Source organism: Paractinoplanes atraurantiacus (assembly GCF_900215205.1).
Taxonomy (GTDB): Bacteria; Actinomycetota; Actinomycetes; order Mycobacteriales; family Micromonosporaceae; genus Actinoplanes; species Actinoplanes atraurantiacus.
On the sequence record NZ_OBDY01000009.1, the window covers coordinates 1 to 228,167 of the forward strand.

Annotated in this window: 208 protein-coding genes and 2 pseudogenes; 101 read left to right on the top strand and 109 right to left on the bottom strand. The window is 70.7% G+C overall.

Annotated elements, in window-relative coordinates; genetic code table 11:
• Positions 1–283: 283 nt before the first annotated feature.
• The gene (locus CRP55_RS21115) at positions 284–2,107 is read left to right on the top strand and encodes an amidohydrolase (RefSeq protein WP_245923238.1); all 1,824 of its coding nucleotides are present in this window, start codon (positions 284–286) and stop codon (positions 2,105–2,107) included.
• On the opposite strand, the gene CRP55_RS21120 is transcribed toward CRP55_RS21115, so the two are convergent.
• From CRP55_RS21120 to pcaH, 7 genes are all read right to left on the bottom strand, one after another.
• On the bottom strand, positions 2,062–2,826 hold the full coding sequence (locus CRP55_RS21120; protein ID WP_245923240.1) for a phosphatase PAP2 family protein: 765 nt from the start codon (positions 2,824–2,826) through the stop codon (positions 2,062–2,064). The genes CRP55_RS21115 and CRP55_RS21120 overlap by 46 nt on opposite strands.
• Positions 2,827–2,966: 140 nt before the next feature.
• Positions 2,967–3,593, bottom strand: coding sequence for a 3-oxoacid CoA-transferase subunit B (locus CRP55_RS21125; protein WP_097321851.1), 627 nt, complete (start codon positions 3,591–3,593; stop codon positions 2,967–2,969).
• A complete protein-coding gene (locus tag CRP55_RS21130; RefSeq protein ID WP_245923242.1) occupies positions 3,590–4,240 on the bottom strand; it encodes a 3-oxoacid CoA-transferase subunit A in 651 nt (216 codons plus the stop codon). The genes CRP55_RS21125 and CRP55_RS21130 overlap by 4 nt, the downstream gene beginning before the upstream one ends.
• Complete coding sequence (pcaDC, locus tag CRP55_RS56500) at positions 4,237–5,370, bottom strand: bifunctional 3-oxoadipate enol-lactonase/4-carboxymuconolactone decarboxylase PcaDC (protein WP_097321852.1); 1,134 nt, start codon at positions 5,368–5,370, stop codon at positions 4,237–4,239. Before pcaDC ends, CRP55_RS21130 begins: the two co-directional genes overlap by 4 nt.
• Entirely contained in the window at positions 5,364–6,539 is a 1,176-nt protein-coding gene (locus CRP55_RS21140; RefSeq protein ID WP_097321853.1) for a lyase family protein, read from the bottom strand. Before CRP55_RS21140 ends, pcaDC begins: the two co-directional genes overlap by 7 nt.
• On the bottom strand, positions 6,536–7,057 hold the full coding sequence (gene pcaG / locus CRP55_RS21145) for a protocatechuate 3,4-dioxygenase subunit alpha (RefSeq protein WP_097321854.1): 522 nt from the start codon (positions 7,055–7,057) through the stop codon (positions 6,536–6,538). Before pcaG ends, CRP55_RS21140 begins: the two co-directional genes overlap by 4 nt.
• Positions 7,054–7,782 (bottom strand): protocatechuate 3,4-dioxygenase subunit beta, encoded by a 729-nt coding sequence (gene pcaH, locus CRP55_RS21150; protein WP_218854657.1) that lies wholly within the window; start codon positions 7,780–7,782, stop codon positions 7,054–7,056. The genes pcaG and pcaH overlap by 4 nt, the downstream gene beginning before the upstream one ends.
• A gap of 71 nt (positions 7,783–7,853) precedes the next feature.
• Between pcaH and CRP55_RS21155 the strand changes: the two genes are divergently transcribed.
• From CRP55_RS21155 to CRP55_RS21175, 5 genes are all read left to right on the top strand, one after another.
• Positions 7,854–8,597 carry an IclR family transcriptional regulator gene (locus tag CRP55_RS21155; protein ID WP_097321856.1) on the top strand — a complete coding sequence of 248 codons (744 nt, stop codon included), beginning with the start codon at positions 7,854–7,856 and terminating at the stop codon, positions 8,595–8,597.
• A gap of 39 nt (positions 8,598–8,636) precedes the next feature.
• Positions 8,637–9,794 (top strand): 4-hydroxybenzoate 3-monooxygenase, encoded by a 1,158-nt coding sequence (locus tag CRP55_RS21160; RefSeq protein ID WP_097321857.1) that lies wholly within the window; start codon positions 8,637–8,639, stop codon positions 9,792–9,794.
• Positions 9,795–9,889: 95 nt separating this feature from the next.
• The gene (locus tag CRP55_RS21165) at positions 9,890–10,891 is read left to right on the top strand and encodes a permease (protein WP_179855291.1); all 1,002 of its coding nucleotides are present in this window, start codon (positions 9,890–9,892) and stop codon (positions 10,889–10,891) included.
• 73 nt (positions 10,892–10,964) lie between these two features.
• A complete protein-coding gene (locus CRP55_RS21170) occupies positions 10,965–11,666 on the top strand; it encodes a TIGR03943 family putative permease subunit (RefSeq protein WP_097321859.1) in 702 nt (233 codons plus the stop codon).
• Positions 11,663–12,790 carry a hypothetical protein gene (locus CRP55_RS21175; protein WP_143234788.1) on the top strand — a complete coding sequence of 376 codons (1,128 nt, stop codon included), beginning with the start codon at positions 11,663–11,665 and terminating at the stop codon, positions 12,788–12,790. The genes CRP55_RS21170 and CRP55_RS21175 overlap by 4 nt, the downstream gene beginning before the upstream one ends.
• A 7-nt stretch (positions 12,791–12,797) precedes the next feature.
• On the opposite strand, the gene CRP55_RS21180 is transcribed toward CRP55_RS21175, so the two are convergent.
• Positions 12,798–13,385: a TetR/AcrR family transcriptional regulator gene (locus CRP55_RS21180; protein ID WP_097321861.1), complete on the bottom strand. Its 588-nt coding sequence runs from the start codon at positions 13,383–13,385 to the stop codon at positions 12,798–12,800.
• A gap of 81 nt (positions 13,386–13,466) precedes the next feature.
• Here CRP55_RS21180 and CRP55_RS21185 point away from each other — a divergent pair, with 81 nt between their 5' ends.
• Positions 13,467–14,447 (top strand): quinone oxidoreductase family protein, encoded by a 981-nt coding sequence (locus CRP55_RS21185; RefSeq protein WP_097321862.1) that lies wholly within the window; start codon positions 13,467–13,469, stop codon positions 14,445–14,447.
• Here CRP55_RS21185 and CRP55_RS21190 read toward each other — a convergent pair.
• From CRP55_RS21190 to CRP55_RS21230, 9 genes are all read right to left on the bottom strand, one after another.
• Entirely contained in the window at positions 14,395–15,345 is a 951-nt protein-coding gene (locus CRP55_RS21190) for a hypothetical protein (protein ID WP_097321863.1), read from the bottom strand. The two genes, CRP55_RS21185 and CRP55_RS21190, sit on opposite strands and share 53 nt — an antisense overlap.
• A 2-nt stretch (positions 15,346–15,347) precedes the next feature.
• Positions 15,348–16,973, bottom strand: coding sequence for a hypothetical protein (locus CRP55_RS21195; RefSeq protein WP_143234790.1), 1,626 nt, complete (start codon positions 16,971–16,973; stop codon positions 15,348–15,350).
• Between the two features lie 70 nt (positions 16,974–17,043).
• Positions 17,044–18,234 carry an RNA polymerase sigma factor gene (locus CRP55_RS21200; protein WP_097321865.1) on the bottom strand — a complete coding sequence of 397 codons (1,191 nt, stop codon included), beginning with the start codon at positions 18,232–18,234 and terminating at the stop codon, positions 17,044–17,046.
• Positions 18,231–18,602, bottom strand: coding sequence for a YciI family protein (locus tag CRP55_RS21205; protein WP_097321866.1), 372 nt, complete (start codon positions 18,600–18,602; stop codon positions 18,231–18,233). The genes CRP55_RS21200 and CRP55_RS21205 overlap by 4 nt, the downstream gene beginning before the upstream one ends.
• Before the next feature lie 67 nt (positions 18,603–18,669).
• Positions 18,670–18,933: a GlsB/YeaQ/YmgE family stress response membrane protein gene (locus CRP55_RS21210; RefSeq protein WP_097321867.1), complete on the bottom strand. Its 264-nt coding sequence runs from the start codon at positions 18,931–18,933 to the stop codon at positions 18,670–18,672.
• A gap of 73 nt (positions 18,934–19,006) precedes the next feature.
• Complete coding sequence (locus CRP55_RS21215; protein ID WP_097321868.1) at positions 19,007–19,792, bottom strand: ABC transporter ATP-binding protein; 786 nt, start codon at positions 19,790–19,792, stop codon at positions 19,007–19,009.
• Between the two features lie 9 nt (positions 19,793–19,801).
• Positions 19,802–20,566: an ABC transporter permease gene (locus CRP55_RS21220; RefSeq protein WP_097321869.1), complete on the bottom strand. Its 765-nt coding sequence runs from the start codon at positions 20,564–20,566 to the stop codon at positions 19,802–19,804.
• Positions 20,563–21,333, bottom strand: coding sequence for an ABC transporter permease (locus tag CRP55_RS21225; protein ID WP_097321870.1), 771 nt, complete (start codon positions 21,331–21,333; stop codon positions 20,563–20,565). The genes CRP55_RS21220 and CRP55_RS21225 overlap by 4 nt, the downstream gene beginning before the upstream one ends.
• Positions 21,330–22,283, bottom strand: a complete 954-nt coding sequence (locus tag CRP55_RS21230) for an ABC transporter substrate-binding protein (RefSeq protein WP_097321871.1) — start codon at positions 22,281–22,283, stop codon at positions 21,330–21,332. Before CRP55_RS21230 ends, CRP55_RS21225 begins: the two co-directional genes overlap by 4 nt.
• 109 nt (positions 22,284–22,392) lie before the next feature.
• Between CRP55_RS21230 and CRP55_RS21235 the strand changes: the two genes are divergently transcribed.
• The 5 genes from CRP55_RS21235 to CRP55_RS53155 all read left to right on the top strand — a co-directional run bounded on the left by CRP55_RS21235 (position 22,393) and on the right by CRP55_RS53155 (position 28,747).
• Positions 22,393–23,166: an IclR family transcriptional regulator domain-containing protein gene (locus CRP55_RS21235; protein ID WP_097321872.1), complete on the top strand. Its 774-nt coding sequence runs from the start codon at positions 22,393–22,395 to the stop codon at positions 23,164–23,166.
• A gap of 34 nt (positions 23,167–23,200) precedes the next feature.
• The gene (locus tag CRP55_RS21240; protein WP_097321873.1) at positions 23,201–24,268 is read left to right on the top strand and encodes a hypothetical protein; all 1,068 of its coding nucleotides are present in this window, start codon (positions 23,201–23,203) and stop codon (positions 24,266–24,268) included.
• 93 nt (positions 24,269–24,361) lie between these two features.
• Complete coding sequence (locus CRP55_RS21245) at positions 24,362–25,678, top strand: glycoside hydrolase family 10 protein (protein ID WP_097321874.1); 1,317 nt, start codon at positions 24,362–24,364, stop codon at positions 25,676–25,678.
• Positions 25,675–26,976, top strand: a complete 1,302-nt coding sequence (locus CRP55_RS21250) for an extracellular catalytic domain type 1 short-chain-length polyhydroxyalkanoate depolymerase (RefSeq protein WP_097321875.1) — start codon at positions 25,675–25,677, stop codon at positions 26,974–26,976. Before CRP55_RS21245 ends, CRP55_RS21250 begins: the two co-directional genes overlap by 4 nt.
• A gap of 196 nt (positions 26,977–27,172) precedes the next feature.
• Positions 27,173–28,747, top strand: a complete 1,575-nt coding sequence (locus CRP55_RS53155) for a helix-hairpin-helix domain-containing protein (protein ID WP_097321876.1) — start codon at positions 27,173–27,175, stop codon at positions 28,745–28,747.
• Between the two features lie 42 nt (positions 28,748–28,789).
• Here CRP55_RS53155 and CRP55_RS21260 read toward each other — a convergent pair whose 3' ends face one another.
• Positions 28,790–29,407, bottom strand: a complete 618-nt coding sequence (locus CRP55_RS21260) for an SMI1/KNR4 family protein (RefSeq protein WP_097321877.1) — start codon at positions 29,405–29,407, stop codon at positions 28,790–28,792.
• A 219-nt stretch (positions 29,408–29,626) separates the two neighbouring features.
• Here CRP55_RS21260 and CRP55_RS21265 point away from each other — a divergent pair, with 219 nt between their 5' ends.
• A complete protein-coding gene (locus tag CRP55_RS21265; RefSeq protein WP_097321878.1) occupies positions 29,627–30,124 on the top strand; it encodes a hypothetical protein in 498 nt (165 codons plus the stop codon).
• A 211-nt stretch (positions 30,125–30,335) separates the two neighbouring features.
• Here the strand turns inward: CRP55_RS21265 and pstS are convergent, their stop codons facing one another.
• Positions 30,336–31,385 (bottom strand): phosphate ABC transporter substrate-binding protein PstS, encoded by a 1,050-nt coding sequence (gene pstS, locus CRP55_RS21270; RefSeq protein WP_097321879.1) that lies wholly within the window; start codon positions 31,383–31,385, stop codon positions 30,336–30,338.
• Positions 31,386–31,396: 11 nt separating this feature from the next.
• Entirely contained in the window at positions 31,397–32,659 is a 1,263-nt protein-coding gene (locus CRP55_RS21275) for a GlnX family signal transduction membrane protein (protein WP_097321880.1), read from the bottom strand.
• Between the two features lie 150 nt (positions 32,660–32,809).
• Here CRP55_RS21275 and CRP55_RS21280 point away from each other — a divergent pair, with 150 nt between their 5' ends.
• The 4 genes from CRP55_RS21280 to CRP55_RS21295 all read left to right on the top strand — a co-directional run bounded on the left by CRP55_RS21280 (position 32,810) and on the right by CRP55_RS21295 (position 36,571).
• Complete coding sequence (locus CRP55_RS21280) at positions 32,810–34,177, top strand: MFS transporter (protein ID WP_097321881.1); 1,368 nt, start codon at positions 32,810–32,812, stop codon at positions 34,175–34,177.
• A 91-nt stretch (positions 34,178–34,268) separates the two neighbouring features.
• Positions 34,269–35,279: an alpha/beta hydrolase gene (locus tag CRP55_RS21285; protein WP_097321882.1), complete on the top strand. Its 1,011-nt coding sequence runs from the start codon at positions 34,269–34,271 to the stop codon at positions 35,277–35,279.
• Complete coding sequence (locus CRP55_RS21290; protein WP_097321883.1) at positions 35,276–36,049, top strand: class I SAM-dependent methyltransferase; 774 nt, start codon at positions 35,276–35,278, stop codon at positions 36,047–36,049. The genes CRP55_RS21285 and CRP55_RS21290 overlap by 4 nt, the downstream gene beginning before the upstream one ends.
• Before the next feature lie 135 nt (positions 36,050–36,184).
• Positions 36,185–36,571: a nitroreductase/quinone reductase family protein gene (locus tag CRP55_RS21295; protein ID WP_097321884.1), complete on the top strand. Its 387-nt coding sequence runs from the start codon at positions 36,185–36,187 to the stop codon at positions 36,569–36,571.
• On the opposite strand, the gene CRP55_RS21300 is transcribed toward CRP55_RS21295, so the two are convergent.
• The 3 genes from CRP55_RS21300 to CRP55_RS21310 form a co-directional block, all read right to left on the bottom strand.
• Positions 36,558–37,022, bottom strand: coding sequence for an SRPBCC family protein (locus CRP55_RS21300; RefSeq protein WP_245923244.1), 465 nt, complete (start codon positions 37,020–37,022; stop codon positions 36,558–36,560). The two genes, CRP55_RS21295 and CRP55_RS21300, sit on opposite strands and share 14 nt — an antisense overlap.
• Positions 37,019–37,348 (bottom strand): ArsR/SmtB family transcription factor, encoded by a 330-nt coding sequence (locus CRP55_RS21305; RefSeq protein ID WP_097321885.1) that lies wholly within the window; start codon positions 37,346–37,348, stop codon positions 37,019–37,021. Before CRP55_RS21305 ends, CRP55_RS21300 begins: the two co-directional genes overlap by 4 nt.
• A gap of 83 nt (positions 37,349–37,431) precedes the next feature.
• Positions 37,432–38,685, bottom strand: coding sequence for an erythromycin esterase family protein (locus CRP55_RS21310; RefSeq protein WP_097321886.1), 1,254 nt, complete (start codon positions 38,683–38,685; stop codon positions 37,432–37,434).
• A gap of 84 nt (positions 38,686–38,769) precedes the next feature.
• On the opposite strand from CRP55_RS21310, the gene CRP55_RS21315 reads away from it, so the two are divergent.
• From CRP55_RS21315 to CRP55_RS21330, 4 genes are all read left to right on the top strand, one after another.
• Positions 38,770–39,198 (top strand): globin domain-containing protein, encoded by a 429-nt coding sequence (locus tag CRP55_RS21315; RefSeq protein WP_097321887.1) that lies wholly within the window; start codon positions 38,770–38,772, stop codon positions 39,196–39,198.
• Positions 39,195–39,695 carry a nitroreductase family deazaflavin-dependent oxidoreductase gene (locus CRP55_RS21320; RefSeq protein WP_218854658.1) on the top strand — a complete coding sequence of 167 codons (501 nt, stop codon included), beginning with the start codon at positions 39,195–39,197 and terminating at the stop codon, positions 39,693–39,695. The genes CRP55_RS21315 and CRP55_RS21320 overlap by 4 nt, the downstream gene beginning before the upstream one ends.
• 107 nt (positions 39,696–39,802) lie before the next feature.
• On the top strand, positions 39,803–39,997 hold the full coding sequence (locus tag CRP55_RS21325) for a hypothetical protein (RefSeq protein WP_097321888.1): 195 nt from the start codon (positions 39,803–39,805) through the stop codon (positions 39,995–39,997).
• Entirely contained in the window at positions 39,964–42,705 is a 2,742-nt protein-coding gene (locus CRP55_RS21330; protein WP_245923245.1) for an ATP-binding protein, read from the top strand. The genes CRP55_RS21325 and CRP55_RS21330 overlap by 34 nt, the downstream gene beginning before the upstream one ends.
• Here the strand turns inward: CRP55_RS21330 and CRP55_RS21335 are convergent.
• On the bottom strand, positions 42,692–43,096 hold the full coding sequence (locus CRP55_RS21335; RefSeq protein ID WP_097321890.1) for an NUDIX domain-containing protein: 405 nt from the start codon (positions 43,094–43,096) through the stop codon (positions 42,692–42,694). The genes CRP55_RS21330 and CRP55_RS21335 overlap by 14 nt on opposite strands.
• Positions 43,097–43,131: 35 nt before the next feature.
• On the opposite strand from CRP55_RS21335, the gene CRP55_RS21340 reads away from it, so the two are divergent.
• Positions 43,132–43,845 (top strand): 3-keto-5-aminohexanoate cleavage protein, encoded by a 714-nt coding sequence (locus CRP55_RS21340; protein WP_245923246.1) that lies wholly within the window; start codon positions 43,132–43,134, stop codon positions 43,843–43,845.
• A gap of 65 nt (positions 43,846–43,910) precedes the next feature.
• Positions 43,911–44,819, top strand: a complete 909-nt coding sequence (locus tag CRP55_RS21345; RefSeq protein WP_143234794.1) for a ricin-type beta-trefoil lectin domain protein — start codon at positions 43,911–43,913, stop codon at positions 44,817–44,819.
• A 3-nt stretch (positions 44,820–44,822) separates the two neighbouring features.
• On the opposite strand, the gene CRP55_RS21350 is transcribed toward CRP55_RS21345, so the two are convergent.
• The 3 genes from CRP55_RS21350 to CRP55_RS21360 all read right to left on the bottom strand — a co-directional run bounded on the left by CRP55_RS21350 (position 44,823) and on the right by CRP55_RS21360 (position 48,992).
• Complete coding sequence (locus CRP55_RS21350; protein WP_179855280.1) at positions 44,823–46,652, bottom strand: substrate-binding and GGDEF domain-containing protein; 1,830 nt, start codon at positions 46,650–46,652, stop codon at positions 44,823–44,825.
• Positions 46,653–46,687: 35 nt separating this feature from the next.
• Complete coding sequence (locus tag CRP55_RS21355; RefSeq protein WP_245923249.1) at positions 46,688–48,490, bottom strand: SpoIIE family protein phosphatase; 1,803 nt, start codon at positions 48,488–48,490, stop codon at positions 46,688–46,690.
• Positions 48,491–48,677: 187 nt separating this feature from the next.
• The gene (locus tag CRP55_RS21360) at positions 48,678–48,992 is read right to left on the bottom strand and encodes a type II toxin-antitoxin system PemK/MazF family toxin (RefSeq protein WP_097321895.1); all 315 of its coding nucleotides are present in this window, start codon (positions 48,990–48,992) and stop codon (positions 48,678–48,680) included.
• Between the two features lie 209 nt (positions 48,993–49,201).
• Here CRP55_RS21360 and gnd point away from each other — a divergent pair, with 209 nt between their 5' ends.
• Complete coding sequence (gene gnd, locus CRP55_RS21365; RefSeq protein ID WP_097322092.1) at positions 49,202–50,641, top strand: NADP-dependent phosphogluconate dehydrogenase; 1,440 nt, start codon at positions 49,202–49,204, stop codon at positions 50,639–50,641.
• A gap of 106 nt (positions 50,642–50,747) precedes the next feature.
• On the opposite strand, the gene CRP55_RS21370 is transcribed toward gnd, so the two are convergent.
• Positions 50,748–53,063, bottom strand: coding sequence for a putative bifunctional diguanylate cyclase/phosphodiesterase (locus CRP55_RS21370; protein WP_097321896.1), 2,316 nt, complete (start codon positions 53,061–53,063; stop codon positions 50,748–50,750).
• A gap of 74 nt (positions 53,064–53,137) precedes the next feature.
• Complete coding sequence (gene pgm, locus CRP55_RS21375) at positions 53,138–54,775, bottom strand: phosphoglucomutase (alpha-D-glucose-1,6-bisphosphate-dependent) (RefSeq protein WP_097321897.1); 1,638 nt, start codon at positions 54,773–54,775, stop codon at positions 53,138–53,140.
• A 119-nt stretch (positions 54,776–54,894) separates the two neighbouring features.
• Between pgm and CRP55_RS21380 the strand changes: the two genes are divergently transcribed.
• The 3 genes from CRP55_RS21380 (at position 54,895) to CRP55_RS21390 (ending at position 57,746) form a co-directional block, all read left to right on the top strand.
• Positions 54,895–56,535 carry a copper resistance CopC/CopD family protein gene (locus CRP55_RS21380; RefSeq protein ID WP_097321898.1) on the top strand — a complete coding sequence of 547 codons (1,641 nt, stop codon included), beginning with the start codon at positions 54,895–54,897 and terminating at the stop codon, positions 56,533–56,535.
• A gap of 73 nt (positions 56,536–56,608) precedes the next feature.
• Positions 56,609–56,947 carry an STAS domain-containing protein gene (locus CRP55_RS21385; RefSeq protein WP_245923250.1) on the top strand — a complete coding sequence of 113 codons (339 nt, stop codon included), beginning with the start codon at positions 56,609–56,611 and terminating at the stop codon, positions 56,945–56,947.
• Between the two features lie 10 nt (positions 56,948–56,957).
• Positions 56,958–57,746, top strand: a complete 789-nt coding sequence (locus CRP55_RS21390; protein WP_097321900.1) for a YaaA family protein — start codon at positions 56,958–56,960, stop codon at positions 57,744–57,746.
• A gap of 120 nt (positions 57,747–57,866) precedes the next feature.
• On the opposite strand, the gene CRP55_RS21395 is transcribed toward CRP55_RS21390, so the two are convergent.
• Positions 57,867–58,451, bottom strand: coding sequence for an FKBP-type peptidyl-prolyl cis-trans isomerase (locus CRP55_RS21395; protein ID WP_245923252.1), 585 nt, complete (start codon positions 58,449–58,451; stop codon positions 57,867–57,869).
• A 402-nt stretch (positions 58,452–58,853) separates the two neighbouring features.
• Here CRP55_RS21395 and CRP55_RS21400 point away from each other — a divergent pair, with 402 nt between their 5' ends.
• Together CRP55_RS21400 and CRP55_RS55715 are read left to right on the top strand one after the other, a co-directional pair.
• Complete coding sequence (locus tag CRP55_RS21400; RefSeq protein ID WP_245923254.1) at positions 58,854–59,747, top strand: hypothetical protein; 894 nt, start codon at positions 58,854–58,856, stop codon at positions 59,745–59,747.
• Positions 59,748–59,808: 61 nt separating this feature from the next.
• Entirely contained in the window at positions 59,809–65,286 is a 5,478-nt protein-coding gene (locus CRP55_RS55715; protein WP_281260802.1) for an MMPL family transporter, read from the top strand.
• Between the two features lie 93 nt (positions 65,287–65,379).
• Here the strand turns inward: CRP55_RS55715 and CRP55_RS21410 are convergent, their stop codons facing one another.
• From CRP55_RS21410 to CRP55_RS21425, 4 genes are read right to left on the bottom strand one after another with little or no spacing between them, the layout of a single operon-like run.
• Positions 65,380–66,375, bottom strand: a complete 996-nt coding sequence (locus CRP55_RS21410; protein ID WP_097321902.1) for an NAD(P)H-dependent flavin oxidoreductase — start codon at positions 66,373–66,375, stop codon at positions 65,380–65,382.
• A gap of 36 nt (positions 66,376–66,411) precedes the next feature.
• On the bottom strand, positions 66,412–67,614 hold the full coding sequence (locus CRP55_RS21415; RefSeq protein WP_097321903.1) for an NAD(P)/FAD-dependent oxidoreductase: 1,203 nt from the start codon (positions 67,612–67,614) through the stop codon (positions 66,412–66,414).
• Positions 67,615–67,640: 26 nt separating this feature from the next.
• Positions 67,641–68,372 (bottom strand): SDR family NAD(P)-dependent oxidoreductase, encoded by a 732-nt coding sequence (locus tag CRP55_RS21420; RefSeq protein ID WP_097321904.1) that lies wholly within the window; start codon positions 68,370–68,372, stop codon positions 67,641–67,643.
• 4 nt (positions 68,373–68,376) lie between these two features.
• Positions 68,377–69,264: a DMT family transporter gene (locus tag CRP55_RS21425; RefSeq protein ID WP_097321905.1), complete on the bottom strand. Its 888-nt coding sequence runs from the start codon at positions 69,262–69,264 to the stop codon at positions 68,377–68,379.
• Positions 69,265–69,376: 112 nt separating this feature from the next.
• Between CRP55_RS21425 and CRP55_RS21430 the strand changes: the two genes are divergently transcribed.
• Both CRP55_RS21430 and CRP55_RS21435 read left to right on the top strand, forming a co-directional pair.
• Positions 69,377–70,264, top strand: a complete 888-nt coding sequence (locus CRP55_RS21430; RefSeq protein ID WP_097321906.1) for a LysR family transcriptional regulator — start codon at positions 69,377–69,379, stop codon at positions 70,262–70,264.
• Positions 70,265–70,287: 23 nt separating this feature from the next.
• The gene (locus tag CRP55_RS21435; RefSeq protein WP_245923256.1) at positions 70,288–71,697 is read left to right on the top strand and encodes an SDR family NAD(P)-dependent oxidoreductase; all 1,410 of its coding nucleotides are present in this window, start codon (positions 70,288–70,290) and stop codon (positions 71,695–71,697) included.
• Positions 71,698–71,702: 5 nt separating this feature from the next.
• Here CRP55_RS21435 and CRP55_RS21440 read toward each other — a convergent pair whose 3' ends face one another.
• On the bottom strand, positions 71,703–74,450 hold the full coding sequence (locus CRP55_RS21440; protein WP_218854659.1) for an AfsR/SARP family transcriptional regulator: 2,748 nt from the start codon (positions 74,448–74,450) through the stop codon (positions 71,703–71,705).
• Between the two features lie 184 nt (positions 74,451–74,634).
• Here CRP55_RS21440 and CRP55_RS21445 point away from each other — a divergent pair, with 184 nt between their 5' ends.
• The 3 genes from CRP55_RS21445 to CRP55_RS21455 are packed head-to-tail and all read left to right on the top strand — an operon-like array spanning position 74,635 to position 79,274.
• A complete protein-coding gene (locus CRP55_RS21445; RefSeq protein ID WP_097321908.1) occupies positions 74,635–75,054 on the top strand; it encodes an SRPBCC family protein in 420 nt (139 codons plus the stop codon).
• Between the two features lie 49 nt (positions 75,055–75,103).
• Positions 75,104–78,193 (top strand): hypothetical protein, encoded by a 3,090-nt coding sequence (locus CRP55_RS53960; protein WP_097321909.1) that lies wholly within the window; start codon positions 75,104–75,106, stop codon positions 78,191–78,193.
• A 13-nt stretch (positions 78,194–78,206) separates the two neighbouring features.
• On the top strand, positions 78,207–79,274 hold the full coding sequence (locus tag CRP55_RS21455; protein WP_097321910.1) for a nucleoside phosphorylase-I family protein: 1,068 nt from the start codon (positions 78,207–78,209) through the stop codon (positions 79,272–79,274).
• Positions 79,275–79,347: 73 nt separating this feature from the next.
• On the opposite strand, the gene CRP55_RS21460 is transcribed toward CRP55_RS21455, so the two are convergent.
• The 14 genes from CRP55_RS21460 to CRP55_RS21525 form a co-directional block, all read right to left on the bottom strand.
• Positions 79,348–80,487, bottom strand: coding sequence for an amidohydrolase family protein (locus CRP55_RS21460; protein WP_097321911.1), 1,140 nt, complete (start codon positions 80,485–80,487; stop codon positions 79,348–79,350).
• Entirely contained in the window at positions 80,484–80,771 is a 288-nt protein-coding gene (locus CRP55_RS53165) for a hypothetical protein (protein WP_097321912.1), read from the bottom strand. Before CRP55_RS53165 ends, CRP55_RS21460 begins: the two co-directional genes overlap by 4 nt.
• Before the next feature lie 845 nt (positions 80,772–81,616).
• Entirely contained in the window at positions 81,617–82,543 is a 927-nt protein-coding gene (locus CRP55_RS21470) for a hypothetical protein (protein ID WP_097321913.1), read from the bottom strand.
• Between the two features lie 220 nt (positions 82,544–82,763).
• Positions 82,764–83,156 (bottom strand): type II toxin-antitoxin system VapC family toxin, encoded by a 393-nt coding sequence (locus tag CRP55_RS21475; RefSeq protein WP_097321914.1) that lies wholly within the window; start codon positions 83,154–83,156, stop codon positions 82,764–82,766.
• On the bottom strand, positions 83,153–83,419 hold the full coding sequence (locus CRP55_RS21480) for a ribbon-helix-helix domain-containing protein (RefSeq protein ID WP_097321915.1): 267 nt from the start codon (positions 83,417–83,419) through the stop codon (positions 83,153–83,155). Before CRP55_RS21480 ends, CRP55_RS21475 begins: the two co-directional genes overlap by 4 nt.
• Before the next feature lie 45 nt (positions 83,420–83,464).
• A complete protein-coding gene (locus CRP55_RS21485; RefSeq protein ID WP_097321916.1) occupies positions 83,465–84,601 on the bottom strand; it encodes a hypothetical protein in 1,137 nt (378 codons plus the stop codon).
• A 57-nt stretch (positions 84,602–84,658) separates the two neighbouring features.
• Positions 84,659–85,888, bottom strand: a complete 1,230-nt coding sequence (locus CRP55_RS21490) for a hypothetical protein (protein WP_179855281.1) — start codon at positions 85,886–85,888, stop codon at positions 84,659–84,661.
• Between the two features lie 239 nt (positions 85,889–86,127).
• On the bottom strand, positions 86,128–86,547 hold the full coding sequence (locus CRP55_RS21495) for a hypothetical protein (RefSeq protein WP_143234796.1): 420 nt from the start codon (positions 86,545–86,547) through the stop codon (positions 86,128–86,130).
• 111 nt (positions 86,548–86,658) lie between these two features.
• A complete protein-coding gene (locus CRP55_RS21500) occupies positions 86,659–87,474 on the bottom strand; it encodes an SWIM zinc finger family protein (protein ID WP_097321918.1) in 816 nt (271 codons plus the stop codon).
• A 204-nt stretch (positions 87,475–87,678) separates the two neighbouring features.
• A complete protein-coding gene (locus CRP55_RS21505; protein ID WP_097321919.1) occupies positions 87,679–90,651 on the bottom strand; it encodes a DEAD/DEAH box helicase in 2,973 nt (990 codons plus the stop codon).
• Entirely contained in the window at positions 90,648–91,073 is a 426-nt protein-coding gene (locus CRP55_RS21510) for a DUF5990 family protein (protein WP_245923258.1), read from the bottom strand. The genes CRP55_RS21505 and CRP55_RS21510 overlap by 4 nt, the downstream gene beginning before the upstream one ends.
• A 10-nt stretch (positions 91,074–91,083) precedes the next feature.
• Entirely contained in the window at positions 91,084–92,331 is a 1,248-nt protein-coding gene (locus tag CRP55_RS21515; RefSeq protein WP_097321921.1) for an ATP-grasp domain-containing protein, read from the bottom strand.
• Positions 92,324–93,079 (bottom strand): alpha/beta hydrolase, encoded by a 756-nt coding sequence (locus tag CRP55_RS21520; RefSeq protein WP_097321922.1) that lies wholly within the window; start codon positions 93,077–93,079, stop codon positions 92,324–92,326. The genes CRP55_RS21515 and CRP55_RS21520 overlap by 8 nt, the downstream gene beginning before the upstream one ends.
• Positions 93,080–93,096: 17 nt before the next feature.
• Positions 93,097–93,447 carry an STAS domain-containing protein gene (locus CRP55_RS21525; protein WP_097321923.1) on the bottom strand — a complete coding sequence of 117 codons (351 nt, stop codon included), beginning with the start codon at positions 93,445–93,447 and terminating at the stop codon, positions 93,097–93,099.
• A gap of 177 nt (positions 93,448–93,624) precedes the next feature.
• On the opposite strand from CRP55_RS21525, the gene CRP55_RS21530 reads away from it, so the two are divergent.
• From CRP55_RS21530 to CRP55_RS21550, 5 genes are all read left to right on the top strand, one after another.
• Entirely contained in the window at positions 93,625–95,106 is a 1,482-nt protein-coding gene (locus CRP55_RS21530) for an amino acid permease (protein WP_097321924.1), read from the top strand.
• The gene (locus tag CRP55_RS21535) at positions 95,103–95,942 is read left to right on the top strand and encodes a universal stress protein (protein ID WP_097321925.1); all 840 of its coding nucleotides are present in this window, start codon (positions 95,103–95,105) and stop codon (positions 95,940–95,942) included. The genes CRP55_RS21530 and CRP55_RS21535 overlap by 4 nt, the downstream gene beginning before the upstream one ends.
• A gap of 437 nt (positions 95,943–96,379) precedes the next feature.
• Positions 96,380–96,637, top strand: a complete 258-nt coding sequence (locus CRP55_RS21540; protein ID WP_097321926.1) for a hypothetical protein — start codon at positions 96,380–96,382, stop codon at positions 96,635–96,637.
• A gap of 424 nt (positions 96,638–97,061) precedes the next feature.
• On the top strand, positions 97,062–97,178 hold the full coding sequence (locus CRP55_RS54785) for a hypothetical protein (RefSeq protein WP_342751563.1): 117 nt from the start codon (positions 97,062–97,064) through the stop codon (positions 97,176–97,178).
• Positions 97,175–97,489, top strand: a complete 315-nt coding sequence (locus tag CRP55_RS21550; RefSeq protein WP_097321927.1) for a transcriptional regulator — start codon at positions 97,175–97,177, stop codon at positions 97,487–97,489. Before CRP55_RS54785 ends, CRP55_RS21550 begins: the two co-directional genes overlap by 4 nt.
• 78 nt (positions 97,490–97,567) lie before the next feature.
• Here the strand turns inward: CRP55_RS21550 and CRP55_RS21555 are convergent, their stop codons facing one another.
• Together CRP55_RS21555 and CRP55_RS21560 are read right to left on the bottom strand one after the other, a co-directional pair.
• The gene (locus CRP55_RS21555) at positions 97,568–98,278 is read right to left on the bottom strand and encodes an SDR family oxidoreductase (protein ID WP_097321928.1); all 711 of its coding nucleotides are present in this window, start codon (positions 98,276–98,278) and stop codon (positions 97,568–97,570) included.
• Positions 98,279–98,353: 75 nt separating this feature from the next.
• Positions 98,354–99,343 carry a serine/threonine-protein kinase gene (locus CRP55_RS21560; protein ID WP_097321929.1) on the bottom strand — a complete coding sequence of 330 codons (990 nt, stop codon included), beginning with the start codon at positions 99,341–99,343 and terminating at the stop codon, positions 98,354–98,356.
• Positions 99,344–99,573: 230 nt separating this feature from the next.
• On the opposite strand from CRP55_RS21560, the gene CRP55_RS21565 reads away from it, so the two are divergent.
• Both CRP55_RS21565 and CRP55_RS21570 read left to right on the top strand, forming a co-directional pair.
• Positions 99,574–100,119 (top strand): GntR family transcriptional regulator, encoded by a 546-nt coding sequence (locus CRP55_RS21565; RefSeq protein ID WP_097321930.1) that lies wholly within the window; start codon positions 99,574–99,576, stop codon positions 100,117–100,119.
• Positions 100,120–100,135: 16 nt separating this feature from the next.
• A complete protein-coding gene (locus CRP55_RS21570; protein WP_097321931.1) occupies positions 100,136–101,230 on the top strand; it encodes a M20 family metallopeptidase in 1,095 nt (364 codons plus the stop codon).
• Here CRP55_RS21570 and CRP55_RS21575 read toward each other — a convergent pair.
• The 3 genes from CRP55_RS21575 to CRP55_RS21585 form a co-directional block, all read right to left on the bottom strand.
• Positions 101,211–101,648: a response regulator transcription factor gene (locus CRP55_RS21575; RefSeq protein ID WP_245923261.1), complete on the bottom strand. Its 438-nt coding sequence runs from the start codon at positions 101,646–101,648 to the stop codon at positions 101,211–101,213. The two genes, CRP55_RS21570 and CRP55_RS21575, sit on opposite strands and share 20 nt — an antisense overlap.
• A 246-nt stretch (positions 101,649–101,894) precedes the next feature.
• Positions 101,895–102,806 carry a glycoside hydrolase family protein gene (locus CRP55_RS21580; RefSeq protein WP_218854661.1) on the bottom strand — a complete coding sequence of 304 codons (912 nt, stop codon included), beginning with the start codon at positions 102,804–102,806 and terminating at the stop codon, positions 101,895–101,897.
• A 46-nt stretch (positions 102,807–102,852) separates the two neighbouring features.
• The gene (locus CRP55_RS21585; RefSeq protein ID WP_097321933.1) at positions 102,853–103,803 is read right to left on the bottom strand and encodes a sulfotransferase family protein; all 951 of its coding nucleotides are present in this window, start codon (positions 103,801–103,803) and stop codon (positions 102,853–102,855) included.
• Between the two features lie 739 nt (positions 103,804–104,542).
• Here CRP55_RS21585 and CRP55_RS21590 point away from each other — a divergent pair.
• Genes CRP55_RS21590 through chrA form a run of 7 tightly spaced genes read left to right on the top strand, consistent with a single transcriptional unit; the run spans position 104,543 to position 112,244 of the window.
• Positions 104,543–105,355 carry a glycosyltransferase family 2 protein gene (locus CRP55_RS21590; protein WP_245923264.1) on the top strand — a complete coding sequence of 271 codons (813 nt, stop codon included), beginning with the start codon at positions 104,543–104,545 and terminating at the stop codon, positions 105,353–105,355.
• 37 nt (positions 105,356–105,392) lie between these two features.
• Positions 105,393–106,328 carry a glycosyltransferase family 2 protein gene (locus tag CRP55_RS21595; RefSeq protein WP_097321935.1) on the top strand — a complete coding sequence of 312 codons (936 nt, stop codon included), beginning with the start codon at positions 105,393–105,395 and terminating at the stop codon, positions 106,326–106,328.
• Positions 106,325–107,578 carry a glycosyltransferase family 2 protein gene (locus tag CRP55_RS21600; protein WP_097321936.1) on the top strand — a complete coding sequence of 418 codons (1,254 nt, stop codon included), beginning with the start codon at positions 106,325–106,327 and terminating at the stop codon, positions 107,576–107,578. The genes CRP55_RS21595 and CRP55_RS21600 overlap by 4 nt, the downstream gene beginning before the upstream one ends.
• Positions 107,578–109,968 (top strand): hypothetical protein, encoded by a 2,391-nt coding sequence (locus tag CRP55_RS21605; RefSeq protein ID WP_097321937.1) that lies wholly within the window; start codon positions 107,578–107,580, stop codon positions 109,966–109,968. Before CRP55_RS21600 ends, CRP55_RS21605 begins: the two co-directional genes overlap by 1 nt.
• A gap of 19 nt (positions 109,969–109,987) precedes the next feature.
• Positions 109,988–110,692, top strand: a complete 705-nt coding sequence (locus CRP55_RS21610) for an arsenate reductase/protein-tyrosine-phosphatase family protein (protein ID WP_097321938.1) — start codon at positions 109,988–109,990, stop codon at positions 110,690–110,692.
• A complete protein-coding gene (locus CRP55_RS21615; RefSeq protein WP_218854662.1) occupies positions 110,682–111,068 on the top strand; it encodes a VOC family protein in 387 nt (128 codons plus the stop codon). Before CRP55_RS21610 ends, CRP55_RS21615 begins: the two co-directional genes overlap by 11 nt.
• Positions 111,069–111,071: 3 nt before the next feature.
• The gene (gene chrA / locus CRP55_RS21620) at positions 111,072–112,244 is read left to right on the top strand and encodes a chromate efflux transporter (protein ID WP_097321939.1); all 1,173 of its coding nucleotides are present in this window, start codon (positions 111,072–111,074) and stop codon (positions 112,242–112,244) included.
• 36 nt (positions 112,245–112,280) lie between these two features.
• On the opposite strand, the gene CRP55_RS53170 is transcribed toward chrA, so the two are convergent.
• The 5 genes from CRP55_RS53170 to CRP55_RS21645 form a co-directional block, all read right to left on the bottom strand.
• Positions 112,281–112,955, bottom strand: coding sequence for a hypothetical protein (locus CRP55_RS53170; RefSeq protein WP_179855282.1), 675 nt, complete (start codon positions 112,953–112,955; stop codon positions 112,281–112,283).
• 900 nt (positions 112,956–113,855) lie between these two features.
• Complete coding sequence (lpdA, locus tag CRP55_RS21630; protein WP_097321940.1) at positions 113,856–115,238, bottom strand: dihydrolipoyl dehydrogenase; 1,383 nt, start codon at positions 115,236–115,238, stop codon at positions 113,856–113,858.
• A gap of 24 nt (positions 115,239–115,262) precedes the next feature.
• On the bottom strand, positions 115,263–116,309 hold the full coding sequence (locus CRP55_RS21635; protein WP_143234798.1) for a bifunctional diaminohydroxyphosphoribosylaminopyrimidine deaminase/5-amino-6-(5-phosphoribosylamino)uracil reductase RibD: 1,047 nt from the start codon (positions 116,307–116,309) through the stop codon (positions 115,263–115,265).
• Between the two features lie 1,120 nt (positions 116,310–117,429).
• Complete coding sequence (locus tag CRP55_RS21640; protein WP_245923266.1) at positions 117,430–118,611, bottom strand: metallophosphoesterase; 1,182 nt, start codon at positions 118,609–118,611, stop codon at positions 117,430–117,432.
• Positions 118,612–118,629: 18 nt separating this feature from the next.
• Entirely contained in the window at positions 118,630–119,280 is a 651-nt protein-coding gene (locus CRP55_RS21645) for a nucleoside/nucleotide kinase family protein (RefSeq protein ID WP_179855283.1), read from the bottom strand.
• Positions 119,281–119,365: 85 nt separating this feature from the next.
• On the opposite strand from CRP55_RS21645, the gene CRP55_RS21650 reads away from it, so the two are divergent.
• A complete protein-coding gene (locus CRP55_RS21650; protein WP_097321943.1) occupies positions 119,366–119,821 on the top strand; it encodes a hypothetical protein in 456 nt (151 codons plus the stop codon).
• Here CRP55_RS21650 and CRP55_RS21655 read toward each other — a convergent pair.
• A complete protein-coding gene (locus CRP55_RS21655; RefSeq protein ID WP_097321944.1) occupies positions 119,777–120,433 on the bottom strand; it encodes a hypothetical protein in 657 nt (218 codons plus the stop codon). The genes CRP55_RS21650 and CRP55_RS21655 overlap by 45 nt on opposite strands.
• Positions 120,434–120,531: 98 nt before the next feature.
• Here CRP55_RS21655 and CRP55_RS52215 point away from each other — a divergent pair, with 98 nt between their 5' ends.
• From CRP55_RS52215 to CRP55_RS21670, 4 genes are all read left to right on the top strand, one after another.
• Entirely contained in the window at positions 120,532–120,765 is a 234-nt protein-coding gene (locus CRP55_RS52215) for a hypothetical protein (protein WP_143234800.1), read from the top strand.
• Positions 120,766–120,854: 89 nt separating this feature from the next.
• Positions 120,855–121,589, top strand: a complete 735-nt coding sequence (locus CRP55_RS21660; RefSeq protein ID WP_179855284.1) for a polysaccharide deacetylase family protein — start codon at positions 120,855–120,857, stop codon at positions 121,587–121,589.
• Positions 121,586–122,548, top strand: coding sequence for a glycoside hydrolase family 26 protein (locus tag CRP55_RS21665; protein WP_097321946.1), 963 nt, complete (start codon positions 121,586–121,588; stop codon positions 122,546–122,548). Before CRP55_RS21660 ends, CRP55_RS21665 begins: the two co-directional genes overlap by 4 nt.
• Positions 122,545–123,900 (top strand): right-handed parallel beta-helix repeat-containing protein, encoded by a 1,356-nt coding sequence (locus CRP55_RS21670; RefSeq protein ID WP_097321947.1) that lies wholly within the window; start codon positions 122,545–122,547, stop codon positions 123,898–123,900. Before CRP55_RS21665 ends, CRP55_RS21670 begins: the two co-directional genes overlap by 4 nt.
• Here CRP55_RS21670 and CRP55_RS21675 read toward each other — a convergent pair.
• Complete coding sequence (locus CRP55_RS21675) at positions 123,863–124,546, bottom strand: response regulator (RefSeq protein WP_097321948.1); 684 nt, start codon at positions 124,544–124,546, stop codon at positions 123,863–123,865. The two genes, CRP55_RS21670 and CRP55_RS21675, sit on opposite strands and share 38 nt — an antisense overlap.
• Positions 124,543–125,646: a sensor histidine kinase gene (locus CRP55_RS21680; protein WP_097321949.1), complete on the bottom strand. Its 1,104-nt coding sequence runs from the start codon at positions 125,644–125,646 to the stop codon at positions 124,543–124,545. The genes CRP55_RS21675 and CRP55_RS21680 overlap by 4 nt, the downstream gene beginning before the upstream one ends.
• 141 nt (positions 125,647–125,787) lie before the next feature.
• Between CRP55_RS21680 and CRP55_RS21685 the strand changes: the two genes are divergently transcribed.
• The 5 genes and pseudogenes from CRP55_RS21685 to CRP55_RS21705 all read left to right on the top strand — a co-directional run bounded on the left by CRP55_RS21685 (position 125,788) and on the right by CRP55_RS21705 (position 131,374).
• Complete coding sequence (locus tag CRP55_RS21685; RefSeq protein ID WP_097321950.1) at positions 125,788–126,078, top strand: DUF6223 family protein; 291 nt, start codon at positions 125,788–125,790, stop codon at positions 126,076–126,078.
• The gene (locus tag CRP55_RS21690) at positions 126,075–126,662 is read left to right on the top strand and encodes a 3'-5' exonuclease family protein (protein WP_097321951.1); all 588 of its coding nucleotides are present in this window, start codon (positions 126,075–126,077) and stop codon (positions 126,660–126,662) included. Before CRP55_RS21685 ends, CRP55_RS21690 begins: the two co-directional genes overlap by 4 nt.
• A gap of 103 nt (positions 126,663–126,765) precedes the next feature.
• Positions 126,766–130,060: pseudogene (locus CRP55_RS21695) on the top strand (ATP-binding cassette domain-containing protein).
• A 54-nt stretch (positions 130,061–130,114) separates the two neighbouring features.
• Positions 130,115–130,735, top strand: a complete 621-nt coding sequence (locus CRP55_RS21700) for a TetR/AcrR family transcriptional regulator (RefSeq protein ID WP_097321952.1) — start codon at positions 130,115–130,117, stop codon at positions 130,733–130,735.
• Positions 130,736–130,837: 102 nt separating this feature from the next.
• Entirely contained in the window at positions 130,838–131,374 is a 537-nt protein-coding gene (locus tag CRP55_RS21705; protein ID WP_097321953.1) for a hypothetical protein, read from the top strand.
• A gap of 20 nt (positions 131,375–131,394) precedes the next feature.
• Here the strand turns inward: CRP55_RS21705 and CRP55_RS21710 are convergent, their stop codons facing one another.
• Complete coding sequence (locus CRP55_RS21710; protein ID WP_097321954.1) at positions 131,395–132,291, bottom strand: S1C family serine protease; 897 nt, start codon at positions 132,289–132,291, stop codon at positions 131,395–131,397.
• 980 nt (positions 132,292–133,271) lie between these two features.
• On the opposite strand from CRP55_RS21710, the gene CRP55_RS53175 reads away from it, so the two are divergent.
• The 3 genes from CRP55_RS53175 to CRP55_RS21725 all read left to right on the top strand — a co-directional run bounded on the left by CRP55_RS53175 (position 133,272) and on the right by CRP55_RS21725 (position 134,591).
• Positions 133,272–133,466, top strand: coding sequence for a DUF732 domain-containing protein (locus CRP55_RS53175; protein WP_245923268.1), 195 nt, complete (start codon positions 133,272–133,274; stop codon positions 133,464–133,466).
• Between the two features lie 122 nt (positions 133,467–133,588).
• A complete protein-coding gene (locus CRP55_RS21720; RefSeq protein ID WP_097321956.1) occupies positions 133,589–133,870 on the top strand; it encodes a peptidoglycan-binding protein in 282 nt (93 codons plus the stop codon).
• 10 nt (positions 133,871–133,880) lie between these two features.
• Positions 133,881–134,591: a TIGR03089 family protein gene (locus CRP55_RS21725; RefSeq protein WP_097321957.1), complete on the top strand. Its 711-nt coding sequence runs from the start codon at positions 133,881–133,883 to the stop codon at positions 134,589–134,591.
• Between the two features lie 51 nt (positions 134,592–134,642).
• Here the strand turns inward: CRP55_RS21725 and paaE are convergent, their stop codons facing one another.
• The 9 genes from paaE to paaN are packed head-to-tail and all read right to left on the bottom strand — an operon-like array spanning position 134,643 to position 142,736.
• Positions 134,643–135,704: a 1,2-phenylacetyl-CoA epoxidase subunit PaaE gene (paaE, locus tag CRP55_RS21730; RefSeq protein ID WP_097321958.1), complete on the bottom strand. Its 1,062-nt coding sequence runs from the start codon at positions 135,702–135,704 to the stop codon at positions 134,643–134,645.
• Between the two features lie 12 nt (positions 135,705–135,716).
• Positions 135,717–136,208, bottom strand: coding sequence for a 1,2-phenylacetyl-CoA epoxidase subunit PaaD (gene paaD, locus CRP55_RS21735; RefSeq protein ID WP_097321959.1), 492 nt, complete (start codon positions 136,206–136,208; stop codon positions 135,717–135,719).
• Positions 136,202–137,077, bottom strand: a complete 876-nt coding sequence (gene paaC, locus CRP55_RS21740; protein ID WP_097321960.1) for a 1,2-phenylacetyl-CoA epoxidase subunit PaaC — start codon at positions 137,075–137,077, stop codon at positions 136,202–136,204. Before paaC ends, paaD begins: the two co-directional genes overlap by 7 nt.
• 7 nt (positions 137,078–137,084) lie before the next feature.
• A complete protein-coding gene (gene paaB / locus CRP55_RS21745; RefSeq protein WP_097321961.1) occupies positions 137,085–137,378 on the bottom strand; it encodes a 1,2-phenylacetyl-CoA epoxidase subunit PaaB in 294 nt (97 codons plus the stop codon).
• Positions 137,375–138,301 (bottom strand): 1,2-phenylacetyl-CoA epoxidase subunit PaaA, encoded by a 927-nt coding sequence (gene paaA, locus CRP55_RS21750; RefSeq protein ID WP_097321962.1) that lies wholly within the window; start codon positions 138,299–138,301, stop codon positions 137,375–137,377. The genes paaB and paaA overlap by 4 nt, the downstream gene beginning before the upstream one ends.
• Positions 138,298–139,155 (bottom strand): 3-hydroxyacyl-CoA dehydrogenase family protein, encoded by an 858-nt coding sequence (locus tag CRP55_RS21755; RefSeq protein ID WP_097321963.1) that lies wholly within the window; start codon positions 139,153–139,155, stop codon positions 138,298–138,300. The genes paaA and CRP55_RS21755 overlap by 4 nt, the downstream gene beginning before the upstream one ends.
• Positions 139,152–139,880 carry an enoyl-CoA hydratase/isomerase family protein gene (locus CRP55_RS21760; RefSeq protein ID WP_097321964.1) on the bottom strand — a complete coding sequence of 243 codons (729 nt, stop codon included), beginning with the start codon at positions 139,878–139,880 and terminating at the stop codon, positions 139,152–139,154. The genes CRP55_RS21755 and CRP55_RS21760 overlap by 4 nt, the downstream gene beginning before the upstream one ends.
• Entirely contained in the window at positions 139,877–141,049 is a 1,173-nt protein-coding gene (locus CRP55_RS21765; RefSeq protein ID WP_097321965.1) for a thiolase family protein, read from the bottom strand. The genes CRP55_RS21760 and CRP55_RS21765 overlap by 4 nt, the downstream gene beginning before the upstream one ends.
• Positions 141,042–142,736: a phenylacetic acid degradation protein PaaN gene (paaN, locus tag CRP55_RS21770; protein WP_097321966.1), complete on the bottom strand. Its 1,695-nt coding sequence runs from the start codon at positions 142,734–142,736 to the stop codon at positions 141,042–141,044. Before paaN ends, CRP55_RS21765 begins: the two co-directional genes overlap by 8 nt.
• An 84-nt stretch (positions 142,737–142,820) precedes the next feature.
• On the opposite strand from paaN, the gene CRP55_RS21775 reads away from it, so the two are divergent.
• Both CRP55_RS21775 and CRP55_RS21780 read left to right on the top strand, forming a co-directional pair.
• Positions 142,821–143,420 carry a TetR/AcrR family transcriptional regulator gene (locus CRP55_RS21775; RefSeq protein ID WP_097321967.1) on the top strand — a complete coding sequence of 200 codons (600 nt, stop codon included), beginning with the start codon at positions 142,821–142,823 and terminating at the stop codon, positions 143,418–143,420.
• Between the two features lie 19 nt (positions 143,421–143,439).
• Positions 143,440–144,645, top strand: coding sequence for a glycoside hydrolase family 3 N-terminal domain-containing protein (locus CRP55_RS21780; protein ID WP_097321968.1), 1,206 nt, complete (start codon positions 143,440–143,442; stop codon positions 144,643–144,645).
• Here CRP55_RS21780 and CRP55_RS21785 read toward each other — a convergent pair.
• Positions 144,632–145,624, bottom strand: a complete 993-nt coding sequence (locus tag CRP55_RS21785; protein ID WP_097321969.1) for a LacI family DNA-binding transcriptional regulator — start codon at positions 145,622–145,624, stop codon at positions 144,632–144,634. The genes CRP55_RS21780 and CRP55_RS21785 overlap by 14 nt on opposite strands.
• Positions 145,625–145,714: 90 nt before the next feature.
• Here CRP55_RS21785 and CRP55_RS21790 point away from each other — a divergent pair, with 90 nt between their 5' ends.
• From CRP55_RS21790 to CRP55_RS21800, 3 genes are all read left to right on the top strand, one after another.
• Positions 145,715–146,884, top strand: coding sequence for a Gfo/Idh/MocA family protein (locus tag CRP55_RS21790; RefSeq protein ID WP_097321970.1), 1,170 nt, complete (start codon positions 145,715–145,717; stop codon positions 146,882–146,884).
• Positions 146,885–146,894: 10 nt separating this feature from the next.
• Positions 146,895–147,896: a sugar phosphate isomerase/epimerase family protein gene (locus CRP55_RS21795; protein ID WP_097321971.1), complete on the top strand. Its 1,002-nt coding sequence runs from the start codon at positions 146,895–146,897 to the stop codon at positions 147,894–147,896.
• 740 nt (positions 147,897–148,636) lie between these two features.
• A complete protein-coding gene (locus tag CRP55_RS21800; RefSeq protein WP_342751559.1) occupies positions 148,637–149,119 on the top strand; it encodes an NUDIX hydrolase in 483 nt (160 codons plus the stop codon).
• Positions 149,120–149,341: 222 nt separating this feature from the next.
• Here CRP55_RS21800 and CRP55_RS21805 read toward each other — a convergent pair whose 3' ends face one another.
• Entirely contained in the window at positions 149,342–150,097 is a 756-nt protein-coding gene (locus CRP55_RS21805) for a GntR family transcriptional regulator (RefSeq protein WP_245923270.1), read from the bottom strand.
• A gap of 211 nt (positions 150,098–150,308) precedes the next feature.
• Between CRP55_RS21805 and CRP55_RS21810 the strand changes: the two genes are divergently transcribed.
• The 11 genes from CRP55_RS21810 to CRP55_RS21865 all read left to right on the top strand — a co-directional run bounded on the left by CRP55_RS21810 (position 150,309) and on the right by CRP55_RS21865 (position 162,268).
• Positions 150,309–151,403 (top strand): 5-dehydro-2-deoxygluconokinase, encoded by a 1,095-nt coding sequence (locus CRP55_RS21810; protein ID WP_218854664.1) that lies wholly within the window; start codon positions 150,309–150,311, stop codon positions 151,401–151,403.
• Positions 151,396–152,253, top strand: a complete 858-nt coding sequence (locus CRP55_RS21820) for a Cgl0159 family (beta/alpha)8-fold protein (RefSeq protein ID WP_097321974.1) — start codon at positions 151,396–151,398, stop codon at positions 152,251–152,253. The genes CRP55_RS21810 and CRP55_RS21820 overlap by 8 nt, the downstream gene beginning before the upstream one ends.
• Positions 152,254–152,326: 73 nt before the next feature.
• A complete protein-coding gene (iolB, locus tag CRP55_RS21825) occupies positions 152,327–153,214 on the top strand; it encodes a 5-deoxy-glucuronate isomerase (RefSeq protein WP_097321975.1) in 888 nt (295 codons plus the stop codon).
• Complete coding sequence (gene iolD / locus CRP55_RS21830) at positions 153,211–155,064, top strand: 3D-(3,5/4)-trihydroxycyclohexane-1,2-dione acylhydrolase (decyclizing) (RefSeq protein WP_097321976.1); 1,854 nt, start codon at positions 153,211–153,213, stop codon at positions 155,062–155,064. Before iolB ends, iolD begins: the two co-directional genes overlap by 4 nt.
• 11 nt (positions 155,065–155,075) lie before the next feature.
• Positions 155,076–156,572, top strand: coding sequence for a CoA-acylating methylmalonate-semialdehyde dehydrogenase (locus tag CRP55_RS21835; RefSeq protein WP_097321977.1), 1,497 nt, complete (start codon positions 155,076–155,078; stop codon positions 156,570–156,572).
• A 12-nt stretch (positions 156,573–156,584) separates the two neighbouring features.
• Positions 156,585–157,508: a TIM barrel protein gene (locus CRP55_RS21840; protein WP_097321978.1), complete on the top strand. Its 924-nt coding sequence runs from the start codon at positions 156,585–156,587 to the stop codon at positions 157,506–157,508.
• Complete coding sequence (locus CRP55_RS21845; RefSeq protein ID WP_097321979.1) at positions 157,505–158,497, top strand: sugar ABC transporter substrate-binding protein; 993 nt, start codon at positions 157,505–157,507, stop codon at positions 158,495–158,497. Before CRP55_RS21840 ends, CRP55_RS21845 begins: the two co-directional genes overlap by 4 nt.
• A 13-nt stretch (positions 158,498–158,510) precedes the next feature.
• A complete protein-coding gene (locus CRP55_RS21850; RefSeq protein ID WP_097321980.1) occupies positions 158,511–159,566 on the top strand; it encodes an ABC transporter permease in 1,056 nt (351 codons plus the stop codon).
• Between the two features lie 3 nt (positions 159,567–159,569).
• Positions 159,570–160,385: an ATP-binding cassette domain-containing protein gene (locus CRP55_RS21855; RefSeq protein ID WP_097321981.1), complete on the top strand. Its 816-nt coding sequence runs from the start codon at positions 159,570–159,572 to the stop codon at positions 160,383–160,385.
• Between the two features lie 9 nt (positions 160,386–160,394).
• The gene (locus CRP55_RS21860; RefSeq protein ID WP_097321982.1) at positions 160,395–161,408 is read left to right on the top strand and encodes a Gfo/Idh/MocA family oxidoreductase; all 1,014 of its coding nucleotides are present in this window, start codon (positions 160,395–160,397) and stop codon (positions 161,406–161,408) included.
• Positions 161,405–162,268 (top strand): sugar phosphate isomerase/epimerase family protein, encoded by an 864-nt coding sequence (locus tag CRP55_RS21865; RefSeq protein WP_097321983.1) that lies wholly within the window; start codon positions 161,405–161,407, stop codon positions 162,266–162,268. The genes CRP55_RS21860 and CRP55_RS21865 overlap by 4 nt, the downstream gene beginning before the upstream one ends.
• Here the strand turns inward: CRP55_RS21865 and CRP55_RS21870 are convergent.
• The 4 genes from CRP55_RS21870 to CRP55_RS21885 all read right to left on the bottom strand — a co-directional run bounded on the left by CRP55_RS21870 (position 162,243) and on the right by CRP55_RS21885 (position 164,896).
• Entirely contained in the window at positions 162,243–162,737 is a 495-nt protein-coding gene (locus CRP55_RS21870) for an AAA family ATPase (RefSeq protein ID WP_097321984.1), read from the bottom strand. The two genes, CRP55_RS21865 and CRP55_RS21870, sit on opposite strands and share 26 nt — an antisense overlap.
• Positions 162,737–163,210, bottom strand: coding sequence for an SRPBCC family protein (locus CRP55_RS21875; RefSeq protein ID WP_097321985.1), 474 nt, complete (start codon positions 163,208–163,210; stop codon positions 162,737–162,739). Before CRP55_RS21875 ends, CRP55_RS21870 begins: the two co-directional genes overlap by 1 nt.
• Positions 163,207–163,536 carry an ArsR/SmtB family transcription factor gene (locus CRP55_RS21880; protein WP_179855286.1) on the bottom strand — a complete coding sequence of 110 codons (330 nt, stop codon included), beginning with the start codon at positions 163,534–163,536 and terminating at the stop codon, positions 163,207–163,209. Before CRP55_RS21880 ends, CRP55_RS21875 begins: the two co-directional genes overlap by 4 nt.
• A 382-nt stretch (positions 163,537–163,918) precedes the next feature.
• Positions 163,919–164,896, bottom strand: coding sequence for an ArsR/SmtB family transcription factor (locus CRP55_RS21885; protein ID WP_097321986.1), 978 nt, complete (start codon positions 164,894–164,896; stop codon positions 163,919–163,921).
• 61 nt (positions 164,897–164,957) lie between these two features.
• On the opposite strand from CRP55_RS21885, the pseudogene CRP55_RS54790 reads away from it, so the two are divergent.
• A pseudogene (locus tag CRP55_RS54790) lies at positions 164,958–165,884 on the top strand (MFS transporter); the annotation flags it as partial.
• A 223-nt stretch (positions 165,885–166,107) separates the two neighbouring features.
• Here the strand turns inward: CRP55_RS54790 and CRP55_RS53965 are convergent.
• Positions 166,108–166,461, bottom strand: coding sequence for a MazG-like family protein (locus CRP55_RS53965; RefSeq protein ID WP_218854665.1), 354 nt, complete (start codon positions 166,459–166,461; stop codon positions 166,108–166,110).
• Between the two features lie 184 nt (positions 166,462–166,645).
• On the opposite strand from CRP55_RS53965, the gene CRP55_RS21900 reads away from it, so the two are divergent.
• Complete coding sequence (locus tag CRP55_RS21900; RefSeq protein WP_245923271.1) at positions 166,646–168,421, top strand: serine/threonine-protein kinase; 1,776 nt, start codon at positions 166,646–166,648, stop codon at positions 168,419–168,421.
• A 24-nt stretch (positions 168,422–168,445) separates the two neighbouring features.
• Here CRP55_RS21900 and CRP55_RS21905 read toward each other — a convergent pair whose 3' ends face one another.
• Genes CRP55_RS21905 through CRP55_RS21915 form a run of 3 tightly spaced genes read right to left on the bottom strand, consistent with a single transcriptional unit; the run spans position 168,446 to position 171,256 of the window.
• Positions 168,446–169,039 carry a GNAT family N-acetyltransferase gene (locus tag CRP55_RS21905; protein ID WP_097321987.1) on the bottom strand — a complete coding sequence of 198 codons (594 nt, stop codon included), beginning with the start codon at positions 169,037–169,039 and terminating at the stop codon, positions 168,446–168,448.
• Complete coding sequence (locus tag CRP55_RS21910) at positions 169,036–170,553, bottom strand: APC family permease (RefSeq protein ID WP_245923273.1); 1,518 nt, start codon at positions 170,551–170,553, stop codon at positions 169,036–169,038. Before CRP55_RS21910 ends, CRP55_RS21905 begins: the two co-directional genes overlap by 4 nt.
• A 52-nt stretch (positions 170,554–170,605) precedes the next feature.
• Entirely contained in the window at positions 170,606–171,256 is a 651-nt protein-coding gene (locus tag CRP55_RS21915; protein ID WP_097321989.1) for a GOLPH3/VPS74 family protein, read from the bottom strand.
• A 461-nt stretch (positions 171,257–171,717) separates the two neighbouring features.
• Between CRP55_RS21915 and CRP55_RS21920 the strand changes: the two genes are divergently transcribed.
• Together CRP55_RS21920 and CRP55_RS21925 are read left to right on the top strand one after the other, a co-directional pair.
• Complete coding sequence (locus CRP55_RS21920) at positions 171,718–172,488, top strand: dioxygenase family protein (RefSeq protein WP_245923275.1); 771 nt, start codon at positions 171,718–171,720, stop codon at positions 172,486–172,488.
• Positions 172,489–172,584: 96 nt separating this feature from the next.
• Positions 172,585–173,595, top strand: coding sequence for a TerC/Alx family metal homeostasis membrane protein (locus CRP55_RS21925; protein WP_097321990.1), 1,011 nt, complete (start codon positions 172,585–172,587; stop codon positions 173,593–173,595).
• Between the two features lie 3 nt (positions 173,596–173,598).
• On the opposite strand, the gene CRP55_RS21930 is transcribed toward CRP55_RS21925, so the two are convergent.
• The 9 genes from CRP55_RS21930 to CRP55_RS21975 form a co-directional block, all read right to left on the bottom strand.
• Entirely contained in the window at positions 173,599–173,856 is a 258-nt protein-coding gene (locus CRP55_RS21930) for a hypothetical protein (RefSeq protein ID WP_097321991.1), read from the bottom strand.
• Between the two features lie 170 nt (positions 173,857–174,026).
• A complete protein-coding gene (locus CRP55_RS54795; RefSeq protein WP_438865805.1) occupies positions 174,027–177,968 on the bottom strand; it encodes an AAA family ATPase in 3,942 nt (1,313 codons plus the stop codon).
• 120 nt (positions 177,969–178,088) lie between these two features.
• Positions 178,089–178,646: a hypothetical protein gene (locus CRP55_RS21945; protein WP_245923277.1), complete on the bottom strand. Its 558-nt coding sequence runs from the start codon at positions 178,644–178,646 to the stop codon at positions 178,089–178,091.
• 12 nt (positions 178,647–178,658) lie between these two features.
• A complete protein-coding gene (locus CRP55_RS21950; RefSeq protein ID WP_097321993.1) occupies positions 178,659–179,852 on the bottom strand; it encodes an ABC transporter permease in 1,194 nt (397 codons plus the stop codon).
• Entirely contained in the window at positions 179,849–180,586 is a 738-nt protein-coding gene (locus CRP55_RS21955; protein WP_097321994.1) for an ABC transporter ATP-binding protein, read from the bottom strand. Before CRP55_RS21955 ends, CRP55_RS21950 begins: the two co-directional genes overlap by 4 nt.
• Positions 180,583–181,800, bottom strand: a complete 1,218-nt coding sequence (locus CRP55_RS21960) for an efflux RND transporter periplasmic adaptor subunit (protein ID WP_097322103.1) — start codon at positions 181,798–181,800, stop codon at positions 180,583–180,585. The genes CRP55_RS21955 and CRP55_RS21960 overlap by 4 nt, the downstream gene beginning before the upstream one ends.
• 66 nt (positions 181,801–181,866) lie before the next feature.
• Entirely contained in the window at positions 181,867–183,363 is a 1,497-nt protein-coding gene (locus CRP55_RS21965) for a sensor histidine kinase (protein ID WP_218854666.1), read from the bottom strand.
• Positions 183,360–184,082, bottom strand: a complete 723-nt coding sequence (locus tag CRP55_RS21970) for a response regulator transcription factor (RefSeq protein ID WP_438865807.1) — start codon at positions 184,080–184,082, stop codon at positions 183,360–183,362. The genes CRP55_RS21965 and CRP55_RS21970 overlap by 4 nt, the downstream gene beginning before the upstream one ends.
• 64 nt (positions 184,083–184,146) lie before the next feature.
• The gene (locus tag CRP55_RS21975) at positions 184,147–185,556 is read right to left on the bottom strand and encodes an efflux RND transporter periplasmic adaptor subunit (protein WP_097321996.1); all 1,410 of its coding nucleotides are present in this window, start codon (positions 185,554–185,556) and stop codon (positions 184,147–184,149) included.
• 178 nt (positions 185,557–185,734) lie between these two features.
• Here CRP55_RS21975 and CRP55_RS21980 point away from each other — a divergent pair, with 178 nt between their 5' ends.
• Positions 185,735–186,379, top strand: a complete 645-nt coding sequence (locus CRP55_RS21980) for a hypothetical protein (RefSeq protein WP_097321997.1) — start codon at positions 185,735–185,737, stop codon at positions 186,377–186,379.
• A 112-nt stretch (positions 186,380–186,491) separates the two neighbouring features.
• Here the strand turns inward: CRP55_RS21980 and CRP55_RS52220 are convergent, their stop codons facing one another.
• From CRP55_RS52220 to CRP55_RS21990, 3 genes are all read right to left on the bottom strand, one after another.
• The gene (locus tag CRP55_RS52220) at positions 186,492–186,722 is read right to left on the bottom strand and encodes a hypothetical protein (protein WP_143234806.1); all 231 of its coding nucleotides are present in this window, start codon (positions 186,720–186,722) and stop codon (positions 186,492–186,494) included.
• Positions 186,719–187,189, bottom strand: a complete 471-nt coding sequence (locus CRP55_RS21985) for a hypothetical protein (protein WP_097322105.1) — start codon at positions 187,187–187,189, stop codon at positions 186,719–186,721. The genes CRP55_RS52220 and CRP55_RS21985 overlap by 4 nt, the downstream gene beginning before the upstream one ends.
• Before the next feature lie 91 nt (positions 187,190–187,280).
• A complete protein-coding gene (locus tag CRP55_RS21990; RefSeq protein ID WP_097321998.1) occupies positions 187,281–188,279 on the bottom strand; it encodes a LacI family DNA-binding transcriptional regulator in 999 nt (332 codons plus the stop codon).
• A 36-nt stretch (positions 188,280–188,315) separates the two neighbouring features.
• Between CRP55_RS21990 and CRP55_RS21995 the strand changes: the two genes are divergently transcribed.
• Entirely contained in the window at positions 188,316–190,691 is a 2,376-nt protein-coding gene (locus CRP55_RS21995; protein ID WP_097322106.1) for a beta-glucosidase, read from the top strand.
• Between the two features lie 331 nt (positions 190,692–191,022).
• Here the strand turns inward: CRP55_RS21995 and CRP55_RS22000 are convergent, their stop codons facing one another.
• Positions 191,023–192,393: an MFS transporter gene (locus CRP55_RS22000; protein WP_097321999.1), complete on the bottom strand. Its 1,371-nt coding sequence runs from the start codon at positions 192,391–192,393 to the stop codon at positions 191,023–191,025.
• Entirely contained in the window at positions 192,390–192,965 is a 576-nt protein-coding gene (locus CRP55_RS22005) for a TetR/AcrR family transcriptional regulator (protein WP_097322000.1), read from the bottom strand. Before CRP55_RS22005 ends, CRP55_RS22000 begins: the two co-directional genes overlap by 4 nt.
• Positions 192,966–193,032: 67 nt before the next feature.
• Here CRP55_RS22005 and CRP55_RS22010 point away from each other — a divergent pair, with 67 nt between their 5' ends.
• Positions 193,033–194,472, top strand: a complete 1,440-nt coding sequence (locus CRP55_RS22010; protein ID WP_097322001.1) for an MDR family MFS transporter — start codon at positions 193,033–193,035, stop codon at positions 194,470–194,472.
• On the opposite strand, the gene CRP55_RS22015 is transcribed toward CRP55_RS22010, so the two are convergent.
• Together CRP55_RS22015 and CRP55_RS22020 are read right to left on the bottom strand one after the other, a co-directional pair.
• A complete protein-coding gene (locus CRP55_RS22015; RefSeq protein ID WP_097322002.1) occupies positions 194,368–194,772 on the bottom strand; it encodes a hypothetical protein in 405 nt (134 codons plus the stop codon). The two genes, CRP55_RS22010 and CRP55_RS22015, sit on opposite strands and share 105 nt — an antisense overlap.
• Positions 194,773–194,832: 60 nt before the next feature.
• A complete protein-coding gene (locus CRP55_RS22020; RefSeq protein ID WP_097322107.1) occupies positions 194,833–195,513 on the bottom strand; it encodes a TetR/AcrR family transcriptional regulator in 681 nt (226 codons plus the stop codon).
• Between CRP55_RS22020 and CRP55_RS22025 the strand changes: the two genes are divergently transcribed.
• The 6 genes from CRP55_RS22025 to CRP55_RS22050 all read left to right on the top strand — a co-directional run bounded on the left by CRP55_RS22025 (position 195,512) and on the right by CRP55_RS22050 (position 200,584).
• Entirely contained in the window at positions 195,512–196,429 is a 918-nt protein-coding gene (locus CRP55_RS22025; protein ID WP_097322003.1) for an NADP-dependent oxidoreductase, read from the top strand. The genes CRP55_RS22020 and CRP55_RS22025 overlap by 2 nt on opposite strands.
• Positions 196,430–196,471: 42 nt before the next feature.
• Positions 196,472–197,020 carry a hypothetical protein gene (locus tag CRP55_RS22030; protein WP_097322004.1) on the top strand — a complete coding sequence of 183 codons (549 nt, stop codon included), beginning with the start codon at positions 196,472–196,474 and terminating at the stop codon, positions 197,018–197,020.
• Between the two features lie 50 nt (positions 197,021–197,070).
• Positions 197,071–197,607 (top strand): VOC family protein, encoded by a 537-nt coding sequence (locus CRP55_RS22035; protein WP_097322005.1) that lies wholly within the window; start codon positions 197,071–197,073, stop codon positions 197,605–197,607.
• Between the two features lie 99 nt (positions 197,608–197,706).
• Complete coding sequence (locus CRP55_RS22040; protein WP_097322006.1) at positions 197,707–198,270, top strand: histidine phosphatase family protein; 564 nt, start codon at positions 197,707–197,709, stop codon at positions 198,268–198,270.
• 54 nt (positions 198,271–198,324) lie between these two features.
• On the top strand, positions 198,325–200,133 hold the full coding sequence (locus tag CRP55_RS22045) for a laminin G domain-containing metallophosphoesterase family protein (protein WP_097322007.1): 1,809 nt from the start codon (positions 198,325–198,327) through the stop codon (positions 200,131–200,133).
• A gap of 52 nt (positions 200,134–200,185) precedes the next feature.
• Complete coding sequence (locus CRP55_RS22050; RefSeq protein ID WP_097322008.1) at positions 200,186–200,584, top strand: hypothetical protein; 399 nt, start codon at positions 200,186–200,188, stop codon at positions 200,582–200,584.
• A 22-nt stretch (positions 200,585–200,606) separates the two neighbouring features.
• Here CRP55_RS22050 and CRP55_RS22055 read toward each other — a convergent pair whose 3' ends face one another.
• The gene (locus tag CRP55_RS22055; protein ID WP_143234808.1) at positions 200,607–201,134 is read right to left on the bottom strand and encodes a hypothetical protein; all 528 of its coding nucleotides are present in this window, start codon (positions 201,132–201,134) and stop codon (positions 200,607–200,609) included.
• A 91-nt stretch (positions 201,135–201,225) separates the two neighbouring features.
• On the opposite strand from CRP55_RS22055, the gene CRP55_RS56265 reads away from it, so the two are divergent.
• Positions 201,226–201,657 (top strand): MaoC family dehydratase, encoded by a 432-nt coding sequence (locus CRP55_RS56265; protein WP_218854667.1) that lies wholly within the window; start codon positions 201,226–201,228, stop codon positions 201,655–201,657.
• Here CRP55_RS56265 and CRP55_RS22065 read toward each other — a convergent pair.
• Together CRP55_RS22065 and CRP55_RS22070 are read right to left on the bottom strand one after the other, a co-directional pair.
• A complete protein-coding gene (locus CRP55_RS22065) occupies positions 201,641–202,246 on the bottom strand; it encodes a CE1759 family FMN reductase (protein WP_097322010.1) in 606 nt (201 codons plus the stop codon). The two genes, CRP55_RS56265 and CRP55_RS22065, sit on opposite strands and share 17 nt — an antisense overlap.
• Positions 202,243–203,346: an LLM class flavin-dependent oxidoreductase gene (locus CRP55_RS22070; RefSeq protein ID WP_097322108.1), complete on the bottom strand. Its 1,104-nt coding sequence runs from the start codon at positions 203,344–203,346 to the stop codon at positions 202,243–202,245. Before CRP55_RS22070 ends, CRP55_RS22065 begins: the two co-directional genes overlap by 4 nt.
• A 189-nt stretch (positions 203,347–203,535) precedes the next feature.
• Here CRP55_RS22070 and CRP55_RS22075 point away from each other — a divergent pair, with 189 nt between their 5' ends.
• From CRP55_RS22075 to CRP55_RS22100, 6 genes are all read left to right on the top strand, one after another.
• Complete coding sequence (locus tag CRP55_RS22075) at positions 203,536–204,474, top strand: DUF6879 family protein (RefSeq protein ID WP_097322011.1); 939 nt, start codon at positions 203,536–203,538, stop codon at positions 204,472–204,474.
• 70 nt (positions 204,475–204,544) lie between these two features.
• Positions 204,545–206,365: an SCO2524 family protein gene (locus CRP55_RS22080; protein ID WP_097322012.1), complete on the top strand. Its 1,821-nt coding sequence runs from the start codon at positions 204,545–204,547 to the stop codon at positions 206,363–206,365.
• A 258-nt stretch (positions 206,366–206,623) separates the two neighbouring features.
• Complete coding sequence (locus CRP55_RS22085) at positions 206,624–207,391, top strand: SCO2525 family SAM-dependent methyltransferase (protein ID WP_143234810.1); 768 nt, start codon at positions 206,624–206,626, stop codon at positions 207,389–207,391.
• Positions 207,392–207,437: 46 nt separating this feature from the next.
• On the top strand, positions 207,438–209,285 hold the full coding sequence (locus CRP55_RS22090) for an SCO2524 family protein (RefSeq protein ID WP_097322014.1): 1,848 nt from the start codon (positions 207,438–207,440) through the stop codon (positions 209,283–209,285).
• Positions 209,286–210,203 (top strand): SCO2523 family variant P-loop protein, encoded by a 918-nt coding sequence (locus CRP55_RS22095; RefSeq protein WP_097322015.1) that lies wholly within the window; start codon positions 209,286–209,288, stop codon positions 210,201–210,203.
• Positions 210,200–211,099 (top strand): SCO2522 family protein, encoded by a 900-nt coding sequence (locus tag CRP55_RS22100; protein WP_245923280.1) that lies wholly within the window; start codon positions 210,200–210,202, stop codon positions 211,097–211,099. Before CRP55_RS22095 ends, CRP55_RS22100 begins: the two co-directional genes overlap by 4 nt.
• Here the strand turns inward: CRP55_RS22100 and CRP55_RS22105 are convergent.
• Together CRP55_RS22105 and CRP55_RS22110 are read right to left on the bottom strand one after the other, a co-directional pair.
• Complete coding sequence (locus CRP55_RS22105) at positions 211,084–212,034, bottom strand: DUF6879 family protein (protein ID WP_097322017.1); 951 nt, start codon at positions 212,032–212,034, stop codon at positions 211,084–211,086. The two genes, CRP55_RS22100 and CRP55_RS22105, sit on opposite strands and share 16 nt — an antisense overlap.
• A complete protein-coding gene (locus CRP55_RS22110) occupies positions 212,031–212,927 on the bottom strand; it encodes an SCO2521 family protein (RefSeq protein ID WP_245923282.1) in 897 nt (298 codons plus the stop codon). Before CRP55_RS22110 ends, CRP55_RS22105 begins: the two co-directional genes overlap by 4 nt.
• A gap of 224 nt (positions 212,928–213,151) precedes the next feature.
• On the opposite strand from CRP55_RS22110, the gene CRP55_RS22115 reads away from it, so the two are divergent.
• Both CRP55_RS22115 and CRP55_RS22120 read left to right on the top strand, forming a co-directional pair.
• Complete coding sequence (locus tag CRP55_RS22115; protein ID WP_097322019.1) at positions 213,152–214,111, top strand: FAD-dependent oxidoreductase; 960 nt, start codon at positions 213,152–213,154, stop codon at positions 214,109–214,111.
• A 10-nt stretch (positions 214,112–214,121) separates the two neighbouring features.
• A complete protein-coding gene (locus CRP55_RS22120; protein WP_245923284.1) occupies positions 214,122–215,066 on the top strand; it encodes an FAD-dependent oxidoreductase in 945 nt (314 codons plus the stop codon).
• On the opposite strand, the gene CRP55_RS22125 is transcribed toward CRP55_RS22120, so the two are convergent.
• The 3 genes from CRP55_RS22125 to pgi all read right to left on the bottom strand — a co-directional run bounded on the left by CRP55_RS22125 (position 215,044) and on the right by pgi (position 219,185).
• Entirely contained in the window at positions 215,044–216,378 is a 1,335-nt protein-coding gene (locus CRP55_RS22125) for a glycosyl hydrolase family 18 protein (protein WP_097322020.1), read from the bottom strand. The genes CRP55_RS22120 and CRP55_RS22125 overlap by 23 nt on opposite strands.
• A 64-nt stretch (positions 216,379–216,442) precedes the next feature.
• Entirely contained in the window at positions 216,443–217,504 is a 1,062-nt protein-coding gene (locus CRP55_RS22130) for a winged helix DNA-binding domain-containing protein (RefSeq protein WP_097322021.1), read from the bottom strand.
• A gap of 49 nt (positions 217,505–217,553) precedes the next feature.
• A complete protein-coding gene (gene pgi, locus CRP55_RS22135; protein ID WP_097322022.1) occupies positions 217,554–219,185 on the bottom strand; it encodes a glucose-6-phosphate isomerase in 1,632 nt (543 codons plus the stop codon).
• Between the two features lie 154 nt (positions 219,186–219,339).
• Here pgi and CRP55_RS22140 point away from each other — a divergent pair, with 154 nt between their 5' ends.
• Positions 219,340–221,316: a glycosyltransferase family 39 protein gene (locus CRP55_RS22140; RefSeq protein ID WP_097322023.1), complete on the top strand. Its 1,977-nt coding sequence runs from the start codon at positions 219,340–219,342 to the stop codon at positions 221,314–221,316.
• A gap of 179 nt (positions 221,317–221,495) precedes the next feature.
• Here the strand turns inward: CRP55_RS22140 and CRP55_RS22145 are convergent, their stop codons facing one another.
• Together CRP55_RS22145 and CRP55_RS22150 are read right to left on the bottom strand one after the other, a co-directional pair.
• Positions 221,496–223,892 (bottom strand): putative bifunctional diguanylate cyclase/phosphodiesterase, encoded by a 2,397-nt coding sequence (locus CRP55_RS22145; RefSeq protein ID WP_097322024.1) that lies wholly within the window; start codon positions 223,890–223,892, stop codon positions 221,496–221,498.
• Positions 223,893–224,180: 288 nt separating this feature from the next.
• Positions 224,181–225,713 carry a CBM96 family carbohydrate-binding protein gene (locus CRP55_RS22150; RefSeq protein WP_097322025.1) on the bottom strand — a complete coding sequence of 511 codons (1,533 nt, stop codon included), beginning with the start codon at positions 225,711–225,713 and terminating at the stop codon, positions 224,181–224,183.
• 160 nt (positions 225,714–225,873) lie between these two features.
• On the opposite strand from CRP55_RS22150, the gene CRP55_RS22155 reads away from it, so the two are divergent.
• A complete protein-coding gene (locus tag CRP55_RS22155; protein WP_097322026.1) occupies positions 225,874–227,046 on the top strand; it encodes a dipeptidase in 1,173 nt (390 codons plus the stop codon).
• Positions 227,047–227,419: 373 nt separating this feature from the next.
• Here CRP55_RS22155 and CRP55_RS22160 read toward each other — a convergent pair whose 3' ends face one another.
• Positions 227,420–228,082 carry a pyridoxamine 5'-phosphate oxidase family protein gene (locus tag CRP55_RS22160; protein WP_097322027.1) on the bottom strand — a complete coding sequence of 221 codons (663 nt, stop codon included), beginning with the start codon at positions 228,080–228,082 and terminating at the stop codon, positions 227,420–227,422.
• Between the last annotated feature and the right edge of the window lie 85 nt (positions 228,083–228,167).

Below are 228,167 nucleotides of genomic sequence, written 5' to 3' on the forward strand. Positions count from 1 at the left end.
TGAGCCAGGATCAAACTCTCCAACAAAACTTGTGGAAAAGCGTCCCGGCAACATAAGTGTTGCCAAAGGAATCTCCCACCGACATCCAAAGACGCCGGCCGGGGTATTACTTAATTGGCACTGGCTTATCAAGCACCCTGTTGAGTTCTCAAAGAACAACCGCATCCCGGCTTAACTGCTCCGGCGCGCTTGCCTGCATTACTTTACCCGCCGTTTCCGTTCCCGCCAAATTCAGCGTTTCCGAAAACTTCCGGGCACCACGAACCGACTAGAGCCGGATTTCATGATTTCCGTCAGGACGGCCGCGCCGGGCCCCGAGAGGGTCCCGCTCGCTCGCCCGTCTCCCTGGCGGCTCGGAAAAGATTACTCCCTCGGACGCGCAACGCCAAATCGGGACCCGAACGAGTTCATGTCAACGCCGTTGACTCCACCCACGCCGAGTGATGGGATGCCCGGTACACCCCGAGGAGGAGCGCTCATGGCGTACGCGGACCTGGTCTTCGTCAATGGTCCTGTCTTCACCGACGACGGCTTCGACACCGCCCTGGCGGTACGCGACGGCCGCATCCTCGCTTTGGGCGCGCAACAAACAGCCAACCTGAGCGGCCCCAAGACCGAGACCATCGATCTCCAGGGCCGACTCCTCATCCCCGGCTTCCAGGACGCCCACATCCACGCCGTCATGGGCGGCGTCGAGCTCGGCCAGTGCGACCTGACCGGAACCACCGACCGCGAGGAGTATCTGAGAAGGGTCCGCAAGTACGCCGACGACAACCCCGATGCCGAATGGATCGCCGGCGGCGGCTGGTCGATGGAGAGTTTCGACAACGGCATCCCCGACCGCCACCTGCTCGACAGCGCCGTCCCCGACCGCCCCGTCTATCTCCTCAATCGCGACCACCACGCCGCCTGGGTCAATACGCGGGCCCTCGAACACGCCGGCATCACCCGCGACACCCCCGATCCCGACACCGGCCGGATCGATCGCGACGGGAATGGCGATCCCATCGGCGCTCTCCAGGAGGGCGCCATGTCCCTCGTCGACGTCCCGGCCGCCACCGCCGGCCAGCGAATGGCCGGTCTCCTCCGGGCGCAGTCCCTGCTGCATTCGCTCGGCATCACGGCCTGGCAGGACGCCATGGTGGCCGCCAGCAACGGCTATGACGACATCTCCGATGCGTACGAGCAAGCCGCCCGCACGAACGCACTCACCGCAACCGTCGTCGGCGCCTTGTGGTGGGACCGCGACCGGGGCGCCGAGCAGATCCCCGAATTGGTCGAGAAGCGCGAGCGCCTCACCATCGGCCGCCTGCGCTGCTCGTCGGTCAAGCTGATGCTGGACGGCATCGCCGAGAACTTCACCGCCGCCATGACCGCGCCCTATCGCGATTCCTGCGGGTGCACCACTCAGAACCGGGGCCTCGACTTCATCGATCCCGAGGCGCTCAAGGGCTACGTGACCGAGCTTGACGCGCTCGGCTTCCAGACGCATTTCCATGCTCTCGGCGACCAGGCCGTGCGTAATGCCCTCAACGCGGTCGAGGCCGCTCGCAAAGCCAACGGTCATCGGGACACGCGCCCGCATCTGGCCCATCTTCAGGTGGTGCACCCGGACGATGTCCGCCGGTTCGCCGCGCTCGGTGCCGTCGCCAACATGCAGCCCTATTGGGCCGCTCACGAGCCGCAGATGGACCAGCTCACCATTCCGTTCCTCGACCCTGACCTGGCCGGCTGGCAATACCCGTTCGGCGACCTCTTCCGGTCCGGCGCGCGGCTGGCCGGCGGTAGTGACTGGCCGGTGAGCACGCCCGATCCGATCCAGGGCATTCATGTCGCCGTCAATCGCGTGCTGCCCGCGGAGGACCGCGAAAGGTTCCTGGAAGATCAAGCCCTTGATTTGCGTACGGCGTTGCACGCGTACACGAGTGGCACGGCCTACGTGAACCACCTCGACGACACCGGGAGCCTCCGCCCCGGAATGCGCGCCGATCTGGTCGTCCTGGACCGCGATCCTTTCGCCGGCGAACTCCGTGAGATCGCCGAGACGGCGGTGGCGCAGACCTACGTCGACGGCAGGCTGGTGTTCGACTCTTCGGGGGCGCGCTGAACGGGCACGGCCACCACGGCGATCGAGGGCGCTTCCAAGGTCGCCGGCCGCGGCACCAGCGCCAGGACCACCGCGAGCAAGCCCATGGCCGCGACCGCGTCCACCCAGTAGTGGTTGCCCGTCACCACCACGACGAGCAGCGTGATGACCGGGTGGGCCAGCCACACCCAGCGCCACCGGTGACCGGCCGATGCCGCGACCAGGGCCAGGGCCACCACGACGGCCCAGCCGACGTGCAGGGACGGCATCGCCGCGTACTGGTTGCTGAGGGTGTCGGTGCTCGGGGAGCCGTACACCGAAGGCCCGAAGAGACGCCCCGTGTCGACCATGCCGGCCGAGGTGAGCATGCGCGGCGGTGCCAGCGGGTAGAGCGCGTGCACCACCAGGGCGAACGCCGTCAGGGTGGCCAGGGTGCGCCGCATCCACAGGTAGATCTCGGGGCGCTTGACGTACATCCAGATCAACGTGATCGCGGTGGCCGGGAAGTGCACGTAGGCGTAGAAGCAGTTCGCCGCCCGTACCCAGAAGTCGTGCGTGAGCAGCGACCCTTGCAGGGCCGACTCGCTGGGCAGATGCAGCAGCCGTTCGAAGTCCCAGACCGAAGCGGCGTTCCGCATCGCCTCGTCGACGTGGCCCTCGACCAGGATGCGGCCGAACTTGTAGGCGAGGAACAGCACGGCGACGAGAAGTAACTCGCGCGCCGCGCGTCGGGCAGCCACCCTGTTCACCTGGCACCTCCGGACGATCCCGCGGGACGCGATCACGTCCCAGCATCGACCAGATCTTGCAGGCCACGCAAATTTTCACCCAGAGAAGTGAGTCACCCTCACAGCGTCATCTCAGCGAAGTAAAAGGGATGTCAGATCAGCGAGACGTCCAGGCGGGCAGCAAGCTCCTCGGCGGTTGTGCCGAAGGTCTCCACGACCCGGACGCCGTCCGGAGTCACCGCGAAGGTCGCCACATCGGTGTAGACCCGGCTCACGCACGCCTTGCCGGTCAGCGGGTACGTGCACGCCGGCACCAGCTTCGGCTTACCGTCCTTGGCGAACAGGCTCATCATCACGAAGACCTGCTTGGCCCCGATCGCGAGGTCCATCGCCCCGCCCACGGCCGGGATGGCGTCGGGCGCGCCGGTCGACCAGTTGGCCAGGTCGCCCTTCGCCGATACCTGGAAGGCGCCCATGATGCAGACGTCGAGGTGGCCGCCGCGCATCATCGCGAACGAGTCGGCGTGATGGAAATACGAGGCGCCGGGCAACTCGGTCACCGGCTGTTTGCCGGCATTCGTCAGGTCGGGGTCGATGTCGTCGCCGGTCGCGACCGGGCCCATGTTGAGCATGCCGTTCTCGGTGTGCAGAACGACGCCACTGCCCGGCCGCAGGTAGGAGGCGACCATCGTCGGCTGCCCGATTCCGAGGTTCACATATGACCCGTCGGGGATGTCCCGGGCGACGATCTCGGCCATTTCCTCGCGCGTCAGGCTCATGCCACGACCAGCCGATTCACGTAGATGGCGGGCGTTACCACGGCTTCCGGATCAAGGCTGTCCACTATTGACGAGACCTGAGCGATCGTGACGGCGGCCGCGGTCGCCATGACAGGCCCGAAGTTGCGGGCGGTTTTGCGATAGACAAGATTGCCCATCCTGTCCGATTTGTGGGCTTTAATCAACGCCACGTCACCGCGGATCGGGTATTCCAACAGATACTCCCTACCATCGATGACGCGCACTTCCTTGCCCGACGCGAGCGGCGTTCCGACGGCGGTCGGGCTGTAGAAGGCGCCGATTCCCGCGCCCGCGGCTCGCATCCGCTCGGCCAGATTGCCCTGCGGCACGAGCTCGAGGTCGATTTTGCCCGCGCGATACAGCCCGTCGAAAACCCAGGAATCGGACTGCCGGGGAAAAGAGCAAATCACTTTGCGTACGCGGCCGGCGGCCAGCAACGCAGCAAGCCCGGTGTCCCCATTCCCCGCGTTGTTGCTGACGATCGTCAGGTTCGAGGCACCGTGCTCGATGAGCGCGTCGATCAGCTCGACCGGCATGCCGGCCATCCCGAAGCCGCCCACCAGCACGGTGTCGCCGTCCTGAACGGCCTCGACCGCCTCCAGCGCCGCCATGATCGCCGCGGTCACTCGGCCAGGACTTTCTGGGCGATACGGAACGCGGTGTTGGCGGCTGGGACGCCGCAGTAGATCGCGGTCTGCAACAGCACTTCCTTGATCTCGTCGTCGGTGAGCCCGTTGCGCCGCGCCGCGCGCAGATGCATGGCCAGCTCCTCCTGATGACCGAGGGCAACCAGCGCGGTCAAGGTGATCATCGAGCGGCTGCGGCGGTCAAGGCCGGGGCGGGTCCAGATCTCTCCCCAGGCGTACGCCGTGATGAGCTCCTGAAAATCGCGGGTGAACGGCGTCGTCGCGGCCACGGCGCGGTCCACGTGCTCGTCGCCGAGCACCTGACGGCGTACGGACATGCCCGCCTCTCGAACGCGCTCCAGGGTGGCCGGCCCGCCGAAGTGCTCGTCCAGCAGCCCGGCGACAAGGTCGGGCTGCTCGGCCGGGGCGAGGTGGGCGACGTCCTCGAGCACGACCAGGCGCCCGTCGCGGACCTCGGCCGCGATCTGCGCGAGACCCTCCGGCGGGGTCGGCTGATCGACAGCGCCGGCGATCGCGATGACCGGCGAAGTGATCTCGGCCAGCCGCTGGCGCACGTCGAAAGCGGCCAGAGCCTCGCAGGTCAGCGCGTAACTCTCCCGGTCGACCGCGCGCAACGCGTCCAGCAGGGCGTCGGCCACGGCGGGCTGTCGCTGCGGGAAGTTCGGGGCGAACCAGCGCTGAAGAGACCCGGCGACAACGGCATGAGTTCCTTCCGCTCGTACGGTCTCAGCCCGCTGCCGCCAGCCCGCAGCCTCCCCGATCTTCGCGCCGGTGCAGATCAGCGCGGCCGACTCGACCCGCTTCGGCGCGTCGAGCAGCAACTGGAGCCCGACCGCCCCACCGACGGAGTCACCGGCGTAGCGGAACGGTGATCCGGGCCGGAGCGTGTCGGCCAGGGCGAGAACCTCGCGGGCCAGGTCGGCGATGCTGAAGGCACCGGGAGCCGGAGCACTGCGCCCGTGCCCCGGAAGATCCCAGCCGACGACATGGTGGCCCTTGATTCTTTTGGCGCACCGGCCCCAGAGCGCCTGGACCGAGGTGCCGAGCGACGGCCCGACCAGCAGAAGGGGCCGATCGGGCGCGTCGACCAGCACGGTGGATGTCAGCAAGGCTTCTCCGCGGCTCGGGCCAGTACGGCATCGATGATCTCGTCGGTCGCCCCCAGATAGGGCCCGGCCTCCGGGGCGTATTTGCGCTGTTCGGCGTCGATGCCGGGGCGGGCCTCGGCCAGGATCGTGGCCATCCGGACGGCGTCGACGCGCAGGCCGGTGAGCAGGTCGGCGGTCTGGGAGCCGGCCACGATCGTGCGGCGGGCGAGGGTGCGCAGCGTCGACCACTCGACGTGCCAGGAGCCGTCGGGCCGTTCGTCGACGGCGTTCGCGGCGGCGGCGTGCAGGGTCGCGGCCAGCGGCGGCGCGGCCAGGGCGGCCCGGCGGATCAGCACCGACAGGACGGGGTTCTGCTTGTTCGGCATGGCCGAGGAGCCGCCACCCTGGGCCTCGGTCAGCTCACCGATCTCGGGCCGCGCACCCACCAGAACGTCGTTGGCGATCTTCCCCCAGGCGTCGGTGCAGGTCACGAGCGCGTCGCCGAAGCGAGTGAACGGCGCCCGGCTGGTGTGCCACGGCTCGCGCCATGGCAGTCCCAGCGCCGCCGCCGTGGTGGCGACGAGTTCGCGGGCCTTCGCCGGGCTGCCGGCCAGTGCGGTCGGCGCGGCCAGGCTGCCGGCCGCGCCGCCGATCTGAATCGGCAGGTCGGCGCTTTCCAGAGCATCGCGCGCGTCGAGCACACCCTGAAGCCAGCCCGCGACCTTGAGACCGAAGGTGATCGGCACGGCGTGCTGGGTCAGCGTGCGGCCGGCCATGTCGGTCCCCCGATGCCGATCCGCCAGCTCCGCCAGCACAGCGATCTGCACCGCCAGATCAGCCCGAATCCGCGCGGCGGCGTCATTGAGAACGAGCACCATCCCCGTGTCCAGAACATCCTGGCTGGTCAGACCGGCATGGATATATCGGATATCGGAGCGGGACCGAAGCAGCTTGACGAGCGGAATGACCGGATTGCCACCATGTTCCGCGTCCCGCACCAGGTTCGACAGATCCCCCACGCCCACTAAGTCGGATAAATCGGGCCGGACGGTGGTGGGTGGAGCCGCGAGGCCGTGGTGGTGCAGGGCGGCCAGCCAGGCTGACTCGACGCGGAGCAGGGCTGTCAGGACGGCCTCGTCGGTGCAGAGGGGGTCGGCTCTCGTGTCGCCCGGCCAGAGCAGGTCGCTCATGTGGCCTGGCCGGGAAAGGTCAGGAACACCGTCTCACCCTCGCCCTGCAGTCGGATGTCGAAGCGCAGGCCCCGCTGTTCGCGGGTAGTGATCAGCGTATCCCTCCTTTCCGGCGGAAGCCCCCCGAGAAACGCGTCCAGCTGCTCGGCCGGCAGGTAGGCGCGGGTGAACAGGCGGTCGAGCAGGCCCCGGGCGAACACAGTGACCGCGAAGAACGACGGCGGCTCCAGCGTCGAGAACCAGTAGTGGCCGTCCGGGTCGGTCTGTGCGCGGCCCCAGCCGGTGAAGGTCCAGCCGTCGCGCTTGATCGAGCCGCCCACCCGCGGCACGGCGCCGGACGGGTCGGCCTGCCAGATCTCGATCACGGCGTCCGGCACCCCGTTGCCCTGGCCGTCGAGGACGCGGCCGTGCAGGCGTACGGCGTCCGGCCGCCCGGGCGGCACGAGCTCGTTGTCACCCGCGTACGGAAGCCCCAAATGGAAGAACGGCCCTACGGTCTGCCCGGGAGCGTAAGTCACTGTTGGTCCTCCAGCGGGGTGCGGTGGGTTCCGGTCAGGACGATGTCCCACCGGTATCCGAGGCTGTACTCGGGTGTGGTCAGCTCGTGGTCGTAGGACGCCAGGAGGGCCTCGCGCGCCTTCGGGTCGGTGATCGACTGATAGATCGGGTCGAGGTCGAACAGCGGGTCGTTCGGGAAGTACATCTGGGTGACCAGGCGCTGCGTGAAATCCGTGCCGAACAGCGAGAAGTGGATGTGGGCCGGCCGCCAGGCGTTGAGATGGTTGCGCCACGGATAGGGCCCGGGCTTGATCGTCTGGAAGCGGTAGGTGCCGTTCTCGTCGGTCAGGCAGCGGCCCGCGCCGACGAAGTTCGGGTCGAGCGGCGCCGGATGCTGATCACGCTGGTGCCAATAGCGACCGGACGCGTTCGCCTGCCAGATCTCGACGAGCTGATGACGTACGGGATTGCCCTGCCCGTCGAGGACACGGCCGGTCACCACCATGCGCTCACCGAGCGGCTCCCCCGCGCGCTGGATCGTCAGGTCGGCCTCGTCGGCGGCGACGTCGCGGCTGCTGAAGCAGGGCGCCCACAGCTCGACCCCCTCGGGATCGGCCAGGACCAGGTCCTTCGTCGGGTGACGCAGCACGCTGCTGCGGTACGGCGGGTAGTCGAGTTGCGGCTGCGGCCCGCCGCGGCCGCGGAGCTCGGCTATCTCTCGGCTGATGTCGGCCTGGGTTTCCACATCGGGGACGCTAGACCGGCGCGGCGGCCGAGACGATACTTGTCTTCCGTTCAGCGGAAGAGGAACCATCGATGGGCGCGACTGTCACCTCTCGGGTGCTCGATCTCCTGGGCGCCTTCGACTCCGACCATCGCAGCCTCACGCTCAGCGACCTCGCCCGCCGGGCCGGCCTGCCGCTGGCCACGGCGCATCGGCTGGTCGGCGAGCTGACCCGGTGGGGCGCGCTGACCAGGCTTCCCACCGGCGAATACGTGATCGGCCGCCGGCTGTGGGACCTCGGCCTGCTCTCCCCCGTGCAGTCCGGCCTGCGCCAGGCCGCCTCGCCGTTCCTGCACGATCTCTACGGCGCGACCCTGGCCACGGTGCATCTCGCGGTCCGCGACGGCTGCGAGGTGCTCTATGTCGACCGGCTGGCTGGGCACGTCTCGGTCCCGGTGGTCAGCAAGATCGGCTCGCGACTTCCGCTGCACGCGACGGGGGTGGGCAAGGTCCTTCTGGCGTACGCCCCGGAGGACATACGCACGGAAGCATTCGCCCGTCTCACGAGGGTCACGCCGTACACGATCACCCAGCCCGCCCTGCTCGCCGACCAACTGAAGCGCGTGCGTACGGCGGGGTTCGCCACGACCGGCGAGGAGATGAGCCTGGGCGCGTGCTCGGCGGCGGTGCCCGTGCGCGGCGAGGCCGACCAGGTGGTGGCCGCTCTGGGCATCGTCGTGCCGGATCTGCGCCGGGAACAGGCGCGGCTGATCTCGGCGCTCCAGGTGGCGGCACGGGGCATCGGACGTACGCTGGCTTCCGCTCAGTGGAAATAGCCCCTTGCCGCTTCCGCCGGTCTGCCGTTGGCTGAGCGCATGCGCACCCAGGTCGCCATCATCGGCGCCGGCCCGGCCGGACTGCTCCTCGCCCACCTCCTGCACCGCGGCGGCGTCGAGGCGGTGGTGCTCGAAACGCGTTCGCAGGAGTACGTGGCCTCGCGCATCCGCGCCGGCATCCTCGAGAGCTCCAGCGTCGAGCTGCTGGAATCGGCCGGGCTCGGCGACCGGCTGCGCGCCGAGGGCCACGAGCACCGGGGCATTTACCTGCAATGGCCGGGCGAGCGGCACCACCTCGACTTCGTCGACCTGACCGGGCGCAGTGTCTGGGTCTACGGGCAGACCGAGGTGCAGAAGGACCTGGTCGCGGCGGGCACGGCCGCGGTGTTCTACGAGGTCACGGATGTGGAGCTGCACGACGTCGAGTCGGATCGGCCGTACGTGACCTTCGTGGACGCCGAAGGCGCCTCGCAGCGGCTGGACGCGGACGCGATCGCGGGGTGCGACGGGTCGTTCGGTCCCTCGCGGCACGCGGTGCCCGCGCAGACCTTCGAGCGCGTCTATCCGTACAGCTGGCTCGGGATTCTGGCCGATGTGGCCCCGTCGACCGATGAGCTGATCTACGCGTGGCACCCGAACGGGTTCGCCCTGCACTCGATGCGGTCGGAGACGGTGAGCCGGCTCTATCTCCAGGTGCCGAACGGGACCGACCCGGCCTCGTGGCCGGACGACCGGATCTGGGAGGAGCTGGCGACCCGGCTCGGGCACGGGCAGGACGGCTGGAAGCTGACGCCGGGGCCGATCACCGACAAGAGCGTGCTGCCGATGCGCAGCTACGTGCAGACCCCGATGCGACACGGACGGGTGTTTCTGGCCGGGGACGCGGCCCACATCGTGCCGCCGACCGGCGCCAAGGGGCTCAACCTGGCGATCGCGGACGTCACGCTCCTGTCGCGGGCGCTGATCGCGCTGCTGGTCTCGAACGACGCGACCTTGGCCGGCGCGTACTCCGACGACGCCCTGCGCCGGGTCTGGCGCTGCACGCATTTCTCCTGGTGGATGACGACCATGTTGCACACCAGCGGTGACCCGTTCGACGCGCAGTTGCAGCTGTCGCAGCTGCGATGGGTGGCCTCGAGCGAGGCCGGCGCGCGGGGGCTGGCCGAGAACTACGCGGGCCTGCCGATCGGCTTCTGACACATGCACTGATTGACATATGCGCAGGTTATTGCGGCGGCGAGGTGCGGTATGTTGGGCCGCGGCCGACCGCATGGGAGTGATCCTTGACCCGCCTGCAGGACATCGACTGGACTGCGTCTCCATCTCCGCCTGTCGACAAAAAAGAGCGCAAGATCGGCTCGCTGGAGGTGCTGGCGGCGCTGCTCGTGCTGCTGGTCCTCTTCCGCGAGCAGCTGGCCGGGCTCGTCGACGGCGCCCGGCTGCAGACCTGGACCACAGTCTTCGTCTCGGTGCTCGTGCAGGCGGCGCCGTTCCTGGTCTTCGGGGTGGCGCTCTCGGCGATCATCGCGGTCTTCGTGCCGCGCTCGTTCTGGGCCAAGGCGCTGCCGAAACACCCGGCGCTGGCCGTGCCGGCGGCCGGGCTGGCCGGGGTGGCACTGCCCGGCTGCGAGTGCGGCAGCGTGCCGATCGCCGGGTCGCTGATCCGGCGCGGGGTCACGCCCGCCGCCGCGCTGGCCTTCCTGCTGGCCGCGCCCGCGATCAACCCGATCGTGCTGACCGCCACGGTGATCGCGTTCCCCGGGCGGCCGGAGATGGCGGTCGCCCGTGGCGTGGCGAGCCTGTTCGTCGCCGTACTCATGGGATGGCTCTGGCTCCGCCTCGGCAAGCAAGAGTGGATCAAGCTGCCGCACCGGCCCGAGCTCGACGACCTCTCCAAGGGGCGGGCGTTCTGGGCGGCCTGCCGGCACGACGTCATGCACGCGGGCGGCTTCCTGGTGATCGGCGCGGCCGCGGCGGCGACCATCAACGTCATCGTGCCCGAGTCGTGGCTGCAGAGCCTGGCCGACAACGCGGTGCTGTCGGTGATCGCGCTGGCCGTGCTGGCCGTCCTGCTGTCGATCTGCAGCGAGGCCGACGCGTTCGTGGCGGCGTCGCTGTCACAGTTCTCGATGACGTCGCGGCTGGTCTTCCTCGTGGTCGGCCCGATGGTCGACCTCAAGCTGATCTCGATGCAGGCCGGCGTCTTCGGCCGCCGTTTCGCGTTCCGCTTCGCACCGGCGACGTTCGTCGCGGCGCTCGGCATCGGCACCGGCGTGGGGGCGATCCTGCTATGACCGAGCGAAGCGAGGGCATCATCAGACTCAGCGCCGAAGCTCGTGGCGGCAAAGAGCGGAGCGGAGTGCCGTCATGAGCAAACTGACTCAGGCCGTCGTCATGCTCCTTTTCGGCGGAGCGATCCTGCGGGCTTCATTCACCGACCTTTATTTGAGGTACGTCAAGGAGGGGCTCCGCCCGTTCCTGATCGGGGCGGGGCTGTTGTTGGTGGCGGCGGCCGTGATGACCCTCTGGTACTCGTTCCGCTCCCCTTCCACCGAGACCGACCATGATCATCATGAGCCTCGGGTGGGATGGCTGCTCATCCTGCCGGTGCTCGGGCTGCTGCTGGTCGCCCCGCCGGCCCTCGGCTCGTACGCGGCCTCGCAAGCCGGCAGCGTCACCGCCCAGTCCCCCGAGTCGGACTATCCGCCGCTGCCCGAGGGCTCCCCGGTCGACGTCGGGCTGGTCGACTACGCGTCGCGGGCCCTGTATGACGCCGGCAAGAGCATGGAGAACCGGGACGTGCGGCTCACCGGCTTCATCACGACCGCGCCCGACGGCAAGCCGATGCTGGCCCGGATGGTGTTGTCCTGCTGCGCCGCCGACGGCCGCCCCATCAAGATCGGGCTGACCGGCCGCGCCCCGATCGACGTGCCCGCCGACACGTGGGTCGCGGTGGTCGGCGCCTACTCGCCCGAGAAGGGCAAGGACCCGGTGAACAACGTCGACGTGGCCTACCTCGAGGTGAAGACCTGGGAAGAGGTCCCCGAGCCGAAGCAGCCGTACGCATGACCATGACCACCGAACGGCCGGCGCCGCCCGCCGCGCCCCCGCGCGGCCGTGCTCTCACTGCGATCGCCCTCGCGGTGGCCCTCGCCGCCGGCGCCTTCCTGCTCATCGGCACGCCGGGCACCCCCACCCCCGCGCCACCGCCCACCCGGGCCTCAGCGACCGTCGCCTGGCCCGGCGCGGCCCGGGCCGACCTCCCGGCCGGGCTGCCCGACGGCCCGCTGTTCAACCCGTCGATCTTCCTGGACGCGACCACCGCGGTCGGCACCGCGCCCACCCCCAGCGGCGACCAGGCCCGGTTGTTGCTGCGCTCCGGGTCGGAGATCAGAGAGCTGCGCCGGGTGCCGCTCGACGGCAATCCGCAGTTCGAGGCGTTCACGGTCAGCGGCGACCAGCTCTTCTGGACCGAGTCCACGGCCGGCTCGACCACGGTGAAGATCTGGACCGCGAACCTGTCCGGGAACACCGCCCGCCTGCTCACCGCCGACACCGGCAACGCGGTCTTCTACGGCAACCAGTACGACCTGGTGGTCGCCCAGGGCCGCGTCCACTGGACCGCCGCCCCGGCCAAGGGCGACTCCACCAAGGAGACCGAGATCCGCTCGGTCGCGGTGACCGGCGGCCCGGTCCGGGTGAAGCTCGAGCCCGGTCAGTGGTCCCTGTCCGCCTGGCCCTGGCTGGTCGACGACGGCAGCGCCTCCGGCACCCCGCGCCTGCGCAACATGACCACCACCCGCGACAGCCCGATCGTCAGCAACGGCACCGAACAACTGACCTGCGGCCCGGTCTGGTGCCGGGCCATGGTCCTGGGCGGCGACGTGGTCGCCCGCATCGACCTGGTCCGCCCCGACGGCACCGACCGCCGCCGCATCGCCGGCGGCGCCGCCCAGTCCGCCATCACCGACGTGGCCGTCCTCGACCGCTTCGAGATCCTGGCCGAGCCCACCTCCGAGACCGACATGACCGGCACCGCCGCCCTGGTCGTCTACGACGTGGCCACCGGCCGCACCATCGACGTGGCCCCCGCCGCCGACGGCGCTTTCTCCCGCGCCGGCATGCTCTGGTGGTCGACCACCACCGGAAGCGAGGAGATCACCTGGCATTCCCTGGACCTGCGCACGGTCTAGACCGGGGTCACTCGGGCATCAGCCCGGTCACCAGGTCGCGTAACGTCCGGTCGAGGCGGTCGCCGTCGCCGCGCTCCAGCGCGTTCAGGATCGGCTCGCTGTGCACCGTGGCCAGGAACACGTGGGCCAGCATGTCGGCGTCGAGGTCGGGCCGTCGCTCGTGGACCAGCCGGCTGATGTGGCCGTGCCACGACCGGTAGACCGGATGCTCCTCCCGCGGCTCCTGTTTCGGCGCGCCGGCGCCGGGCGCCCCGGTGCCGAGGGCGGCCAACAGTCCCTTGTTGCGGGCGACCACCTCGACCACGGCGGTGAGGAAGGCCAGCAGCCGGGCCCGCGGCGGAGCGCCTTCGCCCAAGGGCGGCGGACCGGTGGTGATCGCGATCTCCAGGTCGCGCGCGCGTTCCCGCATCAGCTCGTGCAGCAGACCGTCCCGGCTGCCGAAGCGGTGGAACACCGTGCCCTTGCCGACGTTGGCCGCCGCCGCCACCTGTTCCATCGAGATCTGCCGCGGGTGACTGCTGGTCAGCAGCTCTTCGGTGGCCCGCAGGATGGCCGCGCGATTGCGGGCCGCGTCGGCACGGAGTGGCTCGGACATGACACCTCGACAAGTTGACCGCCGGTCCAGTAACGTCCGGCCGTAAGTTGACTATCGGTCCACTTTACGGGAGGGGCGGACATGCGGCGTGTCCGGTATTACGAATACGGCGGACCGGAGGTGCTGACCGTCGAAGACGTCGAGCCACCCGTTCCCCGCGCTGGGCGGGTCCTGGTGCGAGCCGAGGCGATCGGCGTCAACTTCGTCGACACCCGGTTCCGCCGCGGACCCGGCCGTGGCGGCATCTTCCAGCGGCCCCTACCGGGACGGCCGACCGGGGACGTCGTCGGCACGGTCACGGCGGTCGGCCCCGGGGCCGATCCGAAGCTGATCGGCCGCCGGGTCGCCACGCTGGCCGAGGACGCGTACGCGGAATACGTCGTCGCCGAAGCGTCATGGCTCGCCGACGTCCCCGCCGGCCTCGACCCGGGCGACGCGAGCATGCTCGCCATGACCGGACCCGTGGCCCTGCGGATCCTGCGCGCCGCCCAGATGAGCACGGGTGACACAGTCCTGGTCCACGCCGCCGCCGGCGGCGTCGGGCACCTCGCCGTCCAACTCGCCAAGCTCCTCGGGGCCGGCACCGTCATCGGCACCGCCCGATCATCGCGCAAGCTCGACTTCGTCCGGGCCGTCGGGGCCGACGTCGCCGTCGACTACGCACGGCCGGACTGGCCCGAAGAGGTCCGCGCCGCCGCGCCGCGCGGTGTCGACGTCGTCCTCGACGCGGTCGGCGGATCGGTTCTGCGATCCAGCCTCGGCCTGCTCGCGCCGTTCGGCCGCGCCGTGGTCTACGGCGCGGCGACCGGTGATCTGGAGCAGATCCCGGTGGCCGAGTTGTTCGCGCTGCGGTCCGTCACCGGTTTCAACCTGACCGCCTGGCGCCGAGAGGCCCCGGATCAGGCACGCCGGGAGACGGATGAGCTCGCCGGCCTGTTCGCCTCGGGCCGACTGCGAACCACCGTGCACGTGAGGCTGCCACTCGCCGAGGCGGCGACCGCCCACGAAATCATGGACGCCCGCTCTCACCTCGGCCGTGTCCTGCTGCTCCCACATAGATGAAGCCGCCCGAGTAAGGGCGTGTGGTCAGTCGGATCCGGTAGATGCCGGGGGTGGTGAAGCAGAGCGGGCTGCGGGCTCCGGCCGGGACCGGGCCGGCCGGGGTGGTGTAGGTGACGGCGGAGCGGTTGTCCACGTAGGCGCAGGCGCCGGCGCGGATGCGCAGCCACTCGGGATGGAAGCGGTCGGTGCGCACGATCGTCACGGGGGTGTCCGGGCGCTCGCCGGGTGCAACGTTCCAAGGCTGCTGCCAAGCCAGGATCAGGGCCGCGGCGAAGGCGATGGTCGCGGTGACGCGGAGGCGGGGCAGGGCGGCGGCCGTACGGTCGAAATCGTGGACCAAGTGGCCCAGGGGCCAGCCGTAGAAGAGGTGGGCGCCGAAGGCGATCGCTATCGGGACCGGGCGGCCACTCAGGCCGTAGCGATCGGCGAACGGGCTCAGCAGGGCGACCGTCTCCAGGAGCAGGCCCCAGGCGATGCCGAAGACGACCGGGCGGCGGGCGAACAGGGCGGCGTAGGCGATGCCGAAGGTCACGCCGTTGGACAGGTGGTACAGCCAGCCCAGCGTGGAGGTCAGAGGCGAGGAGGACGCGGCGTCGGCGATGAGCAGGCCGTACGTCTCGATGGGGGCGAAGACGCGCTGACCGGCGAGCGCCACGGGGATGCGGACGACGTCGTAGCCCACAAGCCCGGCCAACCCGGCGACGGCGCCGACGCGGATCCGGGCGCGCAGGCCGGGATCGACGCGCGGGAGGGTCGCCAGCGCGGCCAGCACGATCATCGACGGGACCGAGACGAGCCAGAAGACGGCGTGCATGGGCGCGATCTCGTAGAGGTCGGCCAACAGTGCCGCGATGGAGCCGCCGGCCAGCAGGAACACCGCCAGCCGAGGCAGCCACACCCTCACGATCGTCTCGGCGGGGTCGGCGGGCGGGGCTGGTGCGGGGGCCGCTGGGGGCCGTCGTCCTCGGGGGCTTCGGTCGCGCGGCGGCGTGGCCGGCGGGGCGGCTGGTTCTGCCGTTCCGGAGAGTCGGGAAGGAAGTCGTCGAGGTCGTCCCAGGGATTGCCGCGGCCGGCCGGGGCCTGATGGCCACCCTGCCCGGGTGGCGGAAAGTCGGGAGGACCAATGGGGTGTACGCCTCGGGCCGGCCCCGGCGCGGGCGCCGAGGCGGACCGGTAGACGTGACCCTGATCGGCGGCCCCGGAGTCATATGTCGAAGCCCGATAGACCGTGCCGTGGTCCGGCCCGCCCAGGCCGGACGGCTCCGGCTGAGGAGTGAGATGCCCCGGCCGGCGAGGTTCAGGCGGCGGGTCATGGTCCGGCTGGCGGTGGTGGTCCGGCAGAGGATGAGGCTCGGGCTGGCGATGGTGATCCGGCTGGGGAAACGGCTCGGGCTGGGGATGGTGCTGAGGACGAGGTGGGGAGGAGGGCTGGGAACGGGCGCGGTGCCGGGGCTCCGGGGGCGGGGTGATCGGAGGCTCCGGAGAGGGGAATGGGCGGGGCGGCCACAGACCGTCGCCGGGGCCAGACGGGCGGGGTGTCGCGCGGGAAAGGGCGGCGGACGCGCCCGCGGCGCCCAGGCCCAGGCCGAGCAGGGCGCCCAGTGCGGCCGCGATCGCGCCGATGGAACTGCGGACCAGGACGTGGGTGGCGCCGTCGGACTGGAACCAGGCCAGCACGCCCTCCAGGCCCAGGCCGGCGCACGGGCGGCCGTCGGAGGTCACGCACTCGGTCCAGCCGCCGTCGTCGGCCAGCGCGCCGCGCACCCGCAGCGTCTGGGCCGCGACCACGAAAGCCAGGATCACCGCGAAGCCGGGCATCCGGGAGCCGCGGGCCAGGGTCACCGAGACGAGGGCGGCGAAGATGCCGCCCAGGAACTTGAACACCCAGTTGCCGATGAGGCCGTCGAGCAGCAGGCCGATGCTCTCGCCGAACATGACCATGAAAGGGTTGACCATCGCGTCGAGCCGGGGCCGGGCCTTGGCCGCGAGGATGCCGCACAGGCCGCGCCAGACCCGTACCAGCGCGAAATTGAGAATGACGCCGACCGGTGACGTGGCCAGGGCCAGCAGCGCCAGGCTCAGCACGATCGCGGCCGCCGACGAGATCAGGGTGGCGATCACCAGGGCGACCGCCATGCCCCACAGCAGCATCGCGAAGGCGCCGGGGCGGCTCTGCGTCATCGCCTCGGCGAAGCGCCTGGGCAGCACCGCCACGTCGGCGCGGAAGGCGGTCCACCCGCGCGTCCAGGCGTACGTGATCACGCCGCTGACGAAGGTGAACAGGATGACCCAGAACAGGGCGTTCAGCGAGTGGCCGTCGGCCGTCGTGATCGTCTTGGTGCCCTCGCCCTCGCTGCCCTCCAGGCCGACCGCCATGGCGTACGTGTTCCAGGCCCAGCCGGTGAGGAAGGCCAGCGCGCTGAGCAGCAGGGTCAGGCGCCAATGGGCGCGCGTCCAGTGCCGCCACTGCGTGAAGACGTCGCGGGTCCACCTGACGCTGTCCTGGAACGACATGGTCTCGGCCATGCTGATCACCCGGCTCGAAGGGGCTGACCAGCCGACCGTAAGCCTCCCGGCGGCGCCCGGGCAGTCGGCTTCACGTCGGTGCCGAAGGGCGACAGCGGGCGGCGCGGCCCTCCAGGTAGCGCTGCTCGGCCAGGCTGGTCGTGGCCTTGGCGGCGCGGCGGTAGAGGTCGTGGGCGGCGGCCGGGTCGCCGGCTTTCTCCAGCAGATGGGCGCGTACCGAGAGCAGCCGGTGGTGGCGGGCCATCCGGTCGTCGGCGTCCAGGGTGGCCAGCAGGGTCAGCCCGGCCCCGGGGCCTTCGACCTCGGCCAGCGCGATGGCGCGGTTGAGCGTGACCATCGGGTTGGGCGCCACCCGGTCCAGGATCAGATAGAGCGCGTGCACCTGCCGCCAGTCGGTCTCGTCCGCGGTGTCGGCGTCGGCGTGGGTGGCGGCGATGGCCGCTTGCAGGAGGTACGGGCCGAGCGCCGGGCCGCCCAGCGCCGTCTTCACCAGGTCCATGCCTTCGGCGATCAAAGAGCGGTCCCAGGCCGTACGGTCCTGCTCGTCCAGCGGAACCAGGTCGCCGGCCGGAGTCGTGCGGGTCGCGTGGCGGCAGTGGGTGAGCAGCATCAGCGCGAGCAGGCCGGTCACCTCGCTGTCGGCGGGCAGCTGGGCGTGCACGGCGCGGGTCAGGCGGATGGCCTCGGTGGCCAGATCGGCCCGGTGTACGGCGGTGTAGCCCTCGTTGAAGATCAGGTAGAGCACGTGCAGGACGGCGGACAGCGGCGCGGGCGTGCCGAACGTGCTTCCGGCCTCCCTGATGAGGCGTTTGGCGCGGCTGATCCGTACGGCCATCGTGGCCTCCGGCACCAGGAAGGCGCGGGCGATCTCGGCCGTGGTCAGGCCACCGACCGCGCGCAGGGTGAGGGCGATCTGCGAGCCGGGGGTGAGCGCCGGATGGCAGCACAGGACCAGCAGTGTCAGCGTGTCGTCGGTGTCCGGGACGTCCGCCGGCACGGTGGCCAGCGAGTCGGCCGTCTCGCGGTAGCGGCGAGCGCGGTCGCTGCGCAGCTGGTCGATCAGCCGCCGGGCGGCGACCGTGGTGAGCCAGCCGCGCGGGTTCGACGGCACCCCGTCCGACGGCCACTGCACGGCGGCGGCGAGGACCGCTTCCTGTACGGCGTCCTCGCAGTCCTCGAAGCAGCCGTAGCGCCGGACGACGGTGCCGAGGACCTGCGGCGTGTGCTCGCGCAGCAGGTCCTCGATCGGCGAGCGGGTCACGCCTCGAGCGCCCCGTCGTAGAACATCACCGGCCGCACCTCGACCGCGAGGCCGGCGAGGGCGGCGTCGGGAATCTTGGCGGCGATCTCGAGGGCGCGCTCCCGGCTCTCGCAGTCGACCACGTAGAAGCCGCCCAGATATTCCTTGGCCTCGGCGAACGGGCCGTCGGTGACGACGGTCCGGCCGTCGCGGACCGAGACCACGGCCGACTGGGACGGGTCGGCCAGGGCCTGCGTGAGCATCAGCTCGCCGGACTCCTTGAGCTCGGCCAGCAGGGCGCCGTGCCCGTCGCCGATCGCCGCCTTCTCCTCGTCGGTCAGCGCGTCCAACACGGCCGGGTTGATGTGCATGCCGATCACGAACTTCATGGTGTGCTCCTCCTCAAGGGCTCCTTGTCACCCATGAGTCGGAGCCACCGATGAAGTCTTTACACGCTCAGGGCCGCCGTCGCGCTCCGGCCACGAGCGCCACGCCGCCGGCGGCCAGCGCGATCTGCAGGATCAGCTCGATCCAGTCGACGCCCCGCGTGTCGTCGACGCCGATCAGCGCCGCGATGAACGTGCCGACCAGGGCGGCCACGACGCCGATGAGCAGGGTGAGCCAGATAGGAATGTTCTGCTTGCCCGGGACGACCAGGCGTCCCAGCGCTCCGATGATGAGACCGATGATGATGGCGGTAAAGATCCCGGTGATCTCCATGCTGCCTCCCGAAGGGTCACCACCCAGAATGGACCTCCGGCGCCAGCAGGCCTAGGCCGTGCCGGGCGTGGTCTCAGCCGATGGAGGCCGGCCTGCCCCGCTTCGCGGCCTGGATCTGCTCGTAGACGTGGGTTCGCAGCTCGGTGAAGCGGGGGTCGGCCCGGGTGTGCAGCTGGTCGCGTTCGGCCGGGAGGTCGACGGTGATCTCGTCCTGGACGACGGTGGGTGAGGACGAGAGCATGATGACGCGGCGGCCCAGGTAGACGGCCTCGTCGATGTCGTGGGTGATGAACAGGACGGTCACCTTCAGGCGCTGCCACAGCGCGCGGACCAGGTCTTCCAGGTCGGCCCGGGTCTGCGCGTCGACGGCGGCGAACGGCTCGTCCATGAGCAGGGTCGACGGCTCGTAGGCGACCGCGCGGGCGATGGCCACCCGCTGCTGCATGCCGCCGGAGAGCTGCCAGGGATGGGCCGACTCGGTGCCGGCCAGGCCCACCGCCTCCAGCGCCTGGTCGACCAGCTCGTCGCGGCGCTGCCGTGGGACCCGTTTCTGCTTCAGGGGCAGCGACACGTTGTCGCGCACGGTCATCCACGGGAACAGGCTCCGCCCGTACTCCTGGAAAACCATGGCCAGACCCGGCGGCGGACCGCTGACCTCGTGCCCGTCGAGTTTGACCGTGCCCGACGTCTGGGTGAGCAGGCCGGCGATGCAGCGCAGCAGCGTGGTCTTGCCGCAGCCGGACGGGCCGACCAGGCAGACCAGGTCGCCGTTGTCGATGGTGAACGTCAGGTCGCGCAGCGCCTCGACCTCGCGGCCGCCGGTGCTGTAGACCTTGCGCAATCCCTGCACTTCAAGCATGACGATCCCTCATGACTTGCGCTGCGCGTCGCGCAGACCGTGGTACCAGCGCAGTGCCCAGCTTTCGGCGAGCCGGAACAGCAGCGACAGCGCGAAGCCGAGCAGGCCGAGCAGGATGATCCCGCTCCACATCTCGGGGATGGCGAAGCTGCGCTGGAACTGGACGATGGTGAAGCCGAGGCCGTTGCTGGCCGCGAACATCTCGCTGATCACCATCAGGATGATCGCGATGGACAGCGCCTGCCGGAGCCCGGCCGCGATCTGGGGCGAGGCCGACCGGAGGATGACCGTACGGATCCGGGCGAAACCCCGTACGCCATAAGCCTTTGCGGTGTCGAGCTGGACCGAGTCGACTGCCCGGACCCCCTCGACGGTGTTGAGCAGGATCGGCCAGACGCAGCCGAAGACGATCACGATGACCTTCATGCCGTTGCCGATGCCGGCGAACAGCATGATCACCGGGACGAGGACGGGCGGTGGGATGGCGCGGAAGAATTCGAGGACGGGCTCGACGGTCGCTCGCAGTCGCCGGTTGAGTCCGATGGCGACACCAACGGCGATGCCGAGCGCCGCCGCCAGGACATATCCGGACAAAAGCCGCAAAAGGCTTGGGAGTACGTCGTCATTCAACCGCTGCGGCGTCCATGTATCCACAAACGCGCGCAAAATGTCCCTTAAAGGCGGCGCGTAGAAGTTCTCGCTGCCGTTGCTCAGCACGAACCAGCCGAAAAACAACAAAATGGGCAAGCCAGCGACGTACAGGAAACGTTTCACGCCGGGACCTCCCCGCGGACGGACTGATGCCACGACAGCGACCGGCGCTCGAACACCCGCGCCGCCAGGTTGATGGCCACGCCGAGCAGCCCGGTGACGGCGATCAGCGCGTACATGTCGGGGACCGCGCCCGAGGTCTGCGCCACCGCTATCAGCTTGCCGAGGCCGGGGGCGCCGATGACCAGCTCGGCGGTGACCGCGAGGACCAGCGCGACCGAGGCGGCCAGGCGGATGCCGGTGAAGACGTACGGCAGCGCGGTCGGCCAGAGCACGTTGCGGATGCGGGCCCACGTGCTGAAGCGGAAGCTGCGCGCGGTCTCGTCGGCGATCGGGTCGACGTCGGCCACGCCGTACAGCACCTGGACCAGCACCTGCCAGAACGAGGCGTAGACGACCAGCAGCAGCACCGAGCCGAGGCCGGTGCCGTAGAGCAGGACCGCGAGCGGGATCAGCGCCACCGACGGGATCGGGCGCAGGAACTCGATCGTGGACGCGGTGGCGGCGCGCAGCACGGGCACGGCGCCGACCACGATGCCGATCAGCACGCCGGCCACCACGGCGATCAGCAGGCCGATGGCCCACCCGGTCAGGGTGTCGCCGACGGCCTGCCAGAACGCGGTGGTGCCGAGCTCGTCGGCCAGCGCCGCCGCGATCTCGCTGGTGGGCGGCAGGTAACTGTCGTCCACCAGGCCGAGTCGCGGCAGCAGCTCGATCACGAGGAGCAGCCCGGCCAGCCCGGACAGGCCGAGCAGAGCCTTCGATCTCACGGCAAGAGCTTCGACAGGTCAGGGGTCGCGCCGTCGAAGATGCCGTCCTTGGCGCCGAGGTCGGCCAGGGTCTGCACCGACGCCTCGTTGATCTCGGTCGGCCACTTGGGGAGGATCATCGCGGCCCGGGTCTTCTCATCGATCTTGGTGTACGTGCCGAGGATCGCCCGCACCTCGTCGGGGTGCGCGTCGGCGTACGTGAGGGATTCGTTCATCGCCTCGGTGAAGCGCTTGACCAGGTCGGCGTCCTCACCCTCGAGCTTGGCCGAGGTGAAGTAGGCGGCCACCGACAGATTGGGCGCGGCGTCGACGAAGTTGGACGCGACGAGCCGGGCGCCGGCCGCCTTGGCCTGCGAGAGCTGCGGCTCGACGAGCCAGGACGCCTCCACCTGCCCGCCGGCGAGAGCCGCCGGCGCGTTGGGGAACGGCATCTCGACGAAATTGATCTTCGACGGGTCGCCGCCGGCCTTGCGCACCGACTCGCGGACCGTGGTGTCGCCGATGTTCTTCAGCGTGTTCACCGAGATCTTCTTGCCGGCCAGGTCGGCCGCGGTCTTGATCGGGCTGTTCGCGTTGACCACCACGCCGCCGAAGTCCTTGCCCTGCTCGCCGACGGACGAGACGCCGGCCGAGACGGCCTTGATCGGCACGTTCTTCGTCTGCGCGAGCAGCAGCGAGGTGAAGTTGCTGAAACCGAACTGGAACTGGCCGCTGACCACACCGGGGACGATGGCGGCGCCGCCCTGGCCGCTCTCCATGGTCAGATTGATCTTGCGGTTGGTGAAGAAGCCCTTCTGCTGGCCCAGGTAGATCGGGGCCACGTCGACGATCGGGATGACGCCGACCTTGACCTGGTCGACGCTGTCGCCGCCGCCGTCTTCAGATGATCCACATGCCCCTGTGCCGGCGATGAGGGCCGCTATAGCTACACCTATCAGGCCACGCCGCATAACGTTCCTCCGCTTTATGGTGTGCGCATTGCGAACAAGAGTTCTCATAGGGAACGCTAGGATGTGCCCCGTGTCACGTCAATGATCTTTATCAATTGGATAGCAATCTATGAGGGAACCCCATCACGTCCAGTCCCTGGAGCGCGGTCTCGCGGTCATCCGCGCCTTCGACGCCGACCATCCCGAGCTCACCCTGAGCGAGGTCGCGAGGATCTGCGGCCTCACCCGGGCCGCCGCGCGCCGCTTCCTGCTGACCCTGGCCGACCTGGGATACGTACGGACCGACGGGCGGCTCTTCTCGCTGACGCCCAGGGTCCTCGATCTCGGGTACGCCTATCTGTCGAGCCTGACGCTGCCGGACGTGGCCGCCCCGCACTTGGAGCGGCTGGCCGCCGAGCTGCACGAGTCGTCGTCGCTCTCCGTTCTCGACGGTGACGACATCGTCTACGTGGCGCGGGTGCCCACCTCGCGCATCATGGCGGTCGCCATCACGGTGGGGACCCGCTTCCCCGCGTACGCGACGTCGATGGGGCGGGTGCTGCTGGCCGGATCATCCAATGTAGACGCCTACCTCGCCCGCGTCCGCCCCGAGAAGCTGACAAACCGGACGATCTCCTCGGCTTCCCTGTTGCGAGCGGAGATCGACAAGGTACGGGCACAGGGCTACTCGATCGTCGACCAGGAGCTCGAGGAGGGGCTGCGGGCGATCGCCGTCCCCATCCACGACCGCTCGGGCGCGGTGGCCGGCGCGGTGAACGTGTCGGTGCAGGCGGCCCGGGCGACGGTCGACGCGATGCGGCGCCGTTTCCTGCCGCCGCTGCTCGCCGCGGCCTCCGCCATCGACGCCGACCTCCGGCGCACCGCAATCATCCGGATCGGGTGAGGCGCGGCGCGCCCGGCACAACGACGGTCTATGCATGAGCGCCGGGGCGACAACAGTGTTCCTGGTAGTGGTGACTGCCCGTTTCATCGTCCCGCTGTTCATCCCGCGGTTCCCGCTGCCGGCCATCGTGGCCGCGCTGGTCCTCGACGGCATCGACCAGACGATCTTCCAGACCTTCGGCTACGACCCGCCCGGCTACCAGAACTACGACAAGGCCATGGACGTCTACTACCTGGCCATCGCCTATCTGGCCACGCTGCGCAACTGGGCCAGCATGCCGGCCGTCGAGATCGCCCGGTTCCTCTACTTCTACCGGCTGGCCGGGGTCGTGCTGTTCGAGTTCACCGGGTGGCGGGCCATCCTGCTGATCTTCCCCAACACCTTCGAATACTTCTTCATCGCGTACGAGATAGTCCGCCTGCGCTGGAACCCGACGCGGTACGGATTCCGCTGGTGGTGCCTTCTGGCCGCGGCCATCTGGATCTTCGTGAAGCTGCCGCAGGAGTGGTGGATCCACATCGCCCAGCTCGACGTCACCGACACCGTGGCCGCCTATCCGGTCGCCGCGGCGGTGGTCGCCCTGGTGGCCGTGGGCCTCGCGATCGGCGTGTGGATCTGGGCCCGCCCGCGCCTGCCGCGCCCGGACTGGTCGTGGCACGTGCACGCCGACCCGCTGCCGCCGCCTTCCGTCACGACCCCGCGGGTGCTCTCCGCCGCCACCCTGGAGAAGGTCGTCCTGATCGGCCTGCTCAGCGTGATCTTCGGCGAGCTCCTGCCGGATCTGCGCTCGACCGGCCTCGAGCTCTTCCTCGGCATCGCCGCCTTCGTGGTGGTGAACGCGGCGGTCACGCTGTGGGTCGCGGGCACCTCGTTCAAGGCGGCCACCATGGCCGGCGCCTTCGCCGCCCGGCTGGTGCTCAACACCGGGCTCGTCATCGTCGCCGCGTGGCTGTTGGGCCGCGGCGACCTCAACGTGGGCGCCACCCTCTTCTTCGTCGTGCTGCTGAGCCTTCTGACGCTCCTCGACGACCGCTACCGCCCGGCCTACGAATACCGGAAGTTACGGGAATCGGCCGTTGTATCTTCCGGAACAACTCGTTAAAGTTTCGATCGATCCGGGTCACTGTCTTTCAGGTGCGGCACACGAGGTCGGGCAAGCCTCCGCCGCTTTCATGCGTTTTGGAAAGGCTTCGGCATGAGATCCCGCTTCCTTGCCCTCGCTCTGGTCATCCCCGCCGCCGGTGTGTTCCTCGCCGGCTCCGCCGACGCGGCCACCACGCTCGGCGCCTCCGCGGCGGCCACCGGCCGCTACTTCGGCACGGCCGTCGCCGCGTACAAACTCAGCGATTCGACCTACGCGAACATCCTCAGCACCGAGTTCAATTCGGTGACCCCGGAGAACGAGATGAAATGGGACGCCACCGAGCCGTCCCAGGGCACCTTCTCCTTCGGCTCCGCCGATCAGATCGTCAACCTCGCCAAGAACCAGGGCAAGAAGGTACGCGGCCACGCGCTCGCCTGGCACCAGCAGCAGCCGTCCTGGGCGCAGAACCTGAGCGGCACCGCCCTGCGCAACGCCATGGTCAACCATGTCACCCAGGTCGCCACCCACTACAAGGGCCAGATCGACTCGTGGGACGTGGTCAACGAGGCCTTCGCCGACGGCGGCGGTGGCGGGCGGCGCGACTCCAACCTCCAGCGCACCGGCAACGACTGGATCGAGGTCGCCTTCCGCACGGCGCGCGCGGCCGACCCGGCGGCCAAGCTCTGCTACAACGACTACAACACCGACGGGCAGAACGCGAAGAGCAACGCGGTCTACGCGATGGTGCAGGACTTCAAGGCGCGCGGCGTTCCTATCGACTGCGTCGGCTTCCAGTCGCACTTCAACGCGCAGTCGCCGCTGCCCGCGGACTACCAGGCCAACCTCCAGCGCTTCGCCGACCTCGGCGTCGACGTGCAGATCACCGAGCTGGACATCGAGGGATCGGGCACGGCCCAGGCGTCGTCGTTCGCCGCGGTGGTGCGAGCCTGCCTGGCCGTGACGCGCTGCAACGGCATCACCGTGTGGGGCATCCGCGACTCCGACTCGTGGCGGGCCAGCGGGACGCCGCTGCTGTTCGACGGCAGCGGCAACAAGAAGGCGGCCTACACGGCGACTCTTGACGCTCTCAACGGAGGGACGACCACTCCCACCACTCCTCCGCCCACCACCACGCCGCCTCCGACGGGTGCCGGCTGCACGACTTCCATCACGCTGAACCAGTGGAACGGGGGCTTCGTCGCCACCGTCCGCGTCACCGCCGGAAGTTCCGCGATCCGAGGATGGACCGCGACGGTGACACTGCCCTCGGGCGCCGCCGTCACCAACACGTGGAACGCGACGCGCAGCGGCTCGGCCTTCACGAACGTGTCCTACAACGGATCGGTCGGCGCCGGTGGCTCGACCGAGTTCGGCTTCCAGGGCACCGGTACCGGCCCGTCCACCTCCACCTGCGCGGCCCAGTCATGATCAAGCGCCTGCTCGCCGCTTTCGTCGGCGCTCTCGTTGCCGCTTTTGTTTTTGTCGCGCCCGCCTCGGCGGCCTCGCTCCAGGAGATCACCGGCTTCGGGACCAACCCCACAAACCTTCGCATGCATCTGTACGTCCCGGACCGGCTCCCGACCGCACCGGCGCTGCTGGTCGCGGTGCACTACTGCACCGGCACCGGGCCCGCCTTCTACTCGGGCACGGAGTTCGCCTCCCTGGCCGACCAGTACGGCTTCATCGTGATCTATCCGTCGGCCACCCGCAGCGGCCAGTGCTTCGACGTGTCCACCCAGGGCGCGCTGAAGCACGACGGCAACAGCGACCCGGTCGGCATCGTGTCGATGGTCCGCTACGTGCAGCAGCGCTACGGCACGGACGCGGCCCGCACCTTTGTCACCGGCGCCTCGTCGGGCGGCATGATGACCAACGTGCTGCTCGGCGACTACCCGGACGTGTTCGCGGCCGGTGCCGCGTACATGGGTGTGCCGTTCGGCTGCTTCGCGACGACCGACGGGTCGCTCTGGAACACGGCCTGCGCCAACGGGCAGGTCTCGAAGACCCCACAGGCCTGGGGCGATCTCGTACGGGCGGCCTACCCCGGATACAGCGGCCGGCGCCCGCGCATGCAGCTCGTGCACGGGACCACCGACACGACGCTGCAGTATCCGAACTTCGGTGAGGCCATCAAGCAGTGGACCAATGTGCTCGGCGTCAGCCAGACGCCGGCGATGACCGACTCGCCGCAGTCGGGCTGGACCCGCACCCGGTACGGCTCGACGTCGGCGCAGGCGCCCGTCGAAGGCATCAGCGTCGCCGGGGTGGGTCACTCGCTGCCGCTGAGCGGGATGGCCCGCCTGGCCATCACGTTCTTCGGCCTGGACTCCACTACCCCGCCGACCACGCCGCCGCCCACGACTCCTCCGCCTACTACTCCTCCGCCCACCACGCCGCCGCCGACCGCGGGGGCCTGCCGGGTCACCGTGGCCGTGAACGCCTGGAACACCGGCCTGACCGACCAGCTCACGATCGTCAACACCGGCGCCGCGGCGATCAACGGGTGGAGCCTCGGTTTCGCCCTGCCGGCCGGTCAGACCATCACGTCCGGCTGGAACGCCACCTACAGTCCGGCCTCGGGCCAGGTGACCGCCCGCAACGCGAGTTACAACGGAACTCTGGCCCCAGGGGCGTCAACCACCATAGGCTTCCAGGCCACACATACCGGGAACAGCGCCGCGCCGTCCGGCTTCACGCTGAACGGCACGGCCTGCTCCTCAACCTGATCCCTCGAGATCGGGTAGGCGCCGCCGCGGGACCGTCCCCCGCGGCGGCGCCCTTTAATTTCTCATCCATCAGTGACGAATCACTGACGGCCGGTAGGCGCTGTCGCCCCGTCGGTACCACCCTCATGGTGCCCGAACAGCGAGATGTGCAAAGCTGCGCGCTAAATCTGAATTCCTCGTTGTCCGGAGGCCCTTGATGGCATTCGTTTATCTCATTGCCGGGGTCGTGATCGGCTTCGCCGCCGGCTGGCTCTTGCGCTCCAACCGCAAGTCCGAAAAGCCCGCGCCCACGCCCGTCGCCGCCCAGCCCACCACCGCGCCTTCCGCGGCCGTGGCCGCCACCCCCACTCCGGCCACCGAGGACCACACCGCCACCGCGCCGGAGTCCACCGCGGCCACCACCACAACAGCCGACCCCGACCCCATCGCCACCGAGCCCGTCCCCACCGAGCCCACCACCGCCAAGCCCGTCGCCGCCGACGAGCCCGCCACCACGCTTTCCGACAACGAGCCGACCGAACCGGTAGCGGCCGCGCCTTCCGCAACCACCGCCTCTGTTTCCGCCGCGCCCGGTTCCACAGCGCCCGTTTCCGCCGCGACTTCCGCCGACGACGAGCCGGCCCCGTCCGAGTCCGCCGACGCCGACGCCGACGAGCCCACGGCCGCCAAGCCGGAGTCCGCCACTCAGCTCGAGCCGGTCGTCCCGGCGATCGAGCCGAACCAGGCCGACGACCCCAAGTCGGCCGCCACTACGGAGCCGGAGCAGACCGAGAAGCTCGAGCCCGTCGCCGCCGCCGCCAAGCCGGCCACCGTCTCCGACACCACCGCGGACCTCGAGCCCATCGCTTCCACCCCGGCCCACCCCACGGCAACCGAGCCGGCCGCCGACCTCGAGCCGACCGCCTCCACCCCGGCCCGCCCCACGGCGACCGAACCGGCCGCCGACCTCGAGCCGATCGCCTCCACCCCGGCCGAGCCCACGAAGGCCGAGCCGACCGCCGGCGTCGAACCGATCGGTGCCGAACCGGCCCCCGTCGCCGAGCCCGAGCCGGTCGCCGCCGCGGCCGAGTCGGAGACTGCCGCCGACGCCGAGACGCCCGCGCCTCTCGCCGCCGAGCCTGCGCTTGTCGCCGCCGGCTCCGAGGCGTCCGCCGGCTCCGAGACGTCGACCGACGCGAAGCCGGAGCCGGCCGCCGTGGCCGTCGAGGAGCCGAAGTCGGCCGTCGCGGACGTTTCGGAACCGGCCGTCGCGACGCCGGTTTCTGAGACTGTTGCTGAGACGGTGCCGGCGGCCAAGCCGAAGCGGACCCGGGCGCCGCGGCCGCGGCCCGTTGCGGAGCCGGTTGGCGCGGCGGCCGAGGTACCCCCGGCGGTGTCCACTGTCGACACCGTTGCGGCTGTTCCCGGTGCTGCCGAGAGCGACCAGGTCGCGGCGGTTCCCGCGCCGGTTGCCGTGGCCGAGCCCGCGCGTGAGCCGGTGACCGAGACCGTCGCTGCTGTGCCGGGGATCGCGGAGGCCGAGGAAGTCGCCGCCGCGCCCGCGCCGGTGGCGGTGGCCGTCGCTGAGCCGGATGACCTGACCAAGATTCCCGGTGTGGGTCCGAAGATGGCGATCGCCTTGGCGGCGGGTGGCTTCACCACGTACCGCCAAATTGCCGACGCCGACGCGACCACCCTGCGCGCCGCGGTTGTGGCCGGCGGCATGCGGTCGGCGCCGTCGGTGGCGACCTGGCCCGAAAAGGCCAAGCAACTGCTCGACACCAGCAACTGACCGGCACTGCCCCGATGCCCGGCGAGCCCCGCTCGCCGGGCATCACTGCGTCAGGGCCGCGGCCCAGATGTCGCCGCCCTCGGCCCAGGTGCTGAGCCACTCCTCAAGCGACGGGGTCACGTGGTGGACGCCGTCCTCGGGGCGCTGGCCGTCGCGCGGGTCCCAGCCGTCCGCGTCGTACAGCAGGACCGGGCTGCCGGGCTGGGAAAGGTCGGCGTACCAGTACATGGTGCAGCCGCCCGGCGTGAGCTCGAACCAGGACTCGGGCAGGCCGTGCTCCCGGCCCCGGCGGTGCAGGGCGGCCACGTCCTCGATCCGGGCGAAGCCGCGCGCACCAGGGCCGAACCCGCCGTCGGCGACTTCCGTGTAAAGGCGCCGGAGCAGTTCGGGCAACGGCCGCTCGATCTGCCGCTCCGCGTTGTCGACCTGAGCGACCGTCGCGGGCGGGTGGAGCGGGCCGCGCGGGGCGTCCCGGTAATACTCGAGCGCCTCAGCGGCACCGGCCGGGTACAGGACCATACCGTCGCTGCGGAAGGTCAGGCCCTGCCGGAAAACCTCGCCGAAGCGCCGCGTCGCCCAGTCGACCGGAACGGGAGCTTCGTCGAAACGCCAAGCAGGGTCGAAGGCACGGGATCGAAGCATCTCGAGAAGCGGGCGCATGCGAAACAGGTTCTCATCGAGAGTCCGGTTTCGTCCGGCCGGTGGGCCGACACGTCGTCATAGGGCAAGGTGGCCGTGTGCGACCTTCGAGAACCCGGACCCCGTTCCGGTGGGGAGCAGTCGTGGCCGGAGCTGCCCTCGGCGCTTGGGTCGGTGCCGTCGCGGTCGCCGAGCCCGGAGGCCATCCCAGCTCCGGAGCCCCGCACAAGCTTGGCGCCCGTGGTGGGCGACGACTCGGCCGACGTTTCGCCGACCGGCACCGCCCAGGCGACTTGGACGGAGATCTACGCGAACATCCTCGCGGCCGCCATCCCGGCCACGGTCGTTCTTTTTCCCGTACTGATGATCGGGCTTCTCGCTGAGCGAGACGTGTTCGCGGCGATCGTGTGGCGGGGCAACGTCACCGCGCTGTCGCTGGGATTAGTTCCGCTCCTGCTTCCACTTCTCGCTTTCAGCGTGACGTTCCTTGTTCTCCACCGACTTCGCGGCTGGGGATCCCAGCGCGCGTGGCGTGCGTCCTGCTGGTCCCTGCTATTGCTGCCGGCGGTGCCGACCACCCTGGGTTTCGCGCAAGCCGGCCTCATCCTCGCCGGAGTCTCCGCCGCGAATCGCGTGAGACGCGCAGCGTCCGTCGCTCTCAGTCTGGCCTTGTTCTTCGGAGGGCTCACGTTGGGCGTGCTGTCATGGTCGGACAGGGGCGCGTCGAAACCGTGGTGACCAGTCATCCGTCGGCGGTCAAGAACATCCGGAATGACGACATTCTTCTGCGAGTGCCGTGCATCAACCAGGCGTCGCCTGTGCAGCGAAGTCTTCTGTCGACTCTCATCGGCCACGAATCCACCGCGGTGGCATGCTCCTCCGCGAGTCACGACGACGAGGCCCTCGATAGCGGCCTCTTCCTGGCCAGGACCGCGAGAGGGCAGGAGCGTCAAAGGGAATCGATGGCGGCGGTCACCCGGTCTCGCAGGGTGTTCGGGAGGGGCGCGTAGCCCAGGCGCGTTGCTGCGTCCTGGCCGGCGGGGCTGGCTGCGTACCCCAGGAAGCTCTTGACCAGATCGGGCGTGCCCGCGCGGCACACGACCTCATATGTCACCAGGACCAAGGGATAAGCCGCGGCGTCCTTCGTGGTGTAGTCGAGCTGGAGCTGGAGGTCGTTGCCGGAGCCGGTGATTGTGGCGGCGGCTACGGTGCGGGCGGCGGCCTCGTCGGTCAGAGGGGCGAACTGGCCGGCGGCGTTGCCTACGCGGGCGGTCGGGAGGTTGTGGAAGCGGGCGTACGAGGCCTCGACGTAACCGATCGCGCCGTCCGTGCTCTCGATGGCCGCGACGACGCGGTTGCTGCCGCGCTGGGCGATGCCGCCGGGCGCGGGCCAGGCCGAGCCGGACGGGAGAGCCCAGTCGGCCTTGGCCGTGGCGGCCAGGAACTTGGTGAAGTTGTCGGTGGTGCCCGAGCTGTCGGCGCGGTGGATCGTGCGGACGGGGGTCGACGGCAGGATCAGGCCGGGGTTGTCCTTCTTGATCCGGGGATCGTCCCAATTCTTGATCTTGCCGGTGAAGAGGGCGGCGATCGTGCCGGGGGCCAGGCGCAGGTCGTCGACGCCGGCCACGGTGAAGGCGAGCGCGATCGGGCCGATGACCATGGGCAGGTGGAGGGCCGGGCCGGAAGCGCAGCGGGCGGTCGCCTTGGCCACGTCGGCGGCGGCGATCGGGGAGTCGGAGCCGGCGAAGTCGCCGGTGCCGCCGTAGAAGGCGCGCAGGCCGGCCCCGGAGCCTGTACTGGCGTACACAAGCGAAGCCTTCGGGCAGTTGACCTGATAGTTCTTGATCCAGGCGCTGATGGCGGTGGCCTGCGCGGACGACCCCTGCGCGGTGATGGAGCCCTCGGCGCAGGCAATCGGCGCCGCGTCGTCATAGGTGCGCGGCGCCTCGCAGGCCCCGGCGGCCAGCAGCAGCACCAGGGCCAGCGCACGGATCTTCACAGCCGGTCCCCTCATCGGTATTCGGCGAATCGTTTGCGGACGGAGAACGGCACCAGCAGGATCACCAGGCCGAGCGCGACGGCCGGAATCCACGTCCAGCCGGTGAGCAGCTGCGACGTCTCTCGCATGGCATCGTCGAAGGCGTCCTGACGGTTGTCGGCGATCTCGGCCACCGCGGCGTCGTAATAGGAGAAATCGAAGACGGCGTCGCCGCGGCGAATGCCGGTCAGATAGCCGATCGCCGACGCGTCACGACCCTGATCGGCGAGCGCCAGAATGCGCCCGTGCGCCTCCCGATAGGCCTGCCATCGGGTCAAAACCTGATTGCTGTCGTACGGGCTGACGTCGCTCCCGGCCGCAACGGATCGCAGCCCCGCATCGCCGTCCAGAAATGCGGCCTTGCGGTCGAAGTCCTGCTTGTAAAAGGCGAGCTTGTCGCTGATCAGATAGCGGCTGGTGTCGGCGGCGGCGTCGTAGCTGACGGCCCGCGCCGAGGAGAGCGCCAGGAAAGGGCGCAGGCTGTCGTCGCGGGCGGCGCCGAGCCGCTGCTCCTGCACGACGAGCACGGCGATGGCCGGGCCGACCAGGGCCACGGTCAGCAGGGTGGCGGCGATCAGGGCCGGGTTGAGCATGCGGCGGAAGCGGCGGCCCAGCCACACTTGAAGGGCGACGAGCAGCACCACGAGGGCGAGACCGAGAAGCGCGGCCAGGGCGACGGCCCATTCCTGCGTGGTCTGCTTCGAGGCGTACGCCCGGTCGAGCCTCTCCTCGCTCAGCGTGCGGAGCCGCTCGGCCTCGGGGAGCAGGTCGAGGTGGAGCACGTTGGTGGCCTGGGTGTAATAGCCGGCGGCGCCGGAGCCCGCGGTCAGGGCCTGCCAGACGCGCTCGCGATAGGTGGCCAGGCCGTCCATCAGGTCGAGCACGCCGACCGAGGAGGCCATCAGCTTTTGCAGGTCGGCGTCGGCCTGGCGGCTGCGCTCCCGGTAGGTGCCGAGCGCGTCGGTCTGGCTGTTGGCCAGCGAGTCCTTGCCGTTGCTGAGCACCATGCGGGCGACCTGGGCGTCCATGTCGCTGAGGGCGAAATAGAGGTCGGCCGCGGTGGCGGCCTGCGGCGCGGCGTCGTCACCGATGACGCGGACCTGATCCTGGACCCGGGACATCAGGAAACTGGTCGAGGCGAGAAGGGCGACCGCGGCCAGAACAATGACCGTCACCCACAGCCGCAGACGGGCCGGAGTCTCCGCCTTTCGGAGCGATGCGAGAACTGCTGGCACAGCCGTCACGGTAATGCACAGCGGCAATTCTCCAGACGGCGGAAGATCGAATTCCTTCTGTTTACCGTACGTCTATTCGGCGTATATAAAAGACGCGGAAGAACGTAACCGTTGCCGCGTCTCCGCGGGCGTACGCGTATAAATGATCTTGTGCCGCGTCGCTACCTGATCCTCGCCATCTGCTGCAGCAGCCTGTTCATCGTCGGCATGGACAACACGATCGTGAACATCGCGTTGCCGTCGTTGCGGGAGGATCTGGACGCGTCGCTGTCGGGGCTGCAGTGGACCATCGACGCGTACACGCTGGTCCTGGCCAGCCTGCTCGTGCTGGCCGGGTCGACGGCCGACCGGATCGGGCGGCGCAAGGTCTTCCAGACCGGGCTGGCCCTGTTCACGGCGGGTTCGCTGCTGTGCAGCCTGGCGCCGAGCCTCGGCTGGCTGATCGCCTTCCGGATGGTGCAGGCGATCGGCGGTTCGATGCTCAACCCGGTCGCCATGTCGATCATCACGAACACGTTCACCGACGCCAGGGAGCGGGCGCGGGCCATCGGCGTGTGGGGCGCGGTCGTCGGGGTGAGCCTGGCGATCGGCCCGGTGCTCGGCGGCTTCCTGGTCCACGCGGTCGACTGGCGGGCGATCTTCTGGGTCAACGTGCCTGTCGGTGTGGCCGCCTTCCTGCTGGCGTGGCGTTTCGTGCCGGAGTCGCGGGCGCCGCATCCGCGCCGGCTCGACCCGGTCGGTCAGATCATCGTGCTGGTTCTGCTCGCCTCGGTCACGTACGGGATCATCGAGGGCCCCGGCTCCGGCTTCACCTCGCCCGAGATCCTCGGCTGCTTCCTGCTGGGCGCGGCCGCCCTCGCCGCGCTGCTGATCTACGAGCCGCGCCGCGAGGAACCGCTGATCGAGTTGCGGTTCTTCAGGAGCGTCCCGTTCAGCGGGGCGACACTGATCGCGGTGTCGGCGTTCGGCTCGCTGGCCGGCTTCCTGTTCCTGAACACGCTGTACTTGCAGGACACCCGGGGTCTCTCGGCCCTGCACGCCGGCCTCTACACGCTGCCGTTCGCCGCGATGACTGTCGTCTTCTCCCCTCTCTCGGGCCGGATCGTCGGCTCACGCGGCACCCGCCTGCCCCTGACCCTGGCCGGCGTCGCCTTCATCATCGGCATCCTGCCGCTCACCCAGCTGACCGCCGGCACACCGGTCTGGCTGCTCTTCGCCTGCTACATCGTCTTCGGTTTCGGCTTCGCCATGGTCAACTCCCCGATCACCCAGACCGCCGTCTCCGGCATGCCCAGAGAACAGGCGGGAGTAGCAGCCGCCATCGCCTCGACCAGCCGCCAGGTAGGCACGTCCCTGGGGGTGGCCGTGATCGGCGCGGTAGTAGCCGGAAGCACAGCAAACTTCGCCCAAGCCAGCCACGCCGGCTGGTGGATCATCGTCGCCCTGGGCTGCGCCGTCCTCCTCCTGGCCCTGATCACCACAGGCCGCTGGGCCCGCTCCACGACCCCCACCGGCTGACCCCGGCGGGCAGGCGCGCCGACGGCACCGCTAACGTCGGCCCACCCCACCCCGAAAACCACGCGCGCCGGACTACCCGGACAATTCAGCGATGCGGATGGCGCGGGTGCTGGTGGTGGTCACGCTCGTCGTGGCCGGGCTCGTCGCATACGCGGTGAAGCAGTCACGGGCCCCGGTCAGCCTCCGCCCTGACGGGATCTATGAAGTGGGCCGGACGACCGACCTGTGGGTGGACCGGTCGCGCACGGACCAGCTCGCGCCGCTCGGCGGCACGCCGCGGCTGCTCTCGGTCTGGACCTGGTATCCGGCGACGAGCGCTCAGGGCGCGGAGTCCGCCTACGCGCCGCCGGGGTGGGAAGGGCTGCACCGCTATGGGTGGGCGGCGACGAGCTTCGGCAGCGTTCGGACGGGGACGCGGGATGACGTGGCATTTGCGGCTGGCCCCTTTCCGGTCGTGGTGCTGCTGCCCGACCAGGGCGCGGCGGCGCCTCAATACACCGCTCTCGCGTCTCGGATAGCAGCTCAGGGCTATCTGGTGGTCGGAGTGACGCCAACCTACAGCGCGGGTCTGACAGTTCTCGACGGCCGGCCGGTGCGGGCGAGTGCCGCCGGACAGGACCCGACGCGGCGCGCGCAGTTTGTCGCGGTGTGGGCGGCGGACGCGCGGTTCGCCGCGGGTCGCGCGGTCACGCAGTACGGCCGCCACGCGGACCCGGCGAAGGTCGTCTACCTGGGTCACGGCCTCGGCGGCACCGCTGCCGCCGCCGCTTGCCGGGCGGATGACCGCTGCGACGGAACCGCCGCCCTGAGCGAAGAAGTCGGCGCCGGCGGGAAGAGGCCGAGCGGGAAGGCCGACCTGGTGCTCGGTGGCCGGGCCTTCACCGTCGAGGGTGCCGAGCGGCTCACCTTCACCGATGTCGCGCTTTATCGCCTCGCTCCCCCGGTGCGCTGGGCCCTGCCGCTGGGCCGCCTCGACGGGCGCCGGGCGCTCGAGATCGCCTCGGCCTATCTGGGCGCCTACCTTCGCGCCGTCACCGCCGGGCAGGCCTGGGCGGCGCCGTCCTGTCCGGAGGTGCGCCCGGCTGACATGCTGGGGCAATGAACATCATCGACGTGTTCGACCGCGTCTCCGGCGAGTACGACAGTGTCGGCGTCGACTTCTTCAAGCCGATGGCCGACGCCGTCGTGCGGGCCGCCGCCCCGCGGCCCGGCGATCGCGTGCTCGATGTCGGGTGCGGGCGTGGCGCCGCCCTTCTGCCGTCCGCCCGTCTCGTCGGGCCTTCCGGGCATGTCACCGGCATCGATCTGGCGGCCGGCATGGTGTCGCGCACCGGCGCCGCCACGTCTTCCCTGCGCAATGTCACCGTGCGGATCGGCGACGCTCAGCAGCCGGACTTCCCGAACAGGTCCTTCGATGTCATCACCGCCGCGATGGTGCTTTTCTTCCTGCCCGATCCGCCGGCCGCGCTCAGCACCTACCGCCTTCTTCTCAAACCCGGCGGCCGCCTCGCTTTCAGCTCTTTCGCCGCCCCCGATCCGCGCCACCGCAACGTCATGCGGATCCTTTTCCGCCTCGGCGACAACCCGCCGCCGGACCACTCTCACCACCCCATGTTCGGCTCGGTGGATTCGTTGCGCTCGGCGGTGGCCAAGGCCGGTTTTTCCCGTACGAAGGTGAGCGAGCTCGACATCAGGAGCCACTTCCGCGACGCCGAGCAACTGATCGGCTGGATCGGCTCGCATGCCGGGCGGCGCCTGCTCGACACCGTGCCACCGGAGCGTCGCCCGGAAGCCACCGCCGCCGTGGCCGACTATCTCGATTGGCCGACCACCTTCACCACGAGAATCCGGGTGGTGACCGGCGGCGTGTGACCGCTAGGGTGTCTCGCGTGACTGCCGGGTCGGCCTTGGGCCATGACTTAGTGGGGCACCCGGCCGAGGTTTGATCCGGGGCCCGCCTTCTGTTTCGGCGCAGACATGTCATCGAAGCCGAACAGAAAGCGACCCATGCCCAACCCGTACAACCAACAGATCATCGACGAGTTCCGCGCCGGCCGGGGCCACCGCGAACTCATCCTGCTGACCACCCGTGGCGCCCGCTCCGGGAGGCCGCACACGACGCCGCTGGGCTTCCGGCCGTACGCCAGCGGAATTGTGGTCATCGCCTCGGCCGCCGGAGCGCCGAAGAACCCCGACTGGTTCCACAATGTCCTGGCCGATCCGCGGGTCACGGTCGATGACGGCACCCGCACCTACGAGGCCGTGGCGACGCCGCTGGCCGGGGCGGAACGCGACCGCGCCTTCGCCGAGGCGGCCGCGGACGATCCGGGCTGGGCCGACTATCAGGCCAGGACCACCCGGATCATCCCGGTGGTCGCGCTCAACCCTGCTTGATCTTCTCGAGGTAGGCGTCGAGGGCCCGGTAGGACTCCTCGGCGCCGCCCTCCATGCCGCTCTGCAGCATGCCGTCACGGTCCTGCTGGTCGCTGAACGTGCTGGTGCAGGTGACCGTGGTGACGCCGGCGGACTCGGTGAACTCGAACTTCTCGACGGCGACGTGGCCGGGCATCGGCTCGTACTCGAAGGTCCAGGTGAAGCCGTTCGGCGGGTCGATCTCGCGGACCTCGCCGCGGAACGCGTGCTCCGTGCCGTCGGCGTGCTCGACGAAGCGCCACTTGCCGCCGACCGTGAAGTCGAGGTCGACGTCGAGCGGGTTGCCCCGGCCCCACCAGTGGCGCAGGTGCTCGGCCTGGGTGTGCACGGCGAAGACGAGGTCGCGGGGCGCGCTGAAGGAGCGCGACATGACGATGGTGGTGTCGGTGGGGGTCTGAACGGTGATGCTCACGATTCCTCCTGTAGGCGTTCCAGGTAGGTGTCGAGGGTGTCGTAGCGCTGCTCCCAGAGCCGCCTGTACTGCTCGGCCCACTCGGCGACGGCCCGCAGCGGCGCCGGCACGATGCTGCACCGCCGCCACTGGGCCTCGCGGGTGCGCGTGATCAGCCCGGCCGCCTCCAGCACGTTCAGATGCTTGGAGATCGCCTGCGGACTGATCGTGAATCCGGCAGCCACCTCGCCGGCCGTGGCGTCGCCACCGGCCAGCCGGGCCAGGATGGCCCGTCGCGTGGGGTCGGCCAGCGCGGCGAACACGCCGTCGATCGGATCCGCGGTCATGATCAGCTCTACCCATCCTCTAAACCTGTCGGTTTATCAACCGATGGGTTTAGAGTACGCCTCGGGAGCCGGCCGTCAAGACCTCAGACACCACTCGGGTACGTCTCCGGCTCGCGGGCGTCGATGTGGAACGGGTGCAGGGGGCGTACGGCCGAAGTCTCGTCGAACCAGAGGAATGCGTCGTAGCGGTCACCCAGCACCGAAGGGACGTAATTGGCCCAGTTGTCGCGCTCCGGGCGGTAGACGACCCCGATCGCCCGGTGGTGCAGAGGATCGACGAGGAAGTCGGGGCGATCCGCGATCGGCGGGAAGACGAACAGGGCCTGCGGCGGCGCCTCCGCGTGCAGGAGCTCCTCGAGGGAGTCGGCGCGGCCCGGCGGGACCGGCATCACCTCCATCGGCGAGCCCCAGTCGCGGCCGGCGATGACCGTGCCGCGGTGGCTGCCGAAACCGACCAGCGCCACCCGATCCGCGCCGAAACGCTCGCGGGCCAGCGAACCGATCGTCACCTCGCCGTGCGCCGCCTGGTCGGTGGCGTTGGCGTCGCCGACGTGCGTGTTGTGCGCCCAGACGATCGCCTTGGCGTCCTCGCCGTAGTGGTCGAGCAGTCGGGCCAGGGTGGCGTCCATGTGCCGGTCGCGGATGTTCCACGAGGCCGGGCCGCCGGTGATCATCGAGCGGTAGTAGTGCTCGGCGCCGGCCACCACCTCGGCGTTCTGCCACACGGCCAGGTCCTTGCCGCGCAGGTCGATCAGCATCCGTACGACGTCGTCCTCGCAACAGGCTTTGACGAACCGGGTGGCCCAGGCGTACGCGTGCGGGTCCTCGGCGTACGGCTCGAAGCACCGGTAGGCGGCCAGCGCCGCCGGCACCTGGGACGGATCGTGCTCGCGCAGCCAGGTCAGGATCTCGCGCATCGACTCCCACAGCGAGTAGACGTCGAGCCCGTGAAAGCCCACCCCACGGCCGTTGTTCGTGTTGAAGGCGCGCAGCCAGAGGGCGAAGTCGGCCACCTCCTCGTTCGCCCACATCCAGGTCGGCCACCGCTCGTAGCCCAGCAGCGCCTCCTCGGGACGGGCGCTGCCGCCGAGCACGGTCGCGCCGACCCGCTCGCAGTCGGGCCAGTCGCCCTCGACCGCCACGAACGAGAAGCCGCGCTCCACGATCAGGCGCCGGGTGAGCGCCGAGCGCCATTCGTAGTACTCGTGCGTGCCGTGGCTGGCCTCGCCGATCATCACGACCCTGGCCGAGCCGGCCCGATCGACCAGGATGTCCAGATCACCCTCGTCGGCCAGGGGCCGGGCGATCGCCGCCACCTCATCTCCGTACCGGTGCATACCAATCCGATACCCTCGGGGTTTCGCCCCATACGTCCGACATACCCAGCTGACGTACGGGGCCGCGGCGCGCACAATGCGGTGATGTCCCTCTTCGAGGCCGCCGGGGGCGCCCCGGCCATGCTGGCCCTGGCCGGCGACTTCCACGAGCGCTGCCTGGCCGACCCGGTCCTGGAGCACCCCTTCTCGAACCGGCTGAACCCGGACCACGTGCGGCATCTGGCCGAGTACTGGGGTGAGGTCTTCGGCGGCCCGCCAGTCTTCTCCACCGAGCACGGCGGCCACATCGCCATGCTGCGCCTGCACGCCAACCAGGGCGCCTACGGCGACATCGGCGACCGCTTCATCGCCTGCTTCGACGCGGCGGCCGAGGCCACCATCGCCGACCCGGCCGCACGCCGCGCGATGTCCGCCTACATCCGGCACGCCACGGCCGAGGTGATGTCCTACTCTCCCCGGGACGCGGTGGTCCCCCCGACCGCCCCCATGCCCCGTTGGGATCTCGCCCCATGACCTACGACTACGCGCGAGCCGGCGCGACCCGCCGGGCGATGCGCCGCGTGTGCGCGACCGCGCCGGCCTCGTGGGCGTTCGCCCGCTTCCTGCACCACGTCGACCGGCCCCTGTTCCGGCTCACGAAGGGCCGCCACACTTTCGCGAGCCTGGTCACCGGCCTCCCGGTCGTCATGCTCACCACTACCGGCGCCCGCAGCGGCGCCCCGCGCACCCTTCCCCTGCTCGGTCTGCCCACCTCCGAGGGCCTGGCCGTGATCGCCTCGAACTGGGGCCAGGACCGCCACCCCGCCTGGCACTACAACCTGCGAGCCCACCCACAGGCCACCGTCGTCGTCGACGGCCAGACGCGAAAGGTCACGGCGGTCCTGGCCACCGGCGACCGCCGCGACCGCATCTGGCAGCAGGGTCTGAAGATCTACCCCGGCTGGACCCAGTACGCCCGCCGCGCACCCGGCCGCGACATGCCGATCTACGTGCTCGAGCCGTCGGCGTAGGTATACCTAGTGGGGTCTTGAGCTGGGAAGATAGGTAACTGCTTCCGATGTGGTGGGTGGTGAATCGGCCGAGGATTGGTGCATCGGCAGATGACCAGGAGGCAGTCATGTTGGTGCACACGGACCTGATGCTCGATCTCGCCCACCACCACCAGCGGGAGCTCGTGGCCGAGGCGGATAAATGGCGGCTGCTGCGCAGCGCGCGGGAGGCCCGGCGGGCCAGGAAAGCCCAAGCGGTGCGGGGGCGCCCCACCGGTAACCTGGCGTCGTGCGAACCTTCCGCGGCGGTGCCAGCCCGGTGATGATCGGCCGGGAGAGCGAGTTGCGCCGGCTGGTGCGGCTCGCTCCTTCGCCGTCCGGGGGTGCGGCGGTCGCGGTGATCGCCGGTGAGCCCGGCATCGGCAAGACGCGGCTGGTGCACGAGCTCCTGGAGAGGATGCCGGCCGAGACCGTGGTGCTGGTCGGTCAGGCCGAGCCCGGGTCGCTGTCACGGCCCTACGAGGTGCTGCTGGACGCCATCGACGGCCGGCCCGAGGTCGACGAGGAGCAGCTGGCCGCCCTGGCCGACGCCACCCGCAGCCCGGTCGAGCGGCTGCACACGGGGCTGGCCATCCTGGCCGACCTGATCGGGGACGCGCCGGCCGTCATCGTCTTCGAGGATCTGCACTGGGCCGACTCGGAGAGCGCGGCCCTGTTCGAGCGGATCGCCGACCAGCGGGGGCCGCGGCTGCTGATCGGCACGTACCGGCCGGACGAGGTGGACCGGCGCCAGCCGGTGGCCGGTCTGCTGGCGCGGCTGGAACGGCGGCACGCGGTCACCCACGTACGGCTGGACCGGTTGACCCCGGCGCAGACGGCGGCCCTGCTCGCGGCGGCCACGGGCGCGCCGGCGCCGTTGCGCGCGGCCACGGCGCTGCATCACCGCACCGGCGGCAATCCCTTCTTCCTCGAGGAGCTGCTGCGGGCGCTTCCCGGGTACGACGTGGAGGCGCTGGTCGAGCAGCCGCTGCCGTGGAGCCTGGCCGAGGTGCTGCGCCGGCAGGTCGACGACCTCGAGCCGCTCAGCCACCGGATCGTCGAGGCGGCCACCGTGCTCGGCCACCGCATCCCGTTCGACCTGCTGGCCGACGTGACCGGCGCCGGCGAGGACGAGCTCATCGCCGTGCTGCGCGACCTGGTCACCCGGGGCGTGCTGGTCGAGTCGGGTGAGGACGAGTTCGCCTTCCGGCACGCGCTGGTGCGCGAGGCCATCGCCGACCAGATGCTCGGCCGTCAGCGGCGGCGGCTGCACGAGGCCGCGCTCGACGTGCTGCTGCGCGGCGGGGCGTCCGACCCGGCCATGGTGGCCCACCACGCGCGCGGCGCCGGCCGGTACGACGACATGATCGCGGCCGCCCGCAGCGGCACCGCGCTCTACCTGTCGATCGGCTCCGCCTATCAGGCGTTGCAGCTGGCCGAAATGGGTCTCGACGAGGTGAGCGACGACACCGACCTGCTGGCCGGCGCGGCCCGCGCGTCGTGGCTGGCCGGGCTGCTCGACGACGCCCTGCGCTACGGACGGCGCTGGCACGACCTGGCCACCGCGGCCACCGACCGGGCCGAGTCGCTCTATCTGCTGGTGCGCATCGCGTGGGAATCCCGCGAGTACGACCAGATGCGTGCCCTGACACACGACATCGAGACTCTCATCGCGCAGCTGCCGCCCGGCGCCGGCCAGGCCCGCGCGATGACGGCCATCGCCCAGTCGTCGTACCTGCGTGACGAGTTCGAGGCCGCCCTTCTCTGGTGTGACCGGGCGCTGGCCCTCGCCGCCGAGTTCGACCTGCCCGCCGTACGGCTGACCGCGCTGCTGGAGAAGGGATCGACGCTGACCGAGCGCGCGCAGAGCTCGGCCGACGGCCGCGAGATCCTGTCGGCTCTGGTCGACGAGGCGGAGAAGGCCGGCGAGTGGGTGCTGGCCGCGCGGGCCCTCAACAAGCTGGTGCAGGACGCGCCGCCCACCTCGCCGTCCGAGCACGCCGAGATCCTGGAGCGGATGCGGGTCGACGCCGAGCGGGCCGGCCTGGAGTCGCTGTCGGTGGCCACCTATTTCCAGGGCCGGGCCCGGCTGGCCATCCGGGCCGGTGACCTGCGGGCCGCCATCGCCGCACTCGAGGAGGGCCGCGAGCAGGACCGCGGATATCAGCGCCGGGGCCGTTGGGCCGACTTTCACGGCGTCTTCCTGGCCGGGCTCTACCTGGAGGCGGGCGAGCTCGACCGGGTCGATCGGATCATCGAGGATCTGACGGCGCTGCCGAACAACCCGCCCGCCACCATCCCCGGCCTGACGTTCCACCTGGCCTGCCGCCGCCACGACCTGCCCCGCGCGGAGGCGGCCCTGGGCGAGCTGATCGCCGACCTGGAGACGCAGAACTGGCGCAGCGGCGAGCAGGCCCACGACCTGATCTCGGCCGCGCTGGAGCTGGGCCTGCCGGTGGAGCGGCTCGACCGGGCGGCCGCCGTGCTGCTCGACGCCGAGGTGTGGGACGCCTATCGCACGCTGGTCGACGCCCAGATGGCCGAGGTGCACGGGCGGACCGCCGAGGCGCTGGCCGGCTACGAGTCGATCACCGAGGATCCGGCGCTGGGCCCGGCGCTGCGCGGCACGATCCGGGTCGGCGCCGCGCGCTGCCTGCTGGCCGACGACCGGCGGGCCGAGGCGACCGTTCACGTCGAGGCGGCGGCGTCGCTGTTGCAGGAGTGGGGCGGCTGGCGGGTGGCGCAGCTCGACCAGGTGCGGGCCCGGCTCGGGCTGGCCCCGGCCGGCGCGCCGGACGCGGTGAGCGGCCCGGCCGCGCTGACCCCGCGCGAGCGTGAGGTGGCGGTGCTGATCAGCGACGGGCTGACCAACACCGAGCTGGCCCGGCGCCTCTACATCTCACCGAAGACGGCCGCCGTCCACGTCTCCAACATCCTGCGCAAGCTGGGCATCACGTCCCGCACCGAGGTGGCCGACCTCATCGGGCGGTGAACAGCTCCAGGGTGGGCGGGAGCTGCGAGTGCAGCGGCGACGGCAGAGCATCGGGGGCGAACCAGCCCAGCTCGTCGAACTTGTGCGGCTCGCCGATGCGGGCGCCGGCGGGGTCGAGGCGGACGGCGAAAATCACCGCGACCCAGTGCGAGCCGGGGCGCAGGACGTTGCGGACGCCGAGCAGGGCGATCTTCTGGGGCGCGGTGGCGTACTCCTCGGTGACCTCGCGGGTCACCGCCTCCTCGAAGGTCTCGCCGAACTCGAGGGCGCCGGCGCCGCAGTCCCAGGCGCCGGGCTCGTCGCGGGCCTGGGCCGAGCGGCGGGCCAGCAGGATGCGGCCGTCGCCGTCGTGGCAGACGAAGACGCAGGAGACGTCGGGCTTGCGGGTCATGTCTTGATCATGCCGGGGAGGGCAACATGTTTTCCGTGTGGATCAAAGCGTGTCTCAACGGCGGCCGCCCCTCGCCGGCGCCGATCACTCCGGCCGAGCTGGCCGGCGCCGCTCTGGAAGCGGTCGAGGCCGGAGCGGCGGCCGTCCATGTGCATCCGCGCGATGCCGCCGGGCGCGAGTCGCTGGACGGCGATGACATCGGGGCGGCCGTCACCGCCATCCGCGAGGCCTGCCCGGGGCTTCCGGTCGGGGTGTCGACCGGCATCTGGATGACCGGCGGCGATCCACGGCGGCGGGCCGATCTGGTCGCCGGATGGCAGGTGCGCCCCGACTTCGCCTCGGTCAACGTCGAAGAGCCGGGCTTCGCCGATCTCGTACGTCTCCTCGACCGCGCCGGGGTCGGCGTGGAGGCCGGCGTCTGGTCGCCGGCCGATGTGGACGCGCTCGACGGGCTGCCGTTCCTGCGGATCCTGGTCGAGATCATCGACGTGCCGGCGGCCGAGGCGGTGGCGGCGGCCGAAGCGATACTGCGACGCCTCCCGGGGGCACCGCTTCTGCACGGTGAGAACGAGGCCTGCTGGCCGCTCATCGCCCACGCCGGCGCCCTGGGCCTGCCCACCCGGGCGGGACTCGAGGACACCCTGACGCTGCCCGACGGCACGCCCGCGGCGGACAACGCCGAGCTTCTCCGGCAGGCGCGGACACTGTGGACGGATGCGCGCCGGAAACACGAGAATACGTACGGTTAAAGCGGGGTATCGGGTGATCGATTCGGGCGAATATCGCGTATCTTGATCCGGCCGGAGGGAGCAAGATGACCGATACGCCGGATCGCGAGGATCCTGTACTCGTTCGCCCGTACGTCTCGACGAGTGTGGACACCACCGAGTTCACCCCAGTCGAGGAGGCGGAGACGTGGCCCGAGCCCGGTGAGGGCGACACCGCGGTGCAGCCCGCGGTCGAGGAGCCCGAGCCGGAGGAGACCACGCCGCCGAAGCGGACCGACATCCCGATCCTGCGGCTGGCCATCTTCGCCGGCGGCGTGGTCCTCGCCCTCGGCGTGGCCGCTTTCCTCGTCTTCGGCCTCGGCTCCGACCCCGCGATCCCGCAGCCGGGCGCCGCCCTGCCCGCGATGCCCGGCCGGGCCCCGATCCCGGAGTCCTCGGTGGTCGCGGCGTCCAAGAGCGCGGCCGCCGCGTCGGCCTCGGCGAGCGCCAGTGCCAGCGCCAGCGCCTCCGCGAGTGCCAGCGCGAGCGTCTCCCCCAGCGTCGCGGTCAGCGGCTCCGTGCAGCCCCTGGTGCCGCCGGTGACGAGCCCGGCCGCCACCGCCGCCACACCCACGCCCACGCAGACCACCACGGCCCCGGCCGTCGACCGCACCGGCGCGATCACCGCCGCCAGCGGCCGCTGCCTGGCCCTGGGCGGCCTGTTCGGCATCGACGGCAGCCCGGTCAACGTGGCCGGCTGCTCGGGCGGCGACGCGCAGACCTTCACCCTCGCCACCGACGGCACCCTGCACGTCGACGGCAAGTGCGCCGCACCGAGCGGCGACGGCTCGGTGCGGATCGGCTCCTGCGACGGTGCGTCCTCGTGGCGTACCGGGGAAAACGGGTCTTTGGTCTCCTCCGACGGCCAATGCCTGACCGACCCGGGCCGCTCCGGCGCCACCACCAAGGTCGCCGCCTGCGCGGGCTCGGCCGAGCAGACCTGGACGCTGCCTTAACGCTCAGCGGGGGCGGCTCACCGGTTTCGCCCGGTACATCGCCGCGTCCGCCTCGCGCAGCAGACGGTCGGGGTCGGTGGAGCCGTCGCCCGAGAGGGCCACGCCGATGCTCACGCCGACCTCGATCTGCTCGCCGTCGATCAGGTAGGGCTCGCAGAGCCGGGTCGCGATGGCGTCCCGCACGACGCGCTCCGCGCCCGGCTCGCGCAGCCCGTCGAGCAGCACCACGAACTCGTCGCCGCCGAGCCGGGCCACCGTGTCCGACTCGCGCAGCAGAGCGGTCAGCCGGCGGGCCACCTCGATGAGCAGCACGTCGCCGGCCGCGTGGCCGAGCGAGTCGTTCACCGCCTTGAACCCGTTCAGGTCGAGCAGCAGCACCGCGAAGCGGTGATCGGGCCGGCGCTGCGAGCGCAGCCCGGCCTGTTCGAGCCGGTCGGCCAGCAGCACCCGGTTGGGCAGGCCGGTCAGCGCGTCGTGCAGGGCGGCGTCGCGCAGCTTCTGCTCCTGCTCGCGCAGCGCCGCCACCATCGCGCCCCGGTCGAGCGCCGTGGCCAGCAGCGCCCCCGAGTGGTTCATGATCTCCCGGCCGGCCGGTGTGCTCTGCTGGACCTTGCCGATCGCCGCCAGCACACCCCAGTCGCGCAGGCCGCTGCGCACCGGCACCACGAAGACGATCTCCCCGGCCGGGCCGTCGGCGTGCTCGAAGAGCCCGGCCGGGGGGAACTCGCTGACCCGCATCCGCTCACCGGCCCAGCCCGGCCGCCCGGGGTACTCCCCCACGACGCTCAGCTCGGTGTCGCGGGCCGGCACCGCCGCGTGGTTCCACAGCCCGAGGCAGCCGGCGGTCAGCGTGGTCCGCTGGAGCCAGGCCAGCGCGCGCGGGTCGCGCTCGTGCGCGCCGAGCAGGTCGATGCCGAGCTCGTGCTGCACGTTCAACGTCTCCTGGAGGTAGCGGACCTCGCCGAACAGCGAGCGGGTCAGCTCCTCGCTGACCGGCAGCCCGATGCCGGGGCAGCCGCACGAGCTGCGCCGCACGAAGGTCGTGGCGACATACGAGATGTCCGAGTCATCGGGCTGGGCGACCAGCCGGTGCGCCGTCGTGCCGACATCCTCGACCGGCTGGCGGACCGTGGAGAGGCTGGGCCGCATGTAGGTGGCGTCGACGATGTCGTCGAAACCGACCACGGCCACGTCGCCCGGCACGCGGTAGCCGGCACTCGCCAGGCGGCCGATCACCCCGACCGCGTTGCGGTCGGTGCCGCAGACGACCGCGCTGACCGGCACGCCCCGGCGCAGCAGCACGTCGGCGACCATCTCGCCGCCGCTCTCGTGGTTGTCGCCCGAGTCGAAGACCAGCTCCGGATCGGGCTCGATGCCGTGCGCGAGCAGCGCCTCGCGATAGCCCTCGAGGCGTTCCCGCAGGTCGAAGTGGGCGAGGTGGCCGGCGTAGGCGATCCGCTCGTGCCCGTGGCCGAGCAGGTGGCCGACCGCGTCGCGGATGCCGGAGCGGTTGTCGGCCAGCACGGCCGGGCACTCGTCGAGCTTCTGCCCCACCGACACCACCGGCAGACCGGCCCGGCGGGCCCCCTTGGCGTACGAGGCGTGCAGCGCCCCCGGAAGCACGATCAGCCCGTTCAGATGCCTCCAGGACACCGGGCGCCGGAAATCGGGCAGTCCACTGCGATCGGCGCTGTAAGACCCCGGATCGAGCGTCTGGATGGCCACGATGCGGTCACCGGCGGCCACGGCGGCGGCGTTGACACCCGCGATGATCGCGCCGTAGTAGTCGCCACCGACGAAGGGCGAGAGGACCCCGAACGTACGACCCGTCACGGGCGACATGATCTCCCGGATCCGGGTCCGGTGGGTCAGCTTCCCGAAAGGAAGCGCCGAAGATCTTTCGTCTCGCCGCTCACCGGGCGCGCGGCCAGGATGCAGGTGTCGTCGCCCGGATTGGCCTGGCGCAGGCGCGACAGCAGCTCACCCAGGGGCTGGCGGGGGTTGGCCCGCACGGCCTGGTCGACCGTGCTGATCACCGTGGCCAGCCCGTCGTCGAGGTCGCGGTGGCGATGCTCGACCAGGCCGTCGGTGTAGAGCAGCAGCACGTCGCCCAGGCGCAGATCGAGCCGGGCCGTCTCGTACCGGGCGCCGTCGATCACACCCAGCATCGGGCCGGCCGGCCGCTCCAGCGGTGCCGTGCGGCCGTCGCGGCTCAGCAGGGGCGGCGGGTGACCGGCCTGGGCCCAGACGATCTCCCGGCGGGCCGGATCGAAGCGGGCGACGACAGCGGTGGCGGCGAGCTCGGGCGTCTCCCGCTCGAGGTCGCAGGTGAGCGTGTTGAGGTGGCGCAGCAGCTCACCGGGGTCACCGGTGGTCACGGCCAGTGCCCGCAGCGCGTGCCGGAGCTGGGCCATCGTCTTGGCCGCCCGGGTGCCGTGCCCGGCCACGTCGCCGACCGCGAGCAGCACCGAGCCGTCGCGCAGCTCGGCCGCGTGGTACCAGTCGCCGCCGACCATGGTCTCCTCGCCGGCCGGCAGGTAACGCAGGGCCACCTTGAGACCGGGCAGCTCGATCGGCCCGTCCGGCAGGGGCAGGATGATGCGCTGGAGCCGGGCCGCCAGCTCGTGCTCGGCCGCCAGGTCGCGGCGCTGCTCGTCGAGCTGGCGCTCCACCTCGGCCAGGCGCTGGGCGCTGGTCTCGCGCTCGGTGATGTCCTGCACGATGCCGAAGATGCGCAGCGGCCGGCCGTCGGCGTCACGGCTGGCGTCGGCCACCGTACGCAGGAACTTGGTCCGCCCGCCGATGCGCACCCGGGTGGTCACGTCGACCCGTTCGCCGCGCTCGAAGGCCAGCCGGGCGGCCTCGCGCAGCGGCTCGTCCTCAGGCACCGCCAGCGCGTCCGACTCGGCCCGGCTCAGCGGGCCCAGCCGCGGGTCCCGCTCGTAGATCCGGTAGACCTGCTCCGACCAGTAGATGTCGCCGCTGACCAGGTCCCACTCGCCCCAGCCGAGGTTGCCGAGCAGCTCGGTGCCGGCCAGCCGGTCGCTCACCCCGCCCGGCCGCTCGTCGTGGCGGGTCCAGTTGAGCAGCAGGCCCACGCCGAGCCGGTGGGCGCGCACGGTGTAGAGCCCGTCACCGTGCCGGAACGGGCCCAGCACGACCGGGGCGCCGGTGTCGATGACCTGCTGGTAGGCGTGCCAGCGGTCGCTGGCCACGACCTCGGGGAAGTGCTCGGAGATGCGCAGGCCGAGCAGCTGGCTGCCGCGCAGCCCGTTCGGCGCCACCGCCTCGGGGCTGACCGCGGCCCAGACCAGGTCGACGAGCCGGCCCGAGGGCTCGCGCTCGGGGGTCAGGAAGCAGGCCATGCCGGGCACGACGTCGAGGACCCGCTGCACCATGCCGAGCCAGGGGGCGAACCGCCGGACCGGGCCGGCCGGGCCGAAACCGGGGCGGCCGGTCTCCAGCCCGGAGACCGGCGCGGTGTCGGGCTCGGCGACGTCGAGCGAGCGGATCACGCCGCTGGCCACCTCGATCAGGTCGCGGCCCTGCTCGGCGCCCATCCGCAGCAGGTGGCGGTGGGCCTCGGCCAGGCGGCAACGGGCCCGCCCGGCCAGCAGGCCCACGGCGCGCTCGACGGTCAGCCGTCCGGCCTCACCGGGGTCGGTGGTCACAGCGGGCCGCAAACTCTCGACCGCTGCGGCATACGCCTGTCCCACCCGATCCCTCCCGTCCCGTACGGCTCCGGCTTCCTGAATACGTCAGCCGGACCGGGGTCGTCATCGGCCGTTCATACGGGAAGGGTCCTACCTGCGGCGAACATCGGCCCCCGTCACACGAACGGGGTGGGCCGAACGGATCTCAGAGCTCGAAGAGGGACCGCATGGCCTCGGTCAGCCGGGCCATGCTCTGGCCGGTGACCATGCCGATGCGCTCCGCGCCGATGGCGGCGGGCAGGCGGCGCATCCGGTTGACGACCACGACGCCGGTGATCGGGTCCTGCTCGGTGAGGGCGACCGCGAACGGCGGGAGCTCGGTGACGCCGCGCTGGCGGACGATCGGCGCGCAGAACGGCGAGGCGTTCTTGCGGTCGTTGAGGGTGTCGGCCGAGAGCACCAGCACGCGGTATCGGAGATCGGTCCGGTTGCCGATGGTCCAGATCTCGCCGCGCTTCATCTCTGGCCGCGTTTCATCTTTGGCCGCGCTTCATCGATCAGTAGGTCCCGCTCGGCATGCGGTGAAGCCTACCGCGCAGGGATCTTAGGCCACGTCCAGCCCACGCGCCGGGCCGCCAATAAATGAGAACCGGGGAACACGGTCGAACCACTCCCGCAATCCACCCGTAAGAATGAGCGCGTGGCTAGAGCGACGGAAGGGTGTCAGTGATGACGGAGAAGGCTCAGATCGGGGTCACCGGCCTCGCGGTTATGGGGCGCAACCTGGCCCGCAACTTCGCCCGTCACGGGCACACCGTGGCGGTGCACAACCGCTCGTACAACCGCACCAAGGAGCTGGTCGAGGAGTTCGGGCACGAGGGCACGTTCATCGCGTCCGAGAGCGCCGAGGACTTCGTGGCCAGCCTGGAGCGCCCCCGCCGCGTGGTGATCATGGTCAAGGCCGGCAAGCCGACCGACGCCGTGATCGACGAGTTCGCCCCTCTGCTGGAGGAGGGCGACATGCTCATCGACGCCGGCAACGCCCACTACCTGGACACCCGCCGGCGTGAGGCGGCGCTGCGCGAGCGCGGCCTGCACTTCGTCGGCACCGGCGTGTCCGGTGGCGAGGAGGGTGCGCTGCACGGCCCGAGCATCATGCCCGGCGGCTCCAAGGAGTCGTACGAGGCGCTCGGCCCGCTGCTCGAGGACATCTCGGCCAAGGTCGACGGCGAGCCGTGCTGCGTGCATGTCGGCCCGGACGGCGCCGGCCACTTCGTCAAGATGGTGCACAACGGCATCGAGTACGCCGACATGCAGCTCATCGCCGAGGCGTACGACCTGCTGCGCCGCGTCGGCGGTCACTCGCCGGCCGAGATCGCCGACGTGTTCCGGGGCTGGAACGAGGGGCGCCTGGGCTCGTACCTGATCGAGATCACGGCCGAGGTGCTCAAGCAGGTCGACGCGTCCTCGGGCAAGCCGTTCGTCGACATCGTGCTCGACCAGGCCGAGCAGAAGGGCACCGGCCGCTGGACGGTCCAGGCCGCCCTCGACCTGGGCGTGCCGGTCAGCGGCATCGCCGAGTCGGTCTTCGCCCGGGCATTGTCGGGTGGCGCCGACGTGCGCCAGGCGGCGGCCGACGCCGGCCTGCCCGGCCCGTCCGCGACCACCGGCGCCCACGCCGGTGACCTGCAGGCCGACGTCGAGCAGGCGCTGTTCGCCTCCAAGATCGTCGCCTACGCGCAGGGCTTCCAGCAGATCCAGGCGGCCAGCAAGGAGTACGGCTGGGAGATCGACCCGGGCGCGATGGCCAAGATCTGGCGCGCGGGCTGCATCATCCGGGCCAAGTTCCTCGACTTCATCAAGCAGGCCTACGACAAGTCCCCTTCGCTGGCCACGCTGCTGGTCGACCAGTACTTCCTCGACGCCGTGAGCGGCGCCCAGGACGCGTGGCGCCGGGTCGTGGCCACCGCCGCCGCGCAGGGCATCCCGTCGCCGGGCTTCTCGTCGGCGCTGGCGTACTACGACGGCCTGCGGGCCGAGCGCCTGCCGGCCGCCCTGATCCAGGGCCAGCGCGACTTCTTCGGCGCCCACACGTACCACCGCGTCGACAAGGAGGGCTCGTTCCACACGCTGTGGGCGACCGACGACCGCAAGGAAGTCTCCGCCTAGGTTTTCCACAGCTCCGCGGTCGTCCACAGCCCGCCCGCACGATCTTGCGCTTTTCGGTCAGACTGGTGCCGGACGGGGGCCCCCTCGGGAGGGTGGGCCGTGGGCGTCACGCGGCGTACATCACCGGGGCCGGCGCGTTCGAGCTCATCAGCGCGCCGGCATCCTCGGCGGGCAGCGGCTTCGCCATGTAGAAGCCCTGGCCCAGCCGGTAGCCCATCTCGCGCAGACGTTCCAGCTGCGCCAGCGATTCGATGCCCTCGGCCACGGCCGACAGCTGCAGATACTCCGCCAGCTGGGCCACCGCGGCGGCCACCGCCAGGCGGCCCCGGTCCTCGCCGTCGGTGATGCCGTCGACGAACGACTTGTCCAGCTTCAGCACGTCGACCGGGAACGCCCGCAGCAGCGACAGCGACGACTGGCCGGTGCCGAAGTCGTCGAGCGCCAGCCGCACCCCCATCTCGTGCAGCGCGTGCAGCGTCTCGCGCACCTGCCGGCCGTCGGCCACCGACGACTCGGTCACCTCCAGCACCAGGTTCTGCGGCAGCAGGCCGGTCTCGCTGAGCACCGCCGCCACCTCGTCCACGAAGCCGGACTCGCGCAGCTGGCGCACCGCCACGTTCACGTTGATCGCCTTGATCGCCCCGTCGCCGTGCTCGCGGCGCCAGCGGGCGAGCTGCTCGCACGCCTCCCGCAGCACCCACGACCCGAGCGGCACGATCAGGCCGGACCGCTCGGCGACCGGGATGAAGTCGCCCGGCGAGACGAAGCCGCGCACCGGGTGCTTCCAGCGCACCAGCGCCTCGGCACCGTGCAGCCGGCCGGTGACGATGTCGAAGACGGGCTGGTAGAGCAGGTACAGCTCGCGCCGGATGATGGCGTTGTGCAGCTCGCTGCCGAGCCGGGCGTGGCTGACCACGTCGGCCCGCATCCGCGGCTCGAAACGGGTCCAGGCCGCCTTGCCGCCCTCCTTGGCCGCGTACATGGCGATGTCGGCGTTGCGCAGCACCTCGTCCGCGGTGTCGCCGGGACCGGCGATCGCGATGCCGAGGCTGGCGTGGGCCAACAGGTGGTGCTCGCCGACCCGGAACGGCTCGGCCAGCGCGGCCAGGATCCGACCGGCCGTGGCCTCGGCCGACGACGGCTCCTCCACGTCGAGCAGCACGGCGAACTCGTCGCCGCCGAGCCGGGCCGGCAGCTCGCCCTCGGCGCTGGTGGCCCGCAGCCGCTGGGCGATCTGGTAGAGCAGCTGGTCGCCGATCGCCGGCCCCATCGAGTCGTTGATGGTCTTGAAGTCGTCGATGTCGATGAGCAGCGCCGTCGCCGGCCGGTGGGCGGCCAGGCGTTCGGCCAGCACGGCGCTGAACCGGGTGCGGTTGGCCAGCCCGCTCAGCGGGTCGGTCATGGCCAGCTGCTCCAGCTGGGCCTGCTGCTCCTGGAGCCCGGCCAGCAGCTGGCGGTTCTCGCGCAGGCCGAGCAGCTGCCGGAGCACGACCAGCGCGGCGATCAGGACGGCGCCGACGATGACGGTCAGGTCGCGGCCCTTCATCTCCTGGGCCGACACCGCGGTGACCAGGGCGGCGGTGGCCAGCACGGCCACGAAGGGAAGGAATTCGTACACCGAGCGGCGGCCGCGCACCTTGAGCACCGCGGTCCGCAGGTGCACGCGGCGCTGGCGGTGGGCCGCGGCCGCGAAGGACAGCGCCACCAGCGGGCTGCCGAGCACCGAGAGCACCAGCCGGGACGTGTCGTCGCCGGCGATCAGCAGCACGGCCAGGGCGACCGCGACCATCGGGGCGATGGTCAGGATGCGCAGCGAGAGCGGGTCGACCGGCGCGTCCTTGCGGGCCGCCGCCTTGCCGATCACCACCAGGCAGAGCAGGCCGGCCACGCCGACCACACCGGCCGCGGCCCGGGTGACCAGGTCGGCGCCGGACGAGGCGTAGCTGAGCACGACGTACCAGAAGACCAGGGTGCCGGCCACGGCCACGGTGGCGCCGTCGAGCAGCACCCGCGACCAGCCCAGCAGCGTGCGGTCGCCCATCGGCAGCCGCAGGAAGGCGGTCATCGCCCACAGCACGCCGGTCAGCAGCGGCACGGCGACGTAGAGCGACATGCCGGCGTTGTTGTTGGCCAGCGCCAGGGCCGTCGACGAACCGATCAGCAGGATGAAGGCGGCGTGCCCGAGCTGGCGCCAGAACGCGCGCACCACCCGGGGCAGCACCACCGTCGAGCCGAGCCGCTGCAGCGAGAAGGTGGCCGCGACCAGGGCGATCGGCCCGCCGATGTAGCCGTAGACGACATCGGCGGGGTCGCGCACGACCAGCCACGCGACGACCGCCAGCGTGGCGACCGCCGCGACCACCAGCGGCGCCAGGGCGCCGCCACCCGCGCGGATCGCGGCGGGCTTCACGGCCTCAGTCATGCGTGTCTACGGCTCCCGGATAGGTGGTTCCCTACCGCCTACCTGTCGGCCGCAACGTCTCTTTCCTGAGGAGATCAGCCTTTCAGCGCGGTGCCGACCACGGCGCGGGCCTCCTCCTGGATCCGGGCCAGGTGGTCCGGGCCCTTGAACGACTCGGCGTAGATCTTGTAGACGTCCTCGGTGCCGGACGGGCGGGCGGCGAACCAGCCGGACGCGGTGGCCACCTTGAGACCGCCGATGGCCGCGCCGTTGCCGGGAGCGCTGGTCAGCACGGCCGTGATCGGCTCGCCGTCGAGCTCCTTGGCGGTGACCTGCTCGGGCGAGAGCTTGGCCAGGATCGCCTTCTCCTCGCGGCTGGCCGGCGCGTCGATGCGCGCGTAGGCCGGCTCGCCGAACTTGGCGGTCAGGTCGCGGTAGTGCTCGCTGGGCGTGCGGCCGGTGACCGCGACGATCTCCGAGGCCAGCAGGTCGAGCAGGATGCCGTCCTTGTCGGTGCTCCACGGGCCGCCGTCGCGGCGCAGGAACGAGCCGCCGGCGCTCTCCTCGCCGCCGAAGCCGATCGAGCCGTCGAGCAGGCCCGGCACGAACCACTTGAAGCCCACCGGCACCTCGTCGAGGCGGCGGCCCAGGCTCTCGGCGACCCGGTCGATCATCGAGGAGGAGACCAGGGTCTTGCCGATGGCGGCGGCCGACGGCCAGTCCTTGCGGGCGCCGAACAGGTAGTTGATGGCCACCGCGAGGTAGTGGTTGGGGTTCATCAGTCCGGCGTCGGGGGTGACGATGCCGTGCCGGTCGGCGTCGGCGTCGTTGCCGGTGGCGAGCTGGAAGCGGTCCTTCTGGGCGATCAGCGACGCCATGGCGTACGGCGACGAGCAGTCCATCCGGATCTTGCCGTCCCAGTCGAGGGTCATGAAGCCGAAGGTCGGGTCGACGTTCGGGTTGACCACGGTCAGCTCCAGGCCGTACCGCTCGCCGATCGCGCCCCAGTAGGCGACGCTGGCCCCACCCAGCGGGTCGGCGCCGATGCGCAGGCCGGCGGCCCGGATGGCCTCCATGTCGATGACGGCGCCGAGGTCACCGACGTACGAGTCGAGGAAGTCGAAGGCGTCGACCTTGTCCCGGGCCCGCGACGCGGGAATCCGCCGGACCTCCTTGAGACCGCCGGCGATGATCGCGTTGGCCCGGTCCTGGATCCACTTGGTGGCGTCGGTGTCGGCCGGCCCGCCGTTCGGCGGGTTGTACTTGAAGCCGCCGTCGTCCGGCGGGTTGTGCGACGGGGTCACCACGACACCGTCGGCCAGCCCTGAGGTGCGGCCGCGGTTGTAGGTGAGGATCGCGTGTGACACGGCCGGCGTCGGCGTGTAGCCGTCGCGGCTGTCGATCAGCGTGGTCACGTCGTTGGCCGCGAACACCTCGATCGCGGTGATCATCGCGGGCTCGCTGAGCGCGTGCGTGTCGCGGCCCACGAACAGCGGCCCGTCGGTGCCCTGCGCCTTGCGGTACTCGACGATCGCCTGGCTGGTGGCGGCGATGTGGTCCTCGTTGAAGGCGGTGCGCAGCGACGAGCCGCGGTGCCCGGACGTGCCGAAGGTGACGCGCTCGCCCACCACCTCGGGGTCGGGGTGCTCGGTGTAATACCGGGAGACGACCTTGGGCACGTCGATCAGATCGCGCGGCTCGGCGGGCTTCCCGGCGCGGGGGTTGACGGACATGACGGTCTCCTCTTCCTGGCGGTGCGCGGACCTGCCGTGAGCGTATCCATACCGACTACCCCGGGCATCCGCACGGTAAGCCGTTGAACCATTTCGGCTCGTTATCCGAACCACTACCTGTGAAGCGCGTGCTCCTCCTGCTCCTGGTGGCCCTCGGTGTGCTCGCGGTGCCGGCCTCCCCCGCGCAGGCGCACGCGTCGCTGCTGGGCGCGGTTCCGGCCCCCGGCAGCATCGTGGGCACGTCGCCGACCGAGATCGTGGTCACCTTCAGCGAGGCGGTCACGCCGGTCTCCGGGCGCATCCAGGTGATCTCGCCGGACGGCAAGCGGATCTCCGGTGAGGCCCGGGCGACCGGGTCCACGCTGCGCATTCCGGTGCGCAAGGCCGACCAGCCGCTCGGCACGTACCTGGTCAGCTACCGGGTGATCTCGGCCGACAGCCATCCGATCGGCGGGGCGCTGACGTTCTCGGTGGGCGCGCCCTCGACGCGGCCGGCCGATCCCGGCCAGGCCGGGACCCATCGTTCGGTCACTCTGGTCACACCGGTCACGCGCTTTCTGGGGTACGCCGGGTTGACGCTGGCCGCCGGTCCCGCGCTCTTCCTGGCGGTGCTGTGGCCGCGCCGCCGCTCCCGGGCGGGTGCGATCAAGGTCGTCTACGCGGGGCTCGGGCTGATCGGGGTGTCCGCGCTGGCCTCCCTGTGGGCGCAGGCGCCGGCTAGCAGCGGCGCCGCCCTGTGGGACGTCTCGGCGCGCGAGCTGGGCGAGGTGCTTTCCAGCTCGTACGGCGTGACGCTGCTGGCCCGCATCGGCGTGCTGGCCGTGATCGCGGGCCTGCTGCCGCCCCTGTTGCGCGGCGGCGCGGGCCGGGTCCGTGCGCCGGCTGTCGTCGTGCTGGCGCTGGCCGGCATGACGACGTGGCCGCTGACCGGGCACGCGGCCGCCTCGCCGCTGGCCGGGGTGATCGTCGCGTCGGACGTGGTGCACATCGCGGCCATGGCCGTCTGGCTCGGCGGCCTGGTCACGCTGACCGTCTTCCTGCTGCGCCGCACCGACCCGCGGGTGCTCGGCGTGATGCTGCCGGTCTGGTCGCGCTGGGCCGCGCTGGCCGTGGTGTGGCTGGTGGCCGGCGGCGTCGTGCAGGCGGTGGTCCAGGTCGGCTCGATCGGCGCGCTGTGGCAGACCGGGTACGGGCGGTTGCTGCTGGCCAAGGTGGCGGTGCTCGCGGTGACGCTGGCCTTCGCGTGGTTCGCCCGCAAGCTGGTGCACCGCGCGCCGGGTGCGACCGGGCTGCGCCGCACGGTCGGCGTGGAAGTGCTGGCCACGGTCGTCATTCTCGGGCTGAGCTCGGTGCTGGTGCAGGTCAACCCGGGGCGCAGCGCGGCCGTCGACCAGGGCGCGGTGCGCGAGCAGGGCGTGTCGCAGACGCTGACGTCGCCGCTCTACACCCTCCAGTTCAACATCTATCCGGTCGAGATCGGCGACAACAACACGATCCACGCCTTCGTCTACACGCCGGCCGGGGCGCCGCTGCCGGCCGACGAGTGGAGCGTCACGTCGCGGCTGCTCGACCACGACGTCGAACCGGTGACGCAGCCGCTGCTCGGCCTGATCCCCCGCCATCACGCGGTCGGCGCGATCGCCTTCCCGTTCCCGGGAACGTACGAGATCAAGTTCACGGTCCGCATCGGCGAGCTCGACCAGGCGACGGTGAAGACGACCGTGGCCGTTCCGGCCGGTTCCGTTCCCGCATCCAGGTGACTTTCGTTCACCGATTGGGCAGTACCTCGGCGACGCCTCTCAGGAGGCCGGAAACGGGGAGGAACTCGTGCACGTGTCCGTGGTGGATAACGCCGACGAATCGGTCGTCATCACCGTGCGAGGCGATCTCGACATCGACAGCAACACCGTACTGACCACCACGCTCGACCAGGTGCTCGACCGGCCGGCTCCGATGGTCATCGTCGACCTGTCCGGGGTCGGGTTCTGCGATTCGACCGGGCTGAGCGCGCTGGTCATCGGGCACAACCGGGCCCGGGCCGACGGCGGCTGGCTCCGGCTGGCCGCGCCCAGCGACTTCCTCGGGCGGCTGCTCGACACGGTCGGGCTGACGCCGCGCATCTCGGTCTATCCGACGGTGGCCGACGCCCTGGCCGACCGGAACCCGGACTAATCTCACCGGCGTGCTGATCCTCCTGCCGCCGTCCGAGGGCAAGACCCCCGCCACCTCCGGTTCCCCCGTCGACCCGTCCGGGCACTGGCTGCCCGCGCTGGCGCCGGCCCGCAAGCGGGTGCTGTCGCGGCTGGTGGCCATGTGCAAGCGGACCAGCGCCAGGTCGGTGGCCGAGTCGCTGGCGACGCTGGGGCTGAGCGCGGGGCAGGCCTCGGAGATCGCGCTGAACGCGGCGCTGCTGGAGGCGCCGGCGGCGCCGGCGGCCTCGATCTACAGCGGGGTGCTGTACGAGGCGCTGGACGCGCCGTCGCTGGCGCCGGCGGCCCGATCCTGGCTCGACGAGCGGGCGGTCGTCTTCTCGGGGCTGTGGGGTGTGGTCCGGCTGGACGACCGGATCCCGGCCTACCGCTGCTCGGTCGGTGTGACGCTGCCGTCGGTGGGCGGGCTGACCGCGTACTGGAAGAAGGTCCTGCCCAAGGCGCTCGACCCGCTCGAGGGGCCGATCCTGGATCTGCGCTCGGGCGCGTACGGGGCGATGTGGACGCCGGGGGCGGACGCGGCGACGGTCCGGGTGCTGCACGAGCGTGTGGTCGACGGGGTGGCCAAGCGCTCGGTGGTGAGTCACTTCAACAAGGCGACCAAGGGGCGCGTCGTGCGCTCGCTGGCCGAGGCCGGGGTGACGCCGACGTCGACCGACGAGGTGGTGGGAGCGTTGCGCGATCTGAAATACCGGGTCGAGGAGCATCCGGTGGCCGTTGGCAAGCCACGGCAGCTCGACATCGTGGTTGATGCGCTTTGACCGTGACCCCACGAACCGGCCGGAAGCCGGTGAGGAGGGTGAGTTGCACCCAGCTGGTCGCTATGGCGGGTTCCGCCAGGATTTGGCGGAACCCGCTGATCCCGTATCTCTGAATGCTTCTTATTGGGCGGCGAGGATGTCGACGACGAAGCGGAGATCACCCTGCTGCTCGCCGTAGGCGAGGGCGGCGGGGACGTCGAGCTGGACGCGGCTGCCGACCTTTTGCCCGGGAATGCCCTCGTCCCAGCCCTTGATGACGGCGCCGACGCCGATCGGCGTGCTGAACGGCTCGCCGCGTGACCAGGACGAGTCGATCACCTGGCCGGTGGTGTAGCTGACCAGCTTGTAGTTGGCGGTGATCGTCTGGCCCTTCTGCACGGCCGGGCCGGTGCCGGGGACCAGAACGGTGACGTCGAGCTTCGTCAGCTTGCCCTCGCCGGCCTTGACCTCGGGCTCCTTGGCCAGCGCGGCCGGCGTCTCGACCTTGGCGGCGGTCGGAGCGGGCGCGGCGGTCTCGGTCGGCTGAGCCGCTTCCGCGGGCGCGGCGGCCGACGTCGGAGCGGCCGCGGCGGGCGCGGTGCCGTTCGCGTCGTCGTCGCCGGAACGGACGGTCACGAAGACCGCGACCAGCACGGCGATCACGGCGACGCCGGCCACGGCACCACCGATGGCCTGGCCTCGCCGTTTCTTGGAGTCGGTGTTCACGGGGCTAGCGGTCGGGTAGCTCATATGTCGTCGACTCTCCTGTATCACGCCGGTCCGGAAACTTCGGACACGATACGCGCTTTACGCGAATACGCCGCGTGAAACCTCCACCGAACCGCCGAGGCGGGTGATCCCCCGTCCGGACGGTCACGCATCCCGCTCTTCACCGTCACACGGCGAAGTGAGATCGTGTGCGTCTGTCAGGGCCTGTCCTGCCGATCAAGCGAGTGCGAGGCGAGGTCCAGGTGGTGGCTGGCGTCGGGCGCGGCGCGCCGGCATCCCGGTGTTGGATGTCGGTGTGTCGCGGCTGCCGTCAGGCGCCGCCTGGGCCACGCCGCAGCCCCGCTTGATCGGCAGGACAGGCCCTGGGCCCCCTCACCAAATCCCCCGCAGGAGTTTCGCTTGTCCCCGCGCCGACGCCCGACGGGTCATCGGGCCGTTCCCCGACGGCGGGACGACGCGCCGCCGCTGGACGGCCTCGACACCGGCGGCCGGCGCAAAGAGGTGCTCTCCTCGGCCGCGGTGATCCTGGCCGGGGTGCTGCTGGTGATCGGGTTCGGCTTCGTGGCCACGCGCGCGATGGTGCACAAGGACGAGGCGCTGCCCCCGGTCGACCCGCCGGCGCCGGCGCTGGGCGACCTGCGGCTGCCGTCGGCCGGCACCGGCCTGATCCCGCTGGGCAGCGCGTCGCCGTCACCGTCGCCGACACCGCCGAAATCGCCGGTCTTCCGCAGCCCCACCGCCGACCCGGGCAGCGTCCGGATCACGCAGGCGGAGGTCCCGGCGACGGTCGACCTGACCGCCGAGGGCAAGGCGGACTGGGTCCACTGGGGACTGAACGGGACATTCTCCCTGGAACGGGCGGCCGGTGGCGGCTTCAAGATCCTCGAGGGGGCGCCGACGGCGCCCCGGTTCCGTCACGAGCTGAGCCCGCAGCGCTTCAGCTGGAACGGCGGCAGCCCGGTGGCGGTTAGCCCAGGCACGACAACGGGCATTCGGACGTGCGGTAAGGGCAACGGCTTCACCCTCTCGGTGCCGGCCGGGCCGGCGCCGAGGACCTTGAGGTTGTACGTGGGTTCGCTCGCGGCCCGCGGAAAATTGACCGCCCGGCTCTCCACGGGCACGGCCGGCGGCTCTATCGTGCTCGATCAGCGTACCGGGGCGCTGCGGACGGCGGTGCTGACCGTGGCGTACCACGCACCGAAGAGCGGGCAGATGCAGTTGAACTGGACCACCGACGCGACCTACGGCAAGGGGTGCGGCGGGGTGGCCCTGGAAGCGGCGACGCTTCGATGACGTGCTTGCATATCGGGCCGGCCGGGAAGCGCCGGCCGTAGGCGACAAAAGGGGTTACTAGGTGTTCGCGGGCTTTGGATCGTGGGTGGCCCGCTTCCGGTGGCCGGTGCTGGCCGTCGCGCTCGTCGCGGTGATCAGCGCAGGCGTCTGGGGGCTCGGTGTCTTCGGGCAGGTGTCCGAGGGCGGCTACAACGACCCGAACAGTGAGTCCTCCCGGGCCGCCGAGGCGGCCACGGCGGCGTTCGGGGCGCAGGGCGGCGACCTCGTCGTGATCTACACCCCCACCAAGGGCAAGATCGACGACGCCGCGCTCGGCAAGCGGGTCCGTGAGCGGCTGGCCGCGCTGCCCAAGACGGCGGTGACCGGCTCCACGTCGTACTGGCAGACGCGCAGCGCCCAGTACGCGGCCAAGGACAAGTCCAGCGCCGTCGCCGTGGTCACCCTGGCCGGTGCGGACGACGGGGCCAAGCTCGACGCGTACCGCGAGGTCGACGACAAGTTCGGCGTCGAGGGCGCCAAGGTCCAGCTGGCCGGCGCGACGGTCCTGGCCGACGCGTCGACCACGCGCTCCACGTCCGACCTGGGCAAGGCCGAGGCCATCTCGCTGCCGATCACCCTGATCCTGCTGCTGTTCATCTTCGGCTCGCTGGTCGCGGCGGCCCTGCCGGTGCTGGTCGGCGGCGCCGCGGTGCTGGGCTCGCTCGGCATCCTGCACGCCATCGCCTCGCACCACGAGGTCAACTCGTTCGCGGTGAACGTGGCCTCGCTGCTCGGGCTGGGCATGGCCATCGACTACGGCCTGTTCATGGTCGGCCGCTTCCGCGAGGAGCAGGCGGCCGGGCGCTCCCCGGCCGAGGCGGTCCGCCGTACGGTGGCGACGGCCGGTCGCACGGTGCTGTTCTCGGCCACGCTGCTGATGATCGCGCTGGCCGGGCTGCTGCTGTTCCCGCAGGGCTTTCTCAATTCCTTGGCGTACGGGGGTCTGGCCGCCGTCGGCCTGGCCGCCCTCCTGTCGCTGACCCTGCTGCCGGCGGTGCTGGCGGTGCTCGGCCCGCGCGTCGACAAGCTGCCGGTCCGCCTGCCCTTCTCGGCCGGCGACCCCGACAAGTCGTTCTGGGCCCGGCTGGCCACCGGTGTGCTGCACCGCCCGGTCTTGGTGGCGGTGCCGATCCTGGCCGGCCTGATCCTGCTCGCCCTGCCGATCGGCGGCGTCCGCTTCGGCGAGGCCGACGAGCGCACCCTGCCCGCCGGCGACCCCGGCCGCCAGGCCATCGAGACCCTCCAGGCGAGCTACCCGCAGTTCGCCGGCGACGGCGTGCAGATCGTGCTGCGCGGCCAGGGCGACACGTCGAAGTTCGCGGTCCAGCTCCGCCAGATCCCCGGCATCGCGCAGATCACCCCCGCCCAGCGGGCCAAGGACACGACGGTCTTCACGGCCACCCTCACCTCGACCGACCCGTTCAGCACCGAGTCGCGCGACGTGGTCGACGGCATCCGGGCGCTGCCGGTGCCGGCCGGCGTGGAGCTCCTGGTCGGCGGCACGACCGCCCGCAACATCGACAGCCTCCAGGCCACGGCCGACAAGCTGCCGCTGATGATCGGTCTGCTGGTCGGGGCCACGCTGATCCTGATGTTCCTGGCCTTCGGCTCGATCCTGCTGCCGATCAAGGCGGTGCTGATGAGCGCGCTCAGCCTGAGCGCCACCTTCGGCATCCTGGTGTGGATCTTCCAGGACGGCCACCTGGCCGGCCTGCTGAACGTGACACCGGCGCCCCTGGAAGCGGGCATCGTGGTGCTGATGGCGGCCGTCGTGTTCGGCCTGTCCACCGACTACGAGGTGTTCCTGCTCTCCCGCATGGTCGAGGCCCGCACGCAGGGCGCCACCTCCAAGGAGGCGGTGACGACGGGCCTGGCCCGCACCGGCCGCGTGATCAGCGCCGCGGCCCTGCTGCTCATCGTGGTGACGGGCGCCTTCGCCCTCTCCTCGGTCACCACGATGCGCTTCGTCGGCGTCGGCATGATCGTCGCCCTGGTCCTGGACGCCACGGTCGTCCGCATGCTGCTGGTCCCCGCCGTCCTGGGCCTGATGGGCAACGCGGCCTGGTGGGCCCCCGGCCCCCTGAAGCGCCTCCAGCAGAAGGCCGGCCTGTCCGAACACGCGGGCGAACTCCCGGCCGGCCGCCACGCCGCCACCGACGACACCCAGGTCCTGGCCCTCCCGGCGGGCCCGGCCCCGACCTGGCTGACGCCGTTCTTCGACGAGCCCAGGGCCCTGCCCGGCGCCTCATCGCCGTTCGCCCTCCCCTCCGGCACGGACACCGCCGCCACCCAGGTCTTCCCCCGCATAACCGACGACGAGCCCATCGACGCCGAAATCATCCCCGACCCACTCCCCACCGACTCCCCCACCGCCGGCTCTCCCGCCGACGACACCTCTACCGCTGACTCCTCCGCCGGCGACTTGCCCACCGTCGGCGCCTCCGCCGCCGGCTCTTCCGCTGAGCCGACCACCGACTCCTCGGCCGAACCGGCTGCCGATTCCTCCGCCCAGACCGCCGACCACTCGGCCGAGCCTGCCGGAGCGACCGCTGCCTCGTCCGGCACCACCTCGGCCACCGCGACGTCCGACGCCACCGCGACATCCGACGCCACCTCGACGTCCGACGCCGCCGCGGCCGTCGCCGACCTCGGCGCGGACGACCGCACGGCTGCCTACCCGGTGATCGGAGCCCGCGCCGAGCCCGCCGCCGACGACCGCACCGCCGCCTACCCCGTGATCGGATCAGGCAGCGGCGCCTCAACCAGCTCTCCCTCGCCGTCTCCGGCCGCATCCTCCTCAGAACCGTCGTCGTCCTCCGAAGCCTCGCCGACCGTCGACAAGTCGGATTCGTCCGCCATATCGGATTCGTCCGTGAAGTCGCCGTCGCCCGCAGAGCCGACCTCGCCTGCGGAGTCCCGCTCGGCCGCGGAGCCCTCTTCGCCCGCAGAGCCCTCCTCGCTCGCAGAGCCCTTCTCGCTCGCGGAGTCGGCTTCCTCGGCGAAATCGCACTCGTCCGCGGAGGCGCCCCCCTTCACGGAGTCGTCTTCGCCCACGGCGTCGTCTTCGCCCACGGCGTCGTCTTCCTCCGCGCAGTCCCCCTCGCCCGCAGAGCCGACCTCGTCCGAGGCGGATGAGGCGCCCGCTGCGGCCGACACTGCCCTCGAGAAGCCTTCAGCCGACTCGGTCGAATCCCGGCTGGTCGAGGCCGCGGCCGCCGAGGCCGTTCGCGCCGGCATCGAGCGCGCCCAGGCCGAGATGGCCGCCGACGAGGCCGACGCCGCCTACGCCCACGCCCCCGACCCGGTCTCCGTGCGGTCGACCACCGACACCACCACCTCCGACCCCGACGACGACATCATCGACGCCGAGATCATCGAGGACGACGACCTCCCCCGCGGCTCGGTCTACCCCAGCTCGACCGGCTTCCTCCTGCCTTCGGAGCCTTCGAACGGCTCCACCTACAGCAGCAGCAACTACACCGACTACTCAGCACCCGACGAGTTCTTCTTCACCTCGTCCACAAGCACTTTCACCAGCGCTTTCGCCCTACCGGCCGAACCCGACCCGGTAGACACTTCCGCACCCACCCCGTTCTTCGGCGACCGCCCCGAGGCCCCCACCTTCTTCCGGGAGCCTTTGGCCCTGCCCCCGATCCCGCCCACCGCCACCGACTTCGAGCGCACCCGGGCCCTGTCCCCCGCCGACCTCGAAGCCGCCCGCACCACCCCACCGGCCGAGCCTGCAGCGCAGCCCACAACCGAGGCCGACGATCACGTCGAGGCCGGGCTCGACGTCACCAGCCGGTTCGAGGCACCCGACCTCGAAGCGACAACCCGCTTCACCGCCCCCGACCTGGCTTCGACCCGCCGCATCCCCGCTTCGCAGATCAATAAGGCCCTCGAGGAGCCCGCACCGACCGCCGAGGACGTACCGGCCCCACCCGTCGCCGAGCCCTCCCTGCTTTCGAAGCGCCCGGCCCCACCCGCCGAAGCCCCACCCACGGCACCCGCCCAGTCCACCCCCCTGCCCCGCCGCCAGCCCCTCCCCGACCCAGAGCCCACACCCCAGCCCTCACCCGCAGCCGAGACTCCATCCGCTTTCCCGACACCGCTCGCGGCAGAGTCCTCGTCCACGTTCCCGGCCCAGACACCACTCGCGGAAGAGGCGTCGCCAGCTGCGCCGGCGCGACTTTCGCCCGCGGCCGACGCCCGGCCCGCCGCTCCGGCCGCGCCTCCGCTCGCGCCTGGGGTTCGGCGCAGCATGCCGGCCCCGACCGGGCCGACCGCCGACACCCAGTCGACTGCTTCCGCGCAAGCGCCGCTCGCGGATGACGCCCCGTCCGTCATCCCGGCCCCGCCGGTGGCTGAAGCCGCGCCCCCGGCACCGGCCGAGGCGAGTCCGCTGCCGCGGCGGCGGACGCTGGCTGACGTCGACCCGTTCCGTGCGAGTCCGGAGCCTCTGCCTCAGCGCGCGTTCCAGGCCGACCCGCTGCCGCGACGTCAGCCGTCCGAGGCGGATCCGTTCCGGGCCAACCTCGATCGGCCGCTTCCGCAGCGCCCGGCCCAGCCCGAACTGCCCGCCGCGAGCTCGGCACCGGCGGAGTCGAAGCCATCGGCGTTCCCCGCCCTTCCAGCCCTGCCGGTGGGCCGGGGTGATCGGCCGACGGATCTGAGCAGCTACCTCCCGCAGCGCCGCGCCGACATCCCGGCCCAGCGCCGCCCTGAGGAAGCCGCCCAGCAAGCGCAGTCGGCACAGCCCGCTTCGTCCGCCCAGTCGGCACAGCCCACCCAGCCAGCCCGGCCGGCCCAATCGGCACAGACCGCCCAGTCCGGCCTCCCCGCCCAGTCGGAACAGACCGTCAGGCCCACGCCGCCAGCTCAGCCGACACCCGCCGCTCAGCCGGCACCGGCCGCCCAGCCCACGCTGCCCGCTCAGGCGACGCTGCCCGCTCAGGCGACACCGGCCGCCCAGCCCACGCTGCCCGCCCAGCCCACACCGGCCGCTCAGGCGACACCGGCCGCCCAGCCGACACCGGCCGCCCAACCCACGCTGCCCGCCCAGCCCACACCGGCCGCTCAGCCCACGCTGCCGGCTCAGCCCGGTCTGCCGGTCCAGCCGGCCGGCGTGCGCAGGCCGGCGTCGCTTGCGGATCAGCCGCTGCCGCACCGGTCGGGGCGTAACGAGGCCTCCTTCTCCGAGTCGGCGCCGGGCATGCCGGAGTTGCCCTCGTTCCCGGCGCCCCGGGCTCTGCCTCCCGCGCCCGTTCGCCGGCCCGCGGATCTCGGCGACCACCTGCGGGAGACCCGCCCGGCCGATCTGGCGCAGTACAGCCGGAGCCGCCCCAAGCCCGCCGGCACCGACGAGGGCCCCGGCGGCGGTCGCCGGCCCGAGACCCTGGCCGAGGTCAAGCCCACCCGGCGACCGGCCAGCCTCGCCGACCAGATCCCGGCCCGTCCGCGCCCCGTCGGCGCCTCCGACGACCCGGAAGCCGCGAACTGACGAACCACACACCGGCTGGCGAGCCGGCACCCGTCAGAAGCCCGCGGCGGCACGACGCCGGTGGGAGCCGCGCGGGCAACGGGTGGCTCGCGGTCAGGGGCGGTAGCGGCCCAGCATCTCCGACGCCTGGGCGGTGATGTCGGCGATCACCGAGGCGGCGCTTTTCACGCCGTCGATCAGGCCCACGCCCTGGCCGGCCAGCAGGGGCATCTCCTCCAGGTCGCCCCTCGTCACCCGGGTCGGCACCAGGTTGGAGAAGCGCGGGATCTCGATCTCGGGGCCGCCCAGGCTGGTGTGCCCGATCACCGGGCGTTCGGCGCCGGGCGGGGGCTGCCGCGGCCATTGCTCGGTCACCCGGTTGCTCAGCACCCGCATCGGGTTGAACTCTGGTGTCTCGGGGCCGAACAGCGACGTACGCACCGTCTCCGTCGCCCTTGCCGTGACCAGCCTCTCCTTGTAGCCGTCGTGGGCTCCGGACTCGTCGGTGGCCACCAAGCGGGTGCCGATCCACGCCCCGTCCGCGCCCAGCATCAGGGCCGCCGCCAGCCCTCGCCCGTCCGCTATCGCGCCCGCGGCCAGCACCAGCGCCGGGCTGACCGCGTCCACGACCAGCGGCACCAGCGCGAACGTCGGCAGCGTCGCGTAGTTGTGCCCGCCCGCTTCCACGCCCTGCGCCACCACCAGGTCGACGCCGTCGTCCACCGCCTGCTTCGCCGCGTCCACCGAGCCGACCTGTTCGAAGACGCGGACGCCGGCCTCGTGCAGCCGGTCGATCCACGTGCGCGGCGGGTGTCCCCAGTGGAATGACGCCGCCGCCACCGAGGCGGCGCCGGCCGCGTCGATCTGGGCGTCCTGGGTGAAGCCGGTGATGAAGTTGACGTGGAACGGCCGGTCGGTGCCCGCCTTGATGCCGGCGATGGTCTGTGCGAGCGCCGGCGCCGGCATGAGGCCGGCGCCGAGCGCTCCCATGGCCCCGGCGTTGCTGACCGCGACCGGCAGTTCCGGCGTCATGGCGACGAACGCCATGCCGGCCTGGGCGATCGGGGTGGAAAGCCCGTACTCCTCGGTGAACCTGGTTCGCAGCTCCATCCGACCGACGATGGCACGGCCGGCCCGCCGGGCCTGTCAGCCGAGGGACAGCAGCCGGCCCACGTTCTCCGGCGCGAAGAACTCCGCCGGTGAGGTGATGCCCGAGTTGAGCCGGGCGAACGCGTCCTGTCCTTCCCGCGTGCCGGCCAGGGCCGACATCAACTGGACGGTCTGCTCGTCCGGCGGCTGCAGCGAGGCGATGCCCAGGGTCATCTGGTAGACCGGCATGGCGCGGGCGTCACGCTTGGCCTGATATCCGGACAGGGCTTCGTCGTACGGCTTGGTGCCGCTCAGCGTCGTGTCCAGCGCCTCGGCCAGTCCTTCGGCGTCGAGGAAGGCGTCGGTGATGCCCTGCGCGGTGATGAAGTCGCGGTTGTATCCGGCGTCGCCGACCAGCGCCCAGCCGGGCCCCCACGGCGTACGGAAATAGTTCGGCACCGCCATGCCGGAGATCCGCTCCTCGCGTTTGGCGTCGCGGATCCGCTCGGCGAACGACGGCGACAGCGCGAACGTCTCCATCAGCGTCGCCTCGACGTCGTCGCGGTGCTCGGCCATCTCGGCGTGCGGCCAGCCGCCGATCACCAGGGTCAGGTCGTCGTTGGTCGGGCACACCGCCCAGCCGCGGCCGGGGCGGCTGTACGCCTCGAACGTGTCGGTCGGCAGGTTGCTCCAGTACGAGTAGTAGCCGACCGTCAGGGGCGGCCGGTCTTCGTATACAGCCGCCTCGACCGTCTTGGCCACCACCGAGTTGCGCCCGTCGGCGCCGACCACCACGCGGGCCCGTTCGGTCACCGGCGTCCCGCCCGGTCCGCGCCCGCGGATGCCGGTGACCCGGCCGTCCGAGACGAGCACCTCGTCGACCGTGAAGTCTTCGCGCACCTCGGCGCCGGCTTCGGCCGCGCCGTCGATCAAGATCTTGTCGAGGAGGGTACGGCGGGGGGCGTACGCGTAGGGGGACTCGGCGCTGCCCGGTGCGCCGGACAGCGTGATCGGCCCGAAGTCGAACGAGTACCGGCCCACCGGCGGGCATCCGGTGGCCGCCACCTTGTCGAGCAGCCCCCAGCGCTGGAGCGCGGCCGCGCCCGGCGGGTGGATGACGTGCGTCGACACCGTGTCGCTGGGAAAGGTGGCCCGGTCGACCAGGAGCGTCCGATATCCCCGGCGGGCCAGCAGCATCGCGAGAGGTGACCCGGCGCAGCGCGCCCCGACCACGATGACGTCGTACGTCGTTTCCGTCATCAGGCCATAGTGGAAGATGACCGCGGTCAGCGGAAGACCAGTCCCCCGCCTACTTCGATCACCTGGCCGGTGAGCGCGGCCGAGCCGTCGGAGACGAGCAGGCGTACGGTCTCGACGAGATCTTCCGGCACGATGGGCCGGGGCACCGCCTGCCGGGCCAGCAGCGGCGAGTGGGCTTCCTGGTCGTGGCCTTTCGCAAGCTCGGCCTCGCCCTCCGTGCGGATCGCGCCCGGCGACAGCGCGTTGACCGTGACGCCGTGCGGCCCCAGCGCGTGGGCCAGTGATCGGGTCAGCCCGATGAGCGCCGCCTTGCTGGACACATACGCCGGCCCCGACGGCCCGCCCATCACGACGGTCGGCGAGACCACGTTGACGATGCGGCCCCAGCCCCGCGCCGCCATGCCCTCGCTGAGCGCCTGAGCGAGCAGCATCGGCGCGGTCACGTTCACCGCGAAGGTCTGCGACCACTCGTCGTACGTCAAATCGGAGAAATCGACGTTCGAGGCGCGCGCCGCATTGTTGATCAGGATGTCGACCGGACCGGCTTCCGCGGCGAGCCCGCGGACGGCGGCCGGATCGGACAGATCGGCCTCGAGCAGAGCAGCGGAGGCGCCCAGGTCCCGGCAGCGCTGAGCCACCGCGGAAGCCTCCGCGGAGGCGTCCAGGTGGTGCAGCAGCAGGGTGTCCCCGGGGCGAGCCAACCCGACCGCGATGGCCGCGCCGATCCCGCGCCGGGCCCCGGTGATCAATATCCGCATGCCGTCACCCTACGGCGACCGCCGACGGCTCGGGCGCGACCGCCCGGGCCGGTCGCGTCGAGAGCCAGCACCCCGCCGCCACCAGGGCGAATCCCGCGATCGTGCTCACGCCGAGGTGCTCGTTCAGCAGGATCACGCCGAGAAGAACGGCAACGACCGGGTTGACGTACGTGACCAGGCCCGCCCGCGCCGACCCGACGAGCCCGATGAGCTGGTAGAAGGCGAGCAGTGCGACCGCCGTACACAAAAGACCCAGAACCACCAACGAAGCCCACGCCGAACCGGAGACCGGCGAAGCCGGCAGGGCGAACACCGCGAAGGGCGCCAGGACGACCGCACTGATCCCCGTGGTCGCGCCGGTCAGGGCCTCGGTCGGCACGTCGGCCAGCCGGCGCTGGACCAAAATCGTCGCCACCGCGTAGCTCAGCGTCGCCACCAGCACCATGCCCGCGCCGATCAGGCCCCAGCGGTCGCCCGACAGGTCGAGGCCGACCAGCAGGGCCACCCCGCCGAAGCCCACCGCCAGCCCGGCGATCCGGATCGGGCTGAGCGGCTCCCGGCGGGCCATGAGCAGGGCGATGACGACCGGCTCGATCGCGATCAGCAGGCCGGTCAGCGAGGAGCTGATGTGCGTCTCGCCGTACGTGATGAGCAGGAAAGGCCCGGTGATGTGCACGAAGGAGAGGACGACGACCGGGCCGAGGTGGCCGCGCAGGCGGGCGAGCGTGCCCCGCGCGGCCGCGATGGGCAGCAGGATCAGCGCGGCGATGGCGATGCGGCCGGCCACCACGAGCAGGGGTGAGAGGTCCTCGATGGCGACCTTGATGAGGAAGTAGGGGATGCCCCAGAGCAGGGAGACGAGCAGGAAGAGGAGCCAGGCGCGACGATTCACACCTCGAGCCTCGTCGCCTACGGTAGTAAGCGGTAGTACCTACCTACTGATGTGGCCGTTAGAAAAACTTATCTTTAGTCCGCTTAAGGGCGGTGGCGGGGAGGTTGGACGGGTGATCGACGTACGGCGCCTGCAGATCCTGCGGGAGGTGGCCCGGCTCGGCAGTTTCAATCGGGCCGCCACCACCCTGCGCATCACGCCGTCCGCCGTGTCCCAGCAGATCAGCGCCCTCGAGCGCTCCCTGGGCACGGCCGTGGCGATCCGGAGCACACGCGGCGTCGAACTCACCGAGGCCGGCCGGGTCCTGGTCGACGCCGGCGACGCCATCGCGGCCGAGCTGGCCAGCGCCGAACACGAGATCGGCCGCCTCGCCAAGGCCGACACCGGCAAGCTGACCGTCGCCACCTTCACCAGCGGCGGCCAGCGTCTCCTGCCGGCCGCCCTGACCCGTTTCGCCCAGGAACGGCCCGGCGTCGAGCTGGCCGTCCTCGAGAACGAGCCCGAGGACGCCGTCCCGCTGGTCCGCGAGGGCGCGGCCGACCTGGCGCTGGTCTACCACTACGACGGGCCGCCGCCGCAGCCCGCCGGCCTGTGCTTCACGCCGCTGATGGCCGACCCCATGTGGATCGCGCTGCCCGACGGCCACCACCTGGCCGGCCGGGACGCCGTCACCGTGGCCGACCTCGCGGCCGAGCGCTGGGTGCACGGCTGCCTGGTCGTCGGTGACATGCTCGACCACTACGCGGCCATGGCCGGCTACGAGCCGCGGGTGGCCTGTCGCGGCACCGACTACGTCTTCGCGCAGTCGCTCGTGCGGGCCGGCGTCGGCATCAGCATGATCCCCGAGGTGGCCCTGACCAGCGGCGTGACGACCGTTCGGCTGCGGCCGCCGTGCCCCACCCGTTACATCGGCATCGTGATGCCGAAGCGCCGCCCCAACCCGCTGGCCGAAATCCTGGCCGAGGCCCTTGAGAAGACGGTCGCCGCGCTCGATAAGTAAAGTGGTCCACCGCAGGTTTGACGATGAGAGATAAGGGCAGCATGTCGGAGAAAAGGGTCGATCCCGAGCGCCTGGCGCTCTGCCTCGCGGTGCTCGCCGAGGTCGAGTCCCTGCCCGTGGAGCACCCCGACGCCGTGGCCGTGCGCCGGGCCACCGCGGGCATCTACAAGACGGCCAAGCTCCAGCGCCGCCGCGACCGCCGCGACGCCATCCTGGAGAACGACCGCACCGTGACCGCGTCGACCGCCACCGGCGCCCCCGGCCGCATCGACGACGAGACCGCCGGCATCCCGCTCAAGAGCACCGCCAGGGCCGCCGTGGCCGGCGTGCTGCGCCAGGCCCGCGGCTGCTACATCTGCAAGCAGCGCTACACCCAGGTCGACGCGTTCTACCACCAGCTGTGCCCGGCCTGCGCCGAGAAGAACCACGACCGCCGCGACGCCCGCACCGACCTGACCGGCCGGCGGGCCCTGCTCACCGGCGGCCGCGCGAAGATCGGTATGTACATCGCCCTGCGCCTGCTCCGCGACGGCGCCGACCTGACGATCACCACCCGTTTCCCGCACGACGCGGTCCGCCGCTTCAAGGCCATGCCCGACAGCGCCGACTGGCTCAAGCGCCTGCACGTGGTCGGCATCGACCTGCGCGACCCGGCCCAGGTGGTCGCCCTGGCCGACTCGGTCGCGGCCCGCGGTCCGCTGGACATTCTGATCAACAACGCGGCTCAGACCGTACGCCGTACGCCCGGCTCCTATTCGGCCATCACGGCTGCCGAGAAGGAGCCGCTGCCCTCCGGCGACCTGCCCCAGCTCGAATACATCGGCAGCGTCGGCGCCTCGCCGGCCGCCGTGCTGACCACCGGCGCCTTCACCCCCCAGCAGGTCACCGAGCTGGCGCTGACCGCCCGCTCGCTGACCATCGACGCCGGCGGCCTGGTCCCCGACACCACGTCGACCAACAGCTGGAGCGACCGGGTCCACGAGGTCGACGCGCTGGAGCTCCTGGAGGTACAGCTCTGCAACGTGACGGCCCCGTTCATCCTGGTCAGCCGCCTGCGCGAGTCGATGACCAGGTCACCGTTCCCCCGCCGCTACGTGGTCAACGTCTCGGCCATGGAGGGCGTCTTCAGCCGCGGCTACAAGGGCGCCGGCCACCCTCATACGAACATGGCCAAGGCCGCCCTGAACATGCTCACCAGGACCAGCGCGGTCGACCTGTTCGCCGACGGCATCCTCATGACCAGCGTCGACACCGGCTGGATCACCGACGAGCGCCCGCATCCGACCAAGATGCGCCTGCACGAGGAGGGTTTCCACGCCCCCCTCGACCTGGTCGACGGCGCCGCCCGCGTCTACGACCCGATCGTCCGCGGCGAGCTGGGCGAGGACGTCTACGGCTCTTTCCTCAAAGACTACGAGCCAATGCCTTGGTGAGTACGTCAGTCATCGAGCCGGCGTAGCAATTCCCGGACGCTGGAGAGACTCGGGTGGTCGAGCGCCGTCAGCAGTTGTTCCGCCTCGGTCCAGGCGACGCGCGCCGCGTCGAGCTGCCCGGCCGCGTGGTGAGAGTCGCCGAGGTGCACCAGCAGATCGGCGGCGAACGCGTCGTGATGCAGGGCCCGGGCCGCGGTGAGGCCGTGCTGGTAGCAGTCGACGGCCTCGGCGAGGTGACCGAGGTGGTGGTGGGCGTATCCCAGGCTGTCCCAGGCGCCGGCGGCGCCGTGCAGGTCGTCGTCCGCCTCGAAGAGCTCCAGCGCCTGCCGGCAGTACGGCAGGGTCTGCTCGAACTCGCCGAGCAGCGCGTGGTACCACCCGACCGCGTTCAGCGCCTCGGCGTGCCCGGTCCGGTCGTCGGTGCCGGCGTAGAGCTCCAGAGCCTGCCGAGCGTGCTCGAGGGCGGTCGCGGGCTGCTTCTGCTGGCCACACAGGTACGCCAGGTGGTGCTGGGTGCGGGCCTGGCCGATGCGGTCGCCCGCCGTCGTGAAGAGCTCCAGCGCGCGCTTCAGGTTGTCGTCCGCCTCACCGTAGCGGCCGAGCCGGATGCAGGCCTGAGACAGGTTGCGGTGCCCGTAGGCGCGCGCCGGTAGCTCGCCGAGGCGGCCCGCGCACGCGATGCCGATCGGCCAGGCCTCGACCTGATCGTGCAGATGGCCCTTCCGGGCGGAGTAGGTGTCCACCGCCCAGGCCAGCTGCCACGCGAGCCGGTCGAGCCCCGCCGCGGCGGCCTGCCGCAGGGCGGCCAACAGGACGGCGCGGTGCTCGCCGTACCAGGCCATGGCGGCGCCGAGGTCCTTCAGCCGCTCCGGGCGCGCGCCGGCGGCCGGCTCGCCGAGGGGCAGCGCGATGGGTTCACGGGTCGGGTTGAGCAGGCGATCCGCCGCGTACGCGGTGTGCGTGTAGTGATCGAGCAGGCGGACCGTGGCCGACCGGCGGACGTCCTCCGGGTCGTCGCGGCGGGCCAGCTCGGCGGCGTACTCGCGCAGCAGGTCGTGCTGGCTGTAGCGGCCGAGGGCGTACTCGGTGACCAGGCTGGCCCGGGTCAGCTCGCGCAGGGGCGCGCGGAGGTCCCGCTCCGGCAGCCCGGCCAGGCTGCTCAGCGCGGGCACGTCGAAGTCGGGTCCGGCGGCGAGACCGAGCAGCCGGAACAGCCGCGCGGCGGGCCCGCTCAGCGCGGCGTACGACCACGAGAGCACCGCCCGCACATCACTGGCCGGGTCGCCGGCCTCCAGCGCGGTCAGCCGGTCATTGGCCTCGCTGAGCTCGGCGGCGAGCGCGGTCAGGGGAAAGTTCGTCTGCCGGGTCCGGGCCGCGGCGATCGCCAGCGCCAGCGGCAGCCGGGCGCAGGCCGTGATCACCTGATCGAGGGCGCCGCGCTGAGCCACGGCCGCCGGCCCGAGCCGGTTGATCAGCAGCTCCTCGGCCTCCACCCAGGACAGCAGGCCGAGCGGCACGGAGGACGCGCCGTCGGCCAGCAGACCGGTGAGGTGAGCCCGGCTGGTCACCACGACGGCGACGGTGGCGGTGCCCGGCAGCAACGGCCGGACCTGCTCGACGTCGCGGGCGTTGTCCAGCACCAGCAGCAGCCGCCGGCCGGCGACCACGCTGCGGTACAGGGCGGCCTGCGCGTCGAGAGTGGCCGGCACCCGCTCGGGCGCGACGCCCAGCGCGTCGAGCAGGCTGCGGAGCGCCTCCTGCGGGGAGACGACCTGTCCGGTGGGGCCGAAGCCGCGCAGGCTCAGGAAGATCTGGCCGTCCGGAAAACGGGACCGGACCTGGTGGGACCAGTGCACGGCCAGGGCGGTCTTGCCCACCCCGGCGGTGCCGGACACCACCGCCACGGCCATCGCCGTCTCCGCGAGCAGATCGTCCAGCGCGTGCAGGGCCCGGGCCCGGCCGGCGAAACCGGGAACGTCCGCCGGCAGTTGGGCCGGCACGACAACGGTGACCTGGGCTCCGGCGGGTTCGCCCCGCAGAATGGCCTGGTGCAGGGCCTGCAACGTGGCGCTGGGGTCGGCGCCCAGCTCCTCGGCGAGCCGGCGGCGGAACTCGGCGTAATAGGCCAGCGCGTCGGCGGGCCGCCCGGCGGCGGCATAGGCACGCATCACCACATCGGCCAGCGGCTCGGTCAGCGGGTGATCGACGGCGAGCTCGGCCAGTGGCCCGAGCACCGCGAGCGGGCTGCCGGCCCGCAGCTCGGCGAGCCCCCAGTCCACCGTGGCGGCGAGATACTGCTCCCGGTACGCGTGCCGGGAGCGCTCCACCCAGCTGCCCTTCAACCCGTCGAGCGGCTCCGCCCGCCACAACCCGCGGGCCGCGCGCAGCAGCGTCAGCGCGGTGGCCGGGTCGGCGCCGCGGGCACGCCGCACGTGGTCGGCGAACCGGTGGGCGTCGACGCGTTCGGGCGCCACGTCGAGCACGTAACCACTGGAGCGGCGCAGCAGACGGGCCGGCGGTGTGCCCGCCGCTTCGGCCAGCACCCGCCGAAGGTGCGTGATGTGCACCTGCAGCACCCGGCCCGCCGTTGGAGGCGGCTCGTCCCACACGCGCGCGGCAAGAGCCTCAAGGGTGACCGGCCGGCCCGCATCGACCGCCAGGGCCGCCAGCGTGTGCCGTCGCTGCGGCGGGCCGAGCTCGACCGCCCGGCCGTCCGCCCAGATCTCCACCGGACCCAGCAGGCGGACCTCCACCCCGGTCCCCCATCCTCGAACGCCGACACTCCCCAGTGGACCAGCCTCACATCCGCCGGCCCCGGCGACAACATTTTATTAACAGCGAGGCCCCAAGCTTGGTCTCACCACGAACGGGCCGGGCCATGGAAAGACGGGGGTGGCTCGGCCCTGTTCACGGCCGCGCAGATGCTTTGCTGTGCGCATGAGACTTGACGGTGGTTTTACCCTACGGCTGGCTGTCGCCGAAGCCTTCCAGCTCTTCACCGCGCGAGGCGAACGCGACTGGGTCGAAGGCTGGGAGCCGGTGTTCCCCGAAGCCGTCGCCGACGACGCCGCGGTGGGCACGGTGTTCCTGACCGACCACGGAGGACAGCCCGTCACCTGGGTCGTCGTCGACCGCGAAGGAGACCGCCGCATCCGGTACGCCCGGGTCGCCGCGGGCCGCGACGCCGGCACGGTGGACGTCCGGCTGACGCCGGTCGACAGCCTTACCGAGGTCACGGTCACCTATGAGCTCACCGCGTTGACACCCGAGGGCGGCGAATGGCTCAGGAAGTTCGCCGCCGACTATCCCGACATGATGTCGTCGTGGGAGTCAGCAATCGCGAAGTCGCTCAGCTGACCCGGCGCGTCGCGATTCGAAATGCTCGCGCCTGGGACAATGGGACCCGATGATCAGCAACAGTTCCGGCGTGCAGGTCGGCGACGGCAACACTCAGCACAACCACTTCTACGGGCTCCCCACGCCCGGCGTGCTGCTGACGGAGTGGTGGAACGACACGTGGTTGCCGTTCACCGACCCTCCCCTCGGCGCGGAGATCGTGCTGGCCGGGCGCCAGGAGCAGGCCGCCGCTCTGCGCGCTGCGCTCGACGCCGGCCCGGCCGTCGTCGAGGTCGGGGGCGAGCTGGGCTCGCTGGAGCTGAAGGCGTTCATCGCGGCGGCCCTGAACGGCACACCGCTGGGCGACCGCACACTGCTGGTTGACGATCAGGCGGCCCTCCGCGCCCACCTGGCCGAGCAGGAGCCTCGAAACCTGGCCGTGCCGACCAGCGTGCCGCTGAACGAGATCCCGCTCCGGCGCCCGCACACCATCCTGGTGTACGGCAGGCACGTGCCGAGCCCGGCCGTGACAGTGTCCGCGCTCGACGAGGAGGAGGTCGAGCGACACCTGTCCGCGGCCTCGATTGAGCCGGACCGGGCACGCTCCCTCGGCGTCCTCGCCCGGCGCGGGCTGGGCCAGCTGTGGCGGGCCCTGGCAAGACACCGCTCGCTCGCCATCCCGCCCTGGGCCCGGTCGGCCGATATTCGCCTCCGGCGGCTGGCGCTGCTGGGCGGCTGGCACGGCGATCACGCCGGTGACCGCGCGATCGTCAGCGCGTTCACCGGAGTGGACGACACCGAGGTGGCCCAGATCGCCGCCCGGGCGGCCGCGGATCCGGACTCGGCGTTGCTCGGGCATCTGGGCCAGCGGTGGTACGTGCAGGCGCCTGAGGACACCATCGTCCTGTTGGCGCCCGGCCTCACCCAGGACGATCTGGCGGCTTTCGCCGATCTGGCGATCCGCGTCCTCAGCTCACGCGGCGGGTCGGTGGCGATCCGGCGCGGCATCGCGGGGTCCCTGGTCATCCTCGCGGTCCGCGGTGGTTCGGCCGGCCTCGCGCACCGGGTGGTCCGCGAGGTCTTGGCTCAGGCCGACGCTTCCCTCGCCGACGTGGTCACGTATTTGGCCGAGGCGTCCCCGGACGCATTCCTCGACGCCATGCGGTCCGGGAACTCCTACTCCCGGGAGGGGCTGGAACTCGTGGCCTGGTCGACCGAGCACTTCTCCGGTGCGGTCGAGGTTCTGGCCCGGCGGGCCCCGACCGACGCGGGTCGCTCGCTTACCGAGATCTTCGAGGTCACGTGGCCGCAGACCAACGCACCACGGCCGGTCCGGCTACGCGCCCTGAAGCGGATGCTCCGCGACGAGCCCGACGTCGGTCGGACGCTGCTGCTCGACCTGCTCCGGTCGGCCCGGCACGGACCCGTCGGCACGGTCCACCCGACGCCGCTCCTGCGGGACTGGCCGATACCGGGCGCACCGCCGCCGGCCGAGGCCTACGCCGCCCTCCGGGACGTCACCGGCCTGGCCCTGGAGGACCTTGGCGACGACCCCGAGCGCTTCCTCGCTCTCATCCCGCTGTCCGACAACCTGCCCGACGACCAGCGCCTCGACTTCATGGAACGGCTGACGTCCCTGTCCGGATCGGTCGACGACCAGGACATGCGGCGGCGCCTGTCCGAGGCGCTGCGCGAACTGATCGCGCTGCACACCGGCGTCGGCGAGGCGCCCTGGGCCATGTCGGCCGACCAGCTCGCGCCGTTCCGGCAGGCCGCCGACGCGCTCGCGCCGGCGCAACCGGCCGACCGGACGTTCTGGCTGTTCGGCGACCGGTGGCCGCAGCTGGAGGGTGTCACGAGAAGACGGTCGAGCGCGGAGTACTTCACCGAGCTGTCGCGGCTGCGAACCGAGGCGATGGCGCGGATCCTGGCCTGCGGCGGTCTCGACGCGCTGGTGGTGCTCGCCGACCGGACCGGGAACGGCGACTTGATCGGGGCCGCCCTCGCCCAGTCGTCCACCGAGCACGACGACGTGCTGCTGACCTGGCTGTCCGAGGACCGCCCGGCGAGCCGGCCGGACATCGCGTTCGAGTACTTCGCGCTGCGGATCCGGGGCGGCGCCGACTACCTCGACCGCACCTCGGATCCGACTGCACGGGCGAGGCTGCTGCTGGCGCGGCGCGACCCGGAGAACACCGATCCCAGCCCCGAGGCGGCCGCCGTCTACTGGAGCGAGTTTGGGATCAACGGGCTCGGCCCGGAGTTCGCCGGGGTCGCGAAGGCGGCGGCCGGCCTGATCGGCGTGGGCCGGTTCTCGGCGGCCCTGGATCTGATCGCGATGTACGCCGAACAGGTCGACACGCCCGAGGTCGCCGCCGAGGCAGCCAACGCCTGTGAGGGATATGCCCAATCGGCGGAACAGGACCGCCAGCTGTCCGGGTACGAGCTGCAGCTCGTCGTCGAGCTGCTCGAACGCCACCGGGACACGCTCGGAGCGCATCGGGTGACCGAGATCGAGCTGAGCCTCGTCCTCCTCCTGCGGCACGACGCCCGCACGCCGACCATCCACGCCCGACTCGCCGAGGACCCCGCCTTCTTCGCCGAGCTCGTCGAGACGGCTTTCCGGGCCGAGGGCTCCGACGAGACCGTCGACGATCCGGACCAGGTCGCCCGGATCCGCGCCATCTCCCAGGTCCTGCGGTCCTGGCGCCGCTGCCCGGGCACCGGCCCGGACGGGACCATCGACGCCGAGGCCCTCGCGGCCTGGGTCGAGGAGGTGAGGCGACGGCTGTCGGCCTCGGGCCGGCTGCGCCTCGCCGACGGGAAGATCGGCGCCGTCCTCGCTTTCGCCGAGCCGGGCGACGACGGCTCAGTGCCACCGCTCGCCGTGCGCGAGGTGCTGGAGGACGCCGGCAGCGCCGCGATGGACAGTGGCCTCTGGGGTGGTCTCTACAACCGGCGCGGGGTGACGTGGCGAGGCGCCCGGGACGGGGGCACTCAGGAACGGACGCTCGTCGAGCGCTATCGGGAGTACGAACGACAGGCCGAGGGCTGGCCTCGGTCGCAACGGATTCTCCGGCAACTGGCCGAGACGTACGAGCAGGAGAGCCGCGAGCACGAGCACGATGCCGAGGTCCGGCGCCGCGGGATCGAGTGGTGACGATGGAGATGACATGGACCCGATCGACGTTCTGATCGTCGCGGCGATCCCGCTGGAGCCCGAGGCCGCCAAGGCCGGCGTCGAGGACTGGACGCTCCACGACGAGAACGACCCGCATCCCTACCTCCGGGGCGAGTACCGATGCTCCGACGGTCGGCGGTTGTCGGTGGCGCTCGCCCGGCCGGTTCGGATGAGCGGCCGCCCGACCGGGGTCGCGGCCACTGCGCTGGTCGACCGGCTGCGTCCGGGCTGCCTGGGCATGCCCGGCGTCTGCACGGGCAATCCGGGCCAGGTCGCGCTGGGCGATGTGGTGGTGGCCGAGATGACGTACGAGTACGACGAAGGCAAGCAGACCAGGGACGGTTTCGTCGGCGACCACCGGCAGTACCAACTCGACCAGAAGTGGATCCGCGCCGCGCAGGAGCTGAATCCTCCGAGCGGGCTGCCCAGCTACGGCCCCGCAACCGAGGAGGAGGCCGCCCTCTGGTTGCTGGAGCGGCTGCTCCTCGATCAGGACCCGGTGAAGCACCCGGCGTTCGAACGCTACTTCCCACCCGGCACGTGGCCGCAACGGCCACAGGCGATCGAGGCCCGGGGGCACATCGTCCGGCCCGGGGTGCAGTGGGTGCTGACCGAGGAGGGCCGCACGTTCATCGAGCGCGCCCGCTACGACGATGTGTACGGGCCCGCGAAGCTGCCGTTCGCGGTGGCGGTGGCGCCCATGGCCAGTGGGAGCTACGTGGCCAAGGACGGCGAAGCCTGGGCGCGGCTGTCGGCGATGGGCGTACGCACTGTCACCGGCCTGGACATGGAGGCCGCGACCATTGCCACCGTGGCCGAGACCCAGGGTGTGCCGGACTGGCTGGTGGTCAAGGGCGTCATGGACCACGCCGACCCGGCCAAGGACGACCGCTACAAGCGGTTCGCGGCCCGCGCCTCGGCCGAGGTCCTCTACGCCCTGCTGGACCGGCGGGCCGGCCGATCACCGAACCCGGCCGCCGGACGCGACGTCCGGCTGGAGAATGTCCGGGGTCTGCAGATCGGCGACCACAACCTCCAGCACAACACCTTCAACGGCTGAGCGGCGGTGGGTGAAGGGATTTGAAGCGTGAGGACTGGCCGTCCCCCGCGCTACTGCTGCCGACGCCGGAGCTTCACTTCACGGGCACTTTCATTCTGAACAGTCTCTCTGCATTTCGGAACGCGATCTTCTCCTTGTCCTCCCGGGGCAGATCGACTCCGCGGAACCAGTCGGTCTGCGCCTTGATGTCCGCGAACGGGTAGTCGGTTGCGAACATCACCCGATCCACACTTATGTGCTTCAGCAGGAGATCGAGCAGTTCGGTCTGGGGGAATGCGCTGGTGGTGAACCAGAAGTTGTCCTGGAAGTATTGCCCGAAGGGCTTCTTGAGCGAGTTTTCGGTCGGCTCGCCCATGTCATTGACGATCCGCTCGTAGTAGAAGGGAAGACCTTCGCCCATGTGGCCGATGATGATCTTCAGTTTGGGGAATCTGTCGAAAACCCCATACGTGATCATCCGGATGCACTGGGTCAGCACCTCCTGGTGCCAGCCGTATCCCGACCCGCTGAAAATGTAGGGCTGGAACTCTTCGGCGTATTGCGACCGTGTGGTGCTGTAGAGAATCTGGAAGATCTCGTCAGCTGGATAACCGGGATGCAGGTAGATCGGCACATCGAGAGCAACGGCACGTGCCAGCACAGGCTCGAAATCGGGATGATCGAGATACTTCTTCGTGATGTGCCCGTTGGTCAATGCGCCCAGGAAGCCATCCTCCCGAACCGAGCGTTCCAGTTCGTCCGCCGCCGCCTCCGGGCTCTGCAAGGGCAAGGTGGCGAAAGCCTTGAAGCGGCCCGGATATTTGGCGATCGGCCCTTCTACAAGTTGCCGGTTGAGACGATAGGCAAAGTCGATGCCCTTTCGCCCCGGGACATTCTGTACGGACGGTGTATGAGCAGAGAGGATTTGAACGTTGAGTCCCCCCGCGTCCATGTCGCCGATGCGGCGTTGGCCCAGATCCGCGAGACCGATTTCCTCGAGGAACGCTATGTGATCCTCATTGATGGAGTTCAGCTTCAACAACGCGGGCGTCGAAAATGTCTCCTCCGCGCCGATGAAGGGCAGGTCCCGGTCCCGCTGGTAGATGTCCGCAGTCTTGTCCGGAGTCTTCTTGTTGTCGCTCGCTGCCGAGGCAATGGCATGCGAGGACACGCCGGCACCGATACCGAGTGCCGTGGCAGCGGCCAGGAAGCCGCGGCGTCCCATGGGCTTCATATCAGTCCCTCTTCCGTACGGCATCCGTCTGCGAATTCAGATCGAGCCTTCGTCGCCCAGGTCTGCACCGTCGCCCCGGTCTGCACCGTCGCCCCGGTCTGCACCGTCGCCCCGGTCTGCACCCGAGCCGTGTCACCCTGTGCGACCTCGGCGCCGGACCCACCGAAGCACTGCCGGCCGGGACCAGGGGTCTTCGCGTCGTGCCCGGGGTCGAGGAACCGCTCGCCCGCGTGCCTGCGATGCGACCCACCGGCGGCGACCGGGTACGCCCCCACCAGAGCCATGGCGGACGCCCCGACCTTTGATAGCCCGGGCGGCGCTTTCCCTGACGGCACTGCATCCACTGTCATCACTAGCCTCCTGCCGACGGATTACCTCGCTTATTTGACGCCGACTTCGTACCTAGCGAATCTGAGACGAGCATTAATGTGGTGCTCAGGCCGGTTGCCCGAACCAGGCGCCCGGCGCACGCGTCAGTGTGGTGGACTTATGCGCCTGGCCGGCACGAACCCCGGTCGGGTTGTCATTGCCGCCTGGCCAAAGGACTAGACCGAGGCCGAACGGCTTCGTGGCGTCCTCGCCGGGCTGCCCCCACCGCACCGTAATCGTGAGTTCGAATCCCCTTCGACCAGGCGAAGAGGATTGGTTTCGGTGCAGTGGTACGCCGCAGCCGGCAGAGCACACGCTCAAGCGCCTGGCCGATCACGCAATCGGCGTCTCCGGCGCTTATCCGCCATAGCAGTCGTCGATCATGCCGGCGGCATCGCGCGAGACAACGCCACGACCTCCGGTCGGACATCAGCGCTGAGCTGCTCAGGGGAGCCTCGGACGACGGGTTCGCTCCGCAGGAACGCGCCACCGCCCTCAGCGTGCTCTCCGTGCCGCCGTGAACCCCGATGGTGCGCTCGCCGAAGCTCGTGGTCAGCGCCTCCCAGAACCGTGGCCGGCGGACGCCGAGTAGCTCGGGCGCTGGGGCCGGTCAGCGTGCCGAAGTAGCCGAAGATCACCGCACGCACGGCCCACACACGGACGCGCCGGAGACCCCCGTGGTGCGAGGGCCTCCGGCGAGGCGGTTCCGTGCGGTGGATCAGGATCCTCGAAGGATCAGGTTACCGCTGTCCCTGCAGCTTTATCCCGCTGGCGTTTCGTTCAAACCCAAACCACGCAGGACGTCATCGCGGTTTGCGTTTCCGCGCAGCGCGGTCAAAGAATTCAAGCGGCCCAGCAAAGTCGTGGAAGACGCGGGACACTTCAAGTCTTGAATCGCCGACAGCGTCTTTTCAAAACGTTGGATGCGGCTTTCAAGGTCCGTTCCACTCGGAAGGTTCGCATTCTTGAGCGCCACCTGCGCGTTCACCTGGGCTTGAGTGGGTGGGCAGCGACCGGGAACATTTACCCCGGTTGGGCCCACGCGGTCGGCCGTCGCGTTCGGATCGCCCGGGCTGAAACCCAACGCCGGCACCAAAGCGTCAATATTACCTGAGCTGGCTCCGGCGTTCCCCGTCGCTCCACCCGCAGCCGCGTCACCGGATCCTGTGGCGGCGGCTTTATCGGCTGGCGTTTCGTTCAAACCCAAACCACGCAGGACGTCATCGCGGTTCGCGTTAGCGCGCAGCGCGGTCAAGGAATTCAAACGGCCCAGCAAAGTCGTGGACGATGCGGGGCATTTCAAGTCCTGAATCGCCGACAAGGTCTTTTCGAAACGCTGGATGCGGCTCTCAAGGTCCGTCCCACTCGGAAGGCTCGCATTCTTGAGCGCCACCTGCGCGTTCACCTGGGCTTGAGTGGGTGGGCAGCGACCGGGAACATTCACCCCGGTGGGACCGACGCGGTCGGCCGTCGCGTTCGGATCACCCGGGCTGAAACCCAACGCCGGCACCAAAGCGTTGATGTTACCGGAGCCGGCTCCGGCGTTACCCTGTTCGGCGGCCTGGCTCATCCCCGTGCCGACCGCGAGAGCCGAGCCGAGCAGCGCTGCGGCGGCACCTCCAATCACCAGCTTGCGCGTCCGGCTGCTGACTCCGCGTCGATAGCTGCTGACTCCGCCTCGATACATGCACGGCTCCCTCTTCGTCCCGTACTGCTTGTGCCGAGATATACGAGCAACGATGTGCAGCAGTTCATGACGCTGAGCAAGCGTTCCTTAAAGTTTCTTAAACGGGACTCCCGGGCGTACAGCCGCCAGCATCGTCGCGCCCACGTCCGCGGGCACCCGGCCGCGGGTCAGCGGCGAGAAACGATAGCCGAGGCACGCCGCGGACGCCCGGGCCGTCAGGTCATACTCGGCGTACGACCAATCCCGGTTTGACCTCGGCCGCAGCAGCCAGGTGAGTGATGTCGTCTGGATCGCTGGTGAACACGATTGCCCCATAAGCCAGCGCCACCGTCACCACCGTGGCGTCGACGATGTCGCGGGTGCTCGCCTTACCGCACAGCACGCCGGCCGTTTTCGCCGTCTCCATGCCTACCGCGAGCACCTCGCAGCTGTGCAGGAATCTCCCGAGCTGTACCTGCCGACGGGCATCCCGCCAGGCCTGGGCCACGACGACGGCGGGAACGAGCAGACGACGCCCCTCTTCCAGCGCCAGGTGATGGATGACCCACATCCGCCGATCGTTGCCGTCGATCGCCAGCAGCACGCCGGCATCGTACACGTACGGAATACTCACGCTGCCGCCGGCCCAGAGACATCAAAGGCTTCCGCGTCCGCCGCAGCCATCTCCGCCCGTGCTGCCGCCAGTTCCTCTAGCGTGAACGCTCCATGCTCGGCCTGCCACTCGGCGACGACCCTCCGGCCCACCCGTCGCCGGAGTTCGCTCTCCGCCGCGCTCGCCACCAGCCGCGACAACGGAACCCCGTCCTCGCGCGCTGCCGACCCGAGAGCCTCGACCAACTCCTCCGGGAGCGTCACCGTTACCTTCTTCGCCGCCATAAAATCACCATACTCTTGTATGGCGTGGGCGGCCTAAAGCCAGGTTCAGCAGCGTTTGGCGAACTCTGCTAAGCGCTCGCTGAGCGGACTGACCCGCGGGCGCGGCGGCCGATCGAAATAGCCCGGCTTTACCTCACGCATCAGCGCCTCACCGTCGCGGCGCCAGTCGAACCGCGGCCGTTTCAGCAGCCCCCGGAACACGACACTCGCCTTCTCGGAATTCCTCGCCGCCAGCCGACGCAGGACCATCGGCTCCACACTGTCGTCCTCGATATAGGCCAGCGTCTGCTCGCGCCACCGGCGACGTCGCAGCAGGTCGGGGTTCGCGAACGCTTCCTCCACGAGGCCGAACTCCGCGTAGAAGCCGAGTCCATCCGTCTCGTCGTAGATCAGCGCCACCGTCTCCGCATCGGTCACCTCCGGCGGCAATGACATCGATACCGCTGGAGGGACCTCCTTCGGGTCCGGCCCGAGAACCTCGTCACGGCAGTACGTGTAGTAGCCGTCGAGCCGCTCCTGGGCCTGGTCCCCCGGAACCACCAGCAGGTCGGTGCCGAAGAACTCGACGAACCGGGCTCGGTCAGCACGCTGGTGCTCCCACGCCAGTGCCACCTTGTCCGGATTCCGGAACACCGCTTGCGGCGTACGCAACGACATGTCCAGCGCGAGCTGATAGGCGATGTCCCTCTCGCTCCCGCGCAGGATCTGTACCGGCCCGCTCAGCATCCACTCGTCGCCGACCGCGACCAGCCGCGCGATGATGAACGAGCCGCGCGGCATCTGCTTGAAAACGGCCGGGCCCATGTTCGATCGGACCCGATAGGTCAGGTCGTCGACCAGGCTCTCCACCACGATGGCAGACCCGTCCTTGCGCCGCACCTCGAACGGGCCCTGCAGCACATCGCGCCAGCCGAGCACCATCTCCCGTTCGACCTCCAGCAAATCCGGCCGGGCCTCCACGAACTGCTCCACCACCGTCAGGCCGTTCGCCAGCCGATACTCCAGCACGAAACAGTCCCAGAGCAGCATCCACCGCTGCTCATCGGCGTCCTCCAGGCCGCTGCCGTACTCGACCAGAAAACTCGACGCAGCCCGGTCGTAGCGGGGCTGTTGAGAAAACGCCACCAGCTCACCCTTGAGGTCACCGGCCCGTCGGAGCAGCGCGGCATCAGACGTCGACATGTCACCAACCTATGAGCTGCCGGAGTCAGACCGGCACGGAGCGCCTCGTTCGGGTGATCAGTCGGTCAGATGTCGAGCGAGGCGCTCGGCGTTGAGTCCCCGCATCGCGTCCTCGACGGCTTCCGAGTCAGAGAGATCGACACCGCGGGCCGTCAACTCCGCGGCGATCTGCTTGGCCGGCCCCCACGTCGCCGTGTCGTCGAACGCCTCCTCGAACACGGGAAGAAACGTGTCGACAGCCTCGACCACAGGACCGATCCACTCCGAGTCGACCGCACGGCGTTCCAGGGCGTACCGGATCCAGCGCCGTAACACGTCCGGCAGCGCGGCGCGCTGTTCGGCGTCCAGCGCCGCCTTGCGCGGCAGCCAGTCGGCCAGGAACAAGCCGACCTGTCCTGGGCTCCAACACAACGGGCCGCTGATCATGTAGCCGTCGCCGTAATCCAGGAACAGATCGGCCAGCGACCTGGCGACCGTGTCGTCCAGCGGCGCGAACCCGTCCAGCAGTCGTTGCCGTTCCTCATCGCCCATCGGCTGCCATTCACGGAAGTCCGGTAGGTGCGGAAGGCATCGTGACCAGGCCAGCGCCCGAAGATCGAGGAAGTCCTCGTCATCGCGGCGGGGCCAGGTCATATCCGTGGTCCGCAACGCGTCCGCCAGCTCCGCCAGCGCCACCTCGACCGGGCACTCGACGGCCGGCATCGGTACCTCGCCAGGCTCACGCAGCCGATCCCAGGTCTCCGCAGCCCCGGGCTGCAGTACCGCCAGTCTGTCCACCAGCACACCGCCGGCGAGGGAGATCTGCGCCATCAACGTGTGCGGCGTCTGCCCGGCGAACTCGACGAACAGCACGTGCTCGCTGTCCCAGACATCCACCGCCCGCCACGCCCGAACCGGCTCGAAGACAGGCGCCTCGAACCACGAGGGCACAGGCTGGCTCTCCGACAAGATCTCCAACGTGCCGTCCAGCAGCGACCACTCGCCAGGAGCGGCGACACGGCGCAGCGCCGCCACCGCGGCCAGCCCGTGCGGTGACGGCCGGGTCGACGCCCGGCCCACCACCTCCAGGTGGAACATCTTCTCCGGCTCGCGCTCACCGAGCCCGGCCGCCGACCATGCCGCGCCGAGCCACCCACTGGCCCACCGCTCGACCTCGAGCACACTGTCCTCGGACACGATCGTGACCGCGTCACGCATCAACCGGTCCGACAACCGCAGCTCACGCACCGGGCGCTGCGGACGGCTCGGCTTACCTCGTCCCGCGGGACGACCACGACTCTTGGGCATGTACCCATCTACCACATATGCCCCGGGGCGACAGTGGAGCGACCCGCGGTTCGCGCAGTGCCACATTTGACGGGGGTGTCGGAGCTCGGCGCCCAGTCACTCACTGCCCCGGCGCCGGACCGCCGCAGGGTGACCACGGCACCGTGGGGTGTCCGGGGGGTCGCCCCCGGAAGCGGGAATGGGTCGAGCCACGGCCCTGTGGGGCCGTGGCTCGATGTGGTGCTTACTGACCGGGTCGGTCAGAACTTGTGCTTGTGGTGACGGTGGTGGTGGTACCGGTTGTAGTAGCCCGGGCCACGGTCGCCGAAGTCGTCGCGGTCCCAGTTGTACCAGCTGTCGCTCCAGTCGTCCCAGTCGTCGTTGTCCTCGACCACCAGGGCCCAGCGACGGTGGAAGCCGCCGACCGGCACGCACTCGGCGTCGTCCCAGCGGTCGAAGCGCTCGCCGATGCGGCCGGCGATGACGCAGCGACGGTAGTCGCGGTAGTAGCCGACGACGCGCTCGTCATCGTCGTCCCAGTGCTTGGCCTGGTTCGTGGTCGCCTGCCCGGCAGCGTTCGTGCTGCTGCCCGTGGCGGCCATGGCCGGACCAGCGCCCAGCGTGGCGGCCGCGACGACACCCAGACCGGAAACCATGAGCATTCGGGAGATTCGGTTCATGTCACACCTTCTCTTGACAAAACGCTGTGTCCCAAGAAGGAGATCACGAGTACGGAATGTCACGGGCCGGTTTCGGAACGTGTAACCCGATCGTGGGAGAACGGACTCCCGCTACTCTTCGGGCAGGACGAGGTACGCGGGGCGCAAAAGGTCGGAAATCGGGCGCCCGTCCTGGGCCACCCCGGGCGGGTCAAGCTGGTCGAGGAGCGCATCCGGCCTGCTCACGGCCCCCGGACGCCCTCCAACCGGCGCCGCCGCCGGAGGAAGCCCCTCCCCCCAGAACGCCGCCGGATCCCCCAGCCCGTCACCCAGATCGGTGACGCCCTCCTCCGCTCCGGTTTCGTCCGATGAAGCGAAGCCGTCGGCCGCGAGGGACCTGCCGGCTGCGGCGGGATCACCGGTGACAGCGCGGGCGCTGCGCAGCTCGCGCAAGCGCAGCAACAGCTCGTCGCGGCCGCGGCCGCGCCACGTGAAAGCCCCGAACGGGTCCTCCTCGAAGCTGCGCGCCAGCGCATAGCTGGTCGCCGCGAGGTGCACACACGGCATGGGCCACCGCTCACACGTGCAGTCCATCGCCACTTCGTCGAGCGACAACGGCACCAGCGACAGCCCGGCCGCCTGGAACACCCGCCCGATGCCCGGCGGCATCCGCCCGGCGAGCAGATCGGCCGCGAACCGCGCCTCCCGCACCAGGTCTTCCTCGACCCGGGCCCACTCCGAAGCCCCGAAGGCCCGCAGCGCGATCCGCGACCGGAAGGCCACCGGATCATCCGGCCCTCGCACCAGCGCCACCACGAGGCTCCCCGAGATGGTCAGGCTCCGCACGTGCCCAGCCCGCTCGTCCCGTCGCCCGCGCGCAAAGGTCGGCCCCATCCGCAGCGACTCGAAGGTCCCGAGAAACGCCAGCGACAACCGCTCGTCACTCATCGCAAGCCCCAAGGGGCGGGTGGGGTGGAAGCGCTGACCTGCGAGGCGAGGGGTGAGTTGGGCGGAGAGGCTGACCCCCGAAGCGAAGGGTGAGGGGGTGGGGGCGCTGACGCCCGAAGCAAAAGGTGACGGGGTGGGGCGCTGACCCCCAAGGCAAAGGGTAAAAGGGTGGGCGCCGCAGGCGCAAGGTGAAGAGCGAAGAAGTCAGTCACTGATGGCCTCCGGGGCGAGGATCAGCAAGTCGCGGAGCTCGGTGGTGGACAGCGACGTCAGCCACCCCTCGCCGTTGCCGACCACGCGGGCCGCCAGGACTCCCTTGTCGGCCAGCAGGCGGTCGATGCGCTCCTCCAAGGTGCCCAGGCAGACGAGGGTGTGGACCCGTACGTCCTTGGTCTGGCCTATCCGGAAAGCCCGATCGGTGGCCTGCTCCTCCGTCGCCGGGTTCCACCAGCGGTCGACGTGCACCACGTGGTTGGCCGCCGTCAGGTTGAGGCCCGTGCCGCCCGCCTTCAGCGACAGGACGAAGACCCCGGGGCGGGTGTCCGCCTGGAAGGCCGCCACCATCTCGTCGCGGGCCGCTCGCGGTGTGCCGCCGTGCAGGTAGCGGACGGGCACGCCGAAACGGGCGGCCAGATGGGGGGTGAGCATCGAGCCGAAGCGGGCGAACTGCGTGAAGCACAGCAGGCTCTCGCCCTGGGCCAGCGCCTGGTCGACGATCTCCTCGAGGCGTTCGAGCTTGCCGGAGCGCCCGGGCAGCGGCGAGTTGTCGCCGAGCAGCAGGGCCGGATGGACGCAGGCCTGTTTCAGCTTGGTCATGCCGGCCAGCACGATGCCCTTGTTCCAGCGGTCGGTCGACTCGTCGAGCCGGTTGGTCATCTCCTCCAGGATCGCCTTGTAGAGCGTGCTCTGCTCGCCGGTCAGGCCGCACAGGTGCCGCACGTGGCGCTTGTCGGGCAGCTCGTCGACGATGATCGGGTCGGATTTGACGCGGCGCAGAAGGTACGGCCGGGTGGCCTGGCGCAGGCGGGCCGCCGCCTCCTCGTCGGCGTACCGCTCGATCGGCACGGCGAAGCGGGCCCGGAACGTGTGGGCCGAGGCCAGCACGCCGGGATTGACGAAGTCGAGGATCGACCAGAGCTCGGCCAGCCTGTTCTCCACCGGGGTGCCGGTCAGCGCTATCCGCACCCGGGCCGGGAAGCGCCGCACCGCCTTCGCTCCGGCGCCCGCGCTGTTCTTGACGTTCTGCGCCTCGTCGAGCACCACCCTGTCCCACTGCACGCCCGCGAGCCGATCGGCGTCGCGCACCGCCGTCGCGTACGTCGTCAGGACGATGTCGGCCTCCAGCGCGACGTCTCGGTCGGTGCCGTGCAGGACCGCCACGCTCAGCGACGGCGCGAAGCGGGCGATCTCGCGCTGCCAGTTGCCGAGCACCGAGAGCGGGCAGATCAGCAGCGCCGGCCCGGAGCGCCGGTGCAGCAGCAGGGCCAGCAACTGCACGGTCTTGCCGAGGCCCATGTCGTCGGCCAGGCAGGCGCCCAGTCCGAGGCCGTCCAGGAACGCCAGCCAGGAGAAACCCCTGATTTGGTACGGACGGAGCGCGCCGGCGAGCGCAGACGGCGGGTCGAGCAGGGTCAGCCGGTGCTCGAGGTCGCCCGAGAGCAGGTCGGCCATCCACCCCGACCCGGAGGTGGCGGTGACCGGCAGCGGCAGCTCCTCGGGCGGCAGCAGCTTGATCGTGCGCAGCGCGTCGCCGGCGGTCATCGTGCCGCCGCCGCGGGCCAGGAACCGCAGCCCGGCGTCGAGCCTCTCCGCGTCGAGGTAGACCCAGCGGCCGCGCAATTTCACCAGCGGCACCTTGGCCCGGGCCAAATCGGTCACCTCGGCCTCGGTGAGCATCTCCCCGCCGAGCGCCAGCCCCCAGTTGTAGTCGACCATGTGGCCCAGGTCGGCCGCCTGGTCGCGCAGCACCGCCGGCACCGTGTCGCGCGGCCGCAGGTTGAGGCCCAGCCCGAGCCCGGGCCGCTGCCGCCACCACGCGGGCAGCAGCACGCCGTAGCCCGCCTCCTCGAGCGTGGCCGCGTGGCTCAAGAACCGGTGGGCCTCCTCGGTGTCGAGGACCATGTCGACCGGCCGGGGCACGCGCAGCGCCGCCTCGAGGTCGGGGTAGAGCCGGGCCGCCCGCCCGAGCCCGCCCAGCAGCCTTTCCTGCGGGTGGCGGGTCCAGCGGCGCAGCGGCGCGTACGAGTCGCGCCAGATGTCGGCCGCCGTCACCAGGGCGCTCGGCTCGTCGACGGCCTGGAGCAGGAACTCCAGCTGCCAGGCCTCGCGCGGCGGCGCGCCGGCCGGGTTGACCGCGTCGGGTTCCTCGCCCTCCTGCGTGATGTGGCTGAGCCGGAAGCAGAGCCGCACGGCCGCGCCGGAGACGGCCCCCGCGTGCCAGGCGTCGAGCTTGTCGGCCAGGTCGTCGGCGAGGGCGGGCGCGGCGATGAAGCGGGGGTCGTCGGTCAGCGCGGTCAGCCACCCGTCGCCGATGCACACGCCGGCCTCGGCCAGCCGGGTCCGGACCAGGCCGTCGACGAGGCGGTCGAGCGCCGCGGCCAGCGCGTCCGGCGCCGGCAGCCCGGCCACGTCGCCGGGCCGGGACCGCTCGGCCCGGGCCGCCGCGGGCATCCGGCGCAGCAGGTCGGCCTGGTGGTGGGCGTCGAAGCCGGTCAGCACGGGCCGCCAGCGCGCGGTGGGCCCGTGCGGCTGGACCGCCGGCAGCACCCGCCCGCGCCGCACGAGGTCGGCCGCGAACGCGCACAACTCGACCATCCACAGCACCGACTGCCCGAGCCGCCCGTCCCACGAGTCGGCGAGGTCGTCGTCGAGGAACGGCACGGTCACCGCCGGCACCGGCCAGGCCCGCAGCCGTGGCGTCCCGCGCCGCGGCGGCAGGCCCAGTTGGGGCGACGGCAGCGGCCCGGCGCTGGTCGAGGGCAGCACGAGCGTCGCCGCCGGGCGGGCGTCACCGGCCGGCAGGAGGCCGGCGGGCAGCGCGAACGGATGGCCGCCACCACGCGAAGGCGGGCCCGCGTGCGAGCCCGGCATGGAGCTCTCGCCCCACAGCGCCAGCGAGCCGTCACGCCCGACGAACCCGTGCAGCACCCGCACGGTGGCCTGGGCGACGTCGGTCATCCCACGCTCCACTCGGGCCGCACCCGCGCACACACCGGGTCACCGTGGGCGTCGGTCAGCCCCAAGGAGCCGATCAACACCTTTCCCTCGTACGCCTCCCGCAGCACCGCCGTCGGAACGTCGCCGAACATGAGCTTGGCCCGCCGGAACATCTCGAACGTGTCCCCAACGACGTTTCCCCAGGTCAGATAGAGGAACCGGGCACCCGGCCGGCCGTGGACCCACGGCCCGCCGACGTCGAGCAGATCGTCGACCTCGCGCGCGTCGACCGTGAGATCCCAGGTGGCCGACGGCGCCCAGGCCGGGACCAGGAGCTCGGCCACGGCCTTGCGCTGCACCCCCACGTGGACATTGGCGAGGCGCAGCGCGGAGGAACCGGCCCGGGCACCGGGCAGGTCGTGTCCTTCGAGACGGATCCGCACATCCGAAAGACTAGGCCGGGGGTACGACATGATCGCGCTGCCAGGCGTCGATCAGGCCGCCGAAATGTGCGAGGAACCTCTCGTGCTCGTGAACCGGATAGGTGGCGCGGACCGTCTCGCGCAGCAGCGACCGGAACTCCTCGGACGTGACCCAGTCGTGCACGATCTCGTCCACGTGCCCCAGGTAGGAGGCGCAGAAGTCCCGGTAGCGGTCGACCTCGAAGTGCGCGTCGGCCAGCCGCCGATATTCGCCCAGTTTCTCGGCGTACGACAAAGAACTGTCGTCCGAGATCTCGAAATAGGCCGAGGTGTCGGTGTCCAGCCGCGGACGGCGGCCCGTGACGACGCAGTAGATGGTCCAGCGCGCGAGCGCCGCCATCGCCCACGGGAAGTAGTAGTGCAGCGAGGTGATCGCCACGTCGGGGCAGGCGTTCGCGTAGTCGATCGGGTGCACGTCGGTGCCCCGTACGAGAGATTCGCAGGAATTGAACTCCCAGCGGAAGAACGCGTTGACCAGCCGCGAGATGGTCACCACCTCGTCGCCGACCTCGGCCGAGAGGAAGCTGTGGTCGACCTCGTACCGCGAGTGCATCGGCTGGTCGGGCCGGAACTTCATCACCATGGTCTCGGGGCCGATGCTCAGCGAGCGCGCGAACACGTCGTACCCCTCGACCGAGGCCTGCAGATGCATCAGCCGCTCGCCCGACGCGTCGTAGGCCGCGTGCAGCTCGTCCGGGTTGCGGATCTTGGAGACGCCGACCCAGGCGCCGCCGTCGTACGGCTTCATGTAGAGCGGATAGCCGACCTGCTCGGCCGTACGGTCGAGGTCGAACGGCTGGTTGTAACGGGCGGCCGTGTAGGCGTACCGGCTGTTGTCCAAAGGGTTTTTGTACGGAACGAGGACCGTCTCCGGCACTTTGAGGCCGAGCCGCATCATCGCGCAGTACGCCGCGTGCTTCTCCATCGACTGGAACGTGAACGGGCTGTTCAGCAGGTACACGTCGTCCATCAGCGCGATCTTCTTGAGCCACTCGCGCGGGTGGTAGTACCAGTACGCGAGCCGGTCGATCACCAGCTCGTGCCGTGGCTGGTCGCGCAGGTTGAACGGCTCGATGGTGACCCGCTCCGTGTTGACCCGGTGCGTCTTGCCGTCCGGTCCGGTGATCGTCCCGATCCGCCGCAGCAGTGCCTCGTAGGCCCGCGGCCAGTCGTCCTCGGTTCCCAGCAACAGTCCGATGGTGTGCTCTACGTCAGCCACTGCGGCTCCTCTCAAGCCCGTTCAGCAGTGAGGTGAGGTGCGGATCCAGGGCGTCCCGCCAGGCGGGCCAGTCATGACCACCTTCGTTTTCCGCGAATGCCACCGGATAATCCTGCGAGCGCAGGGCCTCGGCCATGCTCCGGTTGTTGGCCAGGTTCTCCTCGCCCCGGCCGCAGGTCATCGTGACCGGCACCGGCACGCCCGGCCCGCGCGAGGCGCGCAGCACCCGCCCCGTGAACCGCACGATGCGCAGCCATCGCGCGAAGCCGGACTCCTGCTTGTCGAACCGCGGCTGGAAGAAGCTGCCCGACTGCAGGAACAGCCCGGCGAACGACTCCGGGTGGCGGCGCTGGCAGTGCAGCATGGCCAGCGCGCCCAGGCTGGCCCCGACGCCCACCACGGGCCCGTCCGCCACCTGGGGCAGGATCTCGCCGCTGAGGCTGCGGGCGTAGGCGGGCGAGGCCGAATACCACTCGAAGCGGTCGCCGGCGGGCAGCAGGACGAGGCGGCAGGGCGCTATCCGCCCGGCCGTGATCGAGGCGGCGACGTAGCGCCCGAGGCCGGCGTGGAGGTCGTAGTCGGGCCCGTCGTGCGCGACCAGCACCCGGTCGGTGCGCTGGGCCGGCGTCCAGATCCGCACGGCCAGCACGGCGCCGAGTTGCGGCGCCTTGACGTCGAGCTCGTGCCACCGCCCGGCCGCCGCGGGCATGCTCAGCCAGTCGGGTTCACGGCCGGCCGAGTGCTCCATCCCCGCACTTTAAACGCTCAGGGCGTATAGGTCTGCGTCGTTGAAGAAGAAGGCGGCAGGCCGAACATCTCGGTCAGGCCGGTGACGCGCAACTGGCGGTGCACGAACTCGCTCGGGTTGCGCAGGATGAACCGGGTGCCGACCTCGCGGGCCGCGTTGTGACCGGTGACGAGGGTGCCGATGCCCTGCGAGTCCATGAAGGTGACGAAGGTCAGATCGACCACCAGGGTGACCGGCCGCTCGCGCTGGAGGGTGCCGAGCAGGATCTCGCGGAGGGCGCCGACGGTGGCGGCGTCGAGAGTGCCGCGGACATCGACGACGATCGCGCCGTCGGCCTGCCGCCGCGTCGTCATCACCGCCTCGCCCATGGCGCAGAACCTCTCTTTCCCGTGGCCACACCGTACCCCGGCGGAACGGACCCTCGCAGGCTGCCGCGTGTTTCCGGCACCACAGCGGACAGCCGGTGCGTGTCCTGGAGTTGCGCGCAACTGTCGGTAGGCACATCGTTACATCGGCGGGAACCAATAGCGGGAGGTGAACGCGGTATGGCGACGACTTCGGGACGGCCGGGCATCTTCGCGGTCAGAGACGTGCGCTCCCTGATCACCGAGACGGCGGAGGAGGGGCACGGTCTCAAGAAGGCGGTCGGCGCGACGCAGCTGACCGCCATGGGTGTCGGAGCGATCATCGGCACCGGCATCTTCGTGGTGATCGGCGAGGGGGCGGGCATCGCCGGGCCCGCGGTCATCCTGTCCTTCGTGCTCGCCGCGGTGGCGTGCACGTTCTCCGCGCTGTCCTACGCGGAGCTGGCCTCGTCCATCCCGGTCGCGGGCAGCGCGTACACGTACACGTACGCGACCCTGGGCGAACTGGTCGCCTGGATCATCGGCTGGGACCTCATTCTCGAGTACGGGGTGTCGGTCGCGGCCATCGCGGTCGGCTGGGGCGGCAACCTCAACGCGTTCCTCGACTCGGCGTTCGGCGTCGCCCTGCCGGACGCGATCGCGAAGTCCCCCGAGGACGGCGGCGTCTTCAACCTGCCGGCCGTCTTCGTCGTCCTGGCGATCACGTTCCTGCTGGTCCGCGGGGTCACCGAGAGCGCGCGGGTCAACCTGGTGATGGTCGTCATCAAGCTGGCCGTGCTGCTGTTCTTCATCGTGGTCGCGTTCGCCAACTTCGGCACCGGCAACTTCCAGCCGTTCGCCCCCGAGGGCGTGGACGGGGTGACAGCGGCCGCGGCGGTCATCTTCTTCGCGTACATCGGCTTCGACGCGGTCTCCACCGGCAGCGAGGAGGCCCGCAAGCCCGAGCGTGACCTGCCGCTGGCCATCATCGGCTCGCTGCTGATCTGCACGGTGTTCTACGTGCTGACCGCGGTCGGCGCGCTCGGCATCGCCTCGCCCGACCAGATGAAGGAGAGCGACGCGCCGCTGGCCGCCGCCCTCGACCAGGGCGCCGGCATCAGCTGGGCCGCGGCCGTGCTGTCGCTCGGCGCGGTCGTCGCCATCACCAGCGTGGTTCTGGTGATCATGTACGGGCAGACCCGCATCTTCTTCGCCATGTGCCGCGACGGCCTGCTGCCGCAGCGGCTGGCCCAGGTCAACCAGCGGTACGGGACGCCGGCCCGGCTCACCATCGTGCTCGGCGTGCTGATCGCGATCCTGGCCGCGCTGATCCCGCTCAGCGAGATCGTCAAGCTGGTCAACATCGGCACGCTGTTCGCGTTCGTCCTGGTCAACATCGGCGTGATCGTGCTGCGGCGCACCCGGCCGGACATGCCGCGGCCCTACCGGGTGCCGTGGTCGCCGCTGCTGCCGCTGCTCGGCATCGCGTTCGCCGTCTACCTGATGACCGACCTGCCCCTCGACACCTGGATCAGGTTCATCGTCTGGCTGGCCATCGGCATGGTCATTTATTGGCTGTACGGCTACCGCAACTCCCGCCTGCGCACCGAGCCCTCGTCCACGCCGGGCTGGGCCCGCGACCACGACGAGAGCGGCCCCGACGACGAGGGAGAGCCGAGATGACCGGCCCGGTCGTCACCGGATACGACGGCGGCGCGTCCGGCACGGACGCGCTGACCCTGGCCAGTTGGACGGCACAGACGCTCGGCGTCCCCCTGATCGTGGCCGTGGTGCACCCGGCGCCGGCCGCCCTCGGCTCGGGCCGGGTCGACGCCGAATGGGTGGCCGACCGGCACCGGGCGGCCACGCTGGTGCTCGACGGCGCCCGGGCCGCGCTGGAGGGCGCGGCGGTCGAGGCCGACTACCGCCTGATCGCGTCCTCGTCGGCCGCACACGGCCTGCACGACCTGGCCGAACAGGAGGCGGCCTCGCTGCTGGTGGTCGGCGCCGGCGGCAGCACGGCCGAGCGCCTGCTGGCCGGCACGCTCTGCCCGGTCGCGGTGGCGCCGTCCGGCCTGACCGGCCCCCTGGGCAAGCTGGGCCGGGTCGGGGTGGCCTACGTGGACACCCCCGACGGCCGGCGCGCCCTGGAGGAGGCGGCCCGGATGGCCGCCCGCACGGGCGCCGAGCTGCGCCTTTACACGGTGGTGGCGGAGGCCGACGCGTCCCTGCCCTTCCTCATCGGCGACGACGCCGAGCGGGCGTTCCTGGAAACGGCCCGCGAGACGTACGAGCAGTCCCTGTCCCGAGCCGCCGAAACCGTCCCGAACGCCCGCACCGACTGGCGCATCGAGTCGGGCGACGTGGTCGAGAAGCTGGCCACCCTGACCGACGTGGACATCCTCTTCTGCGGCTCCCGAGGCTACGGCCCAGCCCGCCGGGTCCTCCTGGGCGGCGTCTCCACCCGCCTGATCCGCCGAGCCCGCCTCCCCGTCGTGGTGGTCCCCCGCAGCGGCTGACCAGGAAGGCGCCTAGCTACGATCGCCGCCCTCCCTGACTGATCAGGGATGGCGGCGATCGAGCTGCTTCGTTGAAGCCAGCGGCGACCTGGCGCAGTCCGGCAGTCGTTGGCCCCATCGCCGTCGTCCAGGGTGCCGTTCTCGAACAACGCCCGGTAGCGGTCGCGTGCTGCAGCGGTCGAGGCGCTGGCGGTCTTGAGGCGTGGACCTCGCCACGCGCGGGTTCGCAGCGCATTCACTGCCCGCTGACCGACCCGGTTGGGACGGGCTCACCGCTCGACGAGGTGTCTAGGGAGCGCTTCGACCGCCACCTGCGATAACTCCGCGCGCCGCACAAAGATCGTCGACACCCGCACGACGTAACCCCATTCTCTTCAGCACATCAGCGCCAAGAGGTGACTGCGCCCTGTCCCTCCACTGCTGCTGGAGCACAACGCATGTCCCTCGACACCGTCGCCGACCTGGCGCAGGTCGCACACGTCACCGCCGAGATACTTCTCGTACTCGGCCCCGCCGCGATTGGCCGGTTCTTCCAGATCCGGCGCCGTGGCCGGCACAGCGCCTCGGCCTACCGAGGCCGGCATCTCGGCTTGCACATCCGCTCGAACTACGGCGGACGGCATCGCGGCACCTGGTACATCGGCGGTCGCCGCAGTCCCGGATACGCAGCCCGTCACAGGAACGCACGCAGGTAACTGCGAGCCTCACCGCAGCGCCCCCGCCATCCGTGGGGGCGCTGCTGCACGTTCCCAGGTTGCGGACCGCTGACTGTCACATGGGCACAAGGGCTTACGAGACAGCCGCCGCACCGGAGGCGTTGTTTGGTAGCCGAGTCGGTTGGTGCCTGGCGAGCCGTGCACGAAATCCTCCGTTCCTTATTTAGCTCAAGCTATAGTTTGCTCATACCCCAGGACGCCTCACGACGCTGGTCAATCAAGACCACGTCTGACGTGCGCGCTTGGCTACGGGCGTTGCGGCAGGCAGATCCGGATGTGTTCCGTTCGGTGAACGTGGCCATCGACATGTTGGCTGAGATCGGCCCGGCGGCCCCGTTCAGGGCGGGACGTCGCTGTCAGGGTGCTGTTTGTCTTCGACCCGTGGTCACAGGCTGTCCTGCTGGTGGCCGGGAACAAGGCCGGCGACTGGAGCCGGTGGTACAAGAAAGCAATTCCGGTCGCCGAAGGTGCTTACGAAACCTGGTTGGCCGAAGAGAGAAATCGGAGGGACGACTCGTGAGCGAGTTCGAGGACTGGGAAGACCTTCGCGCGGAACTGCACGACGGGGACGACGAGGCTTTGGCGGTGGAGCGGGCACGCACCGAGGCCTGGGTCAGCGCGTATCACCTCGCCGAGGAGCGCAAGCGGCTGGGCATGACGCAGCGGCAGGTGGCCGAGCTGATGGGCGTCTCGCCCGGACGGGTCAGTCAGATCGAGAACGGCGAGCTCGACACCAACGAGGTCGCGACCTTGAGCCGATACGCGCGAGCGCTGGGCGCCCGAATGCGGATTATCTTCGACTACGGCAACGACCTTCGCCAGATCGCCTGAGAGGCGGGTTCGGCGCTGCGATGTTCGCAGCGCCGAAGCACCGAGCCCGTCTCCGGTCGTGGTGGTCCCCCGCAGCGGCTAGCCGAAGAGGGCACCGGCGATGTCGGCGTAGAAGAGGGCCGGGTCCTTGGACAGGGAGGCCTTGACGTTGGCGGTGGGGGTGTCGGCGATGACCTCGAGCTTGCCGGCCTCCAGGCCGTCCAGGGCCAAGGCGATGACCTCGCTCGGCGGGAGCTTGGGGATGTCGTAGCCGGCCATCATGTCGGTGTCGGCGATGGCCAGGGCCAGGGCGGTGACCTGGGTCTTCTGGTCGGCCAGCTCGAGCCGGATGCCGTTGGTGAGGGACCATTCGGCGGCCTTGGAGGCGGCGTAGCCGTTGCTCGAGGGGGCGAAGGCGTACCAGCTCAGGGCCGAGATGACGTTGAGGATGGCGCCGCCGGCCAGGCGGGGGGCGAAGGCGCGGGTGACGTTGAGGGTGCCCCAGAAGTTGGTCTCGAACTCGCGGCGGATGTTGTCCGTCGAGGGGCCGAGCAGCGGTGCGTCGGTGGAGATGCCGGCGTTGTTGACGAGGATGTCGAGGTCGCCGATCTCGGCCGCGGCGGCCTCGATGGAGGCGGTGTCCGTGATGTCCAGCGGGAGGGCGACGACGCCGGGGATGTCGATGCTGTCGGGACGCCGGGCGGTGGCGTAGACAGTGGTGGCGCCGCGGGCGAGGAGGGCCTCGGCGAAGGCCTTGCCGAGGCCGCGGTTGGCGCCGGTGACGAGAGCTTTGCTGCCGTTGATCTGCATGCCATCACGCTAGAACCTCACGCTGACGTCAGAGGCAAGTATTGCGAGCTGAGTCACTGAGTGACGCCGACGGCGCTAGTCGGCGCGGTGGCGGCCGGCCCGCTCCTCCTCCGCCGGCACCGCGACGGGCTCCTCCACCGGCACCGCGACGGAGGTGGGGGCCTCGGCGGCCTGGGCGTCCCACGGGGAGACTCTCGGTCGCGCGGGGGACGGGTCCAGGTCCTGCAAGGGTACGTAGACACGGGCGTCGACCGCCTCGGCCAGCAGCAGGGCCGCCACGAGGGCGGTCGGGCGGTCCTCGGGGTCGCGGCTCAGGCAGCGCGAGCAGAGGTCGATCACCTCGGGGGGCAGGCCGTCGGACTCGGGCAGCGGGATGGGGTCGTTGTAGCGCTGCGCGTGCACCAGCTCGGTCGGGGTCTCGGCGCGCCACGGCAGGTGACCGGTGATGCACAGGTAGAGCAGGACGCCGAGGGCGAACATGTCCGACGCCGGTGAGGCCGGGCAGCCCTCGAAGCGCTCGGGGGCCACGTAGGCCGGCGTGCCCATGACCGGGCCGTCCGGGTCGGGCTCGTGCGAGCCGACGGCGGCCGCGATGCCGAAGTCCAGGACCTTCGCCCCGGCCGGGGTCAGCATCACGTTGCCGGGCTTGATGTCGCGGTGCACCAGTTTCTCGGCGTGGGCCGCGGCCAGCGCCGCCGCCACCTCGGCGCAGATGCGCACCCCGATGCGCCAGTCGATCGGGCCGGCCGCGATGTGCGCGCCCAGCGTCTGCCCCTCGACCAGCTCCATGATGATGTACGGGACCTCGCGCCCCTCCCCGACCGCCGGTGACGTGCCGAAGTCGTGCACGCCGGCCACGTTCGGGTGTGCCAGCCGGGCCGCCGACCGGGCCTCGGTGCGCACCAGGTCCACACCGATCTGGCCCAGGGTGCCCTCGACCGCGGGCGCCATGATCTTCACCGCGACCGGCCGGTCGAGCACCTGGTCGTGCCCGCGCCACACCTCGGACATGCCGCCGACGCCGATCCGTCGCACGAGCTGATATCGCCCGCCCAGCGTCCGCATCCACCCCACCATCCCCACTGATCTTCGGATGGCGGTACCCGGCGTCTCCGGGCCGAAAACGCCACGAGAGCGTTACTGTGCCGCCTCTCACCCGTCCTTTCACCTTCTGAAACCGCCCGGAACCGCATGTGGACAGGCCGGCCCCGCTGACCGGACGGTTGTCCGGATCGCGCAACCGGAACGCGCCTGCGTACTTGTCTGCACCTGACCAGCCACGCAGCATCCTTTAGATGCCGACCGTCGACATCCTCGCGCCGTATCAGCAGATCGCCGCCGAGATCCGCCACGAGATCGTCACCGGTCACCTGCCGGTGGGCGGGAAGCTGCCGTCCGAGCATGTGCTCGCGGCCGAGCACCAGGTGGCCCGCGCGACGATTCAGAGCGCCCTGCGCCTGCTGCGCACCGAGGGGCTGATCGCCTCGCGCAAGGGCGCCGGCACTTATGTCACCAGCCTGGCCGCCGCCGACGCGAGCCGCTGCCCGGCCCGCATCGAGCTCGACCACGCCCAGGTGGGCTGGCTGAGCCGGCTGCCACCGCCGGCGCACGCCCTCGACCGGGTGCTGCACTGCGAGCTCGAGCATCCCCATCCGGGCCCGCACGCCGGCCTGGCCCAGCACGCCCACGGCACCGGCTGGTGGGTGCAGTGGTCGCTGAGCGCCTCCGAGATCAATCCCATCCCGCTGTGCGGGGCCGAGCGGGGACCGCACGACGACGGCCGCTGCCTGCTCTTCCACGGCCATCCGGGCCGCCACCTCTACGGCGACGACTATCAATAAAAGCTAACGTGGCCCGATGGAGGATCTCGTAGATCTGGCCGCCGAGCTCATCGCCGTGCGGTCGACGGCGGACCGGCCGGCCGACCTCGCCCGGGCGCTCGAGTTCACGCTGGGCGTCGTCGGGCCGGGGTTCACGGTCGAGCGGTTCGAGTCCCACGGCAAGCCGAGCGCCCTGGTGCGCACCGAGGGGTCGAGCGGGCCGTTCCGGGTGCTGCTCAACGCCCACCTCGACGTGGTGCCCGGCGCCGACGAGCAGTTCACGCCGCGGCGCGACGGGCAGCGGCTCTACGGGCGGGGCGCCCAGGACATGAAGGTCGCGGCGGTCGTGATGGCGTCCGTCTTCCGCGAGGTGGCGCGCGCCGTGCCGTACCCCCTGGGCCTTCAGCTCGTCACCGACGAAGAGGTGGGCGGGTTCGACGGGACGGGGCATCAGGTCGATTCGGGGGTACGGGCCGGGTTCGTGGTCATCGGTGAACAGAGCCGGCTCGAGGTCGTCACGGAGTCGAAGGGCCTCGCCCACGTGCGGCTGAGGGCGACGGGACGGGCCGCGCACGCCGCCTATCCGTGGCTGGGCGAGAACGCCGTCCTGGCCGTCGTGGCGGGGATCGGCCGGCTGCTGGAGCGCTACCCGGCGCCCGCCGAGGAGGCCTGGCGGACCACGGCCAACGTGGCCCGGATCGAGACCGGCAACCAGGCGATCAATCAGGTGCCGGCGGAGGCGGAGGCCTGGGTGGACATCCGCTTCCCGCCGGAGGACGGCGACTTCGACCGGCGTACGAAACAAGAAGTGGCCGAGCATCTGCGCGAGGTCACCGGGGTCGACGTCGAGGTGCGGGCGCTCGGGGCGCCGCACCGCGCCGATCCGGACAGCGACGACGTCGGGCAACTGCGCCAGGTCGTACGGGATGTGGGGTTCCCGGGGACGCTGTTGCGCAAGCACGGCGCGGCCGACGGGCGCTTCTACTACGCGCGGGGGATCGACGCGGTGATCTTCGGGCCGGGCGGGGACGGGCAGCACGGCCCGGAGGAGTACGCGGACCTGACCACGGTCGAGCCCTACCGGCAGGCGCTGACCGCCTTCCTGCGGACGGTCAGTCCGCGTTGGCGATGAGCAGCCAGCGCACGCGGCGGACGAGTTCGGCCGGGCTGAAGGGCTTGACCAGGTAGTCGTCGGCGCCCACGGTCAGGCCCAGGTCGATGTCGAGCGGGCGGTCGCGGCCGCTCATCATCAGCACCGGGATCTGCGCGGTGGCCGCCTTGGAGTGCAGCTCGTAGCAGACGCTGAGGCCGTCCATGCCGGGCATGGCCACGTCCAGGATGACCATGTCGGGCTGTTCGGACTGGACCAGGTGCAGGGCGCTGCTGCCGTTGTCGGTGGTGATGACGTTGTAGCCGGCGGCCATGAGCTTCATGACGACGATCTCACGGATGTCCTCGTCGTCGTCCGCGACCAGGATCCTGGGGTCGGTGACGTCGCATCCCGACTCGATGAAGTAGGGCTGTTCCTTCGAAGCCGTTGCAAGAACCACTGATCTCTCCTGAACCGTCGGAGGTTGCCGAGCGGTTGGCCCCATCGGCCGGAGCCGGGATCAGGCCAGGGAAATCACGGTTGCAGAACAGGTGCGGAAAATGACGAAGCCGCCCCTTGTGGGGGCGGCCCCGACATCGACGGTGCGGCCGTTTTCCGCGCGCACCTGGCGTCACCAACGAAGGTAGAGCATCAAGATCGATCCAAGGGCTCAGACCCCGTGGATCGTGATCGCGCTCTCACAACATCAGAACAATTCGGTACGAAGGTCGTGCGCTCCGTCGGCGCGGGTGGCCTCGTAGTAGACGCGCTGCCGGCCGTCGGGCAGCGCGACCAGGCTCAGGTAGCGCAGGCCGTTGGGCTCGTGCGGGCTGCCCAGCGGCTCGCGGTCCTCCGCGGTGAGCCGGCCGAAGCTGCCGTCGGCGAGACGCTTGCCGCGCGCGACGCCCGTACGCTCCTCCCAGTTCTCCCCCGCGGTCGCCCGCCCGTCGTAGGCGACCGTGATCTCGTCGCCGGTGACCTGGACGGAGGAGACCCGCACTCCGCGGGCGTCCCACTGGCCCGGGCGCCCGGCCAGGGCCGTGCCCCGCCAGGTCCAGTGCACGCCGTCGGGGCTGGTCGCGTACTCCGTGGTCATGCGGTCGGCGTCGTCCCAGCTCTCCAGCGGGTGCACGGACGCCCACAGGTGCCAGCCGTGCTCGTCGTGGTGCAGCACCGGGTCCTTGACGCCGACGGTGTCGTCGCCGGCCAGGACCGTGCGCGGCGTCGCCGTGGCCAGCCCGGCCAGGGTGGCGGCCTCGAGCAGCTCCACCCGCCAGTGCTTGGTGCCGGGGGTGGCGGCGCTGACGTAGAGCCGCCACCTGCCGTCCGGGGTGTGCACGATGGCGGGCCGCTCGAGCGACTCGGCGCCGAACTGCTCCTTGGTGACCTCGACGACCGGCGTGAAGCTGACCCCGTCGTCGGAGGCGGCGATCACGTTGGCGATGCCGCGGCCCTCGCCGATCGGCAGGCGGAGCCGGTAGGCGAGGTAGAACCGCCCGTCGACCACGATCGAGCTGGGCGCTCCGGCCCAGGCGCCCGGCTCCTCACCGGGAGGCTCGACCACCACCGTGGAGTCGTCCCAGCGGGGCAGCGGCATGATCGAGATTCCGGTGGTCAAGGCGACTCCTTCGGCGCGAACGGGCCCAGCAAGTATGCATCATCTATCAAGAATGTGGGGATTCGGCGGCGCTCGCGTGTCGGTCGGCGGACAGCCAGTCGTCGTAGTTCTCCCCCGTGACCTCACTCAGCAGCGCGATGTCGTCAACGAACGACGGCAGCAGAGCGGCACGCTCGTGCGGCGTGGTCACCGGCCGGGCCCCCTTCTTGCGGTGCAGCAGCGTGAGCAGCGGCCCGCGGGCGGCGAGCCGCAGCGGCACCGGGAAGCGATGCCCGAAGGCTCCGCCGGTGCGCAGAAGATAGCGCAGGATCCGGTTCACGTCGCCGTCCTCGACCACGTGGCGGTTGACGTTCTCGCGCGGGATGGAGGTCAGCACCCCGGTGGCGACGCCGAGGAACGAGCAGACCCGGTCGAGCGCGGCCGCCGGGTCGTCCTTGAGCTCGCGGTAGCGCATCAGCAGGACCTGCTCGCGCGGGAAGTGCTCGTAGAGGTGGCGCACCTGCTCGCCGTACTTGCCGAGGCTGACGTAGTGCCAGAAATCGGCCCAGCCGGCGGCCTTGCGGGACTCCTCGGCCCGGCAGGCGGTGAGGAAGTCGGCCTCCGGCTCGAGGCCCGCGTTCCAGAGGTGCGTCCAGTTCGAATGGGCCCGGTCGACCGGGTCGCGCAGCAGGATGATCAGCCGCGCCGACGGGATGAGGGCCTTGATGCGCTCGTGCGCCTTCAGGTCGTACAGGTAGAAGGGTGTGGCCTCGCCGAGCGTGGCCGCCGGCGGCGCGGGGGCGAACAGGGCCTCGTACTCCTCCTGGCGCCAGACGTGTTCCTGATAGGTCTGCACGTCGCCGGGGCCGCCCGTGGTGGGCGGCGGGCCGTCGAAGAGGAAGAACTTGGGCTCCTTGACCGTCGGCAGGAACAGGCCGGGGTGCTGGACGAGCGCGGCGTGCAGGGCGGTCGTTCCCGCCTTCGGCACCCCGGCGATCAGGAAATCGGGCAGCGGCATGGCAGTCCCTCCCCACGAGCGGGTCTCAAGTGAGACTTAGCCTACAGATCTAGTAGGCATTCGCACGCCCGAGGATCCGGCGCCACCACGTCGCTCGCCGGAACCGCCGGCAGGCCGCCGGCTCGCACAGCGAGCACTCGGATCCGGAGCGATAGTGCTCGTGCGCCCGCCGCGGATGCCCGCAGACACAGAGGGCTTCATCAGTGCTCATCGCCTCACCAAAAGTAATCGCGCTCGGAACCTACGGGACAGTACCCAAAGCAGGGGCCTGCCGTGGTCCCAGGTGAGGCCGTGTCGCAACCGGCTCGCAACCAGGACCTCACGGACAGTGATGTCTACCTTCGGTGACGAATTTCACGCGGAGTATTCCGACATTTTTCTTTGCGGCCCCACTGGGCGATCTGAAGGCGAAGGCGAGTTCCGCGACTTTTGCGCCGAACCTGTCCCGATCAATCCTGCCGTCCGTTACTCACGGTGAGAATGTGACCAAAGTCGTGGCGTGTTGCCGGAGCGTATCCACTGAGCTCCACGGCCTCACAGCGGGCGCACAGGCAGTCGAGATGGAGCCGTCTCTTAGGTCGGTTGACGCTTCGTAGCTGGTTGCTACGGTGGGGCGACAGAAGCGAGTTCCTTACGCCTCTTGCCGCCGCGGCCACCCCGGAAAGGGACCGACATGGATATTTCCGCCTCCACCAACAACACGAAGGGTGACGGACGCACATCACCGAGCGTGAGCGTCGTGATTCCGACCCTGAACGAGGAGCGCAACCTGCCTCACGTGTTCGCCAAGCTTCCGGCGGACATCACCGAGGTGGTGCTGGTGGACGGCGGATCGGTCGACCGGACCGTCGAGGTGGCCCGCGAGCTGCGGCCCGACGTGGTCGTGGTGCACCAGACCCGCACCGGCAAGGGCAACGCGCTCGCCTGCGGTTTCGCCGCCTGCACGGGCGACATCATCGTGATGATCGACGCCGACGGCTCGACCGACCCGGCCGAGATCCCGCTGTTCGTGGCCAAGCTGGTGGCCGGCGCCGACTTCGTGAAGGGCTCCCGCTTCAACCACGGCGGCTTCAGCCACGACATCACCAAGCTGCGCAAGCTCGGCAACGACGGGCTCAACCTGGTGGTCAACGTACTGTTCGGTACGAAGTTCACCGACCTCTGCTACGGCTACAACGCGTTCTGGCGCAGCGTCGTACCGGTGCTCGACCTGCCCGACATCCGGCTCCCGAAGCAGGCGGACGGCTCCAAGCTGTGGGGCGACGGCTTCGAGATCGAGACGATGATCAACATCCGGGCCGCGGTCGACGGCATGAAGGTCGGCGAGGTCGGCAGCATCGAGCACCGCCGCATCCACGGCGAGACGAACCTCAACACCTTCCGGGACGGTTTCCGCGTCCTCCGGACCATTTTCAGCGAGTACGGCCGGATGCGCGCCACCAACAGCAAGGGCGTGCGCCGCCCGGGTGGCGTGATCGTCCACCAGCAGAGCAGGCCCGAGGTCGGCGTGGTCAGCACCGAGATCAAGAAGACCCCCGTTCTCGAAGACTGACCGTCCTCCAACCCCCTCGCTCCAGGAGACGCTCCCCGTGCCTTCCCCCCTGCTCGCCACGTCGATCGTCATACCGACGCACACCGAACAACGCTGGTCCTCGCTCGTACGGACCATCGCCTGCGCCAAGTCGCAGCGGTTCGCGCCGGCCGAGGTGATCGTGGTCGTCGATCACAACCCCGAGCTGTTCCGCCGCATCCAGCGGGACCTGCCCGGCGTGACGGTCCTCGAGAACGCGTACGCGAAGGGCGTCTCCGGCAACCGCAACACCGGCGCCTTCCACGCCACCACCCCCCTGGTCGCCTTCATGGACGACGACATCACGGCCCAGCCCGACTGGCTGGAAAACCTGATCGCCCCGTTCGCCGACCCGCAGGTGGTCGGCAGCGGCGGCGGCATCGAGCCGGCCTGGGAACGCGACCGGCCCCGGTGGATGCCCGACGAGTTCCTGTGGGCGGTCGGCGGCTCGTACGCGGGCATGCCCACCGTCACCTCGCCCGTGCGCAACGTCTGGTCGGCCAGCATGGTCGTGCGCCGCTCGGTCTTCGACGCCGTCGGCGGCTTCCGGGTCGGGTTCGGCAAGCTGGGCGACCGCAACCGCCCCGAGGACACCGAGCTCTGCCTGCGGATGAGCGCGCTGGACGGCGGCCACTGGATGTACGTGCCGGGCGCCGTGATCCGCCACGAGGTGCCGGCCCAGCGCTCCACGTTCAGCTTCTTCGTGCACCGCTGCTACGCCGAGGGCCGCGGCAAGGTGCAGATGGCCGGACTGCACGACGGCGGCGAGACGCTCGGCGCCGAGCGGTCCTACCTCTGGTCCCTCCCCAAGGCCGTCCTGCGCAACCTGAGCACGGGCGACCTCCCGCGCGCCGGCGGCATCGTCGCCGGTGTCTTCGCCGCCGGGTGGGGCGGCGTCGTCGAGACGGTCGCCGCCAAGCGCCGGCCCAAGGCAGAGTTGGAGCCGGCCCGATGAGCACCACCGTCCTTCCCGCCGTCGTCCTCGACGTCGACCTGGCACAGACCCTCCCGGCCGTGCCGGCCGTGCAGCCCGACGGGCGGCGGGCCGAGCAGGCCTGGGTCCTGGTCCGGTGGCACACCGAGCCCCTGGGAACCGTGCTCGTCGACGTACCGGAGAACGGTCTTGAATCGACCGCCCTGTCCGCCGCCATCGAGGCCGAGCTGGGCGACGTGATCCGCCCCAAGCTCGCCCGGGGCGACGAGTTCCTGGCCTCGCGCCGCAAGATCCTGGCCACCGCGCCGCACATCACCGTCGTGATCTGCACGCGGGAGCACCCCGAGATGCTCGCCCAGTGCCTGGACAGCCTGATCGCGCAGAACTACCCCGGCTTCCGCATCCTGGTCGTCGACAACGCGCCGGTCACCGACGCCACCGAGAAGGTGGTCCGCGCCGCGGCCCGGCGCGGCCCGGTCGACTATCTGCTGGAGCCGCGGGCCGGACTGTCGTACGCCCGCAACGCCGCCACCAAGGCCGCGCCCGGGCAGATCCTGGCCTGGATCGACGACGACGAGGTGGCCGACCCGAACTGGCTGGCCGAGATCGCCCGCGCCCTGCACGACCACCCCGAGGCCGACGTGATCTCCGGCGTGATCGTGCCGGCCGAGCTGGAGACCCGCGCCCAGATCTGGTTCGAGCAGTTCGGCGGGCACAGCAAGGGCCGCGGCTTCACGCCCGACACCTTCGGCCCGCACACCGCGCACCGGCAGAGCCCGCTCTACCCGCTGCCGCCGTTCGCCACCGGCGCCAACATGACCTTCCGGCCCGGCGTCATCGAGCGGATCGGCATGTGGGACACCGCGCTCGGCGCCGGCTCGCCGGCCATGGGCTCCGAGGACACCCTGGCCTTCACCCAGGTGCTGCTCAGCGGCGGCACCATCGTCTATCAGCCGTCGGCGGTCACCCGGCACTACCACCGCCGCGACTACCAGGGCCTCGAGAAGCAGATGGTCGGGTACGGCACGGGGCTCGTGGCCGCGTACACCAGCCTGCTCATGAAGCGCCCCGGCCTGATCTTCCCCCTGCTGCGGCTCGCACCGCACGCGTTGCGGGACATGACCGGCAAGGACACCCCGCGGACGGCCACCCTGCGCGACGATTTCCCACGGGAGCTTCTCTCGGCCAACCGCCGCGGCATGCTCGCGGGGCCCCGGGCGTACCTGAAGGGGCGACGCGCCGCCACCAGACTCACGGAGGCCCGAAAGTAATGCAACCGCGCTCGGACCAGCCGGACGCCACCGTCCGCATCGTGGACGGCGACATCGACGCCACCGCGGTGATCAGCTCGGTCGACAAGGACGCCACCACGCGCCTGGAGGTCGGCGAGCGGACGGTGCGCATCCCGCTCAGCCCCGACGACCAGTCGGAGACCCGCATGCTGCCGGCCCCGGTGATCACCACCGGCGGACCGGCGCCGGCGGCGCTGGAGCGCACCACCACCATCGACGTGAACGCCGCCGCCGACCATCGGCCCGAGTTCGCGGCGGCCGGCATGCTCGCGGCCGCGATCGGCCTGATCGGCCTGGCCGTCAGCGGACCGGCCTCGGTCGCCCTGCTCGTGCTCTTCGTGCTGATCGGCCCGGGCGCGGCGATCATGTCGGTGGCGAACACCCGCAGCCGCCTCCTCTCCTGGGCGCTGACCATGGCCGGTGGGCTCGCGGTGACGACGTTCGTCGCGGTCGTCCCGTTGTGGCTGCGCTTCTGGCAGCCGTACGTCTGGCTCGGTGTTCTCGCCGGAGCCACGCTCATCGGGTCGGCGGTTCAGTTCTTCCGGCTCGGCTTCGCCGTGCCCCGCGGCGCCGGCCAGCCGCTCGAGACCGTCGACAACGGCCCGGTGCTCCGTGCGCTGCCGTTCTTCACGATGGCCGCCGGGCTCGGCCTCTGGATCCTGGCACTGGTCGCGCTTCAACCGGACCAGGTCGGGTTGTACGGGTTCACGGCCGCCCTGGGCGTGCCCTTCGTGATCGGCGCGGTGCTGCTGCTGATCGGCTTCGCGGTCGAGTTGTTCGGCCGGGCCCGCCCGTACGTGATGGCCGCCCACCTGGTCATCATCCCGGTCATCATGCAGGCCACGGTCCCGCTGCTCGACGGCACGACCGAGTACGCCTGGACGTACAAGCACATCGGCGTCGTCGACCTGATCCGCGACAACGGCCACCTGATCAGCGGCAGCGACATCTACCAGCAGTGGCCCGGCTTCTTCGCCGTGGTGGCGATGATCTCGCACGTCTCCGGCGTCGACGCGATCTCGTTCTCGGCCTGGTCGTCGCTGTTCTTCGCGCTGGTCACCTCGGTCATCACGGCCGCGCTGCTGCGCCAGTTCACCCGCGACCGCCGCATCATCGCGGTCGGTGTGTTCCTGTTCCAGGCCACGATGTGGGTCGACATCGGCTACTTCTCGCCGCAGGCGTTCGTCTTCCCGCTCATGCTGGCCTTCTTCGTGATCGTGATCCGCTGGCTGGTCGTGGTGCCGGCCTTCACCGGTGAGCCGAAGGGCCGCATCGACCGGCTGCGCCGCTGGCTCGTGCGGGGCATGCCGGCCGCGATGGAGACCGACCGGCGGACCCGCCGCTGGGCGAGCCTGGGCGCGGCCGGCGTCTACGGCGCGATCGTGGTGTCTCACCAGCTCACCCCGGTCGTCATGATGATCCCGGTGATCATCCTGGCCGTGCTCGGGATCCTGCGCCCGCGCAAGTTCACGATCGGCCTGATCGCCATCGCGGTCGTCTTCATCGGCCCGCGCCTGGTCTCCGTGGCCAGCACGTACACCCTGTTCAGCCTGGACTTCCTGACGAACGCCGGCGGCAACGCCCAGACCTGGGGCACACCGGAGCAGGAGTTCTCGGCGCTGGTCTCGCGTGTCCTGGCCATCGGCCTGTGGGCGGTGGCGCTGCTGGTGGTCTTCCTCGCCCGCAAGAGGGTCGGCCGCGTCCTGATCCCGGTCGTGCTGGGCTTCGCCCCGATGGCGACGCTGGTCGGCGGCAACTACGGCGGCGAGGCGATCTACCGGGTCTTCGCCTTCTCCCTGCCGTTCGTCGGCCTGCTGATCGGCCTGCTCTGGGCCGGCAAGGGCCGCCGGGGCGTCCCCGGGATGATCCTGTCCGGCCTGCTGATGGCGGCGCTGCTGCTGGCCGGACTGCAAGGCCTTCAGGGTCAGCTGTACGTGCATCAGGTGCGGGCCACCGACATCGTGGCCGCCGACTACTTCTACGAGCACGCCGAACCGGACTCGGGCCTGATCCTGGTCGCGCCGAACTTCCCGACGAAGCTGACGGGCAACTACGGCTCCTTCAACAAGGGCCACGTGTCGGTGGACATCTCGCTGGTCGGCGACCCGCTGTTCACCAACAGCATCACCGGCGCCCGGCTGCCGGAGATCGAGACGTACATCCGGGCGATGAACTACAAGACCAACTACCTGGTGGTCAGCGAGGCCATGGACGACTACACCGACTACTTCGGCACCGAGCCGGACGACGCGATGAAGTCCCTGGAGACGGCCCTGCGCGCCTCGTCCGACTGGAAGGTCTTCTACCAGGGCCCGGGCGTGGCCATCTTCCAGCTGGTCGGATCGTCGGGCGCTGTTGCATCAAATTGATTTGATGTAATCTGCGGGCGTGACCCCGCCGCCGTTCCTGATCGCCGCCGGCCATCCGGTGCGATGGCGGCTGCTGAGCGAGCTGGCGGGCAGCGACCGGGCCGTGCGTGAGCTGACGGCGCTGCTCGGCCAGCCGCAGAACCTGGTGTCGTACCACCTGGGCAAGCTGCGCAAGGCGGCCCTGGTGACCGCCCGGCGCAGCAGCGCCGACGGCCGCGACACGTACTACTCGCTCGACCTGCCCCGGTGCTCGGCCCTGCTGGCCGGGGCCGGGGCCGCCCTGCATCCGGCGCTGTCGCTGACACCGCCACCCACCCCGCCCTCCTATTCCGGGCGGGTCCTGTTCCTGTGCACCGGCAACAGCGCCCGTTCCCAGATGGCCGAGGCCCTGTTGCGTCATCACCACGGGGGCGCCGCCTTCAGCGCCGGCAGTCGCCCCAAGCCGATCCACCCGCACGCGGTGGCCGTCATGGCCGCCCGGGGCATCGATCTGAGCGCGGCCCGGCCCAAGCATCTCGACGAGTTCACCGGCGACCGCTTCGACTTCGTCATCACGCTGTGCGACCGGGTCAAGGAAGTCTGCCCCGAGTTCCCCGGCTCCGGCCGCCGAGTGCACTGGAGCATCCCCGAGCCGGCCGATCTCCCCGCCTTCGAGCAGGTGGCCGACGACCTCACCGCCCGTGTCACCTTCCTACTGCACCTGGGAGTCAGTAATGATCACTGACAGCACCGTGCACGTCCGCTACCTGGTGGACGACGTCCAGGCCGCGATCGACTTCTACACCAGCCACCTCGGTTTCACCTCCAACACCACGTTCCTGCCCGCCTTCGCCGACGTGCGGCGCGGCAACCTGCGGCTGCTGCTGTCGGGCCCGGCCAGCTCGGCCGGCCGCCCCATGCCGGACGGCCGCGAGCCCTCCCCCGGCGGCTGGAACCGCATCCACCTGCTGGTCGGCGACATCGACGCCGAGGTGGCCCGGCTGCGCGCCGCCGGCGTCACCTTCCGCAGCGACGTGGTCAGCGGCCCGGGCGGCCGCCAGATCGTCCTGGACGATCCCGCCGGCAACCCGGTGGAGCTCTTCCAGCCGGCCGGCTCCTGACCGATGTATCAGGCGTCCCTGACGACGGTCCTGCGCGAGTGGGGCCGCATCGGCTGCGTGGGTTTCGGCGGCCCGCCCACCCACATCGCCCTGCTGCGCAAACTCTGCGTCGAGGAGCGCGAGTGGCTGACCCCGCAGGAGTTCGAGGACGCCATAGCCGCCTGTAACCTGCTGCCCGGCCCCGCCTCGACCCAGCTGTCCATCTTCTGCGCCTGGCGGGTCCGTGGCCGCGCCGGCGCCCTGGTGGGCGGTGCCGCTTTCATCCTGCCCGGCCTGATCGTCATCCTGGCGTTGTCGGCCCTGTTCCTGGGCAACCCGCCCACCTGGGTGGTCGCGGCCGGGGCCGGCGCGGGCGCTGCCGTGGCCGCCGTGGCCGCCCAGGCCGGCATCTCTCTGATGCCGCCGGGCTGGAAGCGCGCCCCCGTACACAGCAGCCGCTACCGCTGGACCCTCTACCTGCTCCTGGGCGCGGCGGCCGCGGCCACCATCGGCCCCTGGCTGGTCCTGCTCCTGATCGCCTGCGGCTTCGCCGAAGTCCTGGCCCAGCACCTGCCCGCCCGCCCGAAGCCCGCCGCCCAGTCCCGCCGCGGCCATCCGTTGCGCGCACTTCCCCTGCTGGCCGCGACCGGCCTGGGCGGCGGTGTGCTGTTCTCGGTGGCCTGGGTGGCCCTCAAAGTGGGCGCTCTGTCCTACGGCGGCGGCTTCGTCATCATCCCGCTCATGCAGGCCGACGCCGTCCACCACTACCACTGGATGACCGACGCCGAGTTCCTCAACGCCGTAGCCCTGGGCCAGATCACCCCCGGCCCGGTCGTGCACACCGTCGCGGTAGTGGGTTTCGCCGCCGCCGGCCTGGCCGGCGGCCTGCTGGCCGCGGTCGTGGCGTTCGGCCCGTCGTTCGCTTTCATCCTGCTGGGCGCCCACCGCTTCGACCAGCTAAGAGCCAACCCGCGAGTCCGCGCTTTCCTGGACGGCGCCGCCCCCGCCGCCATAGGCGCCATCCTGGGCTCGACGATCCCTTTGATCCGGGCATTGACGCAGCCTTGGCAGTACGCGGTCCTGACCGGCGCCGCCCTCCTCACCCTGCTCCTGCGCCGGGGCCCAGTCCTGACGTTGCTGGCAGCCGCCACCGCCGGCGTCATCATCGTCCTGGCCGGCGGCCCCCTACCCCAGTAACCGCCCACGCCATTCGATACAGCCCGGCACGCTCCATCAAACCGAATCCAGCCGTTGGAGATTCCTCCCTCCATTCGGATGGCAAATACTCAGCCGCTGCCGCCGCCCTTCTCGCGTGACGACTCCTCCGCCAGCGTCATCAATCACAGCGCTCCGCGACTTGCTGCAAGCCGCGGCGAGATCGCCAATTCTGAAGTCGCCGAATTCCGTTATGCCACCCCCATGCGGCCGACGCCGAAAGCGCGCTCGGCCGACCCAGGGCGTCCGCAAACGTTCAATCCTGAAGGGCGCCCGGCCGGCAAACCCGGCTGGGCGCCGGGGTCCCGACCGCCCAGCGGACGCGACCCTAGGAAGGACCTTCACCCGGACCGCAGGCCCAGCCGACACCCCCATCTCAGCTCGAACCGCCGGCTCGGGCCGCGCCACCATCTCAGCCTGGACCGCCGGCTCGGGCCGCGCCGCCGCCTCAGGCTCCATCGCCGCCTCAAGCTCCATCGCCGCCTCAAGCTCCATCGCCGCCTCAAGCTCCATCGCCGCCTCAAGCTCCATCGCCGCCTCAAGCTCCATCGCCGCCTCAAGCTGCCCCGCCGACTCGGGCGGCACCGCCGCCTCCGCCTGGATCATCGGCTCGACCGGCGCCAACGCCTCCGCCCGGGTCGCAGGCACGGCCCGTGCCAAAGCCTCGACCTGCGCCGCCGACTCCGCGCGCATCGCCCCCTCACCCTCAACGGACTCCTCCGCACAGCAGACAGAACCGGCCCGCGGGTGATCAGCGGCTATCGCTTCACCTGCGAGCCCACCCGGGCCCGGCCGCCGCACCCACTCAATGTCGTCATCCCAGATCAACGGCGGTATCCGCTCGACCGGATCATGCAACCCAAGCTCACCGCACACCCGCGAACAACCATGCAACCGGCACAACTTGAACGCATGGCGCCGTTTCAGTCCCCACCGCCGACGCTCCACATGATCACGCCGGAACTCCACCATTGCCGGCGAATGACTCGGCACCCCCGACCAATCCCGCCAACCAGCAATTTCCGACCTAGAAAAGAACCCCATCGGCGCCATGAACCATTATCCCGCACCCAGAAGATCGAGAGCAATTGAAGGATCATGCCACTCGAAAAGACATCACCGACCTACGCCGGGGCGGGGCAACACACTTCTCGACCAATGAGAAATACAATCTCATTCACTGCGCCGAGAGCTTGAGGACGCTGCCGATTCACCGGTATCGAAAGGCCTGGAATGGCGCATCCTTCGGTTCATGGACCGGCCGGACGTCACGCGGGTGAGGCGTCGGTTCTGGGCAGCCGGCGTCGTCATCTGGTGGGCCGGCCGACATCGTACGGACCAGGAGAACCAACTTCCTGACGCCGTACGCAGCGAGCTGACGGCCCAGGCGAGGGAGGCGCTCGAGAACCGCGCGCCGCCGTATCTGATGCCCGGCGAAGGGCGGCTCACCTGCGCCGTCCGGGTGATGGGACCGATCTGCCCGCGGTCACCCGGTCGGCACAGGCTCGCACCGTTTCGCCTACGCCCTTCGCGCCACCGTCGGCACCCCGCTGATCACGGAGTCGTCGCCGCCCGCCCCCATGCGCGAGCGCGTCACAGGTTGATCATGTGGCCGGCGATGCCCTCGATGGCCTCCTTGACCGCCTCGGACAAGGTCGGGTGGGCGAAGACGTTGCGGGCCACCTCGTCGGCCGTCAGGTCCCACATCTGGGCCAGGGTGAGGGCCGGCAGCAGCTCGGTGACCTCGGGGCCGATCAGGTGGGCGCCGATGATCTCGTTGTGCTCGGCGTCGGCGACGATCTTGACGAAGCCGGCGGTCTCGGCCATGCCCCGGGCCTTGCCGTTGGCCGAGAAGGGGAACTGGGCGACCTTGACGTCGTACCCCTTGTCCCGGGCCTGCTGCTCGGAATAGCCGAACGAGGCGATCTGCGGCTGGCAGAACGTGGCCCGCGGGATCATGTCGAAGTTGATCTCCTGGGTCTCGGCGCCGGCGATCGTCTCGGCGGCCACCACGCCCATCGCCTCGGCGGTGTGCGCGAGCATCAGCTTCGCGGTCACGTCACCGATGGCGTAGACGCCGTCGACGTTCGTGCGGCCCCGGGCGTCGACCTCGATCGCGCCGCGGTCGGTGAGCTTGACCCCGGCCGCCTCCAGCCCGTAGCCCTCGATGCGCGGGGCGAAACCGAAGGCGGCCAGCATCCGGTCGGCCTCGAGCACCTTCGACTCGCCGCCGCCGGCCGGGCTGACCGTGACGCGCACGCCGGTGCCGGTGTCCTCGACCTGCTCCACCTTGGTGCCCAGCAGCACCTTCACGCCCAGCTTGCGGTAGTGCTTGAACAGCTCCTTCGACACGTCAGCGTCCTCGGTGGGCACCATCCGGTCGAGGAACTCGACGATCGTCACGTCGACGCCGAAGTTGGCCATCACGTAGGCGAACTCGACGCCGATCGCGCCCGACCCGCCGATGATGATCGAGCCGGGGAGCTTCTCGTCGAGGATCTGCTCCTCGTACGTGACGACGTTCTGGCTGGTCGCCATGCCGGGCAGCATCCGCACGGTGGCGCCGGTAGCGATGATCAGGTTGTCGAACGTGTGCTGCTCGCCGTCGACGTCGATCGACTTCGGCCCGGTCAGCGTGCCCCAGCCGTTGATCTCGGTGATCGCGTTCTTCTTCATCAGGAAGTGGACGCCCTTGGCGCTGGCCTCGGCCACCTTGCGGCTGCGCTGGTGGGTCGGCGGGAAGGACATGGTGGCGTCCCCCTCGATCCCGAACGTCTTCTTCTCGTGCGTGATGATGTGCGCGATCTCGGCGTTGCGCAGCAGCGCCTTGGACGGGATACAACCCACGTTGAGGCAGACCCCGCCCCAGTATTTGTGCTCGACCACGGCAACCGTCTTGCCGAGCTGCGCAGCGCGGATGGCGGCGACATATCCCCCGGGCCCGGCACCGAGGACAAGAACATCAAAATGACTCACCCGTCAAGCCTATAGACGCGCTCGTCACCACGTGGTGCCGGCAAGAACTGACAGAAGCTCCGGGGCGCAATACTCAGCGATCAGCTCGTCCTGCGTGATCTCGATCAGGTCGCCGGCCGGCGGCCGGGAACCGTCGAAAGCGTGAACGACGTCGAGGCCGTGGCCGGCCGCCAGCACGCCGGCCAGCTCGGGATAGTCGTCGACCAGCAGCCAGTTGGGCTGCTCACCGATCACCGCGGCCAGCTCGGCGCTCGCCGAGTAGGACCGCAACCAGCCCGCCGCGGACCCGGCCGGCGGCACGACGTGGGTGACGTTCGGCAGCGAGGAGGTCCGGGGAGCGACGAGAATCACCGGGACACCCAGGGCTCGGGCTTGTGCGCTCAGGTCGCGGCTCTCATCGGAGGTCAGATTGGTGGTACGGCCGTTCAGGTCCCACCAGATGACGCCGCGCCACGGACCGGGCTCCAGCGGCGCCACCGTCGGCAGCCCGGTGATCAGGACGTCGCATTGGCGGCGCAGCCGGTCGCGGTACGGAAGGGCGGCCGCGGCGGCGGTCATGGCGGTGATCAGCGGCCGCCCGGTGAGGCGCTGGGTGAGATAGGGCAGATGCCAGGCCAGAAGCTCGTTGCGGAGCGGGCCGAAGCCGACCTCGGTACCCGCGGCACGAACGCGTTCGAGACCGACGCCGGCCACGCGCGGGTCAGGATCACGAAGACCGGAGACACACCGGGCAAACCCGCACGAGGCCACCAGGTCGGCGCAGGGCGGCTGCTTCCCCCAGTGCGCGCACGGCTCGAGCGTCGTGTAGATGGTCGCCCCACGCAGTACCGCCCGGTCGGCCACGCTGTCGATCGCACAGCGTTCAGCATGGCGGCCGCCGTAGGGCTCCGTAGCTCCCGCCGCGATCAGCACCCCGTCCTTGACGATCACCGCCCCGACGGTCGGATTCGGGCTGGCCCGCCCTTCGGCCGCCATCGCACAGAGCAACGCCTGCCGCATCCAGTACGCATCGTCGCGCCCACCCACACCCCGCGCGCCCACCACGGCTCCGCCCTCCGAAGAGTCCCGCACGTCCGAGGAGACCCAGGCGCCCCCAACACCCGAAATGTCCGCACCCGCGCGTTCACCGAAGCCACCCGACCCGACCGACGGGCGGGTGAGGGCGGACGGCGACTCAAGGACACCACCCGGCCCAGCCGACGAGCTCAGAGGCCGGGTCGGAGTGGACCGCGACTCAAGGACACCGCCCGGCCCGGCCGACGGGCTGAGGGGGTGGGTTGGGGTGGACGGCCAGTCGAGGACACCGCCCGGCCCGGCCGGTGGGCTGGGAACGCCGGGCGTGAGAGGTTGCGCGCTGGGACCACCCGCCGCAGCAAGTGGCGCACTGGACGCGCCGGCTGCGGTGGGAGGTGAGACGGAAACGCCGGGCACGGCGGCCGGCGAACCGGAAACGCCGGGCGGGGCGGACGGCAAACCGGAAACGCCAGGCACCGCAGGAGGTGGGCTCGAAGCACCCGGCGCGGCGGAAGGCGGACCCGAAACAGCCGCCACCGCAGACGGCGGGCCGGGAAGGCCGGGCGCGGCAGACGGCGGGCCGGGAAGGCCAGGCGCGGCAGACGGCGAGTCGGGAAGGCCGGGCCTGGCGGGCGGAGAGCCTGCAACACCCGGCACAGCGGGCGGTGGGTCGGAAAGGCCGGGCGCGGCGGGCGGTGGGCTGGCACCACCAGGCGCCGCGGACGGCGGACCAGCAACACCCGACGCCGCGGACGGTACATCGAGAAGACCGGGCGCGGCGGGCGGCGGATCCGGAGGGCCTGGCGCTGCGGATGCTGGGTCGAGGAGGCCGGGTAGGGCGGGCAGCGGACCGGGAAGGCGCAGCGTCGCGGACGGCGGGCCGAGAAGGCCGGGCGTGGCGGTTGGTGGGCTGGCACCGCCCGGCCCTGCGGACGGCGGACCAACAACGCCCGGCGCTGCGGACGGTGGAGCGGCAACGCCCGGCGCTGCGGACGGTGGAGCGGCAACGCCCGGCGCTGCGGATGGTGGAGCGGGAACGGCTGGCGCTGCGGACGGTGGGGTGAGAAGGCCGGGCGCGGTGGGTGGTGGGCTAGGGGTGGTGACGGGTGGGCTGGGGGTGGTGGTGGGTGGTGGGGGTAGGGCGCCGGCCAGGCCGTAGCCGGGGGCCAGGCGTAGGTCAGGTGGCATGCAAGGTCAGGAGGGTTATCTCGCTGGGGGCGAAGATGCGGAACGGGGGGCCCCAGAAGCCTGTGCCGCGGCTTGTGTAGAGCTGGGTGCGCTCTGAATGGCGGGACAAGCCCTGCAGGACGGGCTGGTCGAGGCGGACCAGGTAGTGGAAGGGCCACATCTGGCCGCCGTGGGTGTGGCCGGAGATCTGCAGGTCGACGCCGTGGGCGACCGCGCCGGCTATCTGGGCGGGCTGGTGGGCCAGCAGCAGGACGGGCAGGGACGGGTCGGCGCCCTCCAGGGCCGCCTCGTGGTCGGCGTGATGGCCGGGCACGCCTGAGCCGGCCGCCGTGCGGTCGTCGACGCCGGCGATGACCAGGGAAGCGCCGTCGCGGGTGACCTCGACGTGGCGGTTGTGCAGGGCCTCCCAGCCCAGGGAGGCCATGTGCTCGACCCAGCGCTGGGCGCCGCTGAAGTATTCGTGGTTGCCGGTCACGTAGACGCGGGCCATCGACGCCTGGATGTCGGCCAGCGGGGCCGCCTGGGAACGCCGCTGGGCCACCTCGCCGTCGGCGATGTCGCCGGTGTGGGCGACCACGTCGGCGTCCAGCGAGTTCACCACCTCGGTCACCTTGCGCGACCAGCGCGAACGCTCGATCGGGCCGTAATGGGTGTCGGTGAGCAGCACCAGGCGCAGACCGTCGAGACCGGCGCCCAGGCGCGGCAGGGTCACGTCGACCCGGCGGACCCGCGGGACGCGCCTCGCTTCGGCGTACCCCCAAATCAGCAGCACCAGCGAGACCACCGCGACCACCAGCGTGGCGATGCGGTAGCGAGCCGGGTCGCCGACCCCGAAGGCCCAGAGGATCAGGGCGAGCACCTGGCCGAGGATCGACTGGACGAACAGGACCCAGACGACGCCGAGGGTGGTGTCGGCGATCACCGCGGGCAGGTCGCGATGGTTGCGGCCGTGGCCGCTGAACATCAGCAGCGGGAACGAGACCAGCACCACCCCGAAGACGACCGTGCCGGTCACGAAGACCGCTGTGGGCCAGTCGTTGCCGCCGCCGATCAGCGTCCACCAGGGCACGCCGAACAGCAGCGCCAGCACCGCGACGAGGATCAACCCGAAGCGGATGGCCCGCGACGGGCGGCGGCGTGGCTCGGTCTCGACTGCTTCACCTACGGACACGAGTGAAAGCATGCCACTTCAGGCCGGAGGGTTGCCGACCCTGTGGATAACGGACGCCGGGACCACGAGGTCGGCCCGGGGACGAGTAGCGGCGATGAGGACAGCGTTGCGTTCGTCGGTCCCCGTCGCCCATTCCGACGCGGCCGACAAGTCTTTACCAAACCGGACATGACGCGAAATAAGGCGTGAAATCCGAGTCTCCTGGTCAAGATCCGCGTACCAAACCTCGGTGAACAAATCCCGCAGAGGCCGCCACAACGGATCGTCGAGGAGCAGGTAATTGCCCTCGCTGATGATCAGGCGCGCCTCGCGAACAACCGGAATGGTCCCAGCGACCGGCTGCTCGATCACCCGCTCGAACCCGGGCGCGTAGATCACGTCCTCCTCGTCGGCCAGCAGCCGGCGGAGAAGCGCCGCATAGCCGAGCGGATCAAAAGTGTCCGGCGCCCCCTTGCGATCACGCCGCCCGAGCCGCGAAAGCTCGACATCGGCCAGGTGGAAGCCGTCCATCGGCACATGCGCGGCCCAGCTCCCGAACCGGGAGGCCAGCTCCTCGGCCAGCGTCGTCTTACCCGCACCAGGCGCCCCCGCGATGCCGAGCACCGCCCGCCCGCCGGCCGGCACGAGCGACCGTGCCCGCTCCACCAGCGCCTCGAACGTGATGTTCATGGCCGGAACCTACCCGGACGGGGGTCGGATCAAGGACTGCGGCCCCGCCGCCGGAAAAACAGAATCGGTGGCACGGGGGTAAGAAATGATCACATTGGTTGCCCTGCTGACCGCGACCCTTCTCGGGGTGCCGGCTCAGCAGGGAAAGCAGGAAGTCGATCCGCACGGCCGCGTCTACGTCACCGAGGGCTCGTCACTCGTCCGCATCGCGCCCCGCGGCCGCCGCTGCACGGTCGCCGTCTTCCCCTGGGCGGGCCCGCTCGCGCTGCGCCCGGTGGCCAGCAGCGTCGCGCTGGGCCCGGACGGCGCCTTCTACGTCGGCGAGACCACGTTCGTCCCGGGCCGGGCGCGTCTGTGGCGGGTGGTGCCGGGTCAGAGGCCTCAGGTGTATGCCGCCGGTCTCACCGCCGTGGTCGGCGTGCGGTGGTCGCCGGACGACCGGCTCTACGTCCGCGAGCGCGACGGCTCGCTGCTCCGCGTCTTTCCGAGGGGCCGCTTAGTGCGACAGCCCGAGGCGCAGACCGGCCACCCCGGCTGGTGACAGCGGCCGCGACGTGGCCCGCGACAGCTCCTCGCGCACGCAGGCGGGCAGCTCGTCGGCGAGCGCGCGCAGCCGCGGGTAGAGGTCGAGCACGTCCCGGTGCGTCAGCGCGCCGACCCCGATGAGCAGGCCGTTCACCGCGCCCGGGGTGCGCACCAGCTCCGCGCACAGCTCCCGCCGCCAGCCCGGGTCGTCGACGCGGGTGGCCAGCTCGCGGGCGATCCGGTTGCCGGCCGGCGACGGCTCCTCGGGTGCCGCGTGCCGTCCGGCCCGGGCCGGGACGGGTGCGAGGCGGCAGGCGATGCCGAGCAGGCGGGCCAGCTCGGGCACGGTCAGCACGTCCAGGCCCTCGGCGCAGGTCTCGCAGAGCCGGTGATAGGTCGCCGCGTGCACCAGGGTGGCCGGGCGCGGGCACTCGCCGAGCGGCCCGCAGAGCCGGTCCAGGATGATCTCGGCCAGCGTGCCCTCGTGGTCGAAGCGGCCGACGCCGAAGTACGCGGCGGGAGCGCTGCGGTATCGGGTCAGCGCGTTGCGCGCGCTGGCGTAGTTGCCGGACTCGACGCTGATGCGCGGGGTGCCGCTTTCGGTGTGCAGGTAGATAAGTCGGAACATCTCGATCGCTCCCGGTGGTGCAGCGAACCGTCGTCGACCGGAGATACGGGTGTGGTGGCGCGGGAGTTCAAAATCCGCAGCGCGTCGTAGGTGACCGCGTGCAGCGCGTAGAAACCGGCCGTGATGATGATCAGCATCATTATCAGCACCGCGCCGACCGCGCCGTCGAGACCGCGCCAGGCCACCGGGAGCACTGCGACTCCGAGCACAAATGCCGCCTGACCTGCGGCCTCGGCGCAGCGCAGTGGATCAAATGTCATAACCTCACCCTTCCGGGTGTAGCTGTTTCGCGCCTCTGCCTGGAGCGGGAGTTCGACTACGACTTTCGGTAGAGGGACGTAGCGTGGATCTTGAGGAGGACGCCCGCGTGACCGTGTTGCCAGCGCTCATGTACCACTCCGTGTCAGCTGTCGGTGGCCCGATGCGTGATCTCGCCGTGCCGCCGGAGCTGCTGCGGGAGCAGTTGAGCGCGCTCGGCGAGGCCGGTTACCGCCTGGTCGGCCTGACCGAGGCGCTCGAGCTGCTCGACCGGGGCAGCACCGAGAGGCTGGTCGCGGTCACGTTCGACGACGGCTACCGCGACTTCCTCACCCAGGGCGTGCCCATCCTGAAGGAGACCGGGACCGGGGCGACCCTGTACGCGTCGGTCGGCCACCTAGGCGGCACGGCGGGCTGGCTCGGGCCGTGGGCGCCCGACTTCGGGCCGATGCTGACCTGGGACGAGCTGGCCGAGGTGCGGGACGCGGGTGTCGAGATCGGCAACCACAGCATGATCCACCATCCGCTGGACGTGCTGCCGCCGGCGCAGCTCCGTGACGAGATCGTCAACAGCCATCAGCAGCTCGAGCAACGGCTTCAGACGCGGGTACGGTCGTTCGCCTACCCGCACGGCTACAACAGCCGCCGCGTCCGCGACCTGGTGGCGTCGCTCGACTACGACAACGCCACCGAGGTCGGCCGCCGCCTGCACACCCCGGCCGAGAAACGCCTGGCCGTGCCCCGCCTCCAGCCCACCCCCGACCACAGCGGCGCCGCCCTCGTCGAGCTCGTCCGTACCGGCGAGACCGGCCTGGTGCCGAAGGTGAAGCAGATCGCCCAGCCCGGCTGGCGGGTCGCGCGCAAGGTCGCCCGGACGTTCGGAAAGAACCTGACATGAACCGCCGCCGCCTGCTCGGCCTGTCCGCGCTGGCCGCCCTCCCCCTGGCCGGCTGCAAGACGTACCGCTCGGACGAGGTGCCGCCGCCGATCGGGTCGCCGCCGGCGCCGTCGCCGAGCGCCACGTCATCGGCCGGCCGGAGCAGCAGGGTGCTGCTCGGGGCGTACACCCAGCTCAAGGGTTTGACCACGGCCGAGGGAATCGCCCTGCGCAAGAAACAGCTCGGCCGTCCCGAGCGGATCGTGCACCGCTTCTACTCGTGGACCGACGCGCTGCCGACCTCGCTGCCGTACGTCACGTCGGCCAGCACGGTGATGGTCTCGTGGCGCGGTCCGTACTACAAGCAGGTCAACAACGGCTCGTCGGACAAGCTGATCGCCAAGGCGGCCCGCCGGATGGCGCAGCGCAAGGTCCCGACCATGCTGCGCTGGGCCTGGGACATGAACCGGGACTACTACCAGTGGGGCGGGCCCTCGAACGACCAGGACGCGGCGGGGTACGTGACGGCGTACCGGCGGATCCACAAGATCTTCGGCGACGAGGGCGCGGACAACGTGAGCTGGGTCTGGAGCCCGAACTGGAACTCCTACCCCGACGAGGACTGGAACGCCTTTCCGAACTACTACCCCGGTGACGAGTACGTGGACTGGGCCGGCGTCTCCGGCTACGCCGAGGACCAGACGCCGGGCGAGATGTTCGACCAGTTCTACGAGACGTACTCGGCCCGCAAGCCCATCATGATCACCGAGGTCGCCGTCACCGACCGCGGCGGCAGCACGAAACCCGACTGGATCAACGCCTTCCACCAGTGGATGAAGAGCCGTCCGGCGGTCGGCGCGGTCTGCTGGTTCGACACCGACATCCATCCCGGCTCCACCGAGAAGTGGCGCATCGACTCGACCGCCGCCTCGCTGAAGGCGTACCAGGCGATGTCGGCCGACCCCCTCTTCGCCGGGTGAGCGGAACGCACCGCGCCGGTGGCCCCGGCCGCCGGTGGCTCATCCTGCTCGCCGTTCTGCTGCTCGGTGCCGTCGCCGCCGGCGGATATCGCCTCTTCTTCCACGAGGGCCCACCGGACGTCGACGCCGCCGGCCCGGGCTATTGGGTCTCGACACGCGGCACCGACGACGCCGACGGCTCCCCCGAGCACCCCTGGCGGTCGATCGCGCACGCGGTCGAGGTGGCGCCGGCCGGTGCCAAGATCTTCGTTCGGGACGGCACGTACGACCCGTTCACCGTCGCCCGGCCCAACCTGACCGTGATGAGCGCGCCGAAGGAGCACGCGACCGTCAAGGGCGTGTCCGGGGTCCGCGACGGCATTCTGGTCGCGGCGAGCGGGACGACCATCGCCGATCTGACCGTACGGGGGTGCGTGCCCAAGCCGAACGCGGACGTGGACATCACCGGCGACCACGGCAGCGGCATCCGCGTGCACAAGACCAGCGACGTCACGGTCAGCGGCGTGACCGTGCGGGACAGCCACGGCACGAACTCGGCCGGCCTCCAGGTCGGCTGCTACGGCATCCTGGTCACCGACTCGCAGGACGTGCACGTCACCGGCTCGGAGGTCATGCGCAACGGCGCCGGCATCGTGGTCAGCGGCGGCGGGCAGGGCGTCGTCGTCGACGGCAACAACGTGCACGACCAGGACGTCATCGTGCAGAACAGCACGGCGAAGGACGACGATTTCGGTGGGTACGGGCTGGCCGCGACCTTCGTGCAGGCCAACCCGGGACCGGTGTTCCGCAACAACACCGTCCGCGACAACCACGGTCCCTCCTCCGACTACGGCACCGACGGCGGCGGCATCGAGATCTACGACGCGGCCAACCTGACCATCACCGGCAACACGTTCGAGGCCAACGACGGCGTCCTGGAGACCGGCACCGGCGGTCGCGGCGGCTGTGCGAACAACGTCTTCACCGGCAACCGGGCGATCGGCGGCAACGGACCGACCGGCTTCGACAGCGACACCGGCCTCGTGCTGCGGTGCGCGGCCGGCAACACGGTCAGCAACAACAACTTCAGCGGCATGCAGAAGTTCACGTTCCTGCTGGCCACGGGCAGCGACTTCGCCGGCAGCATCGAGGGCCTGAAGATCACCGGCAACACCGTCTTCCGCAACTCCGGCACGGTCGTCTACCGCCTCCAGATCGACAGCGGCAAGCCGAACCTGACGATCGACGACAACACGTACCAGACCGGCGAGAACGCGTTCGCGGTGCTGAACGGGACGACGTCGGAGACCAACGTCCCTTACGACCAGTGGCGGTCTACGACCAAGTTCGACGCCCACTCGACGATGCAGTGACCAGGCCGCTCTCATAGGCGATCACCACCAGTTGCGCCCGGTCGCGGACGTGCAGCTTGGTCATCGCCCGGTTGACGTGGGTCTTCGCGGTCACCGGGCTGATCACCATGCGGCCGGCGATCTCATCGGTGGACAGGCCCTGGGCGACCAGGGCGACGGCCTCGCGCTCGCGGTTGGTCAGTTCGGCCAGCGGCGGCGGGCCGGAGGCCAAGGGCCGGGGCTGGTCGACGTAGCGGTCGATCAGCCGGCGCGTGATCGACGGCGCGAGGAGCGCGTCGCCGCGGGCCGCGACCCGTACGGCGTGCAGGAAATCCTCGGGCTGGACGTCCTTGACCAGAAAACCGGCCGCGCCGGCGCGCAGCGCGTGGAAGACGTATTCCTCGAGCCCGTAGTTGGTCAGGATGACGACGTGCACCCCGGCCAGCTCGGGGTCGGCCGCGATGCGCCGGGTCGCCTCGACGCCGTCCACGACCGGCATCCGCACGTCCATCAGCGCCACGTCGGGCCGGTGCCGCCGGGCCAGGGCCAGGGCCTCGACGCCGTCACCGGCCTCGCCGACCACCTCGATGTCGTCCTCAACCTCGAGCAGCGCCCGGAAACCGCTGCGGATCAGCGGCTGATCGTCGACGAGCAAGACCTTGATCATTGTGTACGGTCCAACGGCAGCTCCGCCCGCACCGAGAAGCCCCCGCCGTCGCGCGGCCCGGCCCGCAGGTCCCCGCCGAGCGCGGTCACCCGCTCGCGCATGCCGAGCAGCCCGACCCCGTTACCAGGTGTGTCTCCCGGGCCGGCGGCACCGTCGTCGTCGACCTGGATGGTCATCGCCTCGGGCCGGTAGCCGACCCGGACCGACGCCGCGCCGGCCCGTGCGTGCCGCGCGATGTTGGTCAGCGACTCCTGCACGATCCGGTAGGCGGTGCGGTCGACCGCGTCGGGCACGCCCCGGCGGCGGCCGTCGACCGTGAGGGTGGCGTCGAGCCCGCCCGCGCGGGCCTGCCGCACCAGGTCGGGGAGCTGCTCGACCCCGTACGGCGGGAAAAGGTTGTCATCTCGCAGCGCCTCGAGGGTGGCGCGCAGCTCGCGGGAAGCCTCGCGACCGGCCTCACGAATGGCCAGCAGGGCGTCGGGCACCGGCTCGCCCCGCTTCTCGGCGACGTGCACGGCCGCCTCCGACTGCACCTTGATCACCGAGATCTGGTGGGTGAGCGAGTCGTGCAGCTCCCGCGCGATGTGCAGCCGCTCCTCACCGGCCCGCCGCCGAGCGATCTCCTCCCGGGTCCGCTCGGCCTCGTCGGCCCGCCGCTCGGCCTGCCGCAGCGCCTCACCGGCGGCGCCGGCCGCGATCAGCCAGGCCAGCTCGAGAACGCCGCGGGCCCGCACAAAGGCCTCCCCCGCACCGCCGCTGACCATCGCCGCCACGGGAAGAGCGGCCAATATGACGACGCTGGTCACCACGGTGACGAGACGCCGCCCGGCCCGCACGGCCGAATAGACGGCGACCAGGTAGGCGACGGCGAAGACATCGAACCCGGCCGCCTGATAGCCGACGGCACACGCCCCGGCACCGGCGAGCGCGACCACGGGCGCCCGGCGGCGCACGGCGAGCACCAGCCCACCGGCGACCAGCAGACCGTACCCGAGCGGGTTTCCGGCCCCGTTCCCCTCGGCCAGCCCCGCCGTCAGCAGAACCACCGCGATCCCCACCGCGACCGCCGCGTCCCGGGCATCGATGCGCGCAGAGCCCATGCGGGCACCTTAGCCGCGGACCGGACCCGGGCGACTCCTCCCAACGTGGGCACTTTCCCACCCGGCTACCACGTCCGCAGCAGCCCGGAGTGTCTCCATCGGCACGATGCCCTCCGCCGCACCCGGCGCCAGAATCGGGCCATGACTGCAGACCGCCTCATCGCCACCGTCGCCGCCCTGCTGGCCCTGGCCGGCGTGATCGCCGGAATCCGCGCCCTGACCCGCCCGGCCCGCCTGCTGCCCCTGTCCGCCGTGGCCGCCGGCCTCGCCGGCACCTTCACCGGCATCCTGGTCGTCGCCACCGCCGACGGCGGCCCCGGCACCGGCAACGGCGTGGTCGGTGGCTGGGCCGCCCTAGCCTTGGGCCCGATCGCCGCCGGCCTGGGCGGCGTGGCCCTGCTCCGCTCGCTTCGCTCCAAGGGGATCACTTGATCTACGTCGTCACCGACATCGAGGCCGACGGCCCGTGGCCCGGCCCCAACTCGATGCGCTCGTTCGCCTCCGTCGCCGTGACCGGCGACGGAGAGGAGCTGGGCGTCTTCGAGACCGTGCTGGAGCCCTTGCCCGGCTCGGCACCGAACCCCGACACGTACGCCTGGTTCCAGACCCATCCCGAGGCGTGGGCCGCCGCCACGGAGAACCCGAAACCACCGGCCGGCGAGATGACCCGCTTCGCCTCGTGGGTGAAGGCGCTGCCGGGCCCCTGCGTCTTCACGGCGTGCCCCATCGCCTTCGACGGCATGTGGATCGACTACTACCTGCGCCGCTTCACCCGCTACGGGGTCGTCCAGGGTCCGTACGAGAAGGATGTCCTGTTCGAGATCCGCCCCGGCCTGTGCCTGCGCACGTACACGGCAGCGGTCACCGGCCGCCCCATCACCGAGGTGGCCCCGCGCCACCTGCCCCCGGAGTGGCTCGGCGACATCGAACACACCCACCGGGCCATCGACGACGCCCGCGGCTACGCCCACCTGCTGGGCGTCCTGCTGCGCATGTCCGCTCGTCCGGCGGGGTGACACAGGCGATATATGGCGACGAGGTAATTCCGTTGAAGACCTCACGGTCGGCGACAAAGATGGGAAGACCCCCCGGTTCACCCCATCCCAAAAGGATTACGCAATGCGCCTGCTTCGCGACCTGTGGATCACCTCGAAAGGCCGCACAGGTCTCGTGGCGGTCCTCATCCTGCTCGGCGCGGCCGGGCAGGCGGGTGCTCTCGCGCTGGCCGGCGCCGTGCTCGTCGACCGGTCCATGCCTCTGTTCACCGTGCTCGCGGCGGCGCTCGTCGCCTCGGTGCTCAGCGATGTCTTCGTCGGGCTGGTCGCCTCGCGGCTGACCGCCGACTGGGCGGCCAAGGTGCGGCGCGGGCTCAACCGGGTCGCCTTCGGGCAGGATCTGCCGACCCTGGAGAACACGCCGGTCGGTGAGCTGCTCGACCGTATCGACTCCGACGTCTACGAGGTCGGCGCCCAACTGCGCGGCAGCGGCGTGCGGATCGCGCAGTCGGTGGCGGTGGCGGTCTTCTCGATCGTCACCGCGTTCTTCGTGTGGTGGCCGGCCGGCGTCGGCATGGTCCTGGTTTCGATCCTTTTGTACGTCACCATGAACAAGCCGATCCAGCGCATCTCCCCGCTGCGGATCTCCGAGGAGGAGTCCTGGTCCGACCTGGCCGCCGTGATGGAGGAGTCCATCCACGGTCAGGACGACGTCCGTACGAGCCTGGCCGCTCCTTATGTCCGCCGGCTGTACGCCCGGCGCGCGGCCGAGGTGCTGCGGCGCGGGCGCCTGGTCTGGCATTCCTCGGCCCGCATCACCATGGGCGCCGGCACGATCACCCGGTCGCTCATCGCGGCGCTGGTCGTGGTCGGTGCCTGGGCCCTGTTCACCGGCAACATCGACGGTGCCCGGCTGACCGCCGTCTGGCTGCTCGCGCTCGGCTTCGGCGGCACCCTCGAGCACGTCACCCGCATGGTGCCCGAGCTGCAGAACGCTCTGGGCGCCTGGAGCCGGGTGCAGCTGCTGCAGGACGTGCCGCAGGAGCCGACCGAGGGAGTTCCCCCGGTCGACGGCGATTTGGTGGTACGGGGTCTGACGTTCCGCTACGGCGAGTCCGACAGCGGGCGCCCGCCGGCCCTGCGCGACGTCAACCTGACCTTCGCCCGCGGCCGGTCGTACGCGCTGATCGGCCGCACCGGCTCCGGCAAGTCGACACTGGCCAAGGTGCTGACCCGGGCCGTCGACGTGCCGCGGGGCTCGGTCTTCCTGGGCGGGGCCGACCTCAACGACATGAACGTCGAGGGTCTGCGCCGCTGGACGGCGATCGTCCCGCAGCGCACCGAGATCCTGGCCGGCACGCTGGCCGAGAACATCGCGCTGTTCGACCCCGAGCTGCTGCCCAAGGCGGCCGGCGCGCTCGACGAGCTGGGTCTGAGCCCGTGGGTGGCCGGCCTGCCCGACGGCATCGACACCCGGCTCGGCGAGAACGGCTACAAGCTCTCGGCCGGCCAGGAGCAGCTGGTCGCGTTCGCCCGCATCCTCGTGCGCGACCCGCATGTGGTGATCCTCGACGAGGCGACCGCCCGGATGGACCCGGTCACCGAGTCGTGGGTCCAGCGGGCCACCGACCGCCTGCTCACCGGCCGCATCGGCGTGATCGTGGCGCACCGGCTGTCGTCGGTGCAGCGCTGCGACGAGGTGGTCGTGCTGGCCGACGGCGAGGTGCTCGAGTCGGGCCCGCTGCGCGAGTCGCAGCGGTTCGCCGAGCTGATGGCCAGCAGCAACCTGGCCGTTCCGGCCGCGGTGCCGGGCGGCGGCGGGGTGCTGCTCGAGGAGCACGACTGGGACACCGCGGCCCAGGTCGAGCTCGGCGCCGAGCTGCTGGCCAACAACCTTCCGCCGGTCGAGCCGCCGCCGCTGCCCGAGCCGCCCAAGGCGCACACGTTCCGCGAGATCGCGCGGCTGACGCTGAACGACAAGAGGTACGGGCTGGGCGCGGTCGCCTTGTTCGCGATCCTCGTGCTGCTCGGCCTGGACGGTGCGATCCTGCCGCTGCTCTGGTCGAACGTGGTCGACGGCATCGGCAACCCGCTCTACCCGGCGATCGGCATCGCGGCCGGCCTGCTGGTGGCCATCCCGACGCTGTACTACACGGGCGCCTGGTTCCCGGAGTGGTGGGTCCGGCAGATGCTGCGGATCAGCATGCGCCTGGTGCACGGCCAGATCGGCCCGCGCCGGGTCAGCAAGCACACCCCGGCCGAGGTGGTCGCGCAGGGCGGCGACACCGAGCGCGTGGTCATGCTGGCCGACAACCTGATCGATAACGCCACCAGCCTCGTCATGATCGTGGCGATGACGCTGGCGTCGCAGTCGTTCGTGCCGGCGCTGTTCTTCATCGGCACGATGGTCCTGTCCGGGCTGGCGGCCACGCTGTTCGGCCCGAGGCTGGAAAAGGCCGCCCGCCGTACGGTGGCCGCCCGCGCCGCCTTCGCGACGTCGCTGGTCTCGTCGCTGTCGGCCGCGCGCACGGTCAAGCTGGCCGGTGCCACCGAGCCGGTGCTGAACCACCTGGCCCGGCTCGACTTCACCCGCAGCGAGCTGCAGCGGCGCGAGATCGCCATCCAGGTGTGGGCCCGCTCCACCCCGTCGATCGCCAGCGGCCTGCTGCCGATCGCGGCCTGGGCCCTCTACCTGGCCGGTTCGCTCTCGTCGGCGGCGACCCTGATCGCGGTGGCGACGCTCGGCTCGGCCCGCTGGTTCGCCTGGACGACCGCCTCGCTGGTCTCGCAGTTCCCGTCGGCGCGGGTCTGGACCAAGCGGACGGTGGCCATGACCGGCGAGTCCGAGTACTCCAAGGACGTGCCCGGCGTCGACCTGTCGGCCGGCACCGCGCCCGCACCACACCGGCGAGCTGGTCTGGAACGGCGACCCGGTCGACGAGCCCGAGGTCTTTTTGAGGCCCAACCAGGTCGGGTACGTGGCGCAGCTGCCCCGCGTCCTGTCCGGCACCGTGGCCGACAACATCCAGCTGGGCCACGAGGTCGACGCGGCCGACGCCGTCTCCACCGCTCAGCTGGAACACGACCTGGCCGCGGCGGGCGGCGGCCTCGGCCTGCTGATCGGTCACAAGGGCACCCGGCTCTCCGGGGGTCAGCTGCAACGTCTGGCCCTGGCCCGCGCCCTGGCCCCGCGTACCGAGCTGCTGATCGCCGACGACGTCTCCTCGGCCCTGGACGTGACGACCGAGCTCGAGCTGTGGCGGGCCCTGCGCTCGCACGGCGTCACCGTGGTCGGCTCGACGTCGAAACGGGCCGCCCTGAGCCAGGCCGACCATGTCGTCGTCCTGATCGCCGGCAAGGTCGAGGACCAGGGCACCTGGCAGGAGCTGGAGGACCGCTGGGGTCACCTGGCGGGCTGAGCGTTGCGCGCCGCGCATCTTTGCGGGGCGCGCACCGCTGATTATCGTTGAGGTGTGGGACTCCGGGAACGCAAGAAGCAAGCCACCCGGACCGCGCTGAGCTGGGCCGCCATCCGCCTGATCGTCGAGCGCGGCTATGACGGTGTGCTCGTGGAAGACATCGCCACCGAGGCCGGCGTCTCGGCGCGCACCTTCAACAACTACTTCTCCAGCAAGGCCGAGGCCGTCGCCTCCCGTCACCTGGACCGCTGCCTCCAGGTCGCCGAGGCGCTGCGGGACCGGCCGGCCGGCGAGCCACTCTGGGAGGCGATCACCCAGGCCGTGCTGGCACAGTTCGAGCAGACCGCTCAGGTGACCGCGGCTCCACTTCCGCGCGACACCCAGGCCTGGGCCGCCGGGCTGCGCCTGATGACCGCCGTCCCGGCCATCAAGGCCGAGACGCTCCGGGCCTCGGCCGACGCCGAGACCGCGCTGGCCGCCGCGGTCGCCGCGCGCACCGGCACCGACCCCGAGGCCGACCTCTACCCGAAGCTGGTGGCCGCCGCCGTGATGGCCGCCAACACCGTGACCTTCAAACACTTCGTGGGCATCGGGGGCCGGCCGGCCGAACTGAGGGCCATGCTCATCGGCGCCCTGGACCAACTAGCCGCCGGATTACCCGAACCACCACGGTGATCCCCGTTATCGGCTCGTTATGAAATCCGAGAACCAGGACGGCCACGCGCGCATCACAACGAAAGACAGCACATTCCGAAAGCACCAGGAGAGCCGATTCCCATGCGCGCTTTCACCGCCATCCTCGCCCTCGCCGCCACCAGTCTCGCCCTCGCCGCCTGCGACAGCCCCGAGCACGTGGACGGCGTGGCCGCACCGGTGACCACAACCTCGCCGGCCGCCACCGCCAGCACCTCCGCCGTGCCCACTTCGTCGCCCACCGCCACGGCCACGACCGTCAAGCCGACGGCCACCGTCGACGCCGAGCCGACCGCCACGGCCAAAGCGTCGGCCACGGCTCCCCCGCGTGACACCAACCCCTGCCCCGTCTCGGCGGCCGTCCTCTACAAGGCGTTGCGCGCCGACAAGGACATGTCAGCGCGCACCAAGCCGACGGTCGCCCTGAAGGATGAAACCTGCTACCAGGGTTACGCGACGGCCATCACCATCGTCGAGGGGAAGAACGTCCAACCGGCCGGCGTGCTCTTCGAGTACGACACGGAAGCCCGCACCTGGCGCCCCCTCAACCTGGGCAGCGGCGGCTACTGCGAGGGCTACACATCGGCCGCCGTCTCCAAGCGCCTCGGCAACGGCTGCTGACCGGCGAACCTCCGGGGCGGTCAGCTGATCTGGCTCTCGAGCTGCTTGACGACGCTGGTGACGGTGTCGGCCGGGATGGCGAAGCCGACGCCGATGCTGCCGGTGGACGAGTCGCTGGCGGTCGCGATGGCCACGTTGATGCCGACGACGTGGCCGGACAGGTCGACCAGCGCGCCGCCCGAGTTGCCCTCGTTGATCGCGGCGTCGGTCTGCAGCAGCCCGGTGAGCTGCTCGGTGCCGGTGTTGATGCTGCGGTCGGTCGCGGAGACGATGCCGGAGGTCACCGTGTTCTCCAGGCCGAGCGGCGCCCCGAAGGCCAGCACGGTGTCACCCACGGCGAGGCTGTCGTCGGTGCCGAAGGTCGCCGGCGTCAGCCCGGTGAGCCCGCTCGCCTGCACCAGGGCCAGGTCGTGGGTGGTGTCGGTGGCCACGACGCTCGCGGGCACGGTGGTGCCGTTCGACAGCCGGACGCTGACGGTGCCCTCGGACGAGATGACGTGGTTGTTCGTCAGGATCAGCCCGGTCGAGGTGAGCACGACTCCCGAGCCGAGCGACGACTCCCGGGTGCCGTCGACCATGACGGTGACGATGCTCGGCTGCACCTGCTTGACGATCGCGGCCAGGTCCTGATCCTCGGTGACCGTGGTGCTGCTGGCGGTCGTCGCCGTGGCCGCGGCCGTCGAGTCGTGGTCGATCAGATAGCGCTCGGCGACCACGCCACCGGCCGTTCCCGCTCCCGCGACGAGCGCGATCAGCGCCGCGCCACCCGCGATCCGCCGCGGCCACCGGCTGCCACCGGACGAAGGCGCTGCGGGCGGCACGAACGGCGGCGGGGGCGTCACATCGTCGTACCGGCTGTAGTGGTCCCCGATCCCGGCCTGGTTCGGGTCGGTGGGCCGGTTCATCAGATCGGTCATGGCGGCGCCTCGCTTCGTTGGCTGATGCGACAACCTTGACCCCGCTTCTTGTTGCCCACCGGTGAGCCGTCTGTGGGTTCGCTGTACGCGGCGGGTCCCCCTTCCGGGTCCGGTTACCGCCCGTCAGTGGGCGCGGCGCCGGTCGTACGCCTCCAGCCCGCCTACGGTCGTCGGGTGCTTTTCGTCCCGGTTGCACCCATCTCGTCCCGCGAAGAAGGACCCGTGAAAGCCTCCCTCCGTCCCCCGGCCCCACCCGCGATGGGCCCGATCGACCCCACAAGAGCGGAACGCAAGCCCTTCGGCCCCACGATCACCCCGCCCCACCCCATGCCGACCTGGCCCCCGACGAGCCCCGCCCTCACCCACCGCCCGGCCCCCACCCGATGAGCCCCCGCACTCCCACCACCCCCAACGCCCACCCAACAAGCTTCCGCGCCCCCAACGCCCACCCGACGAGCCGCCGCTTGCCCAGCCCACCCAACGCCCACCCGACGAGCCGCCGCTTGCCCAGCCCACCCAACGCCCACCCGACGAGCCGCCGCGCCTCCGGCCCATCCGACGGCCACCCGGTGGGATCTCGCGCGCTCGCTTTTCCGGATGGCCACCAGATGAGCCGCCGCGCTTTCGGCCATCGCACCGGCCACCCGGTGAGCCGTCGGCTGCGTGGGTTCCTCGGCTTCGCCCGGAAGCGTCTCCGTGTCGGCGGTGTTCTCGCTGTTGTTCTCGCCGGTGCGCTCGGCGCCTGCTCCTCGCACAGCCCCGCGCCCGTGGCCGGCCCCACGACTGCGGCAGCCGGCGGCACGACTGCGGCGGGCGGCCCCACGACTGCGGCGGCGCCCGTCACCCCCGTACAGCAAACGGAAATCGAGCAACCGCAAGCCGCGGCGCCGAGCCCGAGCCCGACGTCGGCCGCGTCCCGGAAGAGCGACGCGGCCGGCGAAGCGCGGTCCCGAGGTGATGTGCGGGCGTTTGTGGCGGCCGTGCAGCGTGATCTTCCGGAGGTGGCGATCGACCGGCGGGACGAGGAGGTGGCGGCGTTCGGGGAGCAGGCGTGCCGGGGGCTGGCCGCGGGGAAGAAGGCGCCGGCGGTCGTGCGGGAGTTTCGGGCGCAGGGGGTGTCCGGTCCGCAGGCGAAGCGGCTGTTCGCGCTGGCCAGCAACACGATGTGCCCTTAGGGAGCAGCCGGGCATCGGCCGAAAGTCGCAGTCGGGCACAGCTTTGACCGACGCGGGTCCGATGTCGGGCACAGATGTCCGCCCGATGCTGGAGTCATCCCCACTTCAGCAGGAGGTACGAGATGTCCGCACGAGGAATGCTCAGCGTGGTCGGCACCGCGGTCGGCGGCCTGGTGGGCTGGACCGCGCCTCCGCCTCCGGCCGACCCGGCGGTCGTGCGCGAACTGCTGACCGACATCGGCCTGACCCCGGCCGACGGCGACGATCAGCTCACGATGGCGGTGCGGGTCTTCCAGGCCCGCACCGGCCTCGACCCGGACGGTGTGGCCGGTCCACGAACGGTGCACCTCCTCACGAGGTACGCCGCCGAGGCACGCGAGCTTCGCTTGGACCTGGCCGCCTAGGCTTCGGTGCATGACCGGGCACGATCAGCTGATCACGTACTACGACGACGCCACCGGAGAACGCACGGCGCTCACCGCGGCCGAGCTCGGCACCTGGGCCGCCGCCACCGCCGCCCTGCTCACCGGCGAGTGCGGCCACGGCCCGCGCAGCACCGCCGCCGTGCTGCTGCCGCCGCACTGGCAGACCGCCGCTGTCCTGCTCGGAGCCTGGTCGGCCGGCATAGCGGTCTCCTACCGGGACTGGGCGACCGCCGGCCTGTCCCCGGCCGGCGCCCCGCTGGACGTCACCTTCGTCCACCGCCGCCGTGTGGACAGCTGGCTCGACGAGGTCCCGATCGGAACCGACCAGTTCGTTCTGTCCCTCACCCCGTCCGGCTCTCCTTCCCCCGAGGCCCCTCGCGGCTACCGCGACTACGCCACCGCCGTCCATCCCCACTTGGGCGCCGCCCCGCCCTCGATCACCCCGCCGGCCGACGCCCCCGCGACCACCGACGGCACCACCTACGGCGCCTACGCCGCCGTAGCCGCCGAAATGGCCGCCCAGCGCGGCATCACGGCCGGCGACCGCGTCCTGATCAACGCCGCCACCCAGGAGCAGCCACTGACGTGGCTGCTGACCCCGATGGTCGCCGGAGCGTCGATAGTCCTCTGCGCCAACCTGGACCCGGCGAAGCTCTCCGCCCGCGTCAAGTCCGAGCGGATCACCCACTCCTTCCTCTAGCGCGCCATCAATCCCCTGACCGAATCGGATCACCGGATGATCGGCCGCCCCTCAGTCGTCGAAGGTGACGGTGACCTTCGGCGACGCGGGGACGGACTGGCAGGTCAGGACGAAGCCCGCGGCCAACTCGGCCGGCTCCAGGGCGAAGTTGCGCCGCATCGTCACGTCGCCTTCGACGACCCGGGCCCGGCACGTGCCACAGACGCCGCCCTTGCAGGCGAACGGCAGGTCGGGCCGGGATCGCTGCGCGCCCTCGAGCACGGTGTCGCCCGCACCGACCGTCACCGTCGTCGAGCGCCCGTCCAGCATCACCGTCACGTCGCTGCTGCCGGCTCCGCCCGTCGCGGCTTCCTCGCGCACGGGCTCCGGCGGCGCCTCGTCCACCCAGAACAGCTCGCGGTGGATCCGCTCCGGCGGCACCCCGGCCTCGCCGAGCACCTGGATCGCGTCGGTCACCATGCCGTACGGGCCGCACAGCCACCAGTGATCCACCGCCGCCACATCGAGCAACATCGGCAGCAGCGCGCGCAGCTTGTCCGCGTCGAGGCGCCCGCTGAGCAGGTCGACCTCGCGGGCCTCCCGGGACAGCAGATGCACGAGCTCGAGCCGCGACGGATGGCGGTCCTTCAGGTCGGCGAGCTCCTCGGCGAACATCACGGTGTCGGCCCGCCGGTTGCCGTAGAGCACGGCGACCTGGGCCTGCGGATGCCGCAGCAACGACGTGGCGATCGACAGCACCGGCGTGATCCCCGAGCCCGCCGCGATCATGACGTGCCGGCCGCCGGCCTCGACATCGGGGGTGAAGGTGCCGGACGGCGGCGCCACCTCGACCGCGTCGCCCACCTGCACCTGATGCACCAGCCACCCGGAGACGAGACCGCCCGGTACCTCGCGCACGCCGATCCGCGGTTTCTCACCGGCCGGGGCGCAGATCGAGTACGACCGGCGCTCGTCGCGCTCGTCGCCCGGCCGCCGCACGGTCAGCGACTGCCCGGGCCGGAACCGGTACGTCCCCGCGAGCTTCGCCGGGACGTCGAACGTCACGGCCACGGCGTCGTCGCAGAGCCGCTCGACCTGCGCGACCCGCAGCGGGTAGAACTCCCGAACCACCATCAGTCTCCCCCCTCAGATCGCTTTGACGTGCTCGAAGGGTTCGCGGCAGGCCGGGCACCGCCGCAGCTCGCGGCACGCGGTGGCGCTGAACGCGGTGATCTGCTCGGTGCGCGGCTGCCCGCAGCGAGGGCAGGCGACCCCGTCGTCGCGGACGCCCAGCGTCAACGGCACGGGTCCGGCCGGCCGGCGCGGCGCCGGGCCGGGCGGAACGATGCCGGCCTCGGCGAGCTTCGCCCGCCCCGACTCCGAGATCCAGTCGGTGGTCCAGGCCGGCGCCAGCACCGTGCGCACCTGGGCTTGCTCGAACCCGCCCCCACGCAACGCCGCGAGCAGATCGGCCCGGATCGCCTCCATGGCCGGGCACCCCGAGTACGTCGGCGTGATCGTGACGACCACCCCGTCGGCGCCCTCCTCGACGTCGCGGATGATGCCCAGCTCGGCCAAGGTCAGCATCGGCAGCTCGGGATCGGTGACCGTCGCGGCGATGTCGGCGGCGCTCACCAGACACCGCCCGGGGTCGCGCGTGCCAGCCCCTGCATCTCGGCGAGGATCTCGGTCAGCTCCGCACCGTGGTCACCGTCGCGGCCGGGCGACTGCTGCGGCGACGGCTGCGAGGGCGCCGTCAGCGTCGCCACGCGCAGGACCTGGGCGATGACGTCGTCGAACTCGGCCCGCAGGCCGGCGGGATCGACCGCCACGTCGAGCTCGGCCAGGCGCCGCTCGACCGGATGCGCCACGAACAACTCGCCGGACAGCGGCAACACCACGTCGATCGCCGCCTGCGTGCGGGCGTGGGACAGCTCGGTGCCGTCACCGAGGCGGACCACCCAGCCGGCCGCGTAGTCCCGGTGGTAGCTGACCTCCTTGACACCCTTGGCGGCGATCGCGGCCACCACGGGGTCACCGGTCGCGGCCAGCCGGTCGAACAGCGCGAGCCGCCACGTCGAGAACACCAGCAGCCGGGCCACCAGCTCCGCGAAGTCGGCGTCGGCCCGCTCGGCCAGCCGCACGTTGCGGAACTCGCCCGGGTCGCGCAGATAGGCGAGCTGGTCCTCGTCGCGCCCGGCGCCCTCGGCCTCGCCGGCCCGGGTGAGCAGCAGCCGGGCCTGCCCCAGCAGGTCGAGCCCGATGTTGGCCAGGGCCAGCTCGTCCTCGATCTCGGGCGCGCGGGTGACCCACTGCTGGAGCCGGTGGGACAGGATCAGTGCGTCGTCGCCGAGCATCAGGCAGTACGCGGCCAGATCACCGCGGTCGACCCCGTCGGGGAGGGCGGACGGCACGCCGGCGAGCGGGTCGGTGAAACCCGTCCCGTACGCCCAACGGGCGTCGTCGTCGTGGTCGGTGAGCGACTGGTAGGCGTCGTCGAAGGACATGGCGGCCTCAGATGTGCGGCACGGAGTCGGGGATGGAGTAGTACGTCGGGTGGCGGTACGCCTTGTCGCCGCTGGGCGCGAAGAACGCGTCCTTGTCGTCGGGCCCGGACGCCACCACGTCTTCGGAGCGCACCACCCAGATGCTGACGCCCTCGTTGCGCCGCGTGTAGAGGTCGCGCGCGTGGTGCAGCGCCATCGCGTGGTCGGCCGCCCGCAGCGATCCGACGTGCACGTGGTTGAGGCCCCGCTTGGCCCGCACGAACACCTCGAACAAGGGCCACTCGTGCCGGATCTCGCTCATGCCCGCACCTCCGTCCGCTTGGCCGCGTGCGCCGCGGCCGCCTCGCGCACCCAGGCGCCGTCCTCATCGGCCTGCCGCCGGCGCGCTATCCGCTCGGCGTTCATCGGCCCGTCCCCGGAGATCACCCGCTTGAGCTCCGACCAGTCGATCGCGCCGAAGTCGTAGTGCTCCCGCTCGGCGTTCCAGCGCAGGTCGGGGTCGGGCAGCGTGACGCCCAGCGCCTCGGCCTGCGGGACCGTCATGTCGACGAAGCGCTGCCGCAGCTCGTCGTTCGTGTGCCGCTTGATCTTCCAGGCCATCGACTGCGCGGTGTTGGGCGAGTCGGCGTCGGGCGGCCCGAACATCATCAGCGACGGCCACCACCAGCGGTCGACGGCGTCGCGCACCATCTCCCGCTGAGCCTCGGTGCCGCGCATCATCGTCATGAGCAGCTCGTAGCCCTGCCGCTGGTGGAAGGACTCCTCCTTGCAGATGCGGATCATCGCCCGCGCGTACGGCCCGTACGAGCTGCGGCACAGCGGCACCTGGTTGCAGATGGCCGCGCCGTCGACGAGCCAGCCGATCACGCCGACGTCGGCGAACGTGAGCGTCGGGTAGTTGAAGATGGACGAGTATTTCTGCCGGCCCTCGATCAGCCGCCGGGTCAGGTCGCCGCGGTCGGCGCCGAGCGTCTCGGCCGCCGAGTAGAGGTAGAGCCCGTGCCCGGCCTCGTCCTGCACCTTGGCCAGCAGGATCGCCTTACGGCGCAGCGACGGCGCGCGGGTGATCCAGGCACCCTCGGGCTGCATGCCGATGATCTCGGAGTGGGCGTGCTGGGCGATCTGCCGGATCATCGTCTTGCGGTAGCCGTCGGGCATCCAGTCGCGTGGCTCGATCCGCTGGTCCTTGTCGATGACCTCGGCGAAGGCCTGCTCCTCGCTCATGACACCTCCCACTTGAAGAAGCCCTGCCCGCTCTTGCGGCCGAGCTCACCGGCGGCGACCTTGTCGCGCAGCAGCCGCGGCGGCGCGAACCGCTCGCCCAGCTCGCGGCGCAGATGTTCGGCGATGGCCAGGCGCACATCGAGGCCGACCAGGTCGGTCGAGCGCAGCGGGCCCATCGGGTGGCGGTAGCCGAGCTCCATGGCGCGGTCGATCGAGGCCGCGTCGGCGACGCCCTCCTCGAGCATCCGGATCGCCTCGAGCCCGAGCAGCACGCCGAGCCGGCTGGTGGCGAAGCCCGGCGAGTCGCGGACCACCACCTCGGTCTTGCCGATCCCGGCCACCCAGGACCGGGTCGCGTCGCGCACGGCGTCGCTGGTGGACGGCCCGAGCACCACCTCGACAAGCTTGCTGCCCGGCACCGGGTTGAAGAAGTGCATGCCGAGGAACCGCTCGGGGCGGTCCAGCCCGTCGGCCAGCCCGGCGATGGACAGCGAGCTGGTGTTGCTGGCCAGCACCGCCTGGTCACCGACTGCCTTCTCGGCGGCGGCGAGCACGCGTACCTTCAGTGCGGCGTCCTCCGGGACGGCCTCGACGACCAATTCGGTGTCTCCGCCTAGGGCGGACACGTCATCGACGATCAGCAGTCGCTCCAGGACCGCGTCGGCCGGCTCGGTCAGCAAGCCCTTCTCCGAAGCACGCCGCAGGCCCGCGGCGACACGGTCACGAGCGGCCGCCGCGGCCGCCGGATCTCGCTCGACCAGCCGGACCATCGCCCCGGCGACGGCGAAGACCTGGGTGATCCCGGCGCCCATCCGGCCGCCGCCGACAACCCCGACGAATTTCGGGACGGTCATGAGCGGCCTCCCGCCAGGAAGGCGTCCATGCGCTCGGCCTTCTCCTCGGACTCGAAGAGGATGGCCTGGGCGAGCTCGTCGGTGAGTGGGTGGCCACCGCCGTCGGCGACGAGTTTCGTCAGCCGCAGCGCGAGCTGCCCGGAGCGGGCCATCCGGTCGAGCAGCGCGTGCGCCCGCTTGAGCAGGTCGCCGGCCGGGACCACCTCGGCGACCAGTCCGAACCGCAGCGCGTCGTCGGCGTCGAGCCGCCGCCCTGCGAGCAGCACCTGCTTGGCCACGGAGGCGCCGGCCAGCTCGCGCAGCCGCCAGCAGGCGCCGGCCGCGGCCAGGATGCCGAGACCCGGCTCGGGGTTGCCGAACACCGCCGACGGCGAGGCCAGCCGGATGTCGCACGCATACGCCAGCTCGGCGCCGCCACCGAGCGCGTAGCCGTCGACGGCGGCGACGGTCGGCAGCGGAAGCCGGGCGATCCGGTCGAAGAGCCGGCTGTTGATGCCCTGCAAGGCCTGCTCCCGGCCGCGCTGGCGCAGCTCGCCGATGTCGGCCCCGGCCGCGAAGGTGCCGCCCTCGCCGGTCAGCAACAGCAGGCGGGGGCGCTCCTCGAGCGCGGCGCAGACCTCGTGCAGCTCGCCGACCATGGCCGCGTTGATCGCGTTGCGCGCCTCGGGCCGCCGCAGCGTCACGACGACCCGGTCGTCCAGCTCTTCCACGACGATGGTGCTCATGGGCGCTCCAGGAGCATCGCGACGCCCTGGCCGACGCCGACGCAGAGGGTCGCCAGGCCGCGCCGGGCGCCCTCGCGCTCCATGCGGCCGAGCAGGGTCACGGTGATGCGGGCGCCCGAGCAGCCGAGCGGGTGGCCCAGCGCGATCGCGCCGCCGTCGGCGTTCACCCGCTCGTCGTCGAGCTTGAGCCGCCGGATCACGGCGAGCGACTGGACCGCGAACGCCTCGTTCAGCTCGACCGCGTCGAGGTCGCCGGCGCCCCAGCCGGCCCGGCCGAGCGCCTTCTCGGTGGCCGGCACCGGGCCGAGGCCCATGAGATGCGGCGCGACACCGGCGCTGGCCGAGGTGACGACGCGGGCGCGCGGCGTCAGGCCGTACCGCTCGACCGCCTCCCCGCTGGCCACGACGAGGGCCGCGGCCCCGTCGCTGAGCGGGGACGACGACGCGGCCGTGACCACGCCGTCGCCGCGGAAGACGGGACGCAGCTTGCCGAGCTTCTCCAGCGTGGAGCCGCGGCGCGGGATCTCGTCGGCCCGGACGTCGCCGACCGGGACGATCTCGCCGTCGAACCGGCCCGCGTCGATCGCGGCGATCGCCCGCTCGTGACTGCGCAGCGCGAACGCGTCGCTCTCGGCGCGGGTGATGCCGTCGAGGGCGGCGACCTCCTCGGCGGTCTCTCCCATGCTGAGGGTGGTCCGGTCGCGCTCCTGGAACACGGGGTTGGTGAAACGCCATCCCAGCGAGGTGTCGAAGACCTGGCCGGGGCGCGCCCACGGCGTTCCCGGTTTCTCCATGACCCAGGGAGCGCGGGTCATCGACTCGACGCCACCGGCCACGATCAGGTCGGCCTCACCGGCCCGGATCGTGTTCGCCGCCGAGACGATCGCGGTCAGGCCGCTCGCGCAGAGCCGGTTGACCGTGTAGCCCGGCACCGTGTCGGGCAGGCCCGCGAGCAGCGCCGCCATGCGGGCCACGTTGCGGTTGTCCTCGCCGGCCTGGTTGGCCGCGCCGAGCACCACCTCGTCGACCGCCTCGCCGGGCACCCCGGCCCGGCCGGCCGCCTCGCGCACGACCAGACCGGCGAGGTCGTCGGGGCGGACACCGGCGAGCGCACCGCCGTACTTGCCCTGCGGGGTGCGCACACCGCCGACGAGATAGACCTCAGGCATCGGTGGTCTCCGCGGCCGGAACGTGGTGGCGGGACTGGACCGTGAAGAAGCGGCCGCTGACGAAGTAGTCGTCGGACAGCGAAGCGGTCGCGGCCGGGTTGGCGCCGCTGCCGTGCAGGTCGCTGAACGCGGCCGTCTGGTTGACGAAGACGCCGCCGGTCAGGTTTTCCGCGAGGTGCACGCCCGCGTCGAGCGCCGCCTCGCGGGCCGCCGCGAGCACGTCGGGCGAGGTCGAGTGGACCATCGCCGTGAGCGCGCCGTGCGCCCGCACGGTCTCGGTGAAGATCTGCAGGCTGTGCGGCGTGGACTCGGTGGCGATGACGAACGACACCGGGCCGAACCACTCGCGGGTGTACGCCTTGTCGTCGGCTGCGTCGAGCCGCACCACCACGGGCGTGCGGATGGTCGCGCCGGGATGCTGCTCGTCGGCCACCTCGGCCGACGGGTGGATCACGCTGGCGGCGCCGCCGGCCTCGGTGAGCCGGGCCAGAACGCCGTCGTTGACGATCGCGCCGAGCGTGCCGGCGGCCCGGGCCGGGTCGCCCAGCAGCTTGTCGAGCGCGGCCGACAGGTCGGCTCCGAACTTCTCGACACTACGGTGGCCGGCGTCGGTCTCGATGCCGCCCTGCGGGACCAGGATGTTCTGCGGGGTGGTGCACATCTGGCCGCTGTAGAGCGACAGCGAGAAGGCCAGGTTGCGCAGCAGCCCCTTGTAGTCGGCGGTGGAGTCGACGATGACCGTGTTCAGGCCGGACTTCTCCGTGTAGACGACCGCCTGGCGCGCGTTCGCCTCGAGCCAGTTGCCGAACTCGCTGGAACCGGTGAAGTCGACGATGCGCACGTCGGGGTGGGTGGCCAGGGTGGCCGCGATGCCGTCGCCGGGCTCCTCGACCGCGAGCGTGACCAGGTCGGGGCTCAAGCCGGCCTCGGACAGCACCTCACGGCAGATCTGCACGGTGATGGCGAGCGGCAGGACGGCGCCCGGATGCGGCTTCACGATCACCGGGTTGCCGGTGACCAGGCTCGCGAACAGGCCGGGGTAGCTGTTCCAGGTGGGGAAGGTCGTGCAGCCGATGACCAGGCCGACGCCCCGGCCGACGGCCGTGCTGGTCTTGGCCAGCCGCAGCGGGTCGCCGCCGCGCTGGGGCTTGGCCCACTCGGAGGTGACCGGGATGCGGGTGCTCGCGGCCAGCGCGACGGCCACCGCCTCGAGGGCGCGGTCCTGCGCGTGCGGGCCACCGGCCTGGAACGCCATGACGAAGGCCTGGCCGGTGGTGTGCTGCACCGCGTGGGCCATCTCGAAGCTGCGCGCGTTGATCCGCTTGATGATCTCCACCGCGACGCCGGCGCGGCCCTGCGGGCCGACGGCACGCCACGCCGGGGTGGCGGCACGGGCGGCGGCGATCACCGCCAGTGGGTCGGCCTTCGGATAGCTGACGCCGAGCTCGACGCCGTAGGGTGAGCGCTCGGTGGAGACAGTGCCGTCGGCGCCGGGCACCTCGATCGGGAACGGCTTGCCGAGCAGGGCGCGGAAAGCGCGCTCGCCCTCGGGGGCGGCCTCGTCGCCGTACACGGATTTGCTGGGAGACTCGGGGAATGCGGACCAGTAGTCGCGCGCCGAAGCGGCGCGGATCGCTTGATCCAGCAGGTCGGAATGCGTCTCGTACAACTCGGTGGGGGTTGTCATCGTCGCTCCATTGCGTTCGGCTGTGCTCATATTTACCGACCGAACGGCCGGTAATCAACCCCCGGGAGAAAGGATGGCACTGACATGATCCCACCTGCGGCCCCACGACGGCGCGGACGTCCCGGTCATGACCAGGATGCCGTGCTCGCCGCCGCGGTGCGGCTGTTCAACGAGCGCGGCTACGACGCCACCAGCATGTTCGACATCGCCGAGTCGCTGGGCATCACGAAATCCAGCGTCTACCACCACATCAGCGGCAAGGAGCAGCTGCTCCAGATGGCGATGGACCGGGCGCTCGACGGCCTGTTCGAGGCCGCGGACGAGGTGCGCGCACTCGACGTGCCCGCGCCCGAGCGGCTGGAACGCCTGGTGCGGCGCAGCGTGCTGGTGCTGGCCGAGCGCTTCGAATACGTGACCGTTCTTCTTCGGGTGCGCGGCAACACCGAGGCCGAGCAGCACGCGCTGTCCCGCCGCCGCGACTTCGACACGATCGTCACCGATCTGGTCAAACAAGCACAGGCCGAGGGCGGCGTACGGCCGGACATCGACCCGGCGACCGTCGCGCGCCTGATCCTGGGCATGGTCAACTCGCTCACCGAGTGGTACCGGCCGCGCACGGGAGGCGCCGAGGCCATCGCCGACGCGCTGACCCGGATCGCCTTCGAAGGTCTGCGTACCGAATAAGGCGCTAGCCTGGGCGCCGATGAGACACAGCTGGCAGAGCCGGGCCGCCGTCGCGGTCACGGCGATCTTCGCCTTGACCGCCTGCGGCACGGACGCGCCGCCGGTCGCGGCGCCCTCCACAGAGCCTTCGCCAACGCTATCGACAGCGCCATCGACAGCGCCGCCGACCACGCCGCCGTCCTCCGCTCCCCCGAAGGACTGCGTCACGCGTACGCTGGACGGTCTCGACCTCGCCGGGCGCGCGGGTCAACTGCTCATGGTCGGCGTGCCGGTCGACACCCCCACGGGCTACGCCAGCGCCGTACGGCAATATCGTCTCGGCGGTGTGTTCCTGCGCGGCCGCAGCACGCACGCGGCCTCCGAGCTGGGTGGTGACATAGCGACCCTGCAGTCGAAGGCGACCCTGCCGATGCTGATCGCCCTCGATCAGGAGGGCGGCAGCGTGCAGACGCTCAAGGGGCCGGACTTCCCGATCCTGCCGTCGGCCGAGCGTCTCGGCGCCGGCCCGATCGCCACGCTGCGCACCACCACGCAGGACAGCGCGCGCCGGCTCTCCGGCATCGGTGTCAACCTCAATCTCGCTCCGGTCGCCGACACCGTGCCCGCCGACATCGGCAAGGCAAACCCGCCTATCGGCGCCTTCAAGCGGCAGTACGGGTCGAATCCCGCCAAGGTTGCCACGGCCATCAGGACGGTCGTGCCCGCCTCACAGGACGCCGGCGTCTTCACCACCCTCAAGCACTTCCCCGGGCTCGGGCGCGTGCGGGCCAACACCGACACGTCGACCAACGCGGTCGACAACGTCGCGACGGCCGACGATCCGTACCTCCAGCCCTTCGCCGCCGGCATCGGCGCGGGCTCGGCCGCCGTCATGATCTCGTCGGCTTCTTACCCGAAGCTCGACAAGGACAACATCGCGGCCTACTCCAAGCCGATCGTCACCGGCCTGCTCCGCGGGAAACTGGGTTTCCAGGGCCTCGTCATCTCCGATGACCTCGGCGCCGCGGTGGCGGCCAGCACGCTTCCTCCGGCAGAGCGGGCCGTACGCTTCGTGGCCGCCGGCGGCGACATGGTGCTCACGATCATCCCGTCGCACGCGAAGCCGATGTCGGCCGCGCTGATCGAGCGGGCCGAAAAAGATCAGGCTTTCCGTGTACGGGTGGACGACGCGGCCCGCCACGTGCTGCAGACCAAGGAGCGGGCCGGCCTGCTCAAGTGCGGCTGACCGGCGCCGAGGTGCTGCCGCGCACGACCAGGTGGGGCACCAGGACGAACTCGGAACGCTGAGCACGGCCGCCGTCGAGACGGGAGACGGCGGCCCGTACGGCGTTGCGCGCCTGACCCGCGGCGTCCTGGTTGACCGAGGTCAGATCGATGTGCGCGAGACGGGCCAGCGTGCTGTCGTCGTAGCCGACCACGGAGACCTCGCCGGGCACGTCGACGCCCGCGCGGAGGAAGGCGTCCATGACGCCCACGGCGAGCCGGTCGTTGGAGGCCATGACGGCGGTCGGCCGGTCGGTCAGGAGCTCCTTCCCCGCCCGTACACCTCCCTCTTCCGTGTGGTCACCCCGCAGGACCCGCGCGGAGAGCCCGGCCCGGCGCATCGCCCGGCGATAGCCGCGGCGCCGGGCCTGAGCGACGGCGCCGGACCCACCGTCGACGAAGGCGATGCGCGAGTGTCCGAGACCGATCAGATGATCGAGGGCCGCGTCGACGCCAACATCGTCGGCCGAGCGCACCACGTCGACCTGGGCGTCGCGCTCCATACGGCCGACCACGACGCACGGCACCTGCTCGGCGAGCTTGTCCAGTGAGGACGAGTCCGCGTCCGGCCCGAGCAGGATCAGCGCCTCGCAGCGGAAGTCGAGCAGGGTCTCGATCGCGCCGTCCTCGTCGCGGTTGCGGGTCAGCGTGGACAGGACCACCTCATAACCCGAACGGTCGGCCTCGACGTGCAGCTCCTCGACGAGCTCGGCGTGGAACGGGTTGCGCACGTCGAGCATGACGCCGAGCAGGTGACGCCGGCGGCGGGCCAGCAGGCTGGCCGTGCGGTCGGCGCGATAACCCAGCTCGGCCGCGGCGGCGAGGACCCGCTCACGGGTCTCGGCGCTCGGGCCTGGCGCGCCCCGCAACACCAGGGACACCGAGGCGGGCGAGACCCCGACGCGGGCCGCCACGTCCGACAGGCGCGGTCGCTGATCCACTTCTTTACTCCCGGTAGCAGCCTTGACACCGATCGAGATCAACGTCGATAGTACAGGAGTTCTTTTAAAGCGCTTTAAGCGAGGTCCCCCATGACGCAATCGCCCATCGGCGTGGCGGTGATTGGGGCCGGCATGGTCGGCCGCGCGCACGCCAGCGCCTATCGCAACGCCGCCACCGTCTTCGGTCTCGACCTGCCCGCGCCCCGGCTGGTCGCCATCGCCGACCTGCACGAGCCGTTCGCCGTCGACGCCGCCCGGCGCTACGGCTACGAGCGCGCCGAGACCGACTGGCGCGCGGTCGTCGACGCCCCCGACGTCGACGCGGTCAGCGTCGCCGTGGCCAACAGCCTGCATCGCGAGGTCGTCGAGGCGGCCCTCGCCGCCGGCAAACACGTCCTCTGCGAAAAGCCGCTGGCCCCGAGCGTCCACGCCGGCGAGGCGATGGCCGCGGCCGCCGCGGCGGCGCCGGGTCAGGTGGGCGCGGTCGGCTTCACGTTCCGCCGCTCCCCCGCGCTCAACGCCGTCAGGAGAGAGGTCGAGGGCCGGCTCGGCCCGGTGCGCCACTTCGTCGGCAACTACTGGTGCGACTACGGCTTCGACCCGGGCCGGCCGATGAGCTGGCGCTATCAGGGCGGTCCCGGTTCCGGCGTGCTCGCCGACATCGGCAGCCACCTGACCGACCTGGCCGAGTTCTTCTGCGGCCCGACCGCCGGGGTGCAGGGCACGACGATGGCCACCCTGGTCAAGCAGCGGCCCCGGCCCCTCGGCGTCGCGGTCGGCCACGCCGGTGGGGTCGAGGTCAGCGACGAGCTCGTCCCGGTGGAGAACGAAGACGTCTGCACCTTCACCACGGCGTACGAGAATGGCGCGGTCGGCACGTTCTCGCTGTCGCGGGTCGCGTTCGGCCATGCCAACTCGCTGCGCGTCGACCTGTTCTGCGAGAACGGATCCGCCTCGTTCGAGATGACCCGGCCGGCCGAGTTCAGCATCATCGACGGCAGCGCCGAGACCTCGATCAACGGCGCCCGTACGGTCTTCGTCGGCCCCTGGCATCCGTACGTGTCACAGGGCCTGCCCATGGACTTCCCCACCGTCGGGCACGGGCAGAACGACTTCTTCGTCTACCAGGCCCGCGCCTTCCTCGACCAGATCGCCGGCATCGAGGGCCTTCCACCCTGCCCCGACCTGGCTCACGGCCTGCACAACCTGCGCGTCCTCGAGGCGGTCGTGTCGGCCGCCGACAAACCCGTCCAGCTCTGAGGAGTCCCCCATGCGACTCGGCGCCTACACCGCGTGCCTGCACGACCGTTCCCTCGACGAGACCCTGAAGATCCTCGGCGAGCTGGGCCTGACCAGCGCCGAGATCAACACCGGCGGCTTCATCGGCGCGCCGCACATCCCCATCGACGACCTGCTGGGCAGCGCCGGCGCCCGGGAGGACTACCTGGGCCGCTACCGGCAGGCGGGCATCACGCTGACCGGCCTGAACGTCAACGGCAACCCGCTCAACCCCGACCCCCGGGTCGGCCCGAAGCACGCGGCCGACCTGCGCCGCACGATCGACCTGGCCGCCAAGCTGGGCGTGAAACGCGTGGTGACCATGTCGGGCCTGCCCGGCGGCGAGCCTGGCGCCACGGTGGCCAACTGGGTGGTCAACCCGTGGGACAGCCAATACCTCGACATCGTCGACTACCAGTGGCGCGAGGTGGCGATCCCGTTCTGGCGCGACATCCAGGCCCGCGCGGCCGACGCCGACGTCAAGGTGTGCATCGAGATGCACCCGCACAACCTGGTCTTCAACCCGCCCACCCTGATGCGCCTGGTCGAGCAGACCAACGCCACCCACGTCGGCGCCGAGATGGACCCGAGTCACCTGTTCTGGCAGGGCATCGACCCGGTCGCCGCCGTCCGCCACCTGGGCGACCTGGTCTTCCACGCGGCCGCGAAAGACACCCGCATCAACGGCGACAACGTCAAGCTCTACGGCGTCCTCGACGACCGCTTCACCCGCACCCCCGCCGACCGGAACCCGCTGAACCTGGGCGGCGCCAACACTCTGAACCAGTGGCCCGAAAGCCCATCCTGGCAGTTCGTAGCCGTGGGCCGAGGCCACGGCGACGACTTCTGGGTGCCGTTCCTCCAGGCCCTGCACGAGGTCGACCCCGACATAGCCGTCAACATCGAACACGAGGACACCGAGTTGGACCAGATAGAGGGCCTGCGCCAGGCCGCCGAAAACCTCCTGGCCGCCGCCCAAAAGGCCGGCGTCTAACCCCTCCCATCCCTCCCCAGACCTCCCGCGCCGCCCCAGCCCACGCCAACCCCAGCCAGACCGGCGCCGGATCACGTCACCACCCCTCAGCCACGCCGTGCCGCAAGACATCACCCGCCCCCAATGCACACGACCCGACGCCACACCCCCACCACGCGGCAACACCTCTCACCGCACGGCGCAACGCCACATCACAACCCTCACCAAGCGACATCCCCACCGCACAATGTGGCGCGGCGCCACATAATCACCCTCGATATGCGGCGCGGCACCGCTTCTACTCGTCACTACGTGGGGGCAGCTGCGCCAGACGCCACCCGCGCCGCACCGCGCGGCGTGGACCGGGCCGGGGCAGGGGCGGGCAAGGGCGGGGCAGCTGGCCGGGGCGGGGCGGGCCAGGGCGGAGCGGCCATGGCGGAGCGGCCAGGGTCGGTCGGAGCGGCGCGGCGGAGGCCAGGGCGGGCCGGAGCGGTGCGGCGGAGCGCAGGGCCGGAGACGGGGCGGTTGCTGAGCACAGGGCGGAGCGGGCCACATCAAACCCTCACCACTTGGCGCGGGGCGCCGCCGCATCGCCACGATCGCCTCGAGGCGCGGCTGGATGTCGGGTCGCCGCCTTCACTGCGCGGTGCGGGGCGAGGCATGTCGGTGGCGCCGCGCGGCGTGGCGCTGTTGGTGGGGCGGGTTGGCTGGATCTTGGGCGGTAGGGTGGGTTCGTGCCTGTTCCTCCCTATGTAGTGCGCATGCGGGCGCACGTTGGCCATGAGCTGCTGTTTCTGCCCAGCGCCAGCGGCGTTGTGGTCGACGATGACGGGCGGGTGTTGCTGGCTCGGCGGGTCGACAACGGGCGGTGGTCGGTGCCGGCCGGGACCATTGATCCGGGTGAGCAGCCTGCCGAGGCGGCGCTGCGGGAGGTCTTTGAGGAGACCGGGGTTCGGGCGGAGATCGTGCGGGTCGCGGGGGTGGCCACGCATCCGGTGGTCTACCCGAACGGGGATCGGTGCGAGTTCCTGAACGTGTGGTTCCTGTGCCGGGCGCTGTCGGTCGAGGCCAGTGTCGCCGATGATGAGTCGCTTGAGGTGGGCTGGTTCGCGCCGGAAGGGCTGCCTGAGCTCGACGACTGGTCGAAGCTGCGCATCGAGGCTGCGCTGTCGGGTGACACCGCGGCCTGGCATGCCGTTCCGGGCGAGAAGCATCCGGCTCTGAACCAGCCTGACGCGCTCTGACCGCCCCGAGGCGCGACCCGGCCGCTGCGCGAGCTGGCTGCGGTGCGACCTGGCCGCGGCGCGGCGCGAGCTGACTGCGGTGCGGCGCGAGCTGGCCGCGGTGTGGCGCGAGAAGACCGCGGTGTGGCGCGAGAAGGCCGCGGTGTGGCGCGAGAAGGCTGCGGTGTGGCGCGAGATGGCTGCGGTGTGGCGAAGAGGCGTGCGGTGGTCTGGTTGGGCTGCCTAACCGGCGGAGAGGTTCAGTTCGAAGCTGTAGCGGCTGGCCCGGTAGACGTGGCTGCCGTATTCGAGGGCGCGGCCGCCCGCGTCCCAAGCCGTGCGGGTCATGGTCAGCAGCGAGGCGCCGCGTTTCTCGTCGAGGGTGCGGGCCTCGGCGGCTGTCGCCGAGCGGGCGCCGATCACCTGGGTGGCGATGCGTGGGGTGAGGCCGGAACGGCGCAGCAGCTCGTAGAGGCCGTGTGCGGCCAAGTCGTCCCGGGTCAAGCGGAGCACGTCGACCGGGATGGCGTTGTGCATCAAGGCCAAAGGCTCGCCGCCGGCGTAACGCAGCCGTTCGATCCAGGTGACCTCGGTGCCGGGGGCCACCTCCAGTGCGGCGGCGATCGGGTCGGGGGCCGGCATGGTGCGCAACTCGAGCACCTCGGTGCGGGGGGAACGGTCGCCGGCCACCAGGTCGTCGTACAGGCTGGAAAGCTCGACCGGGCGGCGGACCTTCGGGTGCACCACCTGGGTGCCGACGCCGCGTTTGCGTACCAGCATGCCGCGCTCGACCAGATATTGGATGGCGCGGCGCGTCGTCGGGCGGGAGACGCCGAGACGCTCGGCCAGGTCCACCTCGTTCTCGATGCGGGCGCCGACGCCGATCTCACCTTTCTCGATCAGCTCCTGCAAACGGGTCGCCACCTGGAAATACAGGGGCACCGGGCTGGTGCGGTCCACCTCGACCGGTCGAAACGGCGGCGACAGGTCCGATGTCACTGCTCCCCCTCGAATCATCAGTTTGTCATGACAAAGTATTGACGTAGACCGCTCCAAGCTATTACATCGAAGGCAGCAAACCTAGCGTCGCCGAGCGGTTACCGACGGCGATCATCTCGATCAACGCGCCGGATTCAAGCACGGCACACGGCACGCTTCCTCGTGCCCGAAATCTGATCATTCGCCGGAGATCGCAACCGGAGGCTTGCGCATGCCCGCGGACGAGGTATTGACGATGGGGCGCATCGGCGTCGACCTCTATCCCGAACAGGTCGGTGTCTCTCTGCGTGAAGTGCGCACGTTCGCCAAGTTCCTCGGCGGCAGCGCGTCCAACGTGGCCGTCGCCGCCGCCCGCTACGGCCGCCGTTCCGCGGTCATCACGCGCACCGGCGACGATCCCTTCGGCGAGTTCCTGCACGACGCGCTGCGCGGCTTCGGGGTGGACGACCGGTTCGTCACGCCGGTGGCGACGCTGCCGACGCCGGTGACGTTCTGCGAGATCTTTCCGCCGGACGACTTCCCGCTCTACTTCTACCGTTTCCCCAAGGCGCCCGACCTCGAGATCCACCCGTCCGAACTGGATCTGGAGGCGATCAAGAACGCCGCCATCTTCTGGGTCACGGGGACGGGCCTGTCGCAGGAGCCGAGCCGCACCGCCACGCTGACCGCCCTCAAATACCGTGATAAGTCGGGCATCACGGTCTTCGATCTCGACTATCGGCCCATGTTCTGGTCGTCCCGGGCCGAGGCTCGCCGGTGGTACGCCGAAGCGCTGCCCTACGCCACGGTCGCCGTCGGCAACCTCGACGAGGCCGAGACCGCGGTCGGCGTCAGGAAACCGGCCGAGGCCGCGGCCGCCTTGCACGAGGCCGGCGTGGAACTGGCCGTGATCAAACAGGGCCCGGCCGGAGTGCTGGCATCAAGACGCAGCGCCGCCACCGAAACCAGCGCCGCAGAAAGCAGCGCCACCGCAGAAAGCAGCGCCGCCGCAGGAAGCAGCGCCACAGGAAGCAGCATTAGAAGAAGCAGCGCCGCCGGAAGCAGCGCCACGGAGAACAGTGCCGCGAGTGAAGGCGAGCAGGTCGAGGTGCCTCCGGTGCCGGTCGAGGTGGTCAACGGGCTCGGCGCCGGTGACGCCTTCGGGGGTGCCCTCTGCCACGGACTGCTTGCCGGATGGGAGCTCGAGGCGACGATGCGCTTCGCCAACGCCGCCGGAGCCATCGTCGCCTCGCGACTGTCCTGCGCCGACGCCATGCCCACCGAGCACGAGGTGCGGGCCCTGATCGAAGGAGCACGGCATGCCTGACCTGGACAGCCTCCTCGACATCCGGACCCGGCGCCCCGCGGCCATCGCCGCCGCGGCGTCCTCGCGCCGACGGCCGGCCGGCCTGTTCGGGCCGCACGGCAAGATGATGATCATCGCGGCCGACCATCCGGCCCGCGGGGCGCTGCGGGCCGGCGACGACCCCCTGGCCATGGCCAACCGCGTCGACCTGCTCGAAAGGTTGCGCACCGCGCTGGCCCGGCCCGGCGTCAACGGCGTCCTCGGCACCCCCGACATCCTCGAAGATCTGCTGCTGCTGGGCGCGCTCGACGACAAGGTCGTCATCGGCTCGATGAACCGGGGCGGCCTGGCCGGCACCAGCTTCGAGATCGACGACCGGTTCACCGCGTACGACGCGGGCAGCATCGCCGCCGCCGGCTACGAGGGCGGCAAGATGCTGCTGCGCATCGACCCCACCGACCCGGGCACGGTCGCCACCCTCGAGGCCTGCGGCAACGCGGTCGGTGCGCTGGCCGCCCGGCGCAAGATGGCCATGGTCGAGCCGTTCATCTCGCACCGCGTCGACGGGCGGGTGCGCAACGAGCTGACCGCCGAGGCCATGATCCGGGCGGTGACGGTCGCGGCCGGTCTCGGCACGACCTCGGCCTACACGTGGCTCAAGGTGCCGGTCGTCGACGACATGGAGCGGGTGATGGCCGCGACCACGCTGCCGGCGCTCATCCTCGGCGGTGAGGGCGAGGCGGCGTACGCGGCCTGGCGAAAGGCTCTTGATCTGCCGACCGTGCAGGGGCTGGTGATCGGGCGGTCGCTGCTCTACCCGGCGCGCGGATCCGTGTCCGACGCGGTCGACCGGGCGGTGGGGTTGCTATGAGCGGCCGGAGCCAAGCGGAGGCCGGACGCCGTCCTCTCGGCGCCGCACGAGGGAGCGAATCATCATGACAGGGATGGCGCGGGTCAATCCCCTGATGCGGCGGGGCAGCACCGCCGACAAGCCGTTCGACCTGGTCGTGACGCCGGAGAACGCGGGCTGGCGCTACAGCGGCCTGCGGGTGCTCGACCTGCCGGTGGGCTCGCGGGCGAAGTTCGTGACCGGGCCGGACGAGATGCTGGTGCTGCCGTTGTCCGGCGGCTGCGACGTGACCTGCGACGACGAGCGGATGACGCTGACCGGCCGCCGTTCGGTGTTCTCCCGGGTCACCGACTTCGCCTATGTGCCGCGCGATTCGACGGTGACCGTGCGCGCGCCCAACGGCGGGCGGTTCGCGCTGCCGGCGGCGCGGGCCAGCAAGCGGCTGCCGTTCCGCTACGGCGCGGCCCAGGACGTGAAGGTCGAGATGCGCGGCGCCGGGCAAGCCAGCCGGCAGGTCAACAACTTCTGCACGCCGGAGAACTTCGAGGCCGACCGGCTGATCGCCTGCGAGGTGCTCACCCCGGGCGGCAACTGGTCGTCGTATCCGCCGCACAAGCACGACGAGATCGGCGAGGGCGAGTCCAGTCTCGAGGAGATCTACTACTTCGAGGTCGCGGCGTCGCCGTCGGGCACGTCGGGGTGCGGCTTCCAGCGGGTGTACGGGCATCCGGACCGCCCCATCGACGTGTGCGCCGAGGTGCGCTCGGGCGACGTCGTGCTGATCCCGTACGGCTGGCACGGCCCGTCGATGGCCGCACCCGGCTACGACCTCTACTACCTCAACGTGATGGCCGGTCCGGGCAGGCGGGAGTGGCTCGTGCGCGACGACCCGGCGCACGGCTGGGTGCGCTCGTCGTGGACCGGTGTGCCGGTCGACCCGCGGTTGCCGATGACCACCCACACCGAAAGGACGCGGCTGTGAGACTCACCGTAGGGCAGGCCGTGGTGCGGTTCCTGGCCAGCCAGTGGACCGAGCGCGACGGCGCCGAGCAGCGCACGATCGCCGGCTGCCTGGGCATCTTCGGCCACGGCAACGTGGCCGGGATCGGTCAGGCGTTGTTGCAGGCGCAGCGCACCGGTGAGGCCGACCTGCCGTACCGGTTGGCCCGCAACGAGCAGGCGATGGTGCACACGGCCGCCGGCTATGCCCGGATGAAAAACCGGCTTTCCACATTGGCCTGTACGGCGTCGATCGGACCCGGCTCGACGAACATGCTCACCGGGGCCGCGCTGGCCACGGTCAACCGGCTGCCGGTCCTGCTGCTGCCCTCCGACGTCTTCGCCACCCGGGCCGCGTCGCCCGTGCTGCAGGAGCTGGAGGATCCGCGCGGCTACGACGTGTCGGTCAACGACGCGTTCCGGCCGCTGTCCCGCTTCTTCGACCGGGTCTGGCGGCCCGAGCAGCTGCCGTCGGCGCTGCTGGCCGCGATGCGGGTCCTGACCGACCCGGCCGAGACCGGCGCGGTCACGCTCTGCCTTCCCCAGGACGTGCAGGCCGAGGCGTACGACTTCCCCGACGCGTTGTTCGCCAAGCGGGTCTGGCACGTGTCCCGTACGCCGGCCGAGCCCGCCTTCGTGGAGCGGGCGGCCGAGGTGATCCGGGAGGCCCAGCGCCCGCTGATCATCGCGGGCGGCGGCGTGATCTACTCGGAGGCGTCGGCCGAGCTCGACCGGTTCGCCCGCGAGACCGGCATCCCGGTGGCCGACACCCAGGCCGGCAAGGGCGCGCTGAGCTGGGACCATCCGCAGTCGGTGGGCGGCGTCGGCTCGACCGGGACGCCGGTGGCCAACAAGCTGGCCCGCGAGGCCGACGTCATCATCGGGGTGGGCACGCGATACAGCGACTTCACGACCGCTTCGCGTACGGCTTTCCAGCATCCCGGCGTGAAGTTCGTGAACATCAACGTGGCCTCGTTCGACGCACACAAGGAGTCGGCCCACCCGGTCGTGGCCGACGCCCGGGCCGGGCTGTCGGAGCTGCTCGGCGCGCTGGACGGGCGGCGGTTCCCGGCCGGCTACCGCGCCGCGGTCGCGTCGTGGCAGGAGACGGTCGACAAGGCGTACCACCTGGGACATGGACCCCTGCCCGCCCAGAGCGAGGTCATCGGGGTGGTGAACGAGGCGTGCGGCGCGCGCGACGTCGTGGTGCAGGCGGCCGGAAGCATGCCCGGCGACCTGCAACTGCTGTGGCGGGCCCGCGACCCGAAGCAATATCACGTCGAGTACGGCTACTCGTGCATGGGCTTCGAGATCGCCGGGGCGCTCGGCATCAAGATGGCCGATCCGTCCCGCGAGGTCTACGCGCTGGTCGGCGACGGCTCGTACCTGATGATGGCGCAGGAGATCGTCACCGCCGTCGCCGAGGGCATCAAGCTGATCCTGGTCCTGGTGCAGAACCACGGGTTCGCCTCGATCGGCGCGCTCTCGGAGTCGCTCGGCTCGCAGCGGTTCGGCACGAGCTACCAGTTCCGCGGCGCCGGTCAGGACTACGACGGCGGCCGTCTGCCCATCGACCTCGCGGTGAACGCGGAGAGCCTGGGCGCCGCCGTGATCCGCTGCCGCACCATCGCCGACCTGCGCGACGGGCTCAAACGGGCCCGGGAGGCCGACCGGCTGACCGTCGTGCACATCGAGACCGACCCGCTGTCGCCGGTGCCGTCCTCCGAGTCGTGGTGGGACGTGCCCGTGCCGGAGGTCTCGTCCCTTCCGAGCACCCAGGCGGCGCGCGAGACCTACGACGCCGCGAAACGTGACCAGCGGCAATACCTCTAGGAGAGAAAGCCATGGCAACCATCGAGCACTGGATCGACGGCGAGCTGACCGCCGGGTCCGGCGACCGGCGCGGCCGCGTCTACAACCCGGCCACCGGGCAGCAGCAGCACGAGGTGGTGCTGGCCTCCGAGGCCGACGTGGACGCCGCGGTCACGGCCGCCCGCATCGCGTTCCAGACCTGGAGCCAGGCGTCGCTCAGCAAGCGCACGAAGATCATGTTCAACTTCCGCGAGCTGGTCAACGCGAACGTCAAGCAGATCGCGGAGATCATCTCGGACGAGCACGGGAAGGTGCTCTCCGACGCGGCCGGCGAGGTCCAGCGCGGGCTCGAGGTGATCGAGTTCGCCTGCGGCATCCCGCAGATGCTCAAGGGCGAATACTCCGACCAGGCCTCGACCGACGTGGACGTGTTCAGCTTCCGCGAGCCGCTGGGCGTCTGCGCCGGGATCACGCCGTTCAACTTCCCGGCCATGGTGCCGATGTGGATGTACCCGGTGGCGATCGCCTGCGGCAACACGTTCGTGCTCAAGCCCAGCGAGCGCGACCCGTCGGCCTCGAACTTCATCGCGGGGCTGTTCAAGCAGGCCGGGCTGCCGGACGGCGTCTTCAACGTCGTGCACGGCGACAAGGTGGCGGTCGACGCGCTGCTGCACCACGGCGACGTGGCGGCGGTGTCGTTCGTCGGGTCGACACCGATCGCCCGTTACATCCACGAGCAGGCCAATTCGCACGGCAAGCGGGTGCAGGCGCTCGGCGGGGCCAAGAACCACGCGATCATCCTGCCCGACGCCGACCTCGACTTCGCGGCCGGTCACCTGACCGCGGCCGCGTTCGGCTCGGCCGGCGAGCGCTGCATGGCGATCTCGGCCGCGGTGGCGGTGGGCGCCGCCGGCGACGCGCTGGTCGACCTGGTGTCGCGCAAGGCGGGCGACGTGGTGGTCGGCTCGGGACGCGACCCGAAGTCGGAGATGGGGCCGGTCGTGACGGCGGCGGCCAAGCAGCGGATCGAAGGGCTGATCGACAGCGGCGAACGGCAGGGCGCGAAGGTCACGGTGGACGGGCGCGGGCTGCGGGTGCCGGGCTACGAGGAGGGGTTCTTCGTCGGGCCGACGGTCATCGACCAGGTGGCGCCGTCGATGGACGTCTACACGGAGGAGATCTTCGGGCCGGTGCTGTCGGTGGTCCGCGCGGACACCGTCGACGCGGCGATCGATCTGATCAACAGCAATCCGTACGGGAATGGGACCGCGATCTTCACCAACAGCGGCGAGGCGGCGCGCCGGTTCCAGCGCGGGGTGCGGGTCGGGATGATCGGCATCAACGTGCCCATCCCGGTGCCGATGGCCTACTACTCCTTCGGCGGATGGAAGGCGTCCCTGTTCGGCGACAAGCACATCCACGGTCCCGAGGGCGTCTCGTTCTACACCCGCGGCAAGGTCGTCACCTCCCGATGGCCGCATGTCTCCACCGCGTCCGACGCGTCCCTGCATTTCCCCACGGCCAGCTGAAAGGTTCCGCACATGGAGATCCGTCACTTGCAACTCGGTAGCTGCCCGGACTCGTGGGGCGTGTGGTTCGCCGACGATCCTCAGCAGACTCCCTGGAATCGGTTCCTCGACGAGATGGTCGCGGCGGGCTATCGGTGGCTGGAGCTTGGTCCGTACGGATATCTGCCGACCGATCCGTCCCAATTGCGCGACGAGTTGGAATCGCGTGGTTTGTCGTGCGCGGGCGGTACGGTCGCGGGAGCCGGCGGACCGCACAAGGACTTCGACTCCGTCTTGGCGGAAACCCGCAAAGTGGCTTCACTGGTCTCGGCCATCGGCGCGCAAAATGTCGTTTTTGTCCCTGTCCCTGGCTATCGCGACGACAAGACCGGGGCGTACCTCGAGCCCGCGACTCTCGGCGAGGACGCCTGGAGCGCTCTGATCCGCAACACCAACACCCTCGGGCGAGTGCTCCTCGAAGAGTACGGGGTCCATATGCGCTTCCACCCGCATGCGGACTACCAAGTGGAGACGCAGCAGCAGACCGAGCGTTTCCTTGACGAGACCGATCCCCGCTTCGTCTCGTTGTGCCTGGACACCGGGCACCTCGCCTACCGTCGGGCCGACGTGCCGGGCATCATTCGGAAATATCCCGAGCGAATCGGATATGTCCACATCAAGCAGATGGACCCCGCCATCGCCCGGCGGGCCGTGGCCGAGGATCTCGCCTTCGGCCAGGCGGTCGCCATGGGCGCCAGCGTCGAGCCTCCGGCCGGCGAGCCGGACGTCCCCTCCGTGCTCGACGCGCTCAGCGAGCTCGACGCCGAGATCTTCGTCGTCGTCGAGCAGGACATGTACCCCGTCGACTTCGACGTCCCGCTGCCGATCGCGCAGCGGACCCGCGCGTATCTCAATTCTCGTGGACTCACGTCCCGTCCCTCAGGAGAGAAGATATGACCGCTCGGACCCGTACCTTCCGGATCGCCGCCCTCGGCGCGGCCGTGGTCCTCGCCGCCACCGCGTGCAGCGGCGGCGGACGCGAGAAGACCGAAGAGAGCGATACCGGCGGCGGCAACGCCGCGGGCAGCTCCGGCTACACGATCGCGTTTATCACGCACGAGACACCGGGCGACACGTTCTGGGACAAGGTCAAGAACGGCGCCAACCAGGCCGCCAAGGACACCGGGGTCACGCTGAAGTATTCCAACGACCCCGAGGCGCCCAAGCAGGCCGTGCTCATCCAGAACGCGGTCGACTCCAAGGTCAGCGGCATCGCCACCACCCTGGTCACGCCGGACGCCCTGGCCGGTGCGGTCAAGGCGGCCACCGACGCCAAGATCCCGGTGGTCGGCTTCAACTCCGGCATCAACGACTATCAGCGGCTCGGCGCGCTGATGTACTTCGGCTCGGACGAGACCCTGGCCGGCACCGAGGCCGGCAAGAAGCTGGCCGAGCAGGGCGCCAAGCATCCGCTCTGCGTCATCCAGCAGACCGGCTCGGTCGCCCTCGAGGCGCGCTGCGCGGGCGTGAAGAGCTCCGTCCCCGGCACCGAGAACATCCAGGTCAACGGGGCCGACGACGCGGCCGTGACCTCGACCCTGCAGGCGAAACTGGCGCAGGACAAGTCGATCGACTCGATCGTCACGCTCGGCGCACCGCAGGCGCTCGACGCGATCAAGGCGCGGCAGCAGGCCGGCAGCCAGGCCAAGCTGGTCACGTTCGACCTCAACGAGCAGGCCGCGACCGAGATCAAGAGCGGCAACATCCTCTTCTCGATCGACCAGCAGCCGTACGTGCAGGGCTACATGGCCGTCACCTCGCTCTACCTGAACCTCAAGAACGGCAACGACATCGGCGGCGGCAAGGCCGTGCTGACCGGCCCGTCCTTCGTGGACTCGGCGAACATCGACAAGATCCTGCCCTTCACCAAGAACAACACGCGGTAGAGGAGGTGCCGTCATGACTCAGACAGTCGCTCCGGCGCCCTCTTCCCACTCGGCCGACCGGGTCCGCCCCGCCCTGGCCAGCCGCCTCATGGCCCGGCCCGAGATCGGCGCCCTGGTCGCGGCGATCATCATCTTCATCTTCTTCCTCGTGCTGGCGCCCTCGTTCCGGTCGGCCGAGTCGTTCTTCACGGTCCTCTACCAGTCGTCGGTGATCGGCATCGTGGCGGTCGGCGTGGGCCTGCTGATGATCGGCGGGGAGTTCGACCTCTCCTCCGGCGTCATCGTCTACACCGCGGGCCTGTTCACCTCGATGTTCTGCTGGTACTACGGCGTGAACCTGTGGATCGGCGCGATCCTGTCGCTGGCGTTCTGCCTGCTGCTCGGCTTCATCAACGGCTACCTGGTGATGAAGACCGGCATTCCCAGCTTCCTCATCACGCTGGGCACGTTCTTCGTGCTCCAGGGGGCCAACCTGGGCGTGACCAAGCTGGTCACCGGCACCGTGTCCACGCCCGACATCAGCAACATCGACGGGTTCGACTCCCTGGGCAAGATCTTCGCGTCCAGCTTCAAGATCGGGTCGGTGACGATCTGGACGTCGGTGCTGTGGTGGATCCTGTTCGTCGCCCTCGCCGCCTGGACCCTGCAGCGGACCCGGGTCGGCAACTGGATCTTCGCGGTCGGCGGTAACCCGGACAGCGCCCGCGCGGTCGGCGTGCCGGTGGTCCGTACGAAAATCGGGCTCTTCATGGTCGTGTCTTTCCTGGGCTGGTTCGTCGGGATGCACCAGCTCTTCCGGTTCAACACGCTCCAGGCCGGCGGGGGCGTCGGCAACGAGTTCCTCTACATCATCGCGGCCGTCGTGGGCGGCACGCTGCTGACCGGCGGGTTCGGCAACGCGATCGGCGTCGCCATCGGCGCCTTCATCTTCGGCATGACCAGCCTCGGCATCATCTACGCGGGCTGGGACCCGAACTGGTTCAAGGCCTTCCTCGGCGTGATGCTGCTGCTCGCCGTGCTGGTGAACCTCTACGTGAAACGCATGTCCACCAGAAGGAAGGTGGGTTGAGCTATGACCGATACTTTGGCCGACCACGCCGACAAAGGACTGCACAAGGGCGAGCCGCTCGTCGAGATGGAGGGCGTCGGCAAGTCGTACGGCGCCATCCGGGCCCTGCGCGGCATCAACCTGAGGGTCAACGCGGGCGAGGTCACCTGCGTGCTCGGCGACAACGGCGCCGGCAAGTCCACCCTGATCAAAATCATCTCGGGCCTGCACCCGCACAACGAGGGCAGCCTGCGCGTCGACGGCAAGGAGGTCAACTTCGCCTCGCCGCGCGAGGCCCTGTCGCACGGCATCGCCACGGTCTATCAGGACCTGGCCGTGGTCGGGCTGATGGAGGTGTGGCGCAACTTCTTCCTCGGCTCCGAGCTGACCGCCGGCCGCTATCCGCTGGCCGGGCTGAAGGTCAAGCAGATGCGGGAGATCGCCGACACCGAGCTGCGCAAGATGGGCATCGTCGTCAAGGACATCAACCAGCCGATCGGGACGCTCTCCGGCGGCCAGCGCCAGTGCGTGGCGATCGCCCGGGCGGTGTATTTCGGCGCGCGGGTGCTGATTCTCGACGAGCCGACGGCGGCGCTGGGCGTCAAGCAGTCTGGTGTGGTCCTGAAATATGTGGCGGCGGCGCGCGACGCCGGACTGGGCGTCGTGTTCATCACCCACAACCCGCACCACGCGTACATGGTCGGCGACCACTTCGTGATCCTCAAGCTGGGGGCGACGGCGCTGGACAAGACCCGCAAGGAGGTCGGCCTCGACGAGCTGACCCAGCAGATGGCCGGCGGCGACGAATTGGCCGAGCTGTCGCACGAGTTGAAGCGCTGAGGGGCTTTCATGTTGAAGGTTGGAGTCATCGGCACCGGGATGATCGGCCAGGACCACATCCGCCGGATGACGACGGTGCTGGCCGGCGTCCAGGTGACGGCGGTGTCGGACGTGGACACCGTGGTGGCGGCATCGGTCGGTGCCGGGGTCGGCGCGTCTGTGCACGCCACCGGCGGGGAAGTCATCGCCGACCCGTCGGTGGACGCGGTGGTGGTCTGCTCCTGGGGGCCGACCCACGAGGAGTACGTGCTGGCCGCGATCGCCGCGGGTAAGCCGGTGTTCTGCGAGAAGCCGCTGGCCACCACCCAGGAGGCCTGCCTGCGCATCCTCGACGCCGAGGTCGCCGCGGGTCGCCGGCTGGTGCAGGTCGGATACATGCGTCGTTATGACGCTGAATACCGCGCGCTGAAATCCTCTCTCGGCGTGATCGGCCGGCCGCTGATGATGCACTGCGCTCACCGCAACGCCAGCGTCCCGTCGTTCTACGAGAAGGAGATGGCGATCACCGACACGGCGGTGCACGAGATCGACATGGTGCGCTGGCTGTTCGACGACGAGGTGGCGGCCGTCCGCGTGCTGGTACCGCGCCGCAGCGGCAACGGCGGGGAGTTGCAGGATCCGCTGTTCGTGGTCATGGAGATGGCCGGCGGGGTGCTGGTCGACGTGGAAATCTCGGTGAACATCCGCTACGGCTACGACATCCGCGGCGAGGTGGTCGGCGAGAACGGCACGGCCGCACTGGGCAACGCCTCGCTGGTGACGATCCGGCACGGCGGTGTCGAGGCCTCTCCGGTGCCGGTCGACTGGCGGGAGCGCTTCCTGCGGGCGTACGACGTCGAGTTCCAGGAGTGGATCGACTCCCTGACCGCCGGTGGCCGCCCGGTCGGCCCGAGCGCCTGGGACGGCTACGCGGCGGCGGTGGTGTCGGACGCGGGCGTGGCGGCCCTGCGCACCGGCGACCGGGTGCCGGTTTCGCTGGTGGAACGCCCGAAGCTGTACGGAGCGGAGGTGGCGGCGGCGTGAAGATCGCTCTCGACCCGTACATGCTGCGGAAGGTCCCGCTGCTCGACCTGCCCCGCGTGGTGGCCGACCTGGGCTATCACCACATCGAGATGTCCCCGCGCGACGACTTCCTGCCGTTCTTCGTCCACCCGCGGGTGGACAAGGCGGGCGTGGCCGCGTTCAAGCGGGCGCTGGCGGCCGCTTCGGTCGAGGTGGCATCAGTTCTGCCGCTCTATCGCTGGTCGGGTCCGTCCGAGGACGAACGGCAGGCGGCCGTACGCTACTGGAAACGGGCCATCGAGATAACGGTCGACCTCGGCGTGAACGTCATGAACTCCGAGTTCAACGGCCGTCCTTCCTTACCGGACGAGTGCGAGGCCCAGTTCTGGCGCTCGATGGAGGAGTTGCTGCCGATCTTCGAGCGGGAGGGCGTGCGGCTCGTGCTGGAGCCGCACCCCGACGACTTCATCGAGGACGGCCTGGCCGCGGTCAACATGATCCGCGGCATCGACTCGGACCTGGTGTCGTTCCTCTACTGCGCCCCGCACACGTTCCATCAGGGCGGAGACCTGGAGGCGATCATGAGGTACGCGGGCCCGCTGCTCACCCAGGTGCACATCGCCGACTCGTTCGACTTCCGGGGCTCGTCCGGCCTGCGGTACATCGTGAACCCGCCCGGCTCGACGGCCCGCGTCCACCAGCATCTGGACATCGGCCAGGGCGAGGTGGACTGGGACGTCTTCTTCCGCACCTTGAACGAGCTCGACTTCGACGGCATCGCGACGGTGTGCGTCTTCGCCTGGGAGGAGAGGGCGGAGGACAGCGCCCGCTACAACCTGAGCCAGATCTCCCAGTTCACCCAGAAGCACGGATCCGCTTGACGAGCATCGCCACATCAACCGGCGCGTCGGTGCGAACCCGCAGGACAGTCCCCAGTCCGAGCGGTTCCGCACCGGCGCTCCACACCGCCCAGTTGTCGGCCAGGCTCTGCGCGTCGCGGTAATACGCGGGCCTGCGCCGCGCCTCGAAGCGCCGGCGGGCCACATCGGCCGGCACCTCACACCAGACTTCGGTCACGCTTCGCGCTCGGCTGAGCTTCAAACCGGCTTGCGCGTACGCGAGATCGCGCGCCCGAAACCACCACGACTCCAGAATCACGTCCCCGTCATGGCCGGCCGCGCGTTCCCACATCATCTCCGCGGCGCCGGCAACGCTGCCACCGGTCGCGGCGAGCTCGTCCTTTATCGCGTCCTTGGAGATCAGAGGAAGCGAGGCCGCCCGCGCCAGCGCCGTCGCCAGCGTCGTCTTCCCCGCCCCCGGCAGCCCGTTGACGAGAACGACCCTCTTCACTACTTGAACAGCGCGGCGTAGCGCTCCAGGTAGAGCGGCCAGCCCTCCTCGTGGTTGACGCCGTCGCGCAGGGACTGCCAGCCGGGACCGTGCCGGTCGAGGTGGCGGTGCTCCAGCACGATGCGCGTCTGGTCGGGCCCTTCGGCGACGAAGCGGACCTCGACCTCGCTCGTGTTCTCGAGATCCTCCTCGATCGTCCACTGCACGCCGATGTCCCAGCTGAACACGACACGGGTCGGCGGCTCGAACACGAGCACCCGCGCCCACCGGCACTCGGTGCCGTCCTCGGCGCGGTCGTAGATGTTCCCACCCACCTTCGGCTCGAACACCGTCTCCACGAGCGGCGAGCCCAACAGGTTGTGCTCGCGCGGCTTGACGTCACCGAACCGCTGCGTGAACACCTCGAAGGCCCGTTCCACGGGCGCTTTGACAACGATCTGCCGCGTCACCGTGGGCGCAGAAGTCTCCGTCATGGTCTTCCTTCCTCATCGGCCGCCTGCTCGACGGTCTCTTGAAAGCCTTCGAGCGCCCGCCGCCAGAAGACATCCAGCTGATCGCGCAGCGCCGCGACCCCCGCGGGATTGAGCCGATAGACCCGCCGCGTCCCCGCCGCCTCGTCGTCGACGAGCCCCGCATCCTTGAGCACCCGCAGATGCTGAGACACCGCCGGCCGGCTGATCGGCAGTTCCTGGGCCAGCTCCCCCACGGCCCGGGGCCGCTCCGCCAAAGAGGCGACAATGGCACGCCGGGTCGGATCCCCCAGGATCTCCCACCCATCCGCTTCTCGGTAAGTCGCCACGAACCGTAAGCTACGACTTACCGATGCTCCCGTCAACCCTCCACCACCCAGCCCGCTCAGTCACCGCTTGGGTTCGGATAAGCGCGGCCGGCTGGTTTCAGAGCAGGGTGCTTCTCGCTCGGGCGGCCTACCAACCCGACGGCGCGGCCTCGAAGATCGATACCGGCCTACGGGTCGAGCGGTCCCGCGCCGGCCGGGCTGGTTGACGTGGCCTGGCCGGCGCAGGGCCGCTTGAGGAGCGAAGAAAGTCAGACGTCGGCCTATCGCGGCGGCCGAGAGGTTGTCGGCGGCTTGACGCCGGCTCCCCGTCTGTTCCATTGCGGTGCTCGATTCGTCGTTGACGGCGATGCCGGGGTCGACGGGTTGCAGAGCGGGGAAGGGCTCAATCGCCGGCCAGGGCGTCGCCGAGCGCTGTTCGGCGGTACAGCACGGAGCGCCCGCTGCGGCTGCGGCTGACCAGGCCGGCCTCGCGGAGCACGGCCAGGTGGCCGCCCGCCGCGCCGAGGCTCATCCCGAGCTGGGCCACGAGCTGGCTTGTGCTGGCCGGCCGGCTCAGGGCGGTGAGCAACGCGGCCCGGGACCGGCCGATCAGGCGGTCCAGCCGGTCCGGCGTGCCGGGCTCGGCGCCGGACCACGCCCCGGCCAGGCCCGCGGCCGGGTAGACCAGCGCGTACCGCCGCGGCGGGTCCAGGCTCAGCCAGCCGGCGGCGGCCGCGCTCGGCACGAAGAGCAGGTCCGCGCCGATCAGACGGTGCGACGGGCCCGGCATGCGGATCAGGTCGATCCGCCCGTCGCCGTGCCATCGGAGGTTGGGGCTCAGCCCGTCCAGCGCGCGGGCCCAGCCGTAGGTGGCGAGCAGCCCGGCCCGCCGGACGACGTCGCGCTCGAGACCGGCCCGCACGCGAGGCCAGTGCGGCGCGATCACCGCTTCCCAGTAGGCGCCGAAGGCGGTGGCCAGCCGGCCCGGCGCCCCGGGACGGCTCAGCACCGCCGGCAGCAGCCGGACCCGGCCGTCGCGCTGTATGGCCGCGCTGGCCCGCAACTGGCGCTGAGCGATGTCGTGCGGCGTGGCCCGAAGGGTGGCCAGCTCGGCCTCGATCGCGGTGTCCACTCCGGACGGCGGCATCGACAGCAGGTCGGGGATCTCGCGGGTGCCCCGGATGAGGCCGAGAAGCGCCGACAGGACGGGGTCGCCCGCCACCGCGGCCCGGGCGGTGGCGAGCCAGGCGGCGTCGAGGCCGGGCGCCGCCCAGGGGCCATGGCCGTCGGCGATCAGCAGCATGCCGAGCAGGTTCGCGATCGGGGACATGGCGAACCGGGCCCTGGCCAGTTCCTCCGTGCCGAGTCGCAGCACCGCCATCGTTTCGCCTCCTCGCGAAACAGTAGCCCTCCCCGGCCGCGCGCCGAAGACTCGGCCCGTGATGACCTACCGGGCACTGTTCGCGCTCCGTGAGTTCCGGGCGCTGTTCGCGTCGAGCGCCCTCTCGGTGGCCGCCCTGATGATGGAGATGCTGGCGCTGTCCGCCCTGGTGTACGCCTCGACCGGGTCGCCGCTGCTGGCCGCGATCGCCTATCTCGGCGGCTTCCTGCCGCAGGCGCTGGGCGCGCTCACTCTGCTGTCGCTGGCCGACCGGCTGCCGCCGCGGGCCGCGATGGTGGGGTGGCGGCTGGTGCACGCCGCGCTGATCGCGACCTTCGCGGCCGGCGTCCTGCCGGTCGGAGCCATGCTCGCGCTGATCATGCTGGCCGGGCTGGGTGACGCCGTCGTGGCGGCGGTCAACGGCGCCGTCGTGGTCGACGTGCTGCCGGACGGCGCCTACGTGCTCGGCCGCTCGGCGCTCAACATCTCGACCGGCGCCATGCAGATCGCCGGATTCGCGGGCGGTGGCACGTTGCTGGCCCTGGTCGGTCCGCACGGGGCGTTCTGGGCCGCGGCCGGGCTGGGCGCCGCCGGCGCGGTGATCCTCCGCCTCGGGATGCGGCGCCGTACCCCTCGAAGGGTCGAACGGGCCTCGGTCGCCGAGACCTGGTGCGGGAACCGGGTCCTGCTCGGCCGGCGCCGGCTGCGGAACCTGCTGCTGGCTCAGTGGCTGCCGAACGGCCTGATCGTCGGGGCCGAGGCGATGTTCGTGCCGTACGCCGGCGACGCGGCGGGCGCGCTCTTCCTGGCCGCCGCGGCGGGCATGCTCGCCGGTGACCTGGTGATCGGGCGATGGACCGCCCCCGCGCGCCGGGCCGCGCTCGGACTCCCCCTGTACGCCCTGCTGGCCGTCCCCTATCTCGCGTTCCCGCTGCGGCCGGGCGTGGCGTGGGCGGGCGTGCTGGTGGCCGTGGCCTCGTTCGGTTACGCGGCCACGCTGACCGTGCAGGAGCGTTTCGTGGCCGCGGTACCCGGCGACCTGCTCGCCCAGGGCCTGGGCCTGGCCGGCAGCGGCATGCTGACCGTGCAGGCCGTCGCCGCGGCCGGGGTCGGTGTGGTGGCCGAGCTCGCCACCCCGGCCGCCGCGATCACCGTGGCCGCGCTCGGCTCCCTGCTCAGCACCGTCCTGCTGTTCCGCAGGGCAGGTGACCTCAGGCCGGGTGAGGTGGCCAGGCCGACGGCCCGGGACCAGCGGGCAGACGGGAGCGGAGCTTGCCGGCGCAGTCGGCCAGCGCCCGCTGGGGGTCCAGGTCGAGGCTGGCGATGGCGACCAGGGCGGTGAAGGCCACGTCGGCCAGTTCGGCCGCCACGTCGTCGCGGGTGTGGGTGACGCCCTTGCGCGGGTTCTGGCCGAGCAGGCCGATCCAGGCCTGCGCCGCCTCGCCCGCCTCCTCGGTGACCTTGAGGATGCGGCAGGTCAGCTCCAGCGGCATCGTGCCGTTGCTGAGGTCGAGCCAGCGGCGGGCCTCGTCCACCGCCGGCCAGATCGGATCGGTCTCATCCACTGCGCCTCCACCGGCGGTCGAGTAAAGGAGAAACGAACCTTACGGGAACCGGTGACGGGCGAACGGCGCGACTGACCGTGAGTGAGAGTTCGGGCGCCGGACGGTTGCCCGTATCGCCATCGATCTGGACGATCGTCGCGGTTCGGCCACGTTGGACGCGCTCGATGGAAGGACCCGACCACAGGTGCAGTCATCCCCCTCCGTAACCGGTGGCATCATCCCCGCCGAAGCCGCCACCGCCGATCTCAGCGGGCGCTGCGTAGGCAACTCGTACGTCCTGGTCTGCCCCGTGGGGCATGGTGCTACGGGCACCGTCTGGCGCGGCATCGACCGGGCGACCGGGGCCGACGTGGCGGTCAAGCTCTTGCACGAAGGCCTGCTGCGGCAGCCGAAGCTGGTCATCCGGTTCGTGCAGGAGCGCACGATCCTGATGATGATGCGGCACGAGAACATCGTCGGCGTCCGCGATCTGTTCAGCGTGGGCGGCTCGCTCGCGCTGGTCATGGACTACGTCTCGGGCGGGAGCCTGCGGCAGTACGTCCGCGCCATGGGCACCCTGCCGCCGGCCGACGCGGCCGAGTTGCTCGCGCAGGTCGCGGCCGCGCTCACCCAGGCGCACGAGCTCGGTGTGGTGCACCGTGACGTCAAGCCGGACAACATCCTGTTGCAGGAGAACGCCGGTCGTTTCGAGGTGCGCCTGACCGACTTCGGGATCGCCCGCGTGCTCGACACGGCCGGGCTCACCACGCCGCAGGCCATCGTCGGCACCCCGCATTACATGGCGCCCGAGGCGATCCAGGGTGAGGCCTCCCCCGCGTCCGATGTGTACGCCGTCGGGGTCGTTCTCTACGAGCTGATAACCGGTTCGACGCCGTACGCCGGTGAGCCGCTGGCCGTTCTTCGCGGGCACCTGGACGAGCAGCCGGCGTGCCCGCCGGGCGTCGTGCCCGCGGCGTGGGAGCTGATCGCGTGGTGCCTGGCCAAGGATCCGGACCGCCGCCCGTCGGCCGCCGAGCTGGTCGCCGCCCTGCGCGAGCTGGCCCGCGAGACGGCCGGTGTGCCCGCCCTGGCCGGGCAGACCCAGGAGTACGCCGACTCGGCCACCGCGAGCCTGGGCCTGCGGGCCGTGTCGCACCCGTCGTCCCGGCCGGCGCCGAGCGGCCGGAAGCGGCCGCGCAACGGGCCGCGCACCTGGAAGTGGCGCCGTCCCGGGATGATGGTCGCGCTGATCGGGCTGGCCGTCGCCGTGTCCGGTGTGGGCGGCTTCAACGCGTGGCAGCTGCTCGACTCCCCCGGCTCCGGAGCGGCGGCCCCTCCCCAGGTCACCTCGGCAGCGCCGAGCGCGGCCATCCCCGGGCGGGTGAAGGCACCTCAGCCGCCGCCCGCGGCCGCGGCCGGGCTTCCGCAGCTTTCCGGCGGCCTCGAGGCGAGCGGCGGCGGGCTCAGCGGTGGTCTGAGTGGCGGTGGGATGAGCGGTGGTGGAGGCAGCGGCCCCGCGGCCAGTGCGGAGGCGACGCCCGAACGGCAGCCGGACGCGCGCGTCTCGGTGGGGCCGACCGGCATCGGGGTCACCGCGGGGCCGGGCCGGGCCGAGGCGAAGTTCGGCCCGTGGCGCTGCGGTGACGAGTACAGCTGGGATCTGGGCCATCCGGTGCTGGCCAAGCCCTGCCACGCCTTGGGCGGTTCCGTGCGGGTGGCCGGTCAGATGGAGGCGATGCCCGGGGTGCAGACCGACATCGAGCTGACCGTACGGGACGCGGCCACCGACGAGGTGGTGGCCGGCCCGTACCTCTGCAAGGGTTTGATGTTCACCGATTTCGCCCTGCGGCACACCTGCGGGCCGGGCGATCTGCGGCCCGAGCACGGCGATCGGAGCGTCGTCGTCGCCCTGTCCTGGAGGTACACGCAGCGCCCGCTGCTGCCCGGCGGCGTCACCCGCGGGCCGGCCTTCCGCTGGTGAGACAGCGGAAGGCCGGGGAGGTGATCAGGCCGCGTGCCACATCCGGTAGAACGCCGTGCCGTCCGGCAGCAGCATCTCGAACGGATCCATGTCCACGTAGCCGGTCCGGCGGTACAGCCGCACGTTGTTGTGGTTCGTCGCCTCGAGGTACACCGGCGTGCCGGCCTCCTTGAGCTCGTCGTGCGTGCGGTTCATCAGCAGGCTGCCCAGACCGTGGTGCTGGTGGTCGGGGTGGACCGCCAGGAACGCCAGGTGCCAGTGCGGGTCGTGCGGATGGTGCTTCTCGAAGAGCTCGTCCAGCGCGACGAACCGGTCGTGGTAGTCACCGGCCAGCGCCTTGAGACGCTCCTCGTAGTTCTCCGGTCCGGCCGACTCCTTGGTGTAGTCGAACCACACCGCCGTCGCCACCAGGCCCTCGCCGTCCGGGTGGTCGATCACGTCGACCCGGGCCGCGGACTCGGTCAGCAGCGTGAAGAAGTCGGCCATCACCCGCAGCCGGTCGTCCAGCGACGGCACGAGGTACCGGTTGGCGTCCAGCTCGAAGAACGAGTGGCTGATCAGCAGACCGACGTCGGCGATCTCGTTCTCGCGGGCGGGACGGATGGTGCCGTAGCTCACTTGCTCTCCTCGGTGCTGGCGAGGGCCGCGGAGAACCCGCCGCCCCCCGTTGCGGTGGCGCTGCGGGCTCCGAGCCCGATGCCGGCGTAGACCTGGGGGTTGCTGGAACGCAGGATCAGCGCCCAGACGAAACCGGCGGCGAACAGAACGGCGAACGACAGCGGCACGACGATCGCGGGCGCGCTGCCGGGCTCGACACCGAGCAGCGTCGCGATGTTGTCGATGGCCAGGTAGGTCATGATGATCAGCAGGATGGTGCTGAGGACGGGGGCGCCGATGCGGTGCCAGAAGTCCTCGCCCTCGGGGTGCTTGAGGAAGTAGCCGATGACGGCGATCGAGGTGATGCTGACCAGGATCAGCACGCCCAGGCCACCGGCGGTGCCGCCCCAGAAGAACATGTTGACCAGCGGGTCCCAGCCGTTCACGGCGTAGACGACGATGGCGATCAGGCCGAGGGCCGACTGGGCCAGCGAGCCGTTCTTGGGCGCGCCGGTGCCGGGGACGGTCTTGCCGAACGCGCGGGGCAGCACGCCCTCGCGGCCGAGCGAGAACGTGTAACGCGAGATGATGTTGTGGAACGAGATCATCGCGGCGATCAGCGAGGTCAGGAACAGCGCGTGCCCGATGTGCAGGGCGGCGCCGCCGAGCTGGTCGGACGCGACGTTGAAGAACAGGTCGGGGCCCTCGTTGGCGGCGCGGCCGACGACGTCGTCACCGGCGGCCGAGATCATGGCCCAGGCGGCGAAGCCGTAGAGCACGGCGATGATGGCGACCGAGAGATAGGTGGCGCGGGAGACCGTGCGGCGCGGGTCGCGCGACTCCTCGGAGAACACGACCGACTGCTCGAAGCCGACGAAGCCGGTGACGGCCATGACCAGCAGGGCGCCCGAGCCGGCGCCGACCAGCGTGCCGGGGTCGAGCGGGGCCGAGGAGGCCGAGAAGTTCGGCGAGAAGATGTCGGCGAAGCTGAACGCGATCACGACGACGATCTCGGCGACCAGCAGCGTCGCGAGCACCTTGCCGTTGACGGCGACGTCGAGCACGCCCAGGACGGCGGTCAGCGCCCAGCAGATCAGCGCGAGGATCCACCACTGGATGTCGACGCCGAACCAGTCGGAGAACAGCGGGGCCGCGATGGCGCCGAAGCCGCCGTACGAGGCGATCTGGAACATGTTGTACGCGAGCAGGGCCACCCAGGAGGCGCCGACGCCGAGCGGCCGGCCGAGTCCCTGGGAGATGTAGGCGTAGAACGCGCCGGCGTTGGCGATGTGGCGGGCCATGGCGACGTAGCCGACCGCGAAGATCGCCAGTACGAGGGCGACCGCCACGAAGGCGATGGAGATGCCGGTCAGGCCGGTGACGGCGAGACCGGTCGGCACCACGCCGGCGACGACGGTGAGCGGCGCGGCCGCGGACATGACGAAGAAGACGACCGCGGCGACGCCGAGCCGGTCGCGGGCCAGTGCGTTCGACAGCTGGCTCTGTTCAGGGGGTTGTGTAGACGTGGTGGACACGCGGATCTCCATTGAGGGGGTTGTGGGAAGGGGGTGGGTGGTCCGGTGTGGATCAGGCGCGGCGGGCCATGACGGCGTCGCCGACCGCGGCCTCGGTCTGGCTGACCAGCTCGTGCAGCATGGCGGGGAGTCGGCGCTTGAGCTGGTCGAACAGCTGGCTGCGGCCGCGGGCGTCGAGGGTGACGAAGACGTGCTGGTCGAGCCCGGTGGCGAGGATGAGCCCGGCCAGCACCAGGTCGGGGACGTCGAGCATCTCGCCGCGGCCGATGAAGGTGCGGATGCGGGTGGCGGGCCAGCCGGCGATCATCGAGTCGCTCGGCACGAACGACACCTTGCTGCCGAACAGGCCGCGTTTCTCCTGGCGCTGCACCAGGCCCGCGCGCGACAGCCGGCGCTCGACCAGGTCGACCGCGATGCCGGTGGCCAGGAACGAGATCCAGTCGCGGATGGCCCGGTGGTGGCCCTCGCGCAGCAATTGGTCGAGGACGGCGGTGGCCGCCGGATCCCCGGTGGGGCGGTCGTCGATGATCTGGATCTTGCCGTCGACCAGGTCGAGCCGGCGCCAGAGCACCAGCTCGCCGATCAGGGCGGCGGCCATGCCGAGGCCGAGGGTGGCCGGGGAGAGCTGGCACTTGCCCTTGACCGAGTCGTGGGCGGTGAGAAACAGATCATCGGCGAGGGGTAGCTGCGGCGATGTCGCCACTGCCGGGCCTCCTCTCCACGCGCGCGCCTAGTCGCGCCGTGACTTGCGGTGAACTTCGCGCGGTGACTACCGAGAGTAGTTTCGGTGGCTCGACACGAACGTTACGGTGAGCGCCCCCCAGCACGACATCGGGTAGCATGCCAGCGCGCTGATCTCGGCGCAATGTCCTCATGAGACTAATTTTCAGTCCGATGTGCAGCCATCGAGGATGCAGGATGCAAGAGTGCATCTACCAGGCATTCCACGACCGGGGGACGACACCCGTAAAGGGAATTTAACGAACACCGAAGTGGACTGACCGCAAGATCAACTCCCCGGTTATTTTCTGCACCTGCTCAATAACGGATTGTCGCCCCTACGGCGCGTGAACACTGAGGGTAATTGCAGTGCAGTTTAGTTGACGCTACAAGTAAACCGGCGTACCGTAGACCGTGAAACTTGAACCTTCAACGGAGGCACTCATGGCCCGCATGCCCGCCCTGTTCCTCAGCCACGGCGCTCCGCCGCTGGTCGACGACGCGCGCTGGGTGAGCCAGCTCGAGGAGCTGACCGCCGGCCTGCCCCGGCCCAAGGCGATCCTGATGGCCTCGGCCCACTGGGAGTCGGCGCCGCTCATGCTGGGCGCGACCGAGCCGGTGCCGCTGGTCTACGACTTCGGCGGCTTCGAGCGGAAGTACTACGAGGTCACGTACGCGGCGCCGGGCGCACCCGAGCTGGCCGCCCGCATCGAGAAGCTCATGCCGGACAACGAGCCGGTGGCCCGCACCAACCGCGGTCTCGATCACGGTGCGTACGTGCCGCTGACCGTCATGTATCCCGGCGCCGACATCCCCGTCCTGCAGATGTCGCTTCCGACCCTCGAGCCCGACCGGCTGCTGGAGATCGGCCGCCGGCTGGCTCCGCTGCGTGACGAGGGCGTGCTGATCGTCGGCTCCGGCTTCACCACCCACGGCCTGCCGTTCCTGCGCGACTTCCGGCCGGACGCGGCCGCGCCGGGCTGGTCGCGCGAGTTCGACGCCTGGGCCGCCGAGACGCTGGCCCGCGGCGCCGTCGACGAGCTGGCCGGCTTCCGGGACCGGGCGCCCGGCATGCCGTGGGCACACCCGACCATCGAGCACTTCGCGCCGATGTTCCTGACCCTGGGCGCGGCCGACGACCCGGAGCGGGCGCCCGAGCAGCCGATCGACGGATTCTGGATGGGCCTGGCCAAACGATCTTTTCAGGTCACATAAAGCCAGCTAGATCTGGCGTTATTCAGGAATCTCCCAGGGTAAGCGGGGACGATTGATCGGCAACCGCCCCGCTTATCGCCCGGAGGTTCCCCACTCATGTCACTTGAGGTCACCGCGCTCGGCTGGACGTTGACGATCGGTGTCATCGTCGCCCTGCTCGCCCTCGACCTGACCCTGGGCGTCCTTCGCCCCCACGCCGTCGGCTTCCGCGAGGCCGCCGCGTGGTCGATCTTCTACATCACCGTCGCGGTCGCCTTCGGTGTGGTCTTCGGCATGGTCGCCGGCTGGGACTTCGGCGCTCAGTACTTCGCGGGCTACATCGTCGAGAAGAGCCTGTCGGTCGACAACCTCTTCGTCTTCGTGATCATCATGAGCACCTTCGCGGTGCCCGAGAAATATCAGCAGGAGGTCCTGACCTTCGGCATCATCATCGCGCTGGTGCTGCGGGTCATCTTCATCGCGCTCGGCGCGACCCTGCTCTCGCTCTTCTCCTTCATGTTCCTGATCTTCGGCCTGATCCTGATCTTCACGGCGGTGCAGCTGTTCCGGCACCGCGACGAGGATCCCGACGTCGAGGACAACGCTCTGGTCAAGGCCAGCAAGCGCTTCCTGCCGGTCACCGACGACTACATCGGCGGCAAGATGATCGCCAGGGTCGACGGCCGGCGCGTGGTCACCCCGATGTTCATCGTGCTGATCGCGATCGGCAGCTCCGACCTGCTGTTCGCGCTCGACTCGATCCCGGCCGTGTTCGGCGTGACCGACGAGGCGTTCATCGTCTTCGTGGCCAACGCGTTCGCCCTGCTCGGCCTGCGCGCGCTCTTCTTCCTGGTCAAGGGCCTGCTCGACCGCCTGGTCTACCTCTCCACCGGCCTGTCGCTCATCCTGGCCTTCATCGGGGCCAAGCTGGTCCTGCACTGGCTGCACGAGGACGTCACCAAGTCGGCGCCCGAGATCTCGACGTCGCTGTCGCTGGTCGTCATCCTGGTCATCCTGGTCGTCACGACCGTGGCCAGCCTGATGAAGACACGAAAAGACCCGGATGCCAAAGCCCACGCGGGCAGCATCCGGGCCAAGTCAGCGGTCCCGGAGGACCGCAAGCACTAGCTACTAGCCGAGGTAACCGCCGAGGCCGGCGGTCTGACGGTCGCCGGCCTGCTGACGGTGCAGGTCCTGGCGGTAGAGGATCGCGCGGATCTCGGCGGTCTCGGCGGCGGTGTGGCGGCTGATGAGCTCGTCGAGCTCGGCGCGCTCGGCGGTCGTACGGAACGACGCCAGCTCGTCGGTGAGCTTGCGGTGGGCGACCCGCATCGTCCGGCGGTTCGCCAGGATGGTGCGAACGTCGCGAAGCTTGGTCGTGAACGGCATGGCCGACTCCTTAACGGATCGTGATGGCGATAGGCCTCGTCGCCTTCCCTTACAACGATCCGCGAGGCAGGCTTCATACCCAAATCACGCAGGTAAAACGTTCGATACGGAAGTGACTGCCGCCACTGGAATCCTGTAGCGGCGGTCACTCTCCGTGCCGAATCTGCTGGTCAGACGTTTGACGTGAACTCCGCCACTGGCGGCAGCCGCGAGGACAGCTGCGTGCGCGAGCGGACGCCCAGCTTGCGGTAGATGCGGGTCAGGGTCGCCTCGATCGTCTTGACGCTCAGGAACAGCCGGCTCGCGATCTCCCGGTTGCTCGCGCCGTCGCGCACGAGGGCGGCGATCCGCAGCTCGGTCGAGGTCAAACCAAGATCTAAAGGAGCGGAGTTGCTTTCCGTACGGGCGAGGGCCCGCTCCGTCTGCTCGGCCCACGGCTTCGCGTCGGCCGCCAGGAAGATCGCCAGCGCGGCGCCGATGGCCACCCGCGCCGCCGCGTACCGCCGGCGCCGGCGTTCCGCACTGCCCTGCACGAGCAGCGCGTGGGCCTGCTCGATGGGCTGATGCAGCTGGGCGAAATGCTGGGCGGCGGCGGCCGACAGCCGTACGGCCGACTCGGCCTGTCCGCTCTCCGAAAGCACCACGGCGGTGGCCCGGTCCAGATAGCCGCTCAGCCCCGGATGGTCGCCGAGCCGGTGCACGGCCGCCCGGGCCTCGGCCAGCATCGCCTCGGCCTCGGCGTGCTCACCCAGCGCGGCCAGCCCACCGGCCAGATCACCGTGCCAGCGCACGATCATCGGGTCGGCCCCACCGGTCTCGGCCTCCAGCTCGCGCAGCCGCAGCAGCGCGGCCACCCCGGCCCGGGTCCGGCCCGCCCGCAGCTCGGCCTGCCCGAGGGCGTGCAGGTTGCGCCGCAGGTAGAGGGTGTCACCCTCCTGTTCGGACGCCCGCACCCCGCGGCGGGCGAAGCCGGTGGCCGCGGCCAGGCTCCCGCCGGCCAGCTCGGCCACGGCCGCGGTGTGCCAGGTCGGCCCCGGGCTGAGGCCCGCGTGCTGGGCGGCCCGGACGGCCCGGTGCGCGTACCGCAGCGCCTCCCGGCACCTCCCGGCCCGGGTGGCCACCTCGGACAGGCTGCGCAGCACCTCGACCCGGGCCTCCCCGATGCGGTCCTGCTCGGCCACGACGAGCAGCTTGAGCAGCTCGTCACGGGCCTCGTCGAGCCGGTCGTCGACCATCGCGAAGCGGGCCGCCATGTAGCGCGGCCCGTAGTGCAGCCAGTCCGGCGCCGGGGTGGCGGGCAGGGCGAGCGCCTGCCGCAGGGTCCGCGGCCAGCCGGCCTCGCCGCGCAGCCGCTGGATCTGCGCGAGAATGCTCAGCGCCATCGCCTCGGTGGTCGGGTCGCCGGCGCTGCGGGCGGCGCCCACGGTCCGGCCGGCCTCGGCCTCGGCCGCGTCGGGGTCGCCGGTGAGAAAGGCGGCCCAGGTCAGCCGCAGCCGCACCGGGGCCAGCAGGGCGGGGTCGTCGCCGGCCTCGGCCAGCGCGGCGGCGAACGTCTCACCCATGTCGGCCAGCCCCTGCCCGGCCAGGTCGAGCAGCACGACCCGGGCCCGCACCCGGTGCCCCGCCGGCGCCCCGCCCGCGATCACCGCTTCGGCTGCCCGCCCGGCGAGCGTGCCCGCGCCCGCGGTGAGGGCGGTACGGGCGGCGGCGACCAGCCAGTCGAGCCGCAGCGCAGCGTGCGTGTGCGGGCACCGGTCGGCGGCGAGCAGATAGAGCTCGGCGGCGGTGCGCCCGGCACCCCGCTCGGCGCACCGGTCGGCGGCGGTGGCCAGCGAGCGGGCCACGGCCGCGTCCGGCCGCCCGTTGCGCAGCGCCCGGTGCCGCAGCGCCTCGACCGGATCCACGGCCCCGGCGGCCAGGGCGGTGTGCACCTCGACCCGCTCCCGCGCGCCCGCCTCCTCGGTGAGGACGGTCGCCAGCAGCGGCGGCGTGAACCGCACAGCCTCACCATCGAGCCGGACCACACCGGCCCCGGCGGCATGCCGCAGATCCCGTACGGCGTCATCACGCCCCGCCCGCAGCAGCACGGTGACGGTCGGCTCAACCGCGAGCGCGGCGGTGAGAAGCGTCCGCCGCACCTCCGCCCCGAGCGCCGCCAGCCGCTCCCCCAGCATCTCCCGAGCCGCTTCCGGCAACGGCGCGGGCCGCCAGGCGGGCCCCGGCGCCACGGCCTCTCCGAGCGTCAGCGCAAGAAACGGATTCCCGGCACTGGCCTCATGCATCCGGCTGGCGATCCGGCACGGCAGCCCCCGAGCTTCGAGCAGCTCGGTGAGGTCATCGGCCGACAGAGGCGGCACCGCCAGCTCCAGCACAGGAGCCGGACAGAGCCGAGCCGCCCGATGCTGCTGCCCACCAGCCTCCACCCGCCGCTGCCCACCGCGATGCGGCAGCCCCGGAGTTCCATTTCCCCGCGCCAAGCCCTCAGCGCCCCACTGCTCTGGCCCACCCCGCGCAGGCAGCGCCTCGGGCCGCTCCAACCCACCCTGCGCGGGCAGCGCCTCCGGCCGCCCCAACCCACCCTGCGCGGGCAGCGCCTCCGACCGCCCCAACCCACCCTGCGCGGGCAGCACCTCCGACCGCCCCAACCCACCCTGCGCGGGCAGCACCTCCGACCGCCCCAACCCACCTCGCGCGGGCAAAATGTCGGGTTGCTCCCTCACCACCGAGGCGGGCGAGATATCCGACTGCTCCCGTCCGGGCCGCGTCGACATAACCGCCAGTTGCTCGCGCCCGGCCAGCATGGGGGTACCGGAGTGCTCTTTCTCGGCCGGCACGGGCGAAATTCCCGACTTTTTCCACCCATTCGGCACGGGCGGAACGCCGGAGCGACCCTTCCCTACCCGCGCGGGCGAGAAGTCCGGAATCTCCGGCCCCACCGGTCCAAGCGGGAGATCCGACTGCTCCTGCCCGACCCGCCCGGGCGAGAGGTCCGGATTCCCCGGCCCCATCCGTCCAAGCGGGAGATCCGACTGCTCCTGCCCGACCCGCCCGGGCGAGACGTCCGGATTCCCCGGCCCCACCGGTCCAAGCGGAAGATCCGACTGCTCCTGCCCGACCCGCGCGGACACGGCCTCCGGCCGTCCCCGCCCACCCAGTGTGGGCGAATTGGCGGAGCGCTCCCTTCCGGCCGGGGCGGGCGAAATATCCGACTCCTCCTGCTCGCTCAGCTCGGACGAAATATCGGGATGCCCCCTGCCCGCCGGCGCGCGGGAAGTATCAGGCTCCTCCTGCCCACCCAGCGCGGGTGAAATGTCGGAGCGGCCCTTCCCCGCCGAAGCGGGTGAAATGCCGGAGCGGCCCCTCCCCGCCGAAGCGGGTGAAATGCCGGAGCGGCCCCTCCCCGCCGAAGCGGGCGAAGTGTTCGGGCTGTCCAACCCTGCCTGTGGGGGCGAAGTGTCCCGGCCGTCCAACCCTGTCCGCGAGGGCGAAGAGTCCGGGCTGTCCAACCTTGCCCGTGGGGGCGAAATGTCCGGACTGTCCAGCCCAGTCTGCCGGGGCGAAATGTCCGGGTGGGCCCTCGCGAGCCCGGGTGGTGGGGCGTCGGGGCGGCGCTGGGCGGCTATCGCGCGGACTCGGGGGCCCGGGCGGCGGCGCATGGCGAAGGCTATGAGCTCGGCCGACTCGGCGTCCAGCCACTGGCAGTCGTCGAGGACGAGCAGGACGGGCTGGCAGCGGGCGGCTCGGGCCAGCAGCAGCGGCAGGACCAGGCGGCGGGCCAGGGCGGGGGCGCCCGCCCGCGGGGGCAGGCCCTGGCGCAGGGCGGCCAGGGCGGCGCGCTGGGCGGGTGGCAGGCCGGCCGCCGCCTCTTCCGGGAGCTGGGTCACCAGGTCGGAGATTCCGGCGTACGGCAACGCGTGCTCGCTGCGCACGGGCCGCAACCGGATTACGAGCTCGCCGCGGGCGGCCGCCGCCGAGGCGACCGCGTCGAGCAGGGCCGTCTTGCCGATGCCGGCCGGGCCGTGCAGGGCGATGCCGCCGCCTGTGGCGAGCCGGCTCTCGATCGTGGCAAGGAGCTCATCGCGCCCTCGCAGGGCGGTTCCCTCGGGCAGCACGGCGCCCACCCCCTCCGCTCCCAGCTGGCACTCAGCCTAGGAATACGGAGGGGACTCATCAATGGGTTCGCACGTATTGACAATGTCACATACATACTGCTCAGGACATATTTTTCATGTTCACTTCTGCGCCGTCACCGAGGTCGCGGTGACCGCGCCGTCGGTGCCGGCCGCGCCCTGGACGGTGACCGACTGGCCGGCCTTCACGTCCGCGACCTTGCCCGACGTGGCCGTCGAGACCTTCGTCTTGCCGTCCGTCTTGACGGTCACCACGGTGCCGTCGGCCGTCTCCACGTAGATCGTGGTGCCGTTGACCAGCTTCACCTTGCCCGTCGTGGCCGCGGCCGCGGCCGAGGCGGCGGCGGTCGGTGCCGCGCCCGGGAGGCCTTGGCCGCCGCCGGGGAAGCCGCCCGCGGCGCCGTAGCCCGCGCGGTTCTGGCCGCCGCCGAACGCCGCCGCCCGGTTCCCGCCGCCGGCCGTGCCGGAGTCGCCCCACTGCTTCTGGGCCTGCAGCCCGCCGGCGAAGCCGCCGACCAGCAGCACGACCGCGCCCAGCACCACCGTGCCCTTGTTCCACCAGCGCTTGGGCGCCGCCTTCGCCAGCTCGGTGGCGAAGCCGTCATCGTCGTCGCGCTTCTCGTCCAGACGGAGCACGGCGGTGTCGTCGTTCATTGTCATGACTGCGGGTCCTCACTCGTAGCGCAGCGCGTCGATGGGACGCAGCCGGGCGGCGCGGCTGGCCGGCAGGCCGCCGAAGAACAGTCCGATCGCGATGGAGACGCCCAGGGCGAGCCCCACGGAGCTGGGCACGATCACCGGTTTGACCCCGACGATCTCGAAGCTGCTGCCGATCAGGGCCGCGGCCACGCCCAGGGCGCCGCCGATGACGCTGAGCAGCGTCGCCTCGATCAGGAACTGGGTCAGGATGACCCGGCGCGGGGCGCCCAGTGCCTTGCGGATGCCGATCTCGCGGGTCCGCTCGGTCACCGTGACCAGCATGATGTTGGTGATGCCGATGCCGCCTACGAGCAGGCTGATCGCGGCCACGGCGCCGAGCAGCGTGGTGAACGTGTCGGCCGTCTCGGTCTGGGTCGCCAGCAGCTGGGACGCGTTCTGAATGCGGTAGGGCGTGGTCGTGCCAGTCACGTTCAGCTTCTGGTCGAGGATTGTGGAGACCTCGGACTGAACCGCGTCCACCTTGTCCGGGTCGGCCGCCTCGACCAGGATCGAGTTCAACGAGCCATAACCTGTGAGAACCTGCCGTACGGCGGTCAGCGGCGCGACGGCCGTGTCGTTGGCGTCCTGGAAACCCGTCGAGCTCTTCTCGTCGAGCACGCCGACGACCGTGAAGAGCGCCCCGCCGACGGTGACCTGCTTGTCGATCGGGTCGACGCCGGGGAAGAGCTCCTCGGCCACGGTCTGCCCGATCACCACGACCCGGCGGCCCTGTGCCTCGTCGTCGGCGGTGAAGCCGGCGCCCTGCCCGACCGGCGTGTTCGACGCGGTGAACCAGCCCGGCGTGGTGCCGACGAACGAGCTCACGTCGTGGTCGGTGCCCTCGTAAGTGACGGTGGCCGACGAGCTGACCACCGGCGACACCGATTTCACGTCGGGCGCGAGCACCGGGTCGACCAGTGCGTCGGCCATGTCCTTGGTCAGCGCGGTACTGCTCGACCCGCCGCGGCCGGTGCTCATCACCGTGATGGTGTTGGTGCCGAGCGCCTCGATCCGGTCGCTGATCGCCTTGGCCGAGCCGTTGCCGACCGCGACCAGCAGGATCACCGCCGCCACACCGATCAGGATGCCGAGCATGGTCAGCGCCGAGCGGAGCTTGTTCGCCGACAGCCCGCGCAGCGCGAACCGTACGACCTCGTAAAAACTCACAGTGAGTGCCTCCCGGCGAAGGCGCCGACCGGCGGCTGGTTGATCGGCGACTGCCGCTGGTCGGTGACGATGTTGCCGTCGACCAGGCGGATCAGCCGCTTGGCCCGGTCGCCCACCTCGGGCTCGTGGGTGATCAGCACGATCGTGCGCCCGGACGAGCTGAGCTGGTCGAAGACGTTGAGCACGTCGTCGGTGGAGCGGCTGTCGAGGTTTCCGGTCGGCTCGTCGGCCAGCAGCAGGGCCGGCTCGGTGACCAGCGCCCGGGCCACCGCCACGCGCTGCTGCTGGCCACCGGAGAGCTGGTTCGGCTCGTGCCGGGCCCGATCGGCCAGCCCCACGACGTCGAGGGCGGCCATGGCGCGCTTTCTGCGCTCCTTGGGCTTGACTCCGGCGTACGCCAAAGGAAGCTCGACGTTGGCCACGGCCGACGTGCGGGGGATGAGGTTGAACGACTGGAAGATGAAGCCGATGAGCCGGTTGCGGGCCATGGCCAGCTGCCGGTCGCCCAGCCGGCTGACGTCGACGCCGTCCAGCAGATAGGTGCCGGAGGTCGGGATGTCGAGGGCGCCGAGGATGTTCATCAGTGTCGACTTGCCGGAGCCGGACGAGCCCATGATGGCCACGTAGTCGCCGCGGTCGACGGTCACCGACACCCCGCGCAGCGCGTGCACGGTCGCCTCGCCCTGCCCGTAGATCTTCTTGAGGTCGCGGACGTCCAGGACCGGGCGGGTCATCGTCCGCCCCCGCCGCCGAAGTTGCCGCCGCCACCGCCGAGGTTGCCGCCACCGCCGGGGAAGCCGCCCTGACCGCCGCCGCCCGGGAAGCCGCCGCCGGTGGTGCCGTTACCCGACGTACTGCTGGAAGTGGTCTTCAGCTCGACCTGCTCGCCCGCGGTGAGCCCGGAGGTGACCTGGGTGGCGCTGTCGCCCTCGAGGCCGATCTCGACCGAGCGCGTCTCGGAGGCGCCGTTGCTGACCACGGTGACCGTGTGCCGGTTGCCGACCGTGGTGATCGCGGCCGAGTTGACGTAGACCGCGTTCTCGACGCTGCCGGTGGTGACCGCGACCGAGACCGTCTGCCCCGCCTTGGCGCCGGCCGGCACCTTGTCCAGGGTCAGCGTCACCCCGTACGTGACCACGTTGTTGGAGGTCGTGGCCGACGGGTCGATCGCCGCGACCTCGGCCGTGGCCGTGGTGTTGTTGAGCGCGTTCCAGGTGACCTCGGCGGCCTGCTTCTCCTTGAGCTTGGTCGCGTCGGCCTCGGCGAACGAGGCGGTGACCTGCAGCTTGGTCAGGTCGGCGATGTCGATGAAGCCCGAGGAGGAGCTCGACGACGCGCTCGAAGAAGAAGTTGCGCCGCCGCCCTGCTGGCCGCCCCCGGCGGACGAGGACGACGAGCCGGTGCCCGAGGAGGAGCTGCCGAGCGTGCCGTTGACCGCGGTGACCGTGCCGGCCATCGGGGCCTTGAGTACGGTGCCGGTGACGCCGGCCTCGGCCTCGTCGACGGCCAGCTCGGCCTGCTCGACCTCGTTCTCGGCCGACGAGGTGTCGGAGCCGGCGTCCTCGGCCCGGGTGAGCGAGTCCTGGGCGGCGTCGAGGTCGGCGTTGGCCGCGTCCAGGGAGCGCTGCGCCTCGGCCGGGTCGACCTTGGCCAGCACCTGGCCCTTGGTGACCTTGTCACCGACCTTCACGTTGATGGCGGTGACGGTGCCGCCGGTGACGAAACTGGCGCTCGCGGTGCTGCCGCTCTCGAGCGTGCCGTCCGCGGTCACGGTCTTGGTGACCGTGCCCGTCTGCACCGCCATCGTGCGGGCCGACGCGTTGGCCGCCGGGGTGGAGTCCGATCCGGAGAGGGTCTGGTACGCCCAGAAACCCCCGGCTACGAGGGCGACGCCGAGGGCGGTGTTGACCGCCACCGAAGGACGTCGCAGGTTGAGGCGCGCTGGCATGCCGGACACTGTGGCGAAGCGGCCTGGGAGGAGCTTCCTAGCAACCTCGGAGCCACCTCGGAAAGATCACGCCGTGTCACCGTTGGTGGGCAACAACACCCGGAAGGTCGCGCCGCCCTCGCGTGGGGCGTCCAGCTCGACCCACCCTCCGTGACCGTGCACGATGGCGGCCACGATGGACAGGCCGAGGCCGGAACCTCCGCCCTTTCCCCTCGTACGGCTGGAGTCGGCCCGGTAGAGGCGCTCGAACACCCGGGAGGCGTGCGTGGCCGGGACGCCCGGCCCGTCGTCGGTCACCTCGAGGACGGCGAGCGGCGTGGCCTCGTACGAGATCGGGCCCGAAAGCACGCTGCCGTCAGCCGGCGGCCGAGCCGGCACCCTCCCCACCCGGACCGTGACTCTGGCCTGAGCAGGCGTGTGCTGAAGAGCGTTGGCCACGAGGTTGGTCGCGACCTGGCGCAGGCCGTGCTCGTCGCCGAGGACGGTGGCCGGCTCGAACGTGTCGTCGTCGTCCTCCAGGCCGGCCAGCAGCACCGGGCGGTCGGGCACGCGGGCGTGCGCGTCGCGGATCGTGTCGGCGGCGATCTCCAGCAGGTCGACCGGCTTGCGCTTGGGCGTGCGCTGCCGGTCGAGCCGGGCCAGCAGAAGCATGTCCTCGACCAGCACGCCCATCCGGCCCGCCTCCGACTCGATGCGGCTCATCGTCTCGTCCAGCGCCGGACCGGGCGGGGCGCCGCCGCGCCGGTACAGCTCGGCGAAGCCGCGGATCGAGGTCAACGGCGTCCGCAACTCGTGCGAGGCGTCGGCCACGAACTGCCGCAGCTTGCGCTCGGACGTGGTGCGGGCGTCGACCTCGGCCTCGATGCGGCTCAGCATCGAGTTGAGCGCCGAGCCGAGCCGGCCCGGCTCGGTGTGCGGGTCGGTGTCGGCGACCCGGCCCGAGAGGTTGCCGGCCGAGATGTCGGTGGCCAGGCGCTCCATGTCGGTCAGCGGGCGCAGGCCGAGCCGCACCACGAAGGCGGCGCCCAGCCCGAGCAGGGCCAGCAGGAGCAGGCTGACCCCGGCGTCGATCAGCACGAGCGTCTCGGTGGTCTGCTGCACCTCCGACAGGGACAGCCCCATCACCGCGACACCGCCGGTCTCCGCGTTGGCCACCGCGATCAGCCGCCAGTCGGCACTACCGTCGCGCGCCGCGACGGTGAAGGGGCGGCCGGCTTCTCTTTCGGTGACTTTGGTGTACGCCTCGACAGCCGGCCGATTGGCGTCGGCGGTCGAGCTGAGCGACGTGTCGAGGGTGCCGTCGGCGTTGTAGACGTAGACGACCTGGTCCGGGCCGAGACGCAGCACGCGGTTGCGGGGGAAGAAACCCGCGTCGGGGCGCGGCGCGGCGGCGTACGGCCGCGTCATCCCCCGCAGTTGATCGTCGATCCGTTGAAGCAGGTAGGAACGGATGAGCAGGACACCGGCGACGTTGGCGAGCACCAGCGCGACCGCGGCGAGCGCGCCGACGACCAGGACCAGCCGCGAACGGAGGGTCCAGTGCCCCCAGCGCCTCGGCCTCACTCTTCGCCGCGAGGAAGTCTCAAGGCATAACCCACCCCGCGTACGGTGTGGATCAGCGGCGGGTCGGTCTTGTCGATCTTGCGGCGCAGGTAGTAGACGTACGACTCGACGATCCGCCCGTCGCCGCCGAAGTCGTACTTCCAGACCCGGTCGAGGATCTGCGCCTTGCTGACCACCCGGCCGGCGTTGATCAGCAGGTACTTGAGCAGGTTGAACTCGGTCGGTGAAAGGTCGATGAGCCGTCCCGCGCGGCGGACCTCGTGCGCGTCCTCGTTCATCTCCAGGTCGGCGTAGCGCAGCACACCCGTCTCGGGGGCCTCCAGGTCGGGCTGGCTGCGGCGCAGGATGGCCCGGATGCGCAGCACGACCTCCTCCAGGCTGAACGGCTTGGTCACGTAGTCGTCGGCGCCGGCCGACAGCCCCGAGATGCGGTCCTCGACGGCGTCGCGGGCGGTCAGGAAGAGCACCGGCACCCGGGAGCCGGTCGAGCGCAGCCGCCGGGCCACGTCGAAGCCGTCCAGGTCGGGCAGCATCACGTCGAGCACGACCAGGTCGGGCTCGAACTCCTCCATCGCCACCAGCGCCTTGTGGCCCGAGTCGGCCACCCGCACCTCGAACTCGACGAGGCGCAGCGTGGCGCTCAGCAGGGCGGAGATGTTCGGCTCGTCGTCGACGACGAGCACCCGGGCGACACGCGCCGGGGCCACGGTTTCAGTCAGCACCTGGAAGGGATATCAACGCAGTCTTTGAATTCCCTATGAAGACCCTGAGGTTTCACCTTTCTCACCACGATCGCGTCACCTCGTCGCCCTCGGACAGGCCCGCGCTGACCTCGGTGTACTGGTCGCCGCGGAGGCCGACGGTCACCTTGACCTCGGAGCCGCCCTTGAGCACGGTGCCCGAGGTGCCCTCGACGTCGTGGACGGCGGTGCTGGGAACACGCAGCACCTCCTCCTTGGAGCCGGTGGTGACCTTGACCGAGGCGCTCTGGCCGACGAGCAGATCCTCCGGGGAGTCGTCGAAGGCGAGCACGACGCCGTAGCGGACCATGGTGCCGTCGCTGGTGCCGACCGGGTCGACCTGCACGACGGTCGCCTTGAACTCCTTGCCCGGACGGTCGGCGAGGGTGATCACGGCTTTCTGCTTGACCGCGAGGCGGTCGGCGTCGGCCTCGGGGAAGTCGGCGCTGATCTGCATGTCGTAGACGTCGGCCAGGGTGACGAAGGTGGAGCCGGAGTTGACCTGGCTGCCGACCTTGCCGCCGACGCTGATGATCCGGCCGGCGATGGGCGCGGTGATGGTCGCGCCTTCGAGGGCGTCCTCGGCGTTCTCGAGCGTGGTGGTGGCCTGGGTGACGCGTTGCTGGGCGCTGAGGACGGCGTCGGATCCGCCGCCCTGCTGCCCGCCTTGAGTCCCGCCTTGCTGACCCCCGGACGTGCTGCCGCCCGAATTGCCGCAGTTGCCGCCGGTGTTTCCGGTGCCGCCGCCCGCCGGGGCGCCTCCCGTGTTGCCGCCACCGGTGTTTCCGCCGGCCGGCGCGCCGCCGGTGCGCCCGGGAGACGTCGTCTTGGCCGGCGCGGTGGTCCGGGTCGCTGTCGGCTTGGGACTGGTCGTACGGGTCGCGGTCGCCGTCGGGCTCGCGGTGGGCGAGGCCGTCGCGGTAGACGTCGGCTTCGACGTCGGCGATGAGGTGGTCGCGGTGGGCGTCGGGGTCGCGGTGGTTCCGGTTCCCATGACGTACGCGGCGGCGACGTTCGTACCGCAGGACGTGGTCGTGCCCGTCGTCGCCGAGCTGGTGGCCGCGGCCGAGCTCTCCCGGGCCTCGGTCAGCGCGTCCTCGGCGTCGTCGAGCGCGTCCTGCGCGTCGGAGACGGCCTCGGCCGCGTCGGTGTCGTCGACCTTCGCCAGCACCTGCCCGGCGGTGACCGTGGTGCCGGCGCGCACCGCCACGCTCTCCACCGTGCCCGATACCGCGAACGAGAGACTCCGCGTCTGTGCCGGCTGCAACGTCCCGGTGGTCGCCACCTCGGTGGTCACCGCGCCGCGATCGACCGCCACCGTGGCGGCCGCTTTCGGCGTCTGTTCGGCGTCGGCGCTCAGCGCGCGGACGACTCCGTACACGATCAGCGCGAGCACGACGACAGCCGCGGCGACCCAGATCCAGCGCCGACGACCGGCCAGTGCTTCACCCATGGGCCGGAAGTGTTCCCAACGGTCCTCGCCGGATGCTCGGTCCCACCTCGGAGTTGCCTCGGAAGCAGCGCACAGCTCAATGACAGGTCCTCCGAGGCAACTCCGAGCTGGGATCGACGTTTCGGCGAGGTGGACCGGCTTGGGTGTTGGCGACCTATGGCCGAGGAAAAGAGGAATCGTGCCGAGATTCGGAACGAAGGCGACCCGTCGCGCGGCGGCGCTGTTCGTGGCTTCGGCGGCGGTGGCTCTCACCGCGGCCTGCGGCGGCGGCTCCGGAAGCTCCGGTGGCTCCGGCGACTCCACGTCGGCGAACGGGCAGGGCAACAACGCCGCGTTCACCGCGTACATCGAATGCATGTCGAAGAACGGCGTGACCATCACAATGCCCTCGGGTGGCCCCCGCAACGGCGCCTCCGGCTTCCCGCGCGAGGGTGCCTCCGGCTTCCCGCGCCCCGACGGCAGCGGTTTCCCGAACCCGCAGGGCAGCGCCTTCCCGCGCCCGTCCGGCAGCGCCGGCGGCTTCCGCGGTGGCGGCGGCATGGCCAACCAGAAGCCCGAGGGCGTCGACGACGCGACGTGGCAGAAGGCCCAGGAGGCGTGCGCTTCGGTCCGCCCGGCCGGCCGCCCCGGCGGCGGCCAGGGCAACGGGCAGGGCACCAACGGCGGCAACGGCCAGAACGCGGCCTACCAGAACTGCCTGAAGGACAACGGCGTCACCGACACGTCGAACCTCGACGTGACCAACGCCACGGTCAAGAAGGCCATGGAGACGTGCAAGGTGCTGGCCCCGACGGCAACCCCGTCGGCCGCGCCGACCGCCTGACGCACCCCGCCCTCCCCAGGGGGAGCCCCCGTCGGTCATTCTCCCGGAAATTGCGGGCGCCTGCCGGGAGCCCTGTGGACAACGCCCGGCTGTGGAAAAGCTTGACTGGGCGCTAGATCCCCGCACCGGCGCCGCCGTATCCCCCGTGACGGCGGCGCCGGTGCGGCCCACCTCGCGTGCGATGTGGTTGCCGCCGCAACACCGGGAGCACGGAACGGTTGCGCAACACCCACTGCTGCTGCTCGGCCGGGTCAGCGGAAGAGCCAGGCGGCGTGCGCCGGTCGAGGGCCGCGCCGATCACCGCCGCGGCCGCCCGGAATGCGGCGACGGCCCAGCGGCTCAATGCCGCTCCTGCACGTTCAAGCGGGTCCAGCGGTCGGCCATCTGACGGCGGCGGCAGGCCACCAGGTGGCTGGCGAGGATGGCCGGCTGCCCTCCCCGCACGCAGGCGTCGGCTCCGGCCGTCAGCACGGCCGCGACCAGCTCGGCCGGGGCGTCCTCCTCGACCAGGGCGACGATCGTCGTGCGGGACGGCAGCACGCGGCGGGCCATGGCGACCTCGCGGACCGTCGCCGCGGCGAAGAGCACCAGTTCGTCGGGGGCCAGGTCGTCGATGTCGGCCGGGCGGCGGGTGGACCAGCCCGACGGCAGGTGCTCGGCGAGGCCGGCGACGCGGCCGGCGGGCCCGAGGACGGCCACCACCGGGAGGGGACCGCTGGTCGCGGGCAGGCTGGCCGGGTTGATCGGCAGGTCGGTCGCGGTGGCGGTGAAGTCGCGGGCGCCGCTCTGGCGGTTCAGCTGAACGAGCATGGGGCTCATCCCCTTTCAGGGTGGTTGGGCACCCCTCACGATTCGCCCGCAGGCTGAGCCACCCATGTGGCTTCCCTGTGCGTTCGTTGTGTTACGCCGACTCTCGCGACACCACTGTCACGATGCTGGTCACGGGCAGGGCGGGACCTTCCCGGCCGCTGACCGCGGCCACCACCGTCGCGGCCAGGTGGGCGGCGGCCGCGACCTGGTCGGTCATCACCGTGGTCAGCGGCGGTGCGGCCAGGCGGGCCGACGGGATGTCGTCGACGCCGATCACGGCCAGGTCGGCCGGTGCCGTCAGGCCCAGGTGGCGAACGCCGGCGAGCACGGCCAGCGCGACCTCGTCGTTGTACGCGCACACGGCCGTGACCCCGGTCGCCTGCCACCGCCGTACGACCTCGGAAGCCTTGTGAATGTCCAAGGCCACCGTGGCCGCCGCCGGGACCGGCAGGCCGCGCGCGGTCGCCGCCGCCCGGACGCCGGCCAGGCGCGGCTCGGCGAAGAAGCGCACCCGCTGGTCGTCGGGGTAGGCGTAGCCGAGGCGGGTGTGGCCGGCGGCGATCAGGTGTTCGGCCTGGCGGCGGCCGACCACCTCCTGCGGGACGGCGACGGCGCGGCCCTGCGAGCGGCTGCGGGCCAGGGCGGCGACCGGGGCGACGCCGGCCGAGCGCATCGCGGTCAGCTCGGCGTCGGAGAAGTCGGTGAAGGCGATGACCGCGGCCGGGGTGATCGCCTTCCACAGGTCGGCCATCGGGCGGTCGTTGTGGTTGCCGGGGTGCACGACGAAGGTGAGCCCGTGCCGGGCCAGCGCGGTCGACAGGTTGCCGAGCAGCGAGCCCACCTCGGGGCCGATCGGCCAGTCGGGCAGCAGGCACAGCACCACGTCGGAGCGGCCGGTGCGCAGCGTGCGGGCGGCGGCCGAGGGCGCGTAGCCGAGCTGGGCGGCGGCGTCGAGGACCCGGCCGCGGGTGGTGGCCGAGATGGTCTGGCGGGGTGTGTCGTTCAGGACGTAGCTGACCGTGGCCCGCGAGACGCCGGCCAGGCGCGCGACGTCCGCACTGGTCACTCTGCGGGTCGCCGATTCCGTCATGCTGACAATCTAACTTACACGTGTAACCATATGGCCATGACGCACGACTTCGCCGCCCTCATCACGTCGCTCGATCTGCCGGCCAAGGTTCGCCTGCTCACCGGCGCCTCCGCCTTCTCGCTCGCGCCGGAGCCGACCATCGGGCTCGGCGAGATGCGCTTCTCCGACGGCCCCACCGGCGTCCGCGGCCTGAAGTTCGTCGGCGGGCGGGTCGTGTCCCTGTTCCCCAACGCGACGTTGCTCGCCTCGGCGTGGGACGAGGCTTCGGCGTACGAGGTGGGAAAGCTCCTCGCGGAGGAGGCGATGGCCCAGCAGATCCACGTCGTGCTCGGCCCGACGATCAATCTGCATCGCACTCCGCTCGGCGGGCGGCTCTTCGAGGCGTACTCGGAAGATCCGCTCTTGACCGGCAAGCTGGCCGCGGCGTACGTCCGCGGCATGCAGGACAGCGGGATCGCCGCCTGCCTCAAGCACCTGGTGGCCAACGAGTCGGAGACCGACCGCAACACGGTGAACAGCGTGGTCGACGAGGCGACGCTGCGCGAGCTCTACCTGTTGCCGTTCGAGATCGCGGTCTCCGACGGCGGCGCCTGGTCGATCATGGGCGCCTACAACGACGTGAACGGCCAGGCCGCCACCGAGCAGCAGCACGTCAACAACGAGATCGTGAAGGGCGAGTGGGGCTACCCGGGCCTGATCATGTCGGACTGGTTCGCCACCAAGACGGCCGCGGCGGCCGCGAACGGCGGTCTCGACCTGGTCATGCCGGGCCCGGACGGCCCGTGGGGCGACGCGCTGGTGGCGGCGGTCGAGGCAGGCGAGGTCAAGGAGGCGGTGATCGACGATCACCTGGGCCGTCTGCTGCTGCTCGCCTCGCGCGTGGGCGCGCTCGGCGAGCAGCGGGCTTGGCCTTCGTCGCTTCCCTCGCCCTCTTCGGTGGTACGCCGGGAGCAGCTCACCCGGCTCGCGGCGGCCGGCATGACCGTGCTGAAGAACGACGGCGGCACCCTGCCGCTGGAGCGCTCGCAGAGCGTCGCGCTGATCGGGCGGCACGCGGTCGAGACGATCGACATGGGCGGCGGCTCGGCCCAGGTCAACCCGCCGTACCAGGTCAGCGTGCTCGAGGGGCTGCGGGCGCTGCTCGGGGACAAGGTGAGCGTGACCGACGGGGTGGACGTGCGGACCCGGCCGGTGCCGGCGCGAAACGGCTTCCTGACCGCGCCGTCGAACGGGCAGCCCGGCATCGACGTGACGATCTACGACGCGGACGGGAACGAGCTCGAGACCCGCTACTGCTCGCTGGCCAAGACGATGATCGGGATGGACGACGACTTCACCGCGCCGGCCGCGTCGGCCCGCTTCTCGGGCGTCGTCGCCGCGACCGGGCCGGTGGAGCTGGGCGTGATGGGCGTCGGCTCCTGGTCGACGTCCTTCGACGGCGCGTTCGAGCTGCGGGTCTCCGGTGGCGGCATCGGCGAGGAGGTGCTCACTCCCCCGGCGCGGACCTTCGTCGTCGAGTCGCCGGGTTCGCTGCTGTTCGAGGCGACTGTCGCCTTCGAGGACATGGGCCTGTACGGACTTGTCGGAAATATGGCTTCACGTGAAACAGTCGACGTGATCGACGACGCCGTACGGGCGGCGGCCGCGGCCGATGTCGCGGTGGTGGTCGTGGGGCTGACCGAGGAGCAGGAGACCGAGTCGGTCGACAAGACCACGCTGGGGTTGCCGGGAGCGCAGGACGCGCTGATCGAGGCCGTGGCGGGCGCGGCCCGGCGCACGGTCGTGGTGGTCAACGCGGCCACTCCCGTGCTGATGCCGTGGCTGTCGCGGGTCGACGCGGTGCTGTGGGCCGGGCTGCCGGGTCAGGAGGGCGGCCACGCGGTCGCGGCCGCGCTGCTCGGCGACATCGAGCCGGCGGGCCGGCTGGTCACCTCGTTCCCGGCGGCCGACGGGGCGTCGCCGGCCTGGTCGGTGACCCCGGTCGACGGCGAGCTGCGCTACGACGAGGGCACGTTCATCGGCTACCGCGGCTACCATGCGGGCCGGGCGCCGTCGCCGGCCTTCTGGCTCGGGCACGGCCTCGGGTACGCGACGTGGGAGTACTCCGACGTGCGGCTGGTGCTCGGCGACGCCCCGTCGGTCACCGCGACCGTCAAGAACACCGGCACCCGCCCGAGCCGCGAGGTGGTGCAGGTCTACCTGCGCCCGGTCGAGCCGGACGAGCCCGTACGCCTGGTCGGCTGGGAGTCTGTGACGGTCGCCCCCGGCGAGTCGGCCCGCGTCACCGTCCACACCGACCGCCGCCTGTGGCGCAAGTGGAACACGCAGGCAGCTTCCTGGGACCGCCTCGCCGACGGCGGCGAGTTCCTGGTGGCCCGGGGCCTGGGCGACATCCGCGCCACGGTCTCCTGACCCGACACCCCGAATGACGACGTGGTCCGAGCGCCACACACTCGGTCGAGTGATTGACCTCGGACCACGGGCCATTCGCCGCTGCTCATTCTCGCGTGGCAGACGCGCGGGCTGGTCCAGCAGACCGCGATGAGCAACGCTCTGGGAATTCTGCACGCGCACAACAGTTCGATGGAACGGCACCACGCGGCCTGGCTGGTCGTCATCGAGCAGCCGGACCTGCGCCCCTATTTCTGGGGAGCAGCCGATCGTCCAAGAGATCATCGAGCAGTATCCGGAATGGTTTCCCACTCTGGCCGGAACGCCCGGGGTGCGGGGTGGCTCCGGGGCGTCAGCGGGCGGATCCGCGGCCGGCCACCTCGTTGCCGGCGCTGCGGGGCAGTCGGATCGCCTCCAGCGCCGGGACCGTGAGCAGCGCCGCCAGGGCGATCAGTGCGAACCTGAACTCTGCGTTTGTGAGGCCGGCTCCGAGGCGTACGAGCAAAGCGCCCAAAGCCACCCCCAAGCCGGAACCGACCTCCTGGATCGTTGACATCAGGGAGTTGGCGCTGGTCATCCGCTCGGGTGGGACGTCGGCGAAGGCCATCGTGTTGTAGGTCGTGAAGCCGATCGAGCGGAAGACGCCGCTGAGCAGCAGCACGGTGAGCAGGAGCACGATCGGCGTGCCGGGCCCGGTGAAGGCCAGCGCGACCAGGATCGCCGCCGACGTCAGGACGGCCATGAGCATCATCGAGCGGACGCCGAGCGCGCGCATCATCGCGGTGGTGGCCGGTTTGATGCCGACGTTGCCGGCGAACAGCGCGATCATCGCCAGGCCGGCCTGGGCCGCGGTCCAGCCGAAGCCGAGCTGGAAGAACAGCGGCAGCAGGAACGGCACCGCGGCCCCGATGACCGCGCGGAAGACGGAACCGCCCAGCGCCGTCACGCGATACGTGGAGACCTTCAGGATCCGCAGGTCGAGCAGCGGCTTGCGGGCGGTCAGCAGGTAGACCACGGCCGCCGTCAGCATCGCCACGGCGATGATCAGCTCGGCTGAGGCGAGGGGCCAGCGCGGGCGCGTCGCGGCGACCCCTTCGAGGCCGGCCACCAGGGCCGCCAGACCGACCGCGACCAGCGCGAACCCTCGCCAGTCGAGCCGTCCGGCGTTCTCGGCGCGGACCTCGGGGACCAGCCGGCGGGCCAGCAGCAGCGCCGCCAGCCCCAGGGGCAGATTCACCACGAAGATCAACCGCCAGCTTGCGTACGTGCTGAGCACGCCCCCGAGCGCAGGCGCGATCAGGGGAGCCACGAGCGCGGGCCACGTCAGGTACGCGATGGCGCGCACCAGGTCCTTCTTCTCGGTGGTGCGGATGACCACCAGACGGCCGACCGGCACCATCATGGCGCCGCCGACCCCCTGCAGGATCCGGGTGCCGACCAGCATCGGCAGGTTCACGGCAAGCGCGCACCCGGCCGAGGCGAGCGTGAAGACCAGCACCGCCGTCATGAAGATGCGGCGGGCGCCGTAGCGCTCGGTGAGCCAGCCGCTGATCGGGATGAGCACGGCCAGGGTCAGCACGTACGCCGTGATCGTGACGTTGATCGTCACCGGGGCGACGCCGAGGTCGGCCGCGATGTGCGGGGCGGCCGGGGCGATCACCGTGGCGTCCAGGATCTCCATGAAGAACGCGCCGGCCACGAGCAGCGCCAGCCCCCGCCTCATAGGCGGGGCAGCCACACGTCGTCGACGATCTCCACCATGACCTCGTCCGGCACCGGGCGCAGGGTCATCAGCATCTCGTGCCGCAGCAGGTCCATGGGCAGGCTCACCACGCGCGGGGACCGCGGCACGTCGGGCAGTTCGCCGCGCTCGACCGCCCGGGCGATCAGGATCTCGAAGCCGATCGGCCGGCCCTGGCCGCGCAGCGTGTCGCGCAGCTCGCGGAAGTTGGTGCCGGTCTCGCGGAAGTAGTCCATGAGCTGCACGGTGAGCGTCATCATCATCCGGGCCCGGCCGGCGTTGATCCGCCGCAGGAGGCCGAGGGCGTCGTCGCGCAGGTTCCCGGTGTCGGGCAGATCGATGGGCTGGTCCAGCCACCCCTTGCCGAGGGCGGCCAGCAGCAGGTCCTCGCGTTGCGGCCAGCGCCGGTAGAGCACCGGGCGGCTGGTGCCGGCGCGCGCGGCCACCGCCTCGTACGTGAAACCGGCGTAGCCGTGCTCGACCAGCACGTCCCACGCCGCGCCGAGGATCGCGTCCTCCAGTTCGGCGCCGCGCCGCCGTGTCTTAAGACTCACTTGCGTATCTTATCGCATCGGCTTACCTTCGTTTAGGTACAGACGCGTATCTTAAGGCGGCTTCCTCATGACCAATCCGTTCCGCGTCGCGACCGCGGTGGTCGCCGGCGGCGTGGCCGTCATCCTCGACTCCACGATCGTCGCCGTCGCCCTGCACCAGCTCGCGACCGATCTGCACGCCGACGTGGGCACGATCCAGTGGGTCAGCACGGCCTATCTGCTGGCGCTCGGCGTCGTCATCCCGGTCGTCGGCTGGCTGCAGAGCCGCGCCGGCGCCAAGCGCCTCTGGATGGCGGCGCTCGCGCTCTTCCTGCTCGGCTCGGTGCTCTGTGCGTTCGCCTGGGACGCGCCCAGCCTCATCGCGTTCCGCGTCGTCCAAGGCATCGGCGGCGGCGCGATGCTGCCGCTGATGACCACGATGGTCGTGCAGGCGACCAGCGAGGCCGACCGCAACCGCGTCGTCTCGGTGGTCGCCCTCCCGGCCGCGATCGGCCCGATCCTGGGCCCGGTGATCGGCGGTCTGATCCTGGGCGCGGGCAGCTGGCGCTGGCTGTTCCTGGTCAACGTGCCGCTCTGCCTGATCGGCCTGTTCCTGGCGTGGAAGCTGATCCCGGCTGACATCCCCTCGCGGCGGGTGCGCCTGGACGCGCGGGGATTCGCGCTGCTCTCCCCCGCGCTGGTCGCCCTGCTGTGGGGCCTGTCGAACGCGGCCGGCTCGTTCCTGCGCGCCGACGTGCTGATCCCGCTGGCCGTGGGCACGGCGCTGCTGGTGGCCTTCGTGCTGCGCGCCCTGCGGCTCGGCTCCGGCGCGCTGGTCGACCTCGGGGTGCTGCGCTCGCGGAGCACGTGGGCGGCGTCCTCGCTGCTGTTCCTGTCCGGCGCCGCCCTGTACGGGGCGATGTTCCTGCTCCCGCTCTATTGGCAGCAGGTGCGCGGCAGCACGGCCCTCGAGGCCGGCCTGCTGCTGATCCCGCAAGGCGTCGGCTCACTGCTCTCCCGCGTGGCGGCCGGAAGCCTGCTCGACCGGGTCGGCGCCCGGGGCGTGGCCATGGCCGGTTTCGTGATGGTGGGCGCCGCCACGGTGCCGTTCGCCTTCGCCGGCGAGCACACCACGATCTGGCCGCTGATGATCGCTTTGTTCGTACGGGGTCTGGGCCTGGGCATCGTCCTGATCCCGCTCATGACGGTCGCGTTCGTCGGCCTCCCCCACGAGAAGATCCCCCACGCCAGCATCGTCACCCGCATCGCCCAGCAGGTCGGCGGCTCGGCCGGCGTGGCCCTGCCGGCCGTGATCCTGGCCGGCTCGGGCTCGTTCGACGCCGCCTTCTGGTGGACCATCGGCTTCACCGCCGTCGCCGTGGTGCTGTCGTTCGCCCTGCCCCACGCCGCCGTCCCGCCCCGTTCAGGGGCCGGTCAGCGACTCGACATGCCCGACGCCGAAGTAGAAGACGGCGTGGCCGCCGTTACCGGCCAGCAGCCGGGCGACAGCGGTCCGGTCCGGATATGACGCCGGAATGACGATCATCGACTCGCCCTTGCGCAGGCCCTCGTCGTAGAGCTTGATGATCTCGTCCTGGTATCCCCAGCTCTCGAAGAACCTGAGCACCCGCTGCCCGATCCCATGTGGTTCCGGATCGAGGATGCGCAGCCCGGCGGCGCCGTGCAGAACGCCGACCACGTCCGCCTCGATGCCCATCCCGGGCAGCGCCGCCATGATCGGCACGCAGTGCCGGCCGCCGGGGACGAGTCCCGCGACCGCTTCCACCGGGCGGAGTCCGAAGATCTTGACGTTCTCCTGTTGGACCATAAAGTCCATTCTTCCTCGGAAGAACGAGGAGGGCAACTGGACCATCGCACTTGTTGGACTCTATAGTCCAGTTGTGCTCGACCCGAATGTTTCGACGTGCGCCAAGGCCATGTCCAAAGCCACCCTCATGGGCCCGGCGTCGTGGGCTGTCTGAGCCAGCAGGTAGCCGCCCTGGACGGCGGCCATCACCGCCACCGACAGGGTCGCCGGGTCGGCGTCGGCGCGCAGCGTGCCGTTGTCGCGCATGCGCCGGAAGCCGTCCGCGAGCAGCCGCTCCCACGTCGCGAAGTGGCCGGCCAGCGCCTGCCGGGCCTGCTCGTCGGTGTCGGAGAGCTCAGCCGCCAGGGTGCCGATCTCACATCCGTACGCGCCGCTTCTCAGCTCGCTGCGCTGCACCACGGCGTCGCGCCATCGGCGCAGCCCGGCGAACGAGCTCACGCCGCGCAGCAACTGGTCCTGGCGCTCCAGCACCACCGCCGCCTGGTGCGTGACAACCTCGCGGACCAGCTCTTCCTTGGCCGCGAAGTGGTGGTAGAGCTGGGACTTGCTGGTGCTGCTGGCGACCCGGACGTCGTCCAGGGTGGTGGCGGCGACACCCTTGACGGCCATCAGCTCGGCGGCCGCCAGCACGATGCGTTCCCGGGTGGCCGCGCCGCGCGCGGTCAGCCGGGCGCCCTTGTTCCTGCCCGGCGGGTCGGCCACGGCCGTCAGGCTACCCGACACTGAGGAGACCGTTGTCATGAAAGCGATCGTGGTGACCGACCAGGCCGCAGGCCCGGCCGGGATGAGGCTGGTGGAGCGGCCCGAACCGCCGGCCGCCATCAACGACGTCGTCGTCGAGGTGCACGCGTCGGGGTTCGTACCGACCGAGACGGCGTGGCCCTCGACCTGGAGTGACCGGGCCGGCCGGGACCGGGCGCCGTCGATCCCCGGACACGAAGTGGCCGGTGTGGTCAGTGCGCTCGGTTACGGTACGACGGGGCTGTCGGTGGGACAGCGCGTGTTCGGCCTGACCGACTGGCATCGCGACGGCACGCTCGCGGAGTACGTGGCCGTCGAGGCCCGCAACCTCGCGCCGCTGCCGGGCGACGTCGACTTCACCGTCGGCGCCAGCCTGCCGATCTCGGGTCTGACCGCGTGGCAGGGGCTGTTCGACCACGGCCGCCTCCGGGCGGGGCAGAGCGTGCTCGTGCACGGCGCGGCCGGCGCCGTCGGGACGATGGTGACGCAGTTGGCGCGGGAGTTCGGCGCGTACGTCATCGGCACCGGCCGCGCCGCCGACCGGCAGAAGTCCCTCGACTTCGGCGCCCAGGAGTTCGCCGACCTGGAGAACGACGCGCTGGAGGATGTCGGCGGCGTCGACCTGGTCTTCGACGTCATCGGCGGAGACGTCCAGAAGCGGTCGGCCCGTCTGATCCGCCCCGGCGGAACGCTGGTGTCGGTGGTCGGGCCGCCCGAGGCGCGCCCGGCCGACGGGCTGGCCGTCGACTTCGTCGTCGAGGCCGACCGGGCCCAGCTGAACGCGATCGTCCAGCGCGTCCGCGACGGCCGCCTGCGAACGAACATCGGCACCGTCGCCGCCCTCGACGATGCCGTCGCCGCCCTGAACCCGACGGGCCGGATCAAAGGAAAGACGGTCATTCGCGTACGCCCATGACGGCCTTCCGTACGATCGGCGGGTCACGGGGAGGAACTCACAGTGGACTCATCGACGGTCGAAACGGGATCTCGCCGGCGGGCGGGGCTGACCGGGCTCTATCTAGGACTGTTCGCGACCGTGTGGTTCAGCGTTCCCGCCGCCGGCGGGGTGCTCCGCGTGCTTCTGATCGTGGGCAGCGTGGCCGCGCTCCTGACCGCCGGGTGGGGATTGACTCTTCTTCTGCGCGCCGGTCGTGGCAGCTCGGAACCCCGGGACCGGCGGGCCGACCGGCGCTACCTGCTGATCGTGCTGGCCGAGTTCGCCGCGGCCGGCGTGGGCGCGCTGCTGCTGTCGCTGGCGGGCCAGGCGGCGTACACCCCGGCCCTGGTCTCCGCCGTTGTCGGACTGCACTTCTTTCCCCTCGTCCCGGTGCTGGGCGACCCGCGGCTCCGCGTGCTGGGCGCGGCGGTCTGCGCGGTCGCCCTGCTGGCTCTGGTCCTCGGAATGGCCACCTCGATCGCGCCCGGCCTGATCGCCGGTGTGGGCACGGGCCTGGCCCTGCTCGCCTACGCCGCTCTCGCGGTGATTTCAGGTCAGAAAGTGGCCTGATCCCGGCCTAGCGTGAGGCGCGAGTCCACCGGCACGGAGGAGACAGCGTCATGACCAGCACCGCACCGCACGGCTACACGAGTGTCGCGCCATGGATCGTCACGCCCGACACCGGGCGCCTGCTGGATTTCGTCACCGCGGTGTTCGAAGGAACCGAGCTCGGGCGGGTGCACCTCGAGGACGGGACGATCGGCCACGCCGAGATCCGCGTGGGCGACACCGTCCTGCTCGCGTTCGACCGGCGGCCGGAGTGGCCGGCCATGCCGTCGCTGCTGCGGGTCTTCGTCCCGGACGCCGACGCCGCCATGGCCCGCGCGGTCGAAGCCGGCGCGCATGTGGTCACCGCCTCGGCCACCCACGCCTTCGGGCAGCGGGGCGGGCGGGTGCGCGACGAGTGGGGCAACATCTGGTGGGTCAGCGCGGTCGTCGAGCAGGTCGCGCCCGACGAGGGCATGCGACGGCTGGGCGAGCCCCGCTACGCCGAGGCGATGCGTGACGCGCAGGAGACGCTCGACCGCGAGCTGGCCGGCCGGGCCATCGCCCGTACAGGCCAAACGCCTCTCCGAAGTGGCCCCAGTGATCGATGATCTTTGTGTGGCGGACGGCACCGCCGGGAAAGGAAGACCGGGCCTTAGTAAGCCGTTTCGCGGGGTACAAAGAACGCGGGCGGACTAAGGAGTCACACCATGGGCGAGATCGTGCTCATCCGGCACGGGCAGACCGAGTGGAGCGCGACGGGCCGGCACACGTCGTACACCGATCTCGAGCTCACCGAGGAAGGCGAGCGGCAGGCCCGGGCGGCCGGGGAACGGCTCAAAGGCCGTACCTTCGCGGCAGTGATCTCCAGCCCGCGCAAGCGGGCGCTGCGGACCGCGGACCTGGCCGGCCTCACGGTGACCGAGACGACCGAGGATCTGGCCGAGTGGAACTACGGCGAGTACGAGGGCATCACCACGCCGAAGATCCACGAGACGGATCCGGGCTGGTGGCTGTTCACCGACGGCGCGCCCGGCGGCGAGTCACCGGAGCAGATCGCCGCGCGCATCGATCGCGCGCTCAAGCACGCCCGCACGTTCCTGGACCAGGGTGACGTCGCCCTGATCGGGCACGGGCACGCGCTGCGCGTGGCCGGCGCCCGCTGGGTCGAGCAGCCGGCCGAGTTCGCCGGCCGGCTCAAGCTGGGCACGGCCACCCTGTCGACGTTGTCCTTCGAGCACGGGCGCCCCGCGATCGACGCGTGGAACGCCTGAAGATCTTGCCGGGTGTTTGCCGGGGTTTAGGGTTCGGCCGCCATATTCACGGTCGTGGAACGACGTAATCTGCTTCGCGCGGCCGTGGCCGCGCCCGCCGTGTCCCTGGTACCGGCCCTCGGCGCCGCACCGGCCGCCGCCTCCTCCTCGGGCGGCGGCAATTTCGACGAGCGCGACCCGCGCTTCGCCCTGGCCGTGCTGCCCGACACGCAGTACCTGTTCGACGCCGACAGCGCCGACCCGGCGCCGCTGCGCGAGACCTTCTCCTACCTGCTCGAGCAGCGCTCGGAAGACAACATCGCCTTCCTGACGCACCTGGGCGACATCACCGAGCACGGCACCGACGCCGAGATCAAGCTGGCCGGCGAGACGTTCAAGAAGATCGACGGCCGGCTGCCGTACAGCGTCCTGGCCGGCAACCATGATGTGAACGGCTCGACCGACGACCAGCGCGGCAGCACCGCCTATCTGTCCACGTTCGGTCCGGCGCGGTTCCGCGGCCGCAAGACCTTCCTGGGCGCCTCGGCCGACGGCTACAACAGCGCGCACCTGATCGAGGCCGGCGGCCGTCAGTGGCTGATCCTCGCGCTCGACTGGCGCATCTCCGACGGCGGCCTGGCCTGGGCCCAAGGCATTCTCAAGGCCCATCCCCGTACGCCGGCGATCGTCACCACCCACGACCTGGCTTACGCCGACGACGCGGGCCAGGCGTACCTGTCCGGCAACGGCCAGCGCCTCTGGGACAAGCTGATCAAGGGCAACGACCAGATCTTCCTGACCCTCAACGGCCACTACTGGCCGCCCGGCCGGACCGTGCTCAAGAACGACGCCGGGCACGACGTCCACGTGCACATCACGAACTACCAGGACCGCTACTACGGCGGCGCCGCGATGATCCGCCTCTACCACTTCGACCTGGTGCGCAACCGGATCGACGTGGAGACGTTCTCGCCGTGGTTCCTCTCCCGTTCGCCGCGCACCGCCCTGGAGGCGGAGACGATCGAGCTGACCGGCGACGTCGACCGCTTCAGCCTCGAGATCGACTTCGACGCCCGCTTCGCCGGCTTCGCTCCCCCGGCGCTTCCCGCCCCTCGCCCGGCCGCGCAGGTCGTCGACCGGCACACCGCCGCCTACTGGCGTTTCGACACCGCGGGCCAGTCGGTGGCCGACGGCGCCGTCGTGCGAGATCTGAGCGGCAAGGGCAACCATTTGACCGTACGGCGTCTCGCCACCGGCGACGTGTCGCTCTCCGAAGACCACCACGTCGGCGCGCCCGCACACGCCAGCCTGTACTTCGCCGGCGGCAAGAACCCCAACCGCGGCGCCATCCTGCACACCGGCGACAAGGCTCCCCTCAACAGCGCGAAGTTCCTCGGCGGCTACACCATCGAGGCCTTCATCAAGCTTCCCGAGCCGTTCGTCGGCGACCACAGCTGGATGGGCGTCTTCAGCTGGGAGGGCCGCGCCGTCGACGCCGGCAAGAAGAGCGGCTACCACGAGCTCGAACCCACCTGCAGCCTGAACCTGTCCGGCGAGCGCTTCCTGCAGTACGTGCTGTACACCGAGGACGGCGACCACAACCCGACGTCGTGGAGCCACGCCCTCCCCACGGGCGTCTGGCAGCACGTGGCCATCGTCAACGACGGCCGCCGCTCGATCATCTACGTGAACGGCTCGAAGATCGCCCGCAACCCCACCCAGCCCGCACACGGCATCGCCACCGTGGGCCGCCCGTTCGTGATCGGCGCAACCTCGTACAACTTGAAATACGAGCAGGGCTTCTACGGCTGGATCGGCGACGTACGCATCACCGACCGCCCCCTGAAGCCCACCCAGTTCCTCCCCGGCGGCCGCTTCATCTGAGCCCTCATGATCGGCGCGGCCACCCCGGGCCGCGCCGATCTATAGTTCGGCGATGCCCCACGTGACGCTGTACGCGCTCGAGAAAGACCTCGCCGGGCACGAGACCGAGGCGATCGCAGCCCTGACCGGTGCCGTCGTCTCCGTGTACGGCGAGTGGGCCCGAAGCTCGGTCGACGTCAGGCTCATCGGCATCCCCACCGGCCGCTGGGCGCGCGGCGGCGTGCCGGTCACCACGGCCGCCCCCTCGGTGGTCTTCGGCATGCGCGAGGAAGTCTTCACCCGAGAGGACGCACCCGCCGTCGTCGCGCGTCTGGTCGCCGCGTTCACCGAGTCCGTAACCGCCGTGTTCGGCAACGACTGCCGCAACGAGATCCTGGTCGAACTGGTCGGCCAGCCCACATCCCGCTCCGGCCTGGGCGGAAAGGTGATCGGCGACAGCAGCCCCACGTAGCGTGCGACCGGCCGGCTGCCTGCTAGCGCTGCCACATGCTCCGCTTGGCCTTCGCCGCTCGGCTGGTCAGTTTGGGAAGAGCCGGCGGTTCGTATGGGGCGGGCCAGACCTGGAGGAGATATTCGTCGAGGGGCGGGTCATCAATGCTGCGCCCGTTTTCCGCCGACGCGCGGTCCATGCCGCGGGCGTGGTACCGGAGACGGTAGGTCGTCGCGGCGACCGGGAGCGGTGAGAGGTCGTGGCTTTCCTCGCCGCCCCAGCAGAACAGGATGAACCGCTCGTCCTCGGTCGTCATGCTGATCTCGGCGATGTCCTCGAAGTCGCTGGAAGCCGAACCGGGATCTCGCTGGTCCATGGTCACCGTCAGCAGCACGTACCCGGTGTGCAAGCCGGTGCTGAGGACGGCCCCGTTGCCGACGGCACCGATCAGGCCCGTGCCGTCGGGCCCGCCGAGGTAGGCGCCGATATCCGAGCCGTCCGCCCTGTTGACGTAGATCTGGCCGTAGGCGGTGAAGACATCGCCGTAGAGGACGACAGTTCCAGGACTCACCACTGCAACGTAGCTAATGATCGAGCCGTCCCCGTCCAGCGGCAGTAAATCGACGGACGGCGGGAACGGCCGCGGCGAGCAGGCTGGCGGCATGGTGACTTTTGATCCTGCCCGGCACACTGTCGTTCCCGCGCGCGGGTTTGCGGACCTCCGGATCGGTGAGGTGTTCAACGCGCCCAGCCGGACGGTGACTGATGCGCACGCGTCGGCGTTTCAGGCTGTGTCGGCGGACAACCATCCGATTCACTACGACGCTGTTTACGCGCGGGCGCACGGGCACGTGGCGCCGGTGGTGCACGGGCTTCAGGTTCTGGCGTTCACGGCGCCCGGGGCGGGCGACCGTGCACAACCAGCGTGGGGAGCTGGTGCTCTCCGGGGAGCACCGTTACGTATTGAAAGCCTGAGTCCTCGCGCGAGACGGGCGTTACGGCCCGGTGTTGCAGCGAGGCCGCCCTGGGGTGCCCGGGGCGGCCTCGCTGCGGTGGGGTGGTTGAGGACTCGTACCTCTAGAGAAGGTCTTTGAAGTCGACCGTCAGGGCGAACGGGTCCACCACCGTGACCGGCTCGCGGGAGGCAAGCTCGCGAGCCAGTTCGGAGGCGGCGCGGGTGATGCGGGAGCGCAGCATGCCGTCGGCCGAGTCGGCGCCCCAGTCGTCGCTGGCGGCGAAGACGGAGGTGGGGACCACGACGGCGTGGAGGTAGGCGAACAGGGGGCGCAGGGCGTGCTCCAGCGCCAGCGAGTGGCGGGCCGTGCCGGCGGTCGCGGCGATCAGCACGGGCTTGCCGGTCAGGGCGTCCTTGTCGAGGACGTCGAAGAACGACTTGAACAGGCCGCTGTAGCTGGCGGTGAAGATCGGCGAGACGGCGATCAGCGCGTCGGCGGCGGCCACCGCGTCCAGGGCGTCCTTCAGGGCGGCCGGCGGGAAGCCGGTCAGCAGGTGGTTCGCGATGTCGTGGGCCAGGTCGCGCAGCTCGATGACCTGGACCGTGAGCTCGACGTCGCCGTCCGCGGCGGCGGAGACCACCGCCGCGGAGAGCTGGTCGGCGAGCAGGCGGGTCGACGAGGGCTGGCTCAGGCCGGCCGAGACGACGACCAGATTGCGCTGCTTCATGCCTGGACCTCTTCCTTGCTGTCGTTCTCCAGCTTGGCGGCGAGCAGAGAAGCGTGGGTGGGCGCGTCCGGCACGTGGGCCGGCTTGAGGGCGGCGAACTCCTTGCGCAGGACCGGGACGACCTCGCTGCCCAGCAGGTCGAGCTGCTCGAGGACGGTCTTCAGCGGCAGGCCGGCGTGGTCCATGAGGAACAGCTGGCGCTGGTAGTCGCCGACGTAGTCGCGGAAGCCGAGCGTACGGTCGATGACCTGCTGCGGGCTGCCGACGGTGAGCGGGGTCTCGCGGGTGAAGTCCTCCAGCGACGGGCCGTGGCCGTAAACCGGCGCGTTGTCGAAGTACGGGCGGAACTCCTTGACGGCGTCCTGGCTGTTCTTGCGCATGAACACCTGGCCGCCGAGGCCGACGATGGCCTGGTCGGGGTCGCCGTGGCCGTAGTGGGCGAACCGGGAGCGGTAGAGCTCGATCATCCGCTGGGTGTGCGACGCCGGCCAGAAGATGTGGTTGGCGAAGAAGCCGTCACCGTAGAAGGCGGCCTGCTCGGCGATCTCGGGGCTGCGGATCGAGCCGTGCCAGACGAACGGCGGGACGTCGTCGAGCGGGCGCGGCGTGCTGGTGAAGCTCTGCAGCGGGGTGCGGAACTTGCCCTGCCAGTCGACCACGTGCTCGCGCCACAGCTGGTGCAGCAGCGCGTAGTTCTCGATGGCGAGCGGGATGCCGGCCCGGATGTCCTTGCCGAACCAGGGGTAGACCGGCCCGGTGTTGCCGCGGCCCATCATCAGGTCGACGCGCCCGCCGGCCAGATGCTGCAGCATCGCGAAGTCCTCGGCGATCTTGACCGGGTCGTTGGTCGTGATCAGCGTGGTCGCGGTGGAGAGCTGAAGGGTCTTGGTCTGGGCCGCGATGTACGCCAGGGTGGTGGTCGGCGAGGAGGAGAAGAACGGCTCGTTGTGGTGCTCGCCGAGCGCGAAGACGTCGAGGCCGACCTCCTCCGCGTGCTTGGCGATCGTGACGATGTCCTGGATGCGCTGGCCTTCGGTCGGGGTCACGCCCGTCGTCGGGTCCGTCGTGATGTCACTGACGCTGAAGATTCCGAACTGCATGACCCGCTCCTTGTCCTCCGGGACTCCGTACATCCCGTCGCTGCCACCCACAACCTCGTTGATCGGTCAACTATTTCAAAATCAAAGAACTCGCGCTGCGGCGTGGGTCACACCCCTGAAGTCGTACGGCGTTGCGTAATCATGCGGTGATCCGCTGTGATGGGGGCACGTAGACCTGGGGGGCCGTACGTGCAGATCCTGATCAAGATCGTGGTCACGAGCATCGCCGGTGGCGTGGCCTATCTCCTGACCAACGTCACCAAGCAGCCCGAAGTCTGGCAGATCACGATGTCGGTCTTCGTGGCCGGAGTGGTCCTCGTGGTCCAGTTCCTGATCGACGTGGCGGAGCAGTCGCGCCAGCTGGCCGAGGCGATACGCGTGGAGGGCGCGAAGCAGTCCCAGGAACTGATCGCGTCGGTGTCCGAGATCAGTGAGGCCGCGACGCACCTGGCCGCGGCCGAGAACCGCGTCGGACGCGACAGTGTCATACGCCTGGTGGAGTCGGCCGGGCGGATGGATCCGGAGGAGGCCCTGCAACGCCGCTTCACCCATCGCCAGATCGCCGACCTGGCCGACCTGATCGACGGACTGCGGTCCGGGCGGGCGGAGCACGAGGGCGAAGACCCGGACTGGCTGCTCGGGCTGACCGAGACGGCCATCACCAGCATCGACGCCACCAGCATGACGTCGTTCGAGCGGCATCGGGGATTAGTCGACGAAGGCGAGTTCTGGGAAAGCGACCTGGGACTGCGATACCTTGACCGTCAGCGCCAGGCCATCGAGCGCAAAGTGCGCATCCGGCGGCTGTTCCTGCTCACCGAGGACGCAACCGACGTCGTCCAGCTCGAGAAGCTTCTCGAACCCCACCGGAAGATCAGTGTGGAGACCAGGATCCTGCGCCCGGAGAACGTCTACTTCCTCTACCAGAATGATCTCGAGGACTTCATCATCTTCGACCAGCAGATCAGCTACGAGTTCCACACCTCGAGGACCCTCAAGAAAAATGTGACACCGCTGATTGCCAACGTCGCCCTAGTGGTCGATCCCCGGTTGGTCAAGAAACGCCGGGACAGATTCGAAGAGCTGTGGGACGCCGCCGAGCCGCGGGAAGACGAGCCGACACCTTAGTTTGGCGCCCGGCCGCTAGCCTCGGGGTGAGGCGATCGACCCGACCTCCTGGGCAGGTGACAGCGCACCGATGCAGATCCAGCCGCGGCAGCAACTCCTCGACATCTGGCGATCCACGATCGAAGCGTCGATCAGAGACGGTCGGTGGCATCCGGACGGCGGTAACTCGATCAGCGACGCCGAACAGCTTCTCTGCCTGATGTCTCCGGCCACCAAACTGGAGCGGTTGCAGCTCAGCAGGCCGGACGCGATCAGTCCCGACATCGAGGAGGCCCTGCGCGACCTGGGCGACGTCATCCGGATCCCGCAGAACCTGATGACGATCCTCAACGACTACGTCGACCGCTACACCAAAGACGGAACACCAATCTTCCCGGGAGGCTCCTACTTCCATTCGGACAGCGGGGAGCTGAGCGCCGAACAGCAGAACTGGGATGTAGTCGAGTCGTACGCCGTATCGGTGACGCTGATGGTGGCGGTCAACGCTTTCACCCGGGACTACCGGCGCGTCGCCCGGCCGTCCGTCCTCGACCACATCGACATCCTGGAGGCGAAGGCCAGCAAGCGGCTGACCGCCGCGATGGTCGGGCTTCTTCGCAGCTTCTCGGTGAACGTCTTCTCGATGGACGTCGACATGGGCACGCATCTCATGCGTACGGTCAATCAGAGCCGTCAGCGGCCCGACCAGGCCTCCGAAAGACTGCGCGAAGCTCTGAAGGAAGTCATCGCGAGACTGCGGGACGACCTCTCGATCGGCATCGGCATGGTCAAGGCCGAGGAGCTGGAGGATCCGCGCTGGCTCTTCGAGTGTGGCTGGTCCTGGGGTGTGGTGCGCGGCGCCTCACCGATCGAGACCAACGCGAACATCGGCGTCCAGGGCGAGGGCATCGCGGAGAACGCGCCCTACCTGTACTTCACCGCGGTCGCCATGGACGCCGTTCAGGCCCTGGCCGCCGAGCGCACGCGGCTTCCCGGCCGGCTCGATGCGGAACAGCTCCGGCTCGCCCAGCAGTTGCGGGCGCGGTCCGAACTCGTACGGATGTACTGGGCCACCATCGCGACCTTCGACTCCGAGGGCGCCTGGCCGATCGAGGACATCCCGTGGAAGACGACCGACGGGCGGGAGAGCGAGTACTACAGCCTGCTGGTCGTCGGCCTGGTCATGTCGCAGATGGCCACCGAGACCGCCGGCGACGATGGGCTGCGGCGGGTGCTCAACGTCCTCGACCGGCTGGCCGAGCGCAGCCGGATCACCGCCCGGGTGACCGGCGACGACTTCTCGGGGGTGGAGATCCACCATCCTGGCGTCAGCTTTCCCCTGGTCGGAAGCAAGACGAAGAGCGGGCCGCTGCTCGAGTGGACTTTCGTCGACATGGCGCCGGTACTGCTCGGACGCACCATCGAGCTGGCCGCCATGATGCCGAGCGGTGATCTGCGGCGCAGGGCCAACGACCTCGCCGACAAGATCTGGGCCCACCTGGCCCGCCGCCGCCTTCGGGGCGACGTGGGCGAAGGCCTGTGGGACTCGCCCTCGGGCGTGTTCGCGCAGGCGGCCGGCGCCGAGCGGCTCAGCTGGGCGTACACCAAGCGCGTGGTCGATTGCCTCATCGCGGCGGCGCACAACATCTCCACGCGGCTGAAGCCCGACCAGGAAATCGGCGACCTGGCGATGAGTTTGTTGGACGAGGCCGAGCAACTGCACGACCTGGAACTGCTCAACAGCTCGGCCCGGCCCGGTAGCCCGGCGCGGGCCACGCTCGACCAGCTGGGATCGCAGCTGCGCGCGGCTCGCGAGAACCTTCTCGAGCGCCCGGGTGTTTCAGCCGCCTACACCTACTCCGTGCTCCTCGAGTTGGGCCGTCTGGAAGCGGCGCGCCGAGCCGGCTCATGAGCGGCCGGGAGACGCGATCGAGTGACACGCCACGCGGGGAAACGGTCACACGGTGCAGGATGGCGGTTACGGGTAGGAATGGGAGGAGAGTTACGGGCGAAAAGAGTCGAATTTCCAACCGGAGTTTGCCCGAGAGGCGTATCGCTTATTGGAGGGGGCATGTCTTAATGTGCAACCCCGAGACTGGTGACTAGGCCCGGCCATACAGTTGATGGATCCGCCGGCCGTGTCGACGACGGAACGCCGGAAGGACCGCCTGTGCCCCCGATCGATCCACAAGTGCTGGCGCTGACCGAGCTGGTCGGCGATCCGTACGTGGACTGGGACCACTTCGACTCACAGGCCTACTTCAACCACAACTACGGCGATCTTCGTATCGACGACAGGCGCATCATCGAAATCGTCTCCGACTTCTTCCAGCGGGCCTTCCCGGCGAACAAGTCGGGCCGAGCGATCGACGTCGGCAGCGGCGCGAACCTCTACCCGGCGCTGACCATGCTGCCGTACGCCTCCGGGGTGACACTCTTCGAGAGGGCTTTCACCAACCGCGAGTGGCTCGAGAACGAGATCGCCGGCCCCAGGAAGTCGTGGAAGCTCTTCTGGGACGCCATCTCGGCCGGACGACCGGCGTACGCGAACATCAGCAACCCGTGGGACCTGCTGCACCGCCGGGCCGAAGTGGTCGAGGGCAATGTCTTCAGCCTGGCCCCCGACCAGTACGACATGGGCACGATGTTCTTCGTCGCCGAATCGATCACCGCGCGGATGGACAAGTTCGAACAGGCCACCCGGCGGTTCATCGGGTCGTTGAAGGCCGGTGCGCCGTTCGCCGCCGCCTTCATGCGCGACTCCTCCGGCTACATCGTCGGCGATCAACGGTTCCCCGCCTGCTCCGTGAGCGAAGCCGACGTGCGAAGGGTGCTTGCCCCGGTTGCGCGCATGTTGGAGATTGAAACGGTGGAGAGCAACGACCTGCGCGACGGCTACTGCGGGATGATGGTGGCCACCGGCAGGAAGAAGAAGTAGCGCACGCTCCACACAGGCCCACGGACGGGTAGGTGACGGCGCAACCATGCAGATCCAGCCACGCCAGCAACTTCTCGACGTCTGGCGCGCGACGGCTCGTGTGTCCTACCGCGACAACGAATGGTCCCCCGGCGGCCGCAACGGTGGTAACTCGATCAGCGACGCCGAGCAGTTGCTTTGTATCATGGCGCCGGCCACGGAAATTCCGCTGTTTCGCCTCGACCGGCCCGACGCGGTCGCGAACGACGTGCTCGACGCCCTGCGGCCACTCGGCGACAACCTGCAGATTCCGCAAGCACTGCTGCGTGCGCTGACCGAGTACATCAAGCGCTACACCGCTCCCGACGGCACCCCGATCTTCTCCGGCGGCTCATATTTCCGGCCGGAGGACGAGGACGCCGAGATGAAGCAGGAGCAGAGCGAGCTCGATGTGGTCGACTCGTTCTCGATCTCGATCACGTTGATGCTGGCCACCATCGGATTCACCAGGATCTTCCGTCAGGTGGTGACCCGGCAGGCCCTGCTCCAGAGCGTCGAGGAGTTGGAGCAGGCGGCGAACAAACGGCTCTCGGCGGCCATGGCGGGAATGCTCCGCAGCTTCGCGGTCAACGTGTTCACCGCGGAGAGCATCGAGGGCGGGGAACTGCTCCGCACCGTCAACCAGGAACGGCGCCCCCGACATCTGGTGGTGGAGGAGCTGCGCGAGGCGCTCCGGGAGATCAACGCCCGTCTTCGCGACGACGTCACGATCGGTTCCGGTGCCGCCGAGGGCAGCGAGCTCGACAATCCCAACCGGCTCTTCGAGTGCGGCTGGTCGTGGGGCGTGGTGCGTGACGCGCCCGAGATCGAGACCACGGCTCAGATCGGCGAGCAGCGCGCCGGCGTCGCGCAGAACGCCCCGTACCTCTACTTCACGACCGTGGCGATGGACGCGATCCAGGCGCTGTCGTCGGAGCGCACCCGGCTGCTCGGCCTGCTCGACGCCGAGCAGGCTCGTCTCGCGCAGTCGCTGCAGCTGCGGTTCGAGCTCACCCGCTCGTACTGGGCGGCGATCGCGACCTTCGGCTCGGGCCGCTGGCCGCTGGAGGATCTCCCCTGGCGCACCACCGACGGCATCGAGTTCGACTACTTCAGCCTGCTGGTCGGCGGCATGGTCATTCAGAACATGCAGGCGGTACGGGCGTCGAACACCGAGATGCGGCGCGTCGCCGATGTGCTGGAAGAGCTGGCCAACCGTAGTCGCATCACCCGCCGCTCCACCGAGCCGGAGAACGCTGTCAAGGTGCACTACCCCGGCCTGCGTTTCCCTTTGGAGGGCAGCGAGGACATCGGTGGCCCACGGCTGGCCTGGACGGTCGCCGACATCTCTCCCACGCTGTTCAAGCGCTCGCTCACTTTGGCCGGCATGCTGGACGACGGCTCGATCCGCAGCCGCCTGCTCGATCTCGCCGACGCGATCTGGGAGCACCTTCGCGACCGGGTGCTGCGCGAAGGCGACGACCACGGTCTCTGGGACAAGCCGGCGGGCGCCTACAAATATCTGCCGGACGACGCCCGCGGCGCCTCTTGGTACTACACCAAGCGGGTCGTGGACTGTCTGGTTGCGGCGGCCTGGCTGATCAACAACCCGCCGCTGCGGAGCCCGCTGCTGACCGAGATGGCGGCCGAACTCCTCAACGAGGCCGACCATCTTTACAACCGTGAGCTGCTCAACGGCACCACCACACGCGGGGAGACTTTGCGTGTGGAGCTCGAACGCATCGGAACGGAGCTGCGGCGGGCGCGGGCCGTGCGCCGGGAACGGCCCGGCGTCGCTGTGTCCGTGGCCGAGGACGTGTTGCGCAAGCTCGACCGGCTCTCGGCGGCTCGGCGGGCCGACAGCGGGGTGACCTGAGTGCTGATCTTCGCGACGTCCGACAAGGGTGGCACGGGCCGGTCGGTGACCAGCAGCAATGTGGCCTACCGGCACGCGCTGCAGGGCCATGACGCGTGTTATCTCGACTTCGACTTCGGCTCGCCGACATCGGGGGCGATCTTCGATCTGCCCGAGGCGCTGGCGGGGATCGAGACGGGTGGTCTGCACACCTATCTGCTGGAGGGTTCGCCCGAACCTCAGCGGATCAACGTATGGGCCGACTCGCAGCGGGAGGCTTTGCGCAGCCGGCCGGCCGGGGCGGGGCGGCTCACTCTCGTGCCGGGCGACGCGGGACGCGGCGAGTTCAGCTCGGCGCCCGGGATCGTCGAGCGGTGCGTGACGCTGTTCCGGCGGCTCGACGAGGAGTACGACCTGATCCTGGTGGATCTGAGCGCCGGCCGGTCGTACGCGACGGAGATCGTGCTGGCCGCCACCCAGCACGCGTCGCTGCAGAAGGTGCAATCTCGCTGGCTGGTGTTCCATCGCTGGACCCGGCAGCACATCGTGGCCGCGAGCGGCCTGGTCTACGGCAAATACGGGATCATCGAGACCGGCGGGCACCACGGGCATGACACCGCCAAGCTGCGCGATTCGATACGGTTCGTGCGTACGGCCGTACTGGACCCCTCCTCGCCCGATCAGGCCGGTCTGCGGGCCGAGCAGTTGGCCTGGTTGGACGTGTGCAACCGGCGGCTGCAGGACCTGGCCTCGCGCAAAGGGGTGGGCCGGCTCAACATGATCGGTGAGGTGCCGCTCGATCCGGTGTTGCAGTGGCAGGAGCAGCTGATCTCCAACGATGACGTGTGGCTGCACCGCACGGCCAACGAGCGGACGGTCGCCGCGTTCGAGGAGCTGTCCAAGAAGATCGTCGACGAGAACGCGTGGGTCGGTCTGTGACCCGCTCCGTAGCCCTGTCGCATCTGTCGCTCGAACTCGGCCATCTCTACATGGACGACTTCAACGGCGGCGAGAAGGCCCTCAGGGAGCAGTTCCGGCGCGTACTGCCGTGGGCCGGGACCGCTGCGGCCTCGGTGACGCACGCACGCCCGCGGATCAGCACCTGCTTCCTCATCGACGACTACTTCACGCGCTTCTCGACGCCCCGGGACGCCGTCACCATGCTGACCGAGGCGGCCCGCGCCGAGGGCCTGACGATCGACTACGTGGCCCGCGAGTCGGGATGCGCCCGCGCCGGGGACGTCGACCTGGCCCGGCTCGTGGAGGATCACCTGGTGGACGAGCCGGCCGAGGGGGCGAACGGCCGCCCGGCCACCAAGGTCACCGGCTGGCTCAGCAACGGCGAGCGATCCCCGGCCGCGCCGACTTCGGCGATGGCGGCGCCCCGGCAGTGGCAGCCGGCCCGGCAGAGCGCCGTCCAGAACCACTCGATCTTCGTGGACGTCGAGCTCTGGAACGAGCAGCCGGACGGCGGCCGCTTGTGGTCCTGCCCGTTCCTGGCCGCCGTGTGGCAGCTTCAGCGTCTCGGTCTGTTGCGCCGGCTGGGCGAGCCGATCGCCGAGCCGGTGCCGGCGACGCCCGGCGAACTGCCGGCCGAGTGGGATCTCATGCCGCCGATCGTTCGGCTCGAGCCGGAGGCCGCGCCGTTCCGGGCCTATCGGACCTTCACCGTCATGGAATCACGGTTCCTGCCGATCGAGCTGGCCGTGCGCACGATCCTGGGCGCTGTGGCGGTCGACCCCGGCGCCGCGGCCCAGGTGCGCGACCGTGCGCGGGGCGAGGGTCTGGACCTGCCCGAGGAGACGGTGGGCCGGGTCGGCTACGCCTTGCTCTGATCGAGCTCCCGGGAGACGTCCCACAGCTCGCGGAAGAGCTGTGCGCACTCCTTGACCCGTGAGTCGGTCAGAACCAGCCGTGTCTCGGCCACCTGGGCCACCTGCGGGTCGTTGGTGGTCGGTGTCGTCTCGTACGCCAGGGTGTCGTCGAAGATGATGAGATCGCGCAACTGGACCTGGAGCGGGGTCGGCACCGCGGAACGGTCCAGCAGGCGTACGTCGATAAGCATCTCTCGTTGCTCTTGATAGGCCTTGCGCAGACCGGGATCGTGTTCCATGGCCGGCGCGTCGAGCACGAAGATGCGCCGTACCCGCTTGCCGGCCCGGGCGGCACGGCGCTGCGCGTCGAGATAGCGCTGGCCGATCTCGCTCTGCCACAGGGCGTGGTCGACTGCGGCAAGGCTGATCGCGTCGACACTCTCGGTGGCGTGCCGGGTCAGCCCGAGCAGCCAGTCGCGGTCCTCGCCGTAATAGGTGACAGTACCGCCCTCGGCGAGTTGCTTGAGGAAGTCGGACGTCTCCTTGATCTTGGCTTGGACGAACTGGTACACGATCGGCGGCGAGTCGGGTGAGATGTTCGTCGAGTTGCGCACCAGTTGGGTGACCAGGTCGGTCTGCAGCGCCGACGCCTCGATCAGGCCGAACAGCGCCGTGGCCTCACTGATCTCGGTAAAGGCGTCGCCGACCAGTTTCTTCATGTCGTCCATGCCGTTCTTCTGCAGGCGTTCGACGGCGGCCAGGCGCTTCTCGAACTCGATGAGGAAGCGGATGATCACCACGATGCCACCGATGAGGACCGACAGCGTCAGGCAGACCGACTGCGGCTGGTCCAATCCGTTGGTGATCACGTAGGTGAGGCCACCGGTGGCGAGCGTGGCCAGCGCCGTGCGCAGGACGCCGGGCCCCTCGCCGAACTGGCGCGCCAGGGTGCTCACCGCGGTGTCGCCGCCGACAGGGCCGCCACCGCACCGAGCGCGAACTGGTCGCGGATCCGATCGCGCAGCAAGACCCACTGGCGCGTGAGCGCCGCCTGTCTCTCCACTTCCTCCCAGAGCCCTTCGGCCCCGACCGGCAGCCAGAGATGGAGCAGATAGTCGACGGCGGGCCGCAATCGGCGCAACGACTCCTCGAGCGGCAGAGCGCCGATGGCTGCTCGTTCGACGATGCCGTTCACGGATGTGAGCAGCCAGTCGTGCAGCGCGAGATCTTCGGCGAAGGCGACGAGCGGCCGCGGGTCGTCGTCGGCCGCCGCGATGACGTGGAGCAGGCGCAAATGGTCGTCGTGCACGGCGAACCGGGGCTGACCGGGCGTCTCGGCCCGCTCGACGACGAACCGCAGCCTCGTACGGGGAAGTCGCAGCCGGCCGCCGCCAGTGACCGCGCTCTGCACCACGTCGGACGCTCGTCCCGCGATCTGGCCCAGGTCGAGGGCGCTCGGGTCGCGCTCGGCGGCGTGGAATCCCGCGACCACCTCGCCCGAGCGCCAGCGGCCGATCGCCTCGATGACCCCGGGCCGGGCCAGGTAATGCGACCAGGGCCGCCGGGCGCTGCTCACGACCGGCTCCACCATCGCCCAGGCAGTGCCCTGCACGACGTGGCCGCCGATGATCGCGGCGCGCTGCATCACGGTGCCGATGCCCCGCACCTGGCGGGCGGGCACGCCGAGGAGGCAGTCGACGCCGACCGGGCGTTCGGGCGAGCGCACGTAGGCCCGGGGCCGCTCCAGGCGCAGCACCGGTTCGCCGGCCACCAGGTCGACCAGCAGGCCGGCCTCGTTCGCGCTCACCGGGTCGCGCCCGCGGAGCAGCCCGGTGTGGACCTCGCCCACGATGACCACGTCCAGGCCCCCAACCTTCGACGGTGGATCCGCCGTTCGATTGGAACGCAAAGGTCGGCTGATTGCAACACCGTGCGTGATCGAATGTCAACGTTGCGTGGCATCGCCTACCATCCATTGTGGCAAGTGGCAAGGGCGGGACGCCCAAAGCGGCACTCGCCGGAGAAATTCTCACGTCACCCCATCGACGGATCGATCGCCGTTAGCTTCGGAAGGTGACCTCAGACCGACCCGATGCCCTCATCGTCGGCGCCGGTGTCTCCGGCCTGACCACGGGTGTGCTGCTGGCCGAGAGTGGTCTGCGCGTCCGCCTGCGCGCCGAGCAGGAGCCTTTCGCGAGCAGCTCGGCCGCGGCCGGGGCGATCTGGGATCCGATCTACGCCAATCACGCGCGGGTCGAGCAATGGGCCTCCCGGTCCTACGACGTGTTCACCGAGCTCGCGGTGAGGAGCTTTCCGGGTGTACGCGTCACCGACGGCGTCGAGGCCTCGCGCGTGCCGATACCGACCCCGGGGTGGGCGGTGGGTCTGCCGGGCTACCGCGAGTGCGACCCCGCCGAGCTGCCGCCGGGCTTCGCCAGTGGATGGCACTACACGGCGCCGATCATCGACATGCCCGCCTACCTGCGGGAACTGCAGAAGCGGTTGATCGCCGCGGGCGGGGAGCTGGTCTTCGGCGAGCGGCTGAACAGTCTGGGGGACGCGTTCGCCGACAGTGACGTCGTGGTGAACTGCAGCGGGGTCGGCGCTCGGGAGCTGGTGCCCGATCCGAGTGTGCAGCCGATTCGGGGGCAGCTCGTCGCCGTACGCAATCCGGGCCTGACCGAGTTCTTCGCCGAGCACACCGATGAGCTGGGTGAGATGACCTACCTGCTGCCGCAGGGCGACGTGCTGCTGCTGGGTGGCAGCGCCGAGAAGGGCGAGGCCGAACCGCGGCCCGACATCCGGATCGCCGAGGCGATCGTGAGCCGGTGCAGTGAGATCTTTCCGGCCATCGCCGGCGCCGAGATCCTCGGCCATCGCACGGGCATCCGGCCGTCCCGGCCCGAGGTCCGCGTCGAGCGCGAGGACCTGGGCGGCGGCCGGTACATCGTGCACAACTACGGGCACAGCGGGGCCGGTGTCAGCCTCTCGTGGGGCTGCGCCGACGATGTCGCCTCTCTGGTGCGGCAATAGCCTGACAGGTGTGAAACTCGATGTACTCGTGGTCGGCGCCGGCGTCGCCGGCCTGACCACCGCCATCCGCCTGGCCGAGCAGGGGCTTCGCGTACGGGTCCGGGCCGAGTCGGTGTCGTCGGACACGACGTCGGCGGCGGCCGGGGCGATCTGGGACGCGGAGCTGGCAGAACATCCAGATGTACGGCGGTGGACCGCCACCAGCTTCGACATCCTGGCCGGGATCGCCGGCGACCCGTCGGCGGGCGTGCGGGTGACCGCGGGCGTGGAGGCGTCCCGGACACCGGTGGCCATTCCCGAATGGGCCACCGCGTGCGATCCGGCGGATCTGCCGCCGGGGTTCGTGACCGGTTGGCGGTACAAGGCGCCGGTCACCGACATGCCGAGGTACCTGACATGGCTGGCGGGACAGTTCACCGGCGAGACGGTGACCGGGCGGCTCGACCGGCTCACTGACGGATTCGCGGAGGCGCCGATCGTCGTCAACTGCACGGGCCTGGGCGCGCGCGACCTGGTGCCCGACCCGTCGGTGACGGCGTGCCGCGGCCAGCTCGTGGTCGTCCGCAACCCCGGCCTGTCACGCTTCTTCCTCGAGTACACGGACTTCGTCGAGGAGATGACCTACCTGATCCCCCAGGGCGACGCGCTCCTGCTCGGCGGTTGCGCCGTCTTCGGCAACGAGAGCCTCATCCCCGACCCGGCCATCGCGGAGCGCATCGTCGAACGCTGCGCGAAGGTCTTTCCCGAGGTGGCGGACGCCCCCGTACTAGGTCACCGGGTCGGCCTGCGGCCGATGCGCCCGACGGTCCGCTTGGAGCACGAGGACCTGGGCGCCGGCCACCACCTGATTCACAACTACGGCCACGGCGGCGCCGGCGTCAGCACATCATGGGGCTGCGCCGGCGACGTCGCGGAGATCGTGCGGGGGCTGGTCAGCGGCCCTGGAGGCGTTTGACGTTGTCGCCGAAGGTCCAGCTCTTCGAGCCGTCCCAGTTGATCGACCAGGTCATCAAGCCCTTGATCGAAGGGACGCTGTTGTAGGCCTGGGTGACCAGGGCCGGGGTCATGTAGCCGCCGCCGGCGCCGGGCTGGGCGGGGAGGCCGGGGACCTGCTTGTCGTACGGGATGCGGATCGTGGTGCCCTGGATCGTCAGGCCGTTGTTCAGGCACTGGGTCTGCACGGTGAAGCCCTGGACGGTGCCGGCGGCGTACGAGTCGCCCGAGCAGCCGTACATGGAGCCGTTGTAGTACTGCATGTTCAGCCACCACAGGCGGCCGTTGTCCAGGTACTTCTTGATGATCGGCAGGTATGAGCCCCAGATCGAGCCGTAGGTGACGCTGCCGCCGGTGACGTACGCCGTCTCGGGGGCCATGGTCAGGCCGAAGTTCGAGGGCATCTGGGCCAGCACGCCGTCGATGATGCGGATCAGGTTGGCCTGCGAGGTCGACAAGGTGTTGATGTTGCCGCTGCCGGTGAGGCCGGTCTCGATGTCGATGTCGATGCCGTCGAAGTTGTACTGCTTCAGGATCGGGACGATCGTGGCGACGAAACGGTCGGCGACGGCGGACGAGCTCAGGTCGACGCCGGCGGTGGCGCCGCCGATCGACATCAGGACGGTGGCGCCGGCCGCCTTGGCCGCGCAGATCTCGGCCGCGGTGGGGACCTTGACGCCGGCGTCCATGCCGTTCTCCCACAGCACCGTGCCGTCGGAACGGATCACCGGGAAGGCCGCCATGAGCACGTTGTAGCCGTGCTGCGTGATCCGGCTGTCGTTGATCGGGATCCAGCCCATTCCCGGGTGTACGCCGTTGGAAGCACCGTCCCAGTTCTCCCAGTAACCCTGAAGCACCTTGCCGGCGGGCCGCCCCTTGACCGCGCAACCGGTGGCCGGGGGTGTGGTCGCCGGCGGGGTGGTCGTGGGCGGAGGCGTGGTGGCCGGCGGGGTGGTGGCCGGAGGCGTCGTAGCCGGCGGGGTCGTGGTGGGCGGTGTGGTCGGACCGCCGGTGCACGCGCCGAGGTCCTTCCACAGGGTGGGCGTCGCGGCCGGGTTCCAGCCGGTGCCCGCCCAGGCGGTGTGGGTGACGAGCGCCTGGTAGAGGTGGGCGTTGTAGGTGACCTGCTGCCCGGCCGTGTACGTCGGGCCCTCGCTCCACGTCACCGCCGAGCAGGCGACGGCCGCCGAGCCCGGGCCCGCGACCAGCACTGCCGAGCCGGCCGCCACCGCCACCCCGGTGACCAGCGCTAACACAAGACGACGGACACCCATGGCGACTCCCTCGATGCGTGCGTGACGTGCGACACCCACATCATGGAGTTCACATTCGTAAATATCAAGGGTTCTTAACAGTCAGGGGCAGCCCCAGGTAGGACGCGTAGACGGCCAGGGCATCGTCGGCCGCCCGGCGATCTTTGGCAGTGAAGGAGACCAATGGGTTGACGGTGACCGTGACACCCTTGGCGGTGATCGCCCGCTTCCAGGTCGCCACGACGCGGCCCCGCCGCACCAGCGTCGACTGAAAGACACCATTGCCACCCGGAATGATCGCGGCGATCTGCTCCGGCGTGGCCATCAGAGAGCGGTCCTTGTAGCCGAGCATGTATTCGTCGAAGCCCGGCAACGCCAGCCAGTCAGCGCCCGGTTGGTCAGCACCGCCCGGGGCCACGAGCATTTCGATGCCGTTGACGTCGACTGTCTCCAGGGTGGCGGCGGCTATGCCGGTTTTGCAGTCGGTCATGGTCAGGCCTGTCCAACCGGCGAAGTCCTTGCGGGTGGCGGGGCCGTGGCTCTGGAAGTAGCGCTGGGCTATCAAGGCCAGCGCCTCCTCCCGTGAAGGCCGGCGTGGGGACGGGACCCACTCGTCGAGCAGGACGAAGCTCTGCTCCTTGCCGATGTGGGGGCCGATCACCGTGACGCCGCGCTGGGACGCGTACCAGAGAAGGTGGTAGCCGCGCTGGCCGCCGGTCTCGACGCCCTTCTCGGCCAGCGCCGACAGGCACTGGGCACGGGTCAGCCGACCGCCACCGGCCAGTGCCGTCCCCAGGATGTCGACGGCCCGGTCGGCCTCGGCCTGCGACAAGCCGAGGGACTCCCGGCGCTTGGCGGCGCCGGCGAGCGCGCGCGAACCCATCAGCTCGAGCATCCAGTGGACGTCGGCCGGCGGCACGAAATGGACCGTGCCCCGCATCGGCCACGTCCGCACGGCCTCGCGTCTCTCCACCGCCGCCTCGACGTCGGCCAGCGTGAAGCCGGGCAGCCGGGCCCCGAAGGACCACAGCCCACTGCTCACATCCTGCGCCTGCATGGCCCCGAACCACTCGACCACCTCGGCCACCGAGGTGGCCGGCGGGAACAGCGCGGACATGCGAAGGCCCAGGGCCGCCGTGGAATCCATGACGACGACCCTAGGCCCCCGGTACGACAAAAAGGTGCGACAGAACGGGTCAGCGACCGCGGCCCGCGCGGTACAGCGCGATCAGGTTGTTCGTCGACGAGTCGTCGTCGGCGGCCGGGGCCGACGAGGCGGTCAGTTTCGGAGCGAGCTGGTTGGCCATGACCTTGCCCAGCTCGACGCCCCACTGGTCGAACGAGTTGATCTGCCAGATGGTGCCCTGGGTGAACGTGATGTGCTCGTACAGGGCGATCAGCTGGCCCAGCACGGCCGGGGTCAGCTTCGGCGCCACGATCGTCGTCGTTGGGTGGTTGCCCTGCATCACCCGGTGCGGCGCGATCTCTTCGGACGTGCCCTCGGCGAGGACCTGCTCGAGCGTACGGCCGAAAGCAAGCGCACCGGTCTGCGCGAAGAAGTTCGACATGAACAGGTCGTGCATCTCGCCGATGTCGTGGTTGGGCCGGCTGAAGCCGATGAAGTCGGCCGGGATCAGCTTGGTGCCCTGGTGGATCAGCTGGTAGAACGCGTGCTGGCCGTTCGTGCCGGGCTCGCCCCAGAAGACCTCGCCGGTCTGATATCCCACCGAGCTGCCGTCGAGGCGCACGGACTTGCCGTTGCTCTCCATGGTCAGCTGCTGCAGGTACGCGGCGAAGCGGTGCAGGTATTGCGAGTACGGCAGGATCGCGTGCGACTGGGCGCCGAGGAACGTGTCGTACCAGACGTTGAGCAGGCCCAGCAGGGCCGGGACGTTGCTCTCCAGCGGCTGGGTGCGGAAGTGCTCGTCGACCGTGTGGTAGCCGCCGAGCATGTCGGCGAACTGCTCCTTGCCGATCGCGATCATGACGGAGAGGCCGACCGCGGACGGCAGCGAGTAGCGCCCGCCCACCCAGTCCCAGAAGCCGAACATGTTCGCCGTGTCGATGCCGAAGTCGGCCACCCGTGACGCGTTCGTGCTGACCGCCACGAAGTGCTTGGCCACCGCCGCGTTGTCACCGCCGAGGCCCTTGAGCAGCCAGTTGCGGGCCTCGGTGGCGTTGGTCAGCGTCTCCTGGGTGCCGAAGGTCTTGGAGACGACGACGAACAGGGTGGTCGCCGGGTCGAGGTCGTGCGTCTTCTCGTACAGATCCGTGGGGTCGATGTTCGAGATGAAACGGCATTCGATCTCGGGGGCCTTGTACGCCTTCAGCGCCTCATAGGCCATCACGGGCCCCAGGTCGGAGCCGCCGATGCCGATGTTCACGACCGTCCGGATGCGCTGGCCGGTGTGGCCGGTCCACTCCCCCGAGCGCACCTTGTCGCTGAACGCGCCCATGCGGTCGAGCACCTCGTGCACCTCGGCCACCACGTCCTGTCCATCGACGACCAACTTGGCCGTACGGGGAAGACGCAGCGCCGTGTGCAGCACGGCCCTGTCCTCGGTGACGTTGATGTGCTCGCCGGCGAACATCGCCGTGATGCGCTCGGTCAGCTTCGCCTTGCCGGCGAGCGCCAGCAGCGCCGACACCACCTCGTCGGTGACCAGGTTCTTGCTGTAGTCGACGGTCAGGTCGGCCACCGTGGCGGTGAAGCGCTCGGCGCGCTTCGAGTCGCTGCCGAACAGGTCGCGCAGGTGCACCGCCGAGAACTTCTCCGCGTGGCCCTGCAGCGCCTGCCATTCGGCGCTGTCGGAAACGTGTTCGCTCATTGACCTTGTCTCTCGCTCGAAACCCGGACTCTCATCCTCATCCTGGCACGAATCGGAGCGCGGCGACGGCGACGCAGTGGAGATCACTACCCTCATAGACCGCGCACAGGCCGGCCACAGAGCCGGCACGGCCCCGCCGCCGAGGGTGGGTGCCATGACGACCTTGATGGAACGACCAGCGGCGGCCGCGCCCCGGCATGAGGCCCCGGCCCCTCGCAAACGGCGCCGGTGGCCTGTCCTGGTGCTGCTCGCAGCGACCGCCGTCCTCTATCTGTGGGACCTGAGCGCCTCCGGATACGGCAACAGCTTCTACGCGGCGGCCGCCCAGGCCGGGTCGCAGAGCTGGAAGGCGTGGCTGTTCGGCTCGCTCGACGCCGGCAACGCCATCACGGTCGACAAACCACCGGCCGCCATGTGGGTGATGGGCCTGTCCGCCCGGATCTTCGGCGTGAACAGCTGGTCCATCCTGGCCCCGCAGGCTCTGATGGGTGTGGCCAGTGTCTGGTTCCTGTACGCGGCGGTGAAGCGCTGGTTCGGCACGGCGGCCGGCCTGACCGCAGGGGCGGCGCTCGCCCTCACGCCGGTCGCGGTGCTGATGTTCCGCTACGACAACCCGGACGCCCTGCTCGTGCTGCTGATGACGGCCGGCGCCTACACGACGGTCCGCGCGGTCGAGAAGGCCTCCTGGAAGTGGCTGGCGCTCACCGGCGTCCTGCTGGGCTTCGGTTTCCTGACCAAGATGATGCAGGCGTTCCTCGTCCTGCCCGCGTTCGCGCTGGTCTATCTGGTCGCCGCGCCGACCGGCCTCGGCAAGCGGATCCGTGACCTGCTCGTGGCCGGTCTCGCCCTGGTCGTCTCGGCGGGCTGGTACGTGCTGCTGGTCGAGCTGTGGCCGGCGTCGTCCCGCCCGTACATCGCGGGGTCGACGAACAACTCGCTGTGGGAGCTGGCGCTGGGCTACAACGGCCTCGGCCGCATCCTCGGCGGTTCCGGCAACGGGGGCGGCGGTGGCGGCGGTCAGAACACGTCGTTCGGTGGCGCCACCGGCATCGGCCGTCTGTTCGGCGAGTCGATGGGCCTGGAGATCTCGTGGCTGCTGCCGGCGGCGCTGATCGCGCTGGTCGCCGTGCTGGCGGCGACGTGGACGGCGCCGCGCACCGATCGGGCCCGCGCCTCGATGCTGCTGTGGGGCGGCTGGGTGCTGGTCACCGGCATCACGTTCTCCTACATGAGCGGCACGATCCACCCGTACTACACGGTCGCGCTGGCGCCCGGCATCGCGGCGCTGGTCGGCATCGGCGGGCGGGTGCTCTGGCTCTACCGGTCGCGGCTGTGGGGCCGGGCCGTTCTGGCCGCGATGGTCCTGACGACGGCGGTCTGGGGCTGGGTGCTTCTCGGCCGGGCCGACTGGCTTCCGGTGCTGCGCTGGGCTTCGCTCGCGCTGGGCGCGGTCTTCGCCGTGGCCCTGCTGGTGCCGGCGTCGCGGCTTCGCCGCTGGGGGACGGTCGCGCTGGTCGCGGCGATTCTCTCGGCCGGGGCGGGTGGCGCGGCGTACGCGGCGGCGACGGCCACTGTCGCACACACCGGCTCGATCCCCACGTCCGGGCCGTCGTCGGCCGCCGGCGGCATGGGTGGTGGCGGTTTCGGCCGGGGTACGCAGGGTGGAGCGCCCAGCCGCACCGGAACCCCACCGGGCTCATCGAGCACAACCTCCTCCACCACGGACGGCGCTGCCAACGATGGCGGGGGCGGCCCGGGCGGCGGCATGGGCGGCGGCGCGAGCAGCAACACCGAGCTGAACGCGCTCCTGGAGGCCAGCACCACGAAGTGGAGCGCGGCGGTCAGCGGCGCCACCTCGGCCGCCGACCTCGAACTGGCCACCGGCACGTCGGTGATCGCCCTGGGCGGCTGGAACGGCAGCGACGCCTCACCCACCCTGGAGCAGTTCCAGGCCTACGTGGCCGCCGGCCAGATCCACTACTACATCTCCGGCGGCGGCATGGGCGGAGGCGGCATGGGCGGCACCACCACCGAGTCCGGCAAGATCGCCTCCTGGGTGGCCGAGCACTACACCGCCACCACGGTCGGCAGCACCACTGTCTACGACCTGACCCAGACAGCCACCAGCTGATCGGTCACGACTGGAGCCCCGCGTCCCGCAGGACGCGGGGCTCCTCTTGTCGAACCAAAGTCTTCGGCCCGGATGCCGGCGCTACGGCCCGGTGTCGCACTCAGCTCGCTTCGAAGAGCCCGGAAGGGCTCCGCTGCGGTTGGGTGCCCGACGACGCGTACAACCTCTTCTTGGGTTTCCTAGGAGGCTAGTTCGAAAGGCGCAACCAACAACCGGGTGGCCTCCGAGGCGGGAAGCGGGCGGGAGAGGAAGAAGCCCTGGGCGTAGTCGCAGTCCATGGCGCGCAGGATGGTCAGCTGGGCGGCGTTCTCGATGCCCTCGGCGACCGCGTGCATGCCGAAGCGGTGAGCCAGGCGGATGATCGTCTGGACCAGGGCGCCGTCGGCGGGATCGCCGCCGAGCCGGTCGACGAAGGAGCGGTCGATCTTGAGGATGTCCATCGGGAAGCGGCGCAGGTAGGCCAGTGACGAATAGCCCGTGCCGAAGTCGTCCATGGCGAGGACGACGCCGAGCGCCTTCAGCTCCGTGATCCGGGCCAGGTTCTCGTCGGTGTCGGTGAGCAGGACGCTCTCGGTCATCTCGAGGGTGAGCAGATGCGGCGGCATACCGGTCTCGGCGAGCACGGCGGCGACCGTCTCGGCCAGAGTGCCGGTCTCGAACTGGCGGACCGACACGTTGACCGCCATGTGCACGCCGCCCCACCGCACCGCCTGGCGGCACGCGGTGGCCATGACCCAGCGGCCGAGCGGAACGATCAGGCCGGTCGCCTCGGCGACGCCGATGAAGTCCAGCGGCGGCACCATGCCCCGGGACGGATGCTGCCAGCGGACCAGCGCCTCGAAGCCCACGACCCGGCCGGTACGCATGTCCACAGTGGGCTGATAGTGCAGGACGAGCTCGTCCCGGTCGAGCGCATACCGCAGGTCGTCGGCGAGCGACACCCGCCGCATCAGCTCGTCGTGCATGCTCGGGTGGTAGGCCGTCCACCTGCCGCCGCCGGCGTCCTTCGACTTGTACATGGCGAGGTCGGCGTTGCGCTGCAACTGTTCGATGTCGCTCGCGTCCACGGAGGACGCGATCCCGATGCCTGCCCCGGCGTGCACCTCGCGGCCGTCGATGACGAACGGAGCCTCGAGCTCTTGGAGGATGCGGTCGGCGACAGCCACCGGTGAACCGTCCCGGACGATCACCGCGAACTCGTCGCCGCCGAGCCGGGCGACCCCCGGGTCGGCCGCGCGCAGCCTCTCCGCGACCTGAACGAGCAGCTGGTCGCCGGCCGCGTGGCCGAGGCTGTCGTTGATCTCCTTGAAGCCGTCGAGGTCGAGGAAGAGGATCGCCGCCTCCCCCTCGGCCACGGCCGCGGCCAGCCGTTCGCGGAACAGGGTGCGGTTGACCAGGCCGGTCAGCCCGTCGTGATAGGCGTCGTGGCGCAGGCGCTGCTGGAGGTCGTCGGCCTCGCTGATGTCGCGGGTGTTCAGGACCAGGCCGGCGACGTACGGGTCGTCGAGCAGGTTCGTGATGGTCATCTCGGCCGGCCGGCGCACGCCGTCGGCATGGGGCAGCAGGGCCTCGAAGGTGACGGTCTCGCCCGGCTTGAGCCCCTCGGTCCTGGCCGCGGCCGCCGCCACTCGCTTCCCGACCAGATCCTCGACCCGGTAGCCGAAGAGCCGTTCGACCGAGGAGCTCTGATAACGGACGGTCGCGTCGGCGTCGAGGATCGCCAGCGAGTCGGAGCTCTGCTCGACCAGCGCCCGGAACCGCTCCTCCCGCCGCCGCACCTCGGCCGTACGGTCGGCCACGCGCTCCTCCAGGTCGCGGGCGAGCTGCCGGTTGTCGGCGCGCAGGATCGCCTCGCGGGCCACGATCAGCAGAATCGAGAAGAAGCGGCCCCACGTGCCGAACGCGGTCGGCGTGCCACCGATCGCGAACCAGAAAAGCCCGAGGAACAAAGTCAGGACCACGACGGCGTACGGAAGGAGCAGGCTGAAGTTGCGGCGATGAGCGGCCTGCTCCTGAAGGATCGTCGCTTCGTCGAGCCGGCGGCGCATGGCGATCGAGGCCGCGAACAGCACGAGCAGATAGCCGGCGAGGGCGAGCACGTCACCGTTACCGAGCCGCACCACCATCGCGTCGGCGCACGCCAGCAGGAACACGCCGGTCGAGGTGAGCGCCAGCGCCGTGGCGCCGGGTGTGCCGGGGCGGCAGCGGGCCAGCGCGCACAACGCCACCGCACCGAGGAGCATGTCGGCCACGGGCCGGCCGATCGCGTACGGGTGGCCGGCCGCCAGCGCCTGCTGCATGACGAGGTTCCAGCCGAGCACCAGCAGGGAGGTGGCGATGAGCAGCGCGTCGACCATCCCGCGGAGGCGGGCCAGCCCGGTGCGCGGGGGCCGGGGAACGGCGATCAGGCTGAGGGCGGCCAAGACGATGAGGACCGGCGGCCCGGCGACGAGACCGCCGAGGATGCCCAGGACCAGAGCGGCCCACGCGAGCCGGAGACGGCCTCCGCGGCGCGACACCACGACCAGACCGGCCACGGCAGCGGCCAGCGCGGCGATGGTGGTGACGACGCCCATGCCTGCTTGATCGGGCCCGGCGCGGGGCAGTTGAGACAAACGCGGCGGCTTCCCGTGGGGAAACCGCCGCGCTCGAAGAAGTCAGATCACTTCTTCTTGTTCTTCTTCTTGTCTTTCTTGTCCTTCTTGTCCTTCTTGGACTTCTTCGCCATGGCGGACCCCCTCTCAACGTTCCAACGTCAGTCGTTAACGTTACGGAAAGCTGGGGCTACGGGAAGTCAAACTGAGGTGAACTGTAGGTGTCTGAAGACACCTGGGATTCGCTTGACCTCAGCGATCACGACAGTTTCAGCCGACCTTCACCTTGAAGACCGGGTCGGCGGCGAGCTTCTTGAACGCGGCCAGCGACGTCGCCGTGCTGTTGATGCTGATGTCGCGGTCGCCCTCGTCGTCCTTGGCGGTGTCGAAGTACACGATCGCCTTGATGGCCGGGCGCTTGGCCAGCTCGGGCAGGACGCTCTGGTAGACCGGCGCCTTGTCGGCGGTCTTGCCCACGCGGTGGTAGGCGCCCCACTCGGCGACCATGATCGGCTTGGCGGCGTGCTTGGTGGTGGCCCACTCGTAGAAGCCGGTGCCACCGCCGGTCGGCGCGCGGTCGAGCAGGTCGTTGAACTTGCCGTAGTGGTAGTAGCCCTTCTCGGCGCTCACGTACGAGTCGAGACCCATCCAGTCGACGATGTCGTCACCCGGCCACAGGTCCTTCCACCAGCTCTGCGCCATCCACTTCTCGTTGCCCATGTACGCCATCACGTTGATCACGTTGGTGGCGCCCTTGGCCCGCAGCCGCTCGATGGTGTGGCGGTACATGGCGGCGAAGTCCTTCGCCTCGAAGCCGGAACCGGCCTTGGCCACGACGTCGTTCTCCGGCTCGTGGTTGATGGCGAGGAAGAACTTCTTGCCGTACGCCTTGGCGCGCGCGGCGAAAGCGTCGATGCGCTTGTCCTGCTCGCCCTTGGCGACCTTGGCCCAGTTCGAGCCGTAGGCGATCTTCCAGTTGGTCAGCAGCACGCGCGGGCTGGCGGCGTCCGAGGTCATCGCGATCTCGGCCTTGGTCGGGAAGAGCTCGTCGCCCTTGTGGTACGTGTGGAAGATGGTCGAGGTGCGGCCGCTGAGCTTCTCCCAGTCCTTCAGGGCCTGGTCGCGCGGGGCGTCGGTGAAGCCGCCGGCCGCCGCGCCCCAGAGGACGCCGCAGGTGGGGACGAGCTTGTCACCGGTGACGCAGTCGCCGGTGGCCGGCTTGGGCGCCGCCACCACTGGCGGCGACGTGTCGCCTTCCGTGGTGACCTCGAGGACCGGCGCGCCGGTCTTCGACTCGGCCGAGTTGAAGCGCATGACCGAGGCGGCCGAGGTCAGGGCGAAGGCGTACGTGCCCGGCCCGGTGACCGACTTGCCGAGGTCGACGGAGAACGTGCCGTTCGGGGTGGCGGTGCCGACGACGGCGCCGAGCGCGGGCGCGGTGGCGCCGGTCAGCTTGCCCTCGGTCCACGTCGTGTTGGTGACCTTGCGGACGCTGAGCTGGCCGGCGAACTTCGCCTGCGCGGTCAGGGTCAGACGGGCCGACGCGACCTTGGTGCCGGCCGGGACCGCGAACTTGAGGAAGGAGGTCTTGGTCTCCTTGCCGAGGACGCCGGCGACCAGCTTGTCCTCGGCGCCGAAGACGGTGCCGGTGCGCACGTTCGAGACGTACGCGTCGTCACCGGCGGCGAGCTTGATCGTCGCGCTGGTGCCGGCGACGGCCGTGGTGCCGGTCAGGGCGGTGGCGCCCGCACCGGCGAGCACGGCGGTCAGGACCGAATACCTCTGCAGCTTCGAACGACGCACCTTCGACTCCCCCTGCTGTGTCCGGCACCGTGTGGCCGGGCATGGGAAAGAGATTCCGTGCCGCCCGGTGCGCGCTCGGTGCCCCGCACGGTGCGGTCAGGTTGCGGTGGTCGTTTTCCTCAACTTGCGCTTTTCTCCTCCGGTCGGGTAGCCAGACAGGATGATGCCGATCATCGACGGGCACAACGACCTGCCCATGCAGCTACGCGGACGCTACGGATACGCGGTCGAGGGCCTGGACGAGCCCCGGCCGGAGTTGCAGACGGACATCCCGCGTCTGCGCGCCGGCGGGGTGGGCGGGCAGTTCTGGTCGGTGTACGTGCCGGGCGACCTGGGCGAGCCCGAGGCGGTGGTGGCGACGATGGAGCAGATCGACGCCGTCTACCGGATGGCGGCGGCGTATCCGGACGACTTCGCCATCGCCTACAGCGCGGACGACGTCACCCGCGCCATCTCGTCCGGAAAGATCGCGTCTCTGATCGGCATCGAGGGCGGGCACAGCCTGGCCACGTCGCTGGGTGTCCTGCGGGCGTTCGCCCGGCTGGGCGTGCGCTACGTGACGCTGACCCACAACGAGAACCTCTCCTGGGCCGACTCGGCGGTCCGCGAGCCGCAGGTGGGCGGCTTGAACGACGAGGGCCGCGCGGTGGTCCGCGAGATGCAGCGCATCGGCGTGCTGGTCGACCTGTCGCACGTCGCCCCGGTGACGATGCACGCGGCCCTGGACACGGCTTTCGCCCCAGTGATCTTCAGCCATTCCGGCGTACGGGCCCTGCACGATCACCCGCGCAACGTCCCCGACGACGTGCTGACCCGCCTGCGCGACAACGGCGGCGTCATCCAGCTCACCTTCGTGGCCCCGTTCGTCTCCCCCGAGGCCCGCGCCTGGTCGGCCGCCGCCGACGAGGAGCTGACCCGCCTGGGCCTGCCCACGGCGGGCTGGCCCAGGGCGCCCCGCCCCGGCCAGGAGCCGTCGACGGTCCAGGACTGGCCCGGCCCCGACCCGCTGGAACACCCGTCGTTCGCCCCGTGGCTGTCGGCCAACCCCCGCCCACCGGTCCCGGCCACGCTGGTGGCCGACCACGTGGAACACGCCCGGGACGTGGCCGGCGTGGACCACGTGGGCCTGGGCGGCGACTTCGACGGCACGACGGAACTCCCCGACGACCTGCGCGACGTGTCCGGCTACCCGCGCCTGCTCGCGGAGCTGTCCACGAGAGGCTGGTCCCAGCCCGAGCTCGACAAGCTCACCGGCGGCAACATCCTCAGGGTCCTCCGAGAGTCGGAACGCCTGGCCCAGGAGCCCCTCTGGCCCCTGTCCCCCGCCCGCTGACCCGCTTTCCCCTCCCGCGCCTTTCGCCTCCCGCGCCGCCTCTCGCCTCCCGCGCCGCCTCCTTTCCCGCGGCGGCGCGGGATCGGCTCACCCCTTCTTTCTCGCGGCTCTTCTTCCTCGCGGCCTTCTCGCTCGCCGCCCTTCTCGCTCGCGACCCTTCTCGCTCGCGGCCTTCTCGCTCGCGGCCCTTTCTCGCTCGCCGCCCTCCTTGCTCGCGACCCTTCTCGCTCGCCGCCCTCCTTGCTCGCGACCCTTCTCGCTCGCCGCCCTCCTTGCTCGGACCTTTCTCGCTCGCCGCCCTTTCTCGCTCGCCGCCCTCCTTGCTCGCGAACCTTCTCGCTCGCCGCCGCGCCTGCTTTCTGCTAGCGAGGGGTCACGCCGCCGCGTCACCGGTGATGGCGCCGCGCGGATCGCTTCCCGTGACCGGGGCCGCGTCGCACGTGCCGATCGCTTGCCCGCCGGCCGGGGCGACGGGCTGCAGGCGCGCCGGCGCCGGCACGAAGTAGTCGCTCTTCTTCGGCTGCTCGGCCGCAGCGTCGCGCCCGCGCTGCCGCGGGACCCGCATCATGCGCGGAATGTGCTTGGCGCAATGGATGTACGCCTCCTGCACCCGCGCGACGACCCACACCTGAGCGCGCAACCCCGGCGGCACGTCCCCTTGATCGCCCGGATCCTCGACGATCTCGGCCGTGCCATTCACATGCAGCCCGATCACGTCCTGGAAGTCGACGAACAGGATCCCGACGTGCCCGTTCCCCGTAATGTTGCCGAGGCTGGCCATGACACCGTTGCCCTTGAACTCCGGCCAGCTCAGGTGCTCGTCGTCCAGCACCCGCACGAACCCGGCCGGCCCGGCCCGGAAGGTGCTGTCGCATCCTCCCCCGGCGTCCGCGGTGGCCAGGAACATCATCTCCTGCCGCCCGATGAACTCCCGCATCCTGTCGTTGAGGCGGTGCAGGGTCTGCCTCTCCGTGAAGGCGTCCGCCCGCTCCCGTGTACCGAGCGTGTCCTGTAGTTGCCGCTCACCGTGGTTCATGAAGGCCCTCCAGCTCCCGGATCCCTCCCCGCTGCGCGACAGTTTCACATCGTGTCGGTGAGATCGCACTGAGTCACATGCGCCG

Coding starts and splice junctions, on each gene's coding strand:
- CRP55_RS21115 (WP_245923238.1), top strand. CDS start 284: ATGATTTCCGTCAGGACGGCCGCGCCGGGCCCCGAGAGGGTCCCGCTC.
- CRP55_RS21125 (WP_097321851.1), bottom strand. CDS start 3,593: ATGAGCCTGACGCGCGAGGAAATGGCCGAGATCGTCGCCCGGGACATC.
- CRP55_RS21140 (WP_097321853.1), bottom strand. CDS start 6,539: ATGAGCGACCTGCTCTGGCCGGGCGACACGAGAGCCGACCCCCTCTGC.
- CRP55_RS21155 (WP_097321856.1), top strand. CDS start 7,854: ATGGGCGCGACTGTCACCTCTCGGGTGCTCGATCTCCTGGGCGCCTTC.
- CRP55_RS21160 (WP_097321857.1), top strand. CDS start 8,637: ATGCGCACCCAGGTCGCCATCATCGGCGCCGGCCCGGCCGGACTGCTC.
- CRP55_RS21170 (WP_097321859.1), top strand. CDS start 10,965: ATGAGCAAACTGACTCAGGCCGTCGTCATGCTCCTTTTCGGCGGAGCG.
- CRP55_RS21175 (WP_143234788.1), top strand. CDS start 11,663: ATGACCATGACCACCGAACGGCCGGCGCCGCCCGCCGCGCCCCCGCGC.
- CRP55_RS21180 (WP_097321861.1), bottom strand. CDS start 13,385: ATGTCCGAGCCACTCCGTGCCGACGCGGCCCGCAATCGCGCGGCCATC.
- CRP55_RS21185 (WP_097321862.1), top strand. CDS start 13,467: ATGCGGCGTGTCCGGTATTACGAATACGGCGGACCGGAGGTGCTGACC.
- CRP55_RS21195 (WP_143234790.1), bottom strand. CDS start 16,973: ATGGCCGAGACCATGTCGTTCCAGGACAGCGTCAGGTGGACCCGCGAC.
- CRP55_RS21205 (WP_097321866.1), bottom strand. CDS start 18,602: ATGAAGTTCGTGATCGGCATGCACATCAACCCGGCCGTGTTGGACGCG.
- CRP55_RS21210 (WP_097321867.1), bottom strand. CDS start 18,933: ATGGAGATCACCGGGATCTTTACCGCCATCATCATCGGTCTCATCATC.
- CRP55_RS21215 (WP_097321868.1), bottom strand. CDS start 19,792: ATGCTTGAAGTGCAGGGATTGCGCAAGGTCTACAGCACCGGCGGCCGC.
- CRP55_RS21230 (WP_097321871.1), bottom strand. CDS start 22,283: ATGCGGCGTGGCCTGATAGGTGTAGCTATAGCGGCCCTCATCGCCGGC.
- CRP55_RS21235 (WP_097321872.1), top strand. CDS start 22,393: ATGAGGGAACCCCATCACGTCCAGTCCCTGGAGCGCGGTCTCGCGGTC.
- CRP55_RS21240 (WP_097321873.1), top strand. CDS start 23,201: ATGAGCGCCGGGGCGACAACAGTGTTCCTGGTAGTGGTGACTGCCCGT.
- CRP55_RS21245 (WP_097321874.1), top strand. CDS start 24,362: ATGAGATCCCGCTTCCTTGCCCTCGCTCTGGTCATCCCCGCCGCCGGT.
- CRP55_RS21250 (WP_097321875.1), top strand. CDS start 25,675: ATGATCAAGCGCCTGCTCGCCGCTTTCGTCGGCGCTCTCGTTGCCGCT.
- CRP55_RS53155 (WP_097321876.1), top strand. CDS start 27,173: ATGGCATTCGTTTATCTCATTGCCGGGGTCGTGATCGGCTTCGCCGCC.
- CRP55_RS21260 (WP_097321877.1), bottom strand. CDS start 29,407: ATGCGCCCGCTTCTCGAGATGCTTCGATCCCGTGCCTTCGACCCTGCT.
- CRP55_RS21285 (WP_097321882.1), top strand. CDS start 34,269: ATGCGGATGGCGCGGGTGCTGGTGGTGGTCACGCTCGTCGTGGCCGGG.
- CRP55_RS21290 (WP_097321883.1), top strand. CDS start 35,276: ATGAACATCATCGACGTGTTCGACCGCGTCTCCGGCGAGTACGACAGT.
- CRP55_RS21295 (WP_097321884.1), top strand. CDS start 36,185: ATGCCCAACCCGTACAACCAACAGATCATCGACGAGTTCCGCGCCGGC.
- CRP55_RS21305 (WP_097321885.1), bottom strand. CDS start 37,348: ATGACCGCGGATCCGATCGACGGCGTGTTCGCCGCGCTGGCCGACCCC.
- CRP55_RS21310 (WP_097321886.1), bottom strand. CDS start 38,685: ATGCACCGGTACGGAGATGAGGTGGCGGCGATCGCCCGGCCCCTGGCC.
- CRP55_RS21315 (WP_097321887.1), top strand. CDS start 38,770: ATGTCCCTCTTCGAGGCCGCCGGGGGCGCCCCGGCCATGCTGGCCCTG.
- CRP55_RS21320 (WP_218854658.1), top strand. CDS start 39,195: ATGACCTACGACTACGCGCGAGCCGGCGCGACCCGCCGGGCGATGCGC.
- CRP55_RS21325 (WP_097321888.1), top strand. CDS start 39,803: ATGTTGGTGCACACGGACCTGATGCTCGATCTCGCCCACCACCACCAG.
- CRP55_RS21335 (WP_097321890.1), bottom strand. CDS start 43,096: ATGACCCGCAAGCCCGACGTCTCCTGCGTCTTCGTCTGCCACGACGGC.
- CRP55_RS21345 (WP_143234794.1), top strand. CDS start 43,911: ATGACCGATACGCCGGATCGCGAGGATCCTGTACTCGTTCGCCCGTAC.
- CRP55_RS21360 (WP_097321895.1), bottom strand. CDS start 48,992: ATGAAGCGCGGCGAGATCTGGACCATCGGCAACCGGACCGATCTCCGA.
- gnd (WP_097322092.1), top strand. CDS start 49,202: ATGACGGAGAAGGCTCAGATCGGGGTCACCGGCCTCGCGGTTATGGGG.
- CRP55_RS21370 (WP_097321896.1), bottom strand. CDS start 53,063: ATGACTGAGGCCGTGAAGCCCGCCGCGATCCGCGCGGGTGGCGGCGCC.
- pgm (WP_097321897.1), bottom strand. CDS start 54,775: ATGTCCGTCAACCCCCGCGCCGGGAAGCCCGCCGAGCCGCGCGATCTG.
- CRP55_RS21410 (WP_097321902.1), bottom strand. CDS start 66,375: ATGGAGCTGCGAACCAGGTTCACCGAGGAGTACGGGCTTTCCACCCCG.
- CRP55_RS21415 (WP_097321903.1), bottom strand. CDS start 67,614: ATGACGGAAACGACGTACGACGTCATCGTGGTCGGGGCGCGCTGCGCC.
- CRP55_RS21420 (WP_097321904.1), bottom strand. CDS start 68,372: ATGCGGATATTGATCACCGGGGCCCGGCGCGGGATCGGCGCGGCCATC.
- CRP55_RS21435 (WP_245923256.1), top strand. CDS start 70,288: ATGAGAGATAAGGGCAGCATGTCGGAGAAAAGGGTCGATCCCGAGCGC.
- CRP55_RS21445 (WP_097321908.1), top strand. CDS start 74,635: ATGAGACTTGACGGTGGTTTTACCCTACGGCTGGCTGTCGCCGAAGCC.
- CRP55_RS53960 (WP_097321909.1), top strand. CDS start 75,104: ATGATCAGCAACAGTTCCGGCGTGCAGGTCGGCGACGGCAACACTCAG.
- CRP55_RS21455 (WP_097321910.1), top strand. CDS start 78,207: ATGGACCCGATCGACGTTCTGATCGTCGCGGCGATCCCGCTGGAGCCC.
- CRP55_RS21460 (WP_097321911.1), bottom strand. CDS start 80,487: ATGAAGCCCATGGGACGCCGCGGCTTCCTGGCCGCTGCCACGGCACTC.
- CRP55_RS53165 (WP_097321912.1), bottom strand. CDS start 80,771: ATGGCTCTGGTGGGGGCGTACCCGGTCGCCGCCGGTGGGTCGCATCGC.
- CRP55_RS21470 (WP_097321913.1), bottom strand. CDS start 82,543: ATGTATCGAGGCGGAGTCAGCAGCTATCGACGCGGAGTCAGCAGCCGG.
- CRP55_RS21480 (WP_097321915.1), bottom strand. CDS start 83,419: ATGGCGGCGAAGAAGGTAACGGTGACGCTCCCGGAGGAGTTGGTCGAG.
- CRP55_RS21485 (WP_097321916.1), bottom strand. CDS start 84,601: ATGTCGACGTCTGATGCCGCGCTGCTCCGACGGGCCGGTGACCTCAAG.
- CRP55_RS21490 (WP_179855281.1), bottom strand. CDS start 85,888: ATGCCCAAGAGTCGTGGTCGTCCCGCGGGACGAGGTAAGCCGAGCCGT.
- CRP55_RS21495 (WP_143234796.1), bottom strand. CDS start 86,547: ATGAACCGAATCTCCCGAATGCTCATGGTTTCCGGTCTGGGTGTCGTC.
- CRP55_RS21500 (WP_097321918.1), bottom strand. CDS start 87,474: ATGAGTGACGAGCGGTTGTCGCTGGCGTTTCTCGGGACCTTCGAGTCG.
- CRP55_RS21505 (WP_097321919.1), bottom strand. CDS start 90,651: ATGACCGACGTCGCCCAGGCCACCGTGCGGGTGCTGCACGGGTTCGTC.
- CRP55_RS21520 (WP_097321922.1), bottom strand. CDS start 93,079: ATGGAGCACTCGGCCGGCCGTGAACCCGACTGGCTGAGCATGCCCGCG.
- CRP55_RS21525 (WP_097321923.1), bottom strand. CDS start 93,447: ATGGGCGAGGCGGTGATGACGACGCGGCGGCAGGCCGACGGCGCGATC.
- CRP55_RS21530 (WP_097321924.1), top strand. CDS start 93,625: ATGGCGACGACTTCGGGACGGCCGGGCATCTTCGCGGTCAGAGACGTG.
- CRP55_RS21535 (WP_097321925.1), top strand. CDS start 95,103: ATGACCGGCCCGGTCGTCACCGGATACGACGGCGGCGCGTCCGGCACG.
- CRP55_RS21540 (WP_097321926.1), top strand. CDS start 96,380: ATGTCCCTCGACACCGTCGCCGACCTGGCGCAGGTCGCACACGTCACC.
- CRP55_RS21555 (WP_097321928.1), bottom strand. CDS start 98,278: ATGCAGATCAACGGCAGCAAAGCTCTCGTCACCGGCGCCAACCGCGGC.
- CRP55_RS21560 (WP_097321929.1), bottom strand. CDS start 99,343: ATGCGGACGCTGGGCGGGCGATATCAGCTCGTGCGACGGATCGGCGTC.
- CRP55_RS21565 (WP_097321930.1), top strand. CDS start 99,574: ATGCCGACCGTCGACATCCTCGCGCCGTATCAGCAGATCGCCGCCGAG.
- CRP55_RS21570 (WP_097321931.1), top strand. CDS start 100,136: ATGGAGGATCTCGTAGATCTGGCCGCCGAGCTCATCGCCGTGCGGTCG.
- CRP55_RS21585 (WP_097321933.1), bottom strand. CDS start 103,803: ATGCCGCTGCCCGATTTCCTGATCGCCGGGGTGCCGAAGGCGGGAACG.
- CRP55_RS21600 (WP_097321936.1), top strand. CDS start 106,325: ATGAGCACCACCGTCCTTCCCGCCGTCGTCCTCGACGTCGACCTGGCA.
- CRP55_RS21605 (WP_097321937.1), top strand. CDS start 107,578: ATGCAACCGCGCTCGGACCAGCCGGACGCCACCGTCCGCATCGTGGAC.
- CRP55_RS21615 (WP_218854662.1), top strand. CDS start 110,682: ATGATCACTGACAGCACCGTGCACGTCCGCTACCTGGTGGACGACGTC.
- chrA (WP_097321939.1), top strand. CDS start 111,072: ATGTATCAGGCGTCCCTGACGACGGTCCTGCGCGAGTGGGGCCGCATC.
- CRP55_RS53170 (WP_179855282.1), bottom strand. CDS start 112,955: ATGCGCGCGGAGTCGGCGGCGCAGGTCGAGGCTTTGGCACGGGCCGTG.
- CRP55_RS21645 (WP_179855283.1), bottom strand. CDS start 119,280: ATGAACATCACGTTCGAGGCGCTGGTGGAGCGGGCACGGTCGCTCGTG.
- CRP55_RS21650 (WP_097321943.1), top strand. CDS start 119,366: ATGATCACATTGGTTGCCCTGCTGACCGCGACCCTTCTCGGGGTGCCG.
- CRP55_RS21655 (WP_097321944.1), bottom strand. CDS start 120,433: ATGTTCCGACTTATCTACCTGCACACCGAAAGCGGCACCCCGCGCATC.
- CRP55_RS21660 (WP_179855284.1), top strand. CDS start 120,855: ATGCGTGATCTCGCCGTGCCGCCGGAGCTGCTGCGGGAGCAGTTGAGC.
- CRP55_RS21665 (WP_097321946.1), top strand. CDS start 121,586: ATGAACCGCCGCCGCCTGCTCGGCCTGTCCGCGCTGGCCGCCCTCCCC.
- CRP55_RS21675 (WP_097321948.1), bottom strand. CDS start 124,546: ATGATCAAGGTCTTGCTCGTCGACGATCAGCCGCTGATCCGCAGCGGT.
- CRP55_RS21680 (WP_097321949.1), bottom strand. CDS start 125,646: ATGGGCTCTGCGCGCATCGATGCCCGGGACGCGGCGGTCGCGGTGGGG.
- CRP55_RS21685 (WP_097321950.1), top strand. CDS start 125,788: ATGACTGCAGACCGCCTCATCGCCACCGTCGCCGCCCTGCTGGCCCTG.
- CRP55_RS21705 (WP_097321953.1), top strand. CDS start 130,838: ATGCGCGCTTTCACCGCCATCCTCGCCCTCGCCGCCACCAGTCTCGCC.
- CRP55_RS21710 (WP_097321954.1), bottom strand. CDS start 132,291: ATGACCGATCTGATGAACCGGCCCACCGACCCGAACCAGGCCGGGATC.
- CRP55_RS21720 (WP_097321956.1), top strand. CDS start 133,589: ATGTCCGCACGAGGAATGCTCAGCGTGGTCGGCACCGCGGTCGGCGGC.
- CRP55_RS21725 (WP_097321957.1), top strand. CDS start 133,881: ATGACCGGGCACGATCAGCTGATCACGTACTACGACGACGCCACCGGA.
- paaE (WP_097321958.1), bottom strand. CDS start 135,704: ATGGTGGTTCGGGAGTTCTACCCGCTGCGGGTCGCGCAGGTCGAGCGG.
- paaC (WP_097321960.1), bottom strand. CDS start 137,077: ATGTCCTTCGACGACGCCTACCAGTCGCTCACCGACCACGACGACGAC.
- paaB (WP_097321961.1), bottom strand. CDS start 137,378: ATGAGCGAGATCCGGCACGAGTGGCCCTTGTTCGAGGTGTTCGTGCGG.
- paaA (WP_097321962.1), bottom strand. CDS start 138,301: ATGAGCGAGGAGCAGGCCTTCGCCGAGGTCATCGACAAGGACCAGCGG.
- CRP55_RS21755 (WP_097321963.1), bottom strand. CDS start 139,155: ATGACCGTCCCGAAATTCGTCGGGGTTGTCGGCGGCGGCCGGATGGGC.
- CRP55_RS21760 (WP_097321964.1), bottom strand. CDS start 139,880: ATGAGCACCATCGTCGTGGAAGAGCTGGACGACCGGGTCGTCGTGACG.
- CRP55_RS21765 (WP_097321965.1), bottom strand. CDS start 141,049: ATGCCTGAGGTCTATCTCGTCGGCGGTGTGCGCACCCCGCAGGGCAAG.
- paaN (WP_097321966.1), bottom strand. CDS start 142,736: ATGACAACCCCCACCGAGTTGTACGAGACGCATTCCGACCTGCTGGAT.
- CRP55_RS21775 (WP_097321967.1), top strand. CDS start 142,821: ATGATCCCACCTGCGGCCCCACGACGGCGCGGACGTCCCGGTCATGAC.
- CRP55_RS21780 (WP_097321968.1), top strand. CDS start 143,440: ATGAGACACAGCTGGCAGAGCCGGGCCGCCGTCGCGGTCACGGCGATC.
- CRP55_RS21790 (WP_097321970.1), top strand. CDS start 145,715: ATGACGCAATCGCCCATCGGCGTGGCGGTGATTGGGGCCGGCATGGTC.
- CRP55_RS21795 (WP_097321971.1), top strand. CDS start 146,895: ATGCGACTCGGCGCCTACACCGCGTGCCTGCACGACCGTTCCCTCGAC.
- CRP55_RS21800 (WP_342751559.1), top strand. CDS start 148,637: ATGCGGGCGCACGTTGGCCATGAGCTGCTGTTTCTGCCCAGCGCCAGC.
- CRP55_RS21810 (WP_218854664.1), top strand. CDS start 150,309: ATGCCCGCGGACGAGGTATTGACGATGGGGCGCATCGGCGTCGACCTC.
- CRP55_RS21820 (WP_097321974.1), top strand. CDS start 151,396: ATGCCTGACCTGGACAGCCTCCTCGACATCCGGACCCGGCGCCCCGCG.
- iolB (WP_097321975.1), top strand. CDS start 152,327: ATGGCGCGGGTCAATCCCCTGATGCGGCGGGGCAGCACCGCCGACAAG.
- CRP55_RS21835 (WP_097321977.1), top strand. CDS start 155,076: ATGGCAACCATCGAGCACTGGATCGACGGCGAGCTGACCGCCGGGTCC.
- CRP55_RS21840 (WP_097321978.1), top strand. CDS start 156,585: ATGGAGATCCGTCACTTGCAACTCGGTAGCTGCCCGGACTCGTGGGGC.
- CRP55_RS21845 (WP_097321979.1), top strand. CDS start 157,505: ATGACCGCTCGGACCCGTACCTTCCGGATCGCCGCCCTCGGCGCGGCC.
- CRP55_RS21850 (WP_097321980.1), top strand. CDS start 158,511: ATGACTCAGACAGTCGCTCCGGCGCCCTCTTCCCACTCGGCCGACCGG.
- CRP55_RS21855 (WP_097321981.1), top strand. CDS start 159,570: ATGACCGATACTTTGGCCGACCACGCCGACAAAGGACTGCACAAGGGC.
- CRP55_RS21860 (WP_097321982.1), top strand. CDS start 160,395: ATGTTGAAGGTTGGAGTCATCGGCACCGGGATGATCGGCCAGGACCAC.
- CRP55_RS21875 (WP_097321985.1), bottom strand. CDS start 163,210: ATGACGGAGACTTCTGCGCCCACGGTGACGCGGCAGATCGTTGTCAAA.
- CRP55_RS21885 (WP_097321986.1), bottom strand. CDS start 164,896: ATGGCGGTGCTGCGACTCGGCACGGAGGAACTGGCCAGGGCCCGGTTC.
- CRP55_RS21920 (WP_245923275.1), top strand. CDS start 171,718: ATGGCCCGCATGCCCGCCCTGTTCCTCAGCCACGGCGCTCCGCCGCTG.
- CRP55_RS21925 (WP_097321990.1), top strand. CDS start 172,585: ATGTCACTTGAGGTCACCGCGCTCGGCTGGACGTTGACGATCGGTGTC.
- CRP55_RS21930 (WP_097321991.1), bottom strand. CDS start 173,856: ATGCCGTTCACGACCAAGCTTCGCGACGTTCGCACCATCCTGGCGAAC.
- CRP55_RS21945 (WP_245923277.1), bottom strand. CDS start 178,646: ATGACAATGAACGACGACACCGCCGTGCTCCGTCTGGACGAGAAGCGC.
- CRP55_RS21955 (WP_097321994.1), bottom strand. CDS start 180,586: ATGACCCGCCCGGTCCTGGACGTCCGCGACCTCAAGAAGATCTACGGG.
- CRP55_RS21960 (WP_097322103.1), bottom strand. CDS start 181,800: ATGCCAGCGCGCCTCAACCTGCGACGTCCTTCGGTGGCGGTCAACACC.
- CRP55_RS21975 (WP_097321996.1), bottom strand. CDS start 185,556: ATGGGTGAAGCACTGGCCGGTCGTCGGCGCTGGATCTGGGTCGCCGCG.
- CRP55_RS21985 (WP_097322105.1), bottom strand. CDS start 187,189: ATGCTCGTTCAGCTGAACCGCCAGAGCGGCGCCCGCGACTTCACCGCC.
- CRP55_RS21990 (WP_097321998.1), bottom strand. CDS start 188,279: ATGACGGAATCGGCGACCCGCAGAGTGACCAGTGCGGACGTCGCGCGC.
- CRP55_RS21995 (WP_097322106.1), top strand. CDS start 188,316: ATGACGCACGACTTCGCCGCCCTCATCACGTCGCTCGATCTGCCGGCC.
- CRP55_RS22000 (WP_097321999.1), bottom strand. CDS start 192,393: ATGAGGCGGGGGCTGGCGCTGCTCGTGGCCGGCGCGTTCTTCATGGAG.
- CRP55_RS22010 (WP_097322001.1), top strand. CDS start 193,033: ATGACCAATCCGTTCCGCGTCGCGACCGCGGTGGTCGCCGGCGGCGTG.
- CRP55_RS22015 (WP_097322002.1), bottom strand. CDS start 194,772: ATGGTCCAACAGGAGAACGTCAAGATCTTCGGACTCCGCCCGGTGGAA.
- CRP55_RS22025 (WP_097322003.1), top strand. CDS start 195,512: ATGAAAGCGATCGTGGTGACCGACCAGGCCGCAGGCCCGGCCGGGATG.
- CRP55_RS22020 (WP_097322107.1), bottom strand. CDS start 195,513: ATGACAACGGTCTCCTCAGTGTCGGGTAGCCTGACGGCCGTGGCCGAC.
- CRP55_RS22035 (WP_097322005.1), top strand. CDS start 197,071: ATGACCAGCACCGCACCGCACGGCTACACGAGTGTCGCGCCATGGATC.
- CRP55_RS22040 (WP_097322006.1), top strand. CDS start 197,707: ATGGGCGAGATCGTGCTCATCCGGCACGGGCAGACCGAGTGGAGCGCG.
- CRP55_RS22050 (WP_097322008.1), top strand. CDS start 200,186: ATGCCCCACGTGACGCTGTACGCGCTCGAGAAAGACCTCGCCGGGCAC.
- CRP55_RS56265 (WP_218854667.1), top strand. CDS start 201,226: ATGGTGACTTTTGATCCTGCCCGGCACACTGTCGTTCCCGCGCGCGGG.
- CRP55_RS22065 (WP_097322010.1), bottom strand. CDS start 202,246: ATGAAGCAGCGCAATCTGGTCGTCGTCTCGGCCGGCCTGAGCCAGCCC.
- CRP55_RS22070 (WP_097322108.1), bottom strand. CDS start 203,346: ATGCAGTTCGGAATCTTCAGCGTCAGTGACATCACGACGGACCCGACG.
- CRP55_RS22080 (WP_097322012.1), top strand. CDS start 204,545: ATGCAGATCCAGCCGCGGCAGCAACTCCTCGACATCTGGCGATCCACG.
- CRP55_RS22090 (WP_097322014.1), top strand. CDS start 207,438: ATGCAGATCCAGCCACGCCAGCAACTTCTCGACGTCTGGCGCGCGACG.
- CRP55_RS22125 (WP_097322020.1), bottom strand. CDS start 216,378: ATGGGTGTCCGTCGTCTTGTGTTAGCGCTGGTCACCGGGGTGGCGGTG.
- CRP55_RS22130 (WP_097322021.1), bottom strand. CDS start 217,504: ATGGATTCCACGGCGGCCCTGGGCCTTCGCATGTCCGCGCTGTTCCCG.
- pgi (WP_097322022.1), bottom strand. CDS start 219,185: ATGAGCGAACACGTTTCCGACAGCGCCGAATGGCAGGCGCTGCAGGGC.
- CRP55_RS22140 (WP_097322023.1), top strand. CDS start 219,340: ATGACGACCTTGATGGAACGACCAGCGGCGGCCGCGCCCCGGCATGAG.
- CRP55_RS22145 (WP_097322024.1), bottom strand. CDS start 223,892: ATGGGCGTCGTCACCACCATCGCCGCGCTGGCCGCTGCCGTGGCCGGT.
- CRP55_RS22155 (WP_097322026.1), top strand. CDS start 225,874: ATGATGCCGATCATCGACGGGCACAACGACCTGCCCATGCAGCTACGC.
- CRP55_RS22160 (WP_097322027.1), bottom strand. CDS start 228,082: ATGAACCACGGTGAGCGGCAACTACAGGACACGCTCGGTACACGGGAG.